The 229,001-nt window shown below is 36.6% G+C and carries 222 protein-coding genes, 1 tRNA gene, 2 pseudogenes and 1 CRISPR repeat array; of the genes and pseudogenes, 120 read left to right on the top strand and 105 right to left on the bottom strand.

The features are described from left to right. Nucleotides 1-66 precede the first annotated feature (66 nt). From ispF to argH, 7 genes are all read left to right on the top strand, one after another. Nucleotides 67-555 carry a 2-C-methyl-D-erythritol 2,4-cyclodiphosphate synthase gene (gene ispF, locus IQ237_RS01115; protein ID WP_194051391.1) on the top strand — a complete coding sequence of 163 codons (489 nt, stop codon included), beginning with the start codon at nucleotides 67-69 and terminating at the stop codon, nucleotides 553-555. Nucleotides 556-578: 23 nt separating this feature from the next. Beyond that, nucleotides 579-1,124, top strand: coding sequence for a hypothetical protein (locus tag IQ237_RS01110; protein ID WP_194051389.1), 546 nt, complete (start codon nucleotides 579-581; stop codon nucleotides 1,122-1,124). Between the two features lie 44 nt (nucleotides 1,125-1,168). Continuing rightward, nucleotides 1,169-1,789, top strand: coding sequence for a PIN domain-containing protein (locus IQ237_RS01105; RefSeq protein ID WP_194051387.1), 621 nt, complete (start codon nucleotides 1,169-1,171; stop codon nucleotides 1,787-1,789). Between the two features lie 23 nt (nucleotides 1,790-1,812). Beyond that, complete coding sequence (locus IQ237_RS01100; RefSeq protein WP_194051385.1) at nucleotides 1,813-3,600, top strand: ABC transporter substrate-binding protein; 1,788 nt, start codon at nucleotides 1,813-1,815, stop codon at nucleotides 3,598-3,600. A 79-nt stretch (nucleotides 3,601-3,679) separates the two neighbouring features. Continuing rightward, complete coding sequence (gene larB, locus IQ237_RS01095; RefSeq protein WP_194051383.1) at nucleotides 3,680-4,465, top strand: nickel pincer cofactor biosynthesis protein LarB; 786 nt, start codon at nucleotides 3,680-3,682, stop codon at nucleotides 4,463-4,465. Between the two features lie 212 nt (nucleotides 4,466-4,677). Next, entirely contained in the window at nucleotides 4,678-4,911 is a 234-nt protein-coding gene (locus tag IQ237_RS01090) for a hypothetical protein (RefSeq protein WP_194051373.1), read from the top strand. 130 nt (nucleotides 4,912-5,041) lie between these two features. Continuing rightward, nucleotides 5,042-6,430, top strand: coding sequence for an argininosuccinate lyase (gene argH, locus IQ237_RS01085; protein WP_194051371.1), 1,389 nt, complete (start codon nucleotides 5,042-5,044; stop codon nucleotides 6,428-6,430). Between the two features lie 161 nt (nucleotides 6,431-6,591). On the opposite strand, the gene IQ237_RS01080 is transcribed toward argH, so the two are convergent. After that, nucleotides 6,592-6,762 (bottom strand): hypothetical protein, encoded by a 171-nt coding sequence (locus IQ237_RS01080; protein ID WP_187039505.1) that lies wholly within the window; start codon nucleotides 6,760-6,762, stop codon nucleotides 6,592-6,594. A 423-nt stretch (nucleotides 6,763-7,185) separates the two neighbouring features. On the opposite strand from IQ237_RS01080, the gene IQ237_RS01075 reads away from it, so the two are divergent. Next, nucleotides 7,186-7,680: an NUDIX domain-containing protein gene (locus IQ237_RS01075; RefSeq protein WP_194051369.1), complete on the top strand. Its 495-nt coding sequence runs from the start codon at nucleotides 7,186-7,188 to the stop codon at nucleotides 7,678-7,680. 236 nt (nucleotides 7,681-7,916) lie between these two features. Here the strand turns inward: IQ237_RS01075 and IQ237_RS01070 are convergent, their stop codons facing one another. From IQ237_RS01070 to IQ237_RS01055, 4 genes are all read right to left on the bottom strand, one after another. Then, nucleotides 7,917-8,381 (bottom strand): type II toxin-antitoxin system VapC family toxin, encoded by a 465-nt coding sequence (locus tag IQ237_RS01070; RefSeq protein ID WP_194051367.1) that lies wholly within the window; start codon nucleotides 8,379-8,381, stop codon nucleotides 7,917-7,919. Then, a complete protein-coding gene (locus IQ237_RS01065; protein ID WP_228019464.1) occupies nucleotides 8,382-8,687 on the bottom strand; it encodes a hypothetical protein in 306 nt (101 codons plus the stop codon). 250 nt (nucleotides 8,688-8,937) lie between these two features. Then, a complete protein-coding gene (locus tag IQ237_RS01060) occupies nucleotides 8,938-9,342 on the bottom strand; it encodes a type II toxin-antitoxin system VapC family toxin (protein ID WP_194051365.1) in 405 nt (134 codons plus the stop codon). Beyond that, the gene (locus tag IQ237_RS01055) at nucleotides 9,342-9,566 is read right to left on the bottom strand and encodes a hypothetical protein (protein WP_228019461.1); all 225 of its coding nucleotides are present in this window, start codon (nucleotides 9,564-9,566) and stop codon (nucleotides 9,342-9,344) included. Before IQ237_RS01055 ends, IQ237_RS01060 begins: the two co-directional genes overlap by 1 nt. A 275-nt stretch (nucleotides 9,567-9,841) precedes the next feature. Here IQ237_RS01055 and IQ237_RS01050 point away from each other — a divergent pair, with 275 nt between their 5' ends. Then, nucleotides 9,842-10,018, top strand: coding sequence for a hypothetical protein (locus IQ237_RS01050; RefSeq protein ID WP_194051363.1), 177 nt, complete (start codon nucleotides 9,842-9,844; stop codon nucleotides 10,016-10,018). Nucleotides 10,019-10,035: 17 nt separating this feature from the next. Here the strand turns inward: IQ237_RS01050 and IQ237_RS01045 are convergent, their stop codons facing one another. Then, nucleotides 10,036-10,791 carry a pantothenate kinase gene (locus IQ237_RS01045; RefSeq protein WP_228019489.1) on the bottom strand — a complete coding sequence of 252 codons (756 nt, stop codon included), beginning with the start codon at nucleotides 10,789-10,791 and terminating at the stop codon, nucleotides 10,036-10,038. A gap of 177 nt (nucleotides 10,792-10,968) precedes the next feature. Here IQ237_RS01045 and IQ237_RS01040 point away from each other — a divergent pair, with 177 nt between their 5' ends. The 7 genes from IQ237_RS01040 to IQ237_RS01005 all read left to right on the top strand — a co-directional run bounded on the left by IQ237_RS01040 (nucleotide 10,969) and on the right by IQ237_RS01005 (nucleotide 18,132). Further along, nucleotides 10,969-12,717, top strand: coding sequence for a diflavin flavoprotein (locus IQ237_RS01040; protein WP_194051359.1), 1,749 nt, complete (start codon nucleotides 10,969-10,971; stop codon nucleotides 12,715-12,717). 100 nt (nucleotides 12,718-12,817) lie between these two features. Continuing rightward, nucleotides 12,818-14,539, top strand: a complete 1,722-nt coding sequence (locus tag IQ237_RS01035; protein WP_194051357.1) for a diflavin flavoprotein — start codon at nucleotides 12,818-12,820, stop codon at nucleotides 14,537-14,539. Between the two features lie 131 nt (nucleotides 14,540-14,670). Further along, complete coding sequence (locus IQ237_RS01030; RefSeq protein ID WP_309225557.1) at nucleotides 14,671-15,330, top strand: ParA family protein; 660 nt, start codon at nucleotides 14,671-14,673, stop codon at nucleotides 15,328-15,330. A 15-nt stretch (nucleotides 15,331-15,345) separates the two neighbouring features. Then, nucleotides 15,346-15,834 carry a hypothetical protein gene (locus IQ237_RS01025; RefSeq protein ID WP_194051355.1) on the top strand — a complete coding sequence of 163 codons (489 nt, stop codon included), beginning with the start codon at nucleotides 15,346-15,348 and terminating at the stop codon, nucleotides 15,832-15,834. A gap of 186 nt (nucleotides 15,835-16,020) precedes the next feature. Then, nucleotides 16,021-16,305, top strand: a complete 285-nt coding sequence (locus tag IQ237_RS26015; protein ID WP_228019458.1) for a hypothetical protein — start codon at nucleotides 16,021-16,023, stop codon at nucleotides 16,303-16,305. A gap of 269 nt (nucleotides 16,306-16,574) precedes the next feature. Continuing rightward, nucleotides 16,575-17,177: a precorrin-6Y C5,15-methyltransferase subunit CbiT gene (cbiT, locus tag IQ237_RS01010; RefSeq protein WP_194051353.1), complete on the top strand. Its 603-nt coding sequence runs from the start codon at nucleotides 16,575-16,577 to the stop codon at nucleotides 17,175-17,177. A 67-nt stretch (nucleotides 17,178-17,244) separates the two neighbouring features. Beyond that, nucleotides 17,245-18,132: a phosphatidate cytidylyltransferase gene (locus IQ237_RS01005; RefSeq protein ID WP_194051351.1), complete on the top strand. Its 888-nt coding sequence runs from the start codon at nucleotides 17,245-17,247 to the stop codon at nucleotides 18,130-18,132. A 68-nt stretch (nucleotides 18,133-18,200) separates the two neighbouring features. Here the strand turns inward: IQ237_RS01005 and IQ237_RS01000 are convergent, their stop codons facing one another. Next, nucleotides 18,201-18,914, bottom strand: coding sequence for a DUF2993 domain-containing protein (locus tag IQ237_RS01000; protein WP_194051349.1), 714 nt, complete (start codon nucleotides 18,912-18,914; stop codon nucleotides 18,201-18,203). A 177-nt stretch (nucleotides 18,915-19,091) separates the two neighbouring features. Between IQ237_RS01000 and IQ237_RS00995 the strand changes: the two genes are divergently transcribed. Beyond that, the gene (locus IQ237_RS00995) at nucleotides 19,092-19,862 is read left to right on the top strand and encodes a pseudouridine synthase (RefSeq protein ID WP_194051347.1); all 771 of its coding nucleotides are present in this window, start codon (nucleotides 19,092-19,094) and stop codon (nucleotides 19,860-19,862) included. Between the two features lie 206 nt (nucleotides 19,863-20,068). Beyond that, nucleotides 20,069-20,869, top strand: a complete 801-nt coding sequence (locus tag IQ237_RS00990) for a RodZ domain-containing protein (protein ID WP_194051424.1) — start codon at nucleotides 20,069-20,071, stop codon at nucleotides 20,867-20,869. Nucleotides 20,870-21,114: 245 nt separating this feature from the next. On the opposite strand, the gene malQ is transcribed toward IQ237_RS00990, so the two are convergent. Then, entirely contained in the window at nucleotides 21,115-22,623 is a 1,509-nt protein-coding gene (gene malQ / locus IQ237_RS00985) for a 4-alpha-glucanotransferase (RefSeq protein WP_194051345.1), read from the bottom strand. Between the two features lie 299 nt (nucleotides 22,624-22,922). Between malQ and IQ237_RS00980 the strand changes: the two genes are divergently transcribed. From IQ237_RS00980 to IQ237_RS00970, 3 genes are all read left to right on the top strand, one after another. Then, nucleotides 22,923-23,810, top strand: coding sequence for a bacteriohemerythrin (locus IQ237_RS00980; RefSeq protein WP_194051343.1), 888 nt, complete (start codon nucleotides 22,923-22,925; stop codon nucleotides 23,808-23,810). Between the two features lie 98 nt (nucleotides 23,811-23,908). Beyond that, nucleotides 23,909-24,349 (top strand): NUDIX hydrolase, encoded by a 441-nt coding sequence (locus tag IQ237_RS00975; protein WP_194051342.1) that lies wholly within the window; start codon nucleotides 23,909-23,911, stop codon nucleotides 24,347-24,349. Nucleotides 24,350-24,557: 208 nt separating this feature from the next. Then, nucleotides 24,558-25,400: an SPFH domain-containing protein gene (locus IQ237_RS00970; protein ID WP_194051340.1), complete on the top strand. Its 843-nt coding sequence runs from the start codon at nucleotides 24,558-24,560 to the stop codon at nucleotides 25,398-25,400. Between the two features lie 67 nt (nucleotides 25,401-25,467). Here the strand turns inward: IQ237_RS00970 and folP are convergent, their stop codons facing one another. The 3 genes from folP to IQ237_RS00955 form a co-directional block, all read right to left on the bottom strand. After that, nucleotides 25,468-26,325 carry a dihydropteroate synthase gene (folP, locus tag IQ237_RS00965; RefSeq protein WP_194051338.1) on the bottom strand — a complete coding sequence of 286 codons (858 nt, stop codon included), beginning with the start codon at nucleotides 26,323-26,325 and terminating at the stop codon, nucleotides 25,468-25,470. A 156-nt stretch (nucleotides 26,326-26,481) separates the two neighbouring features. Then, nucleotides 26,482-27,207 carry a triose-phosphate isomerase gene (gene tpiA, locus IQ237_RS00960; protein WP_194051422.1) on the bottom strand — a complete coding sequence of 242 codons (726 nt, stop codon included), beginning with the start codon at nucleotides 27,205-27,207 and terminating at the stop codon, nucleotides 26,482-26,484. A gap of 376 nt (nucleotides 27,208-27,583) precedes the next feature. Continuing rightward, nucleotides 27,584-28,405 (bottom strand): class I SAM-dependent methyltransferase, encoded by an 822-nt coding sequence (locus tag IQ237_RS00955; RefSeq protein ID WP_194051335.1) that lies wholly within the window; start codon nucleotides 28,403-28,405, stop codon nucleotides 27,584-27,586. Nucleotides 28,406-28,672: 267 nt separating this feature from the next. Between IQ237_RS00955 and IQ237_RS00950 the strand changes: the two genes are divergently transcribed. Both IQ237_RS00950 and IQ237_RS00945 read left to right on the top strand, forming a co-directional pair. Beyond that, nucleotides 28,673-30,112: a GTP-binding protein gene (locus IQ237_RS00950; RefSeq protein WP_194051333.1), complete on the top strand. Its 1,440-nt coding sequence runs from the start codon at nucleotides 28,673-28,675 to the stop codon at nucleotides 30,110-30,112. Between the two features lie 69 nt (nucleotides 30,113-30,181). Continuing rightward, nucleotides 30,182-30,925 (top strand): DUF429 domain-containing protein, encoded by a 744-nt coding sequence (locus tag IQ237_RS00945; protein ID WP_194051331.1) that lies wholly within the window; start codon nucleotides 30,182-30,184, stop codon nucleotides 30,923-30,925. A gap of 108 nt (nucleotides 30,926-31,033) precedes the next feature. On the opposite strand, the gene IQ237_RS00940 is transcribed toward IQ237_RS00945, so the two are convergent. The 3 genes from IQ237_RS00940 to IQ237_RS00930 form a co-directional block, all read right to left on the bottom strand. Continuing rightward, nucleotides 31,034-32,449, bottom strand: a complete 1,416-nt coding sequence (locus IQ237_RS00940) for a hypothetical protein (RefSeq protein ID WP_194051329.1) — start codon at nucleotides 32,447-32,449, stop codon at nucleotides 31,034-31,036. Nucleotides 32,450-32,631: 182 nt separating this feature from the next. After that, nucleotides 32,632-32,970, bottom strand: a complete 339-nt coding sequence (locus IQ237_RS00935; protein WP_194051327.1) for a hypothetical protein — start codon at nucleotides 32,968-32,970, stop codon at nucleotides 32,632-32,634. Nucleotides 32,971-33,114: 144 nt separating this feature from the next. Next, nucleotides 33,115-35,835 (bottom strand): CHAT domain-containing protein, encoded by a 2,721-nt coding sequence (locus IQ237_RS00930; protein WP_194051325.1) that lies wholly within the window; start codon nucleotides 35,833-35,835, stop codon nucleotides 33,115-33,117. A gap of 452 nt (nucleotides 35,836-36,287) precedes the next feature. On the opposite strand from IQ237_RS00930, the gene IQ237_RS00925 reads away from it, so the two are divergent. Together IQ237_RS00925 and IQ237_RS00920 are read left to right on the top strand one after the other, a co-directional pair. After that, the gene (locus tag IQ237_RS00925) at nucleotides 36,288-36,503 is read left to right on the top strand and encodes a DUF433 domain-containing protein (protein WP_194051323.1); all 216 of its coding nucleotides are present in this window, start codon (nucleotides 36,288-36,290) and stop codon (nucleotides 36,501-36,503) included. 12 nt (nucleotides 36,504-36,515) lie between these two features. After that, nucleotides 36,516-36,836, top strand: a complete 321-nt coding sequence (locus tag IQ237_RS00920) for a hypothetical protein (protein WP_194051321.1) — start codon at nucleotides 36,516-36,518, stop codon at nucleotides 36,834-36,836. Between the two features lie 289 nt (nucleotides 36,837-37,125). On the opposite strand, the gene glgP is transcribed toward IQ237_RS00920, so the two are convergent. Then, nucleotides 37,126-39,690, bottom strand: a complete 2,565-nt coding sequence (gene glgP, locus IQ237_RS00915) for an alpha-glucan family phosphorylase (RefSeq protein WP_194051319.1) — start codon at nucleotides 39,688-39,690, stop codon at nucleotides 37,126-37,128. A 658-nt stretch (nucleotides 39,691-40,348) separates the two neighbouring features. Further along, entirely contained in the window at nucleotides 40,349-40,678 is a 330-nt protein-coding gene (locus IQ237_RS00910; RefSeq protein ID WP_194051317.1) for a hypothetical protein, read from the bottom strand. Nucleotides 40,679-40,742: 64 nt separating this feature from the next. On the opposite strand from IQ237_RS00910, the gene IQ237_RS26595 reads away from it, so the two are divergent. The 6 genes from IQ237_RS26595 (at nucleotide 40,743) to IQ237_RS00890 (ending at nucleotide 46,810) form a co-directional block, all read left to right on the top strand. Further along, nucleotides 40,743-40,874: a hypothetical protein gene (locus tag IQ237_RS26595; RefSeq protein ID WP_255512607.1), complete on the top strand. Its 132-nt coding sequence runs from the start codon at nucleotides 40,743-40,745 to the stop codon at nucleotides 40,872-40,874. Nucleotides 40,875-41,141: 267 nt separating this feature from the next. Beyond that, a complete protein-coding gene (locus tag IQ237_RS26590) occupies nucleotides 41,142-41,270 on the top strand; it encodes a hypothetical protein (protein WP_255512606.1) in 129 nt (42 codons plus the stop codon). A gap of 568 nt (nucleotides 41,271-41,838) precedes the next feature. After that, complete coding sequence (locus IQ237_RS26795) at nucleotides 41,839-42,531, top strand: DapH/DapD/GlmU-related protein (protein WP_194051315.1); 693 nt, start codon at nucleotides 41,839-41,841, stop codon at nucleotides 42,529-42,531. Nucleotides 42,532-43,036: 505 nt separating this feature from the next. Next, a complete protein-coding gene (locus tag IQ237_RS00900) occupies nucleotides 43,037-43,153 on the top strand; it encodes a photosystem II reaction center protein I (RefSeq protein ID WP_013190888.1) in 117 nt (38 codons plus the stop codon). 225 nt (nucleotides 43,154-43,378) lie between these two features. Further along, nucleotides 43,379-45,907 (top strand): DUF3769 domain-containing protein, encoded by a 2,529-nt coding sequence (locus tag IQ237_RS00895; protein WP_194051313.1) that lies wholly within the window; start codon nucleotides 43,379-43,381, stop codon nucleotides 45,905-45,907. Between the two features lie 138 nt (nucleotides 45,908-46,045). Then, complete coding sequence (locus IQ237_RS00890) at nucleotides 46,046-46,810, top strand: Uma2 family endonuclease (RefSeq protein ID WP_194051311.1); 765 nt, start codon at nucleotides 46,046-46,048, stop codon at nucleotides 46,808-46,810. Between the two features lie 95 nt (nucleotides 46,811-46,905). On the opposite strand, the gene IQ237_RS00885 is transcribed toward IQ237_RS00890, so the two are convergent. Beyond that, entirely contained in the window at nucleotides 46,906-48,438 is a 1,533-nt protein-coding gene (locus tag IQ237_RS00885; protein ID WP_194051309.1) for a SagB/ThcOx family dehydrogenase, read from the bottom strand. Between the two features lie 180 nt (nucleotides 48,439-48,618). On the opposite strand from IQ237_RS00885, the gene IQ237_RS00880 reads away from it, so the two are divergent. The 3 genes from IQ237_RS00880 to IQ237_RS00870 all read left to right on the top strand — a co-directional run bounded on the left by IQ237_RS00880 (nucleotide 48,619) and on the right by IQ237_RS00870 (nucleotide 52,206). Next, entirely contained in the window at nucleotides 48,619-49,458 is an 840-nt protein-coding gene (locus IQ237_RS00880) for an alpha/beta fold hydrolase (RefSeq protein WP_194051420.1), read from the top strand. A gap of 125 nt (nucleotides 49,459-49,583) precedes the next feature. Continuing rightward, complete coding sequence (locus IQ237_RS00875; protein ID WP_194051307.1) at nucleotides 49,584-51,287, top strand: serine/threonine-protein kinase; 1,704 nt, start codon at nucleotides 49,584-49,586, stop codon at nucleotides 51,285-51,287. Nucleotides 51,288-51,342: 55 nt separating this feature from the next. Continuing rightward, the gene (locus IQ237_RS00870) at nucleotides 51,343-52,206 is read left to right on the top strand and encodes an Rpn family recombination-promoting nuclease/putative transposase (protein ID WP_194051305.1); all 864 of its coding nucleotides are present in this window, start codon (nucleotides 51,343-51,345) and stop codon (nucleotides 52,204-52,206) included. 81 nt (nucleotides 52,207-52,287) lie between these two features. On the opposite strand, the gene IQ237_RS00865 is transcribed toward IQ237_RS00870, so the two are convergent. From IQ237_RS00865 to IQ237_RS00850, 4 genes are all read right to left on the bottom strand, one after another. Further along, on the bottom strand, nucleotides 52,288-53,076 hold the full coding sequence (locus IQ237_RS00865; RefSeq protein ID WP_194051303.1) for an ABC-2 family transporter protein: 789 nt from the start codon (nucleotides 53,074-53,076) through the stop codon (nucleotides 52,288-52,290). Between the two features lie 80 nt (nucleotides 53,077-53,156). Continuing rightward, entirely contained in the window at nucleotides 53,157-54,137 is a 981-nt protein-coding gene (locus IQ237_RS00860) for an ATP-binding cassette domain-containing protein (protein WP_194051301.1), read from the bottom strand. Nucleotides 54,138-54,350: 213 nt separating this feature from the next. Continuing rightward, the gene (locus tag IQ237_RS00855; RefSeq protein ID WP_194051299.1) at nucleotides 54,351-55,994 is read right to left on the bottom strand and encodes an AarF/ABC1/UbiB kinase family protein; all 1,644 of its coding nucleotides are present in this window, start codon (nucleotides 55,992-55,994) and stop codon (nucleotides 54,351-54,353) included. Between the two features lie 220 nt (nucleotides 55,995-56,214). After that, nucleotides 56,215-57,279 (bottom strand): mannose-1-phosphate guanylyltransferase, encoded by a 1,065-nt coding sequence (locus IQ237_RS00850; RefSeq protein WP_194051297.1) that lies wholly within the window; start codon nucleotides 57,277-57,279, stop codon nucleotides 56,215-56,217. 257 nt (nucleotides 57,280-57,536) lie between these two features. Between IQ237_RS00850 and IQ237_RS00845 the strand changes: the two genes are divergently transcribed. From IQ237_RS00845 to IQ237_RS00815, 7 genes are all read left to right on the top strand, one after another. After that, nucleotides 57,537-59,057, top strand: coding sequence for an LCP family protein (locus IQ237_RS00845; protein ID WP_194051295.1), 1,521 nt, complete (start codon nucleotides 57,537-57,539; stop codon nucleotides 59,055-59,057). Nucleotides 59,058-59,169: 112 nt separating this feature from the next. After that, the gene (locus tag IQ237_RS00840; protein ID WP_194051293.1) at nucleotides 59,170-59,676 is read left to right on the top strand and encodes a pentapeptide repeat-containing protein; all 507 of its coding nucleotides are present in this window, start codon (nucleotides 59,170-59,172) and stop codon (nucleotides 59,674-59,676) included. A gap of 118 nt (nucleotides 59,677-59,794) precedes the next feature. After that, on the top strand, nucleotides 59,795-60,112 hold the full coding sequence (locus tag IQ237_RS00835; RefSeq protein ID WP_194051291.1) for a glycoside hydrolase family 18 protein: 318 nt from the start codon (nucleotides 59,795-59,797) through the stop codon (nucleotides 60,110-60,112). An 8-nt stretch (nucleotides 60,113-60,120) separates the two neighbouring features. Continuing rightward, the gene (locus IQ237_RS00830; RefSeq protein WP_194051289.1) at nucleotides 60,121-60,516 is read left to right on the top strand and encodes a type II toxin-antitoxin system VapC family toxin; all 396 of its coding nucleotides are present in this window, start codon (nucleotides 60,121-60,123) and stop codon (nucleotides 60,514-60,516) included. 251 nt (nucleotides 60,517-60,767) lie between these two features. Further along, nucleotides 60,768-62,375, top strand: coding sequence for a murein biosynthesis integral membrane protein MurJ (gene murJ, locus IQ237_RS00825; protein ID WP_194051287.1), 1,608 nt, complete (start codon nucleotides 60,768-60,770; stop codon nucleotides 62,373-62,375). Nucleotides 62,376-62,599: 224 nt separating this feature from the next. After that, nucleotides 62,600-62,803 (top strand): type II toxin-antitoxin system HicB family antitoxin, encoded by a 204-nt coding sequence (locus IQ237_RS00820; RefSeq protein ID WP_228019449.1) that lies wholly within the window; start codon nucleotides 62,600-62,602, stop codon nucleotides 62,801-62,803. Beyond that, nucleotides 62,800-62,988, top strand: coding sequence for a type II toxin-antitoxin system HicA family toxin (locus IQ237_RS00815; RefSeq protein ID WP_194051285.1), 189 nt, complete (start codon nucleotides 62,800-62,802; stop codon nucleotides 62,986-62,988). The genes IQ237_RS00820 and IQ237_RS00815 overlap by 4 nt, the downstream gene beginning before the upstream one ends. 139 nt (nucleotides 62,989-63,127) lie before the next feature. Here the strand turns inward: IQ237_RS00815 and IQ237_RS00810 are convergent, their stop codons facing one another. The 3 genes from IQ237_RS00810 to IQ237_RS00800 are packed head-to-tail and all read right to left on the bottom strand — an operon-like array spanning nucleotide 63,128 to nucleotide 64,768. Then, nucleotides 63,128-63,277, bottom strand: coding sequence for a hypothetical protein (locus IQ237_RS00810; RefSeq protein WP_194051283.1), 150 nt, complete (start codon nucleotides 63,275-63,277; stop codon nucleotides 63,128-63,130). Between the two features lie 50 nt (nucleotides 63,278-63,327). Continuing rightward, a complete protein-coding gene (locus IQ237_RS00805; protein ID WP_194051281.1) occupies nucleotides 63,328-63,576 on the bottom strand; it encodes a type II toxin-antitoxin system Phd/YefM family antitoxin in 249 nt (82 codons plus the stop codon). A gap of 55 nt (nucleotides 63,577-63,631) precedes the next feature. Next, nucleotides 63,632-64,768, bottom strand: a complete 1,137-nt coding sequence (locus IQ237_RS00800) for an amidohydrolase family protein (RefSeq protein ID WP_194051279.1) — start codon at nucleotides 64,766-64,768, stop codon at nucleotides 63,632-63,634. Between the two features lie 248 nt (nucleotides 64,769-65,016). On the opposite strand from IQ237_RS00800, the gene IQ237_RS00795 reads away from it, so the two are divergent. From IQ237_RS00795 to IQ237_RS00780, 4 genes are all read left to right on the top strand, one after another. Next, the gene (locus IQ237_RS00795) at nucleotides 65,017-65,601 is read left to right on the top strand and encodes a Uma2 family endonuclease (RefSeq protein WP_194051277.1); all 585 of its coding nucleotides are present in this window, start codon (nucleotides 65,017-65,019) and stop codon (nucleotides 65,599-65,601) included. A gap of 252 nt (nucleotides 65,602-65,853) precedes the next feature. Then, nucleotides 65,854-67,083 carry a damage-control phosphatase ARMT1 family protein gene (locus IQ237_RS00790; protein ID WP_194051275.1) on the top strand — a complete coding sequence of 410 codons (1,230 nt, stop codon included), beginning with the start codon at nucleotides 65,854-65,856 and terminating at the stop codon, nucleotides 67,081-67,083. A 33-nt stretch (nucleotides 67,084-67,116) separates the two neighbouring features. Further along, nucleotides 67,117-68,685: a metallophosphoesterase gene (locus tag IQ237_RS00785; protein WP_194051252.1), complete on the top strand. Its 1,569-nt coding sequence runs from the start codon at nucleotides 67,117-67,119 to the stop codon at nucleotides 68,683-68,685. Next, nucleotides 68,649-69,389, top strand: coding sequence for a class I SAM-dependent methyltransferase (locus IQ237_RS00780; protein WP_194051250.1), 741 nt, complete (start codon nucleotides 68,649-68,651; stop codon nucleotides 69,387-69,389). Before IQ237_RS00785 ends, IQ237_RS00780 begins: the two co-directional genes overlap by 37 nt. 203 nt (nucleotides 69,390-69,592) lie before the next feature. Here the strand turns inward: IQ237_RS00780 and IQ237_RS00775 are convergent, their stop codons facing one another. The 17 genes from IQ237_RS00775 to IQ237_RS00695 form a co-directional block, all read right to left on the bottom strand. Next, nucleotides 69,593-69,874 (bottom strand): hypothetical protein, encoded by a 282-nt coding sequence (locus tag IQ237_RS00775; protein ID WP_194051248.1) that lies wholly within the window; start codon nucleotides 69,872-69,874, stop codon nucleotides 69,593-69,595. An 8-nt stretch (nucleotides 69,875-69,882) separates the two neighbouring features. Further along, a complete protein-coding gene (locus IQ237_RS00770; RefSeq protein WP_194051246.1) occupies nucleotides 69,883-70,329 on the bottom strand; it encodes a VOC family protein in 447 nt (148 codons plus the stop codon). Nucleotides 70,330-70,432: 103 nt separating this feature from the next. Next, nucleotides 70,433-73,642, bottom strand: a complete 3,210-nt coding sequence (locus tag IQ237_RS00765) for a tetratricopeptide repeat protein (protein WP_194051244.1) — start codon at nucleotides 73,640-73,642, stop codon at nucleotides 70,433-70,435. 195 nt (nucleotides 73,643-73,837) lie between these two features. Beyond that, nucleotides 73,838-76,801: a glycosyltransferase gene (locus IQ237_RS26830; RefSeq protein WP_309225551.1), complete on the bottom strand. Its 2,964-nt coding sequence runs from the start codon at nucleotides 76,799-76,801 to the stop codon at nucleotides 73,838-73,840. 5 nt (nucleotides 76,802-76,806) lie between these two features. Continuing rightward, nucleotides 76,807-78,009, bottom strand: coding sequence for a DegT/DnrJ/EryC1/StrS aminotransferase family protein (locus tag IQ237_RS00755; protein ID WP_194051242.1), 1,203 nt, complete (start codon nucleotides 78,007-78,009; stop codon nucleotides 76,807-76,809). 42 nt (nucleotides 78,010-78,051) lie between these two features. Then, complete coding sequence (locus IQ237_RS00750; RefSeq protein ID WP_194051416.1) at nucleotides 78,052-79,005, bottom strand: SDR family NAD(P)-dependent oxidoreductase; 954 nt, start codon at nucleotides 79,003-79,005, stop codon at nucleotides 78,052-78,054. Further along, on the bottom strand, nucleotides 78,999-79,676 hold the full coding sequence (locus tag IQ237_RS00745; protein ID WP_194051240.1) for a DapH/DapD/GlmU-related protein: 678 nt from the start codon (nucleotides 79,674-79,676) through the stop codon (nucleotides 78,999-79,001). The genes IQ237_RS00750 and IQ237_RS00745 overlap by 7 nt, the downstream gene beginning before the upstream one ends. Further along, entirely contained in the window at nucleotides 79,669-80,766 is a 1,098-nt protein-coding gene (locus IQ237_RS00740; RefSeq protein ID WP_194051238.1) for a DegT/DnrJ/EryC1/StrS aminotransferase family protein, read from the bottom strand. The genes IQ237_RS00745 and IQ237_RS00740 overlap by 8 nt, the downstream gene beginning before the upstream one ends. A gap of 10 nt (nucleotides 80,767-80,776) precedes the next feature. Then, complete coding sequence (locus tag IQ237_RS00735; protein WP_194051236.1) at nucleotides 80,777-81,811, bottom strand: Gfo/Idh/MocA family protein; 1,035 nt, start codon at nucleotides 81,809-81,811, stop codon at nucleotides 80,777-80,779. Next, entirely contained in the window at nucleotides 81,808-82,287 is a 480-nt protein-coding gene (locus tag IQ237_RS00730; RefSeq protein WP_194051234.1) for an acyltransferase, read from the bottom strand. Before IQ237_RS00730 ends, IQ237_RS00735 begins: the two co-directional genes overlap by 4 nt. 237 nt (nucleotides 82,288-82,524) lie before the next feature. Continuing rightward, nucleotides 82,525-82,899, bottom strand: coding sequence for a tetratricopeptide repeat protein (locus tag IQ237_RS00725; RefSeq protein ID WP_228019443.1), 375 nt, complete (start codon nucleotides 82,897-82,899; stop codon nucleotides 82,525-82,527). An 85-nt stretch (nucleotides 82,900-82,984) separates the two neighbouring features. Next, a complete protein-coding gene (locus IQ237_RS00720) occupies nucleotides 82,985-83,452 on the bottom strand; it encodes a DUF29 domain-containing protein (protein WP_194051232.1) in 468 nt (155 codons plus the stop codon). A gap of 506 nt (nucleotides 83,453-83,958) precedes the next feature. Then, a complete protein-coding gene (locus IQ237_RS00715) occupies nucleotides 83,959-84,363 on the bottom strand; it encodes a tetratricopeptide repeat protein (RefSeq protein WP_194051230.1) in 405 nt (134 codons plus the stop codon). Nucleotides 84,364-84,518: 155 nt separating this feature from the next. After that, a complete protein-coding gene (locus IQ237_RS00710) occupies nucleotides 84,519-84,971 on the bottom strand; it encodes a TEK-like protein (RefSeq protein ID WP_194051227.1) in 453 nt (150 codons plus the stop codon). 164 nt (nucleotides 84,972-85,135) lie between these two features. After that, nucleotides 85,136-86,215: an RNA-guided endonuclease TnpB family protein gene (locus IQ237_RS00705; RefSeq protein ID WP_194051225.1), complete on the bottom strand. Its 1,080-nt coding sequence runs from the start codon at nucleotides 86,213-86,215 to the stop codon at nucleotides 85,136-85,138. 61 nt (nucleotides 86,216-86,276) lie between these two features. Next, nucleotides 86,277-86,459: a MerR family transcriptional regulator gene (locus tag IQ237_RS00700; protein WP_375539891.1), complete on the bottom strand. Its 183-nt coding sequence runs from the start codon at nucleotides 86,457-86,459 to the stop codon at nucleotides 86,277-86,279. Nucleotides 86,460-86,670: 211 nt separating this feature from the next. Beyond that, entirely contained in the window at nucleotides 86,671-87,123 is a 453-nt protein-coding gene (locus IQ237_RS00695; RefSeq protein WP_194051223.1) for a TEK-like protein, read from the bottom strand. Nucleotides 87,124-88,394: 1,271 nt separating this feature from the next. On the opposite strand from IQ237_RS00695, the gene IQ237_RS00690 reads away from it, so the two are divergent. Beyond that, nucleotides 88,395-91,427, top strand: coding sequence for a hypothetical protein (locus IQ237_RS00690; protein WP_194051221.1), 3,033 nt, complete (start codon nucleotides 88,395-88,397; stop codon nucleotides 91,425-91,427). A 261-nt stretch (nucleotides 91,428-91,688) separates the two neighbouring features. On the opposite strand, the gene IQ237_RS00685 is transcribed toward IQ237_RS00690, so the two are convergent. Next, on the bottom strand, nucleotides 91,689-92,288 hold the full coding sequence (locus IQ237_RS00685; RefSeq protein WP_194051219.1) for a hypothetical protein: 600 nt from the start codon (nucleotides 92,286-92,288) through the stop codon (nucleotides 91,689-91,691). A gap of 122 nt (nucleotides 92,289-92,410) precedes the next feature. Here IQ237_RS00685 and IQ237_RS26965 point away from each other — a divergent pair, with 122 nt between their 5' ends. The 3 genes and pseudogenes from IQ237_RS26965 (at nucleotide 92,411) to IQ237_RS26825 (ending at nucleotide 93,865) form a co-directional block, all read left to right on the top strand. Continuing rightward, the gene (locus IQ237_RS26965) at nucleotides 92,411-92,533 is read left to right on the top strand and encodes an alpha/beta hydrolase (RefSeq protein WP_375539892.1); all 123 of its coding nucleotides are present in this window, start codon (nucleotides 92,411-92,413) and stop codon (nucleotides 92,531-92,533) included. Between the two features lie 68 nt (nucleotides 92,534-92,601). Beyond that, nucleotides 92,602-92,985 (top strand): annotated as a pseudogene (locus tag IQ237_RS00675) (GAF domain-containing protein); the annotation flags it as partial. Between the two features lie 295 nt (nucleotides 92,986-93,280). Further along, nucleotides 93,281-93,865, top strand: a complete 585-nt coding sequence (locus IQ237_RS26825; RefSeq protein ID WP_194051215.1) for an Hpt domain-containing protein — start codon at nucleotides 93,281-93,283, stop codon at nucleotides 93,863-93,865. Between the two features lie 144 nt (nucleotides 93,866-94,009). Here IQ237_RS26825 and argJ read toward each other — a convergent pair whose 3' ends face one another. Together argJ and gatB are read right to left on the bottom strand one after the other, a co-directional pair. Beyond that, the gene (gene argJ / locus IQ237_RS00665; protein ID WP_194051213.1) at nucleotides 94,010-95,251 is read right to left on the bottom strand and encodes a bifunctional ornithine acetyltransferase/N-acetylglutamate synthase; all 1,242 of its coding nucleotides are present in this window, start codon (nucleotides 95,249-95,251) and stop codon (nucleotides 94,010-94,012) included. A gap of 897 nt (nucleotides 95,252-96,148) precedes the next feature. Further along, on the bottom strand, nucleotides 96,149-97,627 hold the full coding sequence (gene gatB, locus IQ237_RS00660) for an Asp-tRNA(Asn)/Glu-tRNA(Gln) amidotransferase subunit GatB (RefSeq protein ID WP_194051211.1): 1,479 nt from the start codon (nucleotides 97,625-97,627) through the stop codon (nucleotides 96,149-96,151). A gap of 138 nt (nucleotides 97,628-97,765) precedes the next feature. Here gatB and IQ237_RS00655 point away from each other — a divergent pair, with 138 nt between their 5' ends. The 4 genes from IQ237_RS00655 to IQ237_RS00640 all read left to right on the top strand — a co-directional run bounded on the left by IQ237_RS00655 (nucleotide 97,766) and on the right by IQ237_RS00640 (nucleotide 100,650). Next, nucleotides 97,766-98,107 (top strand): hypothetical protein, encoded by a 342-nt coding sequence (locus IQ237_RS00655; RefSeq protein ID WP_194051209.1) that lies wholly within the window; start codon nucleotides 97,766-97,768, stop codon nucleotides 98,105-98,107. Nucleotides 98,108-98,114: 7 nt separating this feature from the next. Continuing rightward, complete coding sequence (locus tag IQ237_RS00650) at nucleotides 98,115-98,501, top strand: hypothetical protein (protein WP_194051207.1); 387 nt, start codon at nucleotides 98,115-98,117, stop codon at nucleotides 98,499-98,501. Nucleotides 98,502-99,341: 840 nt separating this feature from the next. Further along, entirely contained in the window at nucleotides 99,342-100,211 is an 870-nt protein-coding gene (locus IQ237_RS00645; RefSeq protein ID WP_194051205.1) for an ABC transporter permease, read from the top strand. A gap of 43 nt (nucleotides 100,212-100,254) precedes the next feature. After that, complete coding sequence (locus tag IQ237_RS00640) at nucleotides 100,255-100,650, top strand: hypothetical protein (protein WP_194051203.1); 396 nt, start codon at nucleotides 100,255-100,257, stop codon at nucleotides 100,648-100,650. Nucleotides 100,651-100,718: 68 nt separating this feature from the next. On the opposite strand, the gene IQ237_RS00635 is transcribed toward IQ237_RS00640, so the two are convergent. Then, complete coding sequence (locus IQ237_RS00635; RefSeq protein WP_194051202.1) at nucleotides 100,719-101,156, bottom strand: peroxiredoxin; 438 nt, start codon at nucleotides 101,154-101,156, stop codon at nucleotides 100,719-100,721. A 137-nt stretch (nucleotides 101,157-101,293) separates the two neighbouring features. On the opposite strand from IQ237_RS00635, the gene IQ237_RS00630 reads away from it, so the two are divergent. From IQ237_RS00630 to IQ237_RS00620, 3 genes are all read left to right on the top strand, one after another. Beyond that, on the top strand, nucleotides 101,294-101,698 hold the full coding sequence (locus tag IQ237_RS00630; protein WP_194051200.1) for an Npun_F0494 family protein: 405 nt from the start codon (nucleotides 101,294-101,296) through the stop codon (nucleotides 101,696-101,698). Between the two features lie 363 nt (nucleotides 101,699-102,061). Then, nucleotides 102,062-103,534, top strand: coding sequence for a cobyric acid synthase CobQ (gene cobQ / locus IQ237_RS00625; protein ID WP_194051198.1), 1,473 nt, complete (start codon nucleotides 102,062-102,064; stop codon nucleotides 103,532-103,534). A gap of 78 nt (nucleotides 103,535-103,612) precedes the next feature. Then, complete coding sequence (locus IQ237_RS00620) at nucleotides 103,613-103,852, top strand: 2Fe-2S iron-sulfur cluster binding domain-containing protein (RefSeq protein ID WP_194051197.1); 240 nt, start codon at nucleotides 103,613-103,615, stop codon at nucleotides 103,850-103,852. A gap of 296 nt (nucleotides 103,853-104,148) precedes the next feature. Here IQ237_RS00620 and IQ237_RS00615 read toward each other — a convergent pair whose 3' ends face one another. From IQ237_RS00615 to IQ237_RS00590, 6 genes are all read right to left on the bottom strand, one after another. Then, complete coding sequence (locus tag IQ237_RS00615; protein ID WP_194051195.1) at nucleotides 104,149-104,475, bottom strand: helix-turn-helix domain-containing protein; 327 nt, start codon at nucleotides 104,473-104,475, stop codon at nucleotides 104,149-104,151. Next, on the bottom strand, nucleotides 104,472-104,798 hold the full coding sequence (locus tag IQ237_RS00610; RefSeq protein WP_228019439.1) for a type II toxin-antitoxin system RelE/ParE family toxin: 327 nt from the start codon (nucleotides 104,796-104,798) through the stop codon (nucleotides 104,472-104,474). Before IQ237_RS00610 ends, IQ237_RS00615 begins: the two co-directional genes overlap by 4 nt. A 205-nt stretch (nucleotides 104,799-105,003) precedes the next feature. Continuing rightward, on the bottom strand, nucleotides 105,004-105,453 hold the full coding sequence (locus IQ237_RS00605) for an SRPBCC family protein (RefSeq protein ID WP_194051192.1): 450 nt from the start codon (nucleotides 105,451-105,453) through the stop codon (nucleotides 105,004-105,006). A gap of 97 nt (nucleotides 105,454-105,550) precedes the next feature. Further along, nucleotides 105,551-107,002 (bottom strand): 9,9'-di-cis-zeta-carotene desaturase, encoded by a 1,452-nt coding sequence (gene zds, locus IQ237_RS00600; RefSeq protein ID WP_194051190.1) that lies wholly within the window; start codon nucleotides 107,000-107,002, stop codon nucleotides 105,551-105,553. 186 nt (nucleotides 107,003-107,188) lie between these two features. After that, a complete protein-coding gene (locus IQ237_RS00595; protein ID WP_194051188.1) occupies nucleotides 107,189-107,362 on the bottom strand; it encodes a CopG family transcriptional regulator in 174 nt (57 codons plus the stop codon). 609 nt (nucleotides 107,363-107,971) lie between these two features. Then, a complete protein-coding gene (locus tag IQ237_RS00590; RefSeq protein ID WP_194051185.1) occupies nucleotides 107,972-109,597 on the bottom strand; it encodes a DUF6930 domain-containing protein in 1,626 nt (541 codons plus the stop codon). 337 nt (nucleotides 109,598-109,934) lie between these two features. Between IQ237_RS00590 and IQ237_RS00585 the strand changes: the two genes are divergently transcribed. From IQ237_RS00585 to IQ237_RS00575, 3 genes are all read left to right on the top strand, one after another. Next, nucleotides 109,935-110,291 (top strand): iron-sulfur cluster assembly accessory protein, encoded by a 357-nt coding sequence (locus IQ237_RS00585; protein ID WP_194051183.1) that lies wholly within the window; start codon nucleotides 109,935-109,937, stop codon nucleotides 110,289-110,291. Between the two features lie 173 nt (nucleotides 110,292-110,464). Then, nucleotides 110,465-110,887: a M48 family metallopeptidase gene (locus IQ237_RS00580; protein ID WP_194051181.1), complete on the top strand. Its 423-nt coding sequence runs from the start codon at nucleotides 110,465-110,467 to the stop codon at nucleotides 110,885-110,887. 78 nt (nucleotides 110,888-110,965) lie between these two features. Further along, nucleotides 110,966-111,223: a hypothetical protein gene (locus tag IQ237_RS00575; RefSeq protein ID WP_194051179.1), complete on the top strand. Its 258-nt coding sequence runs from the start codon at nucleotides 110,966-110,968 to the stop codon at nucleotides 111,221-111,223. A gap of 207 nt (nucleotides 111,224-111,430) precedes the next feature. Here IQ237_RS00575 and IQ237_RS00570 read toward each other — a convergent pair whose 3' ends face one another. From IQ237_RS00570 to cobU, 4 genes are all read right to left on the bottom strand, one after another. Next, complete coding sequence (locus tag IQ237_RS00570) at nucleotides 111,431-112,351, bottom strand: TIGR01777 family oxidoreductase (RefSeq protein WP_194051177.1); 921 nt, start codon at nucleotides 112,349-112,351, stop codon at nucleotides 111,431-111,433. 220 nt (nucleotides 112,352-112,571) lie between these two features. After that, on the bottom strand, nucleotides 112,572-112,721 hold the full coding sequence (locus tag IQ237_RS00565; protein WP_194051175.1) for a hypothetical protein: 150 nt from the start codon (nucleotides 112,719-112,721) through the stop codon (nucleotides 112,572-112,574). 818 nt (nucleotides 112,722-113,539) lie between these two features. Next, nucleotides 113,540-113,968, bottom strand: a complete 429-nt coding sequence (locus IQ237_RS00560) for a hypothetical protein (RefSeq protein ID WP_194051173.1) — start codon at nucleotides 113,966-113,968, stop codon at nucleotides 113,540-113,542. 56 nt (nucleotides 113,969-114,024) lie between these two features. Continuing rightward, nucleotides 114,025-114,573: a bifunctional adenosylcobinamide kinase/adenosylcobinamide-phosphate guanylyltransferase gene (gene cobU / locus IQ237_RS00555; RefSeq protein ID WP_194051171.1), complete on the bottom strand. Its 549-nt coding sequence runs from the start codon at nucleotides 114,571-114,573 to the stop codon at nucleotides 114,025-114,027. A 157-nt stretch (nucleotides 114,574-114,730) separates the two neighbouring features. On the opposite strand from cobU, the gene IQ237_RS00550 reads away from it, so the two are divergent. After that, nucleotides 114,731-115,537: a hypothetical protein gene (locus IQ237_RS00550; protein WP_194051169.1), complete on the top strand. Its 807-nt coding sequence runs from the start codon at nucleotides 114,731-114,733 to the stop codon at nucleotides 115,535-115,537. A 165-nt stretch (nucleotides 115,538-115,702) separates the two neighbouring features. Here IQ237_RS00550 and IQ237_RS00545 read toward each other — a convergent pair whose 3' ends face one another. The 4 genes from IQ237_RS00545 to IQ237_RS00530 form a co-directional block, all read right to left on the bottom strand. Then, the gene (locus IQ237_RS00545) at nucleotides 115,703-116,182 is read right to left on the bottom strand and encodes a hypothetical protein (RefSeq protein WP_194051167.1); all 480 of its coding nucleotides are present in this window, start codon (nucleotides 116,180-116,182) and stop codon (nucleotides 115,703-115,705) included. Nucleotides 116,183-116,437: 255 nt separating this feature from the next. After that, nucleotides 116,438-117,520: a class I fructose-bisphosphate aldolase gene (locus tag IQ237_RS00540; protein ID WP_194051165.1), complete on the bottom strand. Its 1,083-nt coding sequence runs from the start codon at nucleotides 117,518-117,520 to the stop codon at nucleotides 116,438-116,440. Nucleotides 117,521-117,918: 398 nt separating this feature from the next. Beyond that, nucleotides 117,919-118,821, bottom strand: a complete 903-nt coding sequence (locus tag IQ237_RS00535) for a tetratricopeptide repeat protein (RefSeq protein WP_194051163.1) — start codon at nucleotides 118,819-118,821, stop codon at nucleotides 117,919-117,921. A gap of 234 nt (nucleotides 118,822-119,055) precedes the next feature. Then, entirely contained in the window at nucleotides 119,056-122,175 is a 3,120-nt protein-coding gene (locus tag IQ237_RS00530) for a plasmid replication protein, CyRepA1 family (protein WP_194051161.1), read from the bottom strand. Nucleotides 122,176-122,736: 561 nt separating this feature from the next. Between IQ237_RS00530 and IQ237_RS00525 the strand changes: the two genes are divergently transcribed. The 16 genes from IQ237_RS00525 (at nucleotide 122,737) to menH (ending at nucleotide 135,073) form a co-directional block, all read left to right on the top strand. Next, nucleotides 122,737-122,916 carry a hypothetical protein gene (locus IQ237_RS00525; RefSeq protein ID WP_194051155.1) on the top strand — a complete coding sequence of 60 codons (180 nt, stop codon included), beginning with the start codon at nucleotides 122,737-122,739 and terminating at the stop codon, nucleotides 122,914-122,916. A 228-nt stretch (nucleotides 122,917-123,144) separates the two neighbouring features. Further along, the gene (locus tag IQ237_RS00520) at nucleotides 123,145-123,324 is read left to right on the top strand and encodes a hypothetical protein (RefSeq protein WP_194051155.1); all 180 of its coding nucleotides are present in this window, start codon (nucleotides 123,145-123,147) and stop codon (nucleotides 123,322-123,324) included. A 228-nt stretch (nucleotides 123,325-123,552) separates the two neighbouring features. Further along, the gene (locus IQ237_RS00515) at nucleotides 123,553-123,735 is read left to right on the top strand and encodes a hypothetical protein (protein WP_194051153.1); all 183 of its coding nucleotides are present in this window, start codon (nucleotides 123,553-123,555) and stop codon (nucleotides 123,733-123,735) included. 345 nt (nucleotides 123,736-124,080) lie between these two features. Continuing rightward, nucleotides 124,081-124,365, top strand: a complete 285-nt coding sequence (locus IQ237_RS00510) for a hypothetical protein (RefSeq protein WP_228019435.1) — start codon at nucleotides 124,081-124,083, stop codon at nucleotides 124,363-124,365. Between the two features lie 658 nt (nucleotides 124,366-125,023). Then, nucleotides 125,024-127,174, top strand: coding sequence for a peptidase domain-containing ABC transporter (locus tag IQ237_RS00505; RefSeq protein WP_194051149.1), 2,151 nt, complete (start codon nucleotides 125,024-125,026; stop codon nucleotides 127,172-127,174). 28 nt (nucleotides 127,175-127,202) lie between these two features. Then, complete coding sequence (locus tag IQ237_RS00500) at nucleotides 127,203-128,597, top strand: HlyD family secretion protein (RefSeq protein ID WP_194051147.1); 1,395 nt, start codon at nucleotides 127,203-127,205, stop codon at nucleotides 128,595-128,597. A 241-nt stretch (nucleotides 128,598-128,838) separates the two neighbouring features. After that, on the top strand, nucleotides 128,839-129,480 hold the full coding sequence (locus tag IQ237_RS00495; protein ID WP_194051145.1) for a hypothetical protein: 642 nt from the start codon (nucleotides 128,839-128,841) through the stop codon (nucleotides 129,478-129,480). Between the two features lie 142 nt (nucleotides 129,481-129,622). Beyond that, nucleotides 129,623-130,300 carry a response regulator transcription factor gene (locus IQ237_RS00490; protein WP_194051143.1) on the top strand — a complete coding sequence of 226 codons (678 nt, stop codon included), beginning with the start codon at nucleotides 129,623-129,625 and terminating at the stop codon, nucleotides 130,298-130,300. Between the two features lie 93 nt (nucleotides 130,301-130,393). Then, the gene (locus tag IQ237_RS00485; protein ID WP_194051141.1) at nucleotides 130,394-131,311 is read left to right on the top strand and encodes a sensor histidine kinase; all 918 of its coding nucleotides are present in this window, start codon (nucleotides 130,394-130,396) and stop codon (nucleotides 131,309-131,311) included. A 37-nt stretch (nucleotides 131,312-131,348) separates the two neighbouring features. Continuing rightward, entirely contained in the window at nucleotides 131,349-132,293 is a 945-nt protein-coding gene (locus tag IQ237_RS00480; protein ID WP_194051139.1) for a ribonuclease Z, read from the top strand. 188 nt (nucleotides 132,294-132,481) lie between these two features. After that, nucleotides 132,482-132,799 (top strand): nucleotidyltransferase domain-containing protein, encoded by a 318-nt coding sequence (locus tag IQ237_RS00475; RefSeq protein ID WP_194051137.1) that lies wholly within the window; start codon nucleotides 132,482-132,484, stop codon nucleotides 132,797-132,799. Next, nucleotides 132,796-133,014 carry a HEPN domain-containing protein gene (locus tag IQ237_RS00470; RefSeq protein WP_194051135.1) on the top strand — a complete coding sequence of 73 codons (219 nt, stop codon included), beginning with the start codon at nucleotides 132,796-132,798 and terminating at the stop codon, nucleotides 133,012-133,014. Before IQ237_RS00475 ends, IQ237_RS00470 begins: the two co-directional genes overlap by 4 nt. Next, entirely contained in the window at nucleotides 133,011-133,205 is a 195-nt protein-coding gene (locus IQ237_RS00465) for a hypothetical protein (RefSeq protein ID WP_194051133.1), read from the top strand. The genes IQ237_RS00470 and IQ237_RS00465 overlap by 4 nt, the downstream gene beginning before the upstream one ends. A 44-nt stretch (nucleotides 133,206-133,249) precedes the next feature. Continuing rightward, a complete protein-coding gene (locus tag IQ237_RS00460) occupies nucleotides 133,250-133,627 on the top strand; it encodes a hypothetical protein (protein ID WP_194051131.1) in 378 nt (125 codons plus the stop codon). Continuing rightward, complete coding sequence (locus tag IQ237_RS00455; protein ID WP_194051129.1) at nucleotides 133,617-134,030, top strand: HNH endonuclease; 414 nt, start codon at nucleotides 133,617-133,619, stop codon at nucleotides 134,028-134,030. Before IQ237_RS00460 ends, IQ237_RS00455 begins: the two co-directional genes overlap by 11 nt. A gap of 203 nt (nucleotides 134,031-134,233) precedes the next feature. After that, nucleotides 134,234-135,073, top strand: coding sequence for a 2-succinyl-6-hydroxy-2,4-cyclohexadiene-1-carboxylate synthase (gene menH, locus IQ237_RS00450; RefSeq protein WP_194051127.1), 840 nt, complete (start codon nucleotides 134,234-134,236; stop codon nucleotides 135,071-135,073). Between the two features lie 22 nt (nucleotides 135,074-135,095). Here menH and IQ237_RS00445 read toward each other — a convergent pair whose 3' ends face one another. Further along, complete coding sequence (locus IQ237_RS00445) at nucleotides 135,096-135,782, bottom strand: glycoside hydrolase family protein (protein WP_194051125.1); 687 nt, start codon at nucleotides 135,780-135,782, stop codon at nucleotides 135,096-135,098. Nucleotides 135,783-135,841: 59 nt separating this feature from the next. Next, nucleotides 135,842-136,507: an SDR family oxidoreductase gene (locus tag IQ237_RS00440; protein ID WP_194051123.1), complete on the bottom strand. Its 666-nt coding sequence runs from the start codon at nucleotides 136,505-136,507 to the stop codon at nucleotides 135,842-135,844. A gap of 181 nt (nucleotides 136,508-136,688) precedes the next feature. Here IQ237_RS00440 and IQ237_RS00435 point away from each other — a divergent pair, with 181 nt between their 5' ends. Then, complete coding sequence (locus tag IQ237_RS00435) at nucleotides 136,689-137,348, top strand: DUF1997 domain-containing protein (RefSeq protein WP_194051121.1); 660 nt, start codon at nucleotides 136,689-136,691, stop codon at nucleotides 137,346-137,348. 171 nt (nucleotides 137,349-137,519) lie between these two features. On the opposite strand, the gene IQ237_RS00430 is transcribed toward IQ237_RS00435, so the two are convergent. After that, entirely contained in the window at nucleotides 137,520-137,990 is a 471-nt protein-coding gene (locus IQ237_RS00430) for a DUF4079 domain-containing protein (RefSeq protein ID WP_194051119.1), read from the bottom strand. Between the two features lie 155 nt (nucleotides 137,991-138,145). Between IQ237_RS00430 and IQ237_RS00425 the strand changes: the two genes are divergently transcribed. Together IQ237_RS00425 and IQ237_RS00420 are read left to right on the top strand one after the other, a co-directional pair. Then, nucleotides 138,146-139,429, top strand: a complete 1,284-nt coding sequence (locus tag IQ237_RS00425; protein ID WP_194051117.1) for an ankyrin repeat domain-containing protein — start codon at nucleotides 138,146-138,148, stop codon at nucleotides 139,427-139,429. A gap of 451 nt (nucleotides 139,430-139,880) precedes the next feature. Next, nucleotides 139,881-140,315, top strand: coding sequence for a cobalamin biosynthesis protein (locus IQ237_RS00420; protein ID WP_194051115.1), 435 nt, complete (start codon nucleotides 139,881-139,883; stop codon nucleotides 140,313-140,315). Between the two features lie 122 nt (nucleotides 140,316-140,437). Here IQ237_RS00420 and IQ237_RS00415 read toward each other — a convergent pair whose 3' ends face one another. The 12 genes from IQ237_RS00415 to IQ237_RS00360 form a co-directional block, all read right to left on the bottom strand. Beyond that, complete coding sequence (locus IQ237_RS00415) at nucleotides 140,438-140,791, bottom strand: phage holin family protein (RefSeq protein WP_194051113.1); 354 nt, start codon at nucleotides 140,789-140,791, stop codon at nucleotides 140,438-140,440. Between the two features lie 95 nt (nucleotides 140,792-140,886). Beyond that, the gene (locus IQ237_RS00410) at nucleotides 140,887-141,738 is read right to left on the bottom strand and encodes a peptidoglycan-binding protein (protein WP_375539890.1); all 852 of its coding nucleotides are present in this window, start codon (nucleotides 141,736-141,738) and stop codon (nucleotides 140,887-140,889) included. Nucleotides 141,739-141,952: 214 nt separating this feature from the next. Continuing rightward, entirely contained in the window at nucleotides 141,953-143,227 is a 1,275-nt protein-coding gene (locus IQ237_RS00405) for a pitrilysin family protein (protein ID WP_194051111.1), read from the bottom strand. Nucleotides 143,228-143,458: 231 nt separating this feature from the next. After that, nucleotides 143,459-144,700, bottom strand: a complete 1,242-nt coding sequence (locus IQ237_RS00400; protein WP_194051109.1) for a pitrilysin family protein — start codon at nucleotides 144,698-144,700, stop codon at nucleotides 143,459-143,461. Nucleotides 144,701-145,130: 430 nt separating this feature from the next. Then, nucleotides 145,131-147,011 (bottom strand): ABC transporter ATP-binding protein, encoded by a 1,881-nt coding sequence (locus IQ237_RS00395; protein WP_194051107.1) that lies wholly within the window; start codon nucleotides 147,009-147,011, stop codon nucleotides 145,131-145,133. 160 nt (nucleotides 147,012-147,171) lie between these two features. Then, nucleotides 147,172-149,337, bottom strand: a complete 2,166-nt coding sequence (locus tag IQ237_RS00390) for a tetratricopeptide repeat protein (protein ID WP_194051105.1) — start codon at nucleotides 149,335-149,337, stop codon at nucleotides 147,172-147,174. A gap of 246 nt (nucleotides 149,338-149,583) precedes the next feature. Next, nucleotides 149,584-149,763 (bottom strand): photosystem II assembly protein Psb34, encoded by a 180-nt coding sequence (gene psb34 / locus IQ237_RS00385; RefSeq protein WP_194051103.1) that lies wholly within the window; start codon nucleotides 149,761-149,763, stop codon nucleotides 149,584-149,586. A 244-nt stretch (nucleotides 149,764-150,007) separates the two neighbouring features. Next, nucleotides 150,008-150,457, bottom strand: a complete 450-nt coding sequence (locus IQ237_RS00380) for an SRPBCC family protein (protein ID WP_194051101.1) — start codon at nucleotides 150,455-150,457, stop codon at nucleotides 150,008-150,010. 216 nt (nucleotides 150,458-150,673) lie between these two features. Then, nucleotides 150,674-150,862 (bottom strand): CPXCG motif-containing cysteine-rich protein, encoded by a 189-nt coding sequence (locus IQ237_RS00375; RefSeq protein ID WP_194051099.1) that lies wholly within the window; start codon nucleotides 150,860-150,862, stop codon nucleotides 150,674-150,676. A gap of 130 nt (nucleotides 150,863-150,992) precedes the next feature. Further along, a complete protein-coding gene (locus IQ237_RS00370; protein ID WP_194051097.1) occupies nucleotides 150,993-152,624 on the bottom strand; it encodes a radical SAM protein in 1,632 nt (543 codons plus the stop codon). Between the two features lie 228 nt (nucleotides 152,625-152,852). Further along, entirely contained in the window at nucleotides 152,853-153,107 is a 255-nt protein-coding gene (locus IQ237_RS00365) for a SemiSWEET transporter (protein WP_194051095.1), read from the bottom strand. 284 nt (nucleotides 153,108-153,391) lie between these two features. Continuing rightward, nucleotides 153,392-153,464: transfer RNA gene (locus tag IQ237_RS00360), tRNA-Val, on the bottom strand. A gap of 247 nt (nucleotides 153,465-153,711) precedes the next feature. On the opposite strand from IQ237_RS00360, the gene IQ237_RS00355 reads away from it, so the two are divergent. The 4 genes and pseudogenes from IQ237_RS00355 to IQ237_RS00340 all read left to right on the top strand — a co-directional run bounded on the left by IQ237_RS00355 (nucleotide 153,712) and on the right by IQ237_RS00340 (nucleotide 157,585). Beyond that, nucleotides 153,712-154,320 (top strand): metal-binding protein, encoded by a 609-nt coding sequence (locus IQ237_RS00355; RefSeq protein ID WP_194051093.1) that lies wholly within the window; start codon nucleotides 153,712-153,714, stop codon nucleotides 154,318-154,320. A gap of 55 nt (nucleotides 154,321-154,375) precedes the next feature. After that, the gene (mazG, locus tag IQ237_RS00350) at nucleotides 154,376-155,188 is read left to right on the top strand and encodes a nucleoside triphosphate pyrophosphohydrolase (RefSeq protein ID WP_194051091.1); all 813 of its coding nucleotides are present in this window, start codon (nucleotides 154,376-154,378) and stop codon (nucleotides 155,186-155,188) included. A 404-nt stretch (nucleotides 155,189-155,592) separates the two neighbouring features. Continuing rightward, nucleotides 155,593-157,002: pseudogene (locus tag IQ237_RS00345) on the top strand (chemotaxis protein CheB); the annotation flags it as partial. Between the two features lie 7 nt (nucleotides 157,003-157,009). Beyond that, nucleotides 157,010-157,585 (top strand): response regulator, encoded by a 576-nt coding sequence (locus IQ237_RS00340; protein WP_194051087.1) that lies wholly within the window; start codon nucleotides 157,010-157,012, stop codon nucleotides 157,583-157,585. Between the two features lie 312 nt (nucleotides 157,586-157,897). Here the strand turns inward: IQ237_RS00340 and IQ237_RS00335 are convergent, their stop codons facing one another. From IQ237_RS00335 to IQ237_RS26000, 3 genes are all read right to left on the bottom strand, one after another. Beyond that, entirely contained in the window at nucleotides 157,898-159,364 is a 1,467-nt protein-coding gene (locus IQ237_RS00335; RefSeq protein WP_194051085.1) for an aldehyde dehydrogenase family protein, read from the bottom strand. A 336-nt stretch (nucleotides 159,365-159,700) separates the two neighbouring features. Further along, a CRISPR array of direct repeats spans nucleotides 159,701-160,798; the repeat unit is 37 nt; unit sequence ATTGCAATTTCCAATACTCCCTATTAGGGATTGAAAC. 290 nt (nucleotides 160,799-161,088) lie between these two features. Continuing rightward, nucleotides 161,089-162,267, bottom strand: coding sequence for a zinc metalloprotease HtpX (locus tag IQ237_RS00330; protein ID WP_228019432.1), 1,179 nt, complete (start codon nucleotides 162,265-162,267; stop codon nucleotides 161,089-161,091). 33 nt (nucleotides 162,268-162,300) lie between these two features. Continuing rightward, a complete protein-coding gene (locus tag IQ237_RS26000) occupies nucleotides 162,301-162,699 on the bottom strand; it encodes a tetratricopeptide repeat protein (RefSeq protein WP_228019429.1) in 399 nt (132 codons plus the stop codon). A gap of 338 nt (nucleotides 162,700-163,037) precedes the next feature. On the opposite strand from IQ237_RS26000, the gene IQ237_RS00325 reads away from it, so the two are divergent. Together IQ237_RS00325 and IQ237_RS00320 are read left to right on the top strand one after the other, a co-directional pair. Next, the gene (locus tag IQ237_RS00325; protein WP_194051083.1) at nucleotides 163,038-164,345 is read left to right on the top strand and encodes a glutamate-5-semialdehyde dehydrogenase; all 1,308 of its coding nucleotides are present in this window, start codon (nucleotides 163,038-163,040) and stop codon (nucleotides 164,343-164,345) included. A 171-nt stretch (nucleotides 164,346-164,516) separates the two neighbouring features. Continuing rightward, complete coding sequence (locus IQ237_RS00320; protein ID WP_194051081.1) at nucleotides 164,517-165,383, top strand: DUF4351 domain-containing protein; 867 nt, start codon at nucleotides 164,517-164,519, stop codon at nucleotides 165,381-165,383. A 466-nt stretch (nucleotides 165,384-165,849) separates the two neighbouring features. On the opposite strand, the gene IQ237_RS00315 is transcribed toward IQ237_RS00320, so the two are convergent. Continuing rightward, nucleotides 165,850-167,265, bottom strand: a complete 1,416-nt coding sequence (locus IQ237_RS00315; RefSeq protein WP_194051079.1) for an isochorismate synthase MenF — start codon at nucleotides 167,263-167,265, stop codon at nucleotides 165,850-165,852. A gap of 406 nt (nucleotides 167,266-167,671) precedes the next feature. Here IQ237_RS00315 and menA point away from each other — a divergent pair, with 406 nt between their 5' ends. The 3 genes from menA (at nucleotide 167,672) to IQ237_RS00300 (ending at nucleotide 171,006) form a co-directional block, all read left to right on the top strand. Further along, a complete protein-coding gene (menA, locus tag IQ237_RS00310) occupies nucleotides 167,672-168,571 on the top strand; it encodes a 2-carboxy-1,4-naphthoquinone phytyltransferase (RefSeq protein WP_194051077.1) in 900 nt (299 codons plus the stop codon). Nucleotides 168,572-168,676: 105 nt separating this feature from the next. Beyond that, nucleotides 168,677-169,648 carry an o-succinylbenzoate synthase gene (locus tag IQ237_RS00305; RefSeq protein WP_194051075.1) on the top strand — a complete coding sequence of 324 codons (972 nt, stop codon included), beginning with the start codon at nucleotides 168,677-168,679 and terminating at the stop codon, nucleotides 169,646-169,648. After that, complete coding sequence (locus tag IQ237_RS00300) at nucleotides 169,633-171,006, top strand: 2-succinylbenzoate--CoA ligase (RefSeq protein ID WP_194051072.1); 1,374 nt, start codon at nucleotides 169,633-169,635, stop codon at nucleotides 171,004-171,006. The genes IQ237_RS00305 and IQ237_RS00300 overlap by 16 nt, the downstream gene beginning before the upstream one ends. A gap of 102 nt (nucleotides 171,007-171,108) precedes the next feature. Here the strand turns inward: IQ237_RS00300 and IQ237_RS00295 are convergent, their stop codons facing one another. The 4 genes from IQ237_RS00295 to IQ237_RS00280 all read right to left on the bottom strand — a co-directional run bounded on the left by IQ237_RS00295 (nucleotide 171,109) and on the right by IQ237_RS00280 (nucleotide 174,942). After that, the gene (locus IQ237_RS00295) at nucleotides 171,109-171,558 is read right to left on the bottom strand and encodes a thioesterase family protein (RefSeq protein ID WP_194051070.1); all 450 of its coding nucleotides are present in this window, start codon (nucleotides 171,556-171,558) and stop codon (nucleotides 171,109-171,111) included. A gap of 135 nt (nucleotides 171,559-171,693) precedes the next feature. Next, nucleotides 171,694-172,785, bottom strand: coding sequence for a T3SS effector HopA1 family protein (locus tag IQ237_RS00290; protein WP_194051068.1), 1,092 nt, complete (start codon nucleotides 172,783-172,785; stop codon nucleotides 171,694-171,696). Between the two features lie 75 nt (nucleotides 172,786-172,860). Beyond that, on the bottom strand, nucleotides 172,861-174,099 hold the full coding sequence (locus IQ237_RS00285) for an aminoglycoside phosphotransferase family protein (protein ID WP_194051066.1): 1,239 nt from the start codon (nucleotides 174,097-174,099) through the stop codon (nucleotides 172,861-172,863). A 534-nt stretch (nucleotides 174,100-174,633) separates the two neighbouring features. Further along, nucleotides 174,634-174,942, bottom strand: a complete 309-nt coding sequence (locus IQ237_RS00280) for a TMEM14 family protein (RefSeq protein ID WP_194051064.1) — start codon at nucleotides 174,940-174,942, stop codon at nucleotides 174,634-174,636. Between the two features lie 77 nt (nucleotides 174,943-175,019). Here IQ237_RS00280 and IQ237_RS00275 point away from each other — a divergent pair, with 77 nt between their 5' ends. From IQ237_RS00275 to IQ237_RS00215, 13 genes are all read left to right on the top strand, one after another. Then, nucleotides 175,020-176,348 (top strand): ATP-binding protein, encoded by a 1,329-nt coding sequence (locus IQ237_RS00275; protein WP_194051062.1) that lies wholly within the window; start codon nucleotides 175,020-175,022, stop codon nucleotides 176,346-176,348. A gap of 213 nt (nucleotides 176,349-176,561) precedes the next feature. After that, nucleotides 176,562-177,848 (top strand): tellurite resistance TerB C-terminal domain-containing protein, encoded by a 1,287-nt coding sequence (locus IQ237_RS00270; RefSeq protein WP_228019426.1) that lies wholly within the window; start codon nucleotides 176,562-176,564, stop codon nucleotides 177,846-177,848. Nucleotides 177,849-177,973: 125 nt separating this feature from the next. Beyond that, the gene (locus IQ237_RS00265; protein ID WP_194051060.1) at nucleotides 177,974-179,299 is read left to right on the top strand and encodes an ATP-binding protein; all 1,326 of its coding nucleotides are present in this window, start codon (nucleotides 177,974-177,976) and stop codon (nucleotides 179,297-179,299) included. 71 nt (nucleotides 179,300-179,370) lie between these two features. Beyond that, nucleotides 179,371-181,545, top strand: a complete 2,175-nt coding sequence (locus IQ237_RS00260; protein ID WP_194051058.1) for a DEAD/DEAH box helicase — start codon at nucleotides 179,371-179,373, stop codon at nucleotides 181,543-181,545. A gap of 149 nt (nucleotides 181,546-181,694) precedes the next feature. Further along, nucleotides 181,695-183,116, top strand: coding sequence for an FAD-dependent monooxygenase (locus IQ237_RS00255; protein ID WP_309225536.1), 1,422 nt, complete (start codon nucleotides 181,695-181,697; stop codon nucleotides 183,114-183,116). Between the two features lie 298 nt (nucleotides 183,117-183,414). Beyond that, a complete protein-coding gene (locus tag IQ237_RS00250) occupies nucleotides 183,415-184,245 on the top strand; it encodes a metallophosphoesterase (RefSeq protein WP_194051056.1) in 831 nt (276 codons plus the stop codon). 176 nt (nucleotides 184,246-184,421) lie between these two features. Continuing rightward, complete coding sequence (gene bchM / locus IQ237_RS00245; RefSeq protein ID WP_194051054.1) at nucleotides 184,422-185,105, top strand: magnesium protoporphyrin IX methyltransferase; 684 nt, start codon at nucleotides 184,422-184,424, stop codon at nucleotides 185,103-185,105. Between the two features lie 211 nt (nucleotides 185,106-185,316). Continuing rightward, the gene (locus IQ237_RS00240) at nucleotides 185,317-185,808 is read left to right on the top strand and encodes a hypothetical protein (RefSeq protein ID WP_194051051.1); all 492 of its coding nucleotides are present in this window, start codon (nucleotides 185,317-185,319) and stop codon (nucleotides 185,806-185,808) included. 31 nt (nucleotides 185,809-185,839) lie between these two features. Continuing rightward, nucleotides 185,840-186,220: a DUF423 domain-containing protein gene (locus IQ237_RS00235; protein ID WP_194051049.1), complete on the top strand. Its 381-nt coding sequence runs from the start codon at nucleotides 185,840-185,842 to the stop codon at nucleotides 186,218-186,220. A 243-nt stretch (nucleotides 186,221-186,463) separates the two neighbouring features. After that, on the top strand, nucleotides 186,464-187,231 hold the full coding sequence (locus IQ237_RS00230) for an ATP-binding cassette domain-containing protein (RefSeq protein WP_194051047.1): 768 nt from the start codon (nucleotides 186,464-186,466) through the stop codon (nucleotides 187,229-187,231). A gap of 133 nt (nucleotides 187,232-187,364) precedes the next feature. Further along, nucleotides 187,365-188,879, top strand: coding sequence for a glycine betaine ABC transporter substrate-binding protein (locus tag IQ237_RS00225; RefSeq protein WP_194051037.1), 1,515 nt, complete (start codon nucleotides 187,365-187,367; stop codon nucleotides 188,877-188,879). A gap of 107 nt (nucleotides 188,880-188,986) precedes the next feature. Then, nucleotides 188,987-189,226 (top strand): hypothetical protein, encoded by a 240-nt coding sequence (locus tag IQ237_RS00220; RefSeq protein ID WP_194051034.1) that lies wholly within the window; start codon nucleotides 188,987-188,989, stop codon nucleotides 189,224-189,226. Further along, nucleotides 189,223-189,627, top strand: a complete 405-nt coding sequence (locus tag IQ237_RS00215; RefSeq protein WP_194051399.1) for a putative toxin-antitoxin system toxin component, PIN family — start codon at nucleotides 189,223-189,225, stop codon at nucleotides 189,625-189,627. Before IQ237_RS00220 ends, IQ237_RS00215 begins: the two co-directional genes overlap by 4 nt. 17 nt (nucleotides 189,628-189,644) lie before the next feature. On the opposite strand, the gene IQ237_RS00210 is transcribed toward IQ237_RS00215, so the two are convergent. From IQ237_RS00210 to IQ237_RS00175, 8 genes are all read right to left on the bottom strand, one after another. Further along, nucleotides 189,645-191,000: a hypothetical protein gene (locus tag IQ237_RS00210; protein ID WP_194051032.1), complete on the bottom strand. Its 1,356-nt coding sequence runs from the start codon at nucleotides 190,998-191,000 to the stop codon at nucleotides 189,645-189,647. A gap of 190 nt (nucleotides 191,001-191,190) precedes the next feature. After that, nucleotides 191,191-191,688 (bottom strand): DUF427 domain-containing protein, encoded by a 498-nt coding sequence (locus IQ237_RS00205; RefSeq protein ID WP_220609143.1) that lies wholly within the window; start codon nucleotides 191,686-191,688, stop codon nucleotides 191,191-191,193. Between the two features lie 116 nt (nucleotides 191,689-191,804). Then, nucleotides 191,805-193,334, bottom strand: a complete 1,530-nt coding sequence (locus IQ237_RS00200) for a radical SAM protein (RefSeq protein WP_194051030.1) — start codon at nucleotides 193,332-193,334, stop codon at nucleotides 191,805-191,807. 247 nt (nucleotides 193,335-193,581) lie between these two features. Next, nucleotides 193,582-195,165 (bottom strand): mechanosensitive ion channel family protein, encoded by a 1,584-nt coding sequence (locus IQ237_RS00195; RefSeq protein ID WP_194051027.1) that lies wholly within the window; start codon nucleotides 195,163-195,165, stop codon nucleotides 193,582-193,584. A 93-nt stretch (nucleotides 195,166-195,258) separates the two neighbouring features. After that, nucleotides 195,259-196,374 carry a mechanosensitive ion channel family protein gene (locus IQ237_RS00190; protein WP_194051025.1) on the bottom strand — a complete coding sequence of 372 codons (1,116 nt, stop codon included), beginning with the start codon at nucleotides 196,372-196,374 and terminating at the stop codon, nucleotides 195,259-195,261. A gap of 151 nt (nucleotides 196,375-196,525) precedes the next feature. After that, the gene (gene egtD, locus IQ237_RS00185; RefSeq protein ID WP_228019423.1) at nucleotides 196,526-197,518 is read right to left on the bottom strand and encodes an L-histidine N(alpha)-methyltransferase; all 993 of its coding nucleotides are present in this window, start codon (nucleotides 197,516-197,518) and stop codon (nucleotides 196,526-196,528) included. A gap of 107 nt (nucleotides 197,519-197,625) precedes the next feature. Beyond that, nucleotides 197,626-198,990, bottom strand: coding sequence for a 5-histidylcysteine sulfoxide synthase (gene ovoA / locus IQ237_RS00180; RefSeq protein ID WP_194051023.1), 1,365 nt, complete (start codon nucleotides 198,988-198,990; stop codon nucleotides 197,626-197,628). A 310-nt stretch (nucleotides 198,991-199,300) separates the two neighbouring features. After that, entirely contained in the window at nucleotides 199,301-200,485 is a 1,185-nt protein-coding gene (locus tag IQ237_RS00175; RefSeq protein WP_194051021.1) for an FtsW/RodA/SpoVE family cell cycle protein, read from the bottom strand. A 641-nt stretch (nucleotides 200,486-201,126) separates the two neighbouring features. Between IQ237_RS00175 and IQ237_RS00170 the strand changes: the two genes are divergently transcribed. From IQ237_RS00170 to IQ237_RS00150, 5 genes are all read left to right on the top strand, one after another. Continuing rightward, nucleotides 201,127-201,420 carry a hypothetical protein gene (locus tag IQ237_RS00170; protein WP_194051019.1) on the top strand — a complete coding sequence of 98 codons (294 nt, stop codon included), beginning with the start codon at nucleotides 201,127-201,129 and terminating at the stop codon, nucleotides 201,418-201,420. Beyond that, complete coding sequence (locus tag IQ237_RS00165; protein WP_194051017.1) at nucleotides 201,401-201,775, top strand: type II toxin-antitoxin system PemK/MazF family toxin; 375 nt, start codon at nucleotides 201,401-201,403, stop codon at nucleotides 201,773-201,775. The genes IQ237_RS00170 and IQ237_RS00165 overlap by 20 nt, the downstream gene beginning before the upstream one ends. Nucleotides 201,776-201,994: 219 nt before the next feature. Then, nucleotides 201,995-203,056 carry a TerB family tellurite resistance protein gene (locus tag IQ237_RS00160; protein ID WP_194051015.1) on the top strand — a complete coding sequence of 354 codons (1,062 nt, stop codon included), beginning with the start codon at nucleotides 201,995-201,997 and terminating at the stop codon, nucleotides 203,054-203,056. A gap of 35 nt (nucleotides 203,057-203,091) precedes the next feature. Continuing rightward, nucleotides 203,092-203,313 (top strand): type II toxin-antitoxin system HicA family toxin, encoded by a 222-nt coding sequence (locus tag IQ237_RS00155; RefSeq protein ID WP_096567347.1) that lies wholly within the window; start codon nucleotides 203,092-203,094, stop codon nucleotides 203,311-203,313. After that, complete coding sequence (locus tag IQ237_RS00150) at nucleotides 203,313-203,534, top strand: type II toxin-antitoxin system HicB family antitoxin (RefSeq protein WP_187040351.1); 222 nt, start codon at nucleotides 203,313-203,315, stop codon at nucleotides 203,532-203,534. Before IQ237_RS00155 ends, IQ237_RS00150 begins: the two co-directional genes overlap by 1 nt. Here IQ237_RS00150 and IQ237_RS00145 read toward each other — a convergent pair whose 3' ends face one another. The 5 genes from IQ237_RS00145 to IQ237_RS00125 all read right to left on the bottom strand — a co-directional run bounded on the left by IQ237_RS00145 (nucleotide 203,535) and on the right by IQ237_RS00125 (nucleotide 209,239). Further along, entirely contained in the window at nucleotides 203,535-203,783 is a 249-nt protein-coding gene (locus IQ237_RS00145) for a hypothetical protein (RefSeq protein WP_194051013.1), read from the bottom strand. It abuts the gene before it with no gap. 136 nt (nucleotides 203,784-203,919) lie between these two features. Next, nucleotides 203,920-204,126 (bottom strand): phycobilisome linker polypeptide, encoded by a 207-nt coding sequence (locus IQ237_RS00140; protein ID WP_096567343.1) that lies wholly within the window; start codon nucleotides 204,124-204,126, stop codon nucleotides 203,920-203,922. 322 nt (nucleotides 204,127-204,448) lie between these two features. Continuing rightward, complete coding sequence (apcB, locus tag IQ237_RS00135; RefSeq protein WP_015213876.1) at nucleotides 204,449-204,934, bottom strand: allophycocyanin subunit beta; 486 nt, start codon at nucleotides 204,932-204,934, stop codon at nucleotides 204,449-204,451. Between the two features lie 68 nt (nucleotides 204,935-205,002). Then, a complete protein-coding gene (apcA, locus tag IQ237_RS00130) occupies nucleotides 205,003-205,488 on the bottom strand; it encodes an allophycocyanin subunit alpha (protein ID WP_194051011.1) in 486 nt (161 codons plus the stop codon). 361 nt (nucleotides 205,489-205,849) lie between these two features. After that, entirely contained in the window at nucleotides 205,850-209,239 is a 3,390-nt protein-coding gene (locus IQ237_RS00125; protein ID WP_194051009.1) for a phycobilisome rod-core linker polypeptide, read from the bottom strand. Between the two features lie 721 nt (nucleotides 209,240-209,960). Between IQ237_RS00125 and IQ237_RS00120 the strand changes: the two genes are divergently transcribed. Together IQ237_RS00120 and IQ237_RS00115 are read left to right on the top strand one after the other, a co-directional pair. After that, complete coding sequence (locus tag IQ237_RS00120) at nucleotides 209,961-210,314, top strand: hypothetical protein (RefSeq protein WP_194051007.1); 354 nt, start codon at nucleotides 209,961-209,963, stop codon at nucleotides 210,312-210,314. 14 nt (nucleotides 210,315-210,328) lie between these two features. Continuing rightward, nucleotides 210,329-210,754 (top strand): type II toxin-antitoxin system VapC family toxin, encoded by a 426-nt coding sequence (locus IQ237_RS00115; RefSeq protein ID WP_194051005.1) that lies wholly within the window; start codon nucleotides 210,329-210,331, stop codon nucleotides 210,752-210,754. A gap of 252 nt (nucleotides 210,755-211,006) precedes the next feature. Here IQ237_RS00115 and IQ237_RS00110 read toward each other — a convergent pair whose 3' ends face one another. From IQ237_RS00110 to IQ237_RS00075, 8 genes are all read right to left on the bottom strand, one after another. Beyond that, the gene (locus tag IQ237_RS00110) at nucleotides 211,007-211,426 is read right to left on the bottom strand and encodes a type II toxin-antitoxin system VapC family toxin (protein ID WP_194051003.1); all 420 of its coding nucleotides are present in this window, start codon (nucleotides 211,424-211,426) and stop codon (nucleotides 211,007-211,009) included. After that, the gene (locus IQ237_RS00105; RefSeq protein WP_194051001.1) at nucleotides 211,416-211,709 is read right to left on the bottom strand and encodes a hypothetical protein; all 294 of its coding nucleotides are present in this window, start codon (nucleotides 211,707-211,709) and stop codon (nucleotides 211,416-211,418) included. The genes IQ237_RS00110 and IQ237_RS00105 overlap by 11 nt, the downstream gene beginning before the upstream one ends. Nucleotides 211,710-212,038: 329 nt before the next feature. Then, nucleotides 212,039-212,473, bottom strand: coding sequence for an Imm30 family immunity protein (locus IQ237_RS00100; protein WP_194050999.1), 435 nt, complete (start codon nucleotides 212,471-212,473; stop codon nucleotides 212,039-212,041). A gap of 64 nt (nucleotides 212,474-212,537) precedes the next feature. Further along, nucleotides 212,538-212,945 (bottom strand): type II toxin-antitoxin system VapC family toxin, encoded by a 408-nt coding sequence (locus IQ237_RS00095; protein ID WP_194050997.1) that lies wholly within the window; start codon nucleotides 212,943-212,945, stop codon nucleotides 212,538-212,540. Beyond that, nucleotides 212,942-213,193 (bottom strand): hypothetical protein, encoded by a 252-nt coding sequence (locus IQ237_RS00090; RefSeq protein WP_194050995.1) that lies wholly within the window; start codon nucleotides 213,191-213,193, stop codon nucleotides 212,942-212,944. Before IQ237_RS00090 ends, IQ237_RS00095 begins: the two co-directional genes overlap by 4 nt. Before the next feature lie 336 nt (nucleotides 213,194-213,529). Beyond that, nucleotides 213,530-213,868 (bottom strand): hypothetical protein, encoded by a 339-nt coding sequence (locus IQ237_RS00085; RefSeq protein WP_194050993.1) that lies wholly within the window; start codon nucleotides 213,866-213,868, stop codon nucleotides 213,530-213,532. 137 nt (nucleotides 213,869-214,005) lie between these two features. Continuing rightward, entirely contained in the window at nucleotides 214,006-214,683 is a 678-nt protein-coding gene (locus IQ237_RS00080) for a Rho termination factor (RefSeq protein ID WP_194050991.1), read from the bottom strand. Further along, the gene (locus IQ237_RS00075; protein ID WP_194050989.1) at nucleotides 214,680-216,014 is read right to left on the bottom strand and encodes a ParA family protein; all 1,335 of its coding nucleotides are present in this window, start codon (nucleotides 216,012-216,014) and stop codon (nucleotides 214,680-214,682) included. Before IQ237_RS00075 ends, IQ237_RS00080 begins: the two co-directional genes overlap by 4 nt. Before the next feature lie 649 nt (nucleotides 216,015-216,663). Here IQ237_RS00075 and IQ237_RS00070 point away from each other — a divergent pair. The 3 genes from IQ237_RS00070 to IQ237_RS00060 all read left to right on the top strand — a co-directional run bounded on the left by IQ237_RS00070 (nucleotide 216,664) and on the right by IQ237_RS00060 (nucleotide 218,529). Further along, the gene (locus IQ237_RS00070) at nucleotides 216,664-216,918 is read left to right on the top strand and encodes a hypothetical protein (RefSeq protein ID WP_194050987.1); all 255 of its coding nucleotides are present in this window, start codon (nucleotides 216,664-216,666) and stop codon (nucleotides 216,916-216,918) included. A 48-nt stretch (nucleotides 216,919-216,966) separates the two neighbouring features. Further along, a complete protein-coding gene (locus tag IQ237_RS00065; RefSeq protein ID WP_309225534.1) occupies nucleotides 216,967-217,272 on the top strand; it encodes a type II toxin-antitoxin system RelE/ParE family toxin in 306 nt (101 codons plus the stop codon). 69 nt (nucleotides 217,273-217,341) lie between these two features. After that, on the top strand, nucleotides 217,342-218,529 hold the full coding sequence (locus IQ237_RS00060) for a class I SAM-dependent methyltransferase (RefSeq protein ID WP_194050985.1): 1,188 nt from the start codon (nucleotides 217,342-217,344) through the stop codon (nucleotides 218,527-218,529). A gap of 36 nt (nucleotides 218,530-218,565) precedes the next feature. Here the strand turns inward: IQ237_RS00060 and IQ237_RS25995 are convergent, their stop codons facing one another. After that, nucleotides 218,566-218,982: a type II toxin-antitoxin system Phd/YefM family antitoxin gene (locus IQ237_RS25995; protein ID WP_228019420.1), complete on the bottom strand. Its 417-nt coding sequence runs from the start codon at nucleotides 218,980-218,982 to the stop codon at nucleotides 218,566-218,568. Nucleotides 218,983-219,385: 403 nt separating this feature from the next. Between IQ237_RS25995 and IQ237_RS00050 the strand changes: the two genes are divergently transcribed. The 8 genes from IQ237_RS00050 to IQ237_RS00015 all read left to right on the top strand — a co-directional run bounded on the left by IQ237_RS00050 (nucleotide 219,386) and on the right by IQ237_RS00015 (nucleotide 225,855). After that, a complete protein-coding gene (locus IQ237_RS00050) occupies nucleotides 219,386-219,847 on the top strand; it encodes an ATP synthase subunit I (RefSeq protein ID WP_194050983.1) in 462 nt (153 codons plus the stop codon). 51 nt (nucleotides 219,848-219,898) lie between these two features. Next, nucleotides 219,899-220,654, top strand: a complete 756-nt coding sequence (gene atpB / locus IQ237_RS00045) for a F0F1 ATP synthase subunit A (RefSeq protein ID WP_096572349.1) — start codon at nucleotides 219,899-219,901, stop codon at nucleotides 220,652-220,654. 286 nt (nucleotides 220,655-220,940) lie between these two features. Further along, complete coding sequence (gene atpE, locus IQ237_RS00040) at nucleotides 220,941-221,186, top strand: ATP synthase F0 subunit C (RefSeq protein ID WP_010994186.1); 246 nt, start codon at nucleotides 220,941-220,943, stop codon at nucleotides 221,184-221,186. A 146-nt stretch (nucleotides 221,187-221,332) separates the two neighbouring features. Beyond that, complete coding sequence (locus tag IQ237_RS00035) at nucleotides 221,333-221,824, top strand: F0F1 ATP synthase subunit B' (RefSeq protein WP_096572350.1); 492 nt, start codon at nucleotides 221,333-221,335, stop codon at nucleotides 221,822-221,824. A 146-nt stretch (nucleotides 221,825-221,970) separates the two neighbouring features. Next, a complete protein-coding gene (locus tag IQ237_RS00030; RefSeq protein ID WP_194050981.1) occupies nucleotides 221,971-222,528 on the top strand; it encodes a F0F1 ATP synthase subunit B in 558 nt (185 codons plus the stop codon). A 5-nt stretch (nucleotides 222,529-222,533) separates the two neighbouring features. Continuing rightward, nucleotides 222,534-223,088 carry an ATP synthase F1 subunit delta gene (gene atpH / locus IQ237_RS00025; protein WP_194050979.1) on the top strand — a complete coding sequence of 185 codons (555 nt, stop codon included), beginning with the start codon at nucleotides 222,534-222,536 and terminating at the stop codon, nucleotides 223,086-223,088. Nucleotides 223,089-223,206: 118 nt separating this feature from the next. Further along, nucleotides 223,207-224,727: a F0F1 ATP synthase subunit alpha gene (gene atpA / locus IQ237_RS00020; RefSeq protein WP_194050977.1), complete on the top strand. Its 1,521-nt coding sequence runs from the start codon at nucleotides 223,207-223,209 to the stop codon at nucleotides 224,725-224,727. A 180-nt stretch (nucleotides 224,728-224,907) separates the two neighbouring features. Then, nucleotides 224,908-225,855 carry a F0F1 ATP synthase subunit gamma gene (locus IQ237_RS00015; protein WP_194050974.1) on the top strand — a complete coding sequence of 316 codons (948 nt, stop codon included), beginning with the start codon at nucleotides 224,908-224,910 and terminating at the stop codon, nucleotides 225,853-225,855. A 339-nt stretch (nucleotides 225,856-226,194) separates the two neighbouring features. Here the strand turns inward: IQ237_RS00015 and IQ237_RS00010 are convergent, their stop codons facing one another. Next, nucleotides 226,195-226,809: a hypothetical protein gene (locus tag IQ237_RS00010; RefSeq protein WP_375539889.1), complete on the bottom strand. Its 615-nt coding sequence runs from the start codon at nucleotides 226,807-226,809 to the stop codon at nucleotides 226,195-226,197. A 481-nt stretch (nucleotides 226,810-227,290) separates the two neighbouring features. Here IQ237_RS00010 and IQ237_RS00005 point away from each other — a divergent pair, with 481 nt between their 5' ends. Next, a complete protein-coding gene (locus tag IQ237_RS00005) occupies nucleotides 227,291-228,733 on the top strand; it encodes a site-specific integrase (protein ID WP_194050971.1) in 1,443 nt (480 codons plus the stop codon). The last annotated feature ends 268 nt before the right edge of the window (nucleotides 228,734-229,001 follow it).

Genomic DNA, 229,001 nt, shown 5'->3' with positions numbered 1-229,001 from the left:
TAATAACCCAATGCCCAATGCCCAATGCCCAATGACTAATGACTAATAACCAATGACTAATGACTAATGACTATGAACATCAGAATTGGTAACGGCTACGATATTCACAGATTGGTGAGCGATCGCCCTTTAATTTTAGGTGGTGTTCACATTCCCCATGAACTGGGTTTGTTGGGACACAGTGATGCTGATGTCCTCACTCACGCAATTATGGACGCAATGCTGGGAGCTTTATCTTTAGGGGATATTGGCCATTATTTCCCCCCCAGCGATCCCCAATGGAAAGGCGCTGATAGTCTTGTACTATTAAAACAAGTCAATCAGTTAATTATTGATCAAGGTTGGAAAATCGGAAATATTGATTCTGTCGTTGTTGCAGAACGTCCCAAATTAAAACCCCATATTGCTACAATGCGAGATAAATTAGCAGCAGTTTTAGAATTAGAATCTAATCAAGTTGGTGTCAAAGCCACAACTAATGAAAAATTGGGTCCCACAGGTAGAGAAGAAGGTATTTGTGCCTATGCTGTAGTTTTGTTAGTAGCTGGTGATTAATTCATAAATAGGAGAACAAAAGAATGTTTAGTTTAGATAAACCGGAAGAATTAATTAAAATCAGACTTATTTCTGGTATTTGGAATAATCAATTTAATTCACCAGAGAAAATAGAAAGTTTATTTCAACTGGCTTCTCCAGATATTATCGTCTTAGATCAAAATCAGCAAATTGCATTATTAGTAGATATCACAGTCCAAGAAATTCTGAAAAATAATGAAAATAATTTGTCAAAAGTCAGTAACCTATATTTACAAAACTCTCAGGAAAACCCTAGATTTACTATGTTGGCAAATTTAACAGAAATTAAGGTTTTTAAATCTATTAAGGGCGTATTTGTCAAACCAGAGATATCATTAAATACAGGAAAAATTCTCAGCAATTATGATTCAGAATTTGGCGAGAAAACAATATTTAAGTTCTATTTGCAAACCCTCATAGTATCTTGGTTAAGAGATTTGACTTATCACTGGAAATCAGAAATACCACCTGCCTCTGAAGAATTAGGAAAAATAGGTTTATTAGCAAAGCTAAAAAATGGAGAAACATATTCACAAAACTATGAATAAGAGTAGATAATTTATATTTAATTACCAGTACCAGTAATATAAAAATGACCATACTCTATATAGAAACTAATTTTTTAATATCTATTGCTAAAGGACAGGATGCACAAGCGGATAATTTGCTGTATCATCCACCTAGATATCTAAAAATATTTATACCCCATATTTGTTATATAGAAGCAATTACAGTTTATAAATTAGAAAAGCAGGAAAAACTTAATTTTAAAAGAGATATGGAACTAAAAATTAGAGAAATTGCTCGCGATCAAACTTCTAATTATGCGCCCCTATTAGTTCAAAGTCTACAACAAGCTATCATTACTAATGATGGTTTACTTAATGACATTGAATCTCGCCTGAATAATGCTATTAATACTCATATTAAAATCATCAATGTAAATTTTAATAACCTTAAGAATATTTGTCAATCAATGTTGATACAGCCAGAAACATTACTAATTAGAAATGACATTATGGATAATTTAATATTACAATCTATCCTAGATCATGCTCAATTACATCCTCAAGAAAATAAAGCATTTATCAGCAATAATACTAAAGACTTTGATCAACCTGAAGTCAAAGAAGCTTTACGCAATGCAGGAATTAGATATTTTACAATGACACAGCATTTTCTCAACTGGTTTAATTCTAGTTCATCAACTTAAATAATATTTCTATTAGTGAAATTATGACACTTACTAAAAATATCTTCAATCACACAAAACGCTTTTTACTACTCATCACTATCCTTTCCTTTACAGCATTATCAATCACAGGTTGTAATCCCAGCAACTTCAAAAGTAATGCAAGTCAACAAGTACCACAATTAGTAACCAGTATTCTCAGCGATCCCAAAACTTTTAACTATGCTCTCAGTTCCGAATCTCCTAATATTTTTGGTTATACTTATGAAGGACTAATTAGCCAAAATCCTCTCACTGGTGAACTAGAACCAAATTTAGCAGAATCCTGGGAAGTTTCGGAAGATAGACTCAAAATCACCTTCACTTTAAAGGATAATTTAAAATGGTCAGATGGCAAACCATTAAACGTTGATGATGTCGTCTTTACCTACAATGACATTTATCTGAATGAAGATATACCCACAGATGTTAGAGATATTTTGAGAATTGGTAAAGATCGCAAATTACCAACGGTAAGAAAAGTTGATAATAGAAGAGTAGAATTTAGTGTACCCGAACCTTTTAGACCATTCTTACAAAATGCTGGTGCTGCTATTTTACCTGCTCATGTATTAAGAGAATCAGTAAAAACTAAAGACAAAGATGGAAAACCAAAGTTTTTAACTATGTGGGGTGTGGATACTCCACCTGAGCAAATTATTGTTAATGGACCTTATAAACTAGAACGTTACGATACCAGTCAACGGATAATTTTCCGTCGTAATCCCTATTATTGGCGTAAAGATGCTCAAGGTCAATCCCAACCTTATATTGAGCGTATTATTTGGCAAATTGTTGAATCTACAGATACATCTTTACTGCAATTTCGCTCTGGTGGTTTAGACTCTGTAGGGGTGACACCTGATTATTTCTCTTTGCTGAAGGTGCAAGAAAAACAAGGTAATTTCCAAATTTATAATGGTGGTCCTTCCGCAAGTACAAGTTTCATTTCTTTCAATTTGAATAAAGGTAAACGAAATGGTAAACCACTTATTGATCCTATCAAATCACGTTGGTTTAATAGTGTGGAATTTCGCCAAGCGATAGCTTATGCAATTGATAGACAAACCATGATTAACAATACTTTTCGTGGTTTAGGTCAAATGCAAAATTCGCCGATTTCTGTGCAAAGTCCTTATTATCTGTCACCAGAACAAGGATTAAAAGTTTATAATTACAATCCTGAAAAAGCTAAGGAGTTATTACTCAAAGCTGGTTTTAAATACAATGCACAAAATCAATTAGAAGATGCTCAAGGAAACCGTGTGAGATTTGCTTTACTTACCAATGCAGGTAATAAAATCCGCGAAGCAATGGGTTCACAAATTAAACAAGATTTGAGTAAAATTGGTATTCAAGTTGATTTTACACCTTTAGCATGGAATACTTTTTTAGATAAACTTTCTAATACTTTAGATTGGGAAGCATCTTTGTTAGGTTTAACAGGTGGTTTAGAACCAAATGATGGTGCAAATGTTTGGTCTCCTGAAGGTGGTTTACATATGTTTAACCAAAAACCCCAACCAGGACAAAAACCAATTCAAGGTTGGGAAGTTGCACCTTGGGAAGTGAAAATACATCAACTTTATATTCAAGGCGCTCAAGAATTTGATGAAGTGAAAGTGAAAGAAATTTATGCTGAAAGTCAAAAAATAACACAGGAGAATTTACCCTTTATTTATTTGGTAAATTCCTATTCTTTAGTAGCAGTGAGAAATAAGTTTGCAGGAATTAAATTTTCTGCTTTAGCTGGTCCTTTCTGGAACATTCATGAAATTAAAATTACAAAGTAGGTAACTGGTGACTGGATAATCAATTTTATTTTTCCCTATCACCAATTACCAATTACCAATTACCAATTACCAAAATCGAATGAGTCAACCTGAAAATTTAAAATCTCTATTAGAATCTGTTGCTAATGGTACAATTTCCCCAGATACAGCTTTTGAATCTCTCAAAGATTTAGCTTATGAATCTGTCGGTGAGTTTGCTAAAATCGATCATCATCGTCATTTAAGAACCGGTTTCCCCGAAGTTATTTGGGGTCCTGGTAAAACTCCTGAGCAAATTGCTCAAATTATGGAAGTGATGCGTCATCGTACTTCCGTAGTCATGGCCACTCGTATTCAACCAGATGTATATTCTATCCTGCAAAAAAAAGTCAGAGGTTTACAATACTTTGAATTAGCAAGGATTTGTGCGATTATTCCCCATGAAATTCAACCGCGTTTTACCGGAGAAATAGGTATAGTTTCCGCTGGTACTGCTGATTTACCCGTCGCTGAAGAGGCTGCTATTACTGCCCAATTATATGGTTTTCGGGTACAACGTCTTTGGGATGTGGGTGTGGCAGGTATTCACCGCTTATTAAATAATCGTCATTTGCTTAATTCTGCATCTGTATTAATTGTCGTAGCGGGCATGGAAGGAGCTTTACCAAGTGTAGTTGCAGGTTTAGCAGATTGTCCAGTGATTGCTGTTCCTACTAGCATCGGTTATGGTGCAAGTTTTGGCGGTTTAGCTCCTTTGTTAACAATGCTTAATTCTTGTGCAGCAGGTATTGGTGTAGTTAATATTGATAATGGCTTTGGTGCAGCGGTGTTAGCAGGACAAATTTTGCGAACTTCCGAGAAATTACGCTTGTCATCAGAAACATAGTAAAGTAAGAAAGTAAAAACGTAAGTATTCAGGTAAGTATTCAGCCCTCAGCTTTCAAGGTTAAAATACTAAAGAATGAGAACAAATTCACAGAATGTAACTTTTCTCAATTGATGGTAATGAATCTTTGCGTTTGTTGTGATAGGCTGCTTACTGATTATTGATGGCTGAATGCTTACATAAAAAGTGCGTATAATTACGAATTTGATATTATGGAACACCTTAACGATTCACTATCTCTCATCTGGGGACATTTAGACTTTCATATCAATTTTGTTGTTACTGATTATACAGACTATTTTTTGGTTGGTAAAGTCAGAGATGCGGATGTGATAACACAGATGCAAAATGCTTGGAATAATTTTGTCAAAACCGGACAAGTTTGGGCAACTTTGGTAGGGATGATTATTGGCTATCTGTTTAAGAGTTTAACCAGTTACGGTTAACTAGATTGATTGGTGATTGGTGATTGGTGATTGGTGATTGGGTAACAATAACTTAACAATAACTAATGACTAATGACCAATAACCAATAACTAATGACTTTTGTTTGTTATTTCCTCTCCTTTCTAATTTATGACCAAAAAACAAACTTGGAGCCAGCGGTTTGAAACCGCTCTACATCCAGCGATCGCTCGCTTTAATGCCAGTATCAGTTTTGACATTGAACTCATAGAATATGACATCACTGGTTCTCAAGCTCATGCTCAAATGCTGGCTCACACAGGAATTATTTCCCCAGAAGAAGGAGAGCAATTAGTTACAGGTTTAGAACAAATTAGGCAAGAATACCGAGAAGGTAAATTTCAACCTGGTATTGATGCCGAAGATGTGCATTTTGCTGTAGAAAAGCGACTTACAGAAATTATTGGCGATGTCGGTAAAAAGCTACATACCGCTCGTTCTCGTAATGACCAAGTAGGAACAGATACAAGACTTTATTTGCGCGGCCAAATTCAACAAATTCGTCAGTATTTAAGGGAATTTCAAAAAGTATTACTAGATATTGCGGAAAAAAACGTTGAAACCCTCATTCCTGGCTATACCCACCTCCAACGCGCCCAACCGCTGAGTTTAGCTCATCACCTCTTAGCATACTTGCAGATGGCACAACGGGACTGGGAACGGTTAGGAGATGTTTACAAACGAGTGAATATTTCCCCCTTGGGTTGCGGTGCTTTAGCGGGAACTACTTTTCCCATTGACAGACATTACACAGCAAAACTATTGCATTTTGACAGTATTTATGCTAATAGCTTAGATGGAGTCAGCGATCGCGATTTTGCCATAGAATTTCTCTGTGCTGCAAGTATGATCATGGTTCACCTCAGCCGTCTTTCGGAAGAAGTGATCCTGTGGGCATCGGAAGAATTTCGCTTTGTAACCCTCAAAGATAGCTGTGCCACAGGTTCTAGCATCATGCCCCAAAAGAAAAACCCCGACGTACCAGAGTTAGTGCGAGGGAAAACCGGGCGGGTTTTTGGTCATCTTCAGGCCATGTTAGTAATTATGAAAGGTTTACCCCTGGCATATAACAAAGACTTGCAAGAAGACAAAGAAGGTATTTTTGATGCTGTGAATACAGTCAAAGCCTGTTTAGAGTCCATGACTATATTAATGCAAGAAGGTTTAGAATTTCGCCCCCAACGCCTAGCAGAAGCAGTAGCAGAAGACTTTTCTAATGCTACCGATGTCGCAGACTATTTAGCAGCGCGGGGAGTACCTTTTAGAGAAGCTTACAATATCGTTGGTAAAGTCGTGAAAACCAGTATCGCTGCTGGTAAACTGCTGAAAGATTTAACCTTGCAAGAATGGCAACAAATACACCCCGCCTTTGCAGAAGATATTTATGAAGCCATATCACCCCGTCAAGTAGTTGCAGCCCGTAATAGTTACGGTGGTACAGGTTTTGAGCAAGTTAAACAAGCTATCATTGCAGCCCGTATTCAAGTTTTACAACAATAAATAGGTGATTGGTAATGGGTAATTGGTAATTGGGAAAAAAATAAACTGTTGCCTCCTGCCTCCTAAAAACAAGGGCGTACAGATAAAAATAAATGTACGCCCAAACATAGCAAATTAATTCCAGAGTAAATATTCAAAGAGTAAATATTCAAACAGTCAAATTAATCAGCAGCGTCCATTGCTGCTGCCCCTGTTTCTTCATCTTCACTCTTAGGTGGTCTTTGTTGGAACCGTCTTTGCATTCTTCCTGTCGTAGTCCGTTTACGAAACTTCCTGGCATAAGCCTGGTTCCGTAGCGCCTTTTCTTTTTTCGGGTTACGGCGCTTGGCCATATTCACCTCATGAATAAACAACAAAAAACCTACACTCAGGCAATATCCAGTTACCGATGTTATTGATACACTTTCAGCCTAGTGTAGAAATCAAAATAGTTGAAACAGTATCCTAGTCTACCTTATTTAATGGAGATATGTCAAGCCGGATTGATCATAATTTTTCTTATTAGTCAGGAGTTCAAGGAGTTAGGAGTTAGGAGTCAGGAGTTCAAGGAGTTAGGAGTTTAAGCAATTAGGCAATTTAAGCAGTTAGGCAATTACTGACAGCAGATGTTAAAATTGACTGATTCTCAGAATGACCATGAGAATAATAAACCTAATACTTGATAGAGTTGTATAAAAAAACGAAATTCATTTTTTGTGAGTTACATTTCTATCAAGTGTTCGCCAATTAACAATTACAAAATAAGAATTTGAAGATTGAATATTCTGGCTTTTTTTAGTTCATTAATTAAATCTATCGGTAGCTTATGGCACGTTGGAAAAACAGTATTGGGTATTATTTTCCGCCATCCCATTACTGGTACTAGCGTGATTCCCATTTTACCTGATGGTAGAATTGTTTTGATTCGTCGCAGTGATGATGGTTGTTGGTCTTTACCTGGAGGAATGATAGACTGGGGAGAGGATATTGCTAGTGCAGTTTGTCGAGAATTAAAGGAAGAAACTGGACTAGAATTATTAAAAATTCGGCGTTTGGTAGGGGTGTATTCTGCACCAGATCGAGATCCCAGAATTCATTCTATTTGTATTGTGGTGGAAGCTGAAGTACAAGGAGAAATGAAAGTTAAAGATCATTTAGAAGTGTTAGACATTCAAGCTTTTGATCCTAGTTCTTTACCTCAACCTCAAATGTCTCATGATCACGCTAGACAGTTAGAAGATTATTTACAAGGTTTAACAACTTTGGCATAATTGGTAATTAGTCATTAGTTATTAGTTATTAGTCATTAGTTATTAGTTTTCTCTACCCAATTACCAATCACCAATCACCCATATTCCCTTTACTCAGTTGATTAGATTGTAGATTGTGCGATCGCCAAATATCAACTTTTCCCCAATCAAAATTATTCCCATTATCAAAACAATCCTGTAAATCCTTAAATCCTGGATATACTGATTCTGACAAATTAGTATATAGTCATCAATAATTAAACAACATTATCTAAGGTTTGCTGCCAGTCCGCAACAAATATTCCTGAACTTGTAAACCGTGATATGTGTTTTACATTTGTTGTGACAACAATTACTTTATCAAAACTATTTAATTGCAGAATTGCCTGAGCAGCAAGAATAACATCACCATCTAAACTATCATTACTTGCTGTTGGTTTTCCCTGGTTTCTTACCCATGCCCATAATTCGGCAGCTTTTAATATTGTCTCAGAATTTATGGGAATTAGACAAATATTTCTAAGTGCGTCCAGACGCTTTAAACTTTTTTTCTTTCCTTCTCTCAATAGTTCCCTTCTAAGTTCATAGTCAGCTATTTCTGGTATACGTAATTCAGTGTTAGTATCTCTCAAAGATTTTAACCACTGCTGTACTTTTGGGTCTATTTTTGGATGACTAACCTTACTCAATGGGTGAGTATCTAACAATATTCCTCTACTCATTTATATTGATAATTTATTTTTATTCAAAGCTGCTTCTATTTGAGGATAGGTTTCTTGATCATACTCTGATTCATCAGCCATCCATTCGTCTACAAGTGCGATGATTTTTTCTAAAGAATCATTATTTTCTGGTTTTAATTCGCTTAAAGATTCTCTTGTAATTGGAATTTCGATGCTGTGAGAGTATGACTTAATTTGAATTAAAGAATCTACTTTTGCTTTAACTGCCAGTAGTTCTTCAACAGAAAGAGAGTCTAGGTGCTGAATAACATCCATCATTAATGTTTTAGTCATAGGGTGTTTCATTAGATAAAAAGTAGTATATCTATTATATCACATTTGAAAGATGCTTGTAAATCATGCGATCGCTCAATACCAACTTCTCCCAAATCAAAATTATTAAAATTACCAAAAAATCCTGTAAATCCTAAAATTCTGGATATCCTGATTCTGACAAATACCAACTTCTCCCAAATCAAAATTATGAAAATTACAAAAATAATCCTGTAAATCCTTGAGAAGTTGGTTATCTATGATATGAGGGGAAGTGATTGATTTAGACAATTTCCCAATCTTCTAATTTTAATTCGGGTATACGTGAAAATTCTCTGGTGTTGTGAGTGACTAAAATTAAATTGTTGGTTAAAGCAATAGCCGCAATTTGTAAATCATAACCACCGATGGGTGTTCCTTGTGCAGTGAGTTGAGCGCGAATGTTACCGAAAATAGTTGCAGCTTGATCATTAAAAGGTAAAGAAACAAACTGATTGAGAAAATCTTGCTGTAATTTCAGATTACGCTCTGGGTAAGCACTACGCATAGCACCATAAAATAGTTCACCTTTGACAACCGAACAAACAGCGATTTCTGAAAGTGGTATGTTATCGAGTTTTTCCTTTAAATAGAGATTTTTACCTTTGAGGAAAACAATGCAGGTATTAGTATCTAGTAAGTAAATCATTAAAATGTTTCTCTCTCTGGTTGTTCTGGTTGTGGATGTCTGATAAATGTTTCATCCTGAATACACCCATAAAAATCACTGAGGTTGATTGTGTTTTGAGTTGTTTTTTGAACTTTTTCTGCTGTTTCATAGACAAGAACAATATCTAATTCTGTTCCTTCTTTTGCTTCGGGTAACTGAATTTGTAATAGTCCGTCTTTACCAATGCGAGATCGTACTCTCATGCTGTGCATCATCAATTTTTCTCCTAAATCATTAATGTTTTATAGCTATAGCCGTCGAGATTAGGACATCAACTATAGCAGGTGACAGGTGACAGTGAGAAATCCGGGTTTAAGTGTCTAAGTTTTAGTTTTGGCGAATGTCCTAACTACCTTGTCTACAGATATAATAATAGTTTGTTACATTAGATAAAAAATACCATCACTATTGTATCACATCAAAAAAAATCCTGTAAATCCTTAAATCCTGGATATCCTGATTCTGAGAAAATAGCATCATGGAAAAATTTAGAGATTGTGCGATCGCCAAATACCAATCTTTTCCCAAATTCCAATTATTAAAATTACCAAAAAATCCTGTAAATCCTAAAATCTTGGATATCCTGATTCTGACAAATACCAACTTCTCCCAAATTCCAATTATTAAAATTAGCAAAAATCCTGAAAATCCTTAAATCCTGGATATCCTGATTCAGCCAAAATTAACTTCTCGCATTCCCCAAAATATCAAATTTTTATCTAAAATTATCTTTTCACCTATTTCTGGAAATTGAATTTTAATATAGGAGTTTAATAACTGACTATCTCCCCCGGTAATGGCAATTTTACTATCAGGAAATAAAGATAACCAATTATCAATAAAGTCTTTTATTCCCGCTAACAAAGTGTAAATAATACCACTGTGAATGGCTTGGGGTGTGTTCATGGCAAAACGTGGTGGAAATTCTATAATTTCCCTAGTTTTTAACAATGGTAATTGTCCGGTTTTTTGTCCTAAACTGGTAAATTGTAAACCCAAACCTGGTAAAATAGCACCACCAATAAGTTGCTGATTGGAGTCTGCACCTGTAAAAGTTAATGCTGTTCCTGCATCAATTACTAGCATGGGAAAACCATAAGTTTTACCAGCACCCAATAAAGCTAAAGCGCGATCAATGCCCAATGTATGATACATTCCCAAAATAGGAACTTGATTTAAGGTGATCAGGCGATAATTTGGGTAAGTTTGCCATAGTTGTGTTTGACTGGGAACTACGGAGGCTAAAACAAGAGTGATAGGCAGATTGGGAGAGAGGAAGATGGGAGAAGAGGAAGATGGAGGAAGGGGCAAAGTATTTGTTTTTGCTAATTTTTCTAAATCAGACTTTGATAAATGTTGTGTATCCCAGGTAGAGTTGAGAATGTGATCCATAAACAAAGCCCAATGTAGCCGTGAGTTACCAACCATTAAGGCTAACCAAGGGTTGTTTATCTGTTGCGGTTGGATATTTTTTTTCACAGTTTTAAGTTTCTTATTTAAGTTTCTTAATTGAATGATAGGTTTTTTAAGAAAAAGTTATATTCAACCCGTGTCACAATATAAGGCAGAGGAATAAATACTCAATAAAAGTTAAGGAGGGGAGTTATGGTATTGCTCACCGATAAAAATCAAGGCCAGGAAGGTACAGCCCCAGTAAAGCGGCTAACTATACAAACGGTAGAAATTGATCACGATACCACGGCTATTCGTTCTTTGGATTGGGATCGGGATCGCTTTGATATTGAGTTTGGTTTGCAAAATGGTACAACTTACAACTCGTTTTTGATACGCGGTGAGCAAACTGCTCTGGTTGATACCTCCCATGAAAAGTTCCGTCAGCTATATTTTGATACACTAACTGGTTTAATTAATCCGCAAGATATTGATTATTTAATCATCAGTCATACTGAACCGGATCACAGTGGTTTAGTAAAAGATTTACTACAAAAAGCTCCTGAAATTACCGTTGTTGGTTCTAAGGTAGCAATTCAATTTTTAGAAGATTTGGTACATCAGCCGTTTAAACGCCGCATTGTCAAAAATGGCGATCGCCTGGATATCGGTAATGGCCATGAGTTTGAATTTGTAATTGCTCCCAATTTACACTGGCCTGATACTATTTTTAGTTTTGACCACAAAACCCAAATTCTTTACACCTGTGATGCTTTTGGAATGCATTACTGTACAGATAGCACTTTTGATGATGATTTAGCTGCCATTGAAAAAGACTTCCAATATTACTATGAATGCTTGATGGGTCCTAATGCCCGTTCTGTGCTTTCTGCAATGAAGCGGATGGCAGAATTAAAAACCATCAAAATGATCGCTACAGGTCACGGACCATTATTATACCACAATCTCCCAGAATTAACAGGACGTTACCTCAATTGGAGTCAAAACCAAACCAAAGCAGAAACCACTGTGGGTATATTTTACGTTTCTGAATATGGTTATAGCGATCGCCTAGCGCAAGCTATTACCAACGGTATCGTAAAAACCGGGGTAGCTGTGGAAGTAGTTGATTTGTCTGGAACAGTTGATTTACAAGAGTTGCGGGAGCTTGTAGGACGCTGTAAAGGCTTAGTGGTGGGGATGAATCCCGTATCTAGTAATACAAGCATTCAAACAGCATTGAGTACAGTTTTAGGATCTGCGACGGAGAAACAAGCCATTGGTATTTTTGAAACCGGTGGTGGTGATGATGAACCTACCTATCCACTGTTAAATAAATTCCGCGCTGCTGGGTTGACTGTAGCTTTTCCTGTGATTGATATTCGGGAAACACCTACAGAAAACACCTATAAAAAATGTGAAGAAGCGGGAACAGATTTGGGACAGTTGGTAACGAAAGAAAAAAGCATCAAAGCTATGAAATCTTTAGGTGCTGATTTAGATAAAGCACTAGGAAGAATTAGCGGCGGTTTGTATATCATCACAGCGAAAAAAGGCGATGTTTCCAGCGCCATGTTAGCTTCTTGGGTAAGTCAAGCCAGTTTTAAACCTTTGGGTTTTTCCATTGCGGTGGCTAAAGATCGGGCGATAGAATCATTGCTGCAAGTAGGCGATCGCTTTGTTCTCAATGTTTTAGAAGAAGGCAACTATCAAGCATTGATGAAACACTTCTTAAAACGTTTTAGTCCCGGTGCGGATCGTTTTGAAGGTGTCAAAACCCAACCAGCGGAAAATGGTGCGCCTATTTTGGGTGATGCTTTAGCATACATGGAATGTGAAGTAGTTAGCCGGATGGACTGCGGCGATCATTGGGCTGTATACAGTACAGTGTATGCAGGTAGAGTATCTAAACCCGAAGCACTAACAGCAGTACACCATCGCAAGGTAGGAAACCATTATTAAAATCAAACCATCTTATCCCCCCTCCCCGCAAGCGAGGAGGGGGACAAGAGAGTTATTCACAAATTTTCGATGTTATTAATTTTTTTAAGGAAATAAAACCATGTCAAATACTAAACCCCGTGATGTACAAATATTGCCTATTGGTACTGATACAACAATCATCAGATCCCGCAGTTGGGCAAGGTTAAGATTTGAAATTGAATATGCTTTAGCTAAAGGAACAACAGCTAATTCTTTTATTATTCAAGGTGATAAAATCGCTTTAATTGATCCACCTGGTGAAACTTTTACGGAAATTTATTTACAGGCTTTACAAAAAAGAATAGATATCAAAAATATTGATTATGTAATTCTTGGTCATGTCAATCCTAACCGGGCAGCAACATTAAAAGTATTAACAGAAATTGCGCCTCAAATTACTTTTGTTTGTTCTAACCCAGGGGCGATAAATTTACGCACAGCTTTAGAAAATGAAACCCTAGAAAATCAAAATCCAATTTTAGTCATGCGGGGTGATGAAACTTTAGATTTAGGTAAAGGTCATCATTTACAATTTATTCCTACTCCTAACCCCCGTTACGCTGATGAACTTTGTACTTTCGATCCGCAAACAAATATCTTGTTTACTGATAAGTTATTTGGGGCGCATATTTGTGGTGATCAAGTATTTGATGAAGGTTGGGAAATTTTTAACGAAGATCGCCGTTATTATTTTGATTGTCTCATAGCTCCCCATGCCAAACAAGTAGAAACAGCTTTGGATAAGTTGGCAGATTTGCCAGTCAGGTTGTATGCTACTGGTCATGGTCCTTTGGTAAGATATGCTTTACAGGAACTTACTCACTCTTACCGAGAATGGATCAAGCAACAAACTAACGCGGAAATGAGCGTAGCTTTAATTTATGCTTCTGCCTATGGAAATACTGCAACTTTAGCTAGTGCGATCGCTCGTGGTATTACTAAAGCAGGTGTTAGTGTAGAATCTATTAACTGCGAATTTGCTGATCCTGAAGAAATTAAAACGGCTATTGAAAAATCCGCTGGTTTTGTGATCGGTTCGCCCACTTTAGGCGGTCATGCACCCACACCCGTACAAACAGCTTTAGGTATTGTTTTATCAACTGCAACTAATAATAAATTAGCTGGTGTCTTTGGTTCTTTTGGTTGGAGTGGGGAAGCAGTGGATTTAATTGAAGGTAAACTGAAAGATGCAGGTTATCGTTTTGGTTTTGAAACCATCCGCGTTAAGTTCAAACCTAATGAAGTCACCTTACAAACCTGTGAGGAAGCAGGTACAGATTTTGCTCAAGCATTAAAACGCGCTGCTAAAAAAGCCGTGGTTGCTAGACAACCTGCAACTAATGTTGAACAAGCAGTAGGACGGATTGTTGGATCTTTGTGTGTGGTTACAGCAACTCAAGGCGAAGTGAAAACTGGAATGTTAGCATCTTGGGTTACACAAGCCAGCTTTAGCCCTCCTGGGTTAACCATTGCAGTTGCTAAAGATCGGGCAATGGAAAACATGACTTACACAGGTAATAATTTTGTCGTGAATATTTTGGCAGAAGGTCGGGAAATACGTAAACATTTTATGAAGGTTTACGCCCCTGGACAGGATAGATTTCAAGGTTTAGACATCGCAGAAGCTAATAATGGTGGTGTGATTTTAAATGGTGCTTTAGCTTACTTAGAGTGTACAGTAAAAAACCGGATGGAAGTAGGCGATCATTGGTTAGTTTATGCAACTGTGGATAATGGCAAAGTGTTAAACCAAGATAATGAAACGGCTGTGCATCATCGGAAATCGGCAAGTTATTATTAGATATTAGGGTGGGTAACACCCACCTAAAAATCAACAAATCTAAACTTTAATTACAATGTTAAAAACAAATTATCATTTCCTCGTATCATAGTGGATATGTTAGTCACTAATCAAGTTGCATTTGATAGAGCGTGTTATCATTGATTATTTTATGTACTCATAATGATGGTGGTGTAGGCAAAACTACCCTTGCAGTTCATGTTGCTGGTGTTCTTATTAATAGATCAGAAAGTACGCTTTTAGTAGATTGTGATGATCAAGCAGATTTTTGGCAATTTTACACAGATCGTACTCCAGAGAAATCAAAAGATATCGAACAATATGAAAATAGTACATTAATTTATAATGAAAGACGCGAATCAATTACAAAAGATGTACAAAAAGGGCAATATGATCATATTGTTTTAGATATCAATAGTCCTCTCAAAAATACTGTACACACAATAGTCAATAATGACCCTGATTTAATTTTAGTACCAGTTAATATATCTCAAAGAATCAAAGCCTTACGTAATCTTCCCAGAACACTCAGAGTAATTTCTCAACTTGAGAATACAACAGGTTATGATCCTCAAGTTATAATTGTTCCTTTAGGAATATCTGAAGACTCCGTATATGAAGTTGTTAACAGATTAGAGGAGGATGATAAACCAAGAAAATACAGAATTGCTCCACAAATGTATGATTGCCAAGAAGAAATGCAGGTTGCTATCTATCAAGATAAAAAATATATTTGGGACTATGAAGGTTTAGAGCATTTATACGATTATTTCTATGAGTTATTAGAATAAATGAGGAGATGAATAATGTCTGTTGAAAATACAAAAAATCATCATACCAAAGATTTCTTAGTTGACAATGCTATTAAAAACGGAACTCAAAAAATAGAGGAAGATCATGAAGAAAAACAGTATATAACTTTAAGATATACCAATTCGGAATTAGATAAAATTAAGGAACTTACCTCTGTTCTGAGATTATCTAAAGAACTATTTATAGAAACTGCAATCAGCTATCTATACTTCCGCTTTTCTGAGAATAAAGACAGCATACAAAAAATTATCAGTGAAGAAACAGAAAAGTTTAAATCTGAATTTCAAGAAATTTCTTTTAGTAGTAAGTCAAGAAAAGAGTTAGATAGACTTTCCGGTAAAATAAAATTATCCCCTGAAATATCTCACAAAGTTGAACAACTAAACATGAGAGATAACATTAATGAGTGTTTATTTACAGGTATCAATTTGCTTTATAAACAACTGATTGGAGATTTTAAAACAGTCAATCAACAAAAATAAAGATGGATTACTTAGAAATTGATGCGCTAATAAATGGGATTACTTAATTCTACTGAAGCAGCAAAACAAGATTTAGGAAGGCGTTTTGCTGCTTATCTAGGATTAACTCCTGGAAAAATAGGAAGTGATTGAGGAATAGATGGTTATGCAAAATTGAATAATGATATGATATATTTTCAATCTAAATTGTCCCAAAATATATTAGATGCCTCTTACGCAGCAGATTTTATTGGCAATATGATAATTCATGAAGCTAACATTGGTATCATGTTATCTGGTATTGGTTATACAGATGGATTTTGTTCTCGCTTGAATAAAGCTACTCAAAGTAAGATAATTAACACAGAAATCAAGATTCATTTATTAAGTCTTGAAGATATTTTTGGGGAAACTGAAGCATTTTTAAAAGCTACTCATGATTTACCTCCATTGAGGAATCTTAGCGGTGGTAAATGGAATCAATACAAATAAATATAATAATTTCACTTTTTCCGAGAAATGAATAAATTATGGATGAATACATTTGTCCTAAACCTAGCACCTATTATTCATCTTACAAACGAGCAATTTTACCAACTCTATACCGATAATAATTAACAGCAGCAGAAGGGGAAAAATTTTCACCCCTGCCAGAAAAAATGCAGGAATATATAGAAAATGGTTTGGGTTTAGGTTGGTTACTCAACCGTTACTATCCCCTATCTCCACAATTCCTAGTTCCCAATCTCTAGTATAGTCCTATGCCTTCCCAACTTTGGCCTTATGTTACCCCTGGTATTCCTGATGACTTATTTGAGAACTTACCAGGTATACCCCTAACTCAGCGAGAATTAAGATTGTTGTTAATTTCCCAACTGCGACTACAACCAGATTCGGTATTATGGGATATTGGTGCAGGAACAGGTACAATTCCTGTAGAGGTGGGATTATTATGTCCCCAAGGAAGAGTTATTGCGGTAGAACGAGATGAAGAAGTGGCTAACTTGATTAAACGTAACTGCGATCGCTTTGAGGTCAAAAATGTAAAAGTCATTGAAGGCAGCGCCCCAGAGTGTTTACATGATATACAACCAACCCCTGATCGTGTTTGTATAGAAGGAGCAAAAGCTATCCAGGAAATTTTACAAGCTGTCTGGCTTTATTTGCCTTTATCCGGTCGAGTTGTCGCAACAGCTGCTAATCTAGAAAGTCTGTATGCTATTTCTCAAAGCTTTTCTCAGTTAAGAGCCAGAAATATCGAGGTTGTACAGTCTGCTGTTAACCGCTTAGAAACTCGCGGTTTTTCCCAAACCTTTGTTGCTACTGATCCGATTTTTATTCTCAGTGGTGAAAAACTAGATTGAATCTATTCGGTTTTCGGTTTTGGATTCAATCCAAAATCCAAAATCTAAAATCCAAAATACTATTATTATGCCTTGGTCAAGAATTATTAGTGGAATTATTGCGATCGCCCTTGCTTTATCTTCTACCCTTTTAGGTGGTTGGTACTTTACCTTAGCTATGGCGATCGTTGTCTTTTTAGGTCAACAAGAATATTTTAATTTAGTTAGATCCAGAGGTATTGCTCCCGCAGCTAAAACTACTATATTTGTCAGTTTAATTTTACTGGCTATTTGTACTCTCAATGCCAGTTTAGCGGATGCTATCATGCCCATAGCAGGAACTTTTATCTGTTTTTACCTGCTTTTTCAACCCAAATTTGCTACCATTGCCGATATTTCCGCTTCTATTATGGGGCTGTTTTATGTCGGTTATTTACCTAGTTACTGGGTACGTTTGCGAAATCTCAATAGTACAAATATTATTAGCAATCTTCCCTTTGGTGGTTATTGGCCTGAAAACTGGAATCAAATTTTTACCCCAGAAAATATAACTGGTTTACCCGAAGGTTTAACATTTACAGTTTTAACTTTTTTATGTATTTGGGCTGCTGATATTGGTGCTTATTTTTTTGGTAAATTTTTCGGTAAAACTCCTTTATCAAATATCAGTCCGAAAAAAACTGTAGAAGGGGCAATTTTTGGTATTAGCGGCAGTCTCATAGTAGCAGTAGCCGGTGCTTATTTTCTGCATTTACCTTACTCCCTGATTACTGGTATAACCTTGGGTTTATTTATAGGTATTGCCAGTCTTTTAGGCGATTTAACTGAATCTATGTTAAAACGAGATGCAGGAGTAAAAGATTCAGGACAATTGATACCCGGTCACGGTGGTATATTAGACCGGACTGATAGTTATATTTTTACCGCCCCTTTAGTTTACTATTTTGTAACTCTAATTTTGCCTTTGTTAAAGTAATTGGTAAATAAGGCAACAGGCAACACGGAATAGGTGAAAATAACCAATTATCAATTGTCAATTATTTATTATGGGTTGACGTTGATGCGTCCACGACATAAAATTTGGCTAGATTCTAAAGTTAATTCTTGCAGGTCAACATCTGAGCCAAGGTCTAAATTGTATCCAGAATGATTTTCTAATATCGGTTCTTGATTATACAGAATTTTAATCTGTGTTAATTGTAGTTCTTGACTGTTCAGCAGTTCTAGACCTAAAGAAATTTCTAAAGATATAGGTTCTCTGTCAGTTGCTACCAGTCCGTACAGTATTAAATGCTGATTGTCAAGTGTAATTTTCTGCCAACAAATAGGCTTGTATTTTTCCCATGATTCTGGTAATAGTTTAAACAGTACATCATTTAAGCCAGTTGACAATAATTCCGATGAAAGAGATTTATTCAGATCCCCTTCATCTACCACCAGTTCACCAACTACGGGAACTATTTCCAATAATTTAAGGGGTTTACCCCTGACTATAGAACCAATGTTTATCTGTATATTTTCAGCTGAGAGTTGAATGCGTGTAACATGGATACCCTGATAAACTGCATTAGTAGCAAAAATAGATACCACAGGAATACAGCCAGAAAGGAGTTGGCGATCGCTTGCTCCAATCTCTACCTCAATCTGCGATACTTGAGTTAATTGTGTTTTTAGCCATAGCTTAATTGCTGTGGTGAGTGCTTGAGTAATTAACCTTATTTTCTTACTATTGGCGGATGGGGGGTTTTTATCTGTCATTGAACAAGGTTATTGCTTAATATTGGCTCAAAAATCACGAAATCTTAAACAGTTCTTAACTGTAATAGTGATCACTATTAACTGAAAAATGGCAAGATTCACTTTTAGGTATCAACTCCACAAAAGTTGGAGCAATTAATAATAAGTCTCAATTAACAAAGTATACAAAATTTATACATGGAGGCACGGGTACAAAAAATAATCTCTCAATGGGGTATAGCCTCACGTCGTGAAGCTGAGGAGATGATTAAGCAATCACGAGTAAAGATAAATGGGATTGTGGCACATTTAGGTCAAAAAGTCGATCCCCAACGAGACACTATTTGCATTGATGGTAAACCTGTTTCTCACAGCGATCGCCCAGCTTTAATCTATGTGTTACTCAACAAACCCGCTGGAGTAGTTTCCACTTGTGATGATCCCCACGGCAGAACTACGGTTTTGGAACTATTACCCGAAAATTTACACAAGGGTACTGGTATTCACCCAGTGGGGCGTTTAGATGCTGACTCTACCGGGGCATTAATATTAACAAATGATGGGGACTTGACATTTTCGCTAACTCATCCTAGTCATAATATTTCCAAGACATATCATGTTGTGGTTAAAGGACATCCCCCAGAAGCAGTTCTGAAGATGTGGCGTGAAGGTGTTGTACTAGAAGGGAGAAAAACACGACCTGCTAAAGTACGTTTGATTGAACGTTTGGCAAACCAAAGCAAATTAGAAATAATTTTGCAGGAGGGCAGAAATCGTCAGATTCGCCGTGTAGCTGAACAGTTAGGATATCCTGTGATCCAACTGCATCGCACTGCCATCGGTTCAATTCAACTACAAACACCAAAAGCTAGTTTTCTCTGTGTTGGTGACTATCGTCATCTCACCCCAGAGGAAATTATTTTTTTAAAGAATCAGTTAAATAATGGACAATTAACAATCAACAATTGACTCTTCCTAAAATTCATAATCTTGAAAAACCGGAATTTTTGGCTTTTTTTACCTGGAAATCGGGGATTTTCAACCGTTCGGCTGACGCTCACGGCGGAAGCCTTGAATAACACAATTGTCAATTGTCAATTGTTAATTATCAATTGATAAAGCGGATACCTATTAATCATTAAGTTGAGTTAAGGAGTGTAATAAAAATTATGAAATTGAAATGGCTAAGAAAAAAAGATGAAAAACCCAGCAAACCATCAATAGAAGAACAACAGGCGGAAAAATTAGCACAAATGGGCGCTAAACTCGCGGTTTTGCGTCAACAAAAGGGTTTATCTATGGATGAAATTGTGTTAATCACCAGAATTCCTCGCCGACTATTAAACGCCATTGAAGTAGGTGATTTAAGCGATTTACCAGAACCTATTTACATTCAGGGTTTAATCAGGCAATTTGCTGATGCACTAGGGGTGAAGGGTGCTGAATTTGCCAGCCATTTTCCTCTCGGTTCTCAAAAAGTCAGTTTTCAAAGCAATTGGCAACCCCAACCCTTTTTTCAACTGCGTCCTCTTCATCTGTACTTGCTTTACATTGTCGTCATATTATGCTCTGTAACTAGTTTATCTCAGTTATTGAATCAAACTGCTGTAGAAGCAAACAATAGCCAAAATCAACCAAAGGCGGAGAAAAATGACGATTTAAAGCCTCAGAAACTGCAAGCCCAGGATTTAAAGGCAATTCCATCTGATATCAACAGTTCAGAAACTGAAACTGTAGAAATTGGTGTTACCTTGCAGTCTTCATCTTGGATTCTTATTGTCGCTGATGGTAAAACCGAGTTTGAGGGAGTTCTACCAAAAGGATCTCACCGCAAATGGAAAGCTGCTGAAGAACTGACCGTAAAAACTGACAATGCCGGGGGTGTGTTGATGAGCGTTAATCAGCAACAACCCAAACAAATGGGACAACCCGGGAAATTTCAGGAAGTCAGGATTGCCTCTAAGGTCAGGTCTTGAAACGTCGTGCGCCAGTAGGGATGGTTTAACCAAGTATTAAATTTATCAGTGGCATACAACACAATATAGGAAACATTGCTGTTATTTGCCAATATCATCTACTACACATAACTAAAAATAGCTATGTTTCCTTGAAACTGCTAATTAGGTTAAACCAATCCCTACTAACCATGAGGTTTTGAGTACGCAATGGAAGTTCCAGCTTTATACTACGCACCCAGGAAAAGTTCATCAGGAAAAGTTAATCATGAACTTATGGGAGCGCGTCCATAAAGATTGGTGAGAATTTTTAAGCGATCGCTTAATTCCTTGGTCAAAACACCTTTCTGATAACGCCATTCCCAATTACCCTCAGCCGTACTGGGATAATTCATTCTGGCTTGAGTTCCCAATCCCAAAACATCTTGTAAAGGAATAATCGCTTGATTAGCGACGGAACTCAAAGCTAGGCGAATTAAATCCCAGTTTATACCATCAGGGCTGATATTTCCCAAATATAACAATAAATTTTGCTTTTCGTAATCATTCGTAGTATTAAACCAGCCTAGACTTGTGTCATTGTCGTGAGTGCCAGTGTAAACTACAGCATTACGGGGATAGTTAAAAGGTAAAAACGGATTACCAGGATCTGAACCAAAGGCAAATTGTAATACCTTCATCCCCGGAAACTCAAAGCGATCTCGTAGTGCTTCTACCTCTTCTGTAATAATCCCCAAATCTTCGGCTAATATGGGTAATTTTCCCAGTTTTTGTTTAATAACTGCAAAAAAGTCTCCCCCTGGTGCTTTGATCCATTCTCCATTGATAGCGGTTTCTTCTCCTTGGGGTACAGCCCAATAAGCCTCAAACCCTCGGAAATGGTCAATCCGAATGATATCAACATAATCCAGCATAGCCTCAAAACGTTCCACCCACCATTTAAAGTCTTGCTTTTGCAACTCTTCCCAGTTGTAAACCGGGTTGCCCCATAGTTGACCGGTGGCGCTAAAATAATCTGGTGGAACTCCTGCCATTAAAGCCGCTGCACCTGTTTCTTCATCCAAGGCAAAAAATTCAGGATTTGCCCAGACATCAGCACTATCATGAGCTACGTAAATGGGGATATCACCAATAATATCTACACCATTTTGATTAGCATAATTCTTGAGTTCTGACCATTGACGGAAAAACTCATATTGGATGAACTTGTAATAAAATATTTCTTGTGTTAACTCTTGTTCCATCCGGGCCAATGCTGCGGGTTCTCTTTTTGCGAGTTCTAGTTCCCAAGTGTACCAACTTGCTCCATTGTGGGCATCTTTGAGCGCCATAAACAAAGCATAGTTATCCAGCCAATAGCCTCTGGTGTTGCAAAAAGTGTGAAAAGCTTTTCTTTGGATAGCGGTGGCGTGATGTTTAAAATTTTCGCAAGCTTTTTTGAGCAGATTGGTTTTTATAGGGATAACTTGCTCAAAATCCACCTTAGCAGCGGGAAATTCTGGTAAATTAGCAAAATCTTCTTCAGATAACAACCCCTCAACTACCAGCTTATCTGGACTAATCAGCAGGTGATTTCCTGCCATTGCTGAGTAGCACATATAAGGAGAATTACCATAACCAGTAGGTCCTAAAGGTAAAACTTGCCAATATTGCTGGTAGCTATCTTTGAGAAAATCAATAAAACGATAAGCTTTATCCCCTAAATCCCCAATCCCGAAACGACTGGGGAAACAAGTTGGATGCAGTAAAATTCCGCTTGATCTAGGAAAAGGCATAGTTAATGGTGAATATGAGTAGATTGTTGATGAGGACTTACACAAATGTTACATTTAATTGATTTTTTAGGGACACTAAATTAAAAATATGTTGATTCTTAACAATTGATGGAATCTCAAGGACTGTAATAAAATATATCGTAGTATAATAGTTAATACATAAAAATTAAAGTATAAAATAAACAGACAACTTGTCAAAAAATCGGAAAATTTTCATTATCAGCTTCACACAGCAATAATTTCTACATTTAAGTCTCTGTCTAAGCAGTTACAATTGATTCTTTATCGAGGATTGATTTATGAGTATTAAAATCGCACAATGGCGACCTGAGTATGAAACAGGCAATGTCATCATTGATGAGCAACATAAAAGCTTATTAAGTACAATTAATGCGCTAAATAATGCTATGTTGGAGGGACAAGGCCAATCCTTAATCAAACAAACAATTCAGAGTTTAAAAGATTACACAACAATTCATTTTAGCACTGAAGAACAATTCATGATAGACCATGAATATCCGGGTTATACAGAACATAGGATGAAGCATGAAGCACTAACAGCCAGGGTTTTAAGCTTTGAGAGAGAAAATGAGTATGACTTATCCAAGTTAACGAATACAATTTCTCACTTTTTAACTGATTGGTTAATTCATCACATTCAAAATGAAGACGTGAAGATGATTAATTATTGTCTTCATGGTCATTTGAGCAAGTCTCAATCTGAAGATATCTCATCCTTTGTTTCTAGTAATTCCCAGATAGAGATTGCCCAATGGCGACCTGAGTATGAAACAGGTTATATTCTGATTGATAATCAACATCAAAGTCTGTTTCATGCTATTAATGCCCTCAATAGTGCCATGCTGGCAGGAAGAGGATCTGAATTACTAGAAAAAACCTTAGAGATTCTGAAAATCTACACAACTATTCATTTTGAAACCGAAGAAGAAGTAATGCTAAAAAATGACTATCCTGGCTACGCCGCACATAAAGCCAAACATGAACTTCTGAGGGAAAAGGTGACAGTATTTAATCAAAAAATAAATACACAAGATAGCTCCCAAGTTACTATTAGCGTATCCCATTTTTTGACAGATTGGCTGATTTATCACATCAAAGATGAGGATCAAAAAATGAGTGCCTTTTTGAGACAAAAACGGCAAAAAAAAGATGAAATTCAATCCTAAGCATCTCAATAAATGTACTGCTGGGGATGTATAAACCCTAGCCGACATCGTGGAGGCTGGGGTAGTTCATATTAGATGAAGCCACTTAACAATTGACAATGACTTACAGAAATCCTGCTCCTACCGTTGATATTATTATTGAATTAATTGATAGACCTCATCGCCCGATCATTCTGATTGAAAGACATAATGAACCTTTAGGATGGGCTATTCCCGGAGGGTTTGTAGATTATGGTGAACCTGTGGAAATGGCAGCACGCAGGGAAGCTGAGGAAGAAATAGGTTTAAAAATAGAGTTAATTGAACAGTTTTTGGTTTATTCTGATCCTAGTCGTGATCCTCGTCAACATACAATGAGTATTGTATTTTTGGCAACTGCGACGGGTGAACCTGTTGCGGGTGATGATGCTAAGGGTGTAGGTGTTTTTGAGCCTTGGTGTCTACCGATTAACTTATGTTTTGACCATGACCGGATTTTGCGGGATTATTTACGGTATCGTAATTATGGGATTCGTCCCCGGTTGGGATTTGGGACATGAACCACGTATCGGATAATTATTGTAAAATATCATGCTGTGTAAGGATTGAGGATACAGAATACAAGATTCAGAACAAATGAGCGTTTTCGAGTTATTGGTTGTTGATAAAAAAACTTGCTTCTGGAGGTTTCTTGCTACAAACAAATATTCTGACTCCTTACCATATTGTTTTATACTCAATTCTCTCCAACCCTAAATAGGAGTATATATGGAGCCAATTATTGCTATAGTTTTAGCACTCATAGGTTATGCTTTAGGATCTGCAAAACTGGTTAATCAAGGTAATGAAGCTCTAGTTGAACGCTTGGGAAAATATCATCGAAAACTGAAACCAGGACTTAATTTCATTGTTCCCTTTCTTGATCAAATTGTTATGGAAGATACAACCAGGGAACAGATTTTAGATGTTAAGCCCCAGAATGTCATTACTAAAGATGGTATTTACATGGAAATAGATGCAGTCGTTTACTGGCGCATTGTCGAGATAGAAAAAAGCTTTTATGCAGTTGATGATTTGCAACAGGCACTTTCAAATTTAGCTACAACTACAGTGAGGGAAATTATAGCCCAGAAAACTGTAGAGGAAGCTAATATGTCTAGGGCAGATATGGACAAAAGCATATTAGATCAATTAAATCCAATTTCACGGACTTGGGGAGTCGAAATTCTGCGGTTGGATTTTCAGCGAATTACACCTCCTGAAAGTGTACAGAAGTCAATGGAAGAGGAAAGAGCAGCAGAAATTAGAAAACGGGCGGTAATCGCTGCTGCTGAAGGTGAGAGACAAGCAGCTATTAAGAAAGCGGAAGGAACTAAGACTTCAATGGAAATTATTTCTGAAGCTATACGTTCCCATCCCGAAAGCAAAGATATTTTAAGATATCTTGTAGCTCAAGATTATGTACAAGCCAGTCAAAAATTGGGCGAAAGTAATAACGCTAAAATTGTGTTTGTAGATCCAGCTAATTCTACAGATATGTTCCAAGAATTAATTGCTGAATCTATTACTAAAGAAGATGATGGTAAAACTTCTGGTAATGGCAAGAATTAATAATTAAGTTATCAGTTATCAGTTATCATTTATAACTCTCTCACTTTTGACTGTTCACTGTCACCTGTCACCTGTCACCTGTCACCTTCCTATAGATAGCATCAGCAACTAGGGAGACATCACGCATTTCGGCAACATCATGAACTCGGAGGATATCAGCACCATTAAAAATGGCAGCACAACAGGCTGCTGCTGTTCCCCAAACTCTGGCTTTTGGTTCTGGTTGATTTAAAATTTTGCCAATAAAACTTTTGCGGGATGCTCCCACTAAGATGGGACACTTTAGGGTTTTGAATGTTGGCAAACTGCGAATAATTTCTAAATTCTGATCATAATTTTTCGCAAAACCAATACCTGGATCAATAATAATGTTTTCCTGTTGAATACCCGCTGTAATTGCGGCTTTTATTTGTTGGGATAAAAAACTATAAATTTCCCCCATCAAATCTTGATAATCTGTATGTTGTTGCATTGTTTGGGGAGTTCCCCGAATGTGCATTAACATGATTGGTACATCTAATTTGGCTACTGTTGGCAACATTTCTGGATCATAAGTACCACCAGAAATATCATTAACAATATCTGCCCCAGCTTCTACAGCAGCTTGAGCTACTTCTGCTCTAGTTGTGTCTACAGAAATGGGAATAGTAATTTTTGGTCTAATGACTTGCAAAACCGACAGCACCCGATCAAGTTCTTCTGTGAGGGTGATTTGTTCTGCTCCTGGTCTGGTTGATTGACCACCGATATCAATAATATCAGCACCAGCGTCTACCATTGCTTGGGCTTGAGCTAAAGCGGCTGAAGTTGTATTAAATAGACCACCATCACTAAAACTGTCTGGGGTGACATTTAAAATTCCCATTAAATAGGTCTGTTGTCCCCAAGTAAAGCAACGTTCTCTAATAATTAATTGATTCAACATTATTTACCTAAAATTGGGCATTGGGCATTGGGCATTGGGCGATTCAATTTTGGATTTTGGATTTTGGATTTTGGATTGTTTTGATTATCTTCAATCTAAAATCTAAAATCTAAAATCTAAAATCTAAAATTTTCTGCCTTTTGCCTTTTGCCTTGGTTATTGATAATTGACAATTCTGGCAAAACTATCAGCTTCTAAACTTGCACCGCCGACGAGAGCGCCGTCAATTTCTGGTTGTGCCATGATTTCATCAATATTATTGGGCTTGACTGAGCCGCCATATTGAATTGATACGTGAGGATTCGTTAATTGAGAGCGAATTAAACCTATGACTCGATTTGCTTCTGTGGCTTCACAGGTGTCACCAGTACCAATCGCCCAAATTGGTTCATAAGCAATAATCAAGTTAGTTTGATCAACATCTACTAAGTCTTTTTCTAACTGGGTGCTAATCAGTTTTTCGGTTTCCCCTGCGTCTCGTTGCTGTTTGGTTTCACCAACGCAGAGAATGGGTGTAAGTCCGTATTTTTGGGCTGCTTTGAGGCGGAGATTTACTGTTTCATCTGTTTCACCAAAATATTGTCGTCTTTCGCTGTGTCCAATGATGACATATCGCACACCGACTTCTGTCAGCATGGGAGCAGCAATTTCACCCGTGTAGGCTCCATTTTCTTCCCAGTGAACGTTTTGTGCGCCCAAGTTCACACGGCTACCGTGTAAATATTTGGACATTACACTTAAATCTGTGAAGGGAGGACACAATATTACCTCTCTTTCTGAGGGTGTTTCCTCTAGGTGAGGCAGAAATCCGCGTAGGAAGTTTTCTGATTCTGCCTGGGTTTTGAACATTTTCCAGTTGCCGGCAATAACTATTTTTCGCACAGGTGATTTTGTCAAGATGCTAACGCTACTAGATCAATTTTTAACTGTACTACTTTTTCGGACATTCCTTGTCTACCAGCTATCCATTACCGGGATCTTTCTTAACATTCGTGAGAGCTATCGCTCGCAAACCCCCAAACCTTAATCCTCTGTTGATGATTCTCAATAAAATAAAGGTTTTATCAAGAAGAATAAGGTACATTTTGTCAAGAGTAGGGAAATTTTCAAGCGTTGAAACCGTTGCCACATAAATGTTTCAAGATTGTTAAGAAAGATGTGGGTAATGGATAGCTTGATAATGGGGGATTAAGGGGGTAAAAATGTGATTAAAATCACGGGATACCACTTTTCAAACATCCTCTCACACAAAAATCCTCTAAACTTTCTTCATGACCTGAAAAGCTGAAATATAAGAAATATTAATCCTTCCTCCATAAAGCTGATCAATCTTTTGTTTTAACCCCGTAAATAAACCTTCTCTGATTCCAGCTTCTAATTTTAAATAAGGTGAAAGCGTACCTAACAATAATAAATAATCGTCAACACTATAAGTTACTTCACAGATTATATGACCAGAAACTAAGTTTGTGAATTTTCCTGAATCAATGGCTTTTTCTCCAAAGGATTTAACTATTTTTTCTTGATCTGTTACATCTTCATATCTGGCTGAGTATGGAGCATAAATTTTATAAATTTCATGCAAATTTTGGTATACTTCATAATCAGGTTGGGGTGTCATGTTCCACAACAAAATTAAAGCCCCATCATCTCTTAAAGCAGCAGCGGCTTTTTCATAAGCTGTTTCTGGGTTCATCCAATGAAAAGAAGTCGCTGCTAAAACAGCATGAAATTTTCCTGGTGTTAATTTCCATTCTTCAAATGTCGTTTGTTGAATTTCTACATTGGGATATGCTGCACAGTTTTTTCTAGCAAACTGACAAGCTGCTTGACTGGGATCTAAACAAACCATTGAAAATCCTAATTTCGCAAAAGATACAGTTGCATTTCCAGGACCACATCCTAGTTCCAAAATTTTACTTTTAGGGGTAAGTTTAGCTATTTTTATAGCTCGGTTAATTATTTCTTTGGGATAACGTGGTCTTACCTTGTTATAAGCTGCTGCTACAGGAGAATACCAGTTTTTTCTCAGTTCTAAGTCTTGGGGATATAAATTTTTGAGTTGTTCTAATTCTTTCATGATCTATGTTATGATAATAACTATTTGAGAAATTAAGTAGTCGTGCTAATTATAGTGCGATTATTTTAAGAGCAATTACACAAATTAAAAATAAATATATTCTATATTCATTATTCATTCAAAAAATGCTGCCTCCCGCAACTACTCTCACTTAGGCTGAACTGAAAACTGCTATTGTTCAAACCAATGACTCGAAAACTCTAATTCATTCTGAATTCTGTATTCTGAATCCTTGCCCAAAATCCAAAATCTAAAATCTAAAATCCCATGACATCGACATTACCTCAACCTGAAAACAGTAATACACCCAACTGGGAAGAAGAACTAGATAGCGCCATTTTCACCTTTAAAGATATTCAAGCAGAACTTAACTATACACAAGCAAAAACAGCACTGAGAAATTTAGTCAACAATCTTGATCTTACCACCCAAGAAAAATCCGGGTTAGAAGCGGAAATTTCCGACTTAGAAACCATGCTGGGCAAACTAGAAAGTATGGTAGTGCAAATAGCAGCTTTTGGCATGGTAGGAAGGGGTAAATCTTCTCTACTTAATGCTTTAGTAGGCCAGCAGGTATTTGAAACAGGACCTTTACACGGAGTTACCCGTACAGAACAAAAGGTAAATTGGAGTATTAGTCAAGAAGCTATTGGTACATTAAAAGCCACCTTTCCCTCAACTGGACAATCTCAGGTAGAATTAGTTGACACTCCGGGTTTAGATGAAGTAGATGGAGAAACCCGCGCTGCGTTAGCCCAACAGGTAGCAAAACAAGCCGATTTAATTCTGTTTGTGATTTCTGGTGATATGACCAAAATTGAACAGATGGCGCTTTCTCAGTTGCGAGAAGTAGGTAAACCGATGATTTTGGTGTTTAACAAAGTAGATCAATATCCAGAAACAGACAGGATCGCTATTTACGAGAAAATCCGCGATGATAGAGTCAGAGAGTTGCTATCACCTGATGAAATAGTCATGTCTGCGGCTTCACCTTTAGTTAAAACTGCCGTAGTTCGTGCTGATGGTACTAGAGGTATACAATTACGCTCTGGTCAAGCACAAGTAGATCAACTAAAACTCAAGATTTTAGAGATTTTGCAACGAGAAGGTAAAGCGTTAGTGGCGCTCAACACCATGCTTTATGCTGACACAGTGAATGAGCAAGTTGTCCAGCGAAAATTAGAGATTCGGGAAAAGAACGCTAATGATTTAATTTGGAAAGCAGTGATGACTAAAGCATTGGCGATCGCCCTTAATCCTGTGACTGTAGTTGATATCCTTAGCAGTATCGTTATTGATATTTCTTTGATTTTAGGTTTATCTAAACTCTACGGTATCCAAATGACAGAAAAGGGAGCAGTACAACTACTACAAAAAATCGCCCTGAGTATGGGCGGAATAGGTGCTAGTGAACTACTAGCAAATTTAGGTTTAAGTGGTTTAAAAACCTTACTGGGTATCTCTGCATCAGCTACTGCTGGAGTCGCCATAGGACCTTATTTATCCGTAGCTGTAACACAAGCAGGAGTAGCGGGGGTATCATCCTATGGTATTGGCCAAGTCACCAAAGCGTATTTAGCCAATGGCGCAACCTGGGGACCGGAAGGACCAAAAGCAGTAGTTAGTAAAATTTTATCCAGCTTAGATGAAACATCAATTTTAAACCGCATTAAAGATGAGTTATTGATAAAAATTAGAAGAAAGTGAAAGTTTTCAGGAGTCAGGAGTCAGGAGTCAGGAGGAAATACAAATAAACCAATCAACAATCAACCAATTATGAAATTTATCGGTATTGATTTAGGCTGGAAATCTCAACCAAGTGGACTATGTTGTTTAGAATTAATAGATGGAAAACTGCAACTTTTGAATTTAGATCGCCAAGAATCCATTGCAGACATATTGACTTGGATTGATCAGATTATAAAACCAGAAGAACCGGGTATAATTGCTGTAGATGCACCCACATTAATACCAAATTCTACAGGTAGTCGCTTACCGGATAAACTCAGTCATAAATACTTTGGTAAATATCATGCGGGATGCTACCCAGCAAATCAAAACCTAGCTTTTGCAGAACGCACAATTAACTTTGGGTTAGAATTAGAATCACAGGGATTTGTTCATGCACCTAAAATTGAACCCCAAAAACCCGGAAGATATCAAATAGAAGTATTTCCCCATCCAGCAATAGTTAATTTATTTGGATTAGAAAAAATCTTGAAATATAAAAAAGGAAAAATCCAAGAACGGCGGTTAGAATTAATTAAACTACAAAATTACATCCAAGAAATCCTACCTTCCATTTCACCACATCTGTGTTCATCTGCGTTCATCTGCGGTTTATTTCCTGAACAAATACCCAACACAGGAAGACAACTCAAAGAAACAGAAGATAAATTAGATAGTTTAATTTGTGCTTATGTTGGTGCTTATTGGTGGTTTTGGGGAACAGAAAAAAACCTAGTTTTAGGAGATGAAAGTACAGGTTATATTGTTGTACCTGAGAGAATTTGTAGTTAGGAGTCAGGAGTCAGGAGTCAGGAGGAAGAATTAGAATTAGCTATTGTTTATCTAGGGAGAAAAGTGGTCAGTATTCCACAAGTCAAGAAATATCTTCAAAAGATTATGTTATTTCCTTTTAGTAATCAACCAACCAAAGGCAATAAATATTAATGTGGCAGTAATGCTTAAAAACAAAGAAGCATAAAATGGATGGGGTGGACTGTTGGGAGAAATAAAAGCGACAGGACGGTTAATTTTATCAATGTGTTGAACTACCACACCGGAAACTATTGCACCACCACCAAAACCGATTCCTAATATTTGTACCGTGGTTTCTAAGGATCTATCTCTTTTTGTTTGTTCGATTTCTACTATACCACGAATGGAGTTAATAGCTTGATCTAATAACTGTGAACCATGCTGAAAATAGCCTAAATCCCCTTGAATTTGCCGTTTAAAGGTGACACAATTCCTATTTAGGAAATTTTCTAAAAATTCAAGATTTTCACCGTTTAAGGTCTGTTTTATTTGGTCTAATTTATTGCTGTAATTATCTGCATTGATAGCAATAGTATTTTGTTTATCTTCCAAGTTTAATAATAAGCGGGTATACTCCAATGATAATTTAGGAAATGCTTTTAACTGCTTTTGTAATAACTTTAAATACTTTCTCGTCAGTCTTTGAGTATTTTCTGGTTCGGGAATATTATCAACTTCAGAGTCTATTTTGCGGTAATTTTCGTCTAATTTTTGATATATAATCCGACTATCTTTATAAGATTTAATGACTTTATGGTGATAGAAGAATAAATCTAACAATTCTGAATAACACTGATGAAATTTATTGCCTGTTTCTTGTTTTGTGAATAACCAAATTAAAACTTGCTGATATTTACTAGATTGATTTGGTAAACCATATTCAAAAATGGGACTACCAAATAATTCACCTTGACGATAAAAAAGCGGAACTGGATTTTGGGTTTGATTTGGAAAAAGTTTTTGTAAACATTCATCCGCTATATTTTTATAGTCAACTTGAATTTTAGCATTATTGATCCAAGCTGTAATTAATAGAGTTTGACCTAAAAGCAAAGGATGTTCTGGTAAAAGTAAGCAATTTTTAGGGTTTAAATATTGGAGAAAATCAGTTTCTACATCTTCAGTAGGTTGATTATTTTCTTTTTCAGGACGACGTAAATTTAACCATAAACCGTAACTATCAGAAATACGACAAGGATAAGCCAAACCAGTAACTAAAATATTTTGCTGGTGATTTATGGTAATATTACCGGATACATCTAAAGCATAATTCTCATCAATAACTTCTGTATCTTTAAGAATATCTACTTTAGTAAATTCCGGTTGTTTTTTAACATCAATGCGTTTACTCAGTTGTAAATCTTGCTGTAAAACTTCTTGAACAATAGCGTTTCCACGTTCCCATATAAAGTTTACATCATTGCTGATGGTATCAGGATCAATATTTGAGCCTTTGTAAAGTTGAAAAGCGAAGAGGTGAATATTCGGTGCATATATTTTCATAATTTAATAAAGATTAAGTTAGAGGATATTTATTCAGAAATTATATCTAAAAACCTCTCTCCAAACCTCTCTCCTACGAGGAGAGAGGCTTTAATTTCCCCCATTCCCTTGCAGGGAAGGGGGGTAGGGGGGTTAGGTTTCTCGGTTTTATTTGTCTCATCTAATAATTAGAAAACATCATCTTATGATTTTTTAGGTGATGTCTTTTTCTCTTTGAGTGTTTTTAGTTCATCTTGTAAAACTTGGTAACGATTTTCTACTGTGTTTTCTTGATTTTCTGGTTTGGTTTTACCGACTTTTTCAATTTCCCTTTCTTCTGCTAATAAAACTGCATCTCGGACATCTTCATAGTCAAGATACCATTGACGGATAGCTTCTGCGACTATTTCCGGGGGTTGAGTTTCTATTTCTGCAATGGTTTTTTGTAATTGGGGGATAGCAGCTACAGCAGCATCGCAAAAAAAATAATCTTGGTTTCTCACGACTTCGGTAAATGCTTGAATGATTTGATTTGCTTCCATAATTTTAAATTGGTTGTTTTAATTTTGTTGTTTTGAATTGGTTGTTGTTTGATATTATATGTGATTTTGGTTGTAGGTTGGGTATAAAGAAAGCGCAACCCGACAAAATATTATCAATGTTGAGTTTCCTCACGTCAACCCAACCTACAGAGGAGATTTTACAGGAGAAAAGGCACAAAAACCAGCCCAAAATTCCGGTTTATTAAATGGTTTATGTTCTGGTTTATATTGCTGGGATAATACATCAATAATCTGCTGTTTTTGTTCCTGGTGCATATCAGTTTTATTATTCAACCAATCAATGATTTGTGTTTGGGTGGCTTGGCGTAACCATTGCTGGGCGTTGTTTAATGCTAGGGTGATATCATGGGGATTTTGGGTGATGTTTTCATATAGTTTAATCATTAATAATGAGGTGTGAAAATCACGCACAGACCATAAACTGCTGACAACGTTTACAGCACCAGCTTGAATAAAACCACTGGATAAACCTATATATTCATCGCTGTTACTACTAAAATCAATTACCCCAGTTTCACAAGCAGAAAGACAGACAAGATAACATTGGGAAAGTTTTAATTCTAGGATTTCTTTTAAAGTTAAACGTTCTTCTGAATCAATATCTGTTTCTGCATCTACTCGCACATAACGAGATGAGGATGTTTCTGTTAACTCATATCTAACCTCTGACTTGGCAAGTTGTAAAGCTGATTTTAATGGTGATGTTAAATCGAAATGACCATGACAAGAAAAATGTAACCATTGGGAATTTGTTAATAATGGTAAGTGTTTCTTGAAAGCGTCTTTACTTGCTTCTTCATGTTTGAGGATTTTATGAGGATTGAAATTATTAGCGATGGTTTCTACTTCGATGTCGGTAAATTTTAAATTGTTGGTGGGGTTTTGAATAGCAAACAAATTATTTAATCTTGTTCTCTCTCCTTGTAGAAGAGAGTTAGAGAGAGGTTTTTGAGTAAGTTTTAAAATTTGACAACTCGGTGCATAACTGACACCAGCAGGATATTTATCAATTAAATATTCTCCTGCTGATAAAGGAATGGCATGGAAAGGTAAGAGGTGTAAATAACGATGGGGAATGATAATGATTTTTTGAATATGGGTTGGTACTTGGGCAATAATTTGATTAATTTGCAGAATTTCTGCCAGTTTAGTTAGTTGATTATTTAACTGATTGCGCCATTTATTTCTGTCTTCAGAATAAAGAATAAGGTATTCTTTAATTACATCTACCAGTTGAGTTAAATTCTCTTCTGTAGATTGCAAAATTATTGGTTTCTCGTTGTTGTGGGTGATGATGAAAGCGCGGAAACAATCATTAAAAATGTAAAATTGAATAATTGCGGTTTTGTCATCTAAGAGATTTTGAATTTCTGCATATTGAATAGGTGTAAAAGCAATATCCCCGGAAATTAATTCCACTAAATTACGGGTTTTACTGCGTTCAATATAGGTGATGGCTTCTGTTTCTCTACCCAAACCTAAACAAACTTCTACCATCCTTCTATATAACTTATTCCATTCCTCAGCTTGTTTGCGTTTACTTTCTTCCCCAGAAATAATTTCACCGCGTATATTTTCAGAAATAATTTCACCGCGTATATTTTCAACCGTGATAATAGCTTCAGTAAAAGTATCGTAAGCTAAATTTAATTGTTGTGAATCTTGATAGGCAATACCCAAATTTAATAAAGTTTCGGCATTATTTAAAGGAAAATCGCTGCGGGTTCTCACTTTTAAAGCTTCTTTATAAGCTGCGATCGCATATTCCAGATTCTCCGCTTTATCTCCCCTGATTCTATCCCAGTAGGCAGTCGCTAGATTATTTTGCGTCATTGCCCATTGTACAGGAAAATCATTGCGGGTTCTTACTTCTAAAGCTTCTTTATAAGCTGCGATCGCATTTTCTAAATTCTCGGCTTTATCTCCCCTGATTCTGTTAGAGTAGGCAGTCGCTAGATTATTTTGCGTAATTGCCCAATCTACAGGAAAATCATTGCGGGTATAAACTTCTAAAGCTTCTTTATAAGCTGCGATCGCATTTTCTAAATTCTCGGCTTTATCTCCCCTGATTCTGTCAGAGTAGGCAGTCGCTAGATTATTTTGCGTAGTTGCCCATTGTACAGGAAAATCATTGCGGGTTCTTACTTCTAAAGCTTCTTTATAAGCTGCGATCGCATTTTCTAAATTCTCGGCTTTATCTCCCCTGATTCTGTCAGAGTAGGTATTCCCTAGATTATTTTTTACAGCAGCCCAACTTTCTGGAGAACTATTCCGAGTAAAAACAGTAGAGCATATTTCATAGCCAGTTATAGCAATTTCCAGATTATTGGCTTTGTTGCCTAAAGGAAATTCTTGGATTCTATTACTAAATCTAAAAATATCTTTTGCTGTGTCTGGTTTTGCTTCCGCTATTGTTGTGGTTGCCCAAACCTGTAATACTTTAGCAAAAGTGAGATTGAGTTTATCTGTATTTGCAGCCAGTAAGGGGTAAACTTCCTGGGGGTTGCCTCTACTTTCTGCGGTGGTTTTTAATACTTGTTGTAAAAATGGTAAATAAGTTTCTATATCTGCTTCATTAACCGGGGTTTCTGTTTCTGGAGTATTTTCCTCTAGGGATATATTTAGATATTCACTCAGTTGAGATTCTAGAAACATCAACTTATTAGCACGATTTTCTTGTCCTTCCTGGGTGGACATTTGTGCTACTCCTTCCTTCAGCAATTGTAAAAAGTCAGCATCTAGTAATTCGGTATTAGCTTGTAATATTGCCGATTCTTCCCCATCTGCACAACTAAGTAGTTGTTGAATTAGCTGATAATATGCCTGTAGACGCTGTTTATCCATAAGTTAGGGTGGGGTAGACTTTAAAAGATGCTTCAATAGTATTTTCCCCTATTTCGGATCATTTTATCCTGAAAATCCTTAAATCCCGAAAATCCTGATGCAGACAAAATACCACATCCTGAAAATCATCACCAAGAAATCCAGGGAATAAATTCCCTGTCTAATAGCTAAAGTCGGTTAAAACCGACTGGAATATACAGCACTTTCCGGTGTAATGAGGTACACTATGGGCGGGCAAGATGCCCACCCCACAAGAGTTTTATTATTATGATTTGTACCTCATAGCAATGAAATCTGCTGTAGTTTAATTTACTGAGGGAATATTTGACCATCACATCCTGTAAATCCTCAAATCCTGAAAATCCTTAAATCTTGGACATCCTGACTCTGACAATTGCTAGTTTATAATTAATCTAAGTGTAACTTTTCCATTTACCAAAGAGGAATAAGTAATGAACGGATGGGAAAATTTAGATGCTATAGAAAGACAACCTGATAAATTAAGTGGTGCATGGGTATTTCGAGGAACGAGAGTTCCCGTTGCTGCATTATTTGAAAATTTGCGTGATGGTGCAACAGTAGATGAATTTTTGGAATGGTTTCCACCTGTGCAAAGATCACAAGTTGAAGATGTACTTAATTATGAGCTTGAAAAATTAGCTGCTTAGATATAATTAGAGATGAAAATTCTTTTTGATCAGGGAACTCCTGTACCATTACGGAAATATTTAACAGACCATTCTGTAACGACAGCTTATGAAGAAGGATGGTCTAATTTATCAAATGGAGATTTATTAAAAGCTGCTGAATCTAAAGGATATCAAATACTTGTTACAACAGATCAGAATTTGCGTTATCAACAGAATTTGAGCGATCGCCAAATAGCAATTGTGGTTTTACTGTCAACTTCATGGCCAAAAATTCGGACACAAGTTGATAAAATTTGTTCTGTCATCAATGCAACTAAATTGGGTGATTATCAAGAAATTTCTATAATCTAGAAATCCAGGGAATAAATTCCCTGTCTAATAGCTAAAGTCGGTTAAAACCGACTAGAATCTAGTCTAATTTACTGTGGTAACATTTGACAATCACATCCTGGAAATCCTCAAATCCTGGACATCCTGATTCAGACAAAATTAGGTGACAGGTGACAGGTGACAGGTGACAGGTGACAGGTGACAGGTAACAGTAAGAAAGAAATAGGCAATAGGGAGAAAAATTTGAGATTTTAGATTTTAGACTTTAGAAAAATAATCCAAAATCCAAAATCTAAAATCCAAAATTAACTTATTCCGCCCAAGCGATTAACCTGGGTTCATAAGGATTAGAAAGGTATTGGTTTTGTGGTAAAACCCGCAAAGACAAACCTTGCAAACCAGAAGTGGTATAAGTGATATCAGCAATATAGACACTTAAACCTTGGTCATCTTGTCCTTGGTAATCCATAACTACAGGAACAGCATTGACAATATTGCCGTTAGCGTCAATAGCACCCTGGTATAATTCTACCTGCACATCTTCATTTGTTAAAGTTGCTAAATCAACCTTAGCTTTTACAGCCACAGTTTGATTAACTTCAATTTCTGAAGCTGCTCCGACATCAATATCTTTGATTTTGATGTTAAACCAATGTTCACCAAGTTTTGCTTTCCAAGCTGCTAATTCTTTAGCTGGGGCGTAATTATTAGCGGTGAGGGTATGATAGCGATCGCTGGCAGGAAAATAAGCCCTAACCGCATATTCTCGCACCATCCGCGCTGTATTAAAGAACGGACAATTTAACCGAATAGCATCTTTCATTTTTGCTACCCAAGCACGGGGTAAACCATCCCCATCACGGTGATCATAGAATAAGGGTACAACTTCTTTCTCTAACAACTCATAAAGAGCATTAGCTTCTATTTCATCTTGATAGTTGGGATCTTCGTAATTTTCCCCATGTCCGATCGCCCAACCAGTACGCACATAATCAGCCTCATCCCACCAACCATCAAGTACACTTAAATTAGGTAGTCCGTTCATAGCGGCTTTCATCCCGCTAGTACCAGAAGCTTCACGGGGGCGACGTGGTGTATTTAACCAGATATCACAACCTGCTACCATCAAGCGGGCGATGTGAATATCGTAGTTAGGAACAAACACCACTTGTTTTTCCAGATGGTTTTCGCGGATAAAGTGATTAATATCCCGAATCAGTTCTTTACCGGGAATATCTTTCGGATGTGCTTTACCGGCAATGACAAACTGTACCTTGCGGTGTTTATGTCCTGATAAAATCTTCTTGATTCTTTCCAAATCACGCATCCATAAGGTAGCGCGTTTGTAGGTAGCAAAACGACGGGCAAAACCAATGGTTAAGACATTGGGATCAAGGACTTCTTGAGCTTGGGCAATATCAGAAGCTGAAGCACCGCGATCGCGTAAATGCTTAACCAAATGATCCCGCACATACAAAATCATATCCAGGCGACAGCGTTCATGGTTGCGCCATAACTCCTCATCGGGGATCGCGTCCATCCGTTCCCATAACTGATTATCTGGTGGTACTGATGACCAGTTTGGACCAAGATAGCGATCGTACAACTCCTGAGTTGATTTAGCCACACAACTGCGAGCATGAACACCATTAGTAATAGCAGTGATTGGCACTTCATCAACGGGGACTTTCTTCCATAAACCTTGGAACATTTGCCGAGATACCACACCGTGCAACTGTGCCACACCATTGGAAAATGTCGCCATTTTCAAAGCTAACACCGCCATACTAAAAGGCGCGGATAAATCACCAGTATTTTCCCGTCCCAAACCTAAAAACTGTTCTTTGGGCAAACCAAAGATATCTGCATAATATCCCAGATAATACAAAATTTTATCGGGAGCAAACAAATCAATACCAGCGGGTACAGGGGTATGGGTAGTAAATATATTACTGGAAGCTACCACTTGTCTAGCTTGAGAATAACTCAAACCCTCTTCCTGAATCAAAATCCGAATGCGTTCTAAAGCCGAGAAAGCAGCATGGCCTTCATTCATGTGGTAAGCAGTCACCTGATAACCCAAGGCTTTCAACATCTGCACACCACCGATCCCCAGCATAATTTCCTGGTGGATACGCATATCAATATCACCACCGTACAACTGATCGGTGATGTCATGATCATAAGCTTTGTTAGGTTCAATGTTGGTATCCAGCATATACAGGGGAACTGTTCCCACCTGCACACGCCATACCCTAGCGTATACCTTGCGTCCTGGATAATCTACCTCAATTCGTAACTCGGAGCCATCGGGATTGCGTTCCAAGTGCAAAGGCATATTATAAAAATCGTTGATGGGGTAACGTTCTTGTTGCCAACCATCGGCATTAAGATATTGGGCAAAATAACCTTGTTGGTAAAGTAAACCCACACCAACCAGAGGTAATCCCAAATCACTGGCAGATTTGAGGTGATCTCCGGCCAAAACACCCAAACCGCCAGAATAGATCGGCAAACAATCTACTAATCCAAACTCAGCGGAAAAATAAGCGTAACATTCCTTTTGGGTTGATCCGCGTTGTTTGTTATACCAAGTGCGCTCTTGCAAATAATCTTCTAGTTGTCGAGCAGCACGATCCATTTGTGCTAGGAAACCTTCATCTTCGACAACTTCCAATAATCGCCCTTGGCTGATAGTACCTAGCATCAACACGGGGTTATGATGGCTTGATTCCCACAAATCTGGGTCTAAACGACGAAATAAGTCTTTGCTCTCAACATTCCAATCAAAATGTAGATTGTATGCTAGTTTTCGCAGTGGTTCTAGTCGCTGCGGTAGTGAAGGAGAAACGTTAAATGTGCGAATTGGCTGCATAGTATGGCAAAAGTTCTAATTCTGCTATGGTTATTGTTTACTGTTTTTACTTGGTGTTGCCAATTCTTTATACTATGTTTGTGAACATCTGATGACTTTGTTAAGCATTGAGAATTATTGTCTCATACTTTGCTAAAGTTTACACCAAACAACGTTCTTGGCCTATAGGTTTCCATTCCTGAATTTCCTATTGGCAGCAAATTCAGTTTCTCATTGTTACTTGTATAGCATCAGGCAAGAGGCAACAGGCAAACGGCAGAAGTGAAACCCTGACTATTATTAGGTTTTAATGATCAATCACCGATTTTGGCAACAAAAATTATACTTATCATTAAATTTACTAACACTTTAGCCCAAAAATACTATCTACCACATCAACCAACCGGATAATTTTTAATTATTTCTTAATATTTTTAGCAGTAAAGTAATCTAACACAAAAATTTGTAATTTTTGTAATTTATGGTTTATTTACACATAACTCCCTAAAATTTGTCTAATTCAACAGAGAATAAACAAATTTTCTCCACCAAATTCTTCCCAAGAGTGAACAACTGCGAGTACACCCAGCTTTGTAAATTTAATATTTTATTAATATTTTATTAATATTTTATTAATATTCTGCTCAGGAAAAAGTGAATTAGGTGATCATTGATGTACCTATGTACCGACAGAAGGTTGATCATGGGGATTATGTGGCATAGTTAAGGCTATTGCAGCCGCAAAAGCCATTTCAGCAGCTATTTGATAAGCCAGTTTGATGTTTGGGGAAGCATTCTTATCTTTGTAAGCTCTGTCAGCGTAATTTTTTTTACGAACTGGCTCTTGGTTAACTGCACCTGCCACAATAGAACGTTGTAAAATAATCAATGCATCTAGGTCTTCCGAATCATAATTTGTTTGCAGAAGTTTATGGATCTGGTGTTGTGCTGTAGCACTCAAATAGCCAGTAGTTAAAGCTTGCTGCACAATTTCTTTAATTGTAATCATGATTTAACCGTAGGTGTTACTTGAAAGGAATATTTTACTCTGTAAGTGGAGTTTTGTCCTGTGGATGGTGCAAAAAAGTGATTTAGGGAAGGTGACAGGGAAAAGAGAACGGGGAAGAAGCAATCAAGGTGTACCTAGCGATCGCCAAAATCAAATAAAAGTCCCATATCAGCAGTCAGCCTTTGAAAAATCCTAGTGGATGGTCAATTAATAGCAGTGAGTAAGACTACAGAAAGCCAGCTATCAAACATGAAATCTGAGTCATAAAATACTATTTATAGCAGTATAAAAATGTGCAATATCACAATTTTTACAGATACAAATCATAGAGAATAAACGGATTTTTTGTTTAAAGTTGTTCCTTAAAAATAAATTATGTTATTGTGAATATCAATTGTCATTCAAAATCGCTAATGTTATTGAAAGCGTGATTTCCCTAGCCTATAAGTCCTTTGTGTGCAGCATGATTAGAGCATCATACTCTACAAATTCATTACCAGAAAGCCGTCACAGCAATCGGGGAAGTGCTTACTTGTTTGCACCGATGGTCAACTTCAATATCATGGCAGACGTGGGAGATACTCCACCATAAACTTTTATAAAAAAATACTAATTTATTGTCTTTATTGTCAAAATTCAGGATTCAGAAAAATTTTACAATTCAGAATTAAAAGATTCAAGATTTTGTCAAACATTTCCAGCATCATCCTTGAAGTCCTGTGTATTCTGTATCCTGAATCCTGAATCTAAAAAGTAAGCATTCAGCAATCAGCAATCAGCAGTCAGCTAAAACTGCTTTTCAGACTAATTTTACGTAATTTTTAGAGCAGACTGATACCAAAATCAATTGCTAATTATTCTCTAAAAATTTCGCTAAAAATGCTCATAAATTCCAGATCATAACTCAATACCTTTGCCATTTTCCCATAGATTGGGTTTACCGTGTGGAAACCCAACGTAAACTCAACGTATTTGTTGGGTTTCGTTCCTCAACCCAAACTACAAATCAAGATATTTTTGATTTTGGCGAAGGTATTGATAACTGATAACTGATTACTGATTACTGATTACTAAATACTCGCAATAAAAATTACATTGTCTGTTAAGCAACAAGACAATATTTTCCTGTCACACAAAACTTATGTGAGATATTTGTAGCCATGATTAACCAACTATATTCTGACAAATTACAGCGACTACCAGAACTTTTATTAACCACCTTATTAGGTGATATTCCGGCAATTTTTTTGGGTCCACAACTGAGAAGATTAGTATATCGCCGTCTTTTTGCAGCTATGGGTGATGGCGTGTATATTCAGCATGGTGCAGAATTTCTCTCTACCACCTCTATTGAAATTGGTAATGGAGTACACATCTTTAAAAATGTGCGTTTAGATGCCAAAGGACACCCAAATAATCAAATTTATTTAGGAAATGGAGTAGCAATTGAGCGTAACGTAGATATAGGCTGTTTGGAAAATACTTGCATACACATTGAGGAAGATACATTCATTGGACCAAATGTCTGTATTGCCGGACCTGGAAATATTAGAATTGGTAAGCAATGTATGATTGCATCTCAATCTGGCATATATGCAAATAATCACAATTTCGCAGACACATTATTGCCAATGCAAAGACAGGGCGTTACCCGTCGTGGAATTGTGATTGAGGATGATTGTTGGCTAGGACATGGAGTTACTGTATTAGATGGTGTAACTATTGGTAAGGGTAGCGTAATTGGTGCAGGAGCAGTAGTCACTAAAGATATTCCTCCCTATTCTGTCGCTGTTGGTATACCTGCAAAAGTGATTAAAAGCCGGACAGCTACAGAAATGGTGCAGTATTCTTAAATTTAGGGTGTAGGGAGGTAGGGAATAGGGAACAGGGGAGAAAAATTTTAGATTTTAGATTGGAGTTAACAAAAACAATCCAAAATCCAAAATCCAAACTAAAAAACACCTGAACTCCTGCCTCCTGAACTACTGCCCTCCAAAAAAGAACCAGATGTGAGTAAGATAGAGCTTGTCCTAAGTTGACAATTTTATAGACAAAACTATACTTATATTGACAAAAATCAATATATTTTCCGGAAAAAATTAACTACTTGATATATAATACGGTGATATCAAGTATTGAATTGAGACTATTGCCGACGCGAAAACCAAGCAATGATGGTGGTAGTCTTTTTCAGAAACTTAATTGGAACACAATCGCGTTGGGCTACAGCGTGAAAGTCTACAGAGGGATAACTGCTCCCATGCTCCCGTTGAAGTAGAAAGTAAAGTCTAGTTTTGTCTAGGTTTTATATAGCAGATTGCTGAAAAGTTTTTTGTCTTACCCCTGGGAGATAATTCGATGGTGACTTTAAAAATCGCTGTTTATATTGTTGTTGCCTTCTTTGTAGGAATTTTTGTGTTTGGATTTTTGTCAAATGACCCTGCTCGCAACCCTGGTCGTCGGGATTTAGAATAGGAACACAACAAATCATCTGTTATCAACTGCAACTGCTGGAAGGTGGAAGACACTCAATGCCTCAAAACTGGCACAAATCTGGAAAATGATACTGTGTCGTCCTTTTGGCGGCTTGCGGCAAGTCAGCAGAAGGCAAAAGTCGGAAGGTTAAGTGTAAATCATCCTTCCGGCTGAATATTTGGTTTTTCATATCTGGCTTTTTGTTAGCTCGATTTTCCACAAGATATGCTTCATCCAGTTTTGCCACCTGACTCACCTCTTGTTCAAGAATACATCCAACCTAGCCATCTTCTCGCTTCTGCTTCTGTGGTAGAAGAGCAAACTGGGACGCAGCAACTTGCGACTTCAGGAAATATCGAGACTGCTAATGCTCTGGTAACTCCTACACAAACTAATCAAGATAATGCAGTAATTAGCAAAAGCTTATCTTCAAATCCTGTTCCAGAAACTGTACCGCCAAAATTTTCCCCTCTGACTGTTTCTAGAAGTGCGGGGCTTTTGGGAAAATCTTTGACAGTAGGTACTACTTCCCAAGAGGAAAATGCAGATGCTGACAACACACTGGTGGCTACATTTCCACAAATTTCTCGTGAAGTTACCAATACAAACAATATATGGTTGGCTGAGTCACCAGTTATTATCAAAACTTCAGCCCCAGTAAAACACCCAGTAAAACATAAAAATCAACATCAAAATCCTGTAAATATATACAAATCAGGGGAAAAGATTAATATTTCTGCTTCTACAAAGACGGGAGAAAATACGTCCAGTTCTCTCCTAGTACAAAATATTATTGAGTTTAAGCCACGTAATTCAAATAACCAACCATCAACTTCTACTACTGTAGAATTTCCCCCGCCAAATCAACCTGCTGAGAATACTCCACAAGTAAGACAACGAATTATAGAAGTAATTGCAGACCGCCAAGAATATGATGAGCAAAGGCGAATTGTTACCGCAGAAGGTAATGTGGTGGTTAGATTTGATGGGGCGGTGGTAGATGCCGATCGCCTACAAGTAAATTTGGATAATTTAATTGCTGTGGGTGAAGGTAATGTGGCTTTAACTAGGGGTAATCAGGTATTACGAGGAGAACGCTTTACTTATAATTTTGTTCAGGATAGTGGGGATCTGGAAAATGGCAGCGGCGAAATTTACATCCCCACAACTCAAACTGATTTTGCTTTTTCTCCCTCCCCAAGTACAAATATTACCGCAGGTGGTGTACCTAGTCGTCCACCTAGTGACCGGATTCGTGCTAATCAACCTGTTACTGGTGTCAGCAGTCCCGGTGGTATTGATGTGAATTTTGCAGGTCAAGCGGATGCCAGAAATATTCCCGTAGCCAAGTCAGGTGGTATGGTCAAAAGGTTGCGTTTTGAAGCCCAACGCATTGATTTTTATCCCCGTGGTTGGCAAGCTGAGGATGTGCGGATTACTAATGATCCTTTTTCACCACCAGAATTAGAGTTACGAGCATCTAAGGTGACTGTAACGAGAGAAGCACCTTTGGTAGATCGGGTAACTACTCAGCGTCAACGTTTAGTTTTTGACCAGAATTTTGTCTTACCTATCCCCATTGATAACCAAAAAATTGACCGTCGAGAAAAGGATATTAATCCTTTTATTGTTTCTCCTGGTTATGATAATGGTAAACGGGGCGGTTTGTATGTGGAACGCAATTTCTTAGCGATTAATAATGATCAAACTCGTTGGATTATTACACCTCAATTGTTTGTGCAAAAGGCTTTTGAAGATAGCAGTAATGTGGCAGATTTATTTGGTGTCAAAACTAAGCTGAATAGTGTTTTGAGTCCGAAAACTACGGTTGAAGGTAAGGGAGAATTAACAAGTCTAGATGTCAATAAAGTAGAAGATAATTTGCGGGGGAGTTTACGGTTACGTCAGAGTTGGGGTGAAGTAAATCCTCATACATTGAATTTAGAATATAGCTACCGCGATCGCCTTTACAATGGTACTCTTGGTTTTCAAACTGTGCAGAGTAGTCTGGGTGGTGTGATCACTTCTCCAATTATTCCTTTGGGAAAAAGTGGGATTAATCTTAGCTATCAAGGAGGCGCACAGTATATTAATTCTAATACAGATCGCGCTGATTTACTAGAGCCAAACCGGAAAAATGACCGTGTTTCTTTAGGTCGGTTACAAGGTAGTGTTTCTCTTGGTACTGGTTTTTTGTTATGGCAGGGAAAACCATTACCAGCTACTGCTAATGAAGGATTAAAATATACACCTAATCCTGTAGTACCTTACTTGCAAGCGATCGCGGGTGTGACGGGTACAACCAGTTATTACACCAGTGGCGATAATCAAAGTACCTTAATTGGTACTGTGGGTTTAGTTGGGCAGGTAGGTCATTTTTCTCGCCCATTTTTTGATTATACTGCCTTTAATGTGAGTTATTCCCAAGGTTTCAACAGTGGATTATCACCATTTTTGTTTGATCGTTCTGTTGATAACAAAGTTTTGAGTGCTGGTATTTCCCAACAAATATATGGACCGTTTCGTTTAGGCTTTCAAACATCAATTAACCTAGATACAGGTAAAGAAAGTAGTACAGATTATATTCTGGAATATAACCGCCGCACTTATGGTATAACCTTGCGTTACAATCCAGTTTTAGAATTAGGTGGTTTTAGTATTCGTATTAGTGATTTTAACTGGAAAGGTGGTACTGATCCATTTTCTTCAGATGAAGTGAAACCTGTGGTGGGTGGAGTGCGACAAGATAATTAGGCTGTTAATCTGATTGATAATGATATTAAATCAAATCAACCACCAAGTGCAGGATTCCAATTTTTTGGGCTTGTGAAAATTGATGGTAAAACGGAAGTTTTAATGCTACACTAAAAAACCACGCTCGCAGGGGGGTATATGACCTCTACCACAAATCTTCCCACATCTGGAATTAGTCTTCCAGATCATACTCAATTACCAGAGTCTGATGGTACATTTGTGTTAGCGAAGCGTACCGTAGGTCAAAATTTTCAGGAACATCCTCAAAGCATTCTATTAACAGAATCTATTAAACCAGTATTGCAGAAAATCCATCCTGACGGACAATATTGTATAGGTCAAGATAGCGGCATTTACTGGCGTATGACCGATCCTCCAGAACGGGGTGCAGAAGCACCAGATTGGTTTTATGTGCCTAATGTACCTCCTAGTTTGAATGGTCAAATGCGCCGTTCTTATGTCCTGTGGCAAGAGTATATTTCACCATTAATTGTTCTAGAATTTGTTTCTGGGAATGGCGATGAAGAACGGGATCAAACACCGTGGAAAGGAAAATTTTGGATTTATGAACAGGTGATACATCCAGCTTTTTATGGTATTTATGAAGTGAATAAAGCCAGTGTGGAAGTTTATCATTTAATTGAAAATAAATACCAATTATTACCAGCAAATGAACGGGGACATTATCCTATTCCAGCTTTAGGTGTTGAGTTAGGAATTTGGCAAAGTGAATATCAAAATGTAGATTTACCTTGGTTACGTTGGTGGGATTTAGATGGTAATTTGTTATTAAGTGGAGAAGAACGAGCAGAACAGGAATATCAAAGGGCGGAACAAGAACGACTAAAAAATGAACGTTTAATTGCCCAATTACGTGCTTTAGGTGTTGAACCGGAAGTTTAATAAAATTCAGATCCCCAATTGTTTAATTATGTTTAATAAGTCGGGGATCTAATTTTTTGCAATCCAAAATCCAAAATCTAAAATCCAAAATTGCCTTACCTTGGTTTTCCCAAAGTAGTTATATATAAAACTGCTTCATCAGCGGGAATACCCAAAACATCATTTACCTGATCATCAAAGAAACCACCGATACCACTAACTCCTAAATTCAAGCGAATCGCTGCTAGATTAAGCCTTTGTCCTAAATGACCGGCATCGAGATGTAAATAACGGTAAACGCGATCGCCATATTGTCCTATAGCTGTTTTTAAATCAGCAGTATGAAATATTACCGCTGCTGCATCTCGTCCTAATTCCTGTCCCAAACAAAGAAAATGCAACTCACGACGAAAATTCTTAAAGCGAATTTGTCTTAATTCTTGGGCTTTTGGTGCATAATAATAACAGCCAGATTCTAGTCCTTTAACACCAGAAACAGCAATAAATGTTTCAATTAAATTCAGGTCAAAATAATCAGGAGCAGTATCTAAATTTTGATCCAGATAATTTTGTGGTTGATAGGTAAAATCGAGTAAAGCTTTCAGTTCATCAAAAGTTAATTTTTCACCACTATAAGAGCGAGTAGAACGACGTTTATAGATAGTATTTTCTAAATCTACAAAATTTTTACCCCAGTCAATTGGTGTGGTGACAGTAGAAAGTTTGTCGCAAAAAGGAAAATTATATTTATCATCTAAAGTTTTGTCTGGTTTGGTGACTGCTACATTTTTTTTACTGGTTTCATCAGATTTAATTTGGGTGTGAACATGAAAATATTTTAAGAGTTTTCCATCAGGAATCGAAGGATAATTAGTTTCTGTTAATGAAGGTAAGGCGGTTTTTCCTAAAGGCAAATTTTGTTTAATATCTAATAAATCTGCCAATGCCATCACTACAGTTGCACCTTCTTGTTCTGGATCAATATAAAGTAGATCATTGATAGCTTCATCTGCAAAACCACCAATTAAATGAGGACGATAATCAGTGATTGATCCTGCTAATTCAATGTTACCTAAAAGATGTCCAGTATCCAGAAAAATGCGACGATAAGCTCGATCTTCATAACGCCATGCAGAACGATAAAAAACCGCAGTAGTAATAATAGCGAGTTGAGTATTTTCTAAACTAGGATGCCAAAAACAAGCAGCTTGTAAAGCTGTCCAAACATCATTTTCCCAAAATTGTTTTAAAGAATGAGTACGACATTGATAGTTATAAAGTCCAGCAGGTAACAAAGGTGTACCACGGGAAACTAAATATACTTCAGCCGGGTATAAACCTCCTGCACTGGGAGCAGAGCGAAAATAAACTGCACTACCCATAGAAGGCATTTTCGCAGTCAGTCCATAACTGTGAAATAACAGTTGCGAAAGTCTCCGCCACCATCTAGCATCAGGATTATGGGTAAAAGCCTCTGGTGCTTCTTGCAAATATGGTTTAAGGTCAAAATCAGCGCCAATTTTGTATTCTTTAAATGGTACTGGTTGTTTAGCCCAGTCTAACTCCTGATTTTTCCCGGCTAATGTCTCCGGGTCGTATTTAGTACGCTCGTGGTAATGTTGGGCAATTGATTGGTATATTTCTGGCATAGTATTTTTAATATCCTCAGAAAATTCTATTTTTTGATCTTGACACTTGTTGACCTTATTATTTCGTGTTAGCAAGTACAATCTAGTATCGGTGATTGGTGATTGGTGATTGGGTACAATTGTTAACCTATTCCCTATTCCCTAATTATGAATTACAAATTATGAATTATGAATTACCCAATGATACCTGTACGCAAAACACTGTCAAAATCTGACGTTGAAATCTCTTACTTGGAATGGAACAAAGGCCAAAAACCATTACTGTTATTACATGGTATGGCTGATAATGCTTGGGTTTGGTCTAGCTTAGGAGAATATTTAGCGGCTGATTACCATATAGTAGCCCCGGATATGCGTGGTCATGGTGAGAGCAGTAAACCAGAGACAGATTATAGTTTTGAGAGTGCGATCGCTGACCTAGAAGCATTAATGGATAAACTGGAATGGTCTGCTGCTCATGTTGTTAGTCATTCTTGGACAGGTAAACTAGCTGCTATATGGGCAAGACAAAACCCCAACCGCTTAAAAAGTATTACTTTAGTTGATCCAATTTTCATCTGGAAAATGCCCAGTTTACTCAAATTAACTTTTCCTTTGTTGTATAAAGTTCTACCATTCTTGAAAACTATGGGACCCTTTACCAGTTATGAAGAAGCGGAACAACAAATTAAACAACTAAGTCAATTTCAAGACTGGACTCCTTTACAACAGCAGGTTTTTCAAGCGGGAATAGAACAAAAACCCGATGGAAATTGGGGTAGTAAATTTACAATTTCTGCCCGTGATGGTATTTTTGATGCAGTCTTAGAAGTACCAGGTTTTATTACTCCTGTTGATATACCTGCCCTCTTTATTCAACCAGAAAAAGGAGTAAACCGCCAAGATTGGCAAATTCAACCCTACAAAACCAACCTGAAAAACCTCACCTTTAAAAAATTACCTGGAAATCATTGGCCATTTCTAACTAAACCAGAAGAATTTAATCAAACCATAGCCGAATTTTTAGCAGTGCAAAAATGAGATAATCTCAAATTGGTAATGGGTAATTGATAATTTGTCATTAGTCATTAAGAAAAACTCTTACCTGTCATCTGTCACCTGTTCACTGTCACCTGTTCACTGTCACCTGTTCACTGTCACCTATCATGAGTCTCTGTATAAACCCAGTTTGTCCTCAACCTAACCACCCAGATAATGATGAAAACCGTTTTTGTCAAAGTTGTGGTTCTCAATTAGAATTATTAGGACGTTATCGAGTTTTGCGTTTACTAAGTGATAAAACTGGGTTTAGTAAAGTTTATGAAGCTTACCAACAAGACACACCAAAAATTCTCAAAATCCTCAAAGAAGAATTAGCTAACGATAGCAAAGCGGTTTCTTTATTTCAACAAGAAGTAGAAGTTTTAGGACAATTAAAACATCCTGGTATTCCCCAAGCAAAAGAATATTTTACCTATCAAACTAGAGCAGGTTTAACCCTGCATTGTATGGTAATGGAAAAAATCGAAGGATCGAATTTAGAACAATGGTTAAAACAACAACAAAACCGCCCCATTTCTGAAAGTCAAGCAATAGCTTGGTTAAAACAATTAGCGGAAATTTTATTATTAGTACATAACCAACAATATTTACATAGAGATATTAAACCATCTAATATAATGATTCGTCCAGATGGACAATTAGTATTAATTGATTTTGGCACAGCTAGAGAAATTACTAAAACCTATCTCGCTAATAATGGCAGCATGACATCTATTTCTTCATCTGGATATAGTCCCAGAGAACAAATGAATGGTCAAGCTTTACCTCAATCAGATTTTTTTGCATTAGGACGCACATTTGTATTTTTATTAACAGGATGTCAACCTGCTCAATTATATGATGCTCATTTGGATATTTTAAATTGGCGACATTTAGCAAATCATGTTTCCCCATCCCTATTAAATTTTATTGATTGGTTAATGGCAAATGAACTTAATAAACGTCCTGAAAATGCCAGAGAAATCCTAGATAAATTAACAGAATTAGAAAATATATGTACAGGAAGTAACGTAGCCACAGTAAATGTAGTGGGTGGTTTAAACACAGAAATAGTCACACCAACAACCACAACCAAAAATACAGTTAAACCTCCAGAAAAACAACCCGAAAAATTACCCTTATTAGCCTTATTTACCGCCTTAATATGTTCCTTATTATTATTGTGGACAGTAGCAAACAGAAATAATAAATTTACCGTTGTTCCTGCTGACTATGGACAAGCACCAGTTAAAAAAGGACAAGTTGATTATTTTCCCTACGAAGAAGGGAAAGATAGTCAAGGGAGAGTGGCAGAATTTAATATTGCAGTTTTATCAGTAGAATATAAATGGCAATTAGGCAGCACTTTTCAAATTAAACATAACGATGAAATTATTAACCTTGAAGCTTTAAAAACTCGGTTAGAAGCAGAAGGAATACAGAGAATAATGGAAAATCCCAGTGAGATTATTTCTGTAGGTACTGCTTCCTGTGAAGGTAATGTTACAACCGAACAAAGTAGAGCATTAGAACGTTCTAAGCAGATTCAATTATTGGCAAAACAATTATTTAGTAATACATCAAGTGTGCAAGGTTATAGACTATTAAACTTAGGACAATTTCAAGGTAAAGACTGTCAAGCAAATCAAGATTCTACAGCTTATCAACGCAGTATAATTATTATTGGAGTCAAAAAACAAGATGAGGGAGTAATATTAGATGAAGCACTAAGAGATAGATTAGAGAAAAAACCCTTTGCGGATTTTAAACTAGAAGATTATTCACTAGGTGCAGCAGATAAATTTAAAACTGTTCCTAGTAATTTATAATCTTTCTTACTCTGCGTTCTCTGCGTCTCTGCGTGAAATAAATCTTATAAACATTATGGTCAAAAAAGCAGATATTAGCACCAAAAAACTTATCAGCATCGCCCCCGAAAACTGGGTAAAATGGGTGACACAAATTCCCGACATTATCACTGGAGAAATAATAAATTCAGAATTTCAATGGATAAGTCGAGAAAGCGATGTATTAGTTAAAGCCACCAGTCCACAGTACGGTGAATTTCTGGTACTCAATGAGTTACAATTAAGATATAAGTTAGAAATGCCCAAACGAATGCGGGCTTATACAGCATTAGCGGAGGAAAAATATAATCTTCCCGTATACCCCGTATTAATTAACATTCTCAAAGAAAGCGAGGAAGAAATTCCTCACCGCTATGAATCAGAATTTGCTGGTTTACAAGCACGTCAAGATTACCGGGTGATAAATCTTTGGGAAGTTGATGTAGAAATAGCTTTAAGTCAACCCATTCCTTCACTGCTGCCCTTTGTACCAATTCTCAAAAATGGTGGTGAAGAAAAAATAGTTAGACAAGCATTACAAATGCTGCGAGCGGATGAACAATTAAGCCAATTAGAAACAGTAATGGCTTTTTTTGCTACCTTCGTATTAGATAGCGTTTTAGTTCAACAAATTATGAGGTGGGATATGGTAGTATTACGTGAGTCTCCCTGGTATCAACAGATTAGAGAAGAAGGAAGAAGAGAAGGAAGAGAAGAGGGAAGACAAGCAATGATGTCAGCTATTGAACTAAGTTTAGAAATAAAATTTGGTCAAGAAGGTTTACAGCTAATGCCAAAAATATCACAAATTGCTGATTTAGAACAGTTAAAAAATATTCAAAGAGGCATTATGACTGTAAACAATGTTGATGAATTATGGGAATTTATGCAGAGTATTTAGCAGTCTTTAATATCTTAGGTGGGCATTGCCCACCCTACAATTAATTTAACTTTCAATTTTCAATTTTCAATTTTCAATTTTTCATGCTCCCATTCCCGAATAACGCTTTAAACCTGCACGCCATAACAAGCGATTTGCACCTAAAAATATCATAAACCAAGCTATAATTGATAAAAATCCTCTGGTTAAATCTACAGGTAAACCTACTAAAATACTAGCAGGGAAATTAATTAAATAAGGAAATGGTGTCATCATGGCTATGTTTCGCACCGCTTCGGGAAATACTTCTAAAGGTGCAATCATGCCTGATAAAAACAGAAAAAATAAAAACCAAAAGTTTTCTAAAGCTGTAGCTCTTTCTGTCCAAAATGCTAACATTGCTAAGGTATATTGAATTAAAAATCTTAACGCAAAAGCCAGCAATGCAGCTAAGATAAATAACAATAAGTTAGGTAAAGTCGGTATCCAAAAAGCTTGAGGATATAAGATAAAAAAGAATCCTATTAATAGAAATACAAAAGGAAGTCGAGCGAATCTTTCAGAAATATGGCCAGCGAGATGATGAAATACTGGATCTATGGGTTGTAATAAGCGAGGTGAAAGTTTACCTTCTACTACTTCTTTTTCAAATTCAAAAATCACCCAAACTACTGTAAGTTGTTTAGCTAGAAATACTGCAAAGAAATAACGGGCAAAATCTAATGAATTTAAACTAAAATTTCCTCCTGCGGCGGCTTTTATCCAGACTCCCATGAGAATAATTGGTAAAGAACCAGATAATATCCATAATATGAGTTCTGAGCGATATTCTACCATATAGGCATAATATACAGTGAGCAAGGTTTGGATTTTTTTTAAAGGTTTTTTCATAGATATTTTACTCAAATTTTATTATTAACTATTCCCTATTAAACTGTCACCTGTCACCGTGGCGTAGCACCTGTCAGCTATTAAACAACACCTGCTTGAAAAACTCTACCAATGACTTCTTCTACTGGTGGTTCTGTGACTGTTAAATCAATGATTTCTAAATCAGCTAAAATTTGTGAAACGGTGCGAGTCAGTGCTTCTCTTTCAACTATAAATTTAACTTTTCTCCCTTCTAAAAGTTGAATATCACCATAAGGAGTTAATTTTTCTGCTGGTAAAGGCTGGGATAATTCTACATCAATTTCTCGATAGGGTGCGAATTTTTCTAAGAGTCTATCTAAGCTACCATCATACATTAATTTTCCTTGGTGAATTAATAGCACTCGTTGACACAAAGCGGTAATATCTGCCATGTAATGGCTTGTTAATAATACTGTTGCTTGATAAAGTTGATTGTATTCTCGTAAAAAGTCACGCACTCCTACTTGAGCATTTACATCTAGTCCTAAAGTTGGTTCGTCTAAAAATAAAACTTGGGGACGATGTAAAAGTGCGGCTAATAGTTCTGCTTTCATTCTTTCACCTAATGAAAGTTTTCTGACGGGTTGATTTAGTTTACCTCCTAGTGATAACATTTCTGTTAATTCACCAACTCGTCGATGAAATTCTTTATCAGAAATGTTGTAAACTGCGGCGTTAATTTTTAAGGAATCTATTGCTGGTAAGTCCCACAATAATTGCTGTTTTTGTCCCATTACCAAGGTGATTTTTTGTAGGAATGCTTCTTGACGATGAAAGGGAGTTAAACCCGCAACTTTGACTTTTCCACTAGAAGGATGAATTAAACCGGTGAGCATTTTTAAAGTTGTGGTTTTACCTGCGCCATTAGGTCCTAAAAAACCGACTACTTCCCCTGGTTCGATGGTAAAGGTAACATCTTGAACCGCGTTAATATTACGATATTTACGGCGAAAAAAGTGGTTAATTGTCCCAATAATTCCAGACTCTTTAATGGCGACTGGATAGGATTTACAAAGGTTTTCTGCTATAATTATTGACATAAAAAATTATTTCCTTGTATTTTATATATTGTATTCTTTCGGCTTTTTGGTTGCTGCATACTACTAATATAGCGTTTCCCAGTCTAATGAAGTACACTTGAGTCTATTCAATTTGGAGTCTGACTGGACTGAGGAATAGGAGTGTCGGAGAGTTTTTGCGTAAGTCCTAAAAAATTCACAATTTTCAGTCCGATGTCGCTCACTTTAGATAAATTACTTTAAACGGCCTGAACGTAAAATACTAATAATTAACCATAAACCTAATAAACTAGCAGCAGCAAATAACAAGCTGCTCAGAAAAGATAATTGAGAAGTTTGAGCTTTACTAGAAATAATAGCTGCTCCCATGATCAGAGAACCTACTAAAATACTAAAAGAAAGACGGTTGGCTGCATCATCCATTGTACGGCGCACACCGTCTAATCCTCTTAATGATAAATTCCATTGTAGAGTTTCTGATGTTACTCTGTCTAATAATAGTTCAATTTGCCGGGGAGATTGTAAAGAGAGACTTTTAATATCTAAAGCAGTCCGTAAAAGGGAACGAACCGGACTATCTCCTAATAACTGACGACGAAACAAGTCAGTAATTAATGGTTGAATTTCATCAAATAAATTAACTTCTGGGTTAAAGGTACGTGCTACCCCTTCTAAATTTGCTAAAGTTTTGGCATATAAACCCATATTACTGGGTAAGCGAATTTTATTATTACGAGCAACCTGTAAAATTTCATAGATTATTTGACTGAAATTGATCTCAGTTAAACTGACATTATAATACTTTCGTAACATTCGATCATAATCATTTTCTAAGCGAGATAAAATCACAGGTTGAGCAGAATCAGAAAGTTGCAAAGTTAACTGAGCGCACCTTTGAGCATCCAAATCAACAATTGCTAATAACATTTCTGTAAGAATTTGTTGAGTGCGGGGATCAAGTCTACCCACCATGCCACAATCTAAAAGAGCAACACGCCCATCCGTCAGATAAAATAAATTGCCAGGATGGGGATCAGCATGAAAAAAGCCATCAATATATAATTGTTGAAAAAAGATTCTAAATAATAAAGTAGTGATTCCTTTTCTTTTAACAATAGAATCTTGAGCATTTTCGGGATTTAAATCTGCTGTTAAAAGCGGAACACCATCCAACCATTCCATCACTAATAATTTTTCTGTAGTCAAATGCCAATAAATTTCTGCAACTACAATTTGCGTTGGATCATACCAACGACCTTGGGATAAATTACGCCGCAGTTGGTCTGTATAACCGGCTTCTCTTGTAAAATCTAATTCAGCTTCTAAAGCTTTAGTAAATTCTTCCGCAATAGATTTGATGTCATAAATTTGTCCAAAATCAGTTCTCGCCACCAAATCCGCAATACCTTGAATTAAGGATATATCTTGGGCAATGGTGACATCAATTCCTGGTCTTTGAACCTTCAAAGCAACTTCCCTTCCATCTTTGAGAGTAGCGCGATGAGTTTGGGCAATTGATCCCGCTGCTACTGGTATATGATTAATAGTTTGGAAAGTTTCTTCCAGTGGGCGTTTTAACTGTTTGCGGATCACAACTTCAACTTCACCCCAAGGAACTGCGGGTACTTCATCTTGCAGGGTTGATAGTTCTTCAATATAAGCAGCACTTAATAAATCTGGACGGGTAGAAAGAAGCTGACCGAGTTTGACATAAACCGGACCCAAATCCACCAAAACATTTTTTAATACCGCAGGTGTAGGTAGTTGAGGTTCATCGGTTTTACCACCAGTCAACAACCTTCGCATATAGTCCCAACCATTGCGAAGGACTACTTCAATAATTTCCCGTTGTCGAGGCACAGTTTGGGTTAAGAACATTTTGGTGATTGGTAATTGGTGATTGGTGATTGGTAATTGGTGGTACAATTTTGGATTTTGGATTTTGGATTTTGGATTGTATTTCACGAACTCCAATCTAAAATCTAAAATCTAAAATCTAAAATTTTTGTCCCCAGTCACCAGTCAAGAGTCCCCAATCCCCAATCACCAGTTATAATTAAAAACAATGATTGTGGGTATCTACCAACAGTTTTAACTTTTACAGCAAGTCAGTAAACCGGGGATCACTTTGCAGGGTTTTGAGGATCTGTTTAATTTCTTGAGTGCGTTCCTTGTTTACTATTAGGGTAACATTGCGATCGCGCACAATCACCACATCCTCTAACCCAATCGTCACTACCACATCATCTGGATTAGAAGCATAAACAATAGCCCCTTGAGTGTCTAGCCCTACATGGGTAGCTAATTCCACATTAGGATTATCCTCTTTTTTCAGTAGGCGTTCGATGGCATTCCAATCACCTAAATCATCCCAACCAAACTCCACTGGTAAAACGTATGCTAGACTTGTCTTTTCCATCAGCGCATAATCTATACTTTTCTTAGGCAACTGAGGGTAAACATCAGGTCCTTGTTGTTCTAAGGGTTCGATAATTTCTGGGGCATGGGTATGCAGTTCTTTGAGAACCACCCCAGCCCGAAAAACGAACATTCCACTATTCCAGCTAAACCGACCCGTTGCTAAAAAATTCTCAGCCGTTTCCCGGTTGGGCTTTTCAGTAAAGCGGTGAACGTGATAAGCTGGCAACTCATTAAAGCTACCAATCTTTTCACCTTGTTCAATGTAGCCGTAACCCGTGGACGGGAAAGTAGGCTTGATCCCCAAAGTGACAATCGCTGCTGTGCTAGTCGCTAACTGGGTAGCAGCACTCAAGGTATTTGCAAATACCTTTTGATCAGCAATCCAGTGATCAGCGGGAAAAAAGCCAATAACAGCGTTTTCTCCGTAACGCTTGTTAATTTCCAAACTTGTCCAGGCAACGGCAGCGGCTGTATCCCTACCCTCTGATTCAATCAGCAAATTTTGATCTGGCAGATCGGGTAGTTGTTGTCGTACTCCTTGAGCTATTTGGCTAGAAGTAATCACCCACAGGTGATCCCAACCACCTGCGAGTGTTAGCAGTCGATCAGCAGTGGCTTGTAGTAAGCTTCGAGAACTGCCATCGAGACTTAAAAATTGCTTAGGTCTGTCCCGGCGACTAAGAGGCCAAAAACGCTCACCTTTACCACCTGCCAAAATAACAGGGATCAATGAATGACTCATGTTGTGATATACACTTACTGCTTAACCATATTAAGTGTACATTCATTCAATTTGGGATAATCTTCACTGATCAGTCTGAGTGTTGGGGAATTTTGGATTTATAACTTAGTGGAAAATGCGAGGGTGATGACAAGAACAAAATCTAAAAATCAACAATCTAAAATCTAAAATCTGCATAGATAGCTCTAACTCTAGCAACAAGAATTTGTAGCTTGCATTAACATATCTTTAGGGAGTGGTTGAGTGGGGAGACAATTGTGATAAAACAAGTTCAATGGTCTAAAAATCAAGTTATACCTCAACAAACAACAGCTTTAGATCAAGAGGCACAACCGCAACAATTTCAAAGGGTAGAAAATCAGGTCATACCTACCCCAGTACCAGGATCAGGGACAGAGTTTCAAAGAAAACAGCCAGTAACACAGTCAATAAATAATCCACGTCAAGTCGTTGAGTCAGTAGGTGCTATCCCTAATGAACTCTACGATCGCTTAGGGTTAACAATGCCCCGCTGGCTATTGTGGATATTAACTTTTGTTATTGGTATTATTTTATCAGGTTTATTGGTGTCAACTTTGGCGTTATGGACTCCCCTCTGGAGTAATTTAGAGCAAGCCAAAGATGATGATTTTGGATCTACTACCAGTAAAGATCAGGTAAAAGTACCTGGGGATTTATGGAATAAACTTTCTCAGTACCAACTATCAAAACCCATGAATATTTTAGTCATGGGCATTGAACCAGTGAAGGGTACTGTTGACGGTTCTCCAGAAAGTTTTGCTGGTAGCAGCGATACGATGTTATTAATTCGGTTAAATCCTAGTGATAAATCTATTCGTGTGCTTTCCATTCCCAGAGGGACAATGATCGCCCTTCCAAATGATGGATTAACCAAGGTTTCGGAAGCAAATGCTAAAGGTGGTCCAGTATTAGCTGCACGGGTAGTCAGTCGGACTTTAAGCAATGCTCCCATTGATCGCTATATTCGCATTTCTACTAGCGGTTTGCGGCAATTAGTTGATCAATTGGGTGGGGTAGATGTGTTTGTACCCCAAGGTATGAATTATCAAGACAATGCTGGTGGTTTGTCGATAAATTTGGTTAACGGTTGGCAAACTCTTAACGGTGAACAAGCAGAACTTTTTGCTCGTTTTCGGGAAGCAAATATCGGGGATCTGCCCAGGGTGCAACGACAACAAGCACTAATAACTGCTTTAGTTCAGCGTTTAAATAGTCCCACCGTTTTACCCAGGTTGCCCCAAATTACTCGCATTATGCGGAAGTATTTTGACACTAACCTGAAAATGGAAGAAATGATGGCTTTGGCTAATTTTTCTGTGAATGTAGAACGGGATAATTTCCAAATGGCCATGCTACCTGGTACGTTTAGTAAGTTTAGTAAAGACCCAGATAGTTACTGGTTGAATTTGACTGGACAACAAAGCTTATTGAATGATTATGTTGGGGTGGATATACCTGGTTTAAGATCAGATTCTCGTCCAGTTTCTCGCCTCAAAATTGCTGTTCAAAATGCTTCCAATCAACCTCAATTAACGGAACAAGTTATTAGCTATCTCAAATCCAAAGGTTTTACTAATATTTACACAATTCCCGATTGGCCTGATACTTTGCGGCAAACTCAGATCATTTCCCAGAAAGGAAATTCAACCCCAGGGGCAGAACTGCAAGAAATTCTAGGATTAGGCCAAGTTGAAGTTTCTGCTCAGGGTGATTTAGGTGCTGATTTGACTATTCGCATTGGGAAAGATTGGAAATAAGGATTGGTGATTGGTGACTGGTGAGTGGTGATTGGTAAAACATAAATGAGACGGTAAGGGTTTAGCAATGCTAAACCCCTACACATAACTAAAAATAACGATTATTAAAGTTATGAAAAAAAATTTGTTGAGAATATTAAGTTTACTGTTGATTTTGCTTTTAGCTTGGTTGTGGATAATGATTAATCCTAAACCGGCGATCGCCCAAATTAATACTATCAACTATAACAATGCTTCTTTAGAAAATCGTGACTTTTCTCACACTGATTTATCAGGAGTCAATTTCGTAGCTGCGGAAATGCGTGGGGCAAATTTTCAAGGGGCAAATTTAACCAATGCGATGTTAACAAAAGGTGTGTTATTAAAAGCCAATTTACAAGATGCTAATTTAACCGGTGCTTTAGTTGATCGTGTGACGCTGGATGGTGCTAATCTAAAAAACGCTATTTTCACAGAAGCAACTTTGACTCGTAGCCGCTTTTATGATGCGGATATCACTGGTGCTGATTTTACAGACGCTTTGATTGATCGTTATCAAGTTTCATTATTGTGTGAACGGGCTGAAGGTGTTAACCCTGTAACTGGTGTGGCTACACGGGATAGTTTAGGGTGTAGGTAGGTGACAGGTGACAGGTGACAGGTGACAGTGAAGAAGAGACAAACTGTTATTAAAATTCCGAAAAATCTAATTATCAAAATATGTTAAAATCTAAATAACAATAATTAGAGAAATCACTATGAACAATTTAACATTAGAAAAATTATTCAAAGAAATAGACAATTTAACTGAAGAAGAAAAACTTGAATTAGTCAATTACTTAAACAAACAAATTCAAAAACAACCAGGTAAAGATAGAGCAAAAAATTTAGTTGAATTATTTCAAACTTCTCCTTTAGTGGGTGTAGATTTAGATTTGGAACATCCAAAAGATTTTGATCATCGTAATTTCGAGACATTAGCAGCCGCTTTTCAAGAACTTCAACAAATCTGTATAGAAGAAGATTATTATTTAGAAATTCCCTCTCGTCAAAATCGGACAAATCCCTTTGATTAATACTAAAAATGACATTTTTGTGTGATACTAATATTATTAGTGAACTAGCTAGACCTCAACCTAATGCTGGTGTATTGATATGGTTACAAAATTTATCTTATATCAATATAAGTGTAATTACAGTTGAAGAAATTTATTATTGTTTAACCGCAAAACCTAACCCAAGAATTCAAAATTGGTTTGATAATTTTCTCAAAAATAATTGTCAAATATTACCTATTACTGATGAAATAGCTAAACTCTGTGGTGAAATAAGAGGACAACAAAGATTAACTGGTAAAACTGTCACCCAAGCAGATATGATGATTGCTGCTACTGCTAAAATACACCAACTTACTTTAGTTACACGCAATATTCGTGATTTTGATAGTTGTGGTATTCCAATTTTAAATCCTTTTACTTAACTATCTAACAATCACATCCTGTACATCCTCAAATCCTGGACATCCTGATTCTGACACAATTTAATCTTTGTTTCTTTTATAATTTACAAGCTACTCTACACCTGAGACTTTAGTAAAAGTCGAGAGGAATGAACAAAAGATAGACTTGTGGGGTAACAAATCATTTCTTCAAAATTTACCTGATAGATGTTAAAATTTGTCGGTTAAATATTCTCAGATATTGACTCTGTAAGAGTTTCTAGGTATTATTCGTGACTGAACAACAAGATCAAAAACCCTCTCGTTCCTTTGCTGGTATTGCTGGTATAGTTGCCGCAGCAACCTTAATTAGTAAAGTATTTGGTTTAATTAGACAACAGGCGATCGCTGCTGTTTTTGGTGTCGGTGCTGCTGCTACTGCTTACAGTTACGCCTATATTATACCCGGTTTTTTATTAATATTACTTGGTGGTGTCAATGGTCCTTTACATAGTGCCATTATCAGCGTTTTAGCCAAGCGGAAAAAAGAAGAAGCAGCGCCTTTAGTAGAAACAGTAACAACCTTAGTAGGTGGGTTATTATTAATAGTCACAATTGCTCAGATTTTTTTAGCAGAACCAATAATTGATATAGTTGGTTATGGTTTAGATGCTAAAACCAGAGAAATTGCCATTCGTCAATTACAAATAATGTCCCCAATGGCGTTATTTTCCGGTTTAATTGGCATTGGGTTCGGTACTCTTAACGCAGCAAATCAATATTGGTTATTATCAATTAGTCCTTTATTATCTAGCGTTACTGTTGTTATTGGTATTGGTATTTTAGCTTTACAATATGGCAAGGAAATTATTCAGCCAGAATTTGCATTTATTGGGGGAATAGTTTTAGCTATTGGTACTTTAGCGGGTGCGATTTTACAATGGATAGTCCAGTTAATTGTGCAATGGCGTTTAGGTTTAGGAACATTAAAACTAAGATTTGATTTTAAATCTCCCGCAGTTCAGGAAGTCATTAAAATCATGACACCGGCAACAATTTCTTCGGGAATGATGCCGATAAATGTAGCGACAGATTTATTTTTTGCCAGTCCCATTAAAGGCGCAGCCGCAGGTTTTAACTATGCTAATTTATTAGTACAAACACCATTAGGAATTATTTCTAATATTATTTTACTGCCTTTATTACCCATATTTGCCAAATTAGCAGAACCAGAAAACTGGCCAGATTTAAAATTACGCATTCGTCAAGGACTGTTATTAACTGCGGTGACAATGCTACCTTTAGGGGCATTAATGATAGCTTTATCTAAGCCAATTGTCCAGGTAGTTTATCAAAGAGGAGCATTTAAACAAGAAGCAACCCAGTTAGTTGCCTCCTTATTAATTGCCTATGGAATTGGGATGTTTGTTTATTTAGGGCGTGATGTTTTGGTGAGGGTATTTTATGCTTTAGGTGATGGACAAACACCTTTTAAAATTAGTACGTTTAATATTTTATTGAATGCAATTTTAGATTTTATTTTAGTTAAACCCTTTGGTGCCCCTGGTTTAGTGTTAGCTACAGTGGGTGTAAATTGCAGTTCTATTTTAATGTTGTTGTGGTTATTAAATAGGAAATTAAATGGTTTACCTTTGCGGGAATGGAGTTTACCAATTTTCGGTTTAACTGCGGCTAGTGTGGTTGCGGGAGTTGCGAGTTATGGGACTTTGATGGGTTGTCAGCAGGTGTTGGGGAATCAGGGTTTAGTTATTTTAATAATTGAGTTGTGTGTTTCTGGTGCGGTGGGAATAGGTGTGTTTTCTGTGATTGCGGGGATGATGAGAATACCGGAGGTTAATAGTTTTGTGGTGAAGATGCGGCAGAAGTTTTTGAAGAGGTAGGTTTTGCTAATTATCTTTCCTTGACATCAGAAGAATAATAATTTAATGAACCACGAAGACACGAAGAACACGAAGGAAGAAGAAAAAGAAGAAAAGAAGATAGGTAATATTAACCCGTTAATGGAGTAATTCTAGTGTAGAGATCGCCCTAATTTTCAGCAATGGTAGATAAATTGCTATGATAGATGAATATTCAACACTGCTACAGCTAAGGAGGAAAGATTTTGTATACAGCAGTAATTAAACAATCCGGTGATTGGTGGTTGGGTTGGATTGAAGAAATACCTGGTGTAAATTGTCAGGAAGCAACGCGAGAGGAATTATTAGAAAGTTTACGAATTACACTTTTAGAGGCATTAGAGTTTAACCGTGAAGATGCTATAGAAGCTGCGGGTAGTGATTATGTTGAGGAAGCGATCGCACTATGAAGCGCGGGGATTTATTACGCCATTTACAGGAGTGCGGTTGTGAGTTGATTCGTGAAGGTTCTCGCCATTCTTGGTGGTGGAATCCTGAGAAAAACAGAAGATCAGCTGTTCCTCGACACCAAGAAATAGATGATATTTTGGCGAAAAAGATTTGTAAGGATTTAGGTATACTTTTTACACGATGAGAGTAAATTATGTTCTATGCAAGAGCCATGTATCTAGGTAGTGATATTATTGATTGTGATGAACATATAAAATATTTAAGCTATTCTTCATACAAGGAATTAGGATTGTGCTGTATTGCCTGTAAACAGAGGGTCTTTTTCAAAGGTCTGGATGGAATATTAAAACGGTAATTTTTAAGGCAATTTTATCAAGGGTATATTGTTTAAGTGCTAAATCCATTGACTCTTGTAAATCTCCCAGTGCAGATAAAACTTCTATATATTCATCTTTAATTGAAACTGTTACCATAATTTTTACCTCATTATTAGTTAATATCAAGAACTAAAAGCATAGTAAAATTAGTCGTTACTTAACATTTCATTCAACTTGTCTTCAGTTAAACCACGCTCTTGAGCTTTGCGTCCAATATTTTCTCTAAACTTTTGAAACTCCTGAATATTTATCCGCATGATGCGTTGATATTCTTCTATGGACAGAACGACAGCAACGTCACGATTTTCCTGACGGATGATCACAGGTTCACGTTGTACTTTATCCAGGATTGAGGCAAATTTTTGTTTAGCTTCGGTATCGGAAATAAATTGCATAATTACACCTCTCTTATTTTTTTATAATAACCAGAATAAATACATTTTCCATAATTTACTCTCCTTTTAACCTCTGGCCATACAAATTTAAAGCATTTTCCCGTAAAATTGCCAATGCTATTTCTTCCGCTTCTTTCACAGTAATATCTGTATCTTTAATCGCCTCATCTAACACTTCACCTAACAACTGACGACCCCATTTTGCACCTAAATAATACAATTCTGGAATAGAATGAGCATCAGAGGAATACATTAATTTAGTTGTGGGTATTAATTCCAAAAGTTGCCTAATTGTATTTCGCATTCCTGATACACTTAAAAAAGGAACTGCTAAACCAAAATCTAAATAAACCTGGGGATACATGGAAGCTAAATATCCCGCTTCTCTCATGTAAGGATAGGAAGCATGAAGCAAAACTAAAGGCGCGTCTTTATATTGAGGACATTCAATCAAATATCGTAAATTTAAAGGATTTGCTAATCTTAAATCTAAATCTGGATCACCTAAACCAGTATGTAATTGTACAGGTATTTTATATTTGGCAGCAATTATTAAAGTTTGTTGTAAAATAAAATCTATTAATTGTTTATCATTTAATCGTAAAGGAAGATTATTTTTTTTCTGGAGTTTTTTAAAATCGTAAAAATGCACAGCAGCTACCGCAGGTGCAACAGGTCTAATATCTAAACCACTACGATAACAAGCTATACTTTTGAAAGCGACAATATCAGGAGATGGGGGATCAATTTCTTTGATGAAAGCATTAACAAAAGTGTGAAATTCGTCAATTTGTGAAAGTAGTTTTTCAGCTAATAATTCTAAGCGTAAAATTCTTTTGACTTTGGTAAATTTTTGATGCCAGGAAATTGGTAAGATATTTTCTGGTGTTAAACCATCATCTAAATATATTGCTTCTAAGTTAGCAGCTTCAAAATATATTCTGGTTAAATTTTCTAATCCTAAATTTTGCCTTTGTGCCAAAATTGCTGTTTCTTCAGGTTCACATTTTAATAATGTGGCAATTTCTCGCAAACTCCGACGATAAAATAAGGTATGTTTGGCATGATAATTAATGATTTCTGGATCATATCCTTCTGTAAAAGCGGCTGCAAAGGGATAATTTGCAGCTACTTCTGATTTTAATATGTTATGGGCGTGTTGTTCAATGAGGGGAATTTCTGAGAGATTCATGGATGGTTAATTTTTTTGAAATGTAAGTATTCAGGTATCTGGGGTTCTGTGTCAGCTTTTTACAGTTTCTGGCATTGGATTAATTTTACATTTAATATCGATCTTTCCGAACATGAAGTTAAAATATTTAACTAATTTAACTATTTTTGATAAAAATTTGCAAATAAATCTACTTGAAATATGGTATATATTGGAAATATTTGGATAATCTTGTTATACTTGAATGATAGTTAACAATATTATATTTTATGCAAACACAAACCCGAACCTATACACCAGAAGAATATCTAGAACTGGAAGAGAAAGCAGAATATAAAAACGAATACCGTGATGGAGAGATTATACCAATGGCAGGAGGAACAACAAATCATAATAAAATTGCCCTGAATTTTGCTGCTGCTTTAAAATACGGATTAAAAAATCAAAATTATGATGTTTATATTGGTGATGTCAGGTTGTGGATACCCCGTTATCGTCAATATACATACCCTGATGTGATGCTAATTAAAGGTGAACCTATTTATCAAAATGCAAATACAACTACTGTGATGAATCCTTTATTAATTGCTGAAGTTTTATCTAAATCAACTAGCAATTATGATCAGAGTGATAAGTTTCTTTATTATCGCTCAATTCCTGAATTTAAAGAATATATTTTAATCAATCAATATCAATATCATGTCATGCACTATGTAAAAACAGATGATGGGAAATGGATATTTACAGAATTGGAATCTGAATCAGATACTTTAACACTGCAAAATCTAGATTTTCAAATTGATTTTCAGAATTTATATGAACAGGTTGATTTTCAGAAAAGTGTTGATGAATAAATAATTAATCTATACAAAATCTAGTATTTCTGATAAATTAGGTTGAGAGGATGTTTTAAAAGTGGTATTCCGTGATTTTAATCACATTTTTACCCCCCCTTAATCTCCCCTGATCAAGGGAAACACTAACATACAGTTCCCTCCGCTTAACAAGGGGAGGGTTAGGGAGGGGTAAAAAATATTTGATACATCAATCATGACTTTTCAAACAACCTCTGAGAATGACTACAAAGTGAAAAATATATATTTATAATGAATAATTTTCAACTTCCCAATTTACCCTTACCATCACCCCTTGTAGGTTCTAAAATTGGTTCTTTTACTGAGTTTACCGTAACTCAAAGAATGCCAAATATTGCCCGTCGTGTCATTAAAGAAAATAAATTTCCCACTGAGATAAATCAAAACTTGGAAAAATTAGCAGCAGAACTTCCCAACGGATATTTACAACCTTTAAAAAATGACACAGGTGCAGATTTTCACGACTGGGAGAAATATCTAGAACCTTATAAAAATCAACGTTGGGTAGATGTACCTTGGTTTTTTGCAGAAACTTATTTTTATCGTCTTATTCTCAATATTACTAATTACTTTCAACACGGAGAATGTCCAGGTGTTGATCCATTTTTACTACAAAAAGAACAAGGTTTAGAAGCTGCTATTGATGCTATTATTTCTTTATGTACTCAAGTACAACAATGGTTAAATGAATCAAAAAAAGCAGGTAAACCTAGTAAATCTTCTCTCATTGCTTTATTGTATTTCGCATTATGGGGAAATAGAGTTGATTTGAGTTTATGGTCTGCTTTTGAATATAACAGAAGCAATTTTGATATTCAAACTCAATTAAATAATATTTTGATAGATGATTCATTTGCAGTTACTAAGCTATTAACTAATTCGGAAAATAACCGCATTGATTTTGTCATTGATAATGCAGGTTTTGAGTTAATTTGTGATTTATGTTTAGTTGATTTTCTCTTGGGTAGTGGTTTTGCAAATCAGGTTTATTTACATTTGAAACCACATCCCACTTTTGTGTCAGATGCAATGATTAAAGATGTGATTTATACTAAAGATTTTTTAGCAGCAGGTAGTCATCCTGATGTTAAATCATTTGTGCAAAGATTAAGTAAAAATCTGGATTCAGGAAAATTGATTTTAACAGAAAATTATTTTTGGACTTCACCTTTACCATTTTGGCAAATTCCCCAATCACTGAAAGATGAACTAGGAAAATCGAATTTAATAGTTGTTAAAGGTGATGCTAATTATCGGCGGTTGTTAGGAGATGTACACTGGGATTATACTACAAATTTTGCCGATATAGTTGCTTATTTACCTGCACCGATGGTAGCTTTACGCACATTAAAATCAGAGGTTGCCGCAGGTCTGAAAGCAGAAGTTTTACAGGAATTAGCAACAGTAGACCCTAAGTGGTTGACAAATGGACAGTGGGGAGTAATTCAGTTGGTAAGTTAAGGTATTTAGTAGAGACGTTAGCTAATTTCAGCTATGAAATTGATTTCTGAACCATCAGTTCCGGTAAAAATCCAAAAAATGAACCAAAGGGTGCGATCGCAGCATCCCAGTATTCAGCAACGAGGAATTGACCAAACCTCGATGATTTTAGATGATAATGGCAGGGAGAAAAATCAAAATTTCTCCTTTATGGTCATCGGTGATAGCGGTACTAAGTCTCATTATGGTTCTCATCCTCAGCGTCAAGTTGCCGAAATGATGTTAAATCATAGTGATGATTGCCGTTTTATTTTGCATACTGGTGATGTTGTTTATGTGGTGGGTTCTCGTGAGTATTATCCGCCTAATTTTATTGAACCTTATCGGGAATTTTTGGTAGGTGGTGAAAACCCCGAAAATATTGCTTATGACCAAATGGTTTTTAAGTTGCCAATTTTGCCAGTTTTAGGTAATCATGACTATTATGATGTGCCTTGGTTTTATCGCTTAATCACAGGTTCGACTTTACCTTTACGACGAATGTTGCGTTACAAAGATATTGAAATTGGTTGGCATGGTTCAAATCAAGGAGATGCTTATACAAGGGCTTTTATAGATTATTTAGCCGCTATTTCTCCCCATGAATTAGAATCTCATTTAGATAAATATTACACTGCCAAAAGTAATACGGGGCGATGTTTGCGTTATCAACCTGGAAATTTTACCCGTTTACCTAATAGGTATTATACTTTTAATTATGGGGGAATTGATTTTTTTGCCCTGGATTCTAATACTTTTAATACTCCAGAACCGTTACCAGAAAAGCAAGCGGGAGATATTCGCAGGGAGTTATTACAGCGTCGTCAAAAGTTGGAACAAGAAGAGTTAGAAATTTTGGCAGAGTGTGATAAACTTAACTCAGAAAATCCCGAAGAATCTGAACTACTGGCTGATTTGGGTGCTAAAGTAGACCAACTCAACGAAGTTAAACTTGATATTGAAAAACAATTAGAAACTCACACCAGTGCAGATGTGGATTTTGAGCAACTTGACTGGTTAAAAGATAGATTAATTGCATCTTGGCAAAATTCAGAAGTGCGGGGACGGGTGATCTTTTTCCATCATCCTCCCTATGTGACAGAAGCTACCAAATGGCATCAAGGACAAACTTTAGCCGTGCGTCATCGGTTGCGGGGAGTTTTTGAGCAAGTTGCGGCGGCTTTGGGTAAGATAAATCAAGGTAGACCGCTTGTGGATGTGGTTTTCAATGGCCACGCGCACTGTTTGGAATATATGCGGACGGTGGATACAGGATATGCCGATTCTCACATTAATTATATAGTTTGTGGTGGCAGTGGTCGCCGTCCCCGTCGGCAACGACAAGAAGGAACAGAATTAGTAGAAACTTTTACCGATGGTAATAGTAATTATACTCAGAAAGTCGCTGAGTCTCTGCTGTATGTGGGACGCAGTGGTTACGGTTTAGAAAGGAAAAAACCTTATTCCTGCTTGCGGGTTGATGTGAAAGACGGTTTTCCGGCTAAGTTTATTATTACACCATTAGTTACAGAGCAAGTAGAGGGAAAATGGTGCGATCGCCAATTAGAACCTATTGTCATTTAATACTCATTCTTTTTCTCGGTTGGGGAATATTACTAACTTTCTCCAACCTTCCCGCAGCAGCGTTACCCGTTTACGAACAGCGACAAAATCACAGTCCTGATGGTATTGGTAAATACTACATGGGGCGGGAAATTGCTCAAGTAATGGGTTATACAGGTGCTGGTTGGTTAGAAAGACCTAGCAGAGAAACAGAAGAAAAACCCAGTCAAATAGTCCCACTTCTCAACTTAAAACCTGATGATGTAGTTGCAGATATTGGTGCTGGTACGGGATATTTAAGCTTTTTAATAGCACCATTATTACCACAAGGTAAGGTTTTAGCAGTTGATATTCAACCGCAAATGTTGGAGATAATTGATTATTTTAAACAAGAGAAAAATATCCATAATGTAGAACCAATTTTAGCAACTTTAACTAATCCTAACTTACCACCAGAAAGCATAGATTTAGCAATCTTTGTAGATGCTTATCATGAGTTAGCATATCCCCAAGAAGTCATGACAGAAATTGTTAAAGCATTAAAACCAGGTGGGAGAGTTGTGTTAGTCGAATATCGAGGAGAAAACCCCTTTATTATGATTAAACGTTTGCACAAAATGACACAGAAACAAGTGAAAAAAGAAATGCAAGCAGTGGGTTTAGTTTATCAAGAAACGAAAAATACATTACCGCAGCAGCATTTTCTGGTTTTTGCTAAACCATGATTTTTTTATTTCACGCAAAGACTCAAAGGCGCAAAGTAAGAACGCAAGAGTTTTGATATAATTAAAAAAAATCTCTCTCTTCTCTCTCTTCTCTTTCTTCCCTTCGTGTCCTTTGCGTCCTTTGCGGTTCGTTAAAAAGAAGTTTCTGAAAAATATAAATAATTTGTTGGGTGGCGCTTTCGCTTAACCCAACCTACAGTAACTTATAACATTTGCGGAATCAAACTAGCTTTTTTAGCTGCACTATCCCAAACTATCCAATTGATATTATCATCCAAATCAACTGCATTATTCGTAACTTTAAAATACAACTTTTCTCCTCCTTTTAATTCTACAGCAAAATCACCTTTTTGGGCATAGGTGACAATAAAACCCTTATTTTGTAAACAATATTTTGCCCAATTTTTTAAAGATTGTTTATAGGGTTCATGAGGTATGGGTGGGTTAGTAATTACGTCATTGATAACTTTTAAAACTTTTTTCATGTTTCTATTTAATGAGGATCACAACGAATTTCTATCATAAACCCATCGGGGTCATAAAAGTAAACCCCTCTACCTGTAGGACGGGTAAGAGGTCCATAAGCTATGACTAAATTATTTTCCCTGATCACGGATACAGCTTGATCGAAGAATTGGGGATCAATATCAAATGCTAAATGATATGCTCTAGTAAAGGATTTACTGGGATCAGGGTCTGGTGGTAATAATTCTGGTTCTCCAAATAAGTCTAATATTGTTCCATCGGGGGTGATGAAATTAGCAACTTTTCCTTCAGCAACGAGTTGTTTTAATGTTTCGGGAATTTCTTCTCCTGTGAGTTCGTGTAATCCTAAAATATGTCCATAAAAATGGCGTGATGCTTGCATATCCGCAACGTTTAAAGCAATATGATGAATTTTGCGTAGGTAGCCTGTGGGAATATTTTGTTGATTATTCATGGGTTTTTAATTTATGGGTTTTTAATTTAGAGGTTGTTTCAAAAGTTTTTTATTGTCATCAATGACACTGATTGATCCCCCCAACCTCCTTAAAAACGGCTGATCAAAGTTTTAAATTGCTTCTGATTTCAATATTATCTGGTTCTATTAACAGCGCACACCGATAATATTTCTCAGCCTGATCAATTAATTCTTGTTCTTCTAACAGCTTACCGAGTGCTTGATAAGTTGCAGCCGAAGAACGATTAATAGCCAGGGCTTGCAAATAAGCTGGAATAGCATTTTCTACATCATCTAATTTTTGATAAGCCAACCCTAAATGATAATAAGCTTGATCATCATCAGCGTAATCTGTGATATATTGCTGATAATAATTAATAGCATCAGCAGGTTCTAAATCTACTGTAAAAGCAGTATTAATAGGAGGATTTTTACTGTTAGATTCTGCGGTTTCTTTTTCCAGATAAATTTCCCACATTTGGCGGTATGCAGTTTCCAAACTGCTGGCCATGTTTTTCACATCCAACAGAAGAGAAGAAGAAAGTCTTTCCCGCATCGTTGAACGTAAAGATTGCAGATAATCTGGATTTTGGGCTAATTCTATTGCTTTCTGCACATACTCTGCACCACTATGGGCAATGAAATTATCCAAACCAATACTATACAAAATACTGGCACTCATCCTTTCCATTTTGCGAGTACCGGCTAAAGTCACCGTCGGTACTCCCATCCACAAAGCTTCACAAGTTGTAGTACATCCGGTATAGGGTATACTATCCAAATGTAAATCAACTTGATTATAAAGATTCAGGTGGTCTTCATCCGCAGCATATCCACCATATAAAAAGATGCGTTTGGGATCAATACCCTGTTGCACAAAGGGAGTTTGAATTTTTTCCGCAATTAAGGGGCTGAACACATCAGAACTGTGGCATTTTAACACCAAGCGAGAATGAGGAACTGCTTTGAGAATTTCCACCCACAGCGCAAAAGTTTCTGGTGTGAGTTTGCGTAAATTATTAAAAGATGCAAAGGTGAAAACACCCGTTTTTCCATAAGGAAGTTCAGTAACTTCAGGCGCATTTTTTAGTGGTTCATAACTCACATAACAACGGGGTAAACGCCAGATAGTTTCGCTAGTTTTTTCCTGTGTATCTTCAGGATGGAGAACTTGATCAGTAATCCAATAGTCAATGCTTGGTAAACCAGTGGTAGCAAAATAACCTAAATAAGTTGCTTGAATTGGTGCAGGTTTTATTCCCAAAACCATCATCCGATTATTAGCGGTATGTCCTGCCAAATCAATTAAAACATCTATGCGATCTGTTTGAATTAACTCCGCTACCTGCAAATCAGAAAGACCAACTGTAGAACGCCAAGCATCACAAATATCTATAATTTCATCGGTGATTGCATCAGGATCATTCACTTCTCCATAACAGAAAACCTCAAACTGGGTACGATCATGGTGTTGCAAAATTGGTTTAATAAATGCACTTACAGAATGTCTACGAAAATCAGGGGAAATATAACCAATGCGTAAACGACGATTTAGAGTTTTATCATTTTTATGGTTTGTCAGAGTTGGTAGCCATTGATTAACTACTTGTTGCTGATACCACAGTTGAGCAGAATCTAATATTTGTTGGGGTGTAAAACTGGTGAGGGAACTTAAATTAAACAGAAAACAAGAATGCAGTGTAGGATTGTTGGGAGTAATTTTTAAGGCTTCATTTATCAAACTGATGCACTCTGACAATTTTCCTTGTTCACCAGCAATAAATCCTAAAACTTCATAAGTTTCCCCATGATGAGGATCTATTTCCAGTATCTTTTGGAAACATTCTTGAGCTAAATCAATTTGTTCGGTTTTATAATAAACATAACCTAAATTTTTGAGCGCATCAATATAATTAGGATCAATTTTTAAAGCTTGGACATAACAAGATATTGCTTCTGAATAGTATTTTTGATTTTGTAAAACACAACCAAGATTATAATGACCTAAAACACAATCTGGATCTAAATCTATTAGAGATTGAAAACATTGTTTAGCTTGTTCCAATTTGCCTTTACTCACCAATATTGCACCCGTGTCGTTAATTTCTTCTGTGAGTTGAGGCAACAGTTCTAACTCTTTTTCTCCTAATAAATTTTGAATAAAATCTGCACCTTCTCCTTTATGCCAAAGTAATGCTAAATTGAATTTAGATCCTTGATGTTCCGGTTCTAGTTGCAAAACTTGAGAAAATTGATTTATGGCTTGACTAAAATGCTTTTGCCGTTTAAAAATCAATCCTAAACGATAGTGAGCTTTAGTATAATCGTGATTGATAGTAATAGCATGAGTATAATTATCAATAGCTTTTTCCCACTCATGCTGTTCCTCATAAATAAAGCCCAAATTATAGTGAGACTTTGCTAACTGAGGTTGAATACTCAGAGCGCGTAAATACCATTTTTCCGCTGCTTGTAAGTCATTTTTGATTAAGACTGTTCCTAGCAAATGACAAACTTCCGCCGCTTCCTGTAAACGTCCTTTTACAGTTAATGTGGTAAGAAAATATTGATCAATAGATTCACAAAACTGTTCCCGCAGTTCGGTCTTAAAGTTGCGAATTTGACTGACAATTTTATCAATTTGTATTAGTAAAGTTTCTAATTGAATTGATTGTAAATGTTGATCTAATCTGTGAGATAAACTAGACTCTGTTTCATAATCAAATTTCAGTAATAATGGACTAAGTAAGGTTTCAATTAGTAAGCATTGTTGAGAATCAAGAATTTTTTGCCATTTCTCTGTACTCTGTTTCTCTATAGGATGCTGTTTTAATAACTGTGCAATCTCAATTTCCGTTAAGTCAATTTCTAAACCTGTTGCTAAACGGGCAATTTCTAAATGTGGTTGTGTAATTAAGTTTTCCTGAGAGATTAATACAGTTTTATTGACATCATTGTAGCATTTTTCTAGGGATTGTTGCCAAAGATGAAGGAAATGAGATGCAAAAGTTTCTTTCTTTTTAGGAGCATGAATAGCAGCAGCGAGAATTTCACGAAGGTCTTGATGGAGATAAATATTCTTAGCTTGACCTTGATTGATTTTTTCTATTGCTGATTCAGAAAGAACTTGATATTGGATTAGTGTTGTTCGTGTTGGTTCTCCTATGATTTGAAAATAAGCGTCAATTTCCGCCGTAGTATTACAAGCAGTCCCTTGAATATTGATTTTACCAGTTTGAGTGAGCAGGGCTTGACAAAGGTTGTAAGACAGACTTCTCAAATCATTACTAATTCCACCGCAAAAAATCATCATAAATCAAAAACCAGTCCTGTAGTTTGTAAAGAATAATTTAAAACAATCAGTTAAAAAACATCAGTTAAAATTGTTGATTATCTTAGAGGGTGTTTGAAAAGTTTTGGATCGTGATTTTAGGCACGCCCCTGATCCCCCCTAACCCCCCTTAAAAAGGGGGGAACTAAAGTCAAAGTCCCCCTTTTCAAGGGGGATTTAGGGGGATCTATAAATATTTGATACACCATCAGCGACTTTTAAAACATCCTCTAAGTTATCAAGTTGGTAAGATGTCAATTTTTCCAGTTGTACTTGTTCCAGTGCTTGTTGATCCTCGTTGTTCAAAACAATTCTAGCAGTTATTTGAGGTAATAAAGCCTCCCACTGTATAGAAGATAATTTACCGACTAGGGAAATTTCTAATCCTGCTGTTTCTTCCTCTTCTTGGTTACACAAATTATCCATGAATGCTTGTGTAAATTGACTGGAAAAATTGCTGGCGTTGATAAGTAGGGTAATATTGTCACTATGAGGATGTTCTTCTAAAGCTGTAATGACGTTTACTAAGTCTTGATAAATAGATTGTTCTGGTTGTGTGGGATCGGGAAAGATGATTAAATTAATATTTCTCAGACGTAGGTTTTGTTTAAGGCTTTCTGTTAAGAGAATAGATAATTGCTCATTTAAGTTGTCAACTTGACATGATGAAAACTGATGTACTGGCAATTTTTCTAGTGTTTGTTGATCCTCCTGTGTTAAAAAAATTCTAGCAGTTATTTGAGGTAATAAAGTCTGCCATTGCATAGAAGATAATTTACCGACTAGGGAAATTTCTAATCCTGCTGTTTCTTCCTCATCTTGGTTACACAAATTATCCATGAATGCTTGTGTAAATTGGCTAGGAAAATTGCTGGCGTTGATGAGTAGGGTAATATTGTCACTATGAGGATGTTCTTCTAAAGCTGTAATAACTTTGATTAAGTCTTGATAAATAGATTGTTCTGATTGTGTGGGATCTGGGAAGATGATTAAGTTAATATCTCTGAGTTTTAAGGACAAGAGAGTTGTATTTATTAATGCTGAACTAACTTGTGTTGCCATTTTTGTCCAAGAAAACTTTTGCGCTTGGGCTAAACCTGCTGTAATTAATGATGTGCGTAAATTATGATTCTGCACGGAAATTAAAGCATTTGCCATTGCATCTACATCATTATCATTGACATATATGGCTGCTTCTCCCGCTACTTCTGGAATTGAACTATTGGGACAAGTAATCACAGGACAACCACAAGCCATTGCTTCTACTATGGGCATTCCAAAACCTTCATATTTAGAAGGATATACTAGAGCTACTGCACCAGAGTAAGCTAGTCTTAGTTCTTCATCACTAAGTTGTAATTGATGTACAGCACTACCAGAGGTATAATCTCTTAATTCTGGTGGAAACACTCCACCAAAACCAGTGAAAATAATATCAAATTCGTAGCTGTTGGGGAGTTTTGAGAAAGCTTTAAAGAATAAAATACTATTCTTGTAATCAGCTAAATTACCTCCTAATAAAAAGTATGGTTTATTGATGCCATATCTATGTTTAAATGTATTGATTTGTAGTGGGTTGGCTGGTGAAAAGGTATTGCTAACTCCACAATGGGCAACTGTAATAGATTGTACAGCTATATTTGGGAAATATTTGGACAAATCACTGGCTGTATTTTGGGAAATGGCTATATATGCAGATGCGTGTTTTATAGCGTGATGTTTTTCCCGCCACATTGGTTCATTAACATTTGCTCCCATTACTTCTGGTATCATGTCATAAGCCATGAATACAGATGGTGTTGTAATTGGCGTGGTGTAGTATGAAGAAATAAATAAATCTGCTCCTTCTTCCTTGCAGATTTGCTGGAGCATCTGTTTATCTGCTTCTGTATTGTTATAATCATAAGGGTGAATAGTACGATACCAAATCCCAGCTATATCTGGAGAAGTACCCGCTCTATCCAATAAAACAATATGTTTGGCAAAACCACTTTTAACCCACTCCTGTAATATAGATTGCCAAACTCTAGCAATTCCTGTTTTATAGAGTTGGAAAAATACACCATCAACAATAATAATAGGTTTAGGAGAAGTTTTTATTTCTGTTGTCCAAGAATAAGAGTTTTGTTGATTTAGATTAGCTTGTTGTTTGAGTTCAGGTATTAGTTGATATTCTATTTTTTCTCCTGTAGTTACAAATTTAAGAATTTGGTTAATACGAGCTTCTATGGTGTGTTTTGCTAAAACTTCTTGTCGAGCTTTTTCAGAAATATATTCTAAATCTGGTAAATGTTTTAAATAATATTTAAAATTTTCTAGTAATTCCGGTATATTATTAATTTCATAAGGAATATAATGATCATATTCTTTAAATAGTAAACTATGGTAAGGATCATTTTTTAAACGATATTGAAAAATAATTGTACCACAAGACATAGCCTCATAAATCCTTTGAGTATAACCACCATGATTTGTGGGTAAATTTATCGTTAAAGTATATTCATTATATAGATTTACTAATTTTTCTGCACTATCTCCAGTATACATATATTCACTAATATAATCTATTGCTTGATTAGTTAAGAGTTCGCTTAATAATCTTCTTCTTTCTGAATAAACTTTTTCGATGCCAAAATTATTTATTTTTCCGAAGAAAAAAACATGATTCTTCCTTTCATGTAGTGGTTTGTTTTTCTTAAATTCTTGACCATCAACACAAAGTGGTGAAAAACAATAATTAACTGATTTTCCTTCAAAAAAAACTTGATCTCGCTCATCTCCATAAATAAAATAGTCAAAACAATGTAAAGAATTAGAACTTCTTTTAAAAAATCCTGGAAATAACGAATTAACAATAGATTCCCAACAAATACAAATCTTAGGTATTTTTACTTGATCCCAAATATCTTTTTTGGCATGATTGTCATACATAAAATAAAGAAAATGATCACCACCTAAAATGATTATCATATCGCTATTAGGAGCTTTTAAATAGTCTAAAAGAGTATGACAATTTTCAGGATCTAATGCAAAAAAAATATTAAGCAATTTCATCCTTTTTAATGTTTCGACCCAACCTTTTCCAGTATTCCAAGTGTCATGGAATATTTTTCGAGAAGGATAAACTAAATCAATTTTCATGTGATTTAAGCCTCTAAAGTATTGTATAAGATATCTGCAATTTTAACTTGTTCAAAAATTTTTAATGTAACAAATAATGGTATTATTAATCCTTGGTCTTGATTTTTCTCACTCTGTAACAATTTTTGACAAGTATTTAACTGACAAGCACAGTTTTTTTTATCAATGCCACAACTCCAGTTTTCCTTTTGATATGATTCTTCTCTATGGGCGCACATTATACCTCTTCTTGTAGCAATTCCTTGATCTAATAATTTTTGCATGACCTCCACTTGATCAATATAGTCAGCTAATTTAATACAATAACTTTGCCAATTAGTTTTTGCCCATACTGGTTCTGTTGGCAATTCTATCCCAGAAATATCAGACAATAATTCCTGATACTTTTCTGCTATTTGCCGTCTTCTAAAAATTATTTCTGGTAATTTCCTCAATTGTTCCCGTCCGACTGCTGCCTGAATATCAGTCATTCTGTAATTATAGCCTAAGACAGGATATGTTTCAAATATAACTTGTTTCGAGCCATGTCGGACAGTATCCGGTACACTCATCCCATGTTGTCGCCATAACCGGAATTTTTTATCCCATTCAGGATTAGAAGTGGTTAGCATTCCACCATCACCAGTGGTAATTACTTTACGGGGATGAAAGGAAAAACAGGCAATATCTCCGTGGGGTTTACCAATTTTTTCCCATTTGCCTTCCCATAATATTTCGCTACCGATCGCACAAGCGGCATCTTCAATCACGGGTAAGGAATGCTTTTTGGCAATATCTAAAATTGCTTTTAAATCACAAGGCATTCCCATTTGATGGACTACTAAAATTGCCTTGGTGCGATCACTGATTACAGGTTCAATTAAATCAGGATTAATATTATATGTTTGGGGTTCAATATCTACAAATACGGGAGTAGCATTACAGTAGCGAATACTATTAGCTGTTGCAATATAAGAATGGGATACGGTAATTACTTCATCACCAGGCTGAACACCCACAGCTAATAAAGCCAAATGCAATGCAGTGGTGCAATTGGAAACAGCGCAAGCGTATTTTGCCCCCACGTATTCGGCGAATTCTTCTTCAAAAGCTTTGACTTGCGGACCTTGTGTAACCCAGCCAGATAAAACTGCTTGACTTGCAGCTTGGGCTTCTTCTTCGCCCAGAAAAGGTTTAGCAATAGGGATAAAAGATGATTGTTCATTCATATTAAATTCTTGTGTCCATAAACATTTTTATCAGCATATAAACTAAATGTTTTTTGTTTTTTTCCACCAATCAACTAGCCGGGTTAAACCTTCTTCTAGAGAAATCTCTGCTTTAAATCCTAGTAATTTCTCAGCTTTGCTTGTATCAGCCAATCTTCTTTTTACAGGATTAACTTTTCTTTCGGCTGTATATTCAGGCTTTAGATCAGATTTCATTACTTTTAAAAGGCTAAATGCCAAATCATTCAAGCTAGTTTCTACCCCACTAGCAATATTAAATACCTCATCAGTTACATCACTTTGAGCAGCTAAGATATTGGCTCTGGCAATATCTTCTACTGAAACGAAGTCCATTGTTTGTAACCCATCACCAAAAATTAGAGGAGGTTTTCCCTCGATAATACGAGCCATCCACCTAACTAGAACTTCTGTATAAACCCCATAAATATCCATTCTTGAACCATAAACATTGAAATAACGTAAGGCAATATAATCTAAACCATACATTTCATTAAAACTGCGTAACATACCTTCATTAAAGGTTTTGGACGCACCATAAAAAGTACGATTATTGTAAGGATGATGGGATTCAGTAGTAGGAAATTCTTCTGCGAGTCCGAGAACTGAAGCTGAAGATGCTGCTATAACTTTTTTAACTTTTGCTTTTACGGCTGCTTCTAAAACATTATAAGTACCATCTACTAATACTTCTAATGCTAATCTTGGATCTTCAGCACACTGAGTAATACGAATAGCTGCTTGATGAAAAAGGATATCTACACCAGGCATTATTTCGTTGAGTAGTTTTTGATCTCTAATATCTCCTTCGATGATTTTGACATTCCCATTAGCGATCGCCCATTCTAAATTAGCTTTAGTACCCCTAACAAAGTTATCAAGAATAACTATTTCCGAAATTCCTTGTTTAACTAATTGATCGGCAATATGAGAACCTACTAATCCTGCACCACCAGTTATTAAAACTTTTTTCACGATTCGTTTCTCCAACGTAAAAATCTAGCAGGTACACCAGCTACAATTGCCATAGAAGGAACATCTTTTGTTACTACTGCTCCTGCACCTACTATGCTACCTTCACCCACTGTTATTCCTGGAAGAATTACTGCATTCATTCCTATATCAGCACCCATAGAAATTTTCACTGGTTTTATTTCTAAATCTGTTTGAATAATCGGTACATCTATGGGTATACCAGTATGAGTTGAACCTAAAACTTTTGCTCCTGGACCCCAACCTACATAATCTTCTATTATTAAATTACGAGCATCAAAATAACTACCAGGACCTATCCAAACATTATTACCAATTAGACACTTGCCATCAAATCTTCCTTGTATATAGGTTTGATTGCCAATAAAAACACCATCACCTATTTCAAAAGTTTCTGAATGCTTAAAACGCACTTCACTACTAATAATAACATTATTACCTGTTTTCTTAGTTAAAGCTTTCCACAATACCCTTCTCATGAGAGTATCAAACTTACTATCTGAAATAATAAATCTTTCATATAAGTTGATTAAGTTTTCTGGTGATAAAGAAACCTTTAAGTATTGTGCTAGTTCTTGCTCAAAGTTAGGGTCTTCCTGAATTTGTTTTAATCCATGTTGTGCTTTAACGATTTTTGTGTTTGAATCCTCATTCATACAAAAATTCAAATACTCCTGCAATATGGTTAAGAGATGAATCAGTCAATTCCGCATACATAGGCAAAGATAACTCATCCTTTGCTACTAACTCACTACAAGGAAAAGCGCCTAATTTATAACCTAAATCAGCATAACCTTTCTGCAAATGAACAGGAATAGGATAATGAATACCTGTTTGCACCCCCTTTTTCATTAATTGTTGTTGTAAAATATCCCTATCAGGCGATCGCACCCCATATATATGATAAACATGACGACTATAAGGCATTTCTACAGGAGTTTTTAACCCAGTATTTGCCAGTAATTCATTATAAACTTGAGCGTGACTTCTTCTTGATTCAGTCCAGGTTTCTAAATGGCGCAACTTAACCCTTAATATAGCCCCTTGTATTCCTTCCATGCGGTAATTATAGGCATGGAGGTCATGGTAATATCTTTTTTCTTGTCCCCAATCCCTTAACATTTTAATAGTATGGGCATACTCAGGGTTATTGGTGGTGACAATTCCTGCTTCACCATAAGCTCCTAAATTCTTACCTGGGTAGAAACTAAAACAACCTAAATCACCAAGACTACCGACTCTTTTGCCTTTATATTCAGCACCATGAGCTTGAGCCGCATCTTCAATTACTTTCAGATTATACTTTTTCGCTATAGATAGAATAGAGTCCATATCCGCAGGTTGTCCATATAGATGAACAGGAAGTATGGCTTTAGTTCGTTCAGTAATAGCGGACTCAATCTGTTTAACATCTATAGTATAAGAAATAGGAGCAATATCTACAAAAACTGGTTTAGCTCCTGTATAACAGATAGCTGCCACCGTTGCCACAAAGGTAAAAGGCACAGTTATGACTTCATCACCAGCACCAATTCCCAATGCTAATAAAGCTAAGTGTAAAGCACTTGTCCCAGAATTTACACCAATACCATAATCAGCACCACAGTAAGCTGCAAACTCAGTTTCAAAGGCTTGTACTTCTTCCCCTAATATAAATTGGCTTGTTTCCAAAACTTTAGAAATAGCCTGGTTAATTTCGTCTTTTATATTTACATACTGGGTTTTTAAATCTACAAATGGAATCATAATGTTACTTCTATGGTGATACTTCTGCTTGTGTCCAGTTCAATGGCACTAATTTACCCTGGTGTTTCATAGACTCAGTAGCAGCTTCCAGAATTTTTACTACTCTTAACCCAGCTTTACCATCAGTCAAGGGGCGATCGCCTGTTTTAATACAGTGAATAAAGTGTGATACCACTCTATTTAGAGCTTCTGTCATATCTAACTTCGGCGACCACATATCACCTGTACGATAATTAATTAGCATTTTATAAAGATTATCCTGATCATTATTGATCGTGATCCCTTTGTCATATAACTTCACTTTTTCACTAGGTTCTACATCATCATAGACAATCATCTTTTGACTACCGCCGATTAGTGTCCGCCTAACTTTTACAGGAGCAAGCCAGTTAACGTGCAAATGGGCAATTAATTGTTCATTAAAAAATAATGTTATGTAGGCTATATTTTCAGGTTTTCCACTGACATGACTTATACCTGTGGCTGATACAGCACAAGGTTTGAAAGGCAATACATAATCCATAATTGATAAGTCATGTACTGCCAAATCCCAGATTACATTTACATCATGCTGAAATAACCCCAGATTGACTCTTGCAGCATCATAATAATAAATATTGCCTAATGTATTGTTGTCTACAAGCTCACGTATTTTGCGAATTGCACCTGTATAAACAAAGGTATGATCTACCATCAGAACTAGATTACGTTTATCAGCTTCAGCAATTAATCGTAATGCTTGTTCAGAGCTTGCTGTCATGGGTTTTTCCAGTAAAACGTGCTTTCCAGACTGTAGAGCTTGAATAGCTATATCAAAGTGTGCTGATACTGGAGTAGCAATAGCGATCGCTTCAATCCGATCATCATTAATTAAATCTTGATAGTCTGATGTCACACCAATAGTAGGGTAACGAGATTGGACTTGAGCTAATCTTTCTGCTCGGAAATCACTAACAGCAATTACTTGGGATTCTGATATTTCATAAAAGTTACGCACCAGATTCGGACCCCAATAGCCATAACCAACTACACCAATTCCTATCATGACTCACGCTCCCGCACATCACCTGTTACTTTAGCAGGTACACCCATAGCGATCGCATATTCAGGTACATCTTTAGTAACTACCGCTCCAGCAGCAACCATCGCTCCTTTACCTATTGTTACTCCACACATAATCACTGCTCCACTACCTATAGATGCTCCGCGTTTGACTTTCACGGGGGTTACATTCCAATCAGCTTCTGTTTTCAAATTACCTTTATTTGTGGCTCTAGGATAACGATCATTAATGAACATTACACCATGACCAATCATAACTTCATCATAAATTTCGACTCCTTCACAAAGAAAACTATGGGAAGAAATTTTGCAGCGATTACCCACAATCACACCTTTTTGTATTTCTACAAAAGCACCTATTTTAGTATCATCGCCAATCTTACATCCGTATAGATTAACCAATTCAGGATGATGAATGACGACATTATTACCTAACTTTACATCTTGTGAAATTGCCATAATAATTCTCATTTTTTATTTATTATTTATCTTTATCTTGAATAATTATGTACAGTTAATGAACATGATGAAGTAAAAGGTAAGTAAATGTTGCAATCATAACTAATTTGCTTTATGGCACCCCTGGTAAACTCTATTTGGTAACTCATAATTTTGATTCTTGCAATATCTAAATCATTGTATTGAAATTGACAATAAATATTGGATTCCCTTACGTCCACCCAACCTACTATTTACCTATTTAGCAAGTTGATTATTTCCCTGTGTTTTTTTCTTCACTTCAGCCAATACCGTCTGATAATCCTGCCGATCAGGATACAATTGAATCAGTCTCTCTATCAGTGCGATCGCTCTTTCATATTCTCCCAACTTTACCTGAATTACAGATAACTTTTCTAATGCTACTTGGTTATTTGCTTCTCGTTGTAAAACTGATTCATAACCCTGTGCTTGTTTTTGCAATTGCGTTGTCACTGACTCAGTAGCAAGTTGCTGAAGCTGCTGTTTCGCCGATGATAGTGATGATAATAACGTACTGATACCCCCAAAAGCAATAGAACCGAAAAATGAAACTCTGGAAACTATTGTTAAAAAAGGATAGACTATTATCAATTCCTCCACCAATATTAAAAATTTCTCCTCGACACATACTAGAATTAGTAAATCTTGTCTTACAGATGCACATAATCAACTTATTTTATGTATTAGCAAACCAATGATCATCTAAAAATTTTTCAAGAGTAGCGATCGCTTCTTCTGGAAAAGTATTCAAGGAAAGTTGAGAATGCTGACTAGCTAATTCTCTCCCATCATTGTAGCATAAGTCTAACTTCATTTCTAAGTAATTTTTTAAGCTAGGACTATCTGCTAATAATCTTTTGATTTGCTTGCGAAAATTAGTTATTTCTCTTTGCCAATGTCCTCTATTTCTTTCATTTTCTCCTTGCCAATATTGTAAAATTAATAAATGTTCAATCAATTTCATTAACAAACTTTCTATTTTTCGTTTATCCCTTTTACTCAAATCTAAAACTTCCTCAATTAAATTATCCCAATCTAAAGAATCTAAATCTCGATTTTCTAACTGTTTAACTGTCTCTAATACCCAAAGATTATAGTCGGCATCATATAAATTTTTAATTTTGTTTTTTAACTCTGCTCTCATATTTTTCTCCTTGATGGTTAATTACTAGGTTATCATGAGCATTTGTTTTAACTACATTTTAAATTATGATCTAACTTTTCTGTTAATTTATTTTTTAATTTTGTCATAAGTATCATCTTGACTTATTTAACCTTAGTTAAAGATTAACATAATTTTCTCTGTTTTGAACAAACTTTCGGATCTGGCTAGTAATAAAACTTAACTTTTCTGGCTCAAGTCCTGGATAAACTCCAACCCAAAAACTATTATTCAATACTAAACTAATGCTCTATATATAGGACTCCTATTTGATTTTTGATAGCTTGCGTGGCGTAGCCATACAGAACTCAGTACATACTGAAAGCCTTCTTTCCTGTTCCCTGTTCCCTGTTCCCTGCCTCCACGAACAATTCATGAATCAAATCGGATCACTATAGATAGCGTTTGAGTTTAAATTTCGGAAAAATTACTTGATTGTAAACAAATACTTTTGAGAAATATAAGCAATTACCTATTTAGCAGGTTGATTATTTTCCTGTGTTTTTTTTCTTCACTTCAGCCAACACCGTTTTATAATCCTGCCGATCAGGATACAACTTAACCAATCTCTCTATCAGTGCGATCGCTATTTCATATTCTCCCAACTTTACCCGGATAATAGATAACTTTTCTAATGCTACTTGGTTATTTGGTTCTCGTTGTAAAACTGATTCATAACCCTGTGCTTGTTTTTGCAATTGCGTTGTCACTGACTCAGTAGCAGGTTGCTGAGGCTGCTGTTTCGCCGATGATAGTGATGATAATAACGTACTGATACCCCCAAAAGCAATAGAACCGAAAAATGAAACTATGGAAACTATTGTTAAAATTCGTTTACGTTTCTCAATTTGTTTACTGCGTTTGGCAAAGTATTCTTTCTCAGAAATAGTCATATTTTTCAATAATTGTGATTAACATTAAAATATTCTGAGCCTCACGCCCCGGTTTTTTGCTAGTTGTGAAAATTAGTGAAACTGGGCTGATAAAACCTCCCTCATATCAAGAGAGAGGTATTTTCATAAATTGGTTAATTTCCAAACATTGATTGTTAGTCTAGAGCAGATGAACCACCACTTTGCCATGATTTCACAATACCGATAATGTCACCAAAACGACGATGAATAATGGCAGCATCAATGGCACGGGCGATCGCCCCTTGAATGGAATTATCTGTATAATTAACAGTTCCAGCATTCAAATTTCCCCTGGTAATTGTCACCTGACTGGGATCATGGCCTACAGCACCATAATGAATTGTTAATGTCAGTTGACCACTAGGACCAATAGAATTTGGCGGAAATACGACTTCTGATGCAAAACTGCTAGTTGTACCATTCGATAAAACGCTCGTCACAGCCGCAGAAACTCTAGATTGGGAATCAAAACCGATAAACTGAGCCTGAGCAGATTTATCTGCAATCAATGAGCTTACAACTGCTCCCCCCACCAATAAAAATTGAACAACAGATATTTTTAATGTTTGGGTAAAGTTGGTGTTCATGGTTGGGACACTCTAGTTGTTGACTATCCCAACTTTTCCCAACTGAAATTTTCCCATCTGGAGAAAAGATCGCAGACATTAACTGCTATATAAAACCTAGACAAAACTAGACTTTACTTTCTACTTCAACGGGAGCATGGGAGCAGTTATCCCTCGGTAGACTTTCACGCTTTAGCCAAACGCGATAAATTAATTGCAGCATTCAGATCCCTATCCATCTCAAAACTACAGTTCTCGCAGTGATAAATTCTTTCAGATAAAGAAAGACTATCTTTTCTATGTCCACAGTGAGAACAGGTTTTACTTGATGGATAAAATCTATCAGCAATTATAATTTCACAGCCAAACTTTTTAGCTTTATATTCTAGCTGACGCTTAAACTCATGAAACCCACAATCAGCTATTGCTTGGGCTAATTTATGGTTTGATAACATCCCTGAAACATTCAAATCTTCTACTACTATCTTGGCGTGGTTTTTGCATAAGTAAGTAGTAAGTTTATGAAGAGTATCTTTTCTCAGGTTTGCTATTCTTGCATGATGTCTAGCCAGTTTAATTTTAGCTTTATGCTTATTGTTTGAACCTTTAGCTTTTCTACAATAGACTTTGGATAATCTTTGTAGTTTAGCTAGATTCTGTTTATAGTGTTTAGGATTAGGAAATATAACACCAGTGCTTAGTGTAGCTAGTTCCTTGACTCCTAAATCAACACCAACAACAGCATGGTTTTTGATGGTTGGTTGACATTCTTGTTCATAAGAAAAGGCTATATACCAACTATCAGCAGTCCTGGAAATAATAATACTTTTACAGGTGGTGTGAGGTAATCCTTCATAAGTTTTTACCCATCCAATTGTTGGTAGTTTTATTGATGTACCACCTACAGGAATTGGTTTACCACCATTATCAATTGTAAAACTATCATTTTTCCCTTTCTTTTTGAAGTTGGGATATTGAGACTGTCCTTGAAAAAATCTCTGGAAAGCCTCACCTAAACTATCAAAAGCGTATTGAGTGATTTTCTGACAAATACCTTTTTCTTTAATCCATGCCAATTCAGGTTTTACATGGTTATTAAAGAATTTTTTGAGGATATATTTGTTTGGCTTTAATCCATCTTTATACAAATCCTGCCAAGTAGCTAAACCCCAATTATAGGTAAACCTTGCTATACCAGCGTGTTTAGCCATTAATATTTCCTGGGTTTTGTTTAACTTGAGTTTTGTTTTGATAGATAAAAGCATTGCTCGACCTCAACACTGTATTTCTTTGCTGTCTAAAACTGACATATCTTGTACAGGTTTGTCAATTTGAGTCTACAGGTTTTAATCCCTGGATAATCAGTAAATCATCTTCAGTATAAAAACGATGCCCCGACAATGTTCTTTTGGCTGGAAGTCTTCCTTCAACATCCCATCTTTGCAAGGTCTTGACTGAAACTCCGATTTTTTTAGCAAATTCATGAGGTTTAAACATAAAGTCACTCATAGGTTTGTTTATGAGTGTACAGGTTTGTCTATTAAATTGTCAACTTAGGACAAGCTCAAATTCACCATAACATAGGGTCATCCGCCAGTTGACCTACAGGGGATGAACTAGTGGACATCATGCTGTACTTTTTCCGCATAATGTCCCATAAAGGTGCTTGACGATTCCTGCTCTCCCCTTTTATTAGTAGGAATCGCCAACCTTCCTTAAATTAGTCTAATGCCGCAGAACCGCCACTTTGCCAAGATTTAACGATACCGATAACGTCGCCATAACGACCAGCACCTTGGGCTGCATTAATCGCACGAGCAGTAGCAGCTTCAACTGTTTGAGCAGTATAAACTGCTGTAGCGGCGTTAATACTAGCTGATGTAATCGCTAACTGGCTGGCATCAGTACCGATAGAGGCATAATTAACAGTGACTGTAGCCGCACCAGTTGCCTGAATATCATTTTGGGGAAATACGACTTCCGCAGCAAAGCTGTTAGTGACATTGTTACTTAAAACACTGGTGACAGCAGCAGATACTCTAGACTGGGACTCAGCACCGACGAATTGAGCTTTAGCTGGTTCAGCAGCGATAAATGAACCTGCAACTGCGCCACCTGCTAACAGAGATGCAATAGCAGCAGCTTTAGATGTCTTGTTAGATTTTGCACTCATGATTTTTACACTCCTGGTTTTTTTTACTCCAGGACTTACGCAAAAGGGAACGAAAGTAGGGGTAATTCATGAATTACCCCTACGCAAGAATAAGGTTTTCAGACACATCTTGCGTAAGTCCTATACTCAAATCTATGAATCTATGAACTACCAAAACTTTGCATTATTCTTTATTTAAGAATTGCTTTTTTTTGGACTTGTGAAATTCAGACTCTTATTCATTTTCTAACAGGATGAAACAAAGACCTATTTAGTCATAGATCCTGATTACAGCACCTTGCATCTACATAAAGCAAAATGCTTGATACTGTACGGTATTGATGTTAAAGACTTTGGGGTATTCAGCAAGGATTTACTTTTAATACATTACACGGTTATTTTCAGCTTTGTCAACAAGAAAATACTGAAATTTGAAAATTTTTTTGATGTAAATTCACTTAAAAAAAATATAGCATCTCTTAATAATACCGATCAAAGGTATAATCTAATTTTCAGTTTTTTTTTATCAATTAACTAAGGTTACAATAGTTTAAATAGCTTACAAAAGTAGGTTTTTGAGGCTTTGAGGAAATGGTTTTAACGAGGATTTATTAAGTAATTGCTCATACGCTTGTGTACTTACGTACTATTATTTTTATACTTTATTGATTCCCCTAAAAAAATCTGCATTACATCACTATAATAATTTGGACAATAAATTGGTATAGTGAAATCAACCACTGTTCTTAGCGGTTGTTGCAAAAGTTTTGGATAATGATTTTAGAGACTCGCAGATCCCCCCTAATTCTACTCATAGGGGTATGTTTTTAATATTATCTGTGAAGGCAGGATCTGGAAAACCAGGAGGTATTGTAGACAATAAAGATTTTATAGAAAAAATGATCTGTTGAGCGTCAGTTTTTGTTACTAATCGTACATTATTTTTACGGTTTTCCTTCCTTCTCCACTGTCCTTCCTTGTCCCCCAATTCTTACCTTCACGACAATGTTTTTACTTAGTAAAATACCTACCCTTGTGAGCCTTAATCAGGGGAGAAATAGAGTCAAAGTCCCCCTTTTTAAGGGAGATATAGGGGGATCTGAAGATATTTGATACACCATGAGATACTTTTCAAACATCCTCTTTGGCAGATTCTTCCAATAATCCTGATATTGTTATTTTTCGTGGTGCGGGCATACTTCGACTTACTTCGACTTACTTCGACTTACTTCGACTTCGCTCAGTACAAGTCCTGCCCGCAAGAGTTATACAAATTAAATGCAGAATAGCCTATGAAGAAACAATATCCTTTCTGGAATGCTGGAATTTTCTTAAATTTGTCCTTAGTGTCCTTAGTGTCCTTAGTTGCGATCTTACCAATCAAAGCTAAAGCTATTGCTACTGAGGAGGAAAAGGTTAATTACCTTCTGAATGTGAATAGTAATGAACAGAAACGTGACATTGTAATACCAGCAGACAATTTACTCGCACAGGCGATTAATAATCAAAATCAAGCACAATTCAATCCAATTGAGCCAAATGTGCCTGTAATTCCTAAGGAAATACCCTCTGTACCTATTCCAGAGGAGACACCTAATAATCAAAATCAAGCACAATTCAATCCAATTGAGCCAAATGTGCCTGTAGTTCCTAAGGACATACCCTCTGTACCTATTCCAGAGGAGACACCGGAAAAGAAACCAGAACAAAAACCAGAACAAAAACCAGAAGATGAATCACAATTAACACCAGCAGAAAATAAAAAAATATTGAGAACCTTGATGCGTAACTTGTTAGATAACAGTGCATCAAGATATCCATTTCTGGTAAATACAAGTGATAAACTAATTATTGATCCTCGAAATTTTCAACATTTAAAATTTGATTTTTATTCTCAATTCAGTTTTGACTTAGATAAATTTACAGCAGGTAATCGTTTCCAGGAAGGAGAATTTAATGATCTTACTATTAAATCAGCGAATATTTCTTATTATCCCGATGATAAACAATTGTATTGGGTATTGGATGGCAACCGAGTAGTGATTGAAACTGAAGGACAACATTTTAATGTTGGTTATCAAGGTCGTTCTAATCAACAAAAAATTAGACAACTTGGAAAAGTATCTACAGTGTTTTCGGGAATGCAATCAGTATTTGGACTTCCTATTACTCTTCAAGATTTAGTTGGAAATATCAATTTAGATGATGTGAATATTACTAGCGGTGCTGGGGAAATTGTCTTACCTCCGGGAGCTAGTTTAGCTGATAATGCCAGTTTTACTTTTAAAATAACCCGATCTGATGGTAGTTTTATTCAAAAATTTATTCCCATAAATGATACCCGCAAAGCAAGCACAAATGCACTTGAGGGAGGAGGTTCTTTATTTAGTAATTTAGATGCTACCAATGCACTCAGATTTTTACAATTTTTTCCCACTGTCAATTTACAACCTTTATTAAATAATGGTGTGAAATTGGAAGTTGGCAGTATTATACCTCGTGAAAATTTGGAAGCTGCGGGATTTACTTTAGGTGATTTTTTTACTAAACAAGGATTTTCTTTTAACGCTCCCATTAGTTCTTCTCCAGGAATTAAAACTTTACAACTTAATCAAAGTGATAACAATGATATTGTTGCAGTTCTCACCAATCCTTTTTTAACTAGGGAACAAAGAGATTTTCATTATCTTAATTCTTTGATGTGGTATAACTTGGGTCAACAAAATCCTGAAATTGCCACTTTAAATATCACAGAACCTCAAAATCTAAATTGGTATAGATATACTTTAAGTTGGTCACATAACCGGACATTACTACACTATGATCCAGAAAAAATTAAATTAAATTATTTAAATGTTTTTGCTAATCCTGGCTTATCTATAACTACAAACCAATGGAAAAATACTGATCTTAATCAAACTAAAAACGCTAGTTTGGGTTTAATATTCGGTAGCATATTTAATGTGATTAATCCCGGTAATTTGAATGAAACTATTAGTGAAGCTAAACAAAAGTATAATAATTTGCAACCGTTAGCTACTTTAAATACGAAAGCTACATCTCAACAACGTAGACAGATGAACCAACGGTTAAATGATACTCTTAATTATGGGAATACTAATAGCAATCTTTCCCAAGTTTCAGGAAGTTATACTTTTGCTAGTAATATTACTCCAGACAGTTCATTATTATTGCAATTGAGAACAGGTATTTATAAAAGAAGTGTGCAGTTTCTGGAACAAACAATAGAACCTTGGACTCCTGAAACTCCTGTAGTCATAGATTTTGTCCGTCCTATTAATTTGGGTCCAATACTTTATACTGGAGTTAATATCCCCACAGATTTAACTCAAATTAATGCACTGGAAACCTTTGAAGTTACTTTCATTCGTGGTGAAACTTCCGATGGACAAGTTTTATTTGATCAGTCTTATGTATTTAATAATGTAGCTAATCTGTTTACTGCTGTTCCTTTCTTGGGTCCGGGAAGAATTTATGATTCATATTTTGGACGGATACAACTGAGTACGTTTCGACAAAGAGATATCCAATCATCTTCTTATGCTGGAAATCTTTTTTTACCAGCAGTTGAACTAACAGCATCTGGAAGTATTAATAATTTTAGTTATTCCCTAGCTACGGGATTATGGTTTAATTTATTTCCCGATTCTGCACCGATGATTGATAATAATTTAGGTAAATTAATTCCTAATATTACAGAGGAAAGTTCTATAGGAGGAATGTTGAAATTTGCAGCTAAGGTAGATTTTACGAATATATTTTATGATGAAAAGAAGCAATGGCACACGATTATAGCTAATTCACCCTTTTTTTCATTAAATTATAACACTAATCATAATAGTTTAAATTTATCTGGTATTTCTTTAGGGAATGTATTTCAGTTTGTCAAACCAGATTTTAATATCACTTTTTATCCAGTGTTGAGTTATACACCACAAATGCTCAATCCTAATGTTAAATCTGGTAACTTTGGCAATATTGGTACTTTTATTCTACTCAACTTTTCTCATAAAGTAGGGTTTAATGTTAATAGTTCTATTTCTTTTGGTAATCCATCTTATTACCAAATTGAAGCTACTTATAATATGATTAAAGATCAAGAAATAGGAACTTTTACAATCGGTCCTTACTATACAAATTATTCTCTGGCTACTGTGAGAGGATTTGAAAGTCAAGCAGAAGATCCTCACTATGGAATGATATTTCGCTATCAAAGTCCTAATGCTGGTTTAGTGATCAATTCTCGTTTAGCTAATAGTGAATATGGTTTTAGAGGACAATTGAATATGGAATTTAATTTCTAGAAGGATATTAAGGAGATCGAGGAGTCAGGAGAATGGCTTCGCCACGCTATGCCTTCGGCACGCTACGCGAACGCGAACGAGGAGTCAGGAGTTCAAGGATATCAAGAAGTTTTTTGTATTTTGAAACGAGGTAAAAACCAACAAAGTGCAAGGTTTTCCTACTCATAACCTGAAACCCGTTCTAGGGACAATTTGTGAATTATCCCTACATCTTTTTCGGAGAGGTCTATTGATGGAAAAATTAATCAAATCAACCAAAAATTAGTCTAAAACTGGTACAGGGAAGGAAAGATTAACAGTATTGATCAGAGAACCAAAAGAAGGAATTTCAGTTTTGGTGACATTAAAATTGACATCTCCAGGAGCAACAATCTTTGTAGATGGTAAAACTACGTTAATAGTGGATACTGTTGTAGTTGCAGTGGGAATATTTATGGTTGTACTACCTGTTCCTGTTTGGATGTTAGGGGAATTACTTCCTTCCTTAATAACAGAAACAAAGCTAGGGCGTGTATTATCTGCTGCACCATTGATCGGAATAACTGATGGTATTGTGATTTGAGTGGCTTGCGGAACTGGTACAGTAGGTGTAGATGGAGTTACATTGGGAATTGTGACAGTTGGTTTTGAGATGTTAGGTTTTGGGATGTTAGGTTTTGGGATGTTAGGTTTTGGAATGTTAATTGATGGTTTAACAACAGAGATATTTGGTGCTGTTATGGTAGGAATATTGATCGTGGGGATAGATTGAGCTTGGGCGGTTTCAGATATGAAAGCTGTGAGTATGAAAGTTAAGATTAAGCCCTTCACTTCAAGATGAGCAATAGGTTTGATTTTGATTGTCTTGATTTTGATTGTCATTGATTTTCATCCTTTATTTCCAGATATTGATTTATTCTCATATCGATTACCAATTACCAATTACCAATTACCAATTACCAATTACCAATTACCAATTACCAATTACCAATTACTAATTACCAATTACCAATTACCAATTACCAATTACCAATTACCAATTACCAATTACCAATTACCAATTACCAATTACCAATTACCAATTACCAATTACCAATTACCAATTACTAATTACCAACCTAAACTGATATGATAAGTATTCAAACGAACATGATATAAAACCTCAACTCTCATAGGAGTTAGTTAAGTTTCAATTATGAAAGCACCTTTACCTGATAACGAAACACAGAGAATAGAAGCACTTTTAGAGTATAAGGTTTTAGACACTCCACCTGAAGAGGCTTTTGATGATATCACTCGTCTAGCTTCGTATATTTGTGGAACTCCCATATCCTTAGTGAGTTTAATTGATCAAAATCGCCAATGGTTTAAATCTAAAGTTGGGTTGCAAGCATCAGAAACACACCGTGATATTGCATTTTGCGCTCATGCTATTCTGCAAAAGGATGTGTTTATTATTCCTGATGCAAGCCATGATCAAAGATTTGCTAATAACCCTCTAGTCGTGGATGATCCGAAAATTCGTTTTTATGCAGGTGTACCTTTAATCAATGCTCAGGGACATGGACTAGGAACTCTGCTATATAAAACCTAGACAAAGCTAGACTTTACTTTCTACTTCAACGGGAGCATGGGAGCGGTTATCCCTCTGTAGACCTTCACGCTGTAGCCCAACGCGATTGTGTTCCAATTAAGTTTCTGAAAAAGACTACCACCATCATTGCTTGGTTTTCGCGTCGGCAATAGTCTCAATTCAATACTTGATATCACCGTATTATATATCAAGTAGTTGATTTTTTCCGGAAAATATATTGATTTTTGTCAATATAAGTATAGTTTTGTCTATGAAATTGTCAACTTAGGACAAGCTCTGTGTGATTGATAGCATACCACGAAATCTCACGGATCAACAAGTAGAAGCACTGAGAATTTTAGGCCGTCAAGTCATCCAACAACTAGAATTGCGGCGCAATTTAGCTAGTTTGGTACTTGCCGGACGGGAAAGTAAACAATCCAATCAAATACGCATCAAATTTTTTAAAAGAGTTACAGCCGGATTTGCATTGGCAGCAGCAATTTTAGTGGTAATTGCTGGGGTTTATTATCAAAATACAAAATTATTTATTGAAAATAGTAATCAAATTACAAAAATCCAAGAGCGAATCAATAGAAAGGAAAAATTGCTATCTTTAATCAAGGATGCTGAAATTGAAGAAAGCTTATCTCATTTAGCAAAAATCAAAACAGCAATACCATCCTATGATTTCCCAACAATTTGTAAGGAAGCTCATCAACTCAAAGGTTCTAGTGCCAATATTGGAGCTAAAACCATGCAGATAGCCGCAGAAAAAATAGAAGAACTCAGTCGCCAGCAAGAATGTAGAGGTACAACTAAATTAATTCAAGAAATAGAAGAATTTATCCACCAGATTCAAGCTTTTTTAACTAGGGTTTGCTGAAAAAATCCTTTAGTCAGGAGTCAGGAGTTATTTATTTTGGATTTTGGATTTTGGATTGTTTTTGTTAACTCCAATCTAAAATCTAAAATCTAAAATCTAAAATTTTCTTCCCCAGTCCTCACGAAAAGACTTTTCCCGCAAACTCTAAGTTGTATATTCGGCGTTAATTTTCACGTAGTCATAACTCAAATCACAACCCCAAGCTGTACCTGTTCCGTGGCCATGACCTACACTAACGGAAATTAATACTGCGTCTTCTTTGAGATAAGCACCTGCGGACGTTTGTTTCAAATAAGCATTAACAGCATCTTTATCAAAAGGTAAAGGTTGCCCATTTTCCATGAGTACAAAATCACCGATTTTAATTTTCAGGTTGTCTTGTTCAAAGGGTACTCCTGCACGGCCAGCAGCACCGGCGATCCTTCCCCAGTTGGGATCTCGTCCAAAGATTGCAGATTTAACTAAGGACGATCCAGCAATGGTTTTGGCTATTTGTCGCGCTGCGGTTTCGTCGTTTGCACCGGCGACTTGCACTTCTACCAAACAAGTTGCACCTTCTCCGTCACGGGCGATCGCCTTGGCTAAATGTTGGCACACTGCGGTTAACATTGCTTCTAATTTTTCCGCTTCTGGTCCGGGTTCAGTAATAGCAGGAGTACGAGATGCACCGTTAGCTAAGGCAATTAAACTATCATTGGTGCTGGTATCACCATCAACTGTAATAGAATTAAAACTTCTATCAGCAGCCCGTGTTAACATTTGTTGCCATAATGTAGATGACACCGCTGCATCACAGGTAACAAAAGCTAACATGGTGGCCATATTAGGATGAATCATCCCCGAACCTTTAGCAATACCACCGATTCGCACCGGTCGGTCATGTATAGTTGTTTCTAAAGCAATAGATTTTGTGACTAAATCTGTGGTTATAATAGCTCCGGCAGCAGCATCCGATCCAGTTTCGGAAAGTTCTGCAACTAGCTTGGGTATCCCATTTCGCAAAGCATCCATTTTAATTCTTTGACCTATTACCCCAGTGGAAGCGAGTAAAATTGATTCTGGGGAAATGTTCAACTCTTTCGCTAATAAGTCTGCACTTTCTAACGCATCTTTGACACCTTGACTTCCTGTAGCGGCGTTAGCTTGACCGGCATTACACAGTATAGCTCTAGTGGTATGCTTGCTTTGTAAACGTTGACGACAATAATCTACACAAGCGGCTTTCACATGACTTGTGGTAAATACACCAGCAGCGATCGCATCCACATCTGATAATATTAACGCTAAATCCGGCAATCCCGAAGGTTTCAAACCAGCTTTAATACCTGCTGCTTTATATCCCCTTGGTGCTGTCACACCACCTGTAATTTCTTTCCAGTCTGCCATAATTTTGGATTTTAGATTTTAGATTTTGGATTGATTAAACCAATAGATCCGACGGTTTGCTACCATCAATAAACTATCAGTCAGTATTTGAATTGATCTTTATTGTGAGTTTATCTGTAATCAGGTCTTACCAATCAAAAAATATCAGAAAACAAACCTACTTCCTCTCTCTGGGTTTATCTGCGTCTATCTGCGTTCCATTATGACTGCTTGTACCTCACTTGAATGGGAATTACTATAAATATTGAATACTAAACAGATTAAAACCAAAATTACACTAACATAAAACTAAAACATATCTGTAGAAGCAAGAAATTCACATTCTTTTCAGCACTGTCACCTGTCACCTGTCACCTGTCACCTAGAATCAAACTAAAAAAGAGAGCTTGTCCTAAGTTGACAATTTAATAGACAAAACTATACTTATATTGACAAAAATCAATATATTTTCCGGAAAAAATCAACTACTTGATATATAATACGGTGATATCAAGTATTGAATTGAGACTATTGCCGACGCGAAAACCAAGCAATGATGGTGGTAGTCTTTTTCAGAAACTTAATTGGAACACAATCGCGTTGGGCTACAGCGTGAAGGTCTACAGAGGGATAACCGCTCCCATGCTCCCGTTGAAGTAGAAAGTAAAGTCTAGCTTTGTCTAGGTTTTATATAGCAGCCATTAAATAGCTCTCCAAATCATCAGGGTGCATCTAATTATCACAGTATAACATTTTTACCGTGAGGGGTGAAACCCCTTTTTAAGATTTTTTTGAGGAAATTTAACAAATAGGGAATAGGGAACAGGGAACAGGGAACAGGGAAGAAATTTATTGTTATTATCCTGAACTCCTGAACTCCTGAACTCCTGAACTCCTGACTCCTGAACTCCTAATATACTAATTTCCGTTCAGTTTCTTTTCGACTAACTCGTTAGTCAGTTTAGGTTCAGCACGTTTGTTGGTCTTTTTCAGCACTTGTCCTACAAAGAAACCTTTAAGGTTGGTTTTTCCTCCCCGGTATTGTTCTACTTGTTGCGGATTTGCAGCAATGATTTCATCTATAATCTGTTCTAAAGCTGCCGGATCACTGATTAATTTTTGACCTGCAAAGGCTTTTTCTGGTTCTAGTCCGTTCAGCAAATCTACTAATTTTTCTTTTGCTTGAGCGTTGCTAATCTTACCATTTTCTATTCTGGTAATTACATCTGCAAGACTTTCCGGTTTCAGTTTAATTTCGGATATGGTGAGTTTTTGTTTGTTCAAATAAGCTGCTATATCTTGGGTGATCCAGTTTGCAGCAGCTTTGGGATTTGCACCAGCGTTTATAGCAATTTCAAAGTATCCAGCGACAGAACTATCTTCTGTTAAAACCCTGGTATCATAGGCAGAAAGACCCAACTCGTTTTCATAACGATGGCGTTTTTGTGCGGGTAATTCTGGTAATTCGCTTTTCCAAGTTTCTAACTGTGTATCAGAAACTTCAATAGGTGCTAAGTCAGGTTCAGGAAAATAACGATAATCGCTAGAACCTTCTTTAACCCGCATACTGCTAGTACGTTGTGAACCTTCTTCCCAAAGTCGGGTTTCTTGAATTATTTTTTCCCCTGCTTCAATAGCGGCTATTTGACGCTCAATTTCATAGTCTATCGCTTTTTGAATGGCACTAAAGGAGTTCATATTTTTAATTTCCACCTTTGTACCAAACTTTTCTTGTCCTACAGGACGGACGGAAATATTCACATCACAACGCAGGGACCCTTCTTGCATATTGCCATCACTGACACCAAGATAACGCATAATCCGGCGTAGTTCTTGGGCATATTCCGCAGCTTCTTGGCCTGTTCTCAGGTCTGGTTCAGAAACAATTTCCACCAAAGGGACACCAGCACGGTTATAGTCCACCAGAGAATAACTAGAACCTGCTAGGCGATCGCTTCCTGCGTGTACAAGTTTTCCTGCATCCTCTTCCATGTGCAGACGAGTAATACCAATGCGTTTACGGGTGGGGTTTCCCGCTTCGTCTACCATTTCTATTTCTAACCAACCATGTTCAGCTATGGGTAAGTCATATTGAGAAATTTGATAGTTTTTCGGTAAATCAGGATAAAAATACTGTTTACGGTCAAATTTACTATATTTAGCGATTTGACAATTTAACGCTAAACCTGCTTTGACTGCATATTCTAGAACTTTGGCATTAAGTACGGGTAAAACTCCTGGTAAACCCATACACACAGGGTCAATATTGGTATTAGGATCTGCACCAAAAGCGGTGGAACTGCTAGAGAAGATTTTGGTGTTTGTAGAAAGTTGACAATGGGTTTCTAAACCGATAATTGCTTCGTATTCTGTTTTTACTGGTGTAGCTGTGGTCATATTATCATGTTGATGATTTTGCTTTAGGGTACTATTTTAGCGTTGTCGGGAGTTGTGCTAAAGGATGAGATGAGGTTTAACTCAAATAAATATTGAGATATTCAGATATATTGATTCTTACTGTAAAATTTAGAGAGAATGGGAAAGAAAAAACCTGATCATAGGGGTAGAATACAGGCGCAAGGGGGTGGACTAGAAAAATCATGTTCTTGGGCGCAGGAAACTCCTCTGACAAAGACAGAAGCAATAGAATTAGTTGATAAACTAGAGAATAGCCTGACTAACTCCGAATTGGAAGTGCGACAGGAAGGATTTCAGCAAGCAAGAGAGTATATTAGTCGTGCTGAAAGGATTGGTGGTATAAATGCTCCCGTGAGCAAAACCTTTCCCAATCGTTCAAAAATTCGTTCTGATATCCGTGTGGATATTGAAGTGATTACTGGGAAAGCCTTTATAACTGACACAAACAATAAAGAGTAAAATGTATATGACAAATTCTTTAAAATTAACAACTTATGAATTATGGCAAAATGAAGATGGTAGCTATGATTTCTTTCCATCACATAATGAGAGCGCCCGTGTTTTACTAGATGATAATGCTCAATTGATAAAAAAATTTGAAGCCAATTCTTGGGAAGCAGCACGACAACAGCAATATGAATTTCTAGGATGGGGTAATTATCAACCTGCTTCTGATTTAGATGGAAAAGATTTTTTTATAACTGACTTACAAGTTAGAAAAACAAGATTTCTAGCTTACGGATTTTCTGTAAAAGAACACAGAAAAAGTCCGCAAAAAAGTAGGAGGCACAACAAAAATCGCAGTAGAAGACAGAATAAAGAAGGTATGCGACAGAGAGAAAAATTAGATTAAAATTCTAATTTTTAAATTACTATAGCAATCCTAAATGATTATAGAATCATTAGATCATAGTTACTATTGACGTAAATCGAACTAGATTAAGACTTTGAGTATCCTAACCTTACCAAATCATTTGTACTATTTGTTCATAACTCAAATCGGATTGCTATATCAAATAATATTTGCTTTTTCAGTGAACCTTGACCATAATAGTGATTGAGATGAGAAACAGAGATTGCAGTATGTAGGGAAAGTGGAGTTTCATTCATTTGCAGTTTACCACTATATTGATATTGGTTGGAAGGTAATCAGTCAGAATCCAAAATAAACAATGTAGGTAAGAATTAAGTGACTTCTGAGCCTAAATTCTTCCGTTTAAATGGGAGCATCCCAATTTTGAAAAAATAATCGCACCAAAACTAAAAAATCTCTTAAACTCTCTTACCTTTGTGTCCTTTGCGTCCTTTGCGGTTCAATCATATCAGGACTTTGGATCATTTTTACCGTTAGATCAAAATAAATTTACACATTTGGGATGCTCCCATTTAAATTATTTTGTTTTTGCAGTGCTATCTATTATGAAACAAGATGAGAATTTTGCGGGTATTGATGTGATTAATTTTCATAATCTTCTTCTTTTAAGGCGTAACCACGTTGAGTAAATGGATATCCATAACTAAATCCTCATCAATGTCAACATTATTTAACATCACTTTTTGATATAATGTAATATTAAGAATTATAAATATTATTGTGATTCTGGGCTAATTCCCAAGTGCAAAAATGTTTATAATTTGGACTCTTTAATTTTACACCCTGTATATCTACTGTATATCTAATCTGAAAATCCCTATGAAGACAGATATCAATTGGCTAAACTCACCAACCGTGGTTACAGAAAATACACCCAACTTTTTTGGTGAAATCGTCCAAGAAACCCTAGCTTTAACCCGTCGTCTATTTATTCAATTACAACGCCGTCCTTCTACTTTAGCAGCAGGGATTATTCAACCGGTGATGTGGTTGGTGTTGTTTGGTGCATTATTCCAAAATGCGCCCAAGGGTTTATTTGGTAGTACGACAAATTACGGACAATTTTTAGCGGCTGGTGTAATTGTCTTTACTGCTTTTGCTGGGGCTTTGAATGCCGGTTTACCTGTCATGTTTGACAGGGAATTTGGCTTTTTAAACCGTCTACTGGTAGCACCTTTAGCTTCTCGTTTCTCAATTGTGTTGGCTTCTGCTATCTTTATCATTAGCCAAAGTTTACTGCAAGCGGCTGTAATTGTCGGTGCAGCAGCATTTTTAGGTGCAGGTTTACCTGATGCAGCCGGGTTAGGGGCGATCGCTCTCATAGTATTTCTACTGGCTTTAGGTGTCACCGCTATTTCCCTGGGTTTAGCTTTTGCATTACCAGGACACATTGAATTGATAGCGGTAATTTTCGTTACTAACCTACCTTTATTATTTGCCAGCACAGCTTTAGCACCATTATCCTTTATGCCAGGATGGTTACAGGCGATCGCTACCCTCAACCCCCTCAGCTATGCTATTGAACCCATACGCTACTTATATCTAAACAGTAATTGGGGATTAAGTGATGTCGTCATGCACGCTTTCTGGGGTGATGTTACTTTTGGGGGAGCATTGTTAGTATTACTGGGATTTGCTGTAGTGGCTTTACTCAGCATTCAACCCCAACTACGCAAGACACTGGCTTAATATAGAAGCATGATTAAATTGGCAAAATGTGAGGGGAAATCTCATGAAAAAACCATTTTTACCAGTTCCAAAAATCTTAGTTGCCACTTTCGCAGGAATTAGTTTCGCTTCCTTCCTAGTAGCACAACCGAGTTTAGCTGATCCAAATCAACCTTTTGCTACTTTGGAGACTGATAAAAATAGCAATTCAATGTTCGGTAATGGTTCAGATTTCAATATGTTTAACCTGATTCATCAGGCAAATTTCGGCACTCTCAACTGGAATTCTGAACAACAAAATCAACAGCTAAATGACGCAGCAGCAGCGTTTAAAGCCAGACAACAAAAACTTCTGCAAAGTCAGCAACAACCAAACCCAAATTCACCAACTACTACTTCACCAAATACATCCGGTGAAAATGCAGCACCGTTGATGATTTTACCTGGTTCAGAGAAATAAATGAAAAGTAAAAACCTCAACTTCTCATCCTGGTTTGGTTTGAAGTTGAGGTTGTGAAAAATTATCAGTTACAAACCAAGTGCATTTAAAACATCACTAGCATGGGTAGTTGTGTTAACAGCACCATCAACATGAATGATTTTACCGTTAGGATCGATGACATAGGTAACGCGCTTGGCATAACCACCGCCATCAACATCGTAAGCTTTAATTAAGGCTTGATCAGTATCAGCCAATAAGGGGAAATTGAGATTATATTTAGCGGTGAATGCTTGATGGGAGGATTCATCATCAGCACTTACTCCCAAAACTACAACATCTTTACCTTGATATTCAGTTTGAGCATCCCGGAAACTACAAGCTTGTTTGGTACAACCTGGAGTGTCATCTTTGGGGTAAAAATACAGAACCACGGTTTTACCCGCAAAATCGGATAATGATACTGTATTGCCGTTTGTATCTTTGGTGGTAAATGCAGGTGCATCTGTACCAACTGCTAGTGCCATAATTAACCTTTCCTGTTTCAGAATATTGATGCTCTGGAAATTTTACAATAATTTACAATTGTTAGGGAATGGTGATTGGTGATTGGGTTGTTAACTTCCCCACCACCCTATGCCCTATGCCCTATGCCCTATGCCCTATGCGTACAATAAATTCCCCAAACATTAAACCTTTTGTATATACTCAGAAAACTCTGCTAAGAGCCGAGCGATCGCTGATCTGTTCACCCTTCTATCTGAGTTTATGGAAAGCTATGCAAAGCCAAAGTATTGCCTTGGGTGCGATCGCTACAGAAAATGGCTTTAAGCAAGGTTATAGCAAACGCCCCTTATCAGAATTAGCCTGTGATAACGCTTTAGGTTGGTTAATCGAAGTGGGGATACTACGCAGAGAAGTCGATGGACAGGGAATAACCGACGGTTTTCGCCTCACACCCCTGGGTTATCAGTTGGTAGAAAAATTCTTGGATACAGACTTACCTAGTCCATCATGGGGCGATCGCTTAAATGATGCCATTACTCGTTGGTTTCGACTACCTTTTTAGCGGAAAAAATTGACATCTTTAGATAAGCAAGTCAAAGTGAAAACTAGGTTAAGGGAACAATAAACTCTAACCTAGTTTTTTAATCTGATTTTTTCCAATTTAATGAGTAGATTAGCAGATTATCAATTGATAATTGACAATTGATAATTGACAATTGTTTCATTCAAGGCTTCCACCGTGAGCGTCAGCCATACGGTTTAAAACCTCCCCTTTCAAGGGGCAAAAAAGCCAAAAATTCCGCTTTTTCAATCCTCTCCTTTCCAGAGAGAGGTAATTGTCAATTGTTCACTGTCAATTGTCCATTATTGAAAAACCTTTAACTCAAAAATTACAGTGACACTCAAAAAACAAACAAGTCAGTCTATGAAATCAATTATGGTAGTGGGAACAACATCCCACGCAGGGAAATCACTGATAACCACAGCTATTTGCCGCATTCTCTCACGGCGAGGCTGGCGAGTGGCTCCCTTTAAAGGTCAAAATATGGCTTTAAATGCTTATGTCACCGCCAATGGCGGAGAAATAGGCTACGCTCAAGCAGTGCAAGCTTGGTCTGCGGGAGTAACGCCTTTAGTGGAAATGAACCCCATTTTACTCAAACCCCAAGGGGATATGACTTCTCAAGTCATTCTTAAAGGTAAAGCGGTAGGTCAAGTTAGTGCTAGGGATTATTACGAGCAATATTTTGAACTCGGTTGGCGCACAATTCAGGAATCCCTAAAACAGCTAGAGACAGAATTTGATTTACTCGTTTGTGAGGGTGCGGGAAGTCCAGCAGAAATTAACCTCAAGCACCGTGATTTAACTAACATGAGGGTGGCAAAATATTTAAATGCACCGACTCTGTTAGTAGTTGATATTGACCGGGGAGGAGCTTTTGCTCATGTAATAGGAACATTAGAGTTATTAGAACCTGATGAACGAGCATTGGTGAAAGGGGTAGTAATTAACAAATTCCGAGGACAGCTTTCCATCCTTGAACCTGGAATTAAATGGTTAGAAGAACGGACTGGTATTCCCGTGGTTGGTGTCATACCTTATCTAGAACAGGTATTTCCAGCAGAAGATTCACTGGACTTGTTAGAGAGAAAATCTTATAAAAGTCAAGCTGAATTAAATATTGCTGTTATCCGCTTACCCAGAATTGCCAATTTTACCGACTTTGATCCATTAGAGTCAGAACCAACAGTGTCAGTAAAATATCTTAGTCCTAAGCAAGATTTAGGACATCCTGATGCAGTAATTATTCCAGGGACAAAAACTACAATTGCCGACTTAATGCTATTACAAAAAAGTGGCATGGCGGAAGCAATTCAAAATTATGCTGCTTCTGGGGGAACGGTTTTAGGCATCTGTGGTGGTTTCCAAATGTTAGGACAAATGGTGGCTGACCCAGAAGGAGTAGAGGGGCAAGCCGGCAGATACCCAGGGTTAAATTTATTACCCATGAAAACTGTGATTACAGGACAGAAAATAGCCCGTCAGCGTCAGGTGACTTCTAATTATCCCCAGTTGGGTTTACCGGTGAATGGGTTTGAAATTCATCAAGGGCGATCGCGTGTAGAACAACCAACAGATAAAACCGTATGTCAACCTTTATTTGACGATGTTAATTTAGGCTTAGTTGATAATTGTCAATCTGTTTGGGGGACTTATTTACATGGAATTTTTGATAATGGTCCTTGGAGACGTGCATGGTTAAATCGTTTGCGTCAACAAAGAGGTTTAAAATCTTTACCCACAGGTGTTGCTAATTATCGGGATCAGCGAGAACAGATTTTAGATTCTTTAGCTACCGAAGTAGAAACTCATTTAGATTTAACGCCTTTTTTGTAAGCAGTCAGCTATCAGTATTCAGCTATCAGCAAAAATCTGAATATCTACCTTTTTTCTGACATTAATTATCCACAACCAATGACTATGAAGATCCATTTTCTACCAGATAATGTTACTGTCGAAGCTGAAGTTGGAGAACCTTTATTAGATGTAGCAGAGATGGCCGGGGTATCAATTCCTACTGGTTGTTTAATGGGAACTTGTCATGCTTGCACTGTTGAGTTAGACGATGGTGAAATCATCCGCGCTTGTATTACTCCTGTTCCTCCAAATAAAGAGGAATTAACCATTCATCTTTTTAGTGATCCAACTTGGTAAGTTATTATTTTTTTGATTGTTTTTTAGTTGTCAGGAAGTGGTAGAGACATGGTTATACTGTGTCTCTACTTTAAAAATCATAAAATCACCATCTTATCTCTAACTAGGGGTTGCTGAGAAAGTCTTTTCGTGGAGGCAGGGAACTCTTAACAGGGAACAGGGAACAGTTTTAGCTATCTGTCATCCCCCCATTTTGGGATTTTGAGAGATGGCAAAGAAATTTTAAAATAACCCAACCAACGGTGTTGGGTTTTCTAATTTCTACTCAACCCAAAAAACTCATCTACTAATTTATCTTACAACGATATTACAGTTTCCACAGATTGAACCGACTCATGACGAGAACGAAGATGTAAAGTTATTTCTGTATCCAGTCGTTTCAGGAAAATCAGAAGTTTACCCTCGCTAAATCTTTGAAATTCTCCGTTCATCAAATGAGATACTTCTGGTTGAGAAATTCCCAAAAGTTGACTAATTTCACGCTGTTTAAGATTTCTTTGTTTGAGGATACGGAGTACCTGAATTCCTATCTTTCCTCGCGTCAAAAGTTCATCTGCATTAGAAAAACCAAGATCCGTAAATACATTGCCACTGCTTTCTTCAAAAACATTTTCCTGTATCATTGTTGTTCCTCCCTTGCTACCGCGTCTTTATAGCGTTGTTTAATCAGATCCACATCAACCTGTAGGGTTTTAATTCCTTGTTTTGATTTCTTCTGAAAAGCGTGCAGAACATAAATTTTCTCACCAATCTTTACCACATATACTGCCCTGTAAGTATCGGTATCATAACGTTTGACAATTTCATACACACCGCTTCCAATCCCCTTAAAAGGCTTGGCATCCATTGGTGTTTCACCTGATTGTACCAATTGCAACGCATAGCCTATTGATGCCCGTACCTCTTCAGGAAATGAGCGGATATTTTTTAAGAGTCTCCCATCCAAATCAGAGGTCTCAGATTAATTTCTATGTCCTTGTCATCTACTATTTTATATGAAGTTTCCTATAAAAACAGTCATACAATATTATGAAATTTATATTACATAAACTTTAATATCAGTTTTATTTTTAGTAGGTTATTACAAACTACATTTTTTCCTTTACAGAATGAAATTAGCAGTAAAAAATTACTGCCAATTTTTCCCAACTCTATCCATCACCCTTCGCATTCAAAGCGTATTCCTTAAACCTCTCCAAATCCGCCTGAATCGTTGACTCTACCACTTTTCCCAAAAACAAATTATCCATCAACTTACCCAAAAAACCAGGAATAGCATAGGAAATAGTCATCTTCACAATACTACCACCTGCATGGCGATCATAAAAACGAATTGCCCCTTGATTGGGTAAACCATCCACAGATTCCCATTGAATAATTTGATGAGAAATAGTTTTAAGAATCCGAGATTTCCAAGTAAATTCTAAACCCCCTGTACTTAATTTCCATAAAGAAATTTCTGGATCATCAGGGGAAATTTTTACCGAATCAATCCATTTCATCCAGTTCGGCATTTGTTCCAAATCAGACCACAACCCCCATACTAATTCTATGGGAGCTTCTACTTCTACCTGTACGCTATGTTCTAACCAGTCAGCCATTAGATTTGTTTGATAATTGATAATTGATAATTGATAATTGGTGATTGGTAATTCGGAATAACCTTTACCCAGTCACCAGTCACCTGTCACCTGTCACCTAATTCTTCACACTTTCTAGAATGACTTTTGCAGCACGTCGTCCAGAAATTGTTGCACCTTCCATACTGTCAATATAATCCTGTTGGGTGTAACTTCCTGCTAAGAAAAAGTTAGGAATTGGTGTTTTTTGATCCGGTCTATAAACATCCATTCCTGGCGCTTCTCTGTATAAAGATTGAGCTAGTTTAACTACACTGTACCAAGTCATGTTTAATTCTCTGGATGAGGGGAATAATTCATGGACTTGTTTTAAAACGTGCTGGGCGATCGCCTCATTACTTTCTTTAATAAAGGGATCTCCCGGTGTCAACACCAGTTGCAACAATGAACCCTCCCCAGAACGATAATAATCTGCGGGACTAGTTAAAGCCAAATCCGCAAAACAAGAAAAATCAGCATCTGCTGTATATAACAAATTATCCAACCCCGCAGCATGATTTAACTGTTTCCGTTTTTCTGCATCTTGTAGTTCTGTCACCCAACCATCAAACCTTAACTGCACTGTAGCGACTGGAACAGCTTCAAGTTTATAAATGTTATCAAATTCTGACCATTTTCGCCATGCTTGGGGTAAAACTCGCTGAATCCCCGGTACATCACAAGCACAAACATAAGCATCAGCTGTGATTACTTCTTCTTTGTCACCTTGGGCAACTACTATACCTGTCACCTTGGTTTCTGCTTCCCCAAGAACATTAGATTCAGTAAATTGAATTTCCCGCACCTGTCTACGGGTATAGATTTTTGTGCCTCTGGCTTCTAAATATTCAATAATTGGTTTATGTAAATATTCGTGGGGTGAACCTTCCAGCATTCGCAAAATAGACGCTTCGGTTCTCACAGCAAAAAACTGGAAGATTGTCAACATACAACGGGCGGAAATATGATCACAGTCAATAAAGCCTAAAGCGTAGGCGATAGGATTCCACATCCGTTTGATGCTGCCTTTACTGCCTCCGTGACTATAGAACCAGTCAGAAAAGCTGATTGTGTCTAAATCGCGGATATTTCTCATTGCGCCTTCAAAGTCTACCAAACCCCGGACAATGGGGCTAGTTCCCAGAGCGATCGCATTTTGTAATTTATCCAGTGCTGAAAGTTGGGAAGTGGTGAAAAATGCCTTTAAGCCATTAAAAGGCGCACCGGTGATAAAACGAAAATCTAAAGCCCCAGTGCGTCCTCCTTTATTGATAAAAGTGTGGGTATGTTCTTTCAGGCGTAAATTATTCCCTGCTCCCACCTTTTCCATCAACTCAAACAGATTGTAGTAGCAGCCAAAAAAGACGTGCAGCCCCATTTCTATGTGGTTGCCATCACCATCCACCCAACTGCCAACTTTCCCACCGACAAAGGGACGAGATTCAAAGATTTGTACCTCACAACCCGCATCGGCTAAATCTACGGCAGTAGCCAACCCAGCTAATCCTGCTCCTACAATTGCAACACGCATTCCCAAGTTCCTCTATTACTTACGCCAAGCTGCGCTATAAGTTTCTTTACAAATTGTAACTGGGTTGGTGTCAGAATAGGTAATGGGTAATGGAGACTGGGGACTGGGAAGAAAGCAGGGGGAGCAGGGGAGGCTGGGGAGTAAAAGATTTGTACCAATGCCCAATGCCCAATGCCCAATGCCTCATTAAACATTACTCTTACTATCTTCAGAAAGAGGTAAACTTCTAATCAACTCACGAATCACATCAGTAGCGGGTCTACCAGTCTGTTGACAATATTTTTCTAATTTTTCCGCTTCCTGAGTTGCTAGGTTGACGGTTATGCGTTTAACAGCCCATTTTTTATTAGTCATTATCATGCAACTTGCTATGTGTTAACGGTTGTCAAAATGAATCCAAAAGTAAAAGGAAAAAATGATACTATCAGAGATTTCCTCAAATAAACCGGAAGATCATAAAATATAACTAAAAATTCGTCGTCAAGAATATAGATAAACTAAACGAACCAAGTTGATCTTTTTAACAACAAATTATGCAGCAATTATGATAAGACTTCATTGTAGAAAACCACAGATCAAACCAAAATAATTGAACTCAGTGTGGATTTGATGACTAGGGTCTGATGACTATCTGTGGCAACTACATAGGGGTTGCTGAATAAGGACTTATCCTAAAATATTACACAGTTAGCGTAATTGTAGAGATTTTGGGAACGCCAATACAACTCATCTATCTGTTGATAGAATTGATGAGTTTTTTTGATGATGTGACGTTCAACTAATTTCATGTATATTCCCTAAATGTGAGCATATTATACCATTTATGAGTATATTTGGCTAGAAATTCCATGAATATTTACAACACTTGTTCAAGGTTTAAATCATGCTGATATTCCTCCTCACTCATAAAACTCCTAAAACTCCTCGATCTGCTGACTCCTCGATCTCCTTGACCTCCTACATAGAGCATTATTCAAATTCTAGTTGGGGCATAAGTTGGAGAGTACCAATACCTAAATCTTGAGCAGAGAGCGATCGCGCTTCAAACAAAGCCATCATATCTTTTAACCCTGGATTACCACGAGCAGCACCTGTCAATCCCTTAGCAATGATCAAACCGCAATATCCATTAGTTTGCTGACACCGCTGATTCCATTTTTTCTTGGCTTCAACGTGAGTGGGATCATCCTCTGAAAATTCCCCAAACAGGAACAGATCCCCATTTGCTGTTTGTAACAAACCTAAATCATATCGTTCACCGTCTAAGGGATTAGCACCTGGATTAAAGCATATAGCTTTCAATCCTCCAGCAGCTTGAATATTTTCAATCACCGTTTTAGCTTTGGGGCGGGAAGTTTGAATTAAAATCACGGGTAAGCCATCACCGACTGGTTTAATTTCCCGTCCTGCATGATAATTCACTTCCTGACGTAGAGAATTCAACATCTCCCAAGAAATCACACCCAAACTCAAAAATGAATCTTCTGGGATCAAATCATCCCGCAATGTGCGGATCTCGGTATCCTCATCCCACTCATCTTCATCTGAAAAATCAAACCCTGCCATTTCCTCTAACTCTGCGGCTAATTCTGGCATAGTTGAGACAGTCACAGATACCGATTTACTACCTTCATCTGGATAGGGTAAAGAAATGCGATAGCGTCGATTGATGGGGGTAAAGTCTTCTTCGTATAATTGATGACGATAATCACGGATAAAACGGATAAAACTTTCTAGTGCCACAAATACTACAAGTGCTTCTTCCTCATATAAAATCGAGCGTAATCCTTCTAAGGGGTGAATATTACCAAAAGTAGGTTCAATTTCCGATAGGGGTAAATCCGCTAAATCTTCATCTTCATCTTCATCCACTTGATCAAAGGTGAGAAATAAGCAATCTTGCTTTAAGAAAGCTGCTTCTAAACCTTGCTCTGATTCTTCATCTTCTAAAATATCTGCACGGAACCGCTTGAGAGATTCTTCTGAACGATATAACAAAACACCATACTCCATCCCCAGCATTCCCATGACTGAGACATAGAGTGTCCCCACATCCCATTTATTTATTTCTATAGACAAGATTTGCTGTTCTTCCAGAAAATCCCAAGGTGCTGCTTCCCAAACTGCAAAAGCCTTTTCATTCAGAATTTTTGCATATTGTGGAGGTAAATTAGGAATTTGACTATCAACTATATCCGCAAAAGAGCGAAATAGTTCATCAATTAAAGGTAATTCTGGTGCGTAGTCAATAGCAATATCCAAATCTTGCAAAACTCCCCGCAGGTAAAATTGAATTTCCCTGTCTTTGACCACAATTCTTTGAGGTCGAGCAGGTTTAGCGGGACTGTGGGGATGCTCCATTGCTCGCATTAAGGTGCGAACTATTGCTTCTGGTCCAAGGTCGGGAGATACCATATCCATACCTCTAACAATACCTTGAGAGCCATCCACCCAAAGGATACATTCCCCTTGGGACTCTTGGGAATCTCTGGATGACACTGGTGATGACAACGGACGGCGATCGCCCTCCCATATAGAAGGAATTTGGGTTAATTTCTTCAACCGACGACTGGTAGAGCGATTAAAACTTGTCATAGAGTAAGTGAATCAAAAAAAGCTATTTGGAAGTCAAATGTGGGGAATGGCTAAAATTCGGCTCAAGTTTTCTGTTAATAACCCTACTGTACCTGAAGAGTGGTTGCTGCTCAAACTGCTTGTGGCTGAAACTCAGAAAATACCCCATCTCTAAATACACCGAACCTCTCAATTTTAGAATAAAATTCCTTGGCTGCTGTTGACAAAGTATTGAGAATTTAACGTTTTCACCTCACCAATGCCGCTAAAATAGAACAAAAATCAAAAAATCAGCCTCCAGGCTATCAACGGCATATACCAGTTAATATTTAGACTAATTAAGGAGTGTAAACAGCAGATGACACAAGCAACCCAAACTCAAGAAAGCGGTATTATGCTCAGTGAAGCAGCATTGCGCCAAGTAAAATCTCTCCAAGCTAAACAAGGTCAAGATTTATGTTTACGGGTTGGAGTTCGTCAAGGTGGTTGTTCTGGGATGTCTTACATGATGGATTTTGAGGATATCAGCAAGATCACTCCCCAGGATGACGTTTTTGATTATGACGGCTTTAAAATTGTTTGCGATCGCAAGAGTTTATTATATCTCTATGGTTTGATGCTCGATTACAGTGATGCCATGATTGGTGGTGGTTTTCAATTTACCAACCCCAACGCTTCCCAAACTTGCGGTTGTGGTAAATCCTTCGGAGTGTAAGATAGTCAATGGTCAGTTGACTGGTGACTGGGGAGAAAAATTTTAGATTTTAGATTTTAGATTGGAATTGACAAAAACAATCCAAAATCCAAAATCCAAAATTGAATTACCCATTACCCATTACCATACAACTGACCAATGACAAATAACTAATGACTAACGACAAATAACAAATGACTATTACAGTTGAAGAATTATTTGATACAGGTTTACAACGCTACAAAGACGGTGAATCAGCCGCAAATCTTATTCCTGTATTTAAAGAAGTATGCGATCGCTCACCCAGAGCCAGTTCAGCTTGGATTTGTTTATCTTGGCTATATCTTCTAGAAGGTAAATCAAAATTAGCTTATACAGCAGCAAGCAAAGCTGTTAAAATCAATCCGCAAGATCCCCAAGGTCGAATTAATCTCGCTGTAGCCATGTTAGAAACCAGTCAAAAAGGTTTGCGAGAACATATCGACATAGCAAAGCAATTGATTTTTGTCAATCAAGAATGGGAAGAAGAAGTAAAAAACAGCATTGAAGATGGTTTAACCAGAAAACCCGATTGGCAAAGTTTAGCTAAAGTCAAAAAATGGCTGTTTGAAGAATAATTCATAATTCATAATTCATAATTCATAATTCATAGTTATGAATTATGATAATCAAATATAAAAGTTTATACAAGTAACATGAAAGATAAAATATTAAATTGGGTAAACACAATATTAGTCGCTGACTTTTTCCTGGTAATTTTGGGTTTTGGTTGGTTTGCTGTCGCAGTTGTTGGTGATGCTTCAGGCATCAACTTAGGTTTAGATTTATGGCATAAACTTTGGCAACCCTTATTTAACCCAGCCATTGGTCTTTTAATGGGAGGGGCGTTAATTAGTGGTATTAGTGGTTGGGTGTCTAAGAAATTTGGTAAATCAGGAATAGGTGACAGGTGACAGGTGACAGGTGACAGGTGACAGGTGACAGGTGACAGGTGACAGGTGACAGGTGACAGGTGATAGGTGACAGGTGACAGGTGACAGGTGACAGGTGACAGGTGATAGGTGACAGGTGACAGGTGACAGCAAGAAATTTACCAATTACCAATTACCCATTACCAATCACCAATTACCCATTACCCATTACCCATTACCCATTACCCATTATTTCAAAATTTGCGTCAATGCTAACTGCAAATTTGGATACTGATAATTAAAACCTGACGCTTGAGTGCGTTGAGGTAAAACCTTTTGTCCCTCTAAAACTACAATTGCCCCATCTCCCAATAATGCGTCCAAAGCAAAACCAGGAACAGGCAACCAAGAAGGGCGATTCATCACCTGTCCCATTGTATTACTTAACTCGCTCATCCGCACAGGATTGGGAGCAGTGGCATTGTATACACCTTGCATTTTGGGCTGGGTTAAAGCTTGGATAATTAAGTTCACAATATCGTCTATGTGAATCCACGAAAACCACTGACGACCGCTACCAATGGGACCACCTGCAAAAAGTTTGAAGGGAGTAATCATTTTACCCAAAGCGCCGCCATGACCTAAAACAATGCCAAAGCGCAAAATTACCAAGCGCACACCGGCATTTGTTGCCTTTTGCGCTTCCGCTTCCCATTCTTGACAAACTTGAGCTAAAAAATCTTGACCTGAAGGGCTATTTTCTTCAAAAGTAGCTGTTTCGCTAGTTCCATAATAACCAATAGCTGAAGCGTTTACCAATACCGATGGTTTAGGGTTAGCCGTAGCTATAGCTTCCACAACTTTTTGTGTACCGAGTTTGCGGCTGTTGAGAATAGCTTGCTTACGTTCTGGTGTCCAACGTTCTTCTGCAATGGGTTCTCCCGCCAAATTTACCACAGCATCACAACCAGCAACAGCATCTTGCCAAGCGCCCGATACACCTGGTGTATAAGCCCTAATTTCTACATTTGGGAAAGCCTGAGAGGGAAAAACCTTGTGGGCAGAATTGGTATTTCGACTTAACACCAATACTCTATTACCTTCTTCTTGCAGCCGTTTAACTAGACGACTACCGACAAAACCAGTTGCTCCCGTGATCGCTACTTTCATTGTTAACCTAAACTCAAGCACATTGTACAGTCTTCACTGTTAACTTAATTTAACAATTTTTCAGCCTGTACTGTCTTGTTGTTAAGTTAATTTCTTTGCTGTCACCTGTATTTTGCAAATTATACCAGGTGAAAAAATGATGGCGACAGACGAAAAGCTTATCTGGCAATCCTTAAACAATCTAAAATCCAAAATCCAAAATCCAAAATCCAAACTCGTATTAACTGGCGTGTTCCCAGTCACTGAGTAATTCACGTTGTTGTTTTTTGGTATTGTTTTTACGGACTGGCACTTTAGGAACGCCAAGATCAACACTAATAAAAGACTGTTTTACCTTTTTAGCAGATTTGTTTTCTGGTGTGTTTGTCATTGTCCTATACATTGAATAAAAACTTTATTCCTAATTTATAACATCACTTTTTTTAGACACATTCCGGAAGAAAGATTTTATTTTTTGGCAAAATTGTTTAATGATAATAAACCTGAAAAACGGTGGGTTTAATTACAGAAAAACCTGGTCTTATAGGGTTTTTATCTCCTACCATAACTTGAAAATTGATTTGGCTATAAAGCTTACTCATTCTAGCTTACAGTCTACAATTACCAGTGCGTAAATGCCAAAATATCTCATTATTTGATTTTGTGTTTGATGGTGAAGATAACTTTTGCCTATTCAGCTACGACTCTACAGGCTGATGAGAATTTATTGTAACTTTAAATGCTAATTTTTTTTTGCGTTTCTGCACCAGGATAGATCAGAAATAAATTTCCATTACTAGGCGATAAAATTCTTAACTGATCAGATACAAAATTTGATGTTGGCTGTTTTGCTAACCATTCATCATACACAGACGATCAATGGAAATCAGTAGAATTTTCGTCAGCAATTTTATCTTTTAGTGAAAAATCTTCCTGAAATACTGTGTTATGTTCCTTTCCGCCTTTGCGTCTTTGCGTCTTTGCGTGAGATTAAAAAATGTGGTTCATTGACCTGAAAATCGCTGTAACCGAAAAGTATTGCACCAGAAGAGTTTGGACGCAGTGCGGATTCGATTTTAATTTTGGAAGAAAGCAAGTAAACAAAAAGATCCCGGACTTTTTAAAGAAGTCGGGGATCTCTGCAATTATGAGTGAAAATCAAAAATAATTTCAAAAAATAATTTAACAACTTATTTTGTGAACAAATTGTTAAATTGATGAAGGCACATTTCCCAGCAAGCGATCGCGAATTTCTATCAATTGTTCTTGAGTATTAACTGGACATCTTGGCGGTGGTAGTTCATTATTAGGCCAAGTAGGCAAATAATAACAAGGACACAATATTGATGGCATTCCCATAGTTTTAACAGGTACTGGCATCGCGCAGCGTCCACAAGGCAGGACTTCCCAAGTTGGGGTTAGCAGTTCGGCTATGTTTTCTTGAGTATCTTCTAAATAACAATCACGGGTTTCTAAGGCAAGAATTTGTTGCCAACACTCTTCAAACTCTGGACTATAGTTATCGCCCTTTAGCACTGGGTTAGGCAAGAAACTTTGATTACTATGACCGACTATCACTTTCTTCCCTAATTGAAACCAGTGAGCAAGATATTTTTTTACGTTTTGTTTGTTTGCCATATATTAATTGTAGATTTAAATGAAGGAATCTGAGTCCATTAATCCTTAATTTTGCATTAAGATTTGCTTGGTGGTAAGGGAAAACCAAGAACACTGAGATTAAGAACATGACCACCAGTTACTAAGTAAATCGGTTCACATATTGCACCTAACTGACGGACTAAACTACCTAAGCGATCGCGAAATTTTCGACCTACAGGATAAGCTGGAACTACACCCCAACCAGTTTCTTCGGCAACAAACAGCAAATCAGCATCAATTAAACGTACTACTTCTAACAATTCTGCTAAGGTTTTTTCCCAGCTTAAATCATCCTCTGCCAAAAAATTAGCTACCCAAGTTCCCAAAGAATCAATCAAAATACAGGTATCAGATTTGGCATTACTGAGAGTGTGCGCCAGTTCCACAGGTACACACAGAGTTACCCAATCTTGTGGACGACGTTGTTTGTGTTTTTCAATGCGTTCTTGCCACTCTTGATCCTGGGGATTTTCCATAGCTGTTGCTATATAAATAACCTGTTTCCCGGACTGAATTGCTAAATTTTCTGCCCATTCACTTTTTCCTGAACGTGCTGGACCTGTTACTAAAATAACTCTACTCATAATTATATTGCCAATAAAAAAGCCAGATTTCCGGTTAAGATTCTTATCAATTACTATAATGACCTATACAATAAAGACAGGTTTCTCAATAATTTTGCACTCTTGACAAACTCCCAATAGTCAAAACATATCAGCAGCACAGCTTTAGGATCTGTTTATGAAACCAGGTTTAAAACGCATTGAGGCAACCCTACATGATTTAGGGATACGTAGTACCGACTTACCACTAGAAACCAGTGATGGGACAAAACGCCCATTCTCCTTTAGAATTAGCGTCGGAGCTAAAAAAAGCCAAGAAGTTAAAGAAAATTCAGCCAATCAAGACATTAACACAGTTGATATAAATACCAATAAAGAAACCAATCCCGAATCACAGCCACATTTATTTTCTAAACATAATTCCGTACAAACTTTCCCAGCCCAAGAAACTGAAGTCAAAACACCTAGCTTACCCAAGTTTAAAACACCGAGCTTTAGTAACCATCGTCACAGTACAAATCCAGCATTAGCGATGAATCTTTTACAAGAGATTCAAGAGATTGTAGCAGGATGGCAAATAGAATTACAATCAATTCTCCAGCAAATTCAGGATATTTATTTAGAAGGTCCAGTGATTAATGGCTGGTTAGAGTCGAATCCCCAAGAACCAGAACCAGGGGGAACTGCAACCCTGCGTCATGGGGAAGTTGAACGACTAATGGATTATGTGCAAGAGATTTGCGAGTCAAAAGAGAATGCTTCTTATCAATCATCCCGTACTGGCTACCGCCTTTGTGGAATTGATGCTACTGGTAAAGCCTGGTCGCGTCAATGTCCAGTTGATCAAGTTCCTCAAGTCAGCATGGCTATTGCCCGTTACCAAAAATTACGTCAGCTTTTTGGACGCAAACAATCTCTGGAAACTCGTTTAAACCAATTAGCGGAAACTCTTGTGGCTTTACACAGCCATATTCAACAGGTATAAGTAGGTAAGCGTTAAAAATTGTCGTTATGATCAGGCAGGAGGCTGAAGGCAGAAGGCAAGAAGCCTATTCTGCGGAATTTTTTGCTTTTTTACCCTGGAAAGGGCAGGTTTTAAACGTTGAATGAAACAATTATCAATTGTCAATTGTCAATTGTCAATTTTTAATTAATAATCTCCTCTTGCAGCTTTATTTCTGATTAACTCCTGTTCAATTTCACTCCTTTCATAATCCTGTGCGCCAAAAGTTCGTTTTAGGGGTTCATTACCCAACTCTTCCCCTGCACGTTTGAGCATCTTGATCGGATTTTTTTGTCTACTTCCAGTTCCCAAATCTTTAGGAATTACTTCACCTGCACGCTTGCCACTTTCGATATAATCATCACCTATTTCTGGTGTTGTATATACCTTGGCTTTCCCCCTTTCTTTAGTTGAGTAGAAAGGTCTAACAACATCAGTTCTCACTAATTTCCCAGCTTTATTAGAATAATATGGTCGAGTTATTTCTGGCTTTTGGTTTTTCAGGGAATAATAACCAGCAGCCTGAGCCGAAAGCATTGGTAAACCAATTAACCAGATTGAACCAGCTAACATGAATATAGCAAGTTGGCGGTGAATTTGATTAAATAATCTCTTTATTTCCCACATTAGACAAATGTCCTTTTGAATATTTCACAAATACCTAAATATTAAAAAAATATCCTGTAACTAACGTCTTACCTGGGGTTGGTTAAATGTATATAAAAAGTAATGTAAATACAGGAGTAGGGGTAAAGCAATGCTAAACCCCCTACAGGTTTGCTATCCCCATGATGAGACTTTTATGGCTTACGCCATGCTGCGGTATCAAAAAACCATTTCATACATCAGGTATTTGCAACAAAAAAAAATCAAGCTGCAAAATCAAGCTATAGTTACCTGATGTGATAAATAAACATCTTGAATAGCGTGAAACAAGCGCACCCCTTCCTCAAACGGACGCTGAAAAGTCTTTCTGCCAGAAATTAATCCTGTACCACCAGCACGTTTATTAATTACGGCAGTTCGTACCGCTTCAGCAAAATCATTTTTACCAGAAGTACCTCCAGAATTAATTAATCCTACCCTGCCAGCATAACAATTTAATACTTGATAACGAGTTAAATCTATGGGGTGTTTTGTGGTTAATTCTGTGTAAACTCGCTCATCAATTTTACCGTAACTTTTACCTGTAGCTTTAGCAATTGCTTCATAACCATGATTGCATTCTGGTAATTTTTGTTTAATGATATCTGCTTCAATAGTGACACCCAAATGATTTGCTTGTCCAGTTAAATCAGCAGCTAGGTGATAATCTTGATCTTGTTGAAAATTGCTATTTCGCAAATAACACCAAAGCACAGTTGCCATACCCAATTCATGGGCGTGTTTAAAAGCTTGACTTACTTCTTGAATTTGTCTATCAGACTCTGGTGAACCAAAATAAATTGTTGCCCCGACTGCGGTTGCTCCCAAATGCCAAGCTTGCCAAACATCTGCAAACATAATTTGGTCAAATTGATTAGGATAAGTCAACAATTGATTATGATTTATTTTGGCAATAAAGGGGATTTTATGGGCATATTTACGGGACACACTGCCTAATACACCTAAAGTTGTAGCCACAGCATTACAACCTGCTTCTATTGCTAATTTCACAATATTTTCGGGATCAAAATAAATTGGATTAGGTGCAAAAGCGGACCCGGCTGAGTGTTCAATACCTTGGTCTACAGGGAGGATAGAAAGATAGCCTGTATTGGCTAAACGTCCGGTAGAATAGATTTGTTGTAAATTTCGTACCACACGGGGAGAGCGATCGCTATTAATCCACACTCGATCTATAAAATCTGCTCCTGGTAAATGCAGCAAATCTGAAGAAACCTTGGCTTTATATGTTAGCAAATCTTCTGCTTCTTTACCTAGCAATGATTCCAAGGAATTGGTTTGTAATAAGGTTGTAGTCATATTTTTCTCACGTACACAACCAGAGAACTTAGAAATATTTTTGGTTAAATACTATTACTATTTATTGCTTTTAAATGATGATTTTGTCTACTTTCCCAAGACATATATAAATAGAAAGATTTGACAAATTATATCATGTCCAGTGGAACACTTACGATATCTGTTGGGGCAGGGAATAGGGAATAGAGAATAGGGAAAAGCAAATATGTCCAAAACTTTTATATTAGACATCTCCAGAAAAGAAATTATGGTTTATTTATGGGGGCAGGTCGAAGCTTATGGGATATCTAGATGTCTGATTTTTCCGTTAAATTATCGCCGAAATACTTCGCCCTTACAACTTATGACAAATTAATACATTCTATTTTGGAGAGGTCTATTGAATCACCAATCATCAATTACCCATTAGTAATTTTTTCTGCTAGTTGAGGGTTGAGTTGTAGTAGTATGTTGCTGTCGGCAATTGCTCCTTCATAGTCTCCTAAATGGTAACGTGCATTAGCCCGCAAGCCATAAACTATGGAGAGGATAGGGTTAATTTGCAATGCCTGATTATAATCTGCAATTGCTTTTTCATGGTTTCCTAAATTGCTATAAACTAAACCTCGTTGATAATAGACTTGATCATCATCAGGATGGAGTTTTATTGCTTGATTAAAATCAGATATGGCTTTTTGATAGTCTTCCAGGTGAGACATTACTAAACCACGATTATAATAAGCTTCAGCAAAGTGGGAATTAATTTCTAATGCCTGATTATAATCTGTAATTGCACCTTGATAGTCTTGAAGAGCATAGCGACTATTTCCACGGTTATGATAAGCTGCTGCTAGGTTGGGATTTAACTTTATTGCTTGGTTATAATCAGCAATTGCTTCTTTGTAATTACCAAGAATATGCAGAATATTACCACGATTACTGTAAGCGGCAACAAAATCAGGATAGTATTGTAAAGCCTGGTTGATATCTACAATGGCAGCTTGATCATCTCCGCCTCTAAAACGAGCTAAACCTTGGTTATGAAATGCTTTAGCTATGTCAAAATTGATATTTTGAGTAAGATTTTGAGTAAGATTTTGCGGTAAGGGGAGAGAATTTTTGATGATGTTGATGACTTGTTGATAATCTGCGATCGCTTGTTCAAATTTCTCTAATCCCAGGTAGGCATGACCACGGTTATGGTATGCTTCAGCTAAGTTAGGATTTAGTTGTAATGCGTGATTAAAAAATGCGATCGCACCTTCATAATCACCGTGTAAATTCTTCTTTACTCCCTGTTTGATCAACTCTTCAGCATTCATGTAATTTTTCTATCTTTAACTTTCTCTGAAACTTGTAGATCCCCCTAAATCCCCCTTCAAAAGGGGGACTTTGATTAATTTTTCCCACCTGATTAAGGGGGGTACGGGGGGATCTGGATAAAACTGATACTTCTCAGACATCCTCTGATAATTGATGAAAAAATGTACTTCTGTAGCTAATTGCTACAAAAAAAATATTCTGACTCCTTGATCTCCTGACTTCTTACATATAAGTTACATTACTGGCTGTTCCATAAACTGAGAATTTAAAGAATAATCAATAATTTCCGTATTCACACCATGTAAATGATACAACCTCAACTCATCACGTTGCTGCCAAACTGCAAAGATTTTATCTCTCCCATCATTAAGAGTTGCCATATCAATTTTATAGACTTTATAAACCCGTTTATCAACATTATTTACCTGTTGCAACTTCAAACCTAATAAACTTAAAAGTCGATTAAGTATCTTAATTCCTGAAACAGATGTTTTCTCTTGAGATATTTTCTCTTTCACTACATCAATACCCAAGGCTCGTTTAATATGTTTACTACTGTGAAGAGCAACATTTTTTAACCAAATAATATCACTATCATTTTCACTAAATACTCTTCCTGATTCCAGGAATTGTAACATACCCAATGCTCTTATAGCTTCAACCTTGAGAGTATAAGTCTTGATATCAGGTAAGAAAACCTTACCCTCACCCCAAGATAATTGTTTTTGCCACTCTTCCTGATCTCTACCATGAAAATATTCACTTTCATGAGTGAGATAATAATGAATTAACAATTGTCCATAATATCCTTTATCATCCCGCAATTTTAACCAAGGAGTTACTTCAATTCCATATCTATCTCTGAGAATATATTTATTAATTTGATTACGTTCTTCGTCACCGAGAGAATGTTTAGCTAATAGCTGTTCATATTCAACATAATCAATTTTCTTAGCTGTAGCCACAGCATTAGCAGCTATTAATTGATTTTCTTGTTTAATTTCCTTAATTTTACGTTTAATATCTTTAGCTTTTTGACGACTTTGCGCCCAATCTTTTTGGACTTTAAAAATTTCCATAATTAATCTTTTACGAGTTTCTACATCTTGGGCATCAGTGGCAAAAAAAGCCAAGCGTAAATCCCGCAGAATATTATTTTGTACAGCATTACTTCGCATAATAATTTTATGCCCGTCAGCTATTAATCCATCTTGTAAAGATTGACGATAAAGACTAATAGAAGCATTTACCCTAGCAGATAATTTTGCCCAAGTTCTTAAATGAATTGGATCATAAACTGCTGGTAAATCTACATCTATTTTATGTAAAGGACTGAGTAAAGCGAGATTTTCTTTTTGGTTTTCTTGATACCAATGAGATAGTAATTGATAATTGGTACTACCACTACCAATTAAACCGATACCGCGTTTAGCACACCAGACAACACGGGGAACATCATCCCGCACTCTTGCTAATGCTTGACGTGCTTCCGCGTCAGGAATTACCCCTTGAAAAATACCATAAACTCGGTCAAAATGTTGGACATCAATACTAATTCCTGTCCCCAAACTAGGAGTAACAAACACAGTATCATAATCAGTAATTTTTTGATTAATAGCCGCAATAAAATCAACTGCTGCATGGCCAGGAGTATTAGTAGTTTGACTACTAACAAGCAAAGTATCAGGAAATTGCTTTCTCAATTTCTGCAAACGTTCTTTAAGATAACCTTCAATGGTTTCACAACTATAACGTCCAGTGCGACTATCAGTAGTTACATAACATTTACGTCCGGCAATTAAATCTAATTCTAATTGATGAATTAGTGGTGTTGGGTTAGGTGAATCATAAAAAGTTACATCCCAACCTTTTTGGGGTTTCCATTTATTGACAACTACCCAAGGAGTAATTTTAGTTCCTGCTAAACCTTGTAAATATTCTAGAGAAACATCTGATAAATCAGCATCTTGGGCAATTATTAACCCTCCAGTTTTTATAACTGTAGCAATTAATTGTTGGAAGACTCCAAGAATTTTTACCCGTTTATTTTTACAAGTATTACTATTTAGTAGATGCCATAAAGATTGCTCAACTTCGTCTAATATTACTATAGCCCCTTGCCAATCTTGAGGATGCAATTTCCAAAGGGAATCAACGCATAAACCGAAAGATTTGGTAATTGGTATTTGGGGATGTTCTTCTATACTCCATGCTTCATGGTTAATTCCCCATTTAATGCCTATTTTTTCACATAAAAATTTTCCTAAAAGGATGCGATGAGTAATTAATAAAACGGGTTGATTACGACTTTTTGCTTGATTAACTATAGCTTCCAGTCCGGTAGTTTTTCCAGTTCCTTTAGCGGATTTTACTCCTACTAAACCAGAAGAGGGAAAAGGTATTTCTCCTAAATAAGCCAGGTTAACATTCAGTGCGGGAGAAATTGTTAATTCAGTGTGAGGTTTAGTTTGAGCCAGATAAATTTCTAAATCTACACTTTGACGATAAACTTTATCAAAATTAGCTGCACCTTTAGCAGCAATAAATTCATCAACGCCTTTTTCTGTTCCTGGCAGTTCCACAACTTTTACCGGACAGTTTTGTTGTTGAAATAAACAACCAAGTTGGGAAATAGCATTATTGACAGCAGCGATTTTATTTGCTTGAGTTTCAAAATCAAAACATATATAAAAATTGCGTTTTTTGGTAGCGAAAACTGCTAAGTCAGGTATGAGTTGACGACGGGTAACTTTACCTAAGTTATCTTTAACAACGCGATAACCGCTAGTAATTCCTGGAATAGCAATAGCAACATATCCTTGTGTTAATAAAGCTGCGGCTTTTTTCACACCTTCACAAATAATTATTGAGATATTACATTCCATCACCCATTGCCAAAAACCTTCCGCTTCACCATCATCAGCAATAGTGATATTTTGAGGCATATCCATATTGTAACGCTGGGCAACTTGCTGCCAAATTTTCAATGTCACCCGCAGACAAAATACCCGCGTTGGTGTGCTGGGAGGATGTTCATATTTAATAGACTTGCCTTTTTTATTTTGTCGGGGTTGGGATGGTTTAAAACATCCCCATTCCATTTTTTGCCAATTATTTAGGGGATCTCTTCCAGAACACCACCAACCACCTGCTGTAATATGGCTGTAACGCTGCAACCACGAACTTTTTACCATGCCAGTATTGGTGCGTGGTATTTGTTCCGATATAAGTAGGTACTGATAGGCGATCGTACCTTGGAGCGATATAAAATTTAGACGGGTTAAGTGTAAATCAATACAGCTATTTTGCACTAATTCTTCAAGGTGCTGGGGGTGTAAATAATCTACAAACATGGGCAGATGCACTAAAAGAAGAGATGGGGTAAGACAATGGAAATAAAACCTTAACACGCATTTGCTGATTTTTTATAAAAACTTTGCGCCATTTTGGCAAAAGTTTTATACTTTGTTTATGGCAATACTTCGGTGATTACAGAAATAGCTGATTTTTCTTATTAGATGGTAGAAATAATATTTTTGTATTGTGATATTTGTGCATGATTAATTTTTATTTATCAGTACATTTTTGGGCTAAATAGTAAACATATACTGTTCAGATCCTGGAATTGGTTAAATATAAATATATAGAGTATTTAGGAGTTGGCTGGGTAGTGAAGCATTTAATAAAGTCTATAAGATTGAATTTTTATCTTTATTATTCTTGCATTGATGGGTGTATTTTTCGGAAATATGGATTTCTAAATTTGGAAATTAAGTTGGCAGAAAATGTAAATGACTCAACTATTTGTTTCTAGCTATTGTATTAACCAGCAAGCGGTTGAGGGACTGATAAAAAAGCAATCAACTTCTAGCTTAAAGCAAATCCAATCAATCAAGATCAAGGAGTATTGAACCATGCAAGTAATCAACAATAACGAATTATTCACTCAAGTTGCTGCTGAAGAGTCTTCTGTTGTTAGTGGTGGTAATGCTATAGCTGGAGCAATTGCGCTTGGCGCAATTTTAACAGCTACTAATGGGACTCTAAGCCTAGCACAAGCTATTTTTGTACAAGCAGCAGCATTAGCAGCTTAACATCTTTTTAGCTTGTTTCATCAGATAAGGTGACGAATGCGCCTTCTCTCAACGGTAAGCTGAACCTGATACTAATTGCTTACTGTTGAGCTAGATGAGCGCGTTCAAGACACCTTACTCACGATTGCAAATTGTATTAACCAGCAAGCGGTTGAGGGACTGATAAAAAAGCAATCAACTTCTAGCTTAAAGCAAATCCAATCAATCAAGATCAAGGAGTATTGAACCATGCAAGTAATCAACAATAACGAATTATTCACTCAAGTTGCTGCTGAAGAGTCTTCTGTTGTTAGTGGTGGTAATGCTATAGCTGGAGCAATTGCGCTTGGCGCAATTTTAACAGCTACTAATGGGACTCTAAGCCTAGCACAAGCTATTTTTGTACAAGCAGCAGCATTAGCAGCTTAACATCTTTTTAGCTTGTTTCATCAGATAAGGTGACGAATGCGCCTTCTCTCAACGGTAAGCTGAACCTGATACTAATTGCTTACTGTTGAGCTAGATGAGCGCGTTCAAGACACCTTACTCACGATTGCAAATTGTATTAACCAGCAAGCGGTTGAGGGACTGATAAAAAAGCAATCAACTACTAGCTTAAAGCAAATCCAATCAATCAAGATCAAGGAGTATTGAATCATGCAATTAATCGAAAATAACCCATTATTCGCTGAACTTTCTGCTGAAGAATCTGTTACTGCTAATGGTGGCGATGTTTTAGAGTTGGCTAACATAACTAATAACCCCAACTTACTTAAGAACATACTAAGTTATGTACCACAAGAGATTCGCCAATTTTTCATCCCAAATTCCGCAGAATGACGGTTTCGGGTTATAGGTTTACATCCAAATTTAAAAGCCTGAAACCCTCACCATCAAATGATTTTAATCGTTGTTCAAGGGAACATAGTACAAGTAACAGCACTGACTATAAATTATAAACAGGTTGCAACTGTTCACTTCCCCTTGAAAACTTGCCGAAATATTTAATTTTTGCTAGAAACTCAGGGGGTAGGAAATAAATACTAAAGGGTGAAATATAAATTTCATCTTTTTTACCTTTATCCTTGACCTGATAGAAATTGTATTAATAAGCAAGCTGTTTAGTAGCTTAAAAGAAATTAATAAAATACTACATAAAAGCGAATATAATCAATTGATATCAAGGTGCAGAAAACTATGCAAATAATTGAAAATAAACCATTATTCATCCAGCTTTCTGCTGAAGAATCTGTTAATGTTAGTGGTGGCAATGCTTTAGCCGGGGCTTACACAATGGTTGCATTCTTTATAGCTAATGGTGGTGCATTCCTAACTCCAGAACAAGCGATTATAGTCATAGCAGTAACATTGACACAGGGAACATCTAGTTTTAATTTCTCTTCAAGCTTTTCTGAGAATCCCTCTCCAAATATCTCTCCTAACCTTTCTCCTACTCTTGAGATTATGTGAAATTATCTGAAATAATAACGACAGTGTTTATTTTGCTTTTTAACACGGTATCAGTATCTAAAATGAACAACAAAAGCTTTGTTAATGATGATAAAAATGTAACTTAACTTTTGATAACATAATTACTAAATATGAAATTATTGTAATTATTATCAATTTCTAAGTTTGTTTTAGGGATACTTCAGAGATAGCTAATTGAGTTTAACTGGGTTAATTACTGGGACATATTAATTATGTTCCAGTATTTTTTTACTTACTCAACACTTACAGGGGAAACGCATCTTATCAATAAGGGCGATTCAATCTCAATAACGACCAAAATATTCGCATTAACGACCACTTATTGACAATATTTTAGTCCATCACCATGATCCTGAAAAAATCAATCAAACGATAAATAGGGATTTATTGGTCTATACATTAAAACGGTATTTTGTCAATAAGATTTAGATGCGTTTCCCCTGTCAACACTTATGCAACTATAGTTAGTATATAAATTGTGCAATTGCTTTTTCTGAAAAAGGAAATCTAGTTTACCTAAAGCATTAATGTTTTATTATTTGACTGAATTTATAATCAAAATTATTCAATATACAAATACAAGTCATGGATGCTTCCTATTGAGTGAAAATCCCAGCAATATCAACATTGATAACTTATGAAATATACTCACGTTTCCCAACATAGTCAAGAAGATTGTGGTGCAGCTTGCTTGGCTGCTATAGCACAACATTATGGCAAGCATTTTACACTCAGCCGCATCAGAGAAGCCGTAGGTACAGGACAATTTGGTACAACTTTATTAGGACTACAACGGGGAGCAAAAACACTAGGTTTCAATGCTTCACCAGTCAAAACTTCTCCCGAACTTTTAAACAGATTAAATGAAGCACCTTTACCTGCAATTGTTCATTGGAAAGGTAATCATTGGGTAGTATTCTATGGTAAAAAAGGCAGACAATTTATCATATCTGATCCAGCAGTAGGTGTCCGCTATCTATCTGAAAAAGATTTAGTAGAGGGTTGGACAGATTGGTTAATGCTGTTATTAGAACCCGATCCAGAAGAATTTTTCAAAGCAGAAGATGATCAAATTGGTGGTTTTTGGCGTTTCTTCAAGCGCGTGTGGAATTTCCGCACTATTTTAGCTCAAGCTTTACCTCTGAACTTGCTTTTAGGATTATTATCTTTAGCCTCTCCTTTTCTATTACAAATTCTTACCGATGATGTTTTAGTGCGTGGAGATACTAAACTACTGACTACTATGGCGATCGCTGTAGTGGTAATGAACCTAATTTCTAGTAGTCTTTCTTGGGTTCAGTCTAATTTAATTGCTCACTTTGCTCAACGTCTACAATTAGGATTAGTCCTAGAATTTGGCAGACAAATATTACGCTTACCACTTTCTTATTACGAAGCTCGTCGTAGTGGAGAAATCGTTAGTCGTCTCCAAGATATTAACCAAATAAATCAATTAGTTACTCAAGTTGTCGTCAGTCTACCCAGCAAATTTTTTATCGCCTTAATTTCCTTTGGTTTCATGGCTTTTTATAGCTGGAAACTAACTTTAGTAGCTATCTGTATTGCTGCTTTAATGACCATAGCTCCATTAATATTCCAGCCTACATTACAACAAAAGACCCGTGAACTATTAGTTAAAGATGCAGAATCGCAAGGTGTGTTAGTAGAAACCTTTAAAGGTGCATTAACTCTCAAAACTACCGCCGCTGGTTCCCAATTTTCCGAAGAATTTCAATCTCGATTTAGTAAGCTTGCCACTTTGACATTACGCACAATGCAAATTGGCATTATTAATAATACCTTTTCTAGCTTTGTTTCTGCAATTGGCAGTATTGTTTTGCTCTGGTTTGGGGGTAATTTAGTCATTAACCCAGATGAAAACCTAAGTATTGGGCAGCTATTAGCCTTTAATTCAATGAATGGTAATTTTCTAGGTCTAATAGCTACTGTTATCAGTTTTGTTGAAGAATTTACCCGTGCCAAAACAGCCGTACAAAGATTAACAGAAGTTATTGATGCTACTCCAGAAAATGAAAATGACGGCAGAAAACCATTTGCAAAAATTCCTGGTGATGCTGACATAATTTGTACAAATATCAACTTTCATTATGCAGGTAGAATTGACCTTTTAGAAGATTTTTCCTTAACCATTCCCGGTGGTAAAGTTGTGGCTTTAATTGGTAAATCTGGATGTGGTAAAAGTACCCTGGCTAAATTAATTGCTGGTTTATATCCTCTCCAGTCTGGCAATATCCGCATTGGACTTTATAACCTGCAAGACCTTTCTTTAGACAGTCTCCGTCAACAGGTGGTACTTGTTCCCCAAGATGCCCATTTTTGGAGTCGTTCTATTGTGGAAAACTTCCGTTTAGGAGCGCCCTACGTTACGTTTGAGCAAATTGTCAGAGCTTGCCAAATTGCTGGTGCTGATGAATTTATTAGTAAATTACCGGAAAAATATCAAACTATTTTAGGCGAGTTTGGCGCTAATATTTCCGGTGGTCAACGTCAAAGATTAGCCATAGCTAGAGCTATTGTTACAGATCCACCAATTTTGCTCTTAGATGAATCCACAGGTGGACTTGATCCTGTCAGTGAAGGGCAAGTTTTGGATCAATTATTTGCACATCGTCGGGGTAAAACAACAATTTTAATTACTCATCGTCCCAAGGTAATTAATCGTACTGATTGGATAGTTTTGCTAGATCAAGGAAAGTTAAAAATACAAGGTTCTTTGCAGGAGTTAAAGGTAAAAACAGGGGAGCATTTAGATTTTTTAATTCCCTAATTCAACATAATTAAATTATCAGGTACTTATGCTCTACACTCATAATCAAAAATTTATTCCTTCAGGAGAAAATGATGAGTTTCTTCCTCCTATTAGTCGTTGGACATCTTTAGCAGGAATATTTCTCATTGGTACTGTTGTGACTGGGATTACGTTATCTTCATGGATTAAATATAATGTCACCGTGAAAGCAGTTGGTACTGTGCGTCCTACGGGTGAAGTTCGTCTAGTACAACCACAAATGGAAGGAACAGTTAAAACCATTTTAGTCAAAGAAAATCAACCTGTGAAAATAGGAGATGTAATTGCTAATTTGGATAATGAACAATTACTAATTAAAAAAAGTCAACTGCAAGGTAATATTCAACAAGGTGGTTTACAACTAATTCAAATAGATGCACAAATTCAGAATTTAGATAATCAGATGTCCGCAGAAAAAAAAGTGATTGAAACTGTTATTGCTACTGCAAAAGTAGATTTAGCCCGCAACCAACGGGAATATCAAGAACGAAAAGTTAATACTAACAGTGAATTTCTAGCTTCAGAGGCAAGTTTGCAAAAGGCTAAAACCGATTTACAAAAAGCTCAAGCTGATTTAGAATTTGCTAAATTAGACCGCGATCGCTATGAGCAATTATCAAAAATTGGCGCAATTGGGAGACGAGAATTTGAACAAAAACAATTAGTTGTGCAACAAACACAATTAAGACTACAAGCTGAACAAAAGTCATTTGAAATAGCTAAAATTAAACTCCAATCAGCTAAAGCAGCAGTAAATCCAACTCCTGCAACAGTGATGATGGCACAAGAACGTATTGCCCAAGAAACTGCTAAAGGCGAAGCTAATATTGCTAGTTTAAATAAAGAGAAACAAGCATTACTTGAGCGTCGCGTGCAATTACAAGTCCAAATTAATCAATCACAAAAAGAACTGGAACAAGTGGAAAATCAGATTCGCAAAAGCAGTATTTTTGCTACTAGCAATGGTATTATACTCAAGCTAAATTTACGTAACCCAGGTCAAGTAGTGCGTGCTAGTGAATCTATTGCTGAAATTGTTCCTAATAATTCTTCTCTCTTTATTAAAGCTATGATTCCTACGAATGAAATTAAAAAAGTCGCCGTTGGGCAAAAAGTTCAATTGCGTGTTAATGCCTGTCCATATCCTGATTATGGGACTCTTAAAGGGGTTGTTAAAACCATTTCTCCTGACGTAATTACAACCCAAAATAATAACACAGGTATAGCAACAGCTAGTAATTATTTTGAAGCAACAATTGAACCGGAAACTCTTCAATTTGGGAATAGTAATCACCAATGTTATATCCAATCAGGAATGCAAGTAAAAGCTGATATTATTTCCAGAGAAGAAACAGCATTACAATTTATGCTGAGAAAAGCAAGATTAATTACTGATTTATAAGCAGGTAGATGGAAGCAAAGAATAAAAATGTAACGTAAGAAGTTAGGAGTCAGGAGTCAGGAGTCAGGAGTCAGAATATTTGTTTGTAGCCAATACTTTTCGGTTAAGATTTTGTTCGCATAGCGTGCATTCCCCCAACCGCCCTTTTTAAGGGTGATATAGAGGGATCTCTAATACGTAATTTTTGTTAACCGAACAGTATTGCATTACAGTTACTCAAGTCATAAAAATTGTCAAGTTTATGACCTATGAACAAAGAATTAAAGAAGCATTACAATGGTGGTCTTATAGACAATCCATAAAACTGTTTCAGGAAGCAGAAAAAATCCGGGACAGTTTGTTACAAGAAACTTTCACCATCCGTCGCAGTTTAGATGTATTAAAAATAGATCATCCAAATTTATTAATTCAGAATTGCTATGAACACACCAAAAAAATTGATAATTTTCATCATTCTTTAGTTCAATTGAGCGATCGCCTGTGTCCAGTGTATATTCAAGAGAGTTTACCACTCTCAATCCAGTGCTTATTAGCTCCCTGGGTAGCATCTTATTCTCATGTCTATTTTCATATTGATATGCCAGCATATTGGCAACATGAGTCTGTAGAAGGTAGTCTCATAATTCTACGAGCTTTAGAAGAATTATTAATAATAACTTTGCGAGAAAATTCTACACCTATTGCAATTTATATCAGTTTACAATTCAAAGAAAATACAAAAAAAATAACTGTCAGAATCACCTATTCTGATCTATCTAACCTAACATCTTATTCCTATCTACCGGAATTAAATTATCTGAGTGATAGCCTAGAATTTTTAATGTCTGGGCAATGCTTTTACAACAGTAGCAATCTTAGGATAGCTTGGTATTTTTGTTGGTAGGTGTTATTGTCTAGCCAATATTTTCACCAAAATAATTATATTAATTCAGTAAAATTATCCGGGGTAAGGGTGACATCCCTCATAGCAACTAAACCAACATAAATACAATTTAGGAAAAGCTAATTTTTATTCAGTATTGAAGATGGAACAAATTTTATCAGCCAATAAATTGCTGAAAATTTTGGTAATTGATGATCACGAATCAGTGTTAAGTGGAACAATTGACATTCTCAAAAAAAACTATCCTAGTGCTGAATTTATAACCGCAATTAATGTCAATAATACTCTTGAACAACTTACCAGTTTTCAGCCTGATTTGATAGTTATGGATCTTTCAATTCCCGAAGAAAAAGGACTGACTGCGCGACCTGACAACGGTATCCAACTGTTAAAAATTTTGATGCAAAAATATCCTCACTTAAATATTGTTGTCCAAAGCGCCCATGCGAGGACATTGGTACGTATTCGTTTGGATATTGATAGTCACAAAGGAGGTTTTACTATTGCTGATAAAAGCCTCTCAACCCAGGAAATGTTAACAAGAGTAGATTGGGCATTACAAGGATTAACTCATACAAAAGATATCAAAGGAATTTACTCAGGATTAGAAGTAAAACCCGAATGGTTAAAAGTCCTAAATTTGGCTTTTCAAGAAGGATTACAAGATAAAGCAATTGCTGAAAAAATGTGTGTATCTGAGCGCATGGTGCGTCATTATTGGAGTAAGTTACAAGATGCTTTAAACGTTTACCCAGAGGAAGGTAAAAATATCCGTATTCAAACAGAAAATAAAGCGAGATCAGAAGGGTTGATTGATTAATGATTACTGATAGCTGAATACTAACAAATAACCATTTCAATTCTGTCAATTTTCAATTTTCAATTGTCAATTGTCAATTAATATTTAAAGCTTATGCAGTCTAAATTTTGGATGAAAATGAAATCGGGATGGCAAAATATCTGGATGTTAAACACATATCCAGTCACAAATATTATAGTGATTAGTATTGTCATCTCTAACTTAGTCAGTGCCAGTTATGTACTATTAACTTGGGGTTGCTTAATTCCAAAATTTTCCGCAATTATAGTCTTAGCTTTAAATGCTATAGCTATCACAGGTATATATCACTATAGCCAAATCGTTAAATCGGGAATTAAAGCTAGAAAAGCGATGATTGAAGTTGCATTTGAAACCATCCATAACGGACCACTACAAACTCTCAATAGGGTTTTAAGATTGGTGAAGTTACAAGATTTATCAATTAAGAAAATGCTACCGGAGTTAGAAAAAGACCTAGAAAATTTAAACCAAGAATTAAGGGGAATTTATGAATTTTGGCAACAGGAAAACCTCACACATCAAGAAATAAACCTTTACTTAGGAAACAGTATAATTATCAATTTACAAGAACCTCTGCACGAAATTCTCTATCAAGTTTATAGTCACACCTTAGAAAGAGATTTTCCTTGCTTTAGAACCATCAAATTAAAAATTCGTAATTTTGAACCTATAGACGAAGACTGTTTAACTATTGAAGACAAACGAGGAATTTGCCGATTTTTGGAAGAAGCTTTGTGTAATGTCGGTAAATATGCAATGGGAGTAACCTGTCTCAAAGTTGCTTGTTCTTTCTCTATGGGTTGGTACACACTAAGTATTGTAGATGATGGTTTAGGCGTTAACTCATCTAGGAGGGAAGGTCAGGGAACAAAACAGTTTAAAAATTTAGCCCGACAAATTAAAGGTAAATTTCAACGCCTTCCCATGTATCCTCAAGGAACTATTTGTGAGTTATCTTGGCCTGGTTATCTTGTGAGTTATCATAGATAAATCCTCATTTTGAGTTAGAGGAAGGCTAGAAAACGCTGTGCAAATAACATTTTTAGGAACAAGTTCCGGTGTACCTACAAGATCACGTAATGTTTCCAGTGTGGCACTGAGATTACCACAACGGGCAGAACTATGGTTGTTTGACTGTGGTGAAGGTACACAGCATCAAATTTTGCGGAGTGATCTGAAAATTAGCCAACTCTCCCGAATTTTTATCACCCATCTCCACGGAGATCATATTTTTGGCTTGATGGGACTTTTAGCCAGTTGTGGTTTAGCTGGTAATGTGGAACGAGTTGATATCTATGGTCCTGCTGGGTTAAATGAATATCTGCAAAGCGCCTCACGTTACTCACACACCCATTTTTCTTACCCCATCAAAGTACATACTGTTCAACCAGGGGTAATTTACGAAGATAATGAATTTATTGTTAGCTGTGGTTTGTTACATCACCGCATTACAGCTTTTGGTTATCGTGTAGAGGAAAAAGACAGAACCGGACGCTTTGATGTGGAAAAAGCCAAAACTTTACAAATTCCTTCTGGTCCTATTTATGGCAAACTTAAACGCGGTGAAACCGTAACCCTGGAAGATGGAAGAGTAATTAATGGTAGTGAATTATGTGGCCCTACGGAAATTGGCCGCAAGTTTGTCTATTGTACAGATACTGTTTATTGTGATGGTGCTGTCAAATTAGCCCAGGATGCAGATGTATTAATTCATGAAGCTACCTTTGCCCATCAAGATGCAGATATGGCTTTTCAAAGATTACATTCTACCAGCACAATGGCAGCACAAACAGCATACACCGCTGGTGTAAATCAATTAATTATGACTCATTTTAGTCCTCGTTATACTCCTGGTAATGCTATTGAGTTAAAAGATTTGTTGAAGGAAGCCCGTGCGATTTTTCCTAATACTATCATGGCGCATGATTTTATGATTTATGACATACCTAGAAGGCGAGAAGTTGTGAATTAGAATTTAGTACAGCAGGAGTCAGGAGTCAGGAGTAAAACTCTCTCTTTGTCTAGGTTTCAAGTTATATTCTGGGTATAGAATTTACAGATGAAGATTTTGCTAATTTGAGCGATCGCAGTCCAGGAAGATAGATAGAACTGTAAGTTATCATTTTGCAAGATTGATTTTTATATGGAGGAATCACAATAATGAAAGATAAAGATCGCCAAATTGTTACAGAATTTCGTAACCGTTTAGAAGCAATAATGCCGATTTTAGATTTACGGGTATTTGGTTCAAGAGCATGGGGTAATGCTACAGAAGAATCAGATTTAGATGTGTTTATTAAAATTGCTGATTTAGATAGGTCATGTCGAGAAAAAATAAGTGATTTAGCCTGGGAAATTGGGTTTAAACATGATCTAGTTATTTCTACTTTTGTTGTGACAGAAGCACAAATTATAAACGGTGCTATGGGTGCTAGTCCTTTAATTTCTAAGGTCTTAAAAGAGGGAATTTGTATATGATAAATGAGCAATTAAAATTATTAATTGAATACCGTTTATCAGAAAGCAAAGAAACATTACGAGAAGCCAAGATTTTATTAAGCAAATCTGCTTTTCGTGGTAGTATTAATCGTTCTTATTATGCAATGTTTTATGCTGCTTTAGGTCTTTTAGCAACTAAGGGTTTAGGTAGTTCTAAGCATAGTGAATTAGTTTTTTTGATCGTGAATTTGTGAAAACAGGTATTTTTTCTAAGGAGTTATCTCGTAGTTTTCATCGTGCTTTTGATGAACGACAAGCAAGTGATTATGGAGAAATGTTACAACCTGATCAAGAATCTGCAACGTTATTATTTGAACAAGCACAGATTTTTGTAGATGAAATAACAGAATATTTAAATACTAATATTATTTCAGAAATTTCATAAATTTTCACGCTAAACTATAAATAAACATACCATCCCTAATCAAAATGGCGCAACTAACAATTCAAGTACCGGATGAACTAGCAACCCGTTTACAACCTATATTACATCGTCTTCCAGAACTGCTTTCACAACTGCTAGAAACATATACACCAGAAACATTAACCTTAAATAATTCTAGCGATATTCCTAACACTTACACAGAGGTTTTAGACTTTTTAATTAAACAACCAACACCGGAACAAATAGCTAAATTCAAAGTTTCTACCCAAGCACAAAAAAGGCTAGAAGAGTTATTAGAAAAAAATCGTAGGGGTACAATTTCCGAAACTGAAAGCAGTGAATTAGATGTTTATGAACAGCTAGATCAATTAATGATTTTACTTAAAGCCAGAGCTTACAGTGTAATTAAAAATGACAAATAATGCCATTTCTTCTAGTTTACATCAATTAGTCATAGAACGCGCTAAAGGACGTTGTGAATATTGTTTAATTCATCAAGACTTTTCTATTTACACACACGAAATTGATCATATTATTGCTGTTAAACATGGAGGTGAAACTTTAGAGGAAAATCTGGCTTTATCTTGTTTACCTTGTAATCGTCATAAAGGATCTGATTTTGCTACTCTTGATTCAAGTAATGGGGAAATTATTCGTTTATTTCATCCCAGATTACAAATTTGGAATGAACATTTTACTTTAAAAAATGCAGAAATTATTGGTACTACTGCTATTGGTAGAGCTACATCACGGTTATTGATGTTTAATACTTCCAGTAGAGTGCGATCGCGTAAATTATTAATTGCTCAAAATTTGTACCCTTAATTTAGATTAGTTTTACACGAGGTTTGAAAAGGCTATATTATTATAGATGACATGATAAAAATATTTATTAAGTACCTGGGCAAAATTAATTTAACATTTTTGGAACAAACAAAAATCTCTGTATTTCTTATCTGTACCCTGTTAAGAGTTCCCTATTCCCTCTCCCAAATATAAAATTTATTTTGCACGACCACTTAAAATCAATGCAAACTCAACAAATAACCCCATTGAATAAAAACTATCATTTTCACTATTCCTTTAATAAAAACTCTCGTAAACCAGTAATTCTGTTTTTACATGGTTTTATGGGTAATATTCATGAATTTGATGAAGCAATTCAACTATTAGGTGATGATTTTTCTTATCTTACCCTGGATTTGCCAGGACATGGTAAAACAAAAGTTTTATGCGGTGATGAATGTTATAAAATAGAAAATACCGCCCAAGCTATCATCAACTTATTAGATGAATTAGAAATAGCACAATGTTTTTTAGTTGGTTATTCAATGGGAGGAAGATTAGGATTATATCTCACTTTACATTTTCCAGAAAGATTTATCAAAGTTGTATTAGAATCTGCTTCTCCTGGTTTACCAACAGATGCAGAAAGATTATCCAGGATTAAAAGTGATTATAAAATTACCCGAAAATTAATTAGGATGATTGATAAATCGGAATTTCAGTTTTTTTTGCACAATTGGTATAATCAGCCAATTTTTGGTAATATCAAAAATCATCCAGCATATCAAAAGATGATAGAAAGTAGGTTAGAAAATAATCCTTTAGCACTTGCCAAATCTTTGCAATTTATGGGTAATGGATACCAACCTTCTTTGTGGACAAAAATAGAAGCAAATCAAATTCCGTTACTTTTATTAGTAGGTGAATATGATGAAAAATTTGTTCATATTAATACAGCAATGTATTACAGAAATCCATTAGTAACTCAACTGCAAGTCATTCAAAAAGCTGGACATAATATTCACTTAGAAAATACACGGGATTTTGTGGATCATGTCGGAAAATTTTTGTTAGAAAACTAAACTACAATTTTCAAATCTCAAATTACCTGATTTGTTGTGAATCTGGCAGAGAATTTGATGATGGTAGTGCTAATTCTTCTTGTAAAACCTTTTGATAAACTTGAGGTAAAAAACGAGTATTAGAATTAGTTTCTATCCCATATCCTAAACTTGTCCAAGTGGGAGAAAGTCGGCGTAAAACATCATTTAATTTGCCATTACGTAACTGTTGAGAAATATCAATTCCCCAAACTTTAGAATCATTCAACCAACGATAAACAACTATATCTTGATATTCAGCGTCAAAACTATAACTATGCCAAAATCTCAACCCAGGGGGATGAGGATGATAACGGGGTGCAATGTCATACCAAGTAGTATTAATAATTTGATATCTACCCGCAGCAGTAGAACAATTTCCTTGATTTGGACCATTGACAATGGTTACGCATATCTGTGGATGACGACTCAAATCATTCACCTGTTTACCACCATATAACACAGAATAAGGACGTTGAGTATTAGACTCACTAAAAGAAATCGTCCGCATCAAAGCACGGATGTAAGGATCTCCGTCTTTCATCACCAAAGGCGGATTTTTTCGCTCAAATCTCGGATCTGTTGTTGATTGCAAATTACCAAAAATGTACCATTGAAAAAGATACACAAAAGCCAGAAGTGATGCAATCGGACCAATTAATTTTTCTACACCTTTGAATTTAATAGTCATTGGTTATAGCAGGGAACAGGGAATAGTTATTTTACCAATCACCAATTACCAATTACCAATTACCCATTACCTATTCCTTGAAATAATTCCTGGAAGCTTTTAGGGGTAACTTCAGGTTTAGCGACAATCTCGACAATTTTATTACGTGCAGCATTTTCAAACAAAGACTCGACACAAACTTGAGCTACTTTTTGCCGGGGGATGCTACCATCAAATAAAGTATCAGCGCCTTGCATAACTATCCCATCCGTGTTATCTTCGTTTTTCAGCCCTCCTGGTCTGACAATTGTATAAGTGAGTCCACTTTTCTGTATGTATTCCTCAGCTTGTTTTTTCCAGGCTAAAATTAACCAAAACAAGTTTAGCGGATGAAAAAACTGGGAAACACACAAAGAAGAAACCAGGATAAAATGATCAATTTGCTTGGCTTTTGCTACATCAACTAAGTTTTTCGTACCTTGAAAATCTACTTGATAGGGTCCTGTAGGATCAAAACTGGGTCTTGCACCAGTAGCGCACAGAACTACTGTACTATCACCTATGGCAGCAGTTAGGGTTTCTGGTGATAACACATCCCCCACAACTAACTCAACTTCAGGAGATAGGATAGCTTTAGCTTTTTCCTGATCCCGTACCAAAGCACGAACGGGAATATTTTTGGCTACTAACTCTTGTACAATGCGGCGACCGGTTTCACCTGTTGCACCTGCTACAAATACTTTCATGATTTACGCTATCCTGAGAAACTAATATGTGCTGTTTTCGTTCTTAATTGTAGTGATTCTATGGAGGTGATAACAGACTTTTTGATGTTTTGATGAAATTTGTATTTTTGTGTGAACAAACTCCCCCTGATTGGGAATCATTGGTATAGACAAACTTTTTAACTATACAGAAAACGCATTTATGGTAGCAAACAACTGGGAATTTCAAACCTTGGAAATAACTGAATCAGTTTTACCAGCGGGTTCAAGCGTAACCTCAGATGAAACACCAGCTAAAGAATCTCATGTAGGTCCTAGTAAATTCCATAGTCGTCATCAAGACTGCATGGAAATGTATGCTTCTCAAGAACAGGTTGCTGAATATCTCAATTCCCATTCTTCATGGTTTGTGCGTTGCGCTGAACCTATGAGGGTTGAACCTTTGGGTAAAAATGGTTATGCTTTGGTCATTGGCCGCTTTGGCGCTTTTGGCTATGAGGTAGAACCAAAAATAGGTTTGGAATTGTTAGCACCACAGGAAGGTAAATACCACATCCGTACAATTCCTATCCCAGACTATCAAGCCCCTGGTTATGATGTAGACTATAATGCGTCTTTGGAATTAGTAGAAAGTTTGCCGGGGATGACTAGGGTAGAATGGCAGTTAGAGTTGATTGTTGATCTGCATTTTCCCAGATTTATTCACCGTTTACCCCATGCTTTAATTCAGTCTACAGGCGATCGCCTACTGCATCAAATTGTCCGTCAAGTCTCCCGTCGTTTAACTCACAAAGTTCAAGAAGATTTTCATAACTCTCTCAATATTCCTTTTCATCCCAAGAAAAAGTTTTTTGGTCATTAGTCATAGGTGACAGGTGACAGGTGACAGGTGACAGGTGACAGTAAAAAGGAAACAGGGAATAGGGGAGAAAAATTTTAGATTTTAGATTTTAGATTGGAGTTGACAAAAACAATCCAAAATCCAAAATCCAAAATCCAAAATCCAAAATAAAAAACTCCTGACTCCTGCCTTCTATGCGTTGCTGAGAATTTTGAGGACAATTTCTACCCCAGAAACAGCTTGCCAAATAAACAGCCCTAAAATCCCAAAATTCAACAAAATATGAGTCGCCCGCGCCCAATTTGCCCCTTTTCGCATGAAGGGAGACAAAGACGCAGAAAATGCGATTAAACCAGTCATCCCCAAACCCGCTAACAAGTGTGGTCCAAAAAATAATTTACCGTTATTGATATAAGTAACAGCCATACCACCAATTGAACCTGCTACCATCAACGCCAAGATGATAGCCCCCATTTTCTCGTGTTTATCATTAAATTTAGCTTTAATTAGTTCTTTTCTTTCTTCTGCTGAAGCATTTCTGGTACGCTGGACTTGTAAACCTGAGTATGCTGCATACAAGGAGAGTGCTAATAATATCCACATCATTGTTGGGTGCAGGAAGTTTAACCCAAATTTGACCTCTGGAGAAAGTTCTAAACTCATCGCTTGGTTATCCAAATTATTAAATCTTAATAAAACTTAGCATAAATTGATTCAGGACTATCTTGTTTTTTATCTCTTGCTAAAGTGCAAACAACAAGCACAAACTAATTTTTGATGCTAAATCAAGCAATTTCCACCAGGGCGGAATTTCTTTTATGATTGACAAAAATGATAATTTACTGCTGAATGCGGCAAAAAGCGGCGATATCAAGCGGGTTGGTGAACTATTAGCTACTGGTGCTAATGTGGATGGATGCGATCGCAATGGCACTACAGCATTAATGTTTGCCGCTAATTTGGGTTATACGGAAATTGTGCGATCGCTCCTAGATTTTGGCGCTAACATCAATTTACCTAGAAAAACCTACGGATTAACAGCTTTAATGTTGGCTGCAAGCAATAATCAAGTTGATATTGTGAAGCTTTTAATATCTAAAGATGCGGATATCAATGCCGTTAATGAAGATGGCAGCACCGCTTTAATGGCAGCAACTCAAAAAGGTCATCTGGAAATTGTACAAATACTCTTAAATGCTGGTGCGGATGCTAGTATCACCGATACAGATAATGATAACGCCTTAAAACTTGCCATCAAACAAGGTTATACAGCAATTGTCAAAGCCTTACTACAAAAAAGTAATTTTGTCAACACCCCAGATGCAGAAGGTGAAACACCTTTAATCATAGCCGCAGACTTGGGAACTTTAGATATAGTACAAACACTGTTATTACACGGTGCTGATCCCAACATCAAAAACCCCGATGGCAGTACAGCACTTTTAGCCGCAGCCGCAGCAGGACATAGTAACATTATTACAGCTTTATTAGATGCAGGTGCAGAAATTAATCATCAAGACAAAGAAGGAGAAACAGCATTACACTTTGCTGTGGTTGAAGACTATTTAGATATAGTCAAAATCTTAATTAAACACGGTGCAGATGTAGAAATTAGAAATCATCTAGGAGATACACCCTTACTGATAGCCGCATTCCAAGGATATAGCGAAATAGTAGCAGCTTTAATGAGTGCAGGAGCAGATCCCAATAAAAAGAACTTTGGGGAAGTTGCCCTCACCTTAGCAGTATCTCAAGGACACACCCAAACAGTCAAAGTATTACTTGACAATGGTGCTAACATCAATGTTATAGCAGATGATGGGAAAACTGCTTTGGTAAAAGCTTTAGTTAGCAACCATCCAGATATATTCCAACTGCTAATAGAAAAAGGTGCAGATGTGAATTTTCAAGACACCGCAGGTGCAACAGCATTAATGTATGCTGCATCAGAGGGTTATACTCAAGCTGTGCAGATGTTAGTTAATAATGGGGCGGATGTGAACTTAAAAAACCAAGGTGGTTATACAGCTTTAATGATTGCAGAATTTAACAGTTATCGGACAATGGCAAATATTTTACGACAAGCAGGGGCAAAAGAGTGAATAAAGAAAAATAGACGTTAACAAACTTGTACCTCTTTCACCTGTCACCTGTCACCTGTCACCTACTCTACAAAACTTATTAAGCAAAACTCCGCCGTAACTGATGTGATTTTGCTACGACGGAGAAACAAAAAATTGAAACATCAAGATTATCAAAAGCTTGAGTTACAAGGGTAGAAAAAAAGTAAACTTGAAGACTTAATTTACCTTTTACCTTTACCTTTGCGTTCTCTATCCCTCGATGTTTCCTACTGTGCTAGATTTACCTAATATATCAATTTCTTTTTTCGCGACAGTATTGGAATTATCATTTTTTGTGTATCACAATTTACAATAACATAAAATCAATCTCTCTTGAGTGTGATTTTCTGCCTATTGATAAGCTTTTGGAACGATTCTATATAAATAATTAAATTTTGAGATTTTTGATATTCAGTTTGGGTGATTGGTTATGACTACCGCATCTGTGCAAAAATTGGTAAACTCCCTATGGGTAGGTATCGGTTGTCTGAAAGGAATTTCTCCCCAGTTAGTTGGTGCGGCTATTGAAAAAGTATTTCAAGAATATCAGCTTGTCTATACAGATATTGCGGGTATTGCCACCATTGATATTAAAGCTTCAGAATTGGGTTTAAGAGAATTTTGCCGAGAACATAATTTACCTCTACAAACATTCACCGCAGAAGTTTTAGCTGGTGTAAGTGTTCCCAACCCTGGTAAAAGAATTACAGAAATAGTAGGAACACCGAGTGTAGCAGAAGCAGCAGCTATTTTAGCAGCATCTCATAAGACTTTAGAAGTGAGTTTATTAGTTCCCAAGCAAATTTTTCGTTTACCAGGGGAAGTAGGCGCAGTGACTATAGCAGTTGCAGGATGTAGAGTGTAGGGTAAAAATTAACTTTTTTGCTGACTCTTATTCTGTCACCTGTCACCTGTTACCTGTCACCTGTCACCTGTTACCTGTCACCTGTTACCTGTCACCTGTCACCTAAATACCTTCTGCCTTCTTCAATCTACTACTCTCAGTACATAATTAATAATACTGGAAACAATTGCCAGTACAATAGAGCCGAGAAAAGCGGGGATAAAACCCTGAATTTCAAAACCTGAACCGGGAATGATAGCACTTGCTAACCACAGAGTTAAGGCATTAATGACAAAGGTAAATAAACCAAAAGTAATCAGGGTAATGGGAAATGCTAAAACACTCAAAATTGGGCGAATGATGGCATTTACCAACCCGATGACAATAGCAGCACCCAAGGCCGCTACAAAAGTCTTGATAATGAAACCTGGTACAATTTGAGATGTTACCAATAATGCTAACGCTGTACCCAGCCAAGTTAATAAAAAGTGTTTCATTTCATCCAATTTTGGATTTTAGATTTTGGATTTGAGATTGATTCTACAGTTGATATCTTCAAACTCAATGCAGTCATTGTTAATTTTTAATTTTTTCAACGTTGCTTGGGTAGTCGCCGCACGAAAGCTTCCCAAGTAGCTCCACCAACCACACCATCTGGTTGTAACCCATAACGAACTTGAGCAGCTTTAACTGCTGCTTCAGTGGTAATACCAAAGTCTCCATCTATACTACCTTTTAAAAATCCCAAGGTTTGTAGTAGTCTTTGTAATTTGCTTACTTCTGAGCCTGTGTTGCCTAAACGCAAAATAGGCCATCCGGCTGTAGTATATTGAACCTTAGGATTTCGCTGATTGGGCGGAGTTGGCTGAAAGCTGGTGTTAGGCTTATTTTGGGCAGTTGTGGTTGGTTTGGGAGGATTCGGTTTTGGTACAACTGTGGCGTTATTAACCCTAGTGTTTCTACTGGGTTGAGCAGGAAATATCAAATTATTACTGTTGGTTGTTGGGACAACAGTTGGCAAGGTATTGGTAGCAATGGTTGATACATTAGGGAAAAGTCTTTGCCAAGTAAGAGTATCTACAATACCATCTGATTTTAAGCCCGCTGCTTGTTTAAACTGAGAAACAGCCCTAGCTGTACCTTCTTGATAAACGCCATCTACTGCACCTGTATAAAACCCTAACAGTTTCAGTGCTGCTTGCAGTTCTGAGACTCGTTCACCTTGACTACCTATTTGCAAGGTAGGGCGGTTGATGTTACCTACTGTACTGGCTTGGGCAATTTCTATAGGTGCTGCTATTGATACTCTAGCAGAGGAGGCAAACAGTAAAGGGGTAACGGAAAATAAAAGTAAGCAACAGGACTGTTTTTTTCTTGAATAGTGGTAAATACTCTTTATCAAGTGATATTTCATATCATCTACCTGGGATATTATTATGCTCATCTTACAGTTTTTGATAGCAGGAGTCAGGAGTCAGTAGGAGAATTAAAGACATTTTTTCATTTCTGGCCGCCCAGAAAAGTGCAAGGTTTTTCAGACTCAAGACGCTATAACGAAAGCACCTACCGTCTTTTTTATGAGCCTTTTTGGTTTATTCAGCATCCCCTAACTACTCTGTACACGGCTATATTATGCTTGATGCAACAGAAACGATATGTTAACTGATGACTGATTTAATTGCTTCCTCTTGACCGACTAAAGACACATAAGGTTCCTGTAAATAACTATTAGCTGCTGTCATTGCTAACTTAGGACTGACTTTGTTAATGAGTTCAGGAAATTCATGATCAAATTCTATTCCTAAACCTAGAATTTCATACCAACCGTATATTTGAGCAATTTGTCCGTTAGTTTGTTTACCGAGGGCATACTGTCCCAAGATTTTATTTTTAGCTGTTTGTAGTTCCTCCGCAGATAGTTCAGTATTACACAGTCTTTCTACTTCTTGGCGCAATCCATCAAGAGCTATACTGGTATTTTCTGGTGCTGTCCCCATATAAACTATAAATGAGGCGGGAAAGAGGCGTGTAGAGTAAATAGCAGAGACTTCATAAGCTAAACCTCTTTTTTCTCGTAATTCTACAAATAAGCGGCTAGAAAGCCCATTTCCCAGGTATGTAGCTAACAATTTGAGGGCGGGGTATCCAGGGGCGCTGACTGATGGACCCATATAACCCAACATCACAATTGACTGTTGTGTATTTAAGGGTTTGAGACAAGATTTTGGTGTAACAGAAATTGCAGGTAAATCTAGTATATGTCGTGGTTCGGTTGGTGGTTGCCAATCACCAAAAACTTTTGTGACTAATTCTTGTGCTGCTTCTGGTGTGATACGTCCAGCAATACTGATGACCATGTTATCTGGACGAAAATGAACTTGGTGAAATTCTGCTAAGTCTGTACGAGTTATACTGCTAAGAGTGGCTTCTGTACCTAAAACCGACCGAGAATAAGGGTGTTCTTGGTACATTGCTTGTCGCATTTGTTCAAAAGCGAGGTTAAAAGGTTGCTCTTTTTGGGAGCGAATGTCTTGTAGTGCTAACCTTTTTTCTAGTTCGATTTGGTTTTCGGGAAATGTGGGCGATCGCAATAACAAACCAGACAATGCTAAAATTTCGGCAAAATCAGCAGTTACTGTTTTTAACGACAGCAAAAAATAATCTGTACCCGCATCAATACTTAAACTCGCACCCACAGACTCGACTTTTTCTGCAATTTCTAAGCTAGATAAACCATCACAACCTTTTGTCATCACTGCTGATAACAAATGTGCTAAACCTGCTTTTTCTACTTTTTCATAACAGCTACCTGCACGGATAAAAATTCTCCCCGCAATAATATCCGCTGCTGGGTTTTCTGCTACCAATAAAACAATACCATTTGGTAATACAGTCCGATAGATAGAAGTCTGAGAATTATTTATATTTTGCATTCTTACTTTTAACAGGTTAATGATGGAAGGAGGCAGCTAGGTGACAGGTGACAGGTGACAGGTGACAGGTGACAGAAATCAGGAGTTCAGGAGTTCAGGAGTTATTTATTTTGGATTTTGGACTGTTTTTGTCAAATCCAATCTAAAATCTAAAGTCTAAAATCTAAAATTCTTCTCCCCTATTCCCTATTCCCTTGTTACTGTCACCTGTCACCTGTTCCCTGTCACCTATTAATATGGCTTGAGAATAGTAACTGCGTAATTTTGCGGTGAAAGATAATTTTGTGCTAATTTTTGCAGTTCTTGAGTATCAAAGGACTGAATTTGCTGTGGGTAGGTAACGGCTAATTCAGCTTGGGCTATTGTATTATAGTAACCATAAAGAGATGTTAACTGATTTGGTGTTTCCGTTGCAAAGGCATAATCATTACAAAGTGATATTTGCGTGCGCTTCAGTTCTTGCTCGCTAATACCTGTTGTTTGCAAATTGTGTAAATGCTCCTGAATTAAATTCTCTACTCTATCCAGATATTCTGGTTCTAACCAAGCGGTAATTGTCAATAAACTTGACTCCCTTTGTAGGGAAAAATTACTACAAATTGCCTGTACTAATTGTTTGTCTTCTCGTAAGTCATGCACTAACCGGGAAGTTCTTCCTTGTGCTAATATAACTGATAGCAAATCTAAACCATTTGCATCTTTGAGTTGTTCTACTCCTGGTGCTACCCAAGCCATCATTAACCGCGCTTGCTCTAGGCGTGGTAATATTAACTCCTGTTTTTGAATGCCTGTAATTATTGGTGGTGCTATTTTCTCAGATACAGGAAAATTTGCGTCATCACTAAATTTTGTAAATGTTCTATTGACAATTTCCCAAGCTGTGTCCTGTTCCACTCCCCCTACAACTACTACTGTCATGTTTTCTGGTTGGTAGTGGGAACGATGAAAACACCGCATCGCTTCTGGTGAATGCTGCATTAAATCATGCTCAGTACCTAATATAGAACGTCCGTAAGGATGGTTTTGATAGACGTTTTTCAGTAGTGCTTCAAATCCTATGGCATCAGGATCATCTGCACAAGAGCGAATTTCTTCTAATACTACATCTCGTTCCCGAATAAATTCATCTGCGGAAATTGCTGCATTTCGCAATAGTTCGCCTAAATGGGGTAAGGTGTCTGCCAGGTAAGGGGTAGCTGTAGCTAGGTAGTAGTGTGCATAATCATGGCTCGTTGCTGCATTACTCACACCACCCATTTTTTCAATGTTATAATCAAATTCCCCTGGTGCTAAGGTGTCTGTACCTTTAAATATCATGTGTTCCAAAAAGTGCGCCATGCCAAACCACGGTTCTGGTTCTAAGTTTGCTCCCGCACGCACCCAAACATCTGCCACTACTACAGGGGTAGCGGGTATCTCCTGATGAATAAATGTCAAACCGTTGTCTAGGCGCAAAACCGAGGCTGGAAACACTGTGTTAGGTATTTTGTTGGGTATGTAGTTTGTCAATTTTTTGTAGGTTCAATTATAATTTGACCTATTTTTGTCATTTTAACTCTAAATTTTGTTGATTTTTGTATCTAAATATACAGTTTTTTTTTGCTGTCAGCTAAATTGCAGACGTTGATTGGTGACTGGTGATTGGTGATTGGTGATTGGTGATTGGTGATTGGGAACGGGAGTTATTACAGCTATTTTCAGGTAAATAAACCACATTTTGATTTAGGTTTCGCGTCAACAATGTAGGGGCGAAGCATTTGGATGATAGTCTTAAGTAAAAACCGATAATTAATTGTCCGAATGCTTCGCCCTTACTGTGGTCTAAAGACATGAAAACTGCTGTAATTTTGACGTTTGAAGTTTGAAGTTTGATTTGATACCTCCCCATTTTCCCCGGAATTCTTTAATTGAAATCGCGGTTTTTCATACGTTCAGGACTACCTGTAGGGATAGCAGCAATTAATTTTTGAGTATATTCTTCTTTTGGTTGACGATAAATACTTTCAGATGTACCTGATTCCACAATTTTACCTTGATTCATGACTAAAATGCGATCGCTCATAAATTTCACCACACTTAAATCATGGGAAATAAAAATATAAGTCAATTGAAATTCTTGTTGCAGTTCTTTTAACAAATTCAAAACTTGCGCTTGTACGGAAACATCCAAAGCGGAAACTGATTCATCACAAATAATAAACTTAGGATTTAAAGCTAAAGACCGCGCAATACAAATGCGTTGACGTTGACCACCAGAAAATTGATGGGGGTAGCGTTTCATGTCATCAGCACTTAATCCCACTCTTTCTAAAAGTTCTGCTGCTCTTTCTTTTCTTTGTTGTTGGGTTTTTCCCACAGAATGAATTAACAAAGGTTCAATAATTGCTTCCCCAATTTTCATTCTTGGGTCAAGAGAACTAAAGGGATTTTGAAAAACAATTTGCATTTTACGTCTTAATTTCTGTAGCCTTTCTCCTTGGAAATAAGTGATATTTTGCCCATCAAAAATAATTTTACCAGCCATTGGTTGAATCAATCTTAATAAGGTTCTACCTAAAGTAGTTTTACCACAACCTGATTCTCCTACCAATCCCAAAGTTTCTCCTGGATAAACTGCAAAGGAAACGCCATTTACCGCTAAATGATAACGTTTTGTGCCTCCAAAAACTCCCCGAATTGGAAACCCAACTTTCAGATTATCAATTTGTAAAAGTGGTTTTTGTGTGATGAGATTTTCTAATCTTGAGTTAATTTCTTCTTTAGTAACTTCTGGTGGTCTTGCTGGTTCTTGGGCTTGAATTATCACTTGACCGTTGGCATTTTCTTCAACAATCATGTAATCAGAAACAGTGAGCAATTTTTGAGGACGACGGTTAAGAGTCGGACGACAAGCGACTAAACCTTTAGTATATGGATGTTGAGGATAAGTAAATATTTGTGAGGCTGAACCATATTCAACAATTTTACCTTTATACATCACTGCAACTTGATCAGCAATTTCAGAAATTAAGCCTAAATCATGACTAATAAAAATCATGCCCATGTCGCGGCTTTGTTGTAATTCTCGCATCAAATCAATAATTGTTGCTTGTACAGTTACATCTAAAGCTGTAGTCGGTTCATCAGCAATTAATAATGAAGGATTACAAGAAATTGCCATTGCAATCATTACCCTTTGTAACTGACCTCCAGAAAGTTCATGAGGGAAACGTTCTAACATTGCTGCTTTATGTTCCTTCACTAATTGCGCTAACTGAAAATCACTGGGTAGAGGTGTTTTTGGGTGAGTTAAATGCCAATTATCGAGATATTGCTGTTGTATTTTCTCATCACTAGGTAAAAGTTTAACTTCTTGTAAACCTGCGATCGCAATTCTTTTGGCTTCAGTTATACTAACTTTTTGATGTCGCATAATTGCTTCTGTGAGCTGAAAACCAATGTTATAAACCGGGTTTAAAGAACTCATGGGTTCTTGGAAAATCATCGCCATATCTCCACCCCGGTAAAGCTGCATTTCTTCAGCAGGTAAAGCTAATAAATTCAGAGGTTTAGCATTTTCTTGGGGACGAAATCTAATTTCTCCCCCACTCACCTTACCGGGATATTGCAACAAACCCATAATAGCCAATGCTGTAACTGATTTCCCACTTCCAGACTCTCCCACTATTCCTAGAGTCTCACCTCGACGTAAATTAAAGCTGATATCATCCACAGCTTTCATCTGACTACCATCACCGGAAAATTCAACTTGTAGATTGCGAACCTCTAAAAAAGTCTCTCTCATAAGTCTGGGTTAGTAAGTAAACAGAAAACAGAGAACGGGTAATAGAAACCTATTGTATATCAAGTCGGTTTCAAAAGTTCTCATATCTGTGAGGTTTGGTAATCGGTAATGGGTAATGGGTAATGGTTAATATTATTCCCAATCACCAATCACCAATCACCTATAACTTAGGTAAAATATCTGGAATCAAATTACCAGGAACTTTAGATAAAGCCAAATTTTGTCCTTGGATACCTAACTCATTATGAAAAGTGCGAATTATTTTGACTATATGGTTGAAAGTTGTGTGATAACCTTCTGTGTTTTTTACCAATCCAGCCAAAGCTTGTACATGATTATCTAAAGATGCTTCTAAATGCTGAGAAATAATTTTTTTATCACCCTTGAAAGATGGATCTGTAACTAATTGATAATGGGCTAAAGCCAAGTTATTCTGTGTTGCCAAAACATCAAAACTGAAATTAATCTGATTTAGAGAGTTAGCCAGTGTGAGAGTTTCTTCATAAGTCTTGATGCACAATTGTAGGAAATTTTGGCGAATTTCCTTAGTTACTTGTGGTAAATTTGCTATATGCCAATAAGCAGTAGCCAGATTATTCTTGGTAGCAGCACAAGCAGCAGGAATATTATTTGGTGTCCGATATTTCAAAGCTTCCCGGTAAAAATCAACTGCTAATTGTAAATTTTCCAATGGTGTTTCATATTGAGATAAATTCCAATAAGCAGTACCAATATTATTTTGAATCATACCATATTTAATTGGCTCATCTTTAGGTTGATAGTGAGCAAGTGCGAAATTATAAGCTGCGATCGCTTTCTTGAGATGTTCCACAGGATCACTATATTGTCCTAAATGCCAGTATGCAGTCCCCAAGTTATTTTGACAAGCGGCATATTTTAAAGGATCAATTTCTTCGGTGCGGTAGCGCAGTGCTTCATTGTAAGCTGTAACTGCTTCCTGCCAATTTTCCACCGGGTTAGAAAACCTTGTTAAATCACCATAAGCTGTGGCTAAATTATTTTGTACACGGGCATAAATTTCCGGTTGACTATCAGGTGTAATCAGTTTGATGGCTAACTGATAAAATTCTATTCCCTGCTGAATATAAGTTTTTGCTTCTTCACTACTTCCTGGTGTGCGGTGCAACATCCAATATAGTGTTCCCAAATCATTTAAAGTATCTGGAAGCTGGGGTGAAGTATCATCATAGCTAACAGCTTCCTGATAGGCAATAATAGCTACCATCAAGTTTTCTAAACTTGACTGTCCCTGTTCAATACGTAACCGATACAACGTTCCTAATTTGTGATAAGCTACTGCGAGTTCTTCCCCAGAAGCTTGCTTAATTTTTAATTTTTCAATTTCCCAAAGTAGTTGTTTTGGTTGTAAGTTTTCCTCTGCATCTTCAGCAATATTCGGATTTAGTGATTCTTTGAATAGTGCAATCAATTCATCACTAATATGCAAGAAAGATGAAAGATCAGGTATAATATCTTCCTTAGTAGATGTTGTCGATAATGGCTGTGATTCATATTCTAGACTTACAGAAGTATCTTCCAAAAAATCATCATCTTCAGTAAAATTAAATTCTTCAATAGCCTTGTTAATCTCCTTTTGTGAGGTGATTGATTCATCAACAACTGATTTTTCTAGATTGCCTAAATCAACACTTCGCAAACTAGAGAAATTTTCTGAATAACTGCGATTTTCTAACGTTGGTGTTGGTTCTCCAGTAAATATAAATACACCAGTTCGATATTGCCAAAATTTCGGTGCTGATTGCTGAATAGCATACAACCAAGGACGAGGAACCCAAAACAACAAACTAGATTCTAAAAATGAACTGGTTTCTTGGGTAGAAAAATACTGTTCACTTAATCGAAGATAGTGCAGAAACAAACGCTGTACCGCTACTGATTGTTTCGTCAGCAGTTCCACACCTACAATCTGAAATGCTGGTATTGGTAAAGGACGGCCTGGAGTGTCTTTTGATTCCCCAACCACAGGAGGAGGATAATTAGCTAACCATTGATTTATCTGCGCTATGGGATTGGGATCGTTTAAATTAAGTCGCAATGTGACTAATCGTGGATAAGCTGGAGTGCTAATTCCCTCTGTCTCTACTGGGTGATATAACACTTGTCCCACTGGATAAGCCAAGGTAGAATGCAACCGAGTAGCTACTTGATTTCTCAAGTGTAAGTCATCACATACAGCAAAAAATATTTGTCGCCGCAAACCTATACTCAGAGCAAATTTTAGGCGCTGATATACTTGCCGATTCAAGGTAAAAATATCTGTAGTTAAAGTTTCATTCACGCTCATAGTGGCTACAACAGCCTAAATACAATATACATAACTGATTGAAAAATCTCCTTAATTCTGATTTCAGGTAAATGTATTTTGTTCAGGATGAATCAAGTTTTCCAGGTTTAATCACAATTAGCGTATATATTTATACTTAATTTCTTTTTAATTTTAGCAAAAAATAAAAAAAATCAGGTTCCTCCTGAGATGGAAACCTGAAAAGTAGAAAATATTAAATTTTATTAAATTACTTGGCTTTTGCTTTTAGTTGACATTGGACACGGTAAAGGCGACAAAAATTAAACCACCTACCAAAAGAGCAGCAGCAATTCCTAAAATAATATAGTTGCGCTTTTGTCCAGTCGTAGGTGGTTCTGCTGGATAAACCTTGGGTTCTTGGGCAAAATTGTTGAGAAGACCGCCTTCTTCGTTGGTATAGGGCATGAAGTTTTTCCTTGTTATCTTCTTTTATTTAATGTGCATTCATTATATAGCAACCAGATTTGATTTTTAATAGCTGTAAAATAGGAAGTGGATATATCCCCGACTTATTCAAAAAGCTGGGGATTTGGATATTACGTTTTTTACAGTTCAGTTACTTCTCCAGAGTCAAAAGTTGATACAAAGTTTTACAAATTGCTATAAAAATTAACACAACTATCCCTAAATCTGGATAATTGATCAGCAGCTATTGTGACTCACATTCCCGTTTCGTAATAAAATGCCGATAACGAAACATCGCTTCTAACTGCAATTGAATTAACCAACCACTGACAAATTCCACTCCATCACCACCAGGCATAGAATAAGAAATATTATCAGTTAATCTAGTCTTTCCATCTTCTTCTGTAAACTCATGACGATGCACCCAAGACTCAAAAGGTCCTGATATTTGTACATCAGTAAACAACCGATATTGTTCAAAATCTGTATGACGCGCTAACCAAGTTAAAGGTAAAAGTCCAATAAATAATTTAAACTCAGTTATTGCACCCTCATTAAGTCCCCCTTCTCGACGCAATACTTGTACAGGTTGCCAAGGTGGGGTAAGTAGTTGTAAAATATCTTGTCTTTCATGGAATTTCCAAACTACTTCGACAGGTGCGTGAATAATAGAACAATGAGTAAAGTACAGCATGAAACGAAAACCTTAACCTTAACCTTTAATGTAAGTATTCAGCTATCAGTAATCAGTAATCAGTAATCAGCTTTTACCTAGAGTTAGATAGGTTTGTCATAAAATGAGCAGAATGTTGTCAAATCCCACAAGTGTTAATGAGAGAAAGTTACAGGTGAGTATTGATGTTTTTCTTCTTTTTTGCTGATGGCTGATGGCTGAATGCTTACCTTTTAATTATCCTTCATATTCGGTGTCTATTTCAATATCTAGCGTATCTTCATCAATTCTGATAGACAAAATATTCGGACGACAACAAACTTGACAATCTTCTACATAAGTTTGCATCATTCCTGCACTAATATCAATAAAAGTTGTGTTTTCTTCTCCACAATAAGCACAATAAAATTCTGATGTATTTTGCATTCTATTTGTTGGGTAATTTGGGTAATATTTATGGACGTAGACAGAGTAGTTAGGACATCAACTATCATGAAACTTTTACTAAAAAAAGGTTTTACTCCTGACTCCTGACTCCTGACTCCTGCTATAATCTTTATTTAACTGGGGAAGCGGAACGAAAATGACTCGTTGCTTCATGTAAATGTTTTATTAGTGTAGACTGGGGTAAAGGTCCTTGCAAGTGATTCCAAGGTAAAATTTGCTCAGTAGACCAATGACTATAAACGTAAAAATCTAAATCGGGAATTTTCCCTTTTAACTCTTTAAAAGCACGTTTATAACTTCCCAAAGAATCACCAAAATCACGAGTTAATTCTAACAGATAAGATAATCTGCGATCGCCTCTCGATAACAAAGTTTGTATAATAGACCAATTATAACTTTCTGGACGAAAATCTATACCTTGGGGTTTTAGCTGTTTTTGTAAAAACTTTAACCGTTTCTCAGCTTCCTTATTTACCCCAAACCATTGAAAAGGAGTGTGTGACTTAGGTACAAAGGTGCTACATCCTAGAGTTAACCGCAAACCAGAAGCAGCTTTTTTAACATTTTTCATCATTGCTACCGTTGCATCTAAATCTGCCGATTCTTCTCCAGGAATACCCACCATCCCATATAATTTTAAACTAGATAAACCCCCGGCTTTTGCATTTACAGCAGCTTGGATAATTTCCTCATTATCTAATTTTTTATTAATAATTTGACGTAAATTTTCCGAACCACTTTCTACAGCAATAGTCAAAGAACGAGTATCACGTTTTGCTAAAGTTGCAGCTAACTTTTCTGTAACCGTATTTGTTCTCACCGAAGCAACACTCAACCGCACATCATCATATTTTGGTTGACTTATATAATCTAATAACTCAGAAAATTCAGGATGTTGTGTCACCGAAGCACCCAATAAACCCAGACGGTTAGTAACTTTTAAACCCTGTTCAATAGCAGGAATTAAAGATTTTTCTAAACTCGCAGTTCTAAAAGGTAAAGTTAAATAACTTGCTAAACAAAAGCGGCACATTTCAGGACAACTCCGCACCACTTCCACCATAAAAATATTTTCCCAAGCTGCTTTTTCTGTCACGATAGTAGAAGCAGAAAGAGTATTTCCTCGATAAGTTTGCTTTTGAATAACTGCGGGAATATCACTATCACGAGGATGAATAGATTTTATTTCTCCATCATTGCTAAAATATTCAACATCATATAAACTCGGAATATAAATTCCCGGTACTTGCGCTAAACGTTTTAATTTAACTTCCCGCTGGGCGTTTATAACTTCTTGATAAGCATCAATAAAACTACTTAATAAAATTTCCCCATCACCCAACAAAACCACATCAAAAAAATCGGCAAAAGGTTCAGGGTTAGCAGTCAAAACCGGACCACCACCAAAAACGAGAGGATGATTTTCGGTTCTATGACTTGCACGCAGAGGAATATTTAAAGATTCCAAAAGATTAAAAATATTCACATAATCTAATTCCCAAGACATAGAAAAACCTAAGATTTCTGGATGTCTAGGAAGTTGTTCTTGAATATCAGTAAATAAACGACTTACTTGTAAATCATCACGCATTGCTAAAGTTGCCCAAACCACCTGATAACCAAGACTGGTTATACCCACAGTGTACTCATTGGGGAAAGCAAAAATTAAAGGAATAGCGTCATTTTTAGGGTTTGCTGGGGTAAATAAAAGCTTTTCCGAATCAAATGCAGATGATGTCACAGGTCTTTATAAAAAGTTATCTACACACAATTATAAACCAAGTTAGCAGAAAATAGTAGATTCAGATAAAATCAGAAAAATTAACATTTGGAAAATCTGTAAATTATCAATTTACATCTGCGTTTATCTGCGTTCATCTGCGTTAAATTAATATCTTCCTGAAAATACATTATCAACATTCAGCCGTATCTGCTCACATCTGAAAGCTGATTACTGATTACTGAATACTTACTTATATTTAATTTTCAACCAGAGAATAATAAAATTGAAAAATAAAGTTATGCCATTAGCCATAATAATTGGTACAGCACCCAAAATCATCCCATAAATCAACCACAAAAACAACCCAGTCATAAAAGTAATCAGCATCACAAAAGAGACATCCTTAGCTGATTTTGTTTTCCAGGTTTGGAACATTTGCGGTAAAAATGCGATAGTTGTTAATGTTCCTGCGGCTAATCCCAATGTGTTAATAAAATCCATTTTCTTGAATGGTGAAAATTAAGATATTATCATATAATATAGCAGTTTACGGACGGGCAGGATGCCCATCCCACAAGATAGGACAAGATAGGATAATTTATTTTTTCTCACTCTTGATTATGGGTGGACAATCTGAGAGGATGTTTTAAAATTTGTATTATCTATTCAAAGCAAATGATGATTGTGAATATTGGCATAGCCAATTAGAGTATATTGAGTAATCAATAGTAAAAATAAAACTCTATAAGGTCAAAAAACCTTATAGAGTAGTATTTATAGAAAAATGGGCAGTACCAGACTCGAACTGATGACATCCTGCTTGTAAGGCAGGCGCTCTACCAACTGAGCTAACCGCCCGTGTTTTCCTGACTTAATTAATATAGCACAGGCTTTTTAAATTTTGCAAGGGGTTGGGAAAAATTTTTTTTTGGGGAATAGGAATTACGCAAGATTCGACTCAAAACCTGATTCTTGCGTGGGGGTAACTCATGAATTACCCCTACCGATCTTCTCCAGAGACTATCAATGAAGATCAGAAGTCGGGGATCTGGGTATACTGAAGTTTGACTTTTGACTTTTACTTTTGACTTTTGACTTCTAAAATATGCCCTCTGGACAAACACACGATCGCATTACTATTTGGTCTGTACCTGTGGTAGCAGGTATAACTTTAATTTCCACCCGTAGCAGTAATGTGACGTTGTTGGTTGCTGGGGGGTTTATGTTTGGTGGTTTGATGTTTGGTCCTGACTTGGATATTTATTCTCGTCAGTTTCAAAGGTGGGGTTTTTTGCGTTGGATATGGCTACCTTATCAAAAAAGTCTGCGTCATCGGTCTTTTTTATCCCACGGTCCAATTATTGGTACTACGTTGCGGGTGGTGTATCTAACCACATTTTTAGGAGTTGTAGCGATTTTGCTTTTGGTGATTTTCGCTAAATTGGGTAATGTGGCTTTGAACTGGGGGGAAGTTTGGGGAAGTGTGGGAAAGACTATATCAATATATTATGGGGAATTGTTCGCTTTGTTTTTGGGGTGTGAACTCGGTGCAATGAGTCATTCTCTGAGTGACTGGACTGGTTCAGCTTATAAAAGGTTTCAAAAGCAAGGTGTACAAGGATTGCTACCCAATGGCAAAATAAAAAAGCGTAAAGTTAATAGTCGTGGTAAGCGTAGTTCTCAACCTAGAACTAATAAAAGCCGCACTAAGTAATATTTAATAGATTTAAAACCGCAGAGTACACAAAAAGGGCAGAGTTTAATTTATTATGGCAGAAAATCACAATCCAACATTGGCAGCGTTACAAGAATTAATTGATGTGGTGGCAAAATTGCGATCGCCTGATGGTGGATGTCCTTGGGACTTAGCACAAACACCGGAAAGTCTGACACCGTATATAATTGAGGAAGCTTATGAAGTGGTAGACGCAATTCAAACAGGAGATAAAAAAGCGATCGCTGAAGAATTAGGAGATTTATTATTACAGGTAGTTTTACAAGCACAAATAGCCAGTGAAAAGGGTGATTTTACATTAAAAGAAATTGCCGAAAGTATTTCTCAAAAATTAATTCGTCGTCATCCTCATGTATTTGGTGATGTCACAGTAGAAAATGTAGATGAAGTGCGTCAAAATTGGGAAACTATTAAAGCTGCGGAAAAAGGAGAAACTTTAGAAAAGCAAAAATTGAGTGATAAATTAGATCGTTATCGTCGCAGTCTTCCCCCATTAAATGCAGCAATGAAGATATCTAAAAAAGCTGCTGCTGTGGGTTTTGAATGGAATAATATAGAGGAAGTTTGGGATAAATTTCACGAAGAATTAGGAGAATTTCAACAAGCGTTAGCTGAAGAAACACAGGAAAGACAGGAATCAGAATTAGGTGATTTATTATTTGCCATAATTCAATTAGCGAGATGGCATAAACTTGATCCCAGTGCAGGTTTACAAGGTACAAGTTTACGATTTATTCAAAGATTGCAAAAAATGGAAGATGTCATAGATCGTCCCCTAACAAATTATAGTTTAGAAGAATTGGATGCACTCTGGCAACAAGCAAAAGCTAAACTTGCGAAAGAGTAGGGAATAAAAGTAGGGGCAAACCCCCCATGGTTGCCCCTAAACACAATTAATTAAACATTTTGAAAAAACCTAAAAAAATCAATTACGTAGGGGCAAACCCCCCGTGGTTGCACCAAACATCGGGGGTAGGCACGGGGGCGCTACCCCTACTCATCATTTCCTATTATTTTGCTAGGAATTATTTTTGTATATTTATTATTCCCTATGGGTTATTCCCTATTGCTGATTATCTCGTCAACGTCGATAAAGTATAGAATTTCTCACTAAAAGCATATAATAGAAATATATGTGATATTGATATTATTTTCAGATAAAATAGAAATTAATCAAAAATCTTACTAAATTTTCCCTTAAAAAAAGCCCAAAACAAACATTATAACCCCGATTTTAATCAATAGCATAACATGACTTTTCATCGGTCTACTAAAAAATCTCAAGCTAAAGAATCTAACTCTACAGAATCCCCAAAAGAGGAAGATAAACAGAACAATTTATTCCCTATTGTCGGGATTGGAGCTTCTGCGGGGGGATTAGAAGCATTTACACAATTATTGAACTCTTTGCCCACAGATACGGGTATGGGATTTGTGCTAGTTCAGCATTTGAACCCCCAACAAAAAAGTATGTTGACAGAAATACTGTCTCGCACAACCCAAATACCTGTAACTGAGGCACAGGAAGGAATGACTGTAGAACCGAATCATATTTATGTCATTCCCCCTGGTGTAACAATGACCATTAATAAAGGGGTGTTAAAACTTCAACCCCGTGAAAAAACCTATCAACAACCAATGACAGTTGATAGTTTCTTTTTTTCCTTAGCAGAAGACTTAAAAAACAAAGCCATTGGCGTTATCTTGTCAGGGGGTGATGGAGATGGAACAAGGGGGTTAGAAAGAATTAAGGCAGAAGGTGGTATTACTTTTGCTCAGTGTGAGGAATCAGCCAAAGTTAGTAGTATGCCGAATACGGCGGTAGCTTCAGGTTATGTAGACTTTATCCTTACACCCCAACAAATTGCCCAGAAACTGGCCAACCTTAGCACTCATCCCTACATCAAGCATTCAACAGCAGTGACACAGACTGAAATTATCCCAGAAGAAAAAGATGGACTGTTAAAGATTTTCCAGATTTTAAAGACGGCGACAGGTGTTGACTTTACCCATTACAAGCAGAATACCCTGAAGCGCCGGATTCAGCGAAGGATGATGTTATATAGATTGGATAATTTAGAAGATTACGTTCATTATCTTCAGGATAAATCGGCAGAAATTACCGCCTTATATTACGATGTTTTAATTACTGTCACCTGTTTTTTTCGGGATGCAGAAGCCTTTGAAGCTTTAAAAACTACAATATTTCCAATTATTATTAATAAGCGCAAACCAGATGATCCTATTCGGATTTGGGTTGCTGGATGTTCAACAGGTGAAGAAGCCTATTCTATTGCGATTTGCTTACTAGAATTTTTAACAAACAAGGGAATTAATATCCCTATTCAAATTTTTGCGACAGATATTAATGAAGTAGCCATAGAAAAAGCCAGAGCGGGCATTTATAAACCTAACCAGGTAGGGAATATTTCCCCAGAAAGATTACAACGTTTTTTTGTGCAGGTAGAGGGTGGCTATCAAATTAATAAAGCAGTGAGAGAACTGTGTGTTTTTGCCAGACAAAACTTGATTAATGATCCGCCATTTTCTCGACTGGATTTAATCACTTGTCGGAATGTGCTGATTTATTTGGGTGCTGCTGTCCAGAAAAAAGTCGTGCCAATTTTTCATTATGGTCTTAAACCCACAGGTTTTTTGATGAGCAATAGTGCGCCATTTGGTAGAACTCCACGGTGGTACTGTAGAAGCAGCGAGTCCAGGTAAGGATCAAGGTGCTACTTTTACCGTCAGGCTACCTCTGCACACTAACCAGGAAGAGAGTGATATAGCAGTTACTCAAGAACCAACCCCCCCCGCTGCACCTGCTGTCTCTGTTTCTTACCCATCTTTAGCGGGTGTGCGGGTGCTGATAGTTGATGATGAACCAGACTTGCGTCAATTATTTAAAATCGTGCTGGAAGATTACGACGTTCAAGTAACAGAGGCTACATCTGCACAAGAGGCATTATCAATACTCAAAACTAATTCTGGTGGGTATGATGTCATCCTATCTGATATTGGTTTACCGGAAGAAGATGGTTATGCACTGATGCGTCAAATTAGGGCGTTGAGTGCCGAACAGGGAGGGAAAATTCCTGCTGCTGCACTGACTGGTTATACGGGAGAAGCAGAACAGGCAGAGTCTTTAGCCGCAGGTTTTCAATTGCATATTAATAAACCCGTTGAACCGGATCAATTGGTAAATGTGGTTGCTGTTTTGGCGAAAAGGTCGGTAAATAGTTGACAGTTGACAGTTGACAGTTGACAGTTGACAGTTGACAGTTGACAGTTGACAGTTGACAGTTGACAGTTGACAGGTGACAGGTGACAGTTGATAGGTGACAGGTGACAGTTGACAGTTGATAGTTGACAGGTGACAGGTGATGGGGGCGGAGAAACATAAAGCCAGGGAATAAATTCCCTGTCTAAAAGCTAAAGTCGGTTTTAACCGACTATTTTCTTCGGTAATAGGTGACAGAGAAGAAGAAAGGTAGCAGGGAGAAAAATTAATTCTTCCTCCTGACTCCTGACTCCTGACTCCTGACTCCTGTTAAATTTACAATTTAATTGTCACAGTTTTAATTTCTGTGTATTGCTGTAAACCGTATTCTCCCAGTTCTCTACCCATACCCGACTGTTTAAAACCACCAAAGGGTGCGGCTGCATCAAAGACATCATAACAGTTTACCCATACCGTACCTGCACGGACATTGTTAGCGATCGCATGAGCTTTGGTGATATCCTGTGTCCACACCGCCGCCGCTAAACCATACATGGTATTATTTGCCCGTTGGATCACTTCTTCCACATCTTGGAATTTGATGATACTCATCACGGGTCCAAAAATCTCTTCTTGGGCAATTTTCATTTCATCGCGGACATCTGCAAATACTGTCGGGGTAATAAAATAACCTCTGTCTCCCACTCTATTACCACCATAAAGCATCTGCGCCCCTTCCCGTTTACCTGATTCAATGTAACTCATGACTCGGTTAAATTGTTCCTGGTCTACTTGGGGTCCTTGTTGGGTGTTGGGGTCAAAAGGATCGCCGACTGTACGCTGTCTAGCTGCTTCTACACTTCTATTCACAAACTGATCATAAATTTTTGCTTCCACAAATAACCGAGAACCAGCAGAACAGCATTGTCCTTGATTAAAAAATATCGCTTCATGGGCGGCTTGAATAGCGGCATCTATGTTAGCATCGGCAAAAACAATGTTAGGACTTTTACCACCTAATTCTAAAGTTACCCGTTTGAGGTTGCTTTTTGCAGCCGCTTCCATAATTAAATGGCCGACTTCAGTTGAACCGGTAAAGGCAACTTTATCAATATCATGATGATATGCGATCGCCGCCCCCGCAGTGGGTCCATAACCTGATAAAATATTTACCACACCAGCAGGAAAACCCGCTTCCACAATTAACTCACCCACCCGCAATGCAGATAAAGGCGTTTGTTCCGCAGTTTTCATCACCACAGTATTACCCGTTGCTAAAGCTGGTGCTAATTTCCAAGCTTGCATCAATAACGGGAAATTCCAAGGTATAATTTGACCAACAACTCCCACTGGTTCATGGCGAGTGTAGCAGAAATAAGGACCATTAATAGGAATAGTTTTACCCTGGACCTTATCAGCCCAACCTGCATAATAACGATAACAGGCAATAACTGATTCTATATCCCCTACAGAATCATTGATAGGTTTACCATTATCGAGAGTTTCTAAACGTGCCAGTTCATCAATATTTTCCTCAATTAAATCTGCTAACCTGTAAAGTAAATTACCCCGTTCTGTCGCAGAAATTTTCCGCCATTCGCCATTAAAAGCCTTTCTCGCTGCTTGGACTGCTTTATCTACATCCGCTGCATCTGCTTCTGCAACTTCACAAATTACTTCACCCGTAGCGGGGTTAATGGTAGCAAATTTTTTCTTGCTGACACTTTCCACCCATTCATTATTTATTAGCAGTTGGGTAGGACCTATTTTCACCTGTGGTTGTGGTCTTGTTGCTGTAACCATCAGACGCTCCTGAAATTTTAAGGCTTTTTGTTAAATGCTATTAAATTGGTTCTGGGAGTTATACAATTACGGCTAAATCTTTTATATATGTTTACATTTGCGGGTGTTTTGCGCGGATGGGTGGGTGTAAAAAATTGGTGTTGTAAAAAAATGGCTGTATCTCTTGATAGGCTTGACTTTGGGGTTGTTCTGCTTTTCCAACCACCCGCGCACGTTACACAGACTGGGTTTGGGCGTTTTTTGCTCTTGACACGATTCCTGAAATGGACTATGATGGAGTCACTCGCGCAATCGAACCTTGAAAACTAAATATAGACAGGCTTTCAGGATGCCGCTATTGCAATTTCCAATACTCCCTATTAGGGATTGAAACCTCATCAATAAAAGGTACTCTCCCGACGCTACAATTGCAATTTCCAATACTCCCTATTAGGGATTGAAACGACTTCAATAGTCAGAATTGGGAATCGATTTTTAATTTTTCTGATTGCAATTTCCAATACTCCCTATTAGGGATTGAAACAATTTCTTGCTGTAACTCTATTTGAAAATCTTTAAAATTGCAATTTCCAATACTCCCTATTAGGGATTGAAACGAATTAGCAATATTAGAAATATTTTGATGCCCACATTGCAATTTCCAATACTCCCTATTAGGGATTGAAACTGAATTTATTGACATAGAATCCGCTGCCTCATTACCCAATATTATTGCAATTTCCAATACTCCCTATTAGGGATTGAAACAAAAGAGAAGTAGCCTGAGATTTGTAAGGAAAATTATTGCAATTTCCAATACTCCCTATTAGGGATTGAAACTGAGAAATCCAAGTTTGAATTTGAGTGTTAATATTAGTTTGAAATTGCAATTTCCAATACTCCCTATTAGGGATTGAAACAAGACGGCAGGAAAAATTCTGTTAGACCAGAAAATTGCAATTTCCAATACTCCCTATTAGGGATTGAAACTTTTTCTAAGTGCCAATAACCCTAATCCACCTAATGCAGATTGCAATTTCCAATACTCCCTATTAGGGATTGAAACGAAGGGAAATAAACCTCTCCCCCACTACGAGGAATGCAGAATTGCAATTTCCAATACTCCCTATTAGGGATTGAAACAGTAATAGGATTGTATATTCTTGCCGTAGTTGAACTGCGAGATTGCAATTTCCAATACTCCCTATTAGGGATTGAAACAGGAGTTTTAAATGAATTGAAGTCATTGGCATCTGTGATTGCAATTTCCAATACTCCCTATTAGGGATTGAAACTAATAAATCGTCGGAAGGGAATGCTGAACAGAATGCAGAGAGGTTATTGCAATTTCCAATACTCCCTATTAGGGATTGAAACAATCCTCACCGAAAAAGGAAGGGGTTTAGGTATTTATGGAAATTGCAATTTCCAATACTCCCTATTAGGGATTGAAACATCCAGACAAAAATGAGCTTGTCCTAAGTTGACCATTTTATAGACGAAAATATACTTATGTTGACAAAAATGGACATAAGTTAGCTCAGAAAAATGCCAACTTGATATATAATCCTCAGATATCAAGTATTGAATCAGAGTATTACCGACGCGAAAACCAAGCATTGATAGTGATAGTCTGTTTCCAAATCTTAACCTGAGAAAGTCGCGTTGGGCTACAGCGTGCAAGTCTACTGAGGGATAACCGCTCCCATGCTCCCGTTGAAGTAGAAAGTAAAGTCTAGCTTTGTCTAGGTTTTATATAGCAGAATATCAGTGGGTGCAGCATGGGAATAGTCAGGGAACATCACAAAAGCTTTGACTAAAATTCCCACTCCTAAACCCATTAATGCCATACCAAATAGTAAGCCTGGGTTGTTAGAAGTTGACAACATGAACAAGCCGATAATTATACCCAGGACGAAACCGATGGTTTCTGCACCGTACAGGACGATATCTACAAAGAAATTGCCATAAAGCTTGCTTTTATTAAGGGTTTTACCTTCACCGATAACTGCCCCAATGTCAAACTCTGTGGGTAAACCTAGTTGTTCAGCGTAGGTGCTGAGGGCGCGGACTCGTTTACCTGTGAGGGGATGGGTAGAGTTGAGTTCCATCCACCAACCCCAAGGGTTAAACATATCCCATAAAAAGACACGACCGATTTTTTGCGGATCGGAAGCAATGCGGTAAGCTGTACCCGTAGAAGCTGCGGCTTTGTGGTCATAAATGCCTAAAGCGCGAGTTCCTTCTATTAACCGGCTGGGTTCTTGAGAACGTGAACCTTCTTCAACTATGCCATAGGCAATTTTCACTAAGGCGCGAGAAAGTCCGTTAGGGTTGCCAGTGGTTTCTGCGGCGAAATGGTCTGCAAAGTATTCTCTAGTACGAGAAAGATATAACAGTAGGTAAGTACCAATAATATAAAAGATGTAAGCTACTAAACTGGCTGTTTGCAAAGCATCTTTGATTTTGTTGTCTCCACCACCACGAGAGAACCTTCTAGCTGTGCTGTAAACTAAGTAGCAAATCTGCACTAAGGTAGAAGCTACGGTCATTACAGCAAAGTCCCAGTGAACTATGTGTCCTAGTTCGTGGGCGTAAACGGTGGCTATTTCATCATCATCTAAATAGGTGAAAAGTCCTTGACTGACGACTAACCGCGCACTGTTGGGTAAAGAACCATAGGTGAAAGCGGTGGGGTTTTGGTCGTCAATGATGCCCAGTCTGGGAATTGTGATATTTTTTTGTTGGCAAACTTGGCGAATTATTTTTCCTGTTTCTGGACTTTGGCTTTCAATTTCTGCTAAGTCCACCCAACGGGTATGATACAGCCAGCTTTGGCTAAGATCCATCAGCAAGGGTGACAGGAAAAATGCCGCTGTGTTGAATATTAAGGTAATGGCAATAGCGATCGCTAAACCGGTCATGGGATCGCTACTGTTGTAAATTAATACTAGGCTTCAACCTAAAACAAAAACCATGCCAAATAGTAAGGCTATGGTGACACAGGATGCTAGGGCTAAATTACCACCTACTCCCCCCATTGCTAAGGTTACACCCGTAGCTGCTGCCCTTCCAGCTTTTGCAAAACTAGGCTGGTTAGCTGATGTAAAAAATGGGCGATCTTGTTCTGCCCATTCTCGCACCTGTGGGTTATCACTATTGATTAATTTTTGCCAGATGATTTTCGCTTGTTCGATGTCGCCTATTTTTTGATAAGCTTTCATCAGCCACATTTGCGCTGTGAGATAGTCTGGAGAACTCAGTTCTAGAGAAGTTTCGGAAAATTCCTCTAGCAGATACACTGCTTCTTGATAGCGTCCCTGTTGAAAGGCATCTAAGCCTGATTGTAATGACATGATGTAATCCCGGATCAAGAGGGTGATATTTTGTAATAATTCAGGAGTCAGGAGTCAGGAGTCAGGAGACAGGAGGCAAATAATCAAATAATGATTTCTGCCTTAGGTGTTAAAAAGTTGACTACTGACTTCTGAAAGCTAAATGCTTACATGATCGTTATCTATGAATACTCAATAGATCCACGATTCGTCATCAAAATTTCGCAAAAGTTAAAGAAGAAGCCAGGTGACAGTAAATAGGTAGGGGAAGTAGGGGAAGAGTAACAAGCAACTAATGACTAATGACCAATGACTAATAACTAATATTAAGATTGTTATATTGTGAATTGATTTTTGTGATGACTACTGTAGAAGTTGTTTCTGGTTTAACTGAAATTGCCCAAAAAACTCGTTTAGCTGCTAGTAAATTGGGTGTACTTGCCACTGCGGAAAAAAATCAAGCGATTAATGCGATCGCTCTGGCTTTAGAATCTGCTCAGGATGAAATATTGGCTGCTAATGTGGCTGACTGTGAAGCCGCTATGGCGGAAGGTATCGCTAAACCTCTCTATAAACGGTTGCAGTTAGATGAGCATAAATTAAGAGATGCGATCGCTGGTGTGCGTGATGTAGGAAAATTAGATGATCCTGTTGGTAAAGTCCAAATTCACCGAGAAATTGATAATGGTTTAATTCTCAAACGTATTACCTGTCCTTTAGGTGTGTTAGGTATTATTTTTGAAGCCCGTCCTGAAGCAGCTATTCAAATTGTTTCTTTAGCAATTAAATCAGGTAATGGTGTCATTCTCAAAGGTGGAAAAGAAGCTTTACGTTCTTGTGAAGCAATAGTTAAAGCTATTAAAAAAGGTTTATCTGGTACTGCTGTTAACCCCGATGCTGTGCAATTATTAACAACGAGATCAGAAATTTTAGAACTTTTAAAATTAGATAAATATGTAGATTTAATTATTCCCAGAGGTTCTAATTCTTTTGTGAGGTTTGTTCAAGAAAATACTCGCATTCCCGTTTTAGGTCACGCCGACGGAATTTGTCATCTTTATATAGATCAAGCGGCTGATCTTGAGAAAGCAATTAATATTACTGTAGATTCTAAAACTCAATATCCTGCGGCTTGTAATGCTATTGAAACTTTGTTAGTTCACAGTAGTATTGCTGGGGAATTTTTACCAAAAGTTGCTGAAGCTTTGCAAGGACAAAATGTAGAATTAAGAGGTGATGAAAGCACTTTAAAAATTTTACCTCAGATTGAATTAGCAACAGAAATTGATTGGGAAACAGAATACAGTGATTTAATTTTAGCCATTAAAATTGTTGATTCTTTAGAAGCAGCAATAAATCATATTAGTGAATATGGTTCTCGGCACACAGAAGCCATTGTTACAGAAGATTTAACAGCAGCAACAACTTTTCAAGCATTAGTAAATGCAGCGGGAGTTTATCATAATTGTTCTACTCGTTTTGCTGATGGTTTCCGTTATGGTTTTGGTGCAGAAGTGGGAATTAGTACCCAACAAATGCCACCTCGTGGACCTGTGGGTTTAGAAGGTTTGGTAACTTACAAATATCAAATGTGTGGTGATGGCCATATTGTGAAAACCTACACTGGTGCGAATGCAAAATCATTTACTCATCGAGATTTGGAATAAAATTAAAGCAAATAAAATTAAAGAAAATAGCGATGATAAATATCTGGTAAACAAACAAATTCCAACTATATGGATTGATAACAAATCAAAGTTTTGTTTGTTGTTCCGTGATTTATCCTCGCTATCAGGTGTTATGATTAAAAACACCTACTTTACCTGACTAATTATACCTTGGTTTACGATAATAGTTGCAAGTACCTCGCCGAAAAGTATCCTGGTGAATTTGCTAGATGGTTACTATCATCAGAAAGTTCAGATATCCAGGTACTGAAAACAGAACTGAATCTCGATCCTATTCGTGCTGATTCTGTTACATTTTTACAAATTTCTCAGGAAATTCTGCATTTAGAATTTCAAACTACACCTAAATCCAAACCACCACTAGATTTTAGGATGTTGGATTATTACACCAGATTAAAACGTCAATACTGGTGTCCAATTGAGCAAGTAATTATTTTTCTACAACCTAGCGATTCTGAAATTGTCTTTACTACAGAGTATGTAGACACAAGAACCAGACACGAGTATCGAGTGATTCGGTTGTGGGAAGAAGATCCCGCACCATTGTTAGCAAATCCTGGTCTTTTACCATTAGCGACATTAGCAAAAACCGATTCACCAAATACTTTGTTAAAGCAAGTCGCGGATCAGTTAGATATGATTGAAGAAAACCAGGAAAGAGTCAATATCTCAACCTGTGTACAGCTTCTAGCGGGTTTGCGGTTTGAAAAAGATGTAATTCGACAATTATTTCGAGAGGAAATTATGCAAGAATCTGTGATTTATCAAGATATTCTGCAAAAAGGAAAGCTGGAAGGAAAACTAGAAGGAAAACTGGAAGGAAAACTGGAAGGAGAGGTTTTGTTAATTCTCCGGTTACTTTCTCGTCGCTTTGGTGCGGTTGATGCTGAGATAGAAGAGAGAATTAATCAGTTGTCTACAACTCAATTAGAAAGTTTAGCAGAAGCACTTTTAGATTTTTCTAGTCAAGCTGATGTCATTCGCTGGTTAGAAAATTTTGATAAAAGTGGTTCGTAATCTCAATACCTTCGCCAAAATCAAAAATATCTTGATTTGTAGGTTGGGTTGTTCGCGTTAGCGTTGCGAAGCAATGGAACGAAACCCAACAAATACGTTGATTTTACAGCAGTTTTCATGTATTTGTACCACATCCTTATTGTTATCTTCCTTTCTTCCTTTGCGTCTTTGCGTCTTTGCGTGAGATTAAAAAATGTGGTTCATTTACCTGCAAATCGCTGTAAGTTGGGTTTCACTTCGTTCAACTCATCGAGATTTGGAATAAAATTCAATAAGAAAATATAGCAATTACCGTTCAAGTGAGGTACAAGCAGTAATAATTAAACGCAGATGAACGCAGATAGACGCAGATGATTTTGTACTTCACCAGACTGGGAAAAGCTATAAGCTGTTACGCAGCTAAATTTTATCATCCTATATAGTTAAAACTATTCCCCATTCCCGCAGATAACTTATTCACCAAACCCTAAACCAAAGCTTTTAATAATGCTTGCAGTTTAAGCTGCACTTCCGCAAATTCTTTCTCAGGATCAGAACCAGCAACGATACCTGCACCTGCATAAAGTCTAGCGCGATCGCCATCAATTAATGCTGAACGAATACCCACAATAAACTCACAATTTCCCTTAGCATCTACCCATCCCAAAGGTGCAGCATATAAACCTCTTTCAAATTTTTCATAACGGCGAATTTCTACACAAGCAATATCTCTGGCTGCACCTGCAACCGCTGGTGTAGGATGTAATTGGGCAACAATTTTTAAAGGGTGGACGTTAGCAGGTACTACCGCAGTAATGGGTGTCCATAAATGTTGAATATTAGATAATTGTCGCAGACGTGGTGCTAAAATTTGGGGAAATAAACCGAGTTGTGATAAACGTTGGGTGATAAAATCAATTACTAGGTTATGTTCGTGTTTTTCTTTGGTACTATTAACTAAGTTGTTGGCATTGGCCGCATCTTCATTTGGTGTTTTACCTCTGGGTGCTGAACCTGCTAACGCATCAGTAATTAATTGCTGTTCTTGAATACTAATTAACCGTTCTGGACTCGCACCTATAAAGTTTTGTCCTTTGCCATTGCTGGTAGAAAAAACATAACAATTAGGATGGAAATGTCGCAGATTATTTAAAGATTTGAATAGGTTAAAGGAATTATATGATCTAACATCTAAGGTATCTGCTAAAACGATTTTTCTTAAATGATTGGATGCAATTTTTTCTAAAGCTGATAATACTGAATATTTAAAATTTTCAGCATTATTAATCTTGGTTTTGATAAAATTTGCTGAATAATTTTCAATGTTTGGTGATGATTTTACTAAAGATTGGAGAGTCTGAATTTTGTCCTGTAATTCCCGTAATATTGTTTGAATATTAATGTCAGCATGAATTAAATGATTCACAACTAAGGTGCAAGCAGAATTTTTGACTGCTACTTGTAATTTAGGTAGAAAAATAGTAGCAGATGAAAACGGATAATCTAAATAGTGATGCTGATCAAAAAAACTGAAGCTACAAAAAAAGTGAGTACCCGCAAAAGGTTGGTTTGTATTGCCAAAATTTATGACGTTTTTGAGACAGTCTTTGATAAATTCTTCGGTTTTGTTAAATCTGTTTTCACCACTAATGTCTAATTTGGTGATAGCATCAATGGCTACAATAGCTTCACCTTTACTTTTGTTTTCAAAGTAAAAGTTTAATGTATTTTTTTGGGCAAACTTATCTAATACAACTAAAGGATCTATGAAATCAATTGCCAGGGAAATACTCACAATTTGCTGGCTACGCTGTTCATAGCACTTTTCTTGAACTGCTAACAGTAATTGATGCAAATCTTTATATTCTATAAAGAAACTGCTGCGACATGGTGAAATTGTCATGGATGTATAAGTTAATTTTTTTTAAGTTATCTTCCTAAAGTGTAATAAGTCATGGTCGTATTTCTATAGGTAGCATATTCTGTTACCATTAACCAGCCTCAAATTTGCTGGGTTCTGGTAAAACCGAAAACACATACTCTTGAATACTGCAAAATGTCAAGTCAAGTTTTGTTAACAGGAGGTAAACCATCAATCACAAAATTAGCATTTTTTGGTAATTTAGCACCTTAAAACGTCTCACCAAACTATAAAATCTAATTGATATAGCGTTTCCCAGTCTAATGAAGTACATACCAATTTATTCACTGTTCCCTGTTCCCTGTTCCCTAAAACGAAAAAACTTTGTACCTCACTAGAATGGGAATGGCTATAAGTCAATTTTTAGTAATTTAATTTATCAAGACTGATGACTACAAATCAGATATCAATACCCAAAAATAAATTATGGATGGCTGCTATCAAACCGCCAATGTACAGTGTTGCTATTATGCCTATATGGGTAGGTTCGGCGGTAGCATTTGCAGAAACTAAGATTTTTAATGGTTTAATATTTGCAGTTTTTATGACTGCGGCAATTTTAATTTTGGCTTGGGAAAATATCAGTAATGATGTTTTTGATGCAGAAACAGGTATTGATAAAAATAAACATCATTCTTTGGTGAATTTAACTGGTAATAAGCAGTTAATGTTTTGGTTAGGTAATTTGTGTTTGGGTTCGGGTTTGTTGGGGATAATGGCGATCGCCCTTTTGCAAAAAGACCCTACTGTAATTGGTATAATCTTGCTGTGCTGCGGTTTGGGCTATATGTACCAAGGACCTCCTTTTCGTTTAGGATACCAGGGTTTTGGCGAAATTCTTTGCTTTTTTGCCTTTGGACCATTGGGAATGACAGCAGCATATTACAGTCAAACTCAAACTTGGTCAATTACTAATTTAGCAGCTTCTGTGATTGTTGGGATTGTCACCAGTTTAGTTTTATTTTGTTCACATTTTCACCAAGTCAAGGATGATATAGCTGCTGGAAAGCGATCGCCTATTGTACGGTTAGGTACAGAAAAAGGCGCACAAATCTTAGTTTGGTTTACCGCTAGTATTTATCCTTTATGTTTGTTATTAGTTGTGTTAGGAATTTTCCCCATTTGGACTTTGTTAAGTTGGCTAAGTTTACCTTTTGCGTTTAAATTATGTCGTCATGTTTTAGAAAATCATCACCTCCCAGAAAAAGTTAGTAACTCTAAATTTATTGCTGTTGCTGTACATTTTTGGAGTTGCTTATTATTTGGTACAGGATTTATGCTGGGATAATTATAAGGAGTCAGGAGGATTCATAATATAGTTATTCACGCTTTTTCAGGGGGAATGTAAAGTTTTAATTCCTCCCTTTTTAAGGGGGGTTAGGGGGGATCTAGTTTGAAATATCAATTTTCTTTTCGTAAGATTAGTCAAAAATTCACTCGTCCTGTGATTACAAATCATGGAATTTGGGAAATACGAGAAAGTGTAATTATCAGACTTGAGGATATTACAGGTAAAGTGAGTTGGGGGGAAATTGCCCCCATTTCTTGGTTTGGTTCGGAAACTTTAGAACAAGCTTTAGATTTTTGTCATCAACTACCAAGAGAAATTACATCAGAGATAATTTTTGAGATAATTTTTAAAATTCCCGATAAATTACCAGCTTGTCAATTTGGTTTTGAATCAGCACTAGAAAATTTACAAGAAAATCACGAATCTCTAAATTACCATCATCTGAATTTTAGCGGATTATTACCAGCAGGAAAAGCGGCTTTAAATCAATGGCAAAATTTATGGAAACAGGGTTATAAAACCTTTAAATGGAAAATAGGAGTTCATGATATAAGCGAAGAATTAGAGATTTTAAATTTACTGATTCATCAATTACCCGAATCAGTAAAACTGCGGTTAGATGCTAATGGTGGACTTGATGGTAATGCAGCTAAATTATGGTTAAAACAATGCGATAATTTCTCCAATAAAATTGAATTTATTGAACAACCCTTACCTGTAGATAAGTTCTCAGAAATGCTGGAATTGAGTAATTATTATAATACAAAAATTGCCTTAGATGAATCTGTAGCTACATTACAACAACTGGAAAATTGTTATAAACAAGGTTGGCGGAGTATTTTTGTCATTAAACCTGGTATAGTAGGTTCACCATCAAGGTTAAGAAAATTTTGCCAACAATATCAAATTGATGTGGTATTTTCATCTGTATTTGAAACTGCCATTGGTAGACAAGCTGCACTAAAATTAGCAGCAGAATTATCTAGCAATAATCGTGCAGTAGGTTTTGGCATCAATCACTATTTGACCCAACCACAAGCAAACTGTCCTCAAAGTTTATGGAACAACCTTTAGAATATTTAAAAAACATCAAAAATCATGATTGGTTAATTGTTGAAAATAGCCAGGAATTTTATCAAATAGCTACAGAATTATATTTAGAACTTTTAGAAATCATCGAATTATCGCAAAATACAACACCACCAAAAATAATTTTGGCTGAACGAGAAACAGTGAGATTTTTAGCCTGTTTCATTGCTGCTTGTGCTGCGAAATGTCCAGTTTTTTTATGTAACCCAGACTGGGGAAAAAATGAATGGGAACAGGTTTTTAATTTGGTACAACCAGATATAATTTGGGGAGATTGTTGTCAGTTTACTCCTAATCTAGCAATTACCAATTACCAATTACCAATTACCAATTCTATCATGATTCCTACTGGTGGTTCATCAGGAAAAATTAAATTCGCTATTCATACATGGGAAACACTAACCGCATCTGTGCAAGGGTTTACAGAGTATTTTCAGTTAAAAACAGTAAATTCTTTTTGTGTTTTACCTCTATATCATGTCAGTGGTTTGATGCAATTTATGAGAAGTTTTACCACCGGTGGTAAATTAGTTATTACCTCATTTAAAGAAATTGCATCTCAAAAAATACCAAATCTTAATCCTTCAGATTTTTTTATATCTTTAGTTCCCACTCAGTTACAAAGACTGCTGGAAAATACACAACTCACAAAATGGCTATCTCAGTTTGAAACTGTACTTTTAGGAGGTGCGCCAGCATGGGATGAACTGTTAGAAAAAGCAAGATTTTATCATATTAGGTTAGCACCTACTTATGGGATGACAGAAACAGCTTCTCAAGTTGCCACTTTGAAACCTGATGAATTTTTGCAGGGTAAAGTTAACAGTGGAAAAATTCTCCCCCATGCAGAAATTACCATTAATAATTTAACGGGAAATATTAAGATTCAAGCTAAATCTTTGGCTTTGGGTTATTATCCCGAACTTTGGGAAAATAGAGATGGTTTATTAGTAGATGATATTGGTTTTGTAGATGGAGATGGATATTTACATATTATCGGACGTAGTAGTAATAAAATTATTTCTGGGGGTGAAAATATTTATCCGATAGAAGTTGAATCAGCGATTAGAAAAACAAATATGGTAATTGATGTTTGTGTAATTGGGATACCTGATAAAAACTGGGGAGAAGCATTAACAGCTATTTATATTCCTAAACACCCAAATATTTCTATTTTAGACATTGAAACTCAACTTAAAGATAAACTTAGTAAATTTAAAATTCCTAAATATTGGATTTCCCTACCAAAATTACCTCGTAATGAACAAGGGAAAATTAACCGTCAACAACTGCAACAAATAGCACTGGATTTTCTAGCTAGATCATCTCATAATTATGAATGACGAATGATGAATTATCAATTATCAACTATCAATTATTAATTATCAACTATCAATTATCAACTATCAATTATCAATTATCAATTATCAATTATCAATTATCAATTACATAATCTCTTCCCTTGACTTTCTTCTCTCAGCACCTTCTGCGTCTCTGCGGTTCGTTTCTAACCAAGAAATCATTTCATCTGGTAATTCTTGCTTGGTTCTACTATTCACATCAATACAAACGTGGCGAGTAATTGCTTTAGCAACTATTACATCAGTTACAGTAATTTCATAAGTAATGTTAAATTTATCAATACTTAACTTTTGTGGTATTAAACTAATCATTAATTTGTCACCACAATAAATCGGACGCAAAAAATCTACATTTGCATGAACGATGGGAAAAGCAACAGATGGATGTGTAAAAAAAGTTTTGATATTTATGCCGGAATGTCTTAGTGATTCTTCGTAAGCTTCATGACAGATACTTAAAATATTAGCAAAATAAACGACTCCAGCAGCATCAGTATCGGCAAATCTTATAGTTCTTTGATATGTGAAAATCATCGTCTAAAAATCCTCTATATAAAACAAAAAACAAGGTAAATTACATTTTCTGTAAGCATTCAGCCGTCAGCTTTCAGCTATCAGCAAAACTCACATAAAACACAAATTACTGATAGCTGAATACTTACTAAGTTATTAACAATTTAATGGGATATAGATATCTTCAGAACTGGGGTTAAGATAAGGACGTTGCACATCAATTAAATGCTGTGCAAAGTGTTGGTTAATAATCTGTATACGTTCTTCAATGGCATTTTTCCCTTTTTCCCAAGCTTCTAACAAAGCATTAGCAACTATTTGACAACGGTTCATCCCAAAACTTTCTTGTGGGGCAAATTTTTGGTTTGGTTCTTCTGCTAAACTCAGTCCGGGTGCTAAATATTTGGTAAATAGGGGAATTTCTGGGTGAAAATAAGATTGATTTTCTTGGTAAACTGTCTGAAGAATTTTGTGAATGATTGGGTAATCTTGTCTTTCAAAATGAAGTGTACCAGCATCATACCGCCCATAAGCACCGGGGTTATAAAGAACTTCAAAACTAAAGGGAATATGGGCGTTATTGAGTTGTTGTGTGAGGGTATCCATGAGAGCGATCGCACCTGATGGACTAAAATTAAAATAAATTCGCCCTACTCCCAAATTAGTCTCTGATGTATTTTGGCGTTGTTGTCCTAAATTACTAACCGCCACATAACAGTTATTTTGTAAACGGTTTTTTGGCATCCAAATTGCTATTAAATCACCTACTTTTATAGACTTTTTACTTGATTTGAGATAGCATTCTGGTTCAACATATAATGTTAACCCATTTTTAGTTACTGCTAGAGTTTTATCTGGTTCTCGTCTTAATACTTCCCAATTAGAATCATAGTTACCTATACCATGATTATTTTGGTGTAATTGCTCATAAAAATCCCAATCAATCCCCAGATGATAATTTTGCTCTAAACTTTTCTGTTGTGAGTAATTACCATCTTTGGCATTGACTGATAAAACAGTTTGCAGCGAACCATTATAATAAATACCGTGAAGAAAATTCCGCAATAGTAAAGCCAGATATTTATGTTGTAAATCTGGTGAATTGTGTTTAAATCTATTCGCTACTGTTTCTGGCAGTGCAAAAGGTTGATAATTGGGATGTTGAATACAAAAGTTTGGGGCAATCTGAATATTGCTGGCAATATCAAATAAAGAATTGAGAATTTGATTAGTAGAGTTATCTAACATGAAGAAATTGCACCTCCAAATTTGAATATCAACTAAAATACTACCTAAAATACTACTAAAATATTACCTAAAATACTAACAACCACGTAGGCGAGTTTTTTCGTAATAAATCCGTAGTAGTTGTTTTTCTTTTTCAGGTTTAGCTTTGGTGTTTAATCCGGTTACAGATTGGAGAATTTCTGCTTCGGAACTGCCGAAAATAGTTAATACTGCTTGTTCAGGCATAATTAACAAACTTTTGGCAACTTCCAGCATACACAGGTGGGTATTATCAAAGTATTTTTCATACTCAATCATGTTTTGAATTTGATGAGTTAGTGCCAAACCTGTAAATTGAATCACTCGCAAAATAAAATCTCTACGGTAATCCAAAATCATGGGAAAAGCATGAAGATAGGCGTGGATAACTGCCAAAATTGAAGGTTGAATAACTTCTAAGGGAATGATTGCTAAATTGAGAGATTCTTCTAAATTTAAACTGGGATCTACTACTAAACTAGAAAGCCAAATTTTGACATAGCTTGCTAGTAAATTACCTAAATCAAAAGCTGGATCTCCCCAAGCGCAAGCTTCCCAATCAATTAATCTTACCAAGCAATTATCTAGATTTTGCCAACGGGAATGCACCAAAATATTGTTTAATTGTAAATCGTTGTGAGTTAAACAACAAGGTTTCCATTCATAAGCTAAATCGGCGATCGCTGATTCTAAACTTTCATATTTTTGATAGAGAGTATGAAATTTCAGCGCCTCTGTAGGAATATTGCCAAAAATGTCTTGATTTATTGATCCTATTCCTTGCGCTGGGTTGTAATAGTGATAGCGAAACTGTCCTTGGGGAGCAGTATCCATAAAATCACGATACTCTCGTTTTTGGAAGGTAGAACGATGTAACGCCGCTAATGTATTACCAATGGCGGTGGCAATTTCAATGGGGAAAATACTGTTATTTTCGTAAAATTTCCCCAGTTCCATATATTCGCTGAGGTAACTACGAACCAGGATAGAATTTTCTGCATCAAAATGGAGCAATAATGATGCGATCGCCGAAATATTCCCCAGCACTGGAAATTTATCCAGTAATTGATGAAACAGCCACTCATTAAAAAATTCATGGGGACTGCTATCAAAATTCCTGCATCGTTCTTGTTTAACCAGAAGTTTACGATTATCTGCCAGCTTCACCAGTAAATTCCGATTATTACCGCCACTTCCTGGTAAATCAGATTCATATAATGCGCCATCTTCTGAGCTACACAGACCTGCTTTTTGCAGATACTGGATAACATTTTGAGAAGACAGTGATAATATCATGTATTAATTTCCTAGTTGCTTAAATTGCTGAAAGAATTACTTAGGTATGCCTTTATTTTCTCTGCTTAGGATTCGGTAGATAGCTACAATAGCGCAAACATTAATAAAGATTGCTACTATCTAGTAATATCCTATTTATTTCAGGAAAACCTGCCAATATGGCAAATTTACCTTTATTTTTCCTTTAATATATACTGAAGATACCATAAAATCTTTACACTATTGATAATACTAACTCTAGTATATATAGAGTTCTCTGTTTAAATCCTGTTGATAGTAATTTTTACTAACAATTTAATAATTGCTAGTTCATATCCTTTGCTCTCAAGGAGTTTTTTTATCCATACCCTCAATGTGTCATAAAAATTACGCCTTTATTTATAATATAATTGTACTAAAATCATGCTTGCCAGGAACATTATGTTTCAAATTAAACATTAATCGCTGTTATGTGGGCTAAAATTCGCCTCTAAAGACCAAATTTACCGACTAAATTTGATCTTTGCTGACTGCTGATAGCTGAAGGCTGAATGCTTACATTTGATTCAATATGACTACTAATGTCACGATCCCAAAAATAATCATCAATCCCCCAGGCATAAATTTCCGTGTTTTAGCCAATCTAATGGAAAAGAAAAATACTAACACACCAATAACAAAAGCTGCTACACTTAAACCCCAGCTTTGTCCTTGAAGTTGGCAGTAAGCAGCAAAGATAATGAATAAGCCACTAATTATACCACTAATTAAGGAAACTTTGCTCTTGGCTTGGATGTAGCCAATGATTCCCCCTAATAATGCTAAAATGCCGTAGCCAAAAGCGGCAACTATACCTAAATTCATTGTTACAGCCTATGTTGATCTGGATTTTACTTTTAGATTGAGCAGACAAATACAGTTAATTGATGGATGATCAAGGAATGTCTACCGTAAATACTTCGTCTTACACCAAAGTTCAATTCTTCCAACGCCAAGCAGCGTCTCTTTTACTTTACCAATCAGTTCTTAAAGGCGAAGTAGCGATCGCATTTCTTGATCTGCTGCAAGCTATACGTTACACTGACGCAGATGGGCGCGACTGTCTCCAAGCTTACGGTAACTATTTTCAAGCTTTGGCAACCAGCAAACAAACCTGGGAAGAATACTTAATTCAACAAATTCTCATTGCTGACAACCCCTTTACCAGATTAGCTCAACAGCAAGAATTTACTGATTTACCACCGGCGTTAATTGCAGCAGCCCAACATGATTTACAAGCATTACAAAATTTATATGAATGTAATAGTGCTGTTTTAAGTGAATGGGTGCAAGTTGTATCTCATTTGCCAGTTTCCCCAGTCGTCTGGTATCAAGAACCCGAAGCAGTAGAAGTTGATACTGATTTAATCAGCACTTTACAACAATTAGACACTTGGGCTGATGCTGTTGAAGACTTAGCAGCTTATTATCAACAGCACGGCACTGGTTTATTTGCCCAATACCGCGCTTTTAGGTGGCAAGATGGGCAGTTTTTAGGTATACCCTATCCTGATCCAGTTAAACTAGATACATTAGTAGGTTACGATTGGCAAAAAGATGCTTTGTTAAAAAATACCCTGTTTTTATTGTCAGGACAACCAGCACTGCACGTATTACTATACGGTAGTCGCGGTTCTGGTAAGTCATCTTTAGTAAAATCTTTATTAAACGAATATAGCGACAAAAACCTGCGCTTAATCGAAGTGGCAAAATCAGAATTACAAAACTTACCAAAAATCGTTGAACATTTACGGGGAGTGCCGCAAAAATTTATTATCTTTGTCGATGATCTTTCCTTTGAGGAAGATGATGATGCTTTTAAAGCACTAAAAGTAGTTTTAGAAGGCAGCTTAACCGCTAGACCAAAAAATGTAATTGTTTATGCTACATCTAACCGTAGGCACTTAATTAGAGAGTATTTTAGTGATAGACCTACCCCCAAGGATAACGAAGAAGTTCATGCTTGGGATACAATGCAGGAAAAGCTTTCCTTTAGCGATCGCTTTGGTTTAACATTAACCTTTGAAGCCGCAGATCAAAAAACATATTTACACATTGTTCAGCATTTGGCAGCACAGGCGGGCATTAATATTAATCAAGAAGATTTAGAATTTCAAGCTTTACAATGGGCAACTCGTCATAATGGCCGTTCTGGCCGCACAGCACGGCAGTTTATTGACTTCTTAAAAGCAGATTTAGCTGTGTATGGTAATAATAAAAATAGCCTGTAATTAACTTGTAGCAGTCAGCAGTCAGCAGTCAGCTTTTGAAAACTCCTACCCTAGCAACAGCTATACTATTAAATTTTTAAATACAGCAGATTGCAGATCCATTAGGTACAGAATCTAAATTGAAACCTATACACTAAGCTAGTTTTACTCCTGACTCCTGACTCCTGACTCCTGCTGTAACACAACCTGATTTTCCAGAAGATGTGAAAAATAATGACATTAATAACTACAGATTCCCAGCAAGTCACTACGCTAAAAACAAGCAAAATGCAATCAGGAACAGTAAGTAATCGTTTGATTCTAGGTATATGTGCTTTTAGTGTGAGTTTTGGTTTAAGTCTTGTTCCCACATGGAATTTTACTCAAGCCCTAATCACTGGGATAATTACCGTACTTGCCACTTATTCAGCCGCCTTATTTGTGGATAAAAGACGCAGAAATTATGAACTGATGGTTTTAAGTTCTCTCTATAGAAAAATTAGAGAATTGGAAGGCTTAAAATATCGCATTGCCAGAGAAGTAGAACAAGTACAACAACATAAAATTCTTCTCTATACAGAATCACAGCAACTACAAAATCAAATCGCAGAATCTCGTAATCAAAGAGATAATTTACATCGAGAAATAGGTAATTTTGCAGGACAAAAGAAAAAGTTAGAACTAGAAATTAATAGCATTAAAAATGCACTAGATAACCTAGAAAACAGTACAATAGAACTGAAAAAATCCTGTTCAGAACTAACGGCAGAAAAACGTCGTTTAGAGCTAAATTGTAACGTATCCCGTTCAGAAATTAATCAACTTCAAGCCCAAATTGAAGCATTTAAGCAAGAAAAAGAAGAAATCGAAAATAACCTGATTCTCTCCAATAGACTCAAACCCCAACTAGAAGAAAAACTCTATGAACTCAGAATAGAAATTCAAGACTTAGAAAGCAAAGTCTTAACTAAAAATCAATTATTAAAAGAGACAATTAACGCCCAAGAAAATCTAGAAAATACACTGAAAGATTTACAAAATCAAAAACAAGCACAACAGGCAGAAATTAGCCAATTACAAAATCAAATTTCCTTATTACAAGATGAGCGAGACTTATTACAAAACCAAGTTTGGGAACTACTGCAAAATATAGAAACACTTAATCCAGAAACAATACCTGAAAATACCCAGGAAGATGAAATTGAATTATTTCCCTTTGATGAATTACTAGAACCTATAGAAGAAAATCTACCCTCAGAATGGAGGAATTTTTTAGAACAAATGCCAACCCATCAAATTCAGGTATTAAAAGCCATAATCGAACAAGATAATCCCCAACCAATTCTTAAACAAATTGCCGAAGAACAAATCACAATGCCTAATTTATTAATTGATGCTATCAATGAAATCGCCAATAATACTATTGGTGAATTAATTATTGAAACAGCAGAAGACAAACCGGAAATTTACCCAGAACATCTGCTCAATGTCCAAAAAATTATAGCAATTCATGAAGGTTAGATAAATAGCCCTCATTTAAAAACTAATTTTAACCATTGATTGAATAGAAAAAATGTACTTTTATGATATAATATATTATGCTTTGAATGGAAAATCAATTAATAACAAATACTAATACCAACTACATGAGCAAACAGAAAATATCAAAAAAAGTCTCCACAGCTTTAATCAATTCCCTGGGTGCTGGAGTAGTTCCCAGAACCGGACTTGAGCATATAGCTGTAGGTAGAGAAAAAGAACTAAATAGCCTCTTAAAAAATCTCAACGATATAGCAGAAGGTGTAGCTGCATTTCGGTTTATCATTGGTAACTATGGTTCAGGAAAAAGCTTCATGTTACAGATGATTCGTAACCGTGGAATGGAGCAAGGATTTGTAGTTGCTGATGTTGATTTATCCTCTGGAAGAAGACTAGCAGGAAGCAACAACGAAGGGTTAGCAACCTATCGAGAATTAATGAGTCGTTTAGCTACAAAAACCCGTCCTGATGGTGGTGCTTTAATTTCCATTTTAGAAGGATGGATTAATAAAATTCAGCAAGAAGTAGCCAAAGAAACAGGAATGCGTCCCAATGATGAGGGTTTTGATGACCAAGTAGAAAACAAAATTAGAGAAGTAATTCATTATATTGAAGACTTAGTTCATGGCTTTGATTTTGGTAGTGTCATTATTGCTTATTGGCGCAGTTATCGCTTAGATGATGAAGAATTAAAAAACGCCTCCCTACGCTGGTTAAGAGGAGAATTTAACACCAAAACAGAAGCTAGAACCGCTTTAGGAGTGCGTGTTATTATTGATGATGAAACTTGGTATGATTATATTAAATTATTAGCTAAATTCGTTGCAGAAATAGGCTATAAAGGACTGTTAATTTTAATAGATGAAGCCGTAAATTTATATCAAATATCCACTACAGTTACTCGTGAAAAAAACTATAATCGGCTATTGGGAATGTTTAACGATACTATGCAATGTAAAGCCGAAAATCTGGGGATTTTCATAGGTGGAACTACGAAATTTTTAGAAGATCCAAACAGAGGATTATTTGCTGATCAAGCATGGCGTAGACGCACAAAAGAAAGCCGATTTGTTACCCAAGCTAATGTACAAGAATATTTAGGTCCGGTGATTCGTCTGCATCCATTAACGGAAACAGAGATACTTACACTTTTGCAAAGATTAACAGAAATTCATGCCCTAAATTTTGGTTATGAACAAAGATTAAAAGAGACAGATTTAAAAGAATTTGTCCAAGAAATTATGACTCGCTTAGGTGCAGAAGCATTACTAACACCAGGGGAAATTATTAGAGATTTTATCAGTGTGTTAAACGTTCTTTATCAAAACCCAGAAATCAAGTTTTCTGAATTAATTCACGGTGATAATTTTCAACCCACAATTGTGGGTGAAGATGCTAATTTAGATGATAATGTAGCCGAATTTAGTTTATAACTGAGTAAGCATTCAGATCATCTTATGTTTACAAGATCAAAAAAGAAGTCGGGGATCTTACTGTTCACTATATGAAGAATAACACTTTTTCTAGACTTGCTCCTTTCATTCAAGAATACATTTATCTTCACAATTGGACAGAATTAAGACCAGTACAAATTGCAGCTTGTGAAGTTATATTTCAAACTGATGCTCATTTGCTCGTTGCTGCTGCCACTGCTGCGGGAAAAACAGAAGCGGCGTTTTTACCTATTTTAACTTTACTACAGGAAAAACCATCTAATACTATAGGTGTATTGTATATTAGTCCTATCAAAGCTTTAATTAATGACCAATTCCAACGCCTCAATGACTTATTAAAAACCGCAGATATTCCTGTATATTCTTGGCATGGTGATGTATCTCAAACTCGCAAAAATAAAGTTTTAAAAAATCCTCAAGGTATTCTGCAAATTACACCGGAATCTTTAGAAAGTTTATTAATCAATAAACATCAGGAATTAAGCAGATTATTTGCTGATTTACGTTTTATTATTATTGATGAAATTCACGCCTTTATGGGTTCAGAAAGAGGTTGTCAAATTCTTTGTCAATTACAAAGATTAGCCAAATTTACCAAAATTCAACCTAGACGCATTGGTTTATCCGCAACTCTCGGTGATTATTCAATGGCGGAAAAATGGTTAAGTTCAGGAACAGATAAACCAGTAATTACTCCAAATGTTGAAGCAGGAAAGCGACAAGTCAAACTAGCTTTAGAACATTTTTTTATTAATGAAGATATTGATGAATCTGATTATGAAGAATATATTTTTAATCTTACCAAATCTCGTAAATGTTTAATTTTTGCTAATAACCGAACTCAAACAGAATCTGTTATTTCTTCTTTGCGTAATATAGCACAAACAGCAGGATTTCCAGATATATATCATGTCCATCATGGTAGTATTTCTGCCAGCTTACGACAAACTGCGGAAAATGCTATGCGAGAAGCAAATACTCCTGCGGTGACAGCAGCAACTTTAACCTTAGAATTAGGTATAGATATCGGTTATTTAGAGCGAGTTATTCAGTTAGAATCACCGTTATCAGTTGCTAGTTTTTTACAAAGATTAGGACGTAGTGGAAGAAGAGGTGAAGCGGCAGATATGCGTTTTGTTTGTGCTGAAGAAAAACCATTATCAGAAGCTACTTTACCAGAACAAATTCCCTGGCAACTTTTACAATGTATCGCTATTATTCAACTTTATTTAGAAGAACGTTGGATAGAACCAATTACACCAATTAAATATCCTTTTAGTTTACTTTACCATCAAACTATGAGTATTTTAGCAGCAACGGGAGCAATTTCACCTGCTGCTTTAGCTCAACAAATTTTCAATTTATCACCTTTTGCTAATATTTCCCAAGATGATTATAAAACCTTACTTCGTTATTTAATTGATATTAATCACATTCAAAAAACTGAACATGGTAAATTAATGATTGGTTTAGCAGGGGAAAAGATAGTTAATAAATTTCAGTTTTATGCTGTGTTTGCTGACCATCAAGAATATACTGTGAAACAAGGGACAACAGAAATAGGTAGTATTGCTACACCTCCTGCTGTGGGTAATCAATTTGGGTTAGCTGGTAAGAGTTGGGAAGTGTTAGAAGTTGATTTTAAAAAGCAGGTGATTTTAGTTAAACAATTTGAGGGTAAAGCTAATGGTAAAGATAATATTTATTGGCGTGGTGGTAGTGGGAATATTCATGGGAGAATTTTACAAAGAATGCGTCAGGTTTTGTTAGAAGATACAGAATATAGTTATTTACAAAAAAATGCTCAATTGCGTTTGCAGGAAGTGAGGAAATTATCTAGAAAAGCAGGATTGGATCAAAGTAATATTATCAAATTAGATAAAAATAAATGCTGCATCTTTCCTTGGATGGGTACGGTAGGTTATCGAACTTTAGAAAGATTATTAAATTGTTTTTGTAGGGAATCTTTAGAAATTAGCAGTATTGGGGGGATAAATCCCTATTATTTGACTTTGAAATTAGGTAAGGATAAGTTTTCATCTGTTTATTCAGAAATAGTAGGTTTATGTGAACAGAGAATTACAGCAGAACATTTAGTGAGTCATGCAGAAGCACCGAAATTACAAAAATATGATCAGTTTATTCCTGATGAGTTGTTAAGAAAAGCGTTTGTTAATGATTATTTGGATATGGAGGAGATGAGGAAAGAGGTTTTAAAATGGTGATTTTGGATCAGCAAAAATTGGATAATTTAAGTTGTATATTTAGGGCGGGCAAGACTTGTACTCAGCTTGTCGAACCATGCCCAAACCACAAAATTTTGATAAAATTCTGATATGTAACATAAATTTGTTTTAACTCAGTCTATTTTGAAATGATGTATTCAAGTAATTCCACATCTACAGAAAAAACTGCTGTTGTGATTGGGGGAAGCATCGCCGGAATGTTGGCGGCTCAGGTGCTGACTCGGTATTTTGACCGTGTAATAATTGTAGAAAAGGACTTGCTAGGGTCAACTGCACAACCAGAAAAACGCCCTGGTGTTCCCCAATCTTTTCATGTTCATGCCCTACTGATACGGGGGCAACAGATTTTAGAACAATTGTTTCCTGGTATACTTGCTGAATTAGCAGAGTCAGGTACACCTTTTGTAAATTGGACAGCAGATGTTCCTTGGTTGGGTTCTAGCGGATGGTGTCCCCGTTTTCACTCTCATTTAGCTACCCACACCTGTAGCCGGAATTTGCTAGAGTGGATTATCCGCCAGCGTTTGGTGGCAAATGATCGTGTGAAATTGAGGTTAGGTACACAGGTAACTAGCTTTTTATCAAACGCGGACAAAACTCAGGTTACTGGTGTACGGATACGCACTGGTAATGAACCGGAAATAGAGATATTTGCGGATTTAGTGGTAGATGCAACTGGACGAACTTCGCGCACACCCCACTGGTTGCAAGAAATGGGCTATGAACCAACCCAGGAAACAATTGTTAATTCTTTTTTAGGCTACGCTAGTCGCTGGTATCAAATTCAATCAGATTTGCAAATAGATTGGCATTCAGTGTATATAACAGCACAACCACCAGGTACTCGTGGGGGTGTGATTTATAAAGTTGAAGGTAATCAGTGGATTGTGACACTGGTGGGTATAGGTCGAGATTATCCACCTACGGATGAGGGTGGTTTTTTGGAATTTGCTCGCAGTTTGCGATCGCCTATTATTTACGAAACCATCAAAAACGCTCAACCAATTTCACCAATTTACGTCTATAAACGCACAGAAAACTGTCTGCGTCATTATGAAAAACTGTCTCGCTTCCCAGAAAATTTAGTAGTAGTCGGTGATGCTGTTTGTAGCTTCAATCCTGTTTACGGTCAAGGTATGACTACCGCTGCTTTAGGTGCTGTAACTCTGGATGAATGTTTAAGTAAGCAAGAAAATTTAACTGGTCTATCTCGACGGTTTCAAAAACAACTTAACAAGGTAATTAGTATACCTTGGATGATTGCTACAGGTGAAGATTTCCGTTGGTCTACCACCGAGGGAGGTCAACCCAGTTTAATCAATCAAATGATGCAAAAATATTTAGAACAAGTGATGATATTACAAAGCAAAAGTGCGGCAGTTCATCAGTTGTTTTTAGAAGTAATTCACATGATCAAACCTCCCAGCGCATTTTTCCATCCCAGAATTTTCATGCAGGTTATGAGACAGGTTTTAACTGACCAGGTTCAAGGGGGAAATTTGAGTCATGGGGAGAATTTAGCAAAATCTCTACCTGCTGTTGTGGAGTAAGTTTTCAAAATTGATCATAATTTATCAGCTTTTGTGGGGTGGGCATCTTGCCCGCCTTAATTATGTGAAAATAAACTAAAAATAAACAAAAAATTCAATAATTATTAACGAGACCCCTGCTTCTCAAAGAATTAGGGTACTTGAGCAAAAGTAAAATTATATTAAAAAATTTTAAATATAAATACGTAAAAATACACAACTTTTGTAAAAATTTCCAAAAGTTATACTATTCCTACAAATAAGACCTTGATTTTCAGTTAACCTATAAATAAGAATATTCAAAATAATTAAACGCCCTATGCACAGATTATTATCTGGACCGTTGACTACAGAAAAATTAACGGTAAAAATTGCGGGTTTACCTGCATCATTACAAGGTAAAAAACTGGTGCAAATGTCAGATTTTCACTATGATGGTGTGCGCTTATCAGATAAAATGTTAGCAAGAGCGATCGCCATTACAAACCAAGCAAAACCAGACTTAATTTTATTAACCGGCGACTTCATCACCACCAGCACCGCAACCCTTGATCAACTAGCAAAATACCTGAAAAAATTGCAAAGTCGTCATGGTATTTATGCTGTACTGGGAAACCACGATTTATATTATAAAAATTCCCAAACTGAAGTTACAACCACATTAACAAATATAGGTATTCATGTTCTTTGGAATCAAATTTCCTATCCATTAGGAAAAGAATTACCAATTGTAGGACTAGCAGATTTCTATTCAAAAGAATTTAATCCTACACCAGTGATGAACCAACTAGATCCTGATACACCTTGCATAGTTTTATCCCATAACCCAGATACAGCAGAAATATTGCAAAAATGGCGCGTAGATTTGCAATTATCTGGTCATACTCACGGTGGACAAATCGTTATTCCTGGGTTGGGTCCTGTATTAATGATTCAACATAAAATTCTCAGAATAACACCCAAAATATTACAAAATTTCCTACCATTTTTCAGAAAAAAACACCCTGTATTTAATCATTGGGAATGGTCACAAGGTTTCCATAAAATAGGCAAAAATCAACTATATATTAATCGTGGTTTAGGTACTTATTTACCAGGACGTTTATTTTGTCCGCCAGAAGTGACTATCATTACTTTACAAAGTAAATAAAAATTGGCAGATCATAAAATATCTATCAGCTTTCAGCAGTCAATGTTTGAGAGGTTAAGCCAAAAATCACTATTTGATAATCTATCAATTTATCAAAAATTCTGACTCCTGACTTCTAAATTCTGACATTATTTTATTATAATTTTAAGAATTGTTAACTGTCAAAAATTAAGGTCATGAACGCAGCCGACGATAAAACAATAGTCCGCGAATACTTCAATTCTACAGGTTTTGACCGTTGGAAACGCATCTATGGAGATGGTGAGGTCAACAAAGTACAGCTAGATATCCGCACTGGACATCAACAAACCGTAGATACCGTCATCGGCTGGTTAAAAGATGATAACAATTTATCCCAGTTAACCATCTGCGATGCTGGGTGTGGTGTTGGTAGTCTCAGTATTCCCCTAGCTACTGAAGGTGCTAAGGTTTACGCCAGTGATATTTCCGCCAAAATGGTCTCAGAAGCACAGGATAGAGCTGCATTAGCTTTAAAAAATACATTCAATCCTGATTTTACAGTACAAGACTTAGAATCTTTAAATGGCAATTATCACACAGTTATTTGTTTGGATGTGCTGATTCATTACCCTCAAGAAAAAGCAGATGAAATGATTTCTCACCTGTGTTCTTTGGCACAATCACGCATAATGATTAGTTTTGCCCCGAAAACCTTCTTTCTGTCTATCCTCAAGAAAATAGGTACTTTCTTTCCTGGACCCAGTAAAACAACCCGTGCTTATTTACACCGTGAAGCAGATGTAGTGAAAATTCTGGAGAAAAATGGCTTTAAAATACAAAGAAAAGCTATGACTAGAACCCGTTTCTATTTTTCCCGCTTGTTAGAAGCTACAAGGTAAAAATTTCTTGTTTTTCGTTCCCATCCTCTGTATGGGAATGAATTTTAGCAGACTCTGGCTGCTATTAAATCAGAGGCAAAGCCTCTTTGTAACATTCCCAGTCTGAGACTGGGAACGAGATAACGAGATAAAAGTAAGAATTTTCTATTTTACTGGAAGCTTAAAGCAAGTAAGGTTAAAATCGCAAGCAAAGTCTAACTCTCAAGAAACTATGAAAACGGCGGAAAAATTGGCTGCTGGTTGGCTGCTTACACTCGGATTCATGTTTTTAACGACATCAGTAACAGCGGTAATTGCCAAAAATACCACATTCAAGCCTATCTTACCAGGGATAGAAGATGAAGCACTAGCCAAAGATTTTATCAATCACGAGGCACTATATCAACTTGATAATACAGCAGCCCAAGGGATCATGTTTGGTGTTCCTACGGCGTTATTGGGTGGATGGTTAGCATTAGGATTATACAAGCAAAGCCGACAAGATAAAAAAGCGTTGATACAACAAAAAAATCAGCATTTGCGATCGCAATTTTATCAAATATTACAAACAAATAATGGCAGAATTACATTGTTAGGTTTTGCCATGCAGTCACAGTTACCAGCCGCAGAAGCTAAAGAATATTTAGACCAAAAAGCTAAAGAATTTAATGCTAATTTTCAAGTCAATGAAGAAGGAGGGGTATCATATCACTTTGATCTTTAATGTCGCTTTGCTCATTTATAGCTAGGTAATAATGACACAGATTTTTTTAACCATAGCTGCTATTTTTGGCGGTTTATCTGTAGCTGCTGGTGCTTTCGGCGCTCATGCTTTGCGGGAAAAAGTCAGTGAAAGAATGTTGGAAATTTTCGACACTGGCGCACGTTATCAAATGTATCATGCCCTGGCATTGTTTTTAGTGGCTATCCTCATCAGTCGCTTTGAAACTCCACCTATAACTCTGTTATTTAGTGGGTGGTTATTTATTATTGGTGTCGTGATTTTTTCTGGTAGCTTGTATGCCATTACGTTTTCTGGTATAAAATCACTAGGAGCGATCGCACCATTAGGAGGAGTTTCATTAATGGCTGGTTGGGGTGCTTTAGCTATTACTGCTGCAACCATCAAATTTTGATACTTAATCAGTTATCAGAGTTCAATAATGGACAATTGACAATGGACAATTGACAGATTTTTTTGGTTTTTCCCCTTCAAAGGGTAGTTTTTAAACCTTGAATGAAACAATTATCAATTGTCAATTGTCAATTATCAATTGATAATAGGGTTTAGCAATACTAAACCCCTACTGACTCCTAAAATATTGCATTTAAAATATTGCATTATTCATAATCACCTTTGATTGTTTTATTACACTCTTATGTCTTCAATATCAGAAATAGCAGTTGAATTTAAAAATGTCAGTTTTAAAATTAATCACCGTCTTCTATTATCTAACCTAAATCTGAGTATTTATCAAGGAGAAGCATTAATTTTATTAGGGCGTAGTGGTAGCGGTAAAACCACAACTTTAAAATTAATCAATCATTTACTTACACCCACCCAAGGACAGGTTTTAGTACAGTCAAAACCAACTACCCAATGGGATGCAATTAAACTGAGAAGACGCATAGGTTATGTTATTCAAGAAACAGGTTTATTTCCTCATTTTACCGTCGCGGAAAATATTGGACTTGTACCATCTTTAGAAAAATGGTCAGCAAATAAAATTCAAACAAGAGTCCATGAAATGTTAGAATTAGTAGGTTTAGAACCTGGAAAATTTGCTCAACGTTATCCCCATCAACTATCAGGAGGCCAACGTCAACGAGTAGGAGTTGCTAGGGCTTTAGCCGCAGATCCACCTATACTATTAATGGATGAACCTTTTGGAGCTTTAGATCCTATTACTCGTTTAGAATTACAACAGCAATTTCAATATTTACAACAACAATTAGGAAAAACCGTGATATTTGTCACCCATGATATTCAAGAAGCTTTCTTTTTAGCTACAAGAATTGGTTTAATGTATGAAGGAAACTTGGTTGCTTTAGGTACAAGAAGAGAGTTTATTAAATCTCAACACCCTGAAGCACAAGCTTTTTTATCTTGTTTGAATGCTTTGAAAAATTGGGAAGAACTGAATTAAGCAAGGAGTCAGGAGTCAGGAGATCAAGGAGTCAGGAGTCAGAAGTGGGTAGTAAGGTTGAATTTAAACGCTTTATTAACTCTGAATTAATACTTCAAATACATCAATTAAAAACATCTAAAAATCAACAATCATGTTTTTATTTAAATATGCTTCAGAAATCATCCTTCGCAGTGGCGAACATTTAATATTAGTAGCTATAGCCATGATAGTGGCCATTTCTATTGGTATTCCTTTGGGTATTTTTATCACCCGTCAACCAAAACTTGCACCTCCAATTTTGGGTTTAGCAAACGCTATCCAAACTATTCCCAGTTTAGCCATATTTGGGTTTTTAATCTCCGTTCCCTTTTTAGGAGGAATAGGTAAAAATCCCGCCATTTTTGCTTTAACTCTTTATGCTTTATTACCGATAATTCGTAATACTTACATTGGTATTAATGGTATCAATCCTGCTATTAAAGAAGCTGGAGTAGGGATGGGAATGACAGATCAAGAATTATTATTAAAAGTCGAAATTCCCCTAGCTTTACCAGTTATTTTAGCAGGTGTCAGAGTAGCAACTGTGATATCTGTAGGTATTGCCACTATTGCTGCTGCTATTGGTGGTGGTGGTTTGGGAATATTTATTTTTCGCGGTATTTCTACAGTTAATAATGAATTGATTTTAGCAGGTGCAATACCCGCAGCTTTTATTGCGTTGAGTGCAGATTTTGGATTAGGTTTTTTAGAAAAAACTCTCACTAAACAAACAGGTAATAAACCAAAAATTGCAATAATTTTAGGGATAATTATTTTTATAATATCTGGTTTAATTGTCTTTAATTTTCAGCAAACACCAGCCACAATTACTATTGGTTCAAAAAACTTTACTGAACAAGTAATTTTAGGAGAAATATTAGCACAAACAATAGAAAACAATACTAATTTAAAAGTAGACAGAAAGTTGAATTTAGGTGGTACATTTATTGCCCATGAAGCAGTAAAAGCGGGCAAAATAGCGGGTTATGTAGAATATACAGGTACTGCATTTGCAGCAGTTTTAAAAGAAAAAACCATTACAGATCCGCAAGTTGTTTATGAAAGAACTAAAAAAGCATATCAAGAAAAATATAATTTAACAGTCATGCAACCTTTGGGTTTTGAAAATACCTATGCGATGCTTATTCGTGCTGAAGATGCAAAAAAATTGCAAGTTAAAACCCTTTCAGAAATTGCTAAATATACTCCCCAAATGCAAGCAGGTTTTGGTTATGAATTTTTAGAACGTGCTGACGGTTATCCTGGTTTCTCAAAAACTTATGGCTTAAAATTTGCCAATATTAAACAAATGGAATTAGGGGTGATGTATCAAGCTTTAAAAGAAAAACAAGTTGATTTCATAGCTACAAATTCTACAGATGGGTTAATTCAAGTTTTAAATTTAGTGATGTTAGAAGATGATAAAAAATATTTTCCACCTTATGAAGCTGTACCTGTTTTCAATCAAGAAATTCTGGAAAAATATCCAGAGTTAGTAGAAACTATTAATAAATTAGCGGGTAAAATTTCTACAGCAGAAATACAGCAGATGAATTATCAAGTTGATAATCAATCTCAACCAGTGGAAGATGTGGTGAGGGAGTGGTTAAAATCTAAAAAAATATAAATTTATAAATATAAAATTTACAAAATTTATGAAAAAATCTTGCTGATACTACTACAAGTTAAGAATTATGCTAATATAGAGATAAGCAATATTTAACAGTAAACAAAATGAATACCTATCAAACTTATTTAACAATTGATAATTCTCAACAGGTAGTTATCTCTAATTTACCTTTTGCAGTAGGAACAAAGGTAGAAATCAAAATTCACGTAGTTGATGAAAAAAGATTAGCTGCTGCTAATCAGTTAAAGGATTTATTTAAAGAAATTCAATCTTTACCTTCTTCCCAAGAAATCACAGAAGAAGAAATTTGTGAAGAAATTGATGCTTACCGGAGAGGAGAATAAAGGTTATTATAGATACTAATATTCTCATATCTGCTGCTCTGAAAAATAAAGTCCCTGAACAAGTAGTTTTATTTGTTGCCTTTAATTTAGAGTATACTTGGTTAGTCTCAGAAGAAATTATTGAAGAGTATCAATCAGTATTAAATAGAGAAAAGTTAAACATTAATTTAGATAGACGCAATCTTTTTCTAAAATGTGTAAAAGATGTTACTACTTTAATTAAAGTTGATAATACTATTGAGTTTAAAAGAGATAGAAAAGATGCCAAGTTTCTTAGCTGTGCTATAGCGTCTAAAGCTGATTTACTGATTACTGGGGATAAAGATTTTAGCGAAGCACAAGCACTAATTGAGACTAAAATTATCTCAGTTTCTCAGTTTAAGGAAACATATTTGTCTTGATGGGAATTTACTTTCAATTACAACTGTTCCTTGATTTTCTCAAATATCAAATCCGGTATAGCGTGTTCTGTACTATAAACAAAGTTATATTTCTGTTCTATTTCCTGCCAATTAATTCTCTTGTCTGATAAAATTTCTTCAGTAAACATATCCAAAGCTTTACCTGTTAAACCTCGTTCTAAACATCTTTTCATCAATAACCGACTTTCCTCAATTTCTCCAATACATTCAAATGGTGTATGTTCACCTAAACCTACCATTTCTCGGAAAGTAGGAAGTAAGTCTACATCATCAAATAAGTTGTTTTTAAAAACCTCATTAACAATATTTTGTTGAGAAAATGCCATTAAACCTAACCAAACATAAGCACATTTAGGACATTTCTTACACCAAGGTTTCTGCACATTACAAGAATGTATTTTAGAGATAAATTCAGGGTATTTACTAAAGTTTTGAAAGATGCGATAATCATAAATTGGTTGTAAAATACTGAAGTATTTAAAGTTAGTTAATAGATGTTCTCTAATAAATTGATCTAAAATCTGTTCTGCTGCTAAACCTTTACCCCATTGATGATTAACTTCTTTATCTATTTCATCCCAAAATAAATTACCTGTATTTGCACTTTTTTCATGGGCTAAACATAGATAATTATATCCTTGATCTAACATTAAAATCAAAGATTCAAAAATAGAAACTGGTGTTTCTGGTGCAGTAATACCAGAATTTTCAGGAAAATATAGTTTCAGAAATGGAAAGTCTGTAAAATCATCAAAAATAGAGATTTGATGTTTAGAGGTAGGTTTAACACATTCTAAAACTTGGGAAATTAAATGATGTTGAAAATCAGCTTTTCCATAAACACTATGGGAATATTGCATAGAAGCAAAAGGAATACCTGCTTCCTCTAACATTTTCATAGCTAAAATGCTATCTTTTCCACCACCACAACCAGCGAGAATAGTTTGATGATTTCCTAAAATTTCCGCAGGTTGACTTACTCCTAATTTTTGAGAAGTGATAATTTCTGGTTGTTGATAGTCAGTGATATTATTTTCATACCAATGTTGTCCAAATACTCCTTGATAAATTTGCACAAATAAATCTAAAACCGCAGGTTCTAAATATTCAGCAATGACAGAAATATCATAATATTCAGGAAATAAAGAACATAATTTCATACCTTCAAATAAAGCAATATGAGAAACTATGCGCTGGATAAAAGGTTGAGAATATTTTTGCATCAACCCAGAAAAAGAAACATCATGATAGAAAATCTTTGTGGAAAATTGAAATTTATCTGCACTGTAGATAATTTCTAGATGATGTTCATGAACTTTCAAACTGTCAATTTTTATAACTGATATTTTCATGATTATAAAGTTATTTTTGATTTCATAATGTAGGTTGGATTGACATTAGGAAACCCAACATTGATCAGATGATTAACTTTTGTTGGGTTTCACTTTGTTCAACCCAAACTACGAAATTTACTATGGTTTAACCCAACCTACAAAATTAACTTTTGTTGGGTTTCACTTTGTTCAACCCAACCTACGAAATTTACCATCCCCAAGTACCTGGTTCACCTTTAAATGGTCCAACAATATCCGCAGTGATCCATCCGCCATAAAAATCACCAGATTGTGGTTTTACTAGCTCATCATTGACATAACAAGCATCCATTAAAGCTGCGATAAAACCATAGTATTCTTGAATGGGTAGAAAATCTGGTGTGGGGTTAAAATATCGCCAAGATGCAAAATTGATATACTTATCACCAATCTTGATATCATAATATTGATATGCACCTTTCCATTCACAAAGATTTTTCTTTGGTGTTTCTATTAAATGTTCTAGTTTGATGTCTTCTGGGGGGAAGTAATAGGTGGGAGGATGACTGGTTTCTAAAACTCTTTTTCCTCTGGTGGTTTCTGCTAAAACAATACCATTACAAATTACTTTCAGATGTTTGTCGGTATCTTGTAAAATTGCTGGACGGGGATAGTCCCAAACTGATTCTTGTCCTGGTTTTGGTGGGATGGGTTGTGGTCTGATCATTGTTAAATTACTTAATTAATGGGATATTTTTTTCACGCAGAGGCGCAGAGAGAAATAGAGTTATTGTTTAATGATTTGATCCCGGAGTTAAGCAACCCCGGAATTTTTATCATTACTTAGTTTACACCAGCAGCTATTTTTGTGAGTCCTCCATGATAGTTGATGATTTTAGATTCTGCTTTACCAATTTGAGCTAGTCTAAATTGCCAATCGGATATATCTGTATAGCTGAGATGATGGGTATCACAACTGGGAGTCCATAAACCACCAACTATAGATGGATCATCAAAACGTAGTAGTCCTGAATTACGGATGGTTTGTCCTTGGGGTGTTCCGGGTATGGGAGAAATTGCGTAGGAAGCTACTTGAAATTCTAAGTCTGGGTTAATTTCTCTGAGTTGTTGATGGAGTTCGGATACTGCTTCTTCGAGTTGAAGTAAACTGTCGTGGTTGTCTTCGGGAAGACCGATGATTAAACCGTAAACGATGACAGGAAGACCTACTCTGACGATCGCTTTCATCATTTCACAATGTTGTTGCCAGGGCAGGAGTTTTTTGTAAGATCCTGTACCGAAAACGGGACGTTCTGCGGGAATATAACCTAAAAATCCGCCAGCTTTGCCATCCCATCCCCACAGTGCTTCGATCAGTTCTTCGTCGGGTGTGAGGTCTGTGTTTTCGTAGTTGCGTCCTCTTCCTAATGTGGCTTTTCTCAGTTCTAAACCGTTAGGCCATAAAAGGGGCATTCCCATTTCTCTCGCTGCTGTGGTGATTTCGATAATTTCTTCTCTTCCGCCTGGAAATAAGACGCGGCCAAGAAATTGATCTGAACCCATGACTGTGCATTTTGCGCCGGCTTCTTTTTGTCGAGCAATCCAATTGATGGTAGTTTGGGGTGACATCCGGCGATAACCTGATGTGTAGGTGGGAGTTTGGCAAAAGTCACATTTGCGATCGCACCCAATGTCAGGATATACCGAACCTATGGGTACTAAATCTTCTACAAAGGGTTCTTCTGAATATTCTTGTCCTAAACATTGTCTGGCTACATCTACCGATGGTAATGCCCATTCATCGGGACTCATGGCTTGTGGGCGTGTGGGATGATAAGTACCATCGGCTAATATTACTCCTGTGAGTTTTTCCCTGGGAGTTTTACCGAGTACATAGTCAAAAATCGGCCAGTTAGCTGCACCAGATTTATCAATTACTATTGCTGTTGCACCTGCGTCTAAATAATATTTGGGTTCTGCGATCGCATCTGAACCACCAACTACAACGGGTTTTCCTTTACTGGCAAAATGGGCGATCGCCATACAAGTTACTTGACGTTCTTGGGTATAATTAACAGTGATTCCCCAAGCATCATAAGTTTCAGGATCTATATCATAAATCCTTTGACCTACATAGGCTTTAGTCAAATTCATCCCTTTCCAAGTTACTTCTCCAAAGGGTTCTTTTGAATCACCGGCTTTGAGATTTACCAGTTGAGCATCAAAACCACCCGCTTGTAAATCTGCCATTAATACCTGTTTACTTAATAAGGTATTACGTCTATATAATGCCGTCCAATTATGTCCTTCTTCGTCATACAATCCCAAGGCGGGTACTTCAACTAATCCGATGCTTGGATTTTTTAATTTCATAAGAATCCTCTGTTAATCCTTGATAGTTTCAATTATTGATAACGGAGTTTCGCAACAGTGAGATTTATATTTTGATTCAACTTTTGTAGATTATCATTATTTTATACTGTGGGAGGAAAACTAACAACAAAACTTAATTAACTGCTTAATTTGCCTAAAATTCCTAAAAATGAGGTTTTGATATGTCAAGAACTTCAATAATGGACAATTATCAATTATCAATTGTCAATTGTCCATTGATAAAATACTAATCCTCACTCTTGGGAATAGTCGCCGGCAGTAAAATACCTTGGTTTTGAAAATTATCCATATAAAGTTTACGCAACACACGCTGAATATGCAGATGTTTTCCCGGTTTTACCTTAGTTAAGGTTCGTAATAACAAGTGAGATTCACTCAAACTTTCTACACCTTCTACAAAAGTTGCTTCCAGGACATCTAGATCACTGGCTTTTAATTGTTGTCCTATTTCCCCAATTACTTCATATATATGTGATAAATTAGAATCACAAGGTACATTGACTTCCACAACCGCAAATATATACTGTTTAGAATAATTAGTAATTGAACCAATATCACCATTACGAATAATATGTAATTGACCATTAGGATGTCTAATGCGGGTGGTTCTCAGTTCTATTGCTTCCACAGTACCCTCTACTGCTTTTTCTTCAGCTTTCCCAGCTTCAATATAGTCACCTACCAAATAGTAATTTTCAAAAAGAATAAAAAAGCCACAAACTATATCATTAATTAATGTCTGTGCGCCTAACCCCACAGCAATACCCACAATCCCCGCACCAGCTAAGATAGGAGTAGGATTAATATCAAGAATATAGAGAATAGAAACCGCAACACTAAAGTAGATAAAATATTGCAACAAACTCCGAAACAAAGGAATCAAAGTTAAACGTCTACTTCTTTGGGTTTCAGTCAAATTCTGGTTTTTTAACAGCACCTCCTCTAATAGTAAGTAAACCACCTCAAACATCACACGACTGAAGAAGATGATAGCGATGATTTGGATAATTTTTAGACCAAAGGTAGCCAATTTAGCTATTAACTGAACTTGCTGAATAACTAATGTGACTGTACAGACGTAAATCACAAATTCCAAACACCGCTTCAAAAAGGGAATCAGGTGTTGGAGTCGATCATAAAATCTCAGCAGGTTATCAGGACTGGAATATCTGACACTCAGAACATCTAGAGTATCAACAATTGCGGCCACTGCTTTGAGAATGAGTAATCCGACAGCAATAATCAGATAGATTCGGAGTCCAATATATAGATATTCTGAAACTACTGTGGGTAGTTTGAGAAATTGGGTACAAGCAATAATCACCCATAACCAAATTCCACCTCTAATCCTTTGATTGAGGGAGGTAAAAAAAGCATCTATACTTTCATCATCAGCTGTATTTTGGTCTAAGTTCTTGGCGCGATTACTAGCTATTTTTAACCAATGTTTAATAACTTTTAGAGCGATCGCCGCAGCAATTATAACACCAATACTTTGAGCAATACCAATTCCTAATGCCAGCCAAAATCCTGATGGAATACGACGGATCAAGGCTATTTTATATTGTTGGAGGTCTTCACCCTGATAGATCAGAAAACCATTAAAACCAACAATGAAAACACACAATAATATACCAACAAGCAACAATAAACCAGTAATATTACGGCGCAGAATTTTGATTTTGATATCGTCGCCTTTTAATATTGATAATCTAACCAATAGCTTAAATAGCTTACCTACAAGCCATCTGCATATTATAAAAACAACTATTAAAATGCAAACTTCAGCTAAAGTAATTAATATGTTCATAATCAGGTAATTTTAGTATTATTCATGATGTCCAAATACCCAAATTTTTTGAAAGTTTTTAAAAAATTCGGGTATATCCATAACTGAAATTTTCTAATTGTTGCTGTTTAGCATCGGTTTATATTTTTCAGGTTCTGTTCTCAACTCTACATACAGAGAATCAATACCCTCTTGTTCTAAAAGCTCCAAAATCGCTAAATTTAAGTTTCTCTCAGCATCAAAATAGAGGTTATCATCATTTACAAATGCCATCAACTCAATTACACGAGCATTCTTTTCAATGTTTTTGAAACGCACTGTACACTTAGGAGACAAACCAGGAATAGCTGTTGGCATTTGTTGAATAGCATCACAAATTCTCTCTGTTTGTTTTGCAGAAATACCATCTATTTTGAGAATTAAATTTAGACCCCACTTTAATTCTTCCCCGGGATTTTGTGACCAATTTTCTACAATTCCAGAAATCATGCGAGAATTGGGCATTTTCATGATAGAACCCCACTTAACTATATGTAGTGTTGTAGTTCTAAATCCAATCTCCAGTATTTGTACAAAACCATCTACTCCTGATATTCCTACCCAGTCACCTTCACGATAGAGATTATCAGAGTAGATAATAATTGTACAAAACCAATCATAAACAATGTCTTTGAACAGTAAACCTAACGTGATACCAGCACCACCGAGTAACCCAACTAAAGCCGCCGCAGATTGTCCTAGAAATATTTCACTGATTTTAATTACTAATACAATAATTGCCGCTGATTGAAAAATTTTCGGCATCAAAGGTCTGAGTAATTCATCAAGCTCAGTCTCGGTTTGCAGGACAACATTAGCAATTAATTGACCTAAAATTGACGAAGCACGATAAACAACATAGCCAACAATGAAAATAACTATTAGGTTCAGACTCTTACCAATAGTATCCGTTAATTTAGAACCTAATTCCTCGGAAAGAATTTCCTTAATCAACCAAAATCCACCAATGAGAATTAGCCAGTTTAAAGCTGGCTTAATAATCGCAATTAATTCATCATCAAGGGTAGTTTCTGTTTTGCTTGTGAACTTTTCAATGGTTTTAATAATAACCGCTAAAACAAATCGTCTTAATGTTTGTGTAATCGTCAGTATGACAATAACAGCAGCAATTTTAGCTATGGGGATATTGGAATAGTTGATACTTTGTAAGGCATTTAATACAGTTTCCATGTGTGCCTCTTTTGGCTAAGTTAAATCTTGGATAAATATTTGAGTCGGTTAATTTTATAACATAGATAAATTCTCAGCACTCAAAACTTTATAAAAATTACAGATATATCTATCTATTTGTAATCTTGATTTATGAGTGCTGATATCAGCCTTATTCAACCTGACAAAGAATCAATCCAAACCATCCCTTTTCGTCTGTACAAGTTTTGATAGTTTTTAATCCTTTACTTTCTAGTTGTTGTGACATCTTTGTTAAATTAAACTTGCGAGAAATTTCTGTAAGTATGCTTTCTCCTCCTTCAAAAAACACTTTTAAATCTAATGCTTCCAAAGTTACCCAATGGCTTTTTTGACAATGTAAATACATTTCAATTTGATTTTCTACCTCATTGTAAATTGCTTGGTGTTTAAACAAACTAATGTCAAAATCACCTTGAAAACGCCAATTTAAATGAGAAAGCATATTCAAATTAAAAGCAGCAGTCACACCTTGACTATCGTTATAAGCAGCTTCTAAAATATCCTTGGGTTTTTGTAAATCAATTCCGAGTAAAAAGTAATCCCCAGTTTGTAAAGTGCGAGAAATTTGATTTAAAAAACCATCGCATTCTTCTGGGTTAAAATTACCTAAAGAACTTCCCAGAAAAAACAACATCCGCGACTGCAAATAATTACTTTCTAAGTGTACCAAAGCTTGATCATAAGTTCCTAATAAACCATGAATTGCAATATCAGGATATTTCTCCTGTAATTGTAAAACGCTGGTTTTGAGAATACCCCCACTGACATCAATAGGAAGATAACGACAATTATCAGCTATTTTTTGATAAGCGTCTAATAAAAGTTGAGTTTTTGTAGAACTTCCACTACCTAACTCTATCAACTCACAACAATTTGTAATTGCTGCAATTTCATCAGCATATTGTTGTAAAATAGATGCTTCTGTGCGAGTAGGATAATATTCAGGTAAATCACAAATTTCTTCAAACAACAAAGAACCACGATCATCATAAAAGTATTTTGGTGATAAAGTTTTATGTTTTTTATTTAATCCCTCAATCACATCTTTACCATCAATAGCTAACTCTTGATAATGATGATCTAAAACTGTTAAAATTTGTGGGTTCAATGTTTCTGCAATCATGGTACATATCCTGGGAATTAACTGGTTACAATTTTTATTTTTCGTAATTTTGCGGTGTTTCAGACATATCTAAACAGTTTTCTATAACTGTCACCAATGCCTGTCAACTAATTCAAACTTTCAGCAATTCTAAAACCAACGTGCTGATAGAAAAAAGGACGAAACCAATTTCGATAACATGGTAAAGCCATAGTACCATTAGTTGCCCAAGAACCACCTAACATCATTTGATGTCTATTATCAAAAAATGGCGCTGATTGATCTTCATACAGATAATGGGTTTGAAATCCTGGTAAGGGGTAAAATGTACTAGATAACCATTCCCAAACATTCCCCCGTAAGTCAAAAATACCTGATTTATTGTTTTTTGAACACATTCCTACTGGTGAAGGTGAAACATATTGTAAATTGAGATTGTAGTTATTTTCTAAACCATCACCTCCAGAAAATTGTAAAGCTTGATTCCATTCTGCTTCTGTCATTAAACGAGTATTACCACCTTTCCAGCAACAGTAAGCTATGGCTTCATAATAATTGACTTCCACAGGCCAATCTAATGGTAAATTTATTTCATCAAAGGTAGCACGATAGAGGTATTTCCCATTGTTTTTGTCCATAAAATCTGGTATCCAAAATTTTGGATGTTGCACATTATAGATTTTCTTCCAATCCCTAGATTCTAGCATCCAATATTCTAAATTTTCATAACCACCAGCTTGAACAAATTCTAAAAATTCCCCATTGGTGATTAAATTTTGACTGGCTAAAAACGGTTCAACTCCAATTTCTAAACTACCATATTCACTGTCCCAACCGAAAGTTAAATCATCATCTTTTTTACCTAATTTTACCACACCACCGGGAATTTTCATCATTTTATTATTAGGAGTTTTCCCATTTGTAGGCGCATAATTCCAACCTTGGGGGCGTTTTAATTGATCAACAGGTAATTGACGCAGTAACATGGATGAAGTTTCAAAATGGATGCGACTGTGTTCAATTGCCATTAATAAAGCCCATAAAGGATGTTGTTGATCAATGGGCAGATTTAAAGGGGTATTTTTGATAATGTTTGTAATTTCGGTTTTGGCTTTTTCTCGATATTGCCAAACTTGATCTACGTCAGGCCAGATGATATCTTTTGTTGCTGCTTCTAGTTCATCTGGTGTTTCTGGATCAACACCAATTTCAAACAGAATTTCAAATTGAGGATGAATGCGATTTTCTAATAAACCAACCCGAATTAATTTGTTGATGTAAAAAACTGCCGAATGTCCCAGATAAAAGATTAATTTGTTTCTTAAAGGATCAGGACAGCGGTAAAATGTATCTGTGCTAGTTATGCTTTTGAGTAGGGTTGCTTCTAGTTCCCAAGAATTTTCAAAATAGTTGAGCAGGTTTTCGGTACTACAATGATCTAGCTTGGGTATTTGAGTAGATGCTAAGTTATTCAGCCTGGGAATTGTTTGCATTGTATTATTTTGAGTTCTACCAAGGTGCGATGCACAACTTTTTATTATCCTTATTTTTAAATACCGCACATCGGTACATTTTTTTCATTGTTAACCAAAATTTAACTTTTTTGACATTTTTGCTGAAGAAAAGTTAAAATATCATGTTTTGCGTAACATTTTATGGTCAAGTTTTCCGAATAACTACTAGTATATATACTTATTTGCCAAATTTTGTGCCAAATTTTGTATTAATTACAAGAATATCTTGTTTCATTTACTCTACTTTGATCTATTAATAATCTGGTGGGAATTACCCACCAAGACAAATCTAAATTCTTTTTCTACGTTTAGTTTCTGGTGTATTAATTGGTAAAGGCAAAACCTCAGCTTCACTGCTTTCTCTAGCAACACGAATTAATAATCCACAAGCCACCAAACTAGCAATCATAGAATTACCACCATAACTAAACATTGGCAATGGTAAACCCGTTGTTGGTATCGCCCCCGTAGCCACACCAATATGTAATAATGATTGTCCAATAATCACCACAGTAATACCTATTGCCACCAGCCGATGGATAGAACTTTTTGCTTTCATGGCTACAATTAATCCTAAAGTAGCGAAGACAGCTAAAAGTAACAAAAGTACCATACTACCCACAAAACCAAATTCTTCAGCAAAGATGGCAAAGATAAAATCAGTATCTTGAATAGGGAGATAAAAAAGCTTTTGTTGAGAAAGTCCAAAACCCACACCCCAAGTTTTCCCTGTACCTACAGCTAATAAACTTTGTACCAACTGATAACCATCTCCGGTAGGATTTGCCCAAGGGTTGATGAAAGACATCACCCTTCGGCGTTGATATTCTTTGATAGTAATACTTAATAGGGCTAATAAAAATCCACCAATAGCTGTTCCTCCCAAGTATTTGTATGGTATTCCACCAGCTAGGGCAATTAACCAAACTGTGATTCCACAAAGTGCAGTTGTACTGAGGTTTGGTTGAGCTAAAATACCCAATAGCACCAGACAGAACACACCTAACCAGGAAAAACGAATTTCCCACGTTAATCTTTCCCAATGGCCAAACAGCTTCGCACTTTGCAATACTAAAAAGGGTTTAATCAATTCTGATGGTTGCAGGGGAATAGGACCGATCGCTATCCATCGTGCTGCGTCAAATGCTTTTTTTCCCACTCCGGGAATAAGAGTCACGAAAATTAACAACAAAAACAGAAATAAAAACCAATGAGATACCGCCAAAATTTTCCGTAAGGGAAGATTGACAATGATGTTGAATAGTATTAATGAAACTAATACCCAAATAATTTGACGCTGAAAATAATACATTCCATCACCCTGACGAACATCAGCCACGGGATAGGATGCAGAAAAAAGTACAACTAAACCAACAGACAACCACACAAAGGTTAACCAGCGTAATAAACGCGCTTCCAAAGCCCAGCTGGCAACGGAACTATCAAAAATAGGGATTAATTGGCGTAAATTCACAAGTTACAGGAATAGCAACATAAGCTATTGTAGGTTTTAAGGTTTCATTTAGTCTAAAATAATTAAGACTTACGCAGGATTGAACTCAACACCTGATTCTTGCGTAGGGGTAATTCATGAATTACCCCTACTTTCGTTTTCTTTTGCGTAAGTCCTGATAATATGTAAAATTATAGGAAAGCTGCGATCGCCTCATCAAAATTGAGTCATCAATTAGACTAATCACCTACCATAACTTTAACTTCTTGCTAATTGCCTTCAATAGACTTCTCCAAAATAGAATGTATTAATTTGTCATAAGTTGTAGGGGCGACGCTTATGGGCGATAATTTAACGGAAAAATCAGACATTTAGATATCCCATAAGCTTCGACCTGCCCCCATAAATAGGTTCCATAATTTCTTTTCTGGAGATATCTAATTACCAATTAGATGGTTTTCGGAGATGTCTAATGTACAGATGTTATTTTAATGTCTGTACATTTTATTTTTTTCTTCCGTCTATTATTGGCGTAGTATAGGGTAAAAGATATCTACGATGAGCTACGCTAAGGCTTATCATTGATACTATAAACTATGCCTACAGTTTTATAAATTTGCTACTATTAAATTATTGAAACTGCTGAAGGGTAATTTTCACCTGTGAAATCAACTTTATACCTCAAGGCCAAAGTTCTGCCAGGAAACAAAATTGAAATTGAAACTCCCAACCTTGTAGTGGGACAAACAGTGGAAGTAGTGATTTTAGTTTCTGAAAATACTCCTGATTCTGGAGAAAATCAATCTCTTTCTTTAGAGCAACGTTTGGCTTTTTTAAAGTTACCAATGGCTGAACGCAGACGCATTTTAGAAAGTCAGGCTGAAACAATGATTTCTCATTATGAAGAAGATTCTGAATGGAAGGAGTTAATGTCAGGTGACATCGTGGACTACTAACCGTGACATACCTAAGCGGGGAGAAATTTGGCTGGTTAATTTTGATCCTACTATTGGTGCAGAAATTAAGAAAGTCCGTCCTGCTGTTGTCATTAGTTCTGACGCAGTGGGTAAACTTCCCATCAAACTTATTGCTCCTATTACAGACTGGAAACCATATTTCTCACAAGATTTCTGGCACGTAAAAATTGAACCTGACACTACAAATAGTTTAGCGAAAGTTTCAGCAATTGACGCTTTACAACTGAGGGGTGTAGATTTACAAAGATTCATTCGCAAATTGGGTAATGTGTCTGACGTTACAATGTCAGAAATTGCTGCTGCCATTCTTGGTGTGATTGAATGGGAGTTTTGATTCTATCGGCGATCGCTCTCTCACCTGCATACCACAAATAATTATTAATCAGTATAGAAGACCATAGGAAGCGATATCTACGATGAGCTACGCTAACGCTCATCATGGATACTTGATGTAATACGTAAACTTTTGTAAATTTGCTACTATTCAATATTGCGACCGAGTAAAATTATACTGAATAAATAAGTAGGTAAGATACAAGCGGGAAAAGTTTTTATGATCAACCAACAAAATACAAGTAATAAAATTATTCAAGAACTACAAAACCAAATTGGTGAAAAAATCATCACTTCTTTTGATATGGTTGCACAAGATAGAAGTAATTATTTTGCTAAAAATCCTTATCAAGATCAAAGACCTTCCATAGAGTCAGCTAATTTAATTGTTAATGGCTATGCAAAACGCAATGGAGGGATATCAGCAGCCGCTAATTTAGTATCAGGTCCATTGGCAATGTTAGCAGTTGCTCCAGAAATTATCACAGTAATGCGAAACCAAATTGCCATGATTTATGATGTGGGTGTAGCTTATGATAAGCAGCAATATTTAAACAAGGAACTATTAGCAGGTGTCTTAATTTCTTCATTGGGTACGGGAGCAAATAGAGTTATTGTTATCCAAGCTAGTACAATTATCACTAAAAAATTAACCCCGTCCATATTTAAACGTATAGTTCATCAATTGACAGGAAATGTAGTCAGCAGGGCAGGGAAATCAATTGTTAGTCAATCTTTACTACCTGGAGTTGGTGCTACTGCTATGGGTTTATGGTCTGCCTATTCAACTAAACAAGTAGGTAATAAGTCTATTCAAATATTTGAAAAAGAAATTGAGATATTAGATGAGACTCCATCATTAAGTGAATCTAGCATTGAATATACTGATAATCTTCTTCCTACATCTGACATAGAAGAAAATAAGATAACAGGAGAAAGACTAGAATTATTAAAGATTAAAACCCTGATTAATTTAATGAAAGTTGATGGTAGTATTGAACCTGAAGAAAAAGAATATCTCAAGACGATTATTACCAATGCTAATTTAACATCAGCAGAAATTCAGGAAATCAAAAATTTATTATCTGCCCAGAGAATAGAAGTAGATTATTCAATAATAGCTAAATATCCCGATGATGCTTTAGGGTTATTAATTGATTTGATCGCACTTGCAAAGCGTGATGGAGATTTTCACATAACGGAAAAAATGTACATTAAACAAGTGGGAAAATTAATGGGATTTTCTGAGGTAGATATTGCAGAAATGATGTTAGCTTATTAAAGTTCAGACCAAGAATAAATCAATATCCAGCATAAATGCCCAGAAAAATTCGGGAACTAAAAGCCGAGATTGCACGTAAAGGGTTTGTGTATCTACCAAAGCGTGGGAAAGGCAGTCATGAGAGATGGAAACATCCTTTACTGAGGAAAACATTAACAATTCCAGGTAAAGATGGAGATGATGTTCCACTTTATCTAGAAAAGCAATTAGCAAAGTTATTAACTGAACTGGAAGAATTAGGAGAGGAGCAAAATTAATGAGTCAATACAGTATGATTATTCAATGGTCAAAGGAAGACCAACTTTTCCTAGTTACAATTCCCGAATTTAGCCATCTTGTGATCATGCCTTGCACCCACGGAAAAACTCGTGAAGAAGCAATTAAAAATGGAGAAGAAGTAATCGAAATGTACCTAGAAGCTTGGGAAGCAGAAGGTGAATCTATCCCTGAACCTAACACATTGCAAATTGCATCTTAATTACCAAATACCCAAACGTTTACGCGCTTCCTCTAAAGATACTCGTTGATCAGATTGAGAACGTCGGGCTAAAAAGTCCATAAATTCCTGATTTTCTTGCAGTGCTTTAACTTCAGCAGCAAAATCATCAACCACACACAAAACAAACTCTCTCCCATCAGCTTTCTTAATAATTACAGTATCATTTTCCGCTAATTCTAATAATTCAGATATTGTTAATGTAGATTGGGAAAGCTCAATAGTTCTCATAAATTTTCATCCTGTTCATCCTTTAATCCTGGACATCCTGATTCAGACATCCCTATTCCCTGCTATCAATAAAAAAAGAGGCCATCACTGACCCCTAAAAAATCTACCAAAATAATCTCTGATGTATGTATAGAAATTAAGCCAAACCAGTATTTGTACCTTGCTTACCAGTTGCTAATTCTACCTTAACAATCTTACCGCCCATTTTTTGAATCCGTTGTTGTTCACGGAACCAGTTTTCATAAGGAACTAACTTAGTGAAGTAAGTATTTTGTAATTCGCGTTGGGTGCGGGTGCGAGTTAAGCTGGGAACACAAGCAGTTACTTTAAATAAACGAGCCATTTTTTTCTAAACTCCGTGTTTGTCTGGAAAAACTTTTTTATCTCAAAAATCTTGAGTACAACTCTTTAATTTATCTGTAAGGATTGAAATGATTTAGCCGTCAGTTGTCAAATCTCCATCTACCAAGCCAAAATAAATAAATAAATTAAATATTATTCTGACTCCTGACTCCTGACTCCTTACATTTCAAAGCCTGGAAATCAAACATCAACACTAGACCGCTAATACTCATGTTTAGTAAGCAATAGAACGACCTAGAACTCATGGTTGATTTCCAGACCTTAATCAAGCCGCACCTAAATTATAAGTGCAAAGCTAACTCCTAGCTCAAGCCAGAGGAGATATAGTCGAAGTAAACGCCCATTTCTTTACCAGCGTCAGGACCAACCAAGCTTGCAGTTACTTCTTTCATAGCTTGGATAGCTTGAACGGTAGCGCCTACGGGTACACCCAAGGAGTTGTAGGTTTCTTTCAAACCGTTTAATACACGCTCGTCGAGGATGGAAGGATCTCCAGCCAACATAGCGTAGGTGGAATAACGCAAGTAGTAATCCAAGTCACGGATACAAGCTGCGTAACGACGAGTGGTGTACATATTACCACCGGGACGGGTGATGTCAGAGTACAACAAGGATTTAGCTACAGCTTCTTTAACGATCGCAGCAGCGTTAGCACTGATGGTTGTAGCTGCACGAACGCGCAGTTCACCAGTAGCGAAGTAACCTTTGAGCTTTTCTAAAGCAGCGGTATCAAGGTATTTACCTTGAACGTCAGAGGAATTAATTACAGAGGTAATTGCGTCTTGCATTGTTGTTATTTCCTTATTTCCAGATTGATTGCAACAGTTTTCAGTTTCAGCAGTTAATTAGCTGTAACCTATGACATTGCACCAACAACGTAGTCGAAGTAAGCGCCAGCTTCAGCTGAGTCTTCAGCAGACAACAAGGTAGAAGCAACAGCTTTCATAGCAGCAACGCCACCAGCAACAGCGTCAATGGGAGTACCCAAGGACTTGTACATTTCACGTACACCAACGATACCGATTTCTTCGATGGGGGTGACATCGCCAGAAACGATTCCGTAGGTTACAAGACGCAAGTAGTAGTCTAAGTCACGAAGACAGGTAGCTGTCATTTCTTTACCGTAAGCGTTACCACCGGGAGAAACAACATCAGGACGCTTTTGGAACAATTGGTCGCCAGCTTGCTTAACGATGCGCTCGCGGTTGTCGGTCAATACTTGAGCGATGCGGAGACGTTGTGCGCCACCAGAAACGAAGCTCTTAATGCGATCTAATTCACCAGGGCTGAGGTAGCGAGCTTCTGCATCAGCATTCACGATGGACTTCGTGACGATACTCATTAATGGATTCCTCCAAAACTAATGACACCAGTTTTTAAACTGGTAAGACTTTGATTTGATTGATAACTGTTTTGCATCTTAGTACAAAGTGAGTCACATTTACTCAACAAAAGTACATAAGTTGAAAAATTTAATTATCCTTCCGCAAAATATTCTCCGGCATTATGTTGAGCATTTATTACTGCTCTTAATACTTTGTAATATTTTCTTTCAGAAATGCTCATTTTGAGGGAACAGGGAACAGGGAACAGAAGGCAAGAGGCAAGAGGCAAGAGGCAAAAGGCAAAAGTTAATATTCTCTCCCCCCTGCACCCCTGCTTTCTTCACTGTCACCTGTCACCTGTCACCTGTCACCTGTCACCTATCTACCACCGCGACCGGTTAAAACAGAAGGAGACAAGCTAGACCAAGATTGTTTTACGAGGTCAGCTTCAGCTTTCACGCTACCCAAGTAGTTACCCGCAGGTAAAGATGGGAAGCGGTTGTAAGGTACAACATCTTCACCGAAGTAACGAGCGTATTCTGGGCTATTCACCATACTTTCAACAGCCGCCCTTAAACCGCTATCAGCCAATATTTTGTTATATTGACGGATTTCGCCTTGAGTTGCGGGTGCGCGTCCCAAAATGTGACGGAATAAAAATTCAATCACTTTGGTGTTGGGATAGGGTGTGTAGAAACGCTTGCGGTAAATTTCTGAACTTGCCAACTCTAGGACAAACTCACGCACGGTAATTTCCCCGTTACGCAGTTTGCTATCTAAATCACTGCGACGGAAATACTCAGGAATTTGACCACTAAATACGTCCATCACCTGAACATAGATAGCGTTAATTACCTGATTGGTTTCAGTTGAATTTGTACCAGTGGTAGCGCGGAAAATACGGGCAGGTTTGCGGCGACTTGTACCAACACCAACTTCTACCGACTGACCACGACCATCGTTAAAAGAACGACCTAACTCGATGAACAAGGGTTTGGTCTTGTCCATTTGTCTAGCTTGAGCCGCCAAATCTGCGATCGCATTCGCTAACATTGGCGTATTCTCAGTCTTAATCCGGGGCTTCACTGTTTCAAAGCTAGGTACAACCAAATCATCATTTTGCTTGGTTAGCTGGTTGTAAAGCTTCTCGGTATTCGGGAAGTTAGCCGCAGGTAAAGTTGGGAAGCGACGGTAAGGAACAGTATCTTCACCAAAAGCTTGAATATACTCAGCACTATTCACCATTGCACCGATAAAGGCTTTAATACCTTGAGTAGCCAAAATTTGGTTATACTTACGGATTTCTGCCTGATCCATTGGCGCACGGCCTAAGAAATGCTTAGTACCCATCTCAATCACTTTCGTGTTGGGATAAGGTGTATAGAACTCCTTCAGGTACAAGTTAGAGTAACCCAAACCTTCAATAAATTCCTTAACAGTGATTTCTCCGTTACTCAGCTTACTTTCTAAATCAGTAAACTCGTTACCAGCAACATAAGGAGCAATATCACGCTCGAAAATTTGACGGTAAGCAGCACCAATCAAAGTTTTTACCGCAACCTTATCACCAATACCAGCGATCAGTTTGAAGACCTTGGTTTGCTCACGCTGCTTAGTAACACCTTGGTTAATGCGGAAATCAATATCTGGTTGGGTCCGCATTTCCTTAACTTCACCCAACTCCACAAAGCGAGGAGTTTCTTCCTTCTCAACTTTGTTGATATCTTCGCGGATAGTTCCCACACGCAGTTGACGCAAGGATACACCAGCAGGTGTTAAATAACGCTCATAAGGAACGGTATCTTCACCGAAAGCTTCACTGTACTCTACAGTGTCAAGGATGGCATCAACAACAGCATAAAAGCCTTTCTTAGAAGCAATATCAAAATACTTGTTGTTTTCTTGACGACCATAGGTAGGACGACCTAACAAGCGACGGTGAATGTATTCAATCGCTTTACAAACATACAAGGAAGTCCAGTACATTTTGCGGAATAAATCAGACTTCGCCAACATCCGCACAAACTCGCGGACGGTGATTTCGCCGTTTTCCAGTTTGATTTCCGCAACTTTCAGGCGTTGACCTTCGTAAACATCACGACCGAATACTTGCAGGTAACAAGCTTTGATTACCGCTTGGGTAGAGCTTTCAGAGAATTTGACACTTGTACCCTTACCAGCATTTCTGCTCATAGTACCGGGTAACTGGTCTAATTTGAACACTTTCGCGCCCAAAGTACCAGGAGCAACACCACGCGCACCGGGTTTACTGAGTTGATTATTGATACCAGGTCCTTGGTGAATCAAGATCCGACGGGTATCTTTACCGAAAGGTGCAGGACTGCTGCTGGGGTTGCGGGTTTCTTTCGGGAAAATCGCGCCAAATTGAATTTCTAACGGATCATTACCAGAACCGTAGGGATGTTGATCGGGTAATGGTTGTTCGTAAGCAGCAAAGGTGGTAATGAATTGGGGAACTTTGCGGAAAGGCGCACTGTATTTAAACAGGTCTTGCTGTGGTCCCCAGTTGCGACACTCTTGAGCTTCTTGACCCAGCCCCCGGATGTAGGGAACGGTTTCTTCACCAAAGTAATCTGCGTATTCTTTGGAGTCTACCAAAGCATCCACTAAAGCGGGTAAACCACCGTTAGAAATAATTGCAAAGTATTTTTGCACTTCTTCCCGGCTGCTTGGTCCACGTCCCAAAATGTGACGGAAAGCAAGTTCTATTACCCGGCTGTTAATAAAAGGCTGGTAAAACTGTTTTTGGTAAAGGGGAGATTTAGCTAAACGACGAACAAACTCCTTCATGGAGATATCGCCATTTTTAACTTTTGATTCTAAGTCAGAGATCGATAAGCTGTAAGCACGGGTAATATCGCGCTCAAATACTTGGCGGTAAGCAGCTTTGACTACTTCAGTTTTTTCGCTAGAAGACAAACCAGGCTTCATAGCGTACTTGGGACGGCGTTCTGCGGCGTTGAAGTAAATTTGAGGTAGTTGTAAACCTTGTTGATCGCCGGAAGGACGTTGACGAACTTTTGTAGATGGTGTAGGTGCTTTGAACTCAGTCAGCAACACATCCATGTACTGAGTCACGATTTCTGTTGCTTCAGGATCTTTGCGGAAGAATGACAAGGAAGCAATTTTAATTTCTTGTAAAGCTACAATGGTAGCTTCACCAGAACAAGCGTTTTCAATGATTTCCCGCAAACCTCTGGTGTTTACAGAGATGATATTAGGATCACCCGCAACAATGGCATAGGTAGCATAGCGCAAGAACCAGGACAAGTCCCGTAAGCTCTTGGACATATTGCCAGGACCATAACGAGCAACGTTAATGGGTCTAAAACCAGGAGGTGTGGGACCACCTGCGGAAGTGTTGAAGATGGAACGGAGGTTTTCAAAGAAGCCACCACGACTTTCAACGTAGGTGACTGTTCCTAGTTTCATGCCTTCTTGGACATTAGCACCAGCGCCCACCATTGCCATTTCCGGTTCTTGGGGCTTTTCTAAGAAAGCCATTGGTGAACCACCAACGAAGATCCGGTTAGCCGCACGAGAAACAATGATCTCAGAATTTTCGGTGAGGATCTGCGCGATTTCTAAACGTTTTGCACCAGAAGCAAAATAGCTTCCTAGTTCAGTTAGTTCACCTTTTCCCAAAAAGCGATCTTGTTGTTCTGCTTGGGAAATGGTCGCTACAGGTAAGGTTTGATATAGTTGCGGACGTGCAACTGAACTTCCACCACTTGCCTTAACACTCATCGGATTTCTTAAACTCCTATAAATAAGTTTATGTGTTAAGTCTGAGTTGATTTTTGGCTTGACATATTGGTGTATTTATGTATAGTACGCCAGTCAAACTGCCAGTAAATTAACCCAGTTCAGTTTTTAGATTAGAACGTTTTGCGGTAACGCTGCTAATTTATTAAGAAGTATGTCAATTCTGTAATCTAAATCTGCCTATTGGCATAAGTACCTACTCTAGACAGGCTGGGAAATGTTGAAGTTTTGTATGTTTATGTTACATTCGCTTTCAGCATATTTTGTAGCTGATTTCTTTTTATTTTATAATTTTTTAATATTTTGGTGATTTGTAAGTAAATATAAATTATTTTTTATGTGTATGGATTAATTTAAATGTAAATACTCAGGTTAATGTATGACTATTGTTTGTATGATATGTCTAAATATGCCCATCAAATAATAGAAAGTATCAATTGGTTTGATAGGTAGGATGTAATTATTTACAGGATGATATTTTTTGTCAGAATCAGGATTTTCAGGATGTTTTATTTGTCTGAATCAGGATGTCCAGGATTAAAGGATTTTCAGGATGTTTTATTTGTCTGAACCAGGATATCCAGGATGTAAGGATTTACAGGATGTTTTATTTGTCTGAATCACAAAAATAATACCGAAAATAAGTGTATATTTTATGTGATTAATGCTATAATTAGCTTACTAACAAAAACGTGAAACACTTATGATTTTAGATATTAAACAATCTGCGTTTCAATCTTCACTGAAAATTGCACCTAAATCAACTTATGACTTATTGATTGAAAATCAAGCAGATGGAACAGTGAAAGCGACATTATTAAGTTTACCAGAATGTCAAGGGATAGGAAATACAGAAACAGAAGCAATAGAAGCATTAGATAAAATTCTGCAAGCACGTTTAGGAAATGCTAAGATTGTGACTTTAGAAATTGCCGCACCAAAAACAGAAAATCCTTGGTTAAAAATAGCGGGTAAATATAAAGATGATCCGCAATTCGATCAAATGCTGGAATATATAGAAGAATATCGTCGTGAACTAGATGCAATTAATGAATAAAGGTTAATAAATAAGTGGAAGATTTAAGAATATTAGATACAGATCATCTATCTTTATTACAGAGAGGCAATTCACTGATTAGACAGCGATTAACTAGGTTTAATCCTGAAGATATTGCCATAACTATTATCACCGCTACAGAACAACTACGGGGAAGAATGAATATTATTAACAGGTGCGAATCAGCGAATGAATTAGTTTTAGCTTATGCTAGGTTAGAGGATACATTAGAAGACATAAATAGTCTAAATGTCCTACAATTTACCGAAGCTGCGGGTAATATTTACACTGAATTAGTTAAGCAAAAAATCCGCGTTGGTACTCAAGATTTACGTATTGCTGCAATTACTTTATCAGTTAATGGGGTTTTGGTAACTCGTAATTGGAAGGATTTTGAAAAAGTTCCAAATTTGCGTTTAGAAGATTGGAGTATTGGTTAATAATGTCTGAATCAGGATTTCCCGGATTAAATGATTTTCAGGATGATATTTGTCTGAATCAGGATGTCCAGGATTAAAGGATTAACAGGATGTTTTTGATCATTTATGGTTTTCTGTGAATGATAGAGAATATATTTTTTTATCTGAATCAAAATTTATAATTATTCAATCTTCACAGACAATCTACAAATAACAATCCTGTACATCCTCAAATCCTGGTTATCCTGATATGGCTTACGCCACGCTACGCTATCAAACAACTTCCCAATCTTCAATTTCTAAATCTTTAACTCTGCTAAACTCTCTAACATTATGAGTCACTAAAATTAAATTATTCACCAAAGCAATAGCAGCAATTTGTATATCATTGGAACTAATAGGAGTTCCATAATTTGCTAAATCAGCGCGAATATTGCCATACATTTCTGCACATTCATCATCAAAAGGTAAAGAAACAAACTGTTCTATAAACATCTTTTGTACAGCAACAGCTTTTTGAGGATTATTACTACGCTTAGAACCATAAAATAATTCAGCTTTGACTACAGAACAAACTGCTATTTTTTCCGGTTCTAAATTATCAAGATGATGATTAATACTAGGAGATTTACCCTTGAGATACATGATACAAACATTTGTATCTAGTAAATAAATTAAGGATTTATTGTTCATCATTAACCCCGATTAAATCATCATCTGTTGCAAATTCAATATCAGCACAAGCACCATATAAGTTAAGTAAACCTGCGGAATGGAGAATATTATTTTGGATTAAAAATGCTTTGAGTTCAGTGTCAGAATTAAAAGTTAGTAAATCTTTTAGTTCATTAAAATCAATTAATCTTTCTTTAAATGCTTCCATTACAAGATTATTGAGGATTTTTTGTGGTAAGTTATCCCATTTATTAATCACTTTACTTGTGAATTGATCTGGTAAGTTAATGGTTACTTGCATAATTGGAGATTGTTTTAAGTTTACTTAATTAAATATGTTATCATAATTTTTTTATTTTGTCTGAATCAGGATGTCCAGGATTAAAGGATTTTCAGGATGTTTTTGACCATTTATGGTTTTCTTTGAATGATAGGAAATATATATTTTTTATCTGAATCAGAATTTATAATTATTCAATCTTCACAGACAATCTAAAAATTACAATCCTGTAAATCCTCAAATCCTGGTTATCCTGATTCAGACAAGAGAATATATTTTTATTATTCACAGAAAATCTACAAATAACAATCCTGTACATCCTCAAATCCTGGTTATCCTGATTGAGACAATCACGTTAATACACTTTCTCGCACTTGCAATTTATTGATAATACTTTCCTCTAAAAGATGATAGAGAAAATGAGGAGTGTTTAAATTAGCTGAATGTAATAGGTTTTGATAAACTTGACAAGCTAATTCATCATTTAAAATCCGGTTGTGAATAATTCTTGTCCATTCAGGTGCAGTTATCATTAATTGAGGAACAACTTCAATAAATGCTGTAATTTGTTTTTCCATATCAAAAGATTCCAGAAAATGAATTAAGCTAAACATCACTTCGGGTTGTTGACATTGATCATCTAAAATCAGATGATAGGCAGATAAATCATTTTCATTAGGATTTTCAGCTATGTAAATTAAAGTATTTTCAAAATTTGTAATTTGTGCTTCTGTTTGCATCAAGCGGTTATTTTTTAATATTTCTAGTAAATTGTTTTGATTCATAGTTTATCATCAATGGTTTTTAATTCTTAATTTTTAATTTTTAATTCCCCAAAGGTGTCCTAATTCAGATAATACACCAATTATCATATTGTAAATTAGGGATGTTTTGGAAATGTTTAACATTAGCAGTAATTAAAACACATTGATATTGAATAGAAGAAGCAGCAATTAGTAAATCAATAGGGGTAATTAATAAACCTCTTTGACGTAAATCTTGATAAATAATACTGGCAAAGTTTGCGGTATTGACATCAAGAGGTAAAATTTCGCTACTATTAGCAAGAATTTCAAATTGTCGTAAAAGATTTTTCGCATTTTTATACAATAAACCGCTTTTGATTTCATAATAAGTTAGCACAGAAAAAGTCAGATAACTATGAAAATTTTGATATTCCCGAAATTTGCTGACAACCTGTATATCTCCTCGCAAGAAATACGATATCATATTAGTATCTAATAAGGCTTTTTTCATAATTCAATCTCTCTTTCTAAATCTAATAATCTTTGTGCTGTTATTTCCTGTTCCAGATTTTGCAATATTACTCTTTCTTCTGCATTAGCAATACCAGCAAACTGCATAAAGTCTACAAGTGTTGATGGAGGTGATTTTTGACCTAATTTTTCAGCTAATTTGGCAAAAATTATTTCTGCAATTTCATTTTGTTCGGTTTCTGGTAGTTGTGAAACTACACCAAATGCTTTTTGTAGGAGAATATTCATAGATACAGTAAGTTAGTTTTTGTTATAATTATACCACAATAATATTCAAATGTCTGATAGTCTGGCACAAGCTATATCAGTATATCCAAGATTAAAGGATTTTTAGGATGTTTTATTTTGTCTGAATCAGGATGTCCATGATTAAAGGATTTACAGGATGTTTTTGATAATTTATGGTTTTCTTTGAATTATAGGAAATATATTTTTTATCTGCATCAAAATTTATCATCATTAAATATTCACAGACAATCTATCAATAACAATCCTGTACATCCTCAAATCCTGGTTATCCTGATTCAGACAAAATCAGGAAACTACACCTATTTAGTAGTAGATTTAGCTTTCTACGTCATCTGGTAATGGTTCATAATTTGAATAATCTAATTCTGGTATCTTACCAACTATTTTAAAAGATGGTAAATTAAGTACAGCAGCAATTAAATCTGAATTAGATATTGCATCAGGATTTATAAGATGTCCATAATGTCCATAGCATTCTGATAACTCTTCCCATAATGCACTTTTTATACAGTCTAATATAAAAGCATTACCTTCTATATCGTCAGGGTTAATTTCATCAGCTAATTTAACAGTTAATTCTGACATGATATCTGGTTCATCATTATTTGTTTCTACTGTAATATCACCAAATTCACTACTTAATGTTAATAGCATTTGTTTTGTCCTTTATTTGTGTTGTTTACTAGGAATTTTTAATTAGACCTGATATCAGTATCTAATAACTTCGTTTTTTTTAGGTCAAGAGAAAACTTGTGTCTTAAAAAATTTACCCCCTCTATGTCAACTCAAAATCACTCACTTAATAATTCAACTAAAGCATCTTTACTTTTCTTACTAAAACCCACAACACCACGTTTTTTAGCCATATTCTTTAATTCCGTTACAGTTAATGTTTTCAAAATTGCCGGATCTTTAATAACTTCTGGTAATGATTCAGGTGTTAAATAAAAAACCTGCTTTAAATCCTTTAACTTTGCTTTGGTGATACCACATCTCAAAGTTGTAATTGGATCTAAATTTTTCCAATATTTACGCGGTGCTTCATCTATTCTATTAGTCGCAACTGCTAATTTTACACCTTTTAAATTGCTTCCAGGTTTTTCAATTAAATATTCTAATGCTGCTTTGATTTCATCTCTCGTAGCATAGGTTAAATTGATTTTTGGTAAAATTTCACCTGCAAGAATTTTACTGATTTTTGCTGTATTTTCACTATCATCAGCAATAATACACCAAATTCTCTCTAAACCTGCGGCTTCTGCAACTGCATAAATCAAGGAATTACCAATTACTTGATATTCGTCTTCTCCTGTTTCTTTAACTATCACAGGTATCCAGTTACGTCCTCCTAATTCATTTAATGCTTTTGCTGTAGACTTGATTAAAAAATCAGGTGTATCTATACTTTCACCAGGGGTAATTTCTTTCATGTACAGATACATTAAATTTCCAATATTGTCTAATTTCATTGTAGAAAATACTCCTTTGCTAAAGCTAAATAATAATCACGAGCAGTTTTGTCTTTATAAACCGCAGGTATTAAAGAAAAAGTTGCATTTGCTATATTCGCATAGCTTGGTATTTCAAAGATATGACGATCTTTCTTAGCATTAGTAAAACGCGGATAGAAATAGGGTAACAAACTTTTATCTTTGCTAATAATATGATCAATAGCTTTTTGTGCTGTTAATTTTGCAGCATCAGTGATCTTTTCTCCATTCCAAAAAATAGGTAATGCAATTGGAGAACCATCTTTTTTAACCTTTTGTATTTCTGGAATAAACTCGCGGATAGCTTTAGCCGCATTTTCTAAAGAAAAAAGATTATTATGTTTAGTAGGAATTAGTACAACATCTGATGCAAGTAAAGCACATTGACTAAAAAACCGCCAGTTTGGAGGAGCATCAATTAATATGTAGTCATAATGATATTTTACCTTGCTTAAAACTTGACGCAATCTATTTATTTGAAAGAATTGCATAATTTCACTTTCTGGTTTATCTCCTAAATCATGATCACAAGGAATAATATCAAAACTCACACTTTTCTTTAGAGTTTTAAATTCTACTGTATATGTTTGCAAAACATCTTGAAAAGAAACTAAATTATTTTTATCTTCCAAAAGAGAAAATAAAGTAGATTTTTGTGGTTTAGAATTTAAAGAAGTAGTTAAATCTTTTTGATTTGGATCAAAATCTACCGTCAATACTTTTTTACCTAAAAGGGTGAGAATAGCTGCTAAATTAACCGTAGTAGTAGTTTTGCCAACCCCACCTTTGTTATTATAAATAGCGACCGTTAAAGCTTTGGGTGTATGTTCAATTTTTTGCCTAATTTGTTTAGCAATTTCATGAACATTATTTTCGTTAATTTCTAGACAGAGAGAAGCAGGATGTATTACTTTACCGTGCTTTCTAAATAACTGTATATGCTGTGAATTAGTAATGATTCCCCATTGTACAGTTTTACAATTCTCAGCAAGTAAATAACCTTTGAGTTGTTTAAAAGTTGAGTGATAGTCTTTACTCCCTTCACTCAGATTACAATCTTTTCCTTTTATTTCTATTAAAATATAAGGATGAGATTGAGTCTGTAAGAATACGTCACTATCATCTTGATTATGACGTAAAGCATAGTCAACTTTTTCTGCTCCTTTTCCTGTGCTGTACTGTGGGTAAATTTCAGTTGCATTGAAACCCAGTGCCTTTAAAAAATGGGGCATAAAGTTATCGCGCACAATAGCCTCTGCTGAATCATCAGGAAGGTTAATTAATGCTTGTTTAAGTGCTTTTTCATCCATGATTTAAAGTCCAAAATAGAATTTTTGATCTAAGAAAATGATTGAATACCACCAATAACCAAAACACTGATTTTTGCAGTGTCTTGATAAACGTAACTATATATTGATCGTTTGAGAGCGATCGCCTTTATTTACATATTTACCCCACCCCTAACAGTATATTACTAAAAGAGTTACTTAGGCAAGCAAACGCGATCTTACCTATAAAAATATACCTTTGTTTTGCAATAATTCCATTCAAATAACTTATGATTATGACGTTATGGGTATAAACAAAGTGCGCTACCCTAACTCGCGGCAATTTTTTATACTGTAATATTTTTATGACATCGAACCAGAAGTATCTAACAAAAGAATTACCGGACAACGATTTTCAGGGTTTTCTACAAACTCAGGTAAACCTACCGCCATTATTTACACTCCTGGTCAATCACAACTAGATGCAAAATATTATATTTCATATCTTACCCATTAATACTAATTTTAACATGAGTGTTTTCACGGAATCAATATCTTGCCTAAACTGTAATCAAGCAGCGCCCAAAAACGAGTACATTCATATAATGTTTTTCATCAAAAAATTAAGTCATCAAACTCAAAATTGCCAACAACCGTTAAACTAAATATAAATAACCATTAGGATAAACAAATGAAAGCAATAGAAGTCACAGGTAACATTGATGAAAAAGGGGAATTATTTTTAGACAACCCCCTGAATGTAGAAATACCCGGAAAAGTCAGAGTAATAATTCTTTTTACTGAACCTACAGATGAATTAGAAACTGATAATGATGATACTCCTATTGAAGAAATCAAAGCTAGTTTAAAGAGAGCAGTACAAGAAGCAAAAGCTGGAAAACGTATTCCCCTATCTCAAATGTGGGAGGGAATAGATGTCGAATGAACTGCCAATATTAGAAATAGAATTAACACCTGAATACCAAAAAAAAACTTGCGTTATCTTGCTAAGAAATATCGGAATATTCGTTCTGATACTCAAGCAATAATTGAGCAAATTCAAATCGGCAATTTTTTAGGTGATAGAATATCTGGACTGGGTGAAAATTACATTGTTTTTAAAGTCAGAGTTAAAAATAGCAACATTCAAAAAGGCAAAAGTGCTGGTTATCGCATCATTTATCAAGTTGAATCACCAACCAATGTACTTTTATTAACCATTTACTCTAAATCAGATCAAGAAGATATCACCCCACAGGAAATTAAAAACATTTTAGTTGAGTCAACTGAAAACAAATAATTTACCTGTTCAACCTTCCCCAAAATCCCCCCATCCGCTAAACTCAGAAATGCTGCGTTATTCCTGATCATGTCCGACTCCCAAGTAAGTGCTGCTGTTGCGAAACTCTACGATACCTACCCTTTCCCCCCCGAACCTATCCTAGATGAACCACCACCAGGATATAATTGGCGATGGAATTGGTTAGCTGCTTACAACTTCTGCACAGGGAGAAAACCACAAAACCAAAATATCCGCATTTTAGATGCTGGTTGTGGTTCAGGAGTCGGTACAGAATATTTAGTACATCTCAACCCCCACGCGCAGGTAGTCGGAATTGATTTAAGTGCGGGTACACTAGAAGTAGCAAAAAAACGCTGTCAAAGTTCCGGTGCTGACCGTGTAGAATTTCATCACCTGAGTATTTACGATGTGGAACAAATACCAGGACAATTTGATTTAATTAATTGCGTTGGTGTGCTTCATCATCTACCAGATCCCATTCGTGGTATTCAAGCATTAGCGAAAAAACTCGCTCCTGGTGGGTTAATGCACATTTTTGTCTATGGAGAATTGGGAAGATGGGAAATACAACTAATGCAAAAAGCGATCGCACTTCTTCAAGTTAACAAACGCGGTGACTATCGTGATGGGGTGCAAGTCGGCAGAAAAATCTTTGCTTCTTTACCAGAAAATAACCGTCTTGTCAAGAGAGAAAAAGAAAGATGGGCAATGGAAAACCAGCGAGATGAATGTTTTGCGGATATGTACGTTCATCCCCAGGAAACAGACTATAATATTGATACATTGTTTGAATTAATAGACGCTTCAGAATTAGACTTTGTGGGATTTTCCAATCCTGGGTTTTGGGATTTAGAAACCCTATTGGGTAAAGCACCAGAGTTAATAGAGAGAGCGGGAGAATTAACAGAACGTCAACGTTATCGCTTGATAGAATTACTGAATCCCGAAGTAACACATTATGAATTTTTCCTCACCCGTCCTCCATTAACCAAATACGACTGGAAAGAAGATAACAGCTTATTAGCAACCATTCCTGAGCTTAACCCCTGTATAGATGGGTTTCCCAGCAAATGTATATTTAACTACGATTACCAAATCATTAATTTATCAGATGCGGAATTTGAGTTTATGCAGAAATGTGATGGTGATGCCAAAATAGCCGACATTATCAGCCAAACTGAGCTAGACTTAAATGGAGTTAGAAAACTTATAAAACAGCAATTGCTTTTATTAACACCTGGATATAAGGTTTAAAATGTATGGTGTAGGGTGTGATGTGCGTAATCCGTTTTAATAAAACCAAACTTCAGGAAGTTCATCCACATCTTCCACCAAAAAATCTCGATAAACCCATACATGAGAAGCATTATAGAGATCACTAAGAATAGGTTTTTTTACACCATTTTTATCCCAAGGTTGAAGATCAGAATCTAACTCACAGAAACCCACCCATGAAAACCCTTGTTGTTGCAAATATTCAGCCCTGACAAGAATTGCCGCCAATACTGCCATATCATAAGGTTTTAGGGAAGTATCAATATCTTCCAGATTAGCAAAGACTTCTAGGAGGGATTTTTTCTTAACAGGAGAAATGATAGCCAAGGGAATACCATTGTCAGTGATGGTTAGAGTTTCACCTGTTTTTTTAGCTTGGTTAATTAAAGTTTGTAGAATAGGGGGGAGTTCTGACAGAGTAATTTGTGACATAGTTATTTCTGGGAAAAGATCAGGTTTTAGTTTATATTTTTGCACATCTTAATTCAGGGCGTAATCTCAGTCAGGAGAACCCCCAGAGTATAGTTCATGGGAAAAATGTAACAGTTATGCCAGATTGACCACTATTTTAGCCCAAGTCAAGTTAGACTTAAACGGAGTCAGGAAACTCATAAAACAGCAATTGCTTTTATTGACACCCAGCGAGAGAGTGTAGAAGAAGCAGGGGAAGCAGGGGAAGAATATTAACTTTTGCCTCTTGCCTTCTATTCCCTGTTCCCTGTTCCCTAAAAAATAAGATAATTGTTTTTTTCTAAAGTATTGTTACCAGAGCGTGATATGATTCAACTGACTGAATGTGCAGTCACCCTATTTAGCTGTACTGGTTTCAAGTCCCGTGAGCTTGTCAGAAGAACAAATTGTACCCACTCCGACAACAGAACAAGATACTCAAGCTAGTTCTGAAGAAAAACAGCCAGCAAGCTCCTCCATGCAGGAGTTTTATCAACTCTATCAAGAGTTGTTGGTAATCACGCTTGTGTTAACAGGGGTCATTTTCATCTCTGTTTGGGTTTCCTATTCCCTCAACATTGCTCTAAATTATTTATTAGGGGCGTGTGCAGGTGTGCTTTACTTGAGGATGTTGGCCAAAGATGTAGAGCGATTAGGCAGAGAGAAACAACAGCTGAGTAAAACCAGGTTAGCTTTATTAGTCATCCTGATTTTGTTAGCATCAAAGTTGAAACAACTGGAAATCATGCCCATATTCTTGGGATTTCTCACCTATAAAGCCACACTCATCATCTATGTAGTTAGAGTGGCGTTTATATCTGACTCCACAAAGCTCCGGCAACCTTAAAACGCTCTGTTTCTCCAGTAAGATGAGAGAAGCGATCCCACTAACAAGAAAATGCTGAATTTTCTGAACTTTTACTCCCTTCCATTGGCAGAATTGGAAGTGGGTAAACATCTGTACTGGCAAATAGGCAACTTAAAGCTACATGGACAGGTGTTTCTCACCTCCTGGTTTGTAATTGGCGTATTAACACTGGTTTCCATCTTGGCAAGCAGCAACGTTAAACGCATTCCTAGCGGCATTCAAAACTTGATGGAATTTGCCCTAGAATTTATTCGGGACTTAGCAAAAAACCAGATCGGCGAAAAAGAATATCGCCCCTGGGTGCCATTTATCGGCACATTGTTTTTGTTTATTTTCGTGTCCAACTGGTCAGGGGCATTAGTTCCATTTAAACTAATTCATTTGCCAGAAGGTGAACTGGCCGCTCCCACCAGCGACATTAACACAACAGTTGCCTTAGCACTGTTAACTTCATTAGCTTACTTCTATGCTGGATTCAGTAAGAAAGGCTTAGGGTACTTCGGCAACTATGTGCAACCAGTTTCCTTCATGTTGCCCTTCAAAATTATTGAAGATTTCACCAAGCCTCTTTCCCTAAGCTTCCGTTTATTCGGTAACATCTTAGCTGATGAATTGGTCGTAGGCGTGCTAGTGTTGCTAGTGCCTCTATTTGTGCCATTGCCAGTAATGGCCTTGGGATTATTCACAAGTGCTATTCAAGCCCTAATTTTTGCCACCCTCGCCGCAGCCTATATTGGTGAAGCGATGGAAGATCATCATGGCGAAGAGCATGAGGGACATCACTAAACCCCTCAGATGACAAGAGTTAGTCATAAGGTGACAGGTGACAGGTGACAGGTGACAGTTATGAGGTGAGCCACTGTGGTGGACGGGTTTCCCGGCATAAACAAGTGGCGAACTCGAAGGGTGACAGGTGATAGGTGACAGGTGACAGAAAGTAGTCAACAGTCAACCGAGAGCAGTCAACCAAAAAACAACATCTGATCGCTGATCGCTTATAGCTGATAGCTAACTACTAAACAACTCTACAAGTTCAACAACTAACCACTGTATAAAGTAAGGAAAGAATATCATGGATCCATTAGTTTCTGCTGCTTCCGTATTAGCTGCTGCTCTCGCTGTTGGTTTGGCTGCAATCGGCCCTGGTATTGGTCAAGGTAACGCAGCAGGACAAGCTGTAGAAGGTATTGCTCGTCAGCCTGAAGCAGAAGGTAAAATTCGCGGTACATTGTTGCTCAGTTTGGCGTTCATGGAAGCGTTAACCATCTACGGTCTAGTAGTTGCTCTCGTACTGTTGTTTGCTAACCCCTTCGCATAATTAGTACACAGTCTGAGTGCTGAGTGACAAAAATTAGGAGTTAGGAGTTAGGAGTTAGGAGTTGAATTAATGACTCACTAACTCATAACTCATAACATCCACCAATCATAACTCAGGACTACAACCATAGATAGGAACAAGCAACAATGACACACTGGATCACCTTATTGGCAGTAGAAGAAGTTGCCAAAGAAGGGGGCTTGTTTGACTTAGATGCGACTTTGCCCTTGATGGCAATCCAGTTTCTAGTTTTAGCCCTGATATTGAATGCAACTCTCTATAAACCATTGGGTAAAGCCATTGATGGACGTAATGAATATGTCCGTAACAATCAATTGGATGCCCAAGAACGCTTGTCAAAGGCGGAAAAGTTAGCCGAGCAGTATGAACAAGAACTAGCCGGCGCAAGAAGACAAGCACAAGCGATTATTGCCCAAGCTCAAGCAGAAGCGCAAAAAACAGCGGCTCAGAAAATAGCTGCCGCGCAGCAAGAAGCCCAAGCACAAAGAGAAAAAGCAGCTGGTGAAATTGAGCAGCAAAAACAACAAGCTTTAGCTTCCTTAGAAGCTCAGGTAGATGCCCTCAGTCGCCAAATACTAGAGAAGTTGTTAGGTGCTGACTTAATAGGCCAACGCTAACTCGCAGAATTGTCGGGGAAGGGAACAGGGAACAGGGAACAGGGAACAGTGAAGAAAGTAATCACTGACTACTGACTACTGACTAGTGACCACTGACTACTGACAATAGATTTTGAATTTGGCAGCACAGTTGTGGATAGAAAATCATGGGGACTTTTGTACTATTGATGGCGGAAGCAGCCGCCGTCGGAGGTGAACTGGCAGAGGGAGCAGAACATAGTGGTTTTGGTCTGAATACTAATATTTTAGAGACCAACCTAATTAACCTTGCCATTATTATTACTGTACTGTTTGTTTTCGGACGTAAGGTTTTGGGTAATACCCTCAAATCTCGTCGAGAAAATATTGAAACAGCAATTAAGAGTGCAGAGCAAAGAGCAGCGTCGGCTGCAAAGCAATTGCAAGAAGCGCAACAAAAGCTAACGCAAGCTCAAGCTGAAGCTACCAGAATTAAAGCTGATGCAGAAGTAAGTGCAAAAGCTGCTGGTGAGGCTATTTTGGTTCAAGCCGCTGCTGACATTGAGAAAATGCAAGCTGCTGGTGCGGCTGACTTGAATGCAGAACTAGAGCGCGTAATTTCTCAATTGCGTCAAAAAGTAGTAGCTCAAGCACTGCAAAAGGCGGAAGCTGAACTCAAGACTGGCATTGCTGAGGATGCTCAAAAAACTATTATTGACCGTAGCATCGCTCAATTGGGAGGTTAGAAACCATGAAAAGTAATGCAGCTACAGCAGAAGTAGCCCAGCCTTATGCACAGGCTTTGTTATCCGTTGCTCAAACAAATAATTTGACAGAAGAGTTTGGTGCAGATGCACGGACTCTCATTAGTTTGATTTCTGGTTCTGGGGAACTTCAAAACTGTTTGGATAACCCATTTATTCAACCAGAAACCAAAAAGAATCTGCTCAAACAATTGTTAGGGGAAGGTGTTAACCCCTATCTGAGAAATTTCATATTGCTGTTGGTTGATAGAAGACGCATTTCTTTTCTAGAAGCAATTTTACAGCAGTATGTAAACCTGTTACGGGAATTGAATCAAACGGTTTTAGCAGAAGTTACTTCTGCTGTTCCTTTGACAGATGCACAACTGCAAGCAGTGAAAGAAAAGGTTCTTTCTATTACCAAAGCACGGGAAGTAGAAATCGAAACCAAAATTGACACCGATTTAATTGGTGGTGTGGTGATCAAAGTCGGTTCTCAAGTTATTGATGCCAGCTTACGTGGTCAACTACGTCGCCTTTCTTTGCGCTTAACTAATGGTTAATGTTGGATAGGTGACAGGTGACAGGTGACAGGTGACAGTAAAAGTTACTGTACAACTCACTAATCACTAATTACCAGCAACTTATTCCGTCTTGAAAGAACACTGAACAATAGGCATAATGAGCATTTCAATTAGACCTGACGAAATCAGCAGCATTATCCAACAACAAATCGAGCAATATGACAAGGAAGTCAAAGTTGCTAATGTTGGTACTGTACTGCAAGTTGGTGACGGTATTGCCCGGATCTATGGCTTGGAAAAAGCTATGGCTGGGGAACTCCTAGAATTTGAAGATGGTACTATTGGTATCGCCCAAAACTTAGAAGAAGATAACGTTGGTGCGGTATTGATGGGTGAAGGCCGCAATATCCAAGAAGGCAGCACCGTTACCGCTACTGGTAGAATCGCTCAAGTAGCTGTAGGTGATGCTTTAATCGGTCGTGTTGTTGATGCTTTGGGTCGTGCTATTGATGGTAAGGGCGAAATCAAAACTGGCGAAAGTCGTTTGATTGAATCCCCAGCCCCTGGTATTATTGCACGTCGTTCTGTACATGAACCCATGCAAACCGGTATTACCGCTATTGACTCCATGATTCCCGTAGGTCGGGGTCAGCGTGAGTTGATCATCGGAGACCGCCAAACCGGTAAAACTGCGATCGCAATTGACACCATCATTAACCAAAAAGGTGAAGATGTAGTTTGTGTATACGTAGCCGTTGGTCAAAAAGCTTCCACCGTTGCTAACGTTGTCCAAACTTTACAAGAAAAAGGCGCGATGGACTACACCGTAGTTGTCGCCGCTAACGCCAGTGACCCCGCAACTTTACAATTCTTAGCTCCCTACACAGGCGCTTCTATTGCTGAATACTTCATGTATAAAGGCAAAGCTACCCTGATTGTATATGATGATTTGTCTAAGCAAGCTCAGGCTTATCGTCAGATGTCCTTGTTGTTACGTCGTCCACCCGGACGGGAAGCGTACCCCGGAGACGTATTCTACATTCACTCTCGCTTGTTGGAACGTGCTGCTAAACTCAGCGATGAATTAGGTAAAGGTAGCATGACTGCATTACCTATCATTGAAACCCAAGCTGGTGACGTATCCGCTTACATTCCTACCAACGTAATTTCTATTACTGACGGTCAGATTTTCTTATCTTCTGACTTGTTCAACTCTGGTATCCGTCCTGCGGTAAACCCCGGTATCTCTGTATCCCGTGTAGGTTCTGCGGCACAAACCAAGGCGATGAAGAAAGTAGCAGGTAAGATTAAACTAGAATTAGCACAGTTTGACGACTTACAAGCGTTCGCGCAATTTGCTTCTGACTTAGATAAAGCTACTCAAGATCAGTTAGCTCGTGGTGTACGTTTACGGGAATTGTTGAAACAGCCCCAAAACGATCCTCTATCTGTAGCTGAACAAGTAGCGATTCTTTACGCTGGCATTAACGGTTATTTAGATGACATTGCTGTAAACCAAGTTACCAGCTTTGTTAGAGGTTTCCGTGAATACTTGAAGACTGGTAAGAACTCCTACTACTCAGCAGTACAAGGCAGCAAAGTGTTGGGAGATGCTGAAGAAGCAGCACTCAAAGAAGCTTTAGCTGATTACAAGAAGACCTTTTTAGCTACAGCATAATCGGTGATTGGTGATTGGTGATTGGTGATTGGTGATTGGGAAAAGGCAAGAGGCAAGAGGCAAGAGGCAAGAGGGAAAGGGTAATACATATTCTTCCCTGCACCCCTGCACCCCTGCTTTCTGTCACCTGTCACCTGTCACCTGTCACCTATCCAATGACTAATGACTAAGGACTAAATCATGCCTAATCTCAAAGCAATACGCGATCGCATTCAGTCGGTCAAAAACACCAAAAAAATTACCGAAGCTATGCGGCTAGTGGCTGCGGCGAGAGTACGTCGCGCTCAAGAGCAGGTAATTGCCACCCGTCCCTTTGCTGACCGTTTGGCACAAGTATTATTTGGTCTACAAACTCGCTTAAAGTTTGAAGATGTAGACCTACCACTACTGAAAAAACGGGAAGTTAAATCTGTCGGTTTGTTGGTAGTTTCCGGTGATAGAGGTCTGTGTGGTGGTTACAATTCTAACGTCATCCGTCGTGCAGAAAACCGCGCTAAGGAACTCAAAGCCGAAGGTTTAGATGTTACTCTGGTTATCGTTGGTCGTAAAGCTACTCAATACTTCCAACGTCGTGGTTACAAAATTGATGCTAACTACACTGGTTTAGAACAAATTCCTACAGCAGCAGAAGCTACTAATATCGCTGATGAACTGCTTTCTTTGTTCTTGTCAGAAAAGGTAGACAGAATTGAGTTAATTTATACTCGGTTTGTGTCTTTGGTGAGTTCTCGTCCTGTGGTACAAACCTTGTTACCTTTGGATACTCAAGGTTTGGAAACCGCAGATGATGAGGTTTTCCGCTTAACAACCCGTGGTGGTCAGTTCCAAGTGGAACGGGAAAAAGTAGCGAGTACAGTTCGCGCTTTACCCCGTGACATGATTTTTGAACAAGATCCTGTACAAATTTTAGATTCTTTGTTGCCTTTATATCTGAGCAATCAGTTATTAAGAGCTTTACAAGAGTCCGCAGCTAGTGAACTGGCTGCACGGATGACTGCGATGAGTAATGCTAGTGATAATGCTGGTCAACTCATTAGCACTTTGACTCTTTCTTATAATAAGGCGCGTCAAGCTGCTATTACTCAGGAACTCCTGGAAGTTGTGGGTGGTGCGGAAGCACTTAGTTAATTTGGTAGTTGGTGATGGGTGATGGGTAATTGGTAATATTATTACTTATCACTTATTGCCGATTACTTGATGAGGTTTAAGAAGGAATGAACCACGAAGGGACAAAGGACGCGAAATCAAAAATATGGTTATTGGATGGTAGCACTGGATAGAACACAGTGGAAAGGACGAAATATTTTTCAGCAAACCCTATCTAGCTTTTGTCTTTATTCAGCTACCCCTAACTACCTTGTCACCCGTTAAGGAATAGCGGGCAAGATGCCACAAGAAATTTTTAGACATTGGGAAATTTTGTATTTTTTATAATCCAAAATCTAAAATCCAAAATCTAAAATCGGATCATCTTCTCAAAACTAACTGAAAGGAATTTAAATATCCGGTAATAGTTTTTTCTAATGTGGAACGCTGTTTTCTAGAAACTATTGCCATGACTTGATATAATCTTCCTTCAGCAACATACATCCTATTTGTAGTTACTTTACCAGCCGAATCTATATATTGAATTTCTTTACCTGGATGACTGTTTGAACTGCGAATATTACGTTCACTAATTAAATTGCTTTGTGTTGCTTTTAAGGTATTTTCTTTGGCTTGATTCAATATTTGTTGTGGGCTAGTCATCTTAGCATAGCTGTAAGGAAATTCATTGTAAGTGACTAAATATGCAACTTCCTGTTCCAGTGGTTGGGCTACAAATATGTTTAATTTTATTTCTCCCATGTAGGTTTTTTGCACTTGAGTTTTTGTTTTTGGTCTGACTGGCATTAAAACTTGAAAACTCTTATCTGGGGGAGTAAAGATTTTCCATTGTGACTGCACTACTTCGGGAACATTTGGTTTTTTGTGAGTAGCTATAGGTTGGGATTTACTTACCTCGGCAGAAATAAACCCACTATAAACAAAAGTGGCAGTAATGAAAGGTATTAAAAATTCAATATTCAATTTCATATTCATAATTTGTAGCCCTCGCAGATGCGGTTTTTATTGTTGCTGCTAGTGTCAGTTTTTAGCTATTAGTTATCAGCTATCAGCTATTAGTTAGGGTTTGCTGAAAAAGTCTTTTCGTGGAGGCAGGCAAAAGGCAAGAGGCAAGAGGCAATAGTTTGGGCTATCTGTTATCCCTAAATTTTGTGATTTATTCAACCCAAAATGCACGCTTTTGGGAGTATCCCCCTCAAAAATCTTGCATCTATTTCTTGATTTTCCACCTCAATCCCTTGATTTATCTAGGTTTTACATTTATTCAGCAAACCCTAGTTAGAAATAGGAAAAATTGAATACTGATTACTGATAGCTTACCTGCTATTTATAACCTAAAAGCAGATAAAGCCGCACCTATTAATCCTACTTGTTGATTAAGAATTATTATCTAGCGATTTTAGCTTTATTTTCCCTCTAATTCCCACTGGTAAAAATTACAAATGAGGGAAAAGTCATGACTAACACACCTTACAACGGATATCAGGATTTATTAAATATTTTTAAACAAGCGCAAAAGGATACACCAAAAGGAATAGGGTTAAAACGATCTATCAAAGGCAATAAATCTTATATATCCTTGCAGATACAAATAGGTAGTAAACGATATGAGAGATCGTGTAATTGTGAATTTACACAAGTAGGTATCATACAATCATTAGACAAAGCACACAAAGTTAGTGAAGCATTAACACTATTCACAAGTGAATCAGATTTTTTTGCATGGTATGAAATACATATACTCGGTAAATCACAGATTAAAAACAATTTAGTAAGCTTTAGTGATGGTTTTAACCAAGTGAGTGATTTTTATTGGAATAGGACTAAAAAAACAGGTAAACAACGAATAAAAGGTAATTCTTCTGATGAGACTACATATCATGATGTATATGGACAATATTTTGATCTGATTCCTAACAAATCCAAGACTATAACATTACCTTTGATAATGAGTGCAATAAACACAAAAACAAAAGGATCTAAAACGTATATAAATTGTGTCAAGGCATTTAAGAAAGTTTGTGAATTATGTGGACTGGATAGCATTAAAAATGAGTTAGATAAACTAGATTTAACGCAAACAATATTCAGAAAACTTGAGAATATATCACTAGATCAGTTTTTGGAATTTAGGGAGAAAGTCTTAAATGATAGAGAGAATCTATCCAATAATGATATTGAGAATAGGAAAAAATGGATGTATGTATTCTCCTTACAAGTTGTATATGGATTGAGGATATCAGAAGTATTTGCAATAAAAAATCTGCATGAACCATATACAACTAATGATGATGTATGTATTTTAGGATTGAATGATTTTAATAATGTAAACATGGTTGCAGTAATTGGCAGTGAAACTACAGGAGGTACATCTACTAAAACAGGGTATAGATTAGCTATACCGTTAATACCACCTACTCACCCTGATCTAATAGAAATATTAGATATTAGAAATTGTGCATTACCTTATGTATCTATGGATGGACATAGTGATAGATCAAAGGTTCATAGATATGCAAGTAACGCTAGGAAGAATCTAGAAAATTGGGGTAAAAAGTACGGGTTTATTACACAAACTCATGCATTAAGACATCTAGCTAATTTGAATGGAATCATGGCAGGAATACCACTAGAAAAACGTGCCATGAGTTTAGGACACTCACCAGAAATGAATGACAGAGTATACAAAAAACGTGCTACTACTAAAACGACATTAGATATTCTCACCAAATCAGATAATCAAGCTATACCTTTAGAAAGTGCCATTAACATAGCTTCTCGTCTAATGATAAATAGTGATAGTTCAGGATCAACAACCTTGAACAAAATTATTAAATTGTTGAGTGCAATTTATAATGTGAGTGAAGATGAGATAAGAGAGAAATTAAATCATGAATGAAAAATAATATTCCTTGTACAAATTGTGTAAGGATTTTTCTTTTTGGAGGGGTTTTGAAATCCTTGTACAAATCCTTGTACAAATCGTGCAACAAATCCTACAAGGATTTAAAATGCCTCCTTATACAAATCCTTGCACAAGTTGTTGAACAAATCGTTGTAGGATTCCCCGGAGTCCTCACCCTATAAAGATCCTGATGAATATTTACTAATAATAATGTGTACCATTAAAAAGCTTTACTCTCACTGGATTCTGAGCGTTTTTGAGC

The organism is Sphaerospermopsis sp. LEGE 08334, assembly GCF_015207205.1.
GTDB lineage: Bacteria > Cyanobacteriota > Cyanobacteriia > Cyanobacteriales > Nostocaceae > Sphaerospermopsis.
This window is presented reverse-complemented; position numbering and strand designations above follow the sequence as displayed.

Excerpts from the sequence above, each read along its gene's own strand:
- ispF (WP_194051391.1), top strand. The coding sequence starts at position 67 with ATGACTATGAACATCAGAATTGGTAACGGCTACGATATTCACAGATTG.
- IQ237_RS01110 (WP_194051389.1), top strand. The coding sequence starts at position 579 with ATGTTTAGTTTAGATAAACCGGAAGAATTAATTAAAATCAGACTTATT.
- IQ237_RS01105 (WP_194051387.1), top strand. The coding sequence starts at position 1,169 with ATGACCATACTCTATATAGAAACTAATTTTTTAATATCTATTGCTAAA.
- IQ237_RS01100 (WP_194051385.1), top strand. The coding sequence starts at position 1,813 with ATGACACTTACTAAAAATATCTTCAATCACACAAAACGCTTTTTACTA.
- larB (WP_194051383.1), top strand. The coding sequence starts at position 3,680 with ATGAGTCAACCTGAAAATTTAAAATCTCTATTAGAATCTGTTGCTAAT.
- IQ237_RS01090 (WP_194051373.1), top strand. The coding sequence starts at position 4,678 with ATGGAACACCTTAACGATTCACTATCTCTCATCTGGGGACATTTAGAC.
- argH (WP_194051371.1), top strand. The coding sequence starts at position 5,042 with ATGACCAAAAAACAAACTTGGAGCCAGCGGTTTGAAACCGCTCTACAT.
- IQ237_RS01080 (WP_187039505.1), bottom strand. The coding sequence starts at position 6,762 with ATGGCCAAGCGCCGTAACCCGAAAAAAGAAAAGGCGCTACGGAACCAG.
- IQ237_RS01070 (WP_194051367.1), bottom strand. The coding sequence starts at position 8,381 with ATGAGTAGAGGAATATTGTTAGATACTCACCCATTGAGTAAGGTTAGT.
- IQ237_RS01065 (WP_228019464.1), bottom strand. The coding sequence starts at position 8,687 with ATGAAACACCCTATGACTAAAACATTAATGATGGATGTTATTCAGCAC.
- IQ237_RS01060 (WP_194051365.1), bottom strand. The coding sequence starts at position 9,342 with ATGATTTACTTACTAGATACTAATACCTGCATTGTTTTCCTCAAAGGT.
- IQ237_RS01055 (WP_228019461.1), bottom strand. The coding sequence starts at position 9,566 with ATGAGAGTACGATCTCGCATTGGTAAAGACGGACTATTACAAATTCAG.
- IQ237_RS01050 (WP_194051363.1), top strand. The coding sequence starts at position 9,842 with ATGGAAAAATTTAGAGATTGTGCGATCGCCAAATACCAATCTTTTCCC.
- IQ237_RS01045 (WP_228019489.1), bottom strand. The coding sequence starts at position 10,791 with ATGGTTGGTAACTCACGGCTACATTGGGCTTTGTTTATGGATCACATT.
- IQ237_RS01040 (WP_194051359.1), top strand. The coding sequence starts at position 10,969 with ATGGTATTGCTCACCGATAAAAATCAAGGCCAGGAAGGTACAGCCCCA.
- IQ237_RS01035 (WP_194051357.1), top strand. The coding sequence starts at position 12,818 with ATGTCAAATACTAAACCCCGTGATGTACAAATATTGCCTATTGGTACT.
- IQ237_RS01025 (WP_194051355.1), top strand. The coding sequence starts at position 15,346 with ATGTCTGTTGAAAATACAAAAAATCATCATACCAAAGATTTCTTAGTT.
- cbiT (WP_194051353.1), top strand. The coding sequence starts at position 16,575 with ATGCCTTCCCAACTTTGGCCTTATGTTACCCCTGGTATTCCTGATGAC.
- IQ237_RS01005 (WP_194051351.1), top strand. The coding sequence starts at position 17,245 with ATGCCTTGGTCAAGAATTATTAGTGGAATTATTGCGATCGCCCTTGCT.
- IQ237_RS01000 (WP_194051349.1), bottom strand. The coding sequence starts at position 18,914 with ATGACAGATAAAAACCCCCCATCCGCCAATAGTAAGAAAATAAGGTTA.
- IQ237_RS00995 (WP_194051347.1), top strand. The coding sequence starts at position 19,092 with ATGGAGGCACGGGTACAAAAAATAATCTCTCAATGGGGTATAGCCTCA.
- malQ (WP_194051345.1), bottom strand. The coding sequence starts at position 22,623 with ATGCCTTTTCCTAGATCAAGCGGAATTTTACTGCATCCAACTTGTTTC.
- IQ237_RS00980 (WP_194051343.1), top strand. The coding sequence starts at position 22,923 with ATGAGTATTAAAATCGCACAATGGCGACCTGAGTATGAAACAGGCAAT.
- IQ237_RS00975 (WP_194051342.1), top strand. The coding sequence starts at position 23,909 with ATGACTTACAGAAATCCTGCTCCTACCGTTGATATTATTATTGAATTA.
- IQ237_RS00970 (WP_194051340.1), top strand. The coding sequence starts at position 24,558 with ATGGAGCCAATTATTGCTATAGTTTTAGCACTCATAGGTTATGCTTTA.
- folP (WP_194051338.1), bottom strand. The coding sequence starts at position 26,325 with ATGTTGAATCAATTAATTATTAGAGAACGTTGCTTTACTTGGGGACAA.
- IQ237_RS00955 (WP_194051335.1), bottom strand. The coding sequence starts at position 28,405 with ATGAAAGAATTAGAACAACTCAAAAATTTATATCCCCAAGACTTAGAA.
- IQ237_RS00950 (WP_194051333.1), top strand. The coding sequence starts at position 28,673 with ATGACATCGACATTACCTCAACCTGAAAACAGTAATACACCCAACTGG.
- IQ237_RS00945 (WP_194051331.1), top strand. The coding sequence starts at position 30,182 with ATGAAATTTATCGGTATTGATTTAGGCTGGAAATCTCAACCAAGTGGA.
- IQ237_RS00940 (WP_194051329.1), bottom strand. The coding sequence starts at position 32,449 with ATGAAAATATATGCACCGAATATTCACCTCTTCGCTTTTCAACTTTAC.
- IQ237_RS00935 (WP_194051327.1), bottom strand. The coding sequence starts at position 32,970 with ATGGAAGCAAATCAAATCATTCAAGCATTTACCGAAGTCGTGAGAAAC.
- IQ237_RS00930 (WP_194051325.1), bottom strand. The coding sequence starts at position 35,835 with ATGGATAAACAGCGTCTACAGGCATATTATCAGCTAATTCAACAACTA.
- IQ237_RS00925 (WP_194051323.1), top strand. The coding sequence starts at position 36,288 with ATGAACGGATGGGAAAATTTAGATGCTATAGAAAGACAACCTGATAAA.
- IQ237_RS00920 (WP_194051321.1), top strand. The coding sequence starts at position 36,516 with ATGAAAATTCTTTTTGATCAGGGAACTCCTGTACCATTACGGAAATAT.
- glgP (WP_194051319.1), bottom strand. The coding sequence starts at position 39,690 with ATGCAGCCAATTCGCACATTTAACGTTTCTCCTTCACTACCGCAGCGA.
- IQ237_RS00910 (WP_194051317.1), bottom strand. The coding sequence starts at position 40,678 with ATGATTACAATTAAAGAAATTGTGCAGCAAGCTTTAACTACTGGCTAT.
- IQ237_RS26595 (WP_255512607.1), top strand. The coding sequence starts at position 40,743 with ATGGTGCAAAAAAGTGATTTAGGGAAGGTGACAGGGAAAAGAGAACGG.
- IQ237_RS26590 (WP_255512606.1), top strand. The coding sequence starts at position 41,142 with ATGATTAGAGCATCATACTCTACAAATTCATTACCAGAAAGCCGTCAC.
- IQ237_RS26795 (WP_194051315.1), top strand. The coding sequence starts at position 41,839 with ATGATTAACCAACTATATTCTGACAAATTACAGCGACTACCAGAACTT.
- IQ237_RS00900 (WP_013190888.1), top strand. The coding sequence starts at position 43,037 with ATGGTGACTTTAAAAATCGCTGTTTATATTGTTGTTGCCTTCTTTGTA.
- IQ237_RS00895 (WP_194051313.1), top strand. The coding sequence starts at position 43,379 with ATGCTTCATCCAGTTTTGCCACCTGACTCACCTCTTGTTCAAGAATAC.
- IQ237_RS00890 (WP_194051311.1), top strand. The coding sequence starts at position 46,046 with ATGACCTCTACCACAAATCTTCCCACATCTGGAATTAGTCTTCCAGAT.
- IQ237_RS00885 (WP_194051309.1), bottom strand. The coding sequence starts at position 48,438 with ATGCCAGAAATATACCAATCAATTGCCCAACATTACCACGAGCGTACT.
- IQ237_RS00880 (WP_194051420.1), top strand. The coding sequence starts at position 48,619 with ATGATACCTGTACGCAAAACACTGTCAAAATCTGACGTTGAAATCTCT.
- IQ237_RS00875 (WP_194051307.1), top strand. The coding sequence starts at position 49,584 with ATGAGTCTCTGTATAAACCCAGTTTGTCCTCAACCTAACCACCCAGAT.
- IQ237_RS00870 (WP_194051305.1), top strand. The coding sequence starts at position 51,343 with ATGGTCAAAAAAGCAGATATTAGCACCAAAAAACTTATCAGCATCGCC.
- IQ237_RS00865 (WP_194051303.1), bottom strand. The coding sequence starts at position 53,076 with ATGAAAAAACCTTTAAAAAAAATCCAAACCTTGCTCACTGTATATTAT.
- IQ237_RS00860 (WP_194051301.1), bottom strand. The coding sequence starts at position 54,137 with ATGTCAATAATTATAGCAGAAAACCTTTGTAAATCCTATCCAGTCGCC.
- IQ237_RS00855 (WP_194051299.1), bottom strand. The coding sequence starts at position 55,994 with ATGTTCTTAACCCAAACTGTGCCTCGACAACGGGAAATTATTGAAGTA.
- IQ237_RS00850 (WP_194051297.1), bottom strand. The coding sequence starts at position 57,279 with ATGAGTCATTCATTGATCCCTGTTATTTTGGCAGGTGGTAAAGGTGAG.
- IQ237_RS00840 (WP_194051293.1), top strand. The coding sequence starts at position 59,170 with ATGAAAAAAAATTTGTTGAGAATATTAAGTTTACTGTTGATTTTGCTT.
- IQ237_RS00835 (WP_194051291.1), top strand. The coding sequence starts at position 59,795 with ATGAACAATTTAACATTAGAAAAATTATTCAAAGAAATAGACAATTTA.
- IQ237_RS00830 (WP_194051289.1), top strand. The coding sequence starts at position 60,121 with ATGACATTTTTGTGTGATACTAATATTATTAGTGAACTAGCTAGACCT.
- IQ237_RS00815 (WP_194051285.1), top strand. The coding sequence starts at position 62,800 with ATGAAGCGCGGGGATTTATTACGCCATTTACAGGAGTGCGGTTGTGAG.
- IQ237_RS00810 (WP_194051283.1), bottom strand. The coding sequence starts at position 63,277 with ATGGTAACAGTTTCAATTAAAGATGAATATATAGAAGTTTTATCTGCA.
- IQ237_RS00805 (WP_194051281.1), bottom strand. The coding sequence starts at position 63,576 with ATGCAATTTATTTCCGATACCGAAGCTAAACAAAAATTTGCCTCAATC.
- IQ237_RS00800 (WP_194051279.1), bottom strand. The coding sequence starts at position 64,768 with ATGAATCTCTCAGAAATTCCCCTCATTGAACAACACGCCCATAACATA.
- IQ237_RS00795 (WP_194051277.1), top strand. The coding sequence starts at position 65,017 with ATGCAAACACAAACCCGAACCTATACACCAGAAGAATATCTAGAACTG.
- IQ237_RS00790 (WP_194051275.1), top strand. The coding sequence starts at position 65,854 with ATGAATAATTTTCAACTTCCCAATTTACCCTTACCATCACCCCTTGTA.
- IQ237_RS00785 (WP_194051252.1), top strand. The coding sequence starts at position 67,117 with ATGAAATTGATTTCTGAACCATCAGTTCCGGTAAAAATCCAAAAAATG.
- IQ237_RS00780 (WP_194051250.1), top strand. The coding sequence starts at position 68,649 with ATGGTGCGATCGCCAATTAGAACCTATTGTCATTTAATACTCATTCTT.
- IQ237_RS00775 (WP_194051248.1), bottom strand. The coding sequence starts at position 69,874 with ATGAAAAAAGTTTTAAAAGTTATCAATGACGTAATTACTAACCCACCC.
- IQ237_RS00770 (WP_194051246.1), bottom strand. The coding sequence starts at position 70,329 with ATGAATAATCAACAAAATATTCCCACAGGCTACCTACGCAAAATTCAT.
- IQ237_RS00765 (WP_194051244.1), bottom strand. The coding sequence starts at position 73,642 with ATGATGATTTTTTGCGGTGGAATTAGTAATGATTTGAGAAGTCTGTCT.
- IQ237_RS26830 (WP_309225551.1), bottom strand. The coding sequence starts at position 76,801 with ATGAAAATTGATTTAGTTTATCCTTCTCGAAAAATATTCCATGACACT.
- IQ237_RS00755 (WP_194051242.1), bottom strand. The coding sequence starts at position 78,009 with ATGAATGAACAATCATCTTTTATCCCTATTGCTAAACCTTTTCTGGGC.
- IQ237_RS00745 (WP_194051240.1), bottom strand. The coding sequence starts at position 79,676 with ATGAATGAGGATTCAAACACAAAAATCGTTAAAGCACAACATGGATTA.
- IQ237_RS00740 (WP_194051238.1), bottom strand. The coding sequence starts at position 80,766 with ATGATTCCATTTGTAGATTTAAAAACCCAGTATGTAAATATAAAAGAC.
- IQ237_RS00735 (WP_194051236.1), bottom strand. The coding sequence starts at position 81,811 with ATGATAGGAATTGGTGTAGTTGGTTATGGCTATTGGGGTCCGAATCTG.
- IQ237_RS00730 (WP_194051234.1), bottom strand. The coding sequence starts at position 82,287 with ATGGCAATTTCACAAGATGTAAAGTTAGGTAATAATGTCGTCATTCAT.
- IQ237_RS00720 (WP_194051232.1), bottom strand. The coding sequence starts at position 83,452 with ATGAGAGCAGAGTTAAAAAACAAAATTAAAAATTTATATGATGCCGAC.
- IQ237_RS00715 (WP_194051230.1), bottom strand. The coding sequence starts at position 84,363 with ATGACTATTTCTGAGAAAGAATACTTTGCCAAACGCAGTAAACAAATT.
- IQ237_RS00710 (WP_194051227.1), bottom strand. The coding sequence starts at position 84,971 with ATGAACACCAACTTTACCCAAACATTAAAAATATCTGTTGTTCAATTT.
- IQ237_RS00705 (WP_194051225.1), bottom strand. The coding sequence starts at position 86,215 with ATGCTTTTATCTATCAAAACAAAACTCAAGTTAAACAAAACCCAGGAA.
- IQ237_RS00700 (WP_375539891.1), bottom strand. The coding sequence starts at position 86,459 with ATGAGTGACTTTATGTTTAAACCTCATGAATTTGCTAAAAAAATCGGA.
- IQ237_RS00695 (WP_194051223.1), bottom strand. The coding sequence starts at position 87,123 with ATGAGTGCAAAATCTAACAAGACATCTAAAGCTGCTGCTATTGCATCT.
- IQ237_RS00690 (WP_194051221.1), top strand. The coding sequence starts at position 88,395 with ATGAAGAAACAATATCCTTTCTGGAATGCTGGAATTTTCTTAAATTTG.
- IQ237_RS00685 (WP_194051219.1), bottom strand. The coding sequence starts at position 92,288 with ATGACAATCAAAATCAAGACAATCAAAATCAAACCTATTGCTCATCTT.
- argJ (WP_194051213.1), bottom strand. The coding sequence starts at position 95,251 with ATGGCAGACTGGAAAGAAATTACAGGTGGTGTGACAGCACCAAGGGGA.
- gatB (WP_194051211.1), bottom strand. The coding sequence starts at position 97,627 with ATGACCACAGCTACACCAGTAAAAACAGAATACGAAGCAATTATCGGT.
- IQ237_RS00655 (WP_194051209.1), top strand. The coding sequence starts at position 97,766 with ATGGGAAAGAAAAAACCTGATCATAGGGGTAGAATACAGGCGCAAGGG.
- IQ237_RS00650 (WP_194051207.1), top strand. The coding sequence starts at position 98,115 with ATGACAAATTCTTTAAAATTAACAACTTATGAATTATGGCAAAATGAA.
- IQ237_RS00645 (WP_194051205.1), top strand. The coding sequence starts at position 99,342 with ATGAAGACAGATATCAATTGGCTAAACTCACCAACCGTGGTTACAGAA.
- IQ237_RS00640 (WP_194051203.1), top strand. The coding sequence starts at position 100,255 with ATGAAAAAACCATTTTTACCAGTTCCAAAAATCTTAGTTGCCACTTTC.
- IQ237_RS00635 (WP_194051202.1), bottom strand. The coding sequence starts at position 101,156 with ATGGCACTAGCAGTTGGTACAGATGCACCTGCATTTACCACCAAAGAT.
- IQ237_RS00630 (WP_194051200.1), top strand. The coding sequence starts at position 101,294 with ATGCGTACAATAAATTCCCCAAACATTAAACCTTTTGTATATACTCAG.
- cobQ (WP_194051198.1), top strand. The coding sequence starts at position 102,062 with ATGAAATCAATTATGGTAGTGGGAACAACATCCCACGCAGGGAAATCA.
- IQ237_RS00620 (WP_194051197.1), top strand. The coding sequence starts at position 103,613 with ATGACTATGAAGATCCATTTTCTACCAGATAATGTTACTGTCGAAGCT.
- IQ237_RS00615 (WP_194051195.1), bottom strand. The coding sequence starts at position 104,475 with ATGATACAGGAAAATGTTTTTGAAGAAAGCAGTGGCAATGTATTTACG.
- IQ237_RS00605 (WP_194051192.1), bottom strand. The coding sequence starts at position 105,453 with ATGGCTGACTGGTTAGAACATAGCGTACAGGTAGAAGTAGAAGCTCCC.
- zds (WP_194051190.1), bottom strand. The coding sequence starts at position 107,002 with ATGCGTGTTGCAATTGTAGGAGCAGGATTAGCTGGGTTGGCTACTGCC.
- IQ237_RS00595 (WP_194051188.1), bottom strand. The coding sequence starts at position 107,362 with ATGATAATGACTAATAAAAAATGGGCTGTTAAACGCATAACCGTCAAC.
- IQ237_RS00590 (WP_194051185.1), bottom strand. The coding sequence starts at position 109,597 with ATGACAAGTTTTAATCGCTCTACCAGTCGTCGGTTGAAGAAATTAACC.
- IQ237_RS00585 (WP_194051183.1), top strand. The coding sequence starts at position 109,935 with ATGACACAAGCAACCCAAACTCAAGAAAGCGGTATTATGCTCAGTGAA.
- IQ237_RS00580 (WP_194051181.1), top strand. The coding sequence starts at position 110,465 with ATGACTATTACAGTTGAAGAATTATTTGATACAGGTTTACAACGCTAC.
- IQ237_RS00575 (WP_194051179.1), top strand. The coding sequence starts at position 110,966 with ATGAAAGATAAAATATTAAATTGGGTAAACACAATATTAGTCGCTGAC.
- IQ237_RS00570 (WP_194051177.1), bottom strand. The coding sequence starts at position 112,351 with ATGAAAGTAGCGATCACGGGAGCAACTGGTTTTGTCGGTAGTCGTCTA.
- IQ237_RS00565 (WP_194051175.1), bottom strand. The coding sequence starts at position 112,721 with ATGACAAACACACCAGAAAACAAATCTGCTAAAAAGGTAAAACAGTCT.
- IQ237_RS00560 (WP_194051173.1), bottom strand. The coding sequence starts at position 113,968 with ATGGCAAACAAACAAAACGTAAAAAAATATCTTGCTCACTGGTTTCAA.
- cobU (WP_194051171.1), bottom strand. The coding sequence starts at position 114,573 with ATGAGTAGAGTTATTTTAGTAACAGGTCCAGCACGTTCAGGAAAAAGT.
- IQ237_RS00550 (WP_194051169.1), top strand. The coding sequence starts at position 114,731 with ATGAAACCAGGTTTAAAACGCATTGAGGCAACCCTACATGATTTAGGG.
- IQ237_RS00545 (WP_194051167.1), bottom strand. The coding sequence starts at position 116,182 with ATGTGGGAAATAAAGAGATTATTTAATCAAATTCACCGCCAACTTGCT.
- IQ237_RS00540 (WP_194051165.1), bottom strand. The coding sequence starts at position 117,520 with ATGACTACAACCTTATTACAAACCAATTCCTTGGAATCATTGCTAGGT.
- IQ237_RS00535 (WP_194051163.1), bottom strand. The coding sequence starts at position 118,821 with ATGAATGCTGAAGAGTTGATCAAACAGGGAGTAAAGAAGAATTTACAC.
- IQ237_RS00530 (WP_194051161.1), bottom strand. The coding sequence starts at position 122,175 with ATGTTTGTAGATTATTTACACCCCCAGCACCTTGAAGAATTAGTGCAA.
- IQ237_RS00525 (WP_194051155.1), top strand. The coding sequence starts at position 122,737 with ATGCAAGTAATCAACAATAACGAATTATTCACTCAAGTTGCTGCTGAA.
- IQ237_RS00520 (WP_194051155.1), top strand. The coding sequence starts at position 123,145 with ATGCAAGTAATCAACAATAACGAATTATTCACTCAAGTTGCTGCTGAA.
- IQ237_RS00515 (WP_194051153.1), top strand. The coding sequence starts at position 123,553 with ATGCAATTAATCGAAAATAACCCATTATTCGCTGAACTTTCTGCTGAA.
- IQ237_RS00505 (WP_194051149.1), top strand. The coding sequence starts at position 125,024 with ATGAAATATACTCACGTTTCCCAACATAGTCAAGAAGATTGTGGTGCA.
- IQ237_RS00500 (WP_194051147.1), top strand. The coding sequence starts at position 127,203 with ATGCTCTACACTCATAATCAAAAATTTATTCCTTCAGGAGAAAATGAT.
- IQ237_RS00495 (WP_194051145.1), top strand. The coding sequence starts at position 128,839 with ATGACCTATGAACAAAGAATTAAAGAAGCATTACAATGGTGGTCTTAT.
- IQ237_RS00490 (WP_194051143.1), top strand. The coding sequence starts at position 129,623 with ATGGAACAAATTTTATCAGCCAATAAATTGCTGAAAATTTTGGTAATT.
- IQ237_RS00485 (WP_194051141.1), top strand. The coding sequence starts at position 130,394 with ATGCAGTCTAAATTTTGGATGAAAATGAAATCGGGATGGCAAAATATC.
- IQ237_RS00475 (WP_194051137.1), top strand. The coding sequence starts at position 132,482 with ATGAAAGATAAAGATCGCCAAATTGTTACAGAATTTCGTAACCGTTTA.
- IQ237_RS00470 (WP_194051135.1), top strand. The coding sequence starts at position 132,796 with ATGATAAATGAGCAATTAAAATTATTAATTGAATACCGTTTATCAGAA.
- IQ237_RS00460 (WP_194051131.1), top strand. The coding sequence starts at position 133,250 with ATGGCGCAACTAACAATTCAAGTACCGGATGAACTAGCAACCCGTTTA.
- IQ237_RS00455 (WP_194051129.1), top strand. The coding sequence starts at position 133,617 with ATGACAAATAATGCCATTTCTTCTAGTTTACATCAATTAGTCATAGAA.
- menH (WP_194051127.1), top strand. The coding sequence starts at position 134,234 with ATGCAAACTCAACAAATAACCCCATTGAATAAAAACTATCATTTTCAC.
- IQ237_RS00445 (WP_194051125.1), bottom strand. The coding sequence starts at position 135,782 with ATGACTATTAAATTCAAAGGTGTAGAAAAATTAATTGGTCCGATTGCA.
- IQ237_RS00440 (WP_194051123.1), bottom strand. The coding sequence starts at position 136,507 with ATGAAAGTATTTGTAGCAGGTGCAACAGGTGAAACCGGTCGCCGCATT.
- IQ237_RS00435 (WP_194051121.1), top strand. The coding sequence starts at position 136,689 with ATGGTAGCAAACAACTGGGAATTTCAAACCTTGGAAATAACTGAATCA.
- IQ237_RS00430 (WP_194051119.1), bottom strand. The coding sequence starts at position 137,990 with ATGAGTTTAGAACTTTCTCCAGAGGTCAAATTTGGGTTAAACTTCCTG.
- IQ237_RS00425 (WP_194051117.1), top strand. The coding sequence starts at position 138,146 with ATGATTGACAAAAATGATAATTTACTGCTGAATGCGGCAAAAAGCGGC.
- IQ237_RS00420 (WP_194051115.1), top strand. The coding sequence starts at position 139,881 with ATGACTACCGCATCTGTGCAAAAATTGGTAAACTCCCTATGGGTAGGT.
- IQ237_RS00415 (WP_194051113.1), bottom strand. The coding sequence starts at position 140,791 with ATGAAACACTTTTTATTAACTTGGCTGGGTACAGCGTTAGCATTATTG.
- IQ237_RS00410 (WP_375539890.1), bottom strand. The coding sequence starts at position 141,738 with ATGAGCATAATAATATCCCAGGTAGATGATATGAAATATCACTTGATA.
- IQ237_RS00405 (WP_194051111.1), bottom strand. The coding sequence starts at position 143,227 with ATGCAAAATATAAATAATTCTCAGACTTCTATCTATCGGACTGTATTA.
- IQ237_RS00395 (WP_194051107.1), bottom strand. The coding sequence starts at position 147,011 with ATGAGAGAGACTTTTTTAGAGGTTCGCAATCTACAAGTTGAATTTTCC.
- IQ237_RS00390 (WP_194051105.1), bottom strand. The coding sequence starts at position 149,337 with ATGAGCGTGAATGAAACTTTAACTACAGATATTTTTACCTTGAATCGG.
- psb34 (WP_194051103.1), bottom strand. The coding sequence starts at position 149,763 with ATGCCCTATACCAACGAAGAAGGCGGTCTTCTCAACAATTTTGCCCAA.
- IQ237_RS00380 (WP_194051101.1), bottom strand. The coding sequence starts at position 150,457 with ATGCTGTACTTTACTCATTGTTCTATTATTCACGCACCTGTCGAAGTA.
- IQ237_RS00375 (WP_194051099.1), bottom strand. The coding sequence starts at position 150,862 with ATGCAAAATACATCAGAATTTTATTGTGCTTATTGTGGAGAAGAAAAC.
- IQ237_RS00365 (WP_194051095.1), bottom strand. The coding sequence starts at position 153,107 with ATGGATTTTATTAACACATTGGGATTAGCCGCAGGAACATTAACAACT.
- IQ237_RS00355 (WP_194051093.1), top strand. The coding sequence starts at position 153,712 with ATGCCCTCTGGACAAACACACGATCGCATTACTATTTGGTCTGTACCT.
- mazG (WP_194051091.1), top strand. The coding sequence starts at position 154,376 with ATGGCAGAAAATCACAATCCAACATTGGCAGCGTTACAAGAATTAATT.
- IQ237_RS00335 (WP_194051085.1), bottom strand. The coding sequence starts at position 159,364 with ATGGTTACAGCAACAAGACCACAACCACAGGTGAAAATAGGTCCTACC.
- IQ237_RS00330 (WP_228019432.1), bottom strand. The coding sequence starts at position 162,267 with ATGACCGGTTTAGCGATCGCTATTGCCATTACCTTAATATTCAACACA.
- IQ237_RS26000 (WP_228019429.1), bottom strand. The coding sequence starts at position 162,699 with ATGTCATTACAATCAGGCTTAGATGCCTTTCAACAGGGACGCTATCAA.
- IQ237_RS00325 (WP_194051083.1), top strand. The coding sequence starts at position 163,038 with ATGACTACTGTAGAAGTTGTTTCTGGTTTAACTGAAATTGCCCAAAAA.
- IQ237_RS00315 (WP_194051079.1), bottom strand. The coding sequence starts at position 167,265 with ATGACAATTTCACCATGTCGCAGCAGTTTCTTTATAGAATATAAAGAT.
- menA (WP_194051077.1), top strand. The coding sequence starts at position 167,672 with ATGACTACAAATCAGATATCAATACCCAAAAATAAATTATGGATGGCT.
- IQ237_RS00300 (WP_194051072.1), top strand. The coding sequence starts at position 169,633 with ATGGAACAACCTTTAGAATATTTAAAAAACATCAAAAATCATGATTGG.
- IQ237_RS00295 (WP_194051070.1), bottom strand. The coding sequence starts at position 171,558 with ATGATTTTCACATATCAAAGAACTATAAGATTTGCCGATACTGATGCT.
- IQ237_RS00290 (WP_194051068.1), bottom strand. The coding sequence starts at position 172,785 with ATGTTAGATAACTCTACTAATCAAATTCTCAATTCTTTATTTGATATT.
- IQ237_RS00285 (WP_194051066.1), bottom strand. The coding sequence starts at position 174,099 with ATGATATTATCACTGTCTTCTCAAAATGTTATCCAGTATCTGCAAAAA.
- IQ237_RS00280 (WP_194051064.1), bottom strand. The coding sequence starts at position 174,942 with ATGAATTTAGGTATAGTTGCCGCTTTTGGCTACGGCATTTTAGCATTA.
- IQ237_RS00275 (WP_194051062.1), top strand. The coding sequence starts at position 175,020 with ATGTCTACCGTAAATACTTCGTCTTACACCAAAGTTCAATTCTTCCAA.
- IQ237_RS00270 (WP_228019426.1), top strand. The coding sequence starts at position 176,562 with ATGACATTAATAACTACAGATTCCCAGCAAGTCACTACGCTAAAAACA.
- IQ237_RS00265 (WP_194051060.1), top strand. The coding sequence starts at position 177,974 with ATGAGCAAACAGAAAATATCAAAAAAAGTCTCCACAGCTTTAATCAAT.
- IQ237_RS00260 (WP_194051058.1), top strand. The coding sequence starts at position 179,371 with ATGAAGAATAACACTTTTTCTAGACTTGCTCCTTTCATTCAAGAATAC.
- IQ237_RS00255 (WP_309225536.1), top strand. The coding sequence starts at position 181,695 with ATGATGTATTCAAGTAATTCCACATCTACAGAAAAAACTGCTGTTGTG.
- IQ237_RS00250 (WP_194051056.1), top strand. The coding sequence starts at position 183,415 with ATGCACAGATTATTATCTGGACCGTTGACTACAGAAAAATTAACGGTA.
- bchM (WP_194051054.1), top strand. The coding sequence starts at position 184,422 with ATGAACGCAGCCGACGATAAAACAATAGTCCGCGAATACTTCAATTCT.
- IQ237_RS00240 (WP_194051051.1), top strand. The coding sequence starts at position 185,317 with ATGAAAACGGCGGAAAAATTGGCTGCTGGTTGGCTGCTTACACTCGGA.
- IQ237_RS00235 (WP_194051049.1), top strand. The coding sequence starts at position 185,840 with ATGACACAGATTTTTTTAACCATAGCTGCTATTTTTGGCGGTTTATCT.
- IQ237_RS00230 (WP_194051047.1), top strand. The coding sequence starts at position 186,464 with ATGTCTTCAATATCAGAAATAGCAGTTGAATTTAAAAATGTCAGTTTT.
- IQ237_RS00225 (WP_194051037.1), top strand. The coding sequence starts at position 187,365 with ATGTTTTTATTTAAATATGCTTCAGAAATCATCCTTCGCAGTGGCGAA.
- IQ237_RS00220 (WP_194051034.1), top strand. The coding sequence starts at position 188,987 with ATGAATACCTATCAAACTTATTTAACAATTGATAATTCTCAACAGGTA.
- IQ237_RS00210 (WP_194051032.1), bottom strand. The coding sequence starts at position 191,000 with ATGAAAATATCAGTTATAAAAATTGACAGTTTGAAAGTTCATGAACAT.
- IQ237_RS00205 (WP_220609143.1), bottom strand. The coding sequence starts at position 191,688 with ATGATCAGACCACAACCCATCCCACCAAAACCAGGACAAGAATCAGTT.
- IQ237_RS00200 (WP_194051030.1), bottom strand. The coding sequence starts at position 193,334 with ATGAAATTAAAAAATCCAAGCATCGGATTAGTTGAAGTACCCGCCTTG.
- IQ237_RS00195 (WP_194051027.1), bottom strand. The coding sequence starts at position 195,165 with ATGAACATATTAATTACTTTAGCTGAAGTTTGCATTTTAATAGTTGTT.
- IQ237_RS00190 (WP_194051025.1), bottom strand. The coding sequence starts at position 196,374 with ATGGAAACTGTATTAAATGCCTTACAAAGTATCAACTATTCCAATATC.
- egtD (WP_228019423.1), bottom strand. The coding sequence starts at position 197,518 with ATGATTGCAGAAACATTGAACCCACAAATTTTAACAGTTTTAGATCAT.
- ovoA (WP_194051023.1), bottom strand. The coding sequence starts at position 198,990 with ATGCAAACAATTCCCAGGCTGAATAACTTAGCATCTACTCAAATACCC.
- IQ237_RS00160 (WP_194051015.1), top strand. The coding sequence starts at position 201,995 with ATGATCAACCAACAAAATACAAGTAATAAAATTATTCAAGAACTACAA.
- IQ237_RS00155 (WP_096567347.1), top strand. The coding sequence starts at position 203,092 with ATGCCCAGAAAAATTCGGGAACTAAAAGCCGAGATTGCACGTAAAGGG.
- IQ237_RS00150 (WP_187040351.1), top strand. The coding sequence starts at position 203,313 with ATGAGTCAATACAGTATGATTATTCAATGGTCAAAGGAAGACCAACTT.
- IQ237_RS00145 (WP_194051013.1), bottom strand. The coding sequence starts at position 203,783 with ATGAGAACTATTGAGCTTTCCCAATCTACATTAACAATATCTGAATTA.
- IQ237_RS00140 (WP_096567343.1), bottom strand. The coding sequence starts at position 204,126 with ATGGCTCGTTTATTTAAAGTAACTGCTTGTGTTCCCAGCTTAACTCGC.
- apcB (WP_015213876.1), bottom strand. The coding sequence starts at position 204,934 with ATGCAAGACGCAATTACCTCTGTAATTAATTCCTCTGACGTTCAAGGT.
- apcA (WP_194051011.1), bottom strand. The coding sequence starts at position 205,488 with ATGAGTATCGTCACGAAGTCCATCGTGAATGCTGATGCAGAAGCTCGC.
- IQ237_RS00125 (WP_194051009.1), bottom strand. The coding sequence starts at position 209,239 with ATGAGTGTTAAGGCAAGTGGTGGAAGTTCAGTTGCACGTCCGCAACTA.
- IQ237_RS00120 (WP_194051007.1), top strand. The coding sequence starts at position 209,961 with ATGATTTTAGATATTAAACAATCTGCGTTTCAATCTTCACTGAAAATT.
- IQ237_RS00110 (WP_194051003.1), bottom strand. The coding sequence starts at position 211,426 with ATGAACAATAAATCCTTAATTTATTTACTAGATACAAATGTTTGTATC.
- IQ237_RS00105 (WP_194051001.1), bottom strand. The coding sequence starts at position 211,709 with ATGCAAGTAACCATTAACTTACCAGATCAATTCACAAGTAAAGTGATT.
- IQ237_RS00100 (WP_194050999.1), bottom strand. The coding sequence starts at position 212,473 with ATGAATCAAAACAATTTACTAGAAATATTAAAAAATAACCGCTTGATG.
- IQ237_RS00095 (WP_194050997.1), bottom strand. The coding sequence starts at position 212,945 with ATGAAAAAAGCCTTATTAGATACTAATATGATATCGTATTTCTTGCGA.
- IQ237_RS00090 (WP_194050995.1), bottom strand. The coding sequence starts at position 213,193 with ATGAATATTCTCCTACAAAAAGCATTTGGTGTAGTTTCACAACTACCA.
- IQ237_RS00085 (WP_194050993.1), bottom strand. The coding sequence starts at position 213,868 with ATGCTATTAACATTAAGTAGTGAATTTGGTGATATTACAGTAGAAACA.
- IQ237_RS00080 (WP_194050991.1), bottom strand. The coding sequence starts at position 214,683 with ATGAAATTAGACAATATTGGAAATTTAATGTATCTGTACATGAAAGAA.
- IQ237_RS00075 (WP_194050989.1), bottom strand. The coding sequence starts at position 216,014 with ATGGATGAAAAAGCACTTAAACAAGCATTAATTAACCTTCCTGATGAT.
- IQ237_RS00070 (WP_194050987.1), top strand. The coding sequence starts at position 216,664 with ATGAAAGCAATAGAAGTCACAGGTAACATTGATGAAAAAGGGGAATTA.
- IQ237_RS00060 (WP_194050985.1), top strand. The coding sequence starts at position 217,342 with ATGTCCGACTCCCAAGTAAGTGCTGCTGTTGCGAAACTCTACGATACC.
- IQ237_RS25995 (WP_228019420.1), bottom strand. The coding sequence starts at position 218,982 with ATGTCACAAATTACTCTGTCAGAACTCCCCCCTATTCTACAAACTTTA.
- atpB (WP_096572349.1), top strand. The coding sequence starts at position 219,899 with ATGCTGAATTTTCTGAACTTTTACTCCCTTCCATTGGCAGAATTGGAA.
- atpE (WP_010994186.1), top strand. The coding sequence starts at position 220,941 with ATGGATCCATTAGTTTCTGCTGCTTCCGTATTAGCTGCTGCTCTCGCT.
- IQ237_RS00035 (WP_096572350.1), top strand. The coding sequence starts at position 221,333 with ATGACACACTGGATCACCTTATTGGCAGTAGAAGAAGTTGCCAAAGAA.
- IQ237_RS00030 (WP_194050981.1), top strand. The coding sequence starts at position 221,971 with ATGGGGACTTTTGTACTATTGATGGCGGAAGCAGCCGCCGTCGGAGGT.
- atpH (WP_194050979.1), top strand. The coding sequence starts at position 222,534 with ATGAAAAGTAATGCAGCTACAGCAGAAGTAGCCCAGCCTTATGCACAG.
- atpA (WP_194050977.1), top strand. The coding sequence starts at position 223,207 with ATGAGCATTTCAATTAGACCTGACGAAATCAGCAGCATTATCCAACAA.
- IQ237_RS00015 (WP_194050974.1), top strand. The coding sequence starts at position 224,908 with ATGCCTAATCTCAAAGCAATACGCGATCGCATTCAGTCGGTCAAAAAC.
- IQ237_RS00010 (WP_375539889.1), bottom strand. The coding sequence starts at position 226,809 with ATGAATATGAAATTGAATATTGAATTTTTAATACCTTTCATTACTGCC.
- IQ237_RS00005 (WP_194050971.1), top strand. The coding sequence starts at position 227,291 with ATGACTAACACACCTTACAACGGATATCAGGATTTATTAAATATTTTT.